Source organism: Enterobacter cloacae complex sp. ECL411 (genome assembly GCF_021869665.1).
GTDB classification, from domain to species: Bacteria; Pseudomonadota; Gammaproteobacteria; order Enterobacterales; family Enterobacteriaceae; genus Enterobacter; species Enterobacter intestinihominis.
Genome location: NZ_CP091486.1, coordinates 3557659 through 3786345, shown reverse-complemented (window position 1 = coordinate 3786345; position 228687 = coordinate 3557659). Strand labels below are relative to the sequence as shown.

Here is a 228687-nt window from a genome sequence, read left to right as displayed (position 1 = left end):
AGCGAGAGCAGCTCCGTGCGTTCCGTTCCCGCTGGCGTGACGAGGGTTTCGGTCAGACCCAGATCGTGGCGCTGGGCCGAAAGCCACTCCTCCAGCAGCGGCGACTCCTGCGGCACGATGGTCAGGCTGACCTCCGGATAGCGGGCCAGAAACGGCTGTAGCAGTACCGGCAGGAACGACTGAGAAAAGACCGGCAGGCAGACGATGGACAGCTCGCCCTGGCGAAACTCCCTCAGGCTCTCCGCCGCGCTCACGATCCTGTCCAGCCCGTACCAGGAGCGCTGAACCTCCTCAAAAAGACGTAAACCCTGCACCGTTGGATGCAGCCTGCCGCGGGTGCGTTCAAACAGCTTCAGCCCCAGCACTTTCTCAAAACGCGCCAGCTCGCGGCTGACCGTCGGCTGCGAGGTGTGCAGCATCTGCGCGGCTTCAGTGAGATTGCCGGTGGTCATCACCGCATGAAAAATCTCGATATGGCGTAGGTTAACGGCGGGCATAGGGCACCTGATGGCTGAGCGTGGTCCATATCATTTTTGCATAGACTCACGATAAAACGATATTTTTTATTCTCTTCAGGCTGTGGCGTAATGATAAAAAACAGAATACCGGAGACGACCATGCCACGCCCGCTCAACCAGACCGAAACCGATTTAAACGCCGATAACCTGCTGCGCCTGCCTGCCGAATTCGGCTGTCCGGTGTGGGTCTACGATGCGCAGATTGTTCGCGAGAAAATCGCCGCGCTGCATCAGTTTGACGTGGTGCGTTTTGCGCAGAAGGCCTGCTCCAATATTCATATTCTGCGCCTGATGCGCGAGCAGGGCGTGAAGGTTGACTCCGTATCGCTGGGTGAAATCGAACGTGCGCTGGCGGCCGGGTTTGATCCAAAGGCCGATAGCGACGCGATCGTCTTCACCGCTGACCTGATAGACGACGCCACGCTGGCGCGCGTGCACGAGCTGCAAATCCCGGTGAATGCCGGTTCGGTGGATATGCTGGAACAGCTTGGGCAGGTTTCCCCGGGCCATCGCGTCTGGCTGCGCATCAACCCGGGCTTTGGTCACGGTCACAGTCAGAAAACCAACACCGGGGGCGAAAACAGCAAGCACGGGATTTGGTATGCCGATATGCCTGCGGCGCTGGAGGTTTTACAACGTTACAACCTTAAGCTGGTGGGTATTCACATGCATATCGGATCCGGCGTGGATTATGGCCATCTTGAGCAGGTCTGTGGCGCGATGGTGCGTCAGGTTATCGATTTTGGTCAGGATCTGGAGGCGATCTCCGCCGGGGGAGGGCTTTCGATCCCTTACCGCGAAGGGGAGGAGGCGATCGACACGGATCACTATTACGGCCTGTGGAGCGCCGCGCGTGACAGCATCGCCGCTCATCTGGGCCATGCGGTGAAGCTGGAGATTGAGCCGGGTCGTTTCCTGGTCGCCGAAGCTGGCGTGCTGGTGGCGCAGGTGCGGAGCGTGAAGGAGATGGGAAGCCGTCACTTTGTGCTGATTGATGCTGGCTTCAACGACCTGATGCGCCCGTCCATGTACGGCAGCTATCATCACATCACCGCGCTTGCCGCCGATGGCCGCGATCTGGTCAACGCCCCGCGCATCGAGACCGTTGTTGCCGGCCCGCTGTGTGAATCCGGTGACGTCTTTACTCAGCAGGAAGGCGGGAAAGTCGAAACCCGTTCGCTGCCAGAGGTAAAACCGGGAGATTATCTGGTGCTGCATGATACCGGTGCGTACGGGGCGTCTATGTCTTCGAACTACAATAGCCGTCCGCTGCTGCCGGAAGTGCTGTTTGATAATGGCGTGGCGCGGCTGATTCGCCGTCGCCAGACCATTCAGGAATTGCTGGCGTTAGAGCTGGTCTGATTAAACCAGGGCCCTGTTGTCACCGAATCGCGTAACACCAGCGTGCCGGTGAACGGTGGGATCGCTTCAACCGGCTGGTTTTTTGCCAGCCGGATCGCCTGGTCGATCGCCGTCACGATCATGTTGTCGATCGGCAAATACACCGACGACAGGGCAGGCTCCAGCCACTTTGCGCTGGGGGCATCGTCAAAACCAAACAGCGAAATATCCTGCGGGATCTTCAGCCCGGCCTGGTGTAATGCTTTGGAGGCGCCCAGGGCCATGTCATCGTTACAGGCAAACAGGGCGCTGAACGATGTCTTTTCCGCAATCAGCTCTTTGCACAGCTCGTAACCCCGCGTCATGCCTGCATCGCCGTATTTAATCCGCCGCTCATCGAGACGAATACCGTGCTTCTCCAGCGCCTTACGGTAGCCCATCAGCCGCGCTTTACCCGTTGGGGTGTGGATCGGGACGGTGATACAGGCGATCTCCCGATGGCCCTGGCTTATCAGGTAATCCACCGCTTTGAAGGCTGCGTCCTGCTGTTCAAAGAAGACGCAGCGATCCGCCGCCTGGCTCACTTCGCGGTTAATGATTACCAGCGGCGTCTGCACGCTGTTGATCAGCTTCAGGATCGTCTTTTCGCTCATGTAACGCGTGTACAGCACGATGGCGTCGCACTTGCGGTCGGCGAGCATCTGCACCGCCAGTTCTTCCTGTTCAGGGGCATCGTGACCGTCGGTAACAATCAGCTGTTTACCGTGCGTTTCGGTCTGCCGTGACGCCTGCTGTAGCAAACGACCAAAGTAAAAACCGTCGAACGTCGAGACGACCAGACCGATGCTGTTGCTGGTCTGGTTAGCCAGCGAGCGCGCGAGAAAGTTCGGACGATAGCCCAGCTCCTCCATCGCGCGAAATACCTGCTGGCGCGTGCTCTCTTTAACCTGACCTGTGCCGTTCAGCACGCGCGAAACGGTGGCCTTCGACACGCCCGCACGCAGTGAGACATCCAGCATTGTTGCCATTCGAAATTCCTGTTTCCACGTAATGGTTTGCAGTTTAACACAGACCATCCGGCGCATAAGCGACGTGGGAAGGACAAAACCCCATAACGATCACGCTTTTCAGTAACGATCCTCGCCCGCGGAATAAATGCCTGTCATTGGTATACCAAAATGGTGATAAATCATAATCTGGAATACCTCTAACGGCGTTGGGAGCTTAATCACAGAACAAATCGCCTGTGGACGCTATTTTTGGCATACCAATAGTATCCGGCTGTACACCTTATTCAATAAAAGCCCTTTTACTGAGGTATTACCCTATGGCATTTCAGGAAAAACTGATCGACGCTCTGGGCAGTTTTGCCACTACCTTCAACAGCTATCGCTATATCCAGGCGATCAAGTCTGCGTTTATTACCTTAATGCCAGTCATCATAGTGGGGGCGTTCTCGGTATTGATCTCCAATATGGTGCTGGATCCGAAAAACGGTCTGGCGAGCTTTCAGTCGCTGTCGTTTCTCGCGGCCTTAAAGCCGATCACCAGCGCGCTCAACTACGCCACGCTGAACTTTCTCAACATCGGCGCGGTGTTTTTAATCGGCATTGAGCTGGGGCGTATTAACGGCATTAAGTCCCTGTTCCCCGGCCTGCTGGCGGTGATCTGCTTTATCTGCGTGACGCCGACCACGGTGGAAATGCTGGTGGACGGTGAGATGCACGTGGTGAAAGATGTGCTGCTGCGCCAGTTCTCAGATACCCGCAGCCTGTTCCTCGGTATGTTTATCGCCATCCTGTCGGTGGAGATCTACTGCTGGCTGGAAAACCGCAAGGGGCTGAAAATCAGGATGCCGGACACGGTGCCGCCGAACGTTGCCGCGTCGTTCTCTGCGCTGATCCCGGCCATTATCACCACCACCGCCATCGCCACCTTTGGCTTCGTGTTTCATCAGATTACCGGCATGTATCTCTACGACGCGGTATACCAGGTGGTGCAACAGCCGCTGGAGCGCGTGGTGCAAAGCCTGCCGGGGATCCTTCTGCTGATGTTTGTCGCCCAGCTGTTCTGGGTGATTGGTATTCACGGCAACCAGATGATCAAGCCGATCCGCGAGCCGCTGCTGCTGGGGGCAATCACCGTTAACATGAGCGCGTTCGAGCAGGGCAAAGAGGTGCCAAACATCATCACCATGCCGTTCTGGGACGTCTATATGAGCATCGGCGGCTCCGGCCTGACCATCGGCCTGCTGATAGCCGTCATGATTGCCACCAAACGTAAAGAGATGAAGGAGATAGCCAAGCTCTCCATCGGGCCGGGTATTTTTAATATCAATGAGCCGGTGATCTTCGGTATGCCAATCATGCTCAACCCGATCCTGGCTATCCCCTTCATCATCACGCCGCTGGTGACGGGCTCGATTGGCTACTTTGCCACCGTGACCGGATTTGCCGGGAAAGCCGTGGTAATGGTGCCCTGGACCACGCCGCCGCTGATCAACGCCTGGCTGTCAACGGCGGGCTCCATGGGGGCGGTCATCACCCAGTTTATCTGCATCGTGACCGCGGTGATTATCTATCTGCCGTTTGTGAAAATTGCTTCACGCCGCGCAGAGCAGGCCGCACTGCAACAAGCCACCGATAACGCATGAGGATACGATGAGCACAAAACAGATAGCCATACCGCAAGATTTTATTCTGGGCGCGGCGGCATCGGCCTGGCAGACCGAGGGCTGGAGCGGCAAAAAGCCGGGGCAGGATTCGTGGATCGATCTCTGGTACATGAACGATCGTCACGTCTGGCACAACGGCTATGGTCCGGCGGTGGCAACCGACTTTATCAATCGCTTCCGCGAAGATGTAGCGCTGATGAAGCAGGCGGGACTGACGCACTATCGCACCTCGATCAACTGGTCGCGCTTTTTAACCGACTATGAAAATGCGACGGTAGATGAAGAGTACGCCGCGTATTACGACGCGCTGTTCGATGAAATGCACCGTCAGGGCATTGAGCCGATGATCTGCCTGGAACACTACGAATTGCCGGGCGTGCTGCTGGAGACCTACGGCGGCTGGGCGTCAAAGCACGTCGTCGAGCTGTTCGTTCGCTATGCGGAAAAGGTATTTGAGCGCTTTCACGGCAAAGTCACCCGCTGGTTTACCTTCAACGAACCGATTGTGGTCCAGACGCGCGTCTACCTTGACGCGCTGCGCTGGCCCTATGAGCAGAGCACCAGCACCTGGATGCAGTGGAACCACCATAAGGTGCTGGCGACGGCGAAAGTGGTGAAGCTGTTTCGCGAGAAAGGGTATGACGGCACGGTGGGCTGTATTCTTAACCCGGAAGTGACCTATCCGCGCTCCCGCGCGCCGCATGACGTGCGAGCGGCAGAGATGTACGATCTGTTCTACAACCGCGTCTTTCTCGACCCGCTGGTGCACGGGCGCTATCCGCAGGCGCTCTTTACCCTGCTGGCGCAGCATCAGGTGCAGTGGGACTACACGGCTGACGAGCTGGCGCTGATTGCCGACAACACCGTCGATGAGCTGGGCATTAACCTCTATTACCCGCATCGCGTCAAAGCCCCGTCCCGCGCCTGGCACCCGGAGACGCCGTTCCATCCGGCGTACTACTACGAGCCGTTTGAGCTGCCCGGACGGCGTATGAACACCTCCCGCGGCTGGGAGATCTTTCCGCGCATTATTTACGACATGGCGATGCGGATTAAAAACGACTATCGCAACATTGACTGGTTTGTGGCGGAAAGCGGGATGGGCGTGGAGAACGAAGCGCAGTATCGCAATCGTGACGGCGTCATTGACGACACGTACCGCATCGAGTTTATCAGCGAACATCTCTACTACACGCTGCTGGCGCGGGAGGCGGGGGCGAACTGTCACGGTTATATGCTGTGGGCCTTCACCGACAATGTCTCCCCGATGAACGCGTTTAAAAACCGCTACGGGCTGATTGAGATCGACCTTGAAAATCAACGCGCACGGCGGGCAAAGAAATCAGCGTCCTGGTTCCGCCAGCTGCGCGATGAGCGTGTGCTGACGCTCAGGGTAGACGATGAATGGAAGTAAGCCTTCTGGTAAAATAGCGCACAAACTGGCCGGGAGGACGTCCGGCCCGCGCATTAACTGAAAAACACAGGTGAAAACGTGGATAAGGCTGTCATCCTGCCGGAAAAAAAACAGTACCAGGAGATTGGCGAGGATTTACGGGCGCAGATTATCCAGGGGCATTATCCCGTGGGATCGCGTCTGCCGCCGGAGCGCAACATCGCCGATACGTATGGCGTCAGCCGCACTATCGTGCGCGAGGCGCTGCTGATGCTTGAGCTTCAGGGAACGGTGGATATTCGCCAGGGGTCAGGCGTGTACGTGATGCGCATTCCGGAAGAGCATGAAAACGAGGAAGAGCGTTTTCTGAACAGTGACGTTGGGCCGTTTGAAATTCTCCAGGCGCGTCAACTGCTTGAAAGCAACATCGCTGCCTTTGCCGCAAAAATGGCGACACGGGCGGACATCGACAACCTGCGCCGCATTATCGAGCAAGAGCAACGGGCGATTGCCGTCGACGATCGCAGCCAGGACAACAACAAAATGTTCCACCTGGTGCTGGCTGGGGCCACACAAAACCAGATGCTGCTGGCGACGGTTGAGAGCGTCTGGCATCACATGGACAGCAGTCCGCTGTGGCAGCAGTTCAATGGCCATATCGCCAGCCGCGCCTGGCGCCTGAAGTGGCTCGGAGACAGGCAAACCATTCTCGCTGCGCTCCGCCGCCGCGACGTGATGGGGGCGTGGCAGGCGATGTTCCAGCATCTTGAAAACGTCAAAAAGAGCCTGCTCGAGCTGTCAGACGAAGACGCGCCCGATTTTGACGGCTATCTCTTCGAATCGGTCCCTCTTTTCCAGGGGAAGCTGGTGTGAATATACTGCCGCTTCACGCTGCGCCGCAGTTTACACAGCAGGTGATCGACTGGATCTGGAACGCGTTTGGTGAAGGTATGCCGCGTGCCTTTTTCCAGAGCATTGTCGAGCACAGCCTGACGCCAGGCGAGTTACCGCTCACCTTTATTGCCGTTGAGGATGACCAGCTGCTGGGCACCATTGGGTTGTGGCGTTGCGATTTAATTTCCCGGCAGGATCTTCATCCCTGGCTGGCTGCGCTGTATGTCGATGAAGCCGCGCGGGGAAACGGGCTGGCGGGAAAACTTCAGCAGCATGTTATCGGCTACGCGCGACGCGCCGGGTATCACGAGCTTCATCTCTGGTCTGCCTGCCGCGACTTCTACGAACGTTACGGCTGGCACTACATCGGTGATGCCCTGGAATACCCGGATAAAACCGTCCATCTCTATCGCTGTTCGCTCACGGCTTCCGCGGGCGATACCACCGAGTGACGGCGCACTAAGGTTGGGCTGAACAGGTGGGTAATTTCCGGTGGCGGGCGATGCTCGGCCAGCGCTAACGCCAGTTCTGCCGCCTGCGTTGCCATGGTCACAATCGGGTAGCGCACGGTGGTCAGGCGAGGGCGCACGTAGCGCGACACCAGCACATCATCAAAGCCAATCAGCGAAATTTCTGCCGGGACGTCGATTCCGTTATCATTCAGCACGCCCATTGCGCCGGCGGCCATGGAGTCGTTATAGCTGGCCACGGCGGTGAAATTCCGCCCGCGGCCCAGCAGCTCGGTCATCGCCTGCTCGCCGCCACTCTCATCCGGTTCTCCGTACGCCACAAGACGATCGTTGCACGGCAGACCGGCTTCGCGCAGCGCGTCGTAATAGCCCTGAAGGCGATCTTCCGCATCGGAAATTGGGTGGTTGGAGCACAGATAACCAATTCGGGTATGGCCCTGCTGGATCAGGTGACGGGTTGCGAGCCATGCGCCGTAACGGTCGTCGAGCGCCACGCAGCGGGTTTCAAATCCGGGAATAATACGGTTGATAATCACCATCCCCGGCATCTGTTTCATCAGATGGATCAGCTCGGCGTCGGGGATCATTTTGGCATGGACCACCAGCGCCGCACAGCGATGACGGATCAACTGCTCAATGGCCTGGCGTTCTTTCTGTTCATTGTGGTAGCCATTACCAATCAGCAGGAAATTACCGGTGTGATAAGAAACTTGTTCTACGGCTTTGACCATCGCACCGAAAAACGGATCGGATACATCCCCGACCACCAGCCCGATGGTTTCTGTCGACTGTTGGGCAAGGGCGCGTGCGTTGGCGTTAGGGTGATAATTCAGGTTTTCCATGGCGTCCTGCACGGCCTGGCGTGATGCATCACTCGCTTTAGGGGAGTTGTTGATCACGCGGGAGACGGTCGCGACGGAAACACCGGCCAGACGAGCCACATCCTTAATTGTCGCCATTCAATACCTTCTTATAGGGGTAAGCGTTTACACACTAACTAGTGTTGCGGAAAAGCGGCGTGCATTCAAGGGGAGCGGGTGAGCGTCCTCTGCAAACGTGAAGCAGAACATCCCTCGCGGTGTAATCGTTACACGGCCAGTCATGTCTGAATAATGTCAATCTGAACCTTTAGTTACACTTTGCCTCAGGCTGTTGCGATTGTCCGTTGGCAACGATGCGTTGTGAATTGCTAGAGTCGAGATCCCAGAGGTATTGATAGGTGGAATCAACTTCGGTTGATTAACACGATTTACACCAACCTGCGTTTTACGCAGGTTTTTTTTTGCCTGTAAGTTCAACCTGTAACAGCAAAAGAGATTATTCACACCTGGTTGCACTTCGGCTCATTCCCTTGCGTTTTCCTGCTGGCGAAGCCTGTCGCCGGAGGCCACAATCAAGATCCCAGAGGTATTGATTGGTGAGAATTCCTGGTACGTTTTCGTACTCTTCACTTGCACCAACCTGCGCGGATGCGCAGGTTTTTTTTCGCCTCTGTTTTTGCTATCGCTCCCTCACTACTTCTCGTGTAATCTGCCACCATTTATACCTTTCACACTGGCTGGCAAAGGGAGTTGAAATGCTTTTTGGGTTCTTCCGCACACTGTTTCGTGTCCTGTTTCGCATCCGCGTGACTGGCGATACGCAGGCACTCTATGGCGAGCGTGTGCTTATCACACCGAATCACGTCTCTTTTCTTGATGGCGTATTGCTGGCGCTGTTTTTGCCCGTGCGCCCCGTCTTCGCGGTTTACAGCTCCATCAGTGAAAAATGGTACATGCGCTGGCTCAAACCGCTGATTGATTTTGTCCCGCTCGACCCAACCAAACCGATGATGATTAAACATCTGGTGCGTCTGATTGGGCAGGGGCGTCCTGTGGTTATCTTCCCGGAAGGGCGGATTTCAGTGACGGGCTCCCTGATGAAAATTTACGACGGCGCCGGTTTTGTCGCGGCGAAGTCTCAGGCCACCGTCGTGCCGCTACGCATCGACGGGGCTGAGCTGACCTTTTTCAGCCGTCTGAAAGGGCTGGTGAAGCAGCGTCTGTTCCCGAAAATTACGCTGCATATATTACCGCCGACGTCACTGCCGATGCCCGAGGCGCCGCGCGCGCGCGACCGCCGTAAAATCGCCGGGGAAATGCTGCACCAGATTATGATGGAAGCGCGCATGGCCGTTCGCCCGCGCGAAACGCTGTATGAATCGTTGCTGTCGGCGCAGTATCGCTACGGTGCGAAAAAAAACTGCATCGAAGACATCAACTTTACGCCGGATACCTACCGTAAGCTGTTGACCAAAACGCTGTTTGTCGGGCGTATCCTGGAAAAGTACAGCAAACAGGGCGAAAAGATCGGCCTGATGCTGCCAAACGCGGGTATCAGCGCGGCGGTGATCTTTGGTGCCGTCTCCCGGGGCCGCATTCCGGCGATGATGAACTACACGGCGGGCGTGAAAGGGCTCTCCAGCGCGATTACCGCAGCACAAATCAACACCATCTTTACCTCCCGCCAGTTCCTGGATAAAGGCAAGCTGTGGCACCTGCCGGAACAGCTGACGCAGGTGCGCTGGGTGTTCCTGGAAGATCTGAAAGCAGACGTCACGACCGCCGACAAGCTGTGGATTTTCGCGCACCTGCTGATGCCGCGTCTGGCGCAGGTTAAGCAGCAGCCGGAGGATGATGCCATTATCCTCTTTACCTCCGGCTCTGAAGGCAACCCGAAAGGTGTGGTTCATAGCCACAAAAGCATTCTGGCAAACGTCGAACAGATTAAAACCATCGCTGACTTTACCGCCAACGATCGCTTTATGTCGGCGCTGCCGCTGTTCCACTCATTTGGTTTGACCGTGGGTCTCTTTACGCCGCTGCTGACCGGTGCCGAGGTGTTCCTCTACCCAAGCCCGCTGCACTACCGCATTGTGCCGGAGCTGGTTTATGATCGTAACTGCACGGTGCTGTTCGGGACGTCCACCTTCCTCGGAAACTACGCGCGCTTCGCCAACCCGTATGATTTCTTCCGCGTGCGCTACGTGGTGGCGGGGGCGGAAAAACTCCAGGACAGTACGCGCCAGATCTGGCAGGACAAGTTTGGCCTGCGGATTCTGGAAGGCTATGGCGTGACGGAGTGCGCGCCGGTGGTCTCCATCAACGTTCCGATGGCGGCAAAACCGGGAACGGTTGGCCGCATTCTGCCGGGGCTGGACGCGCGTCTGCTGGCGGTACCGGGTATTGAAGACGGCGGACGTCTTCAGCTGAAAGGGCCGAACGTCATGAACGGCTATCTGCGTGTGGAAAACCCGGGCGTGCTTGAGGCGCCGACGGCCGAGAACGTCAATGGCGAGGTTGAAACGGGCTGGTACGACACGGGCGATATCGTGCGCTTCGACAATCAGGGCTTCGTGCAGATCCAGGGACGTGCAAAACGCTTCGCCAAGATCGCCGGGGAAATGGTCTCTCTTGAAATGGTCGAGACGCTGGCGACCGCAGTCTCGGCGGAGAAAATGCATGCGACCGTGGTGAAAAGTGATGCCAGTAAAGGTGAGGCGCTGGTGCTCTTTACTACTGACGGTGAACTGAAGCGTGATGCGCTTCTCAGGTATGCGCGCGAACATGGTATCCCCGAGCTGGCGGTCCCCCGCGATATTCGTTACCTCAAACAGTTACCGGTGCTGGGCAGCGGTAAACCCGATTTTGTGACCCTGAAGGGCATGGTTGAAGAGGCGGAACAGCATAATGCGTGAGTCAGTACACACTAACACTTCAATCTGGTCGAAAGGCATGATGGCGGTTATCGCCGCCCAGTTTCTTTCCGCGTTCGGCGATAACGCGTTACTGTTTGCTACGCTGGCGTTGCTGAAAGCTGAGTTTTATCCCGACTGGAGCCAGCCGATCCTACAGATGGTGTTTGTGGGTGCTTACATTGTATTTGCGCCGTTTGTTGGCCAGGTGGCAGACAGCTTCCCGAAAGGTCGGGTCATGATGTTTGCAAACAGTCTTAAGCTTCTGGGCGCGGCAAGCATCTGCTTTGGTATCAACCCGTTTGTTGGCTACACGCTGGTAGGCATTGGCGCGGCAGCTTACTCCCCGGCGAAGTACGGCATTCTGGGTGAGCTCACCACCGGCGATAAGCTGGTGAAGGCCAACGGCCTGATGGAGTCCTCCACCATTGCGGCTATTCTCCTGGGGTCGGTGGCGGGCGGCGTGCTGGCAGACTGGCACGTGCTCGCCGCGCTTGGCATCTGTGCCCTGATGTACGGTGGCGCGGTGATCGCCAACCTGTTTATCCCCAAACTGGCCGTGGCGCGTCCGGGACAATCCTGGCGCTTCGGGCCAATGACCGGCAGCTTCTTCAACGCCTGCCGCGTACTGTGGCGTAACGGTGAAACACGCTTCTCGCTGATGGGCACCAGCATGTTCTGGGGGGCTGGCGTTACGCTGCGTTTCCTGCTGGTGCTGTGGGTGCCGGTGGCGCTGGGTATAACAGACAACGCCACGCCGACCTACCTGAATGCCATGGTTGCCGTCGGGATTGTGGTCGGGGCCGGAGCTGCGGCAAAACTGGTGACGCTCGAAACCGTTGCGCGCTGCATGCCTGCAGGGATCCTGATCGGCGTCGGCGTTCTGTTCTTCTCCCTGCAACATGCCATATTGCCAGCCTATGCCCTGTTGTTACTGATCGGCGTATTAGGCGGTTTCTTTGTGGTGCCGCTCAACGCGCTTTTGCAGGAGCGCGGCAAGCAGACCGTCGGGGCTGGCAACGCCATTGCGGTGCAAAACCTTGGCGAAAACATGGCGATGCTGCTGATGCTGGGGATTTACTCGCTGGCGGTAAAAGCAGGTGCGCCGGTTGTGGCAATCGGGGTGGGGTTTGGCGCACTGTTTGCGCTGGCGATTACCGGGCTGTGGGTCTGGCAGCGTCGGCGGTGATATCTTTGCCGGGTGGCGGCTCCGCCTGACCCGGCCTACGTTTCGTGATGTTGGCGGATTTTGTAGGCCCGGTAAGGCAACGCCGCCACCGGGCAAATCGTCAACTTAAGGTGCCGGGTAAGTATAAACCTGATGCACCGCTTCAATCTCCGCTAAGACCTCTTCACTCAGGTTCAGGTGGAAACTCTCAATATTGGTTTTTAACTGATCCATTGTCGTTGCGCCGAGCAGGGTACTTGCCACAAACGGCTGACGACGCACGAAGGCCAGCGCCATCTGCGCCGGATCGAGTCCGTGACGCTTCGCGATATCCACATAGGCCGCCACGGCTTTTTGCGTCTGCTCGCCGCTATAGCGGGTGAAGCGGCTGAAAAGCGTGTTACGCGCGCCAGCCGGTTTCGCGCCGTTCAGGTATTTGCCCGTCAGGGTTCCGAAGCCCAGGCAAGAGTAGGCGAGCAGCTCCACCTCTTCGTACTGCGTCACTTCCGCGAGACCCACTTCATAACTGCGGTTCAGCAGGCTGTACGGGTTCTGGATGGTCACGATCCGCGGCAGGTCGTGTTTATCGGCCAGATGCAGATAGCGCATTACGCCAAACGCCGTCTCGTTGGAAACGCCGATGTAGCGGATCTTACCCGCGCGCTGGCATTCCGTAAGCGCCTCCAGTGTTTCCAGCAGGGTGACGGCCGGAGCACTCTCGTTCCAGGTGTAGCCAAGCTTACCGAAGCAGTTCGTCGGACGCTGCGGCCAGTGCACCTGATAAAGATCGAGATAGTCGGTTTGCAGGCGCTTGAGGCTGGCATCCAGCGCAGCACGGATATTCTTGCGATCGAGGATCTGGTTAGGGCGGATCCCGGCATCGTTATTACGGGAAGGGCCGCTAACCTTAGAAGCGATGACCAGCTTTTCGCGATTGCCGCGTTTCGCCAGCCAGTTGCCGACATACGTTTCGGTAAGACCTTGAGTTTCCGGGCGGGGAGGAACTGGGTACATCTCCGCCACGTCAATCAGGTTAATGCCCTGGCTGACGGCGTAATCGAGTTGTGCATGGGCATCGGCTTCGCTGTTTTGTTCACCAAATGTCATGGTGCCTAACCCCAGCTGGCTGATCTCCAGAGCGCTATGGGGGATACGGTGATAATGCATAGCCGGTTTCCTTTTTTAGACATACAGACCGCGTCAGGAACCTCCCGACAAAGGAATATAAACATGGCAGAGGGAAGGCAAAAGGGGAAGGAAAAAATCAAAAAGGCCAGCAAGCTACTGACCTTTATCTGTTTAACGCTCGATGATCTGGGAGACTTCGTCGCGATTAATTTGCATTTGATTGCCTTCGCGATCGCGGTAACTCACCAGACCGGTATCGTCGTCGACTTCGGGTTTGCCATCGGTCAGGATCATACGACCATCTTTCGTTGACATGACATAGTCGCTGCTACAACCCGATACCGCAAACGCTAAACCGACTGCTGAGATAATTACTGCCCATTTTTTCATCGTTCTCATCCTCACCTGGCTCGTATCAAATCATAGTGTAGTAATAACCTGATATTACGACAGGTGAAAGGGGGGAAATCTTAAAAAGGAGGAGATTATGTTAGCCGGAGCGCAAAATTGGTAAAAAACTATGTTTTCAACAGGAAGTGTCGTGCCAGCAGTGCACCGGTGAAATTCTTTTTAAGATAGAAGCCGCGCGGCAGCGTCAGGATCGGTTCGCCCTGTGCACCTACCGCTTCAGTGAGCGCTTTGCTGTTGGCGGCTTTGGGACGGAGTTGCAGCACTTCGCCATGCCGGGCGGTGATCTGCTCAACCTGTCCCAGCACAATCATGTCCATCAGCTCTTCCCAGTCCTGGGAAAGCTGTCTCTCTTCTTCTTCATCCGGGCTCCAGAGCAGCGGGGCGCCAACGCGACGCTCTGCCAGCGGGATCTGCCTGTCACCCTCAACGGGTACCCACAACACCCGCTTCAGCTTATGCCTGACGTGGCTGGTTTCCCATGTCACTCCGCTATTACCCGTTAGCGGCGCAACGCAGACAAAGGTAGTTTCCAGTGGCCGCCCCAGGCTATCAATGGGGATCGTCTTCAGTTCCACCCCCAGCGCCGCAAAATCTTGCTCGGGTTTACTGCCCGCGCTTGCGCCCAGCCAACGTTCAAGCAACACGCCGATCCAGCCTTTATCGCGCTTCAGATCGTTGGGTATCGTCAACCCCGCCATCACGGCCAGCTCGCCCAGTGCATAGCCTGCCAGACGTTGTGCCTGCTGGAGCAACTGGGCTTCACTGACGGGAGGAGAGAGCAGTGGGGCGAGAGAATGCATGCTGACAACCTTTTGGTTAAAAAATGAACTGATATTTTATCCCTTGTGGATAGAGTTTACTTTTTTCTGAGTATATATTCCATGTGGATGATTTATATTATGTTTTTTAGGAATGCATCCCGTCGCGCCATGGCTAAAAAACAGGTTGTGCAATTCTGGTCACTGACAATAAACAGGATCTTACACCATGTTATCCACAGAAAAATGGGATAACTGCGAATAACCGCCACTACTGTTTCAATTTACAGCCTTGACGTGCGATGAAAATCGAATTTTCACACAAATTGTGCCTAACTTATTGGCACAATCTGTGGATAAAACCGACGCTGTTCGATCTTTCATCACCAGGAAGGTCTTTGATGTGACGATCGTCACGTTAATCGCCTTTGATACCCTAAATTTACATTTAACTGTATGAATTTAAATGATTTATTTTAAGTGATGAAAATTGCCTATTCGCCGGGCCACAAGGTTTTTCATCGGTAATTCCATACTTCTTCACAACTATATCCACAGAAAAGGTGAATAAAAATGGTCTCAGTCGCCCTCATCTGTTTATAACTCCTCACAAAATTGTGAGTTATTCAAATGTTATTAGGTTGCAGGCCTGTAAGAGAGTGGTTTACCGCCTCCCTGTAGTGTGAAACAATCATTCATATATCAGATTTAGTTTGGGGTAGTCCGGTGATTGATGACGATGGCTACCGCCCAAACGTAGGAATAGTAATTTGTAATCGTCAGGGCCAGGTGATGTGGGCCCGGCGATATGGTCAGCACTCCTGGCAGTTCCCGCAAGGCGGGATCAATCCTGGAGAGTCCCCAGAACAAGCGATGTACCGGGAGCTGTTTGAAGAGGTTGGTTTAAGCCGAAAAGATGTTCGCATCCTGGCTTCGACCCGCAACTGGTTGCGTTACAAGTTACCGAAACGTTTGGTGCGTTGGGACACAAAGCCGGTTTGTATCGGCCAGAAACAGAAGTGGTTTCTTTTGCAGTTGGTGGGCAACGATTCAGATATCAATATGCAAACCAGCAGCACGCCAGAGTTTGATGGCTGGCGCTGGGTAAGCTACTGGTATCCGGTTCGTCAGGTCGTGTCATTCAAGCGCGATGTATACCGTAGGGTGATGAAAGAGTTCGCAAGTGTCGTGATGCAGCTTCAGGAGACGACTCCGAAGCCACAGAGCGCACCTGCCTGGCGACGTAAAAGAGGTTAAGCTACGCAAATCATGCTCACCCGCTTGCGAGAAATAGTTGAAAAGGTCGCCAGTGCGCCTCGCCTCAACGAGGCGCTGAATATTCTGGTGACGGACATCTGTCTTGCGATGGAAACCGAGGTCTGTTCGGTCTACCTGGCCGACCATGACCGACGTTGCTACTACCTTATGGCAACCCGCGGATTAAAAAAACCACGGGGACGTACCGTCACGCTCGCGTTTGATGAAGGTATTGTTGGCCTGGTCGGGCGACTGGCGGAGCCAATCAACCTTGCCGATGCGCAAAAACACCCCAGCTTCAAATATATCCCTTCCGTCAAAGAAGAGCGTTTCCGCGCGTTTCTTGGCGTACCGATTATTCAGCGCCGCCAGCTGCTTGGCGTGCTTGTTGTTCAGCAGCGCGAGCTGCGCCAGTACGATGAAAGCGAGGAGTCCTTCCTCGTCACGCTGGCAACGCAGATGGCGGCGATCCTCTCTCAGTCCCAACTGACAGCTCTTTTTGGTCAGTATCGTCATACGCGTATTCGCGCGCTTCCGGCCTCGCCGGGGGTCGCTATAGCCGAAGGCTGGATGGATGCCACGCTCCCGCTGATGGAGCAGGTCTACGAAGCCTCTACGCTGGATGAGGCGCTTGAGCGCGAACGGCTCACCGCTGCGCTGGAAGAGGCGGCGAATGAGTTTCGTCGCTACAGCAAACGCTTTGCCGCTGGCGCGCAAAAAGAGACGGCGGCCATTTTCGATCTCTACTCACACCTGCTTTCCGATGCGCGTTTGCGTCGTGAGTTATTTGCCGAGGTCGATAAGGGGTCGGTGGCAGAGTGGGCGGTTAAAAAGGTCATTGAAAAATTTGCCGAGCAGTTTGCGGTACTGACTGACGGCTATCTGAAAGAGCGCGCCGGCGATTTACGCGCGCTTGGGCAACGTCTGCTGTTCCACCTCGATGATACTATTCAGGGGGCGAATGCCTGGCCGAACCGGTTTGTGCTGGTGGCCGATGAACTCTCGGCGACGACGCTGGCGGAATTACCGCAGGACAGGCTGGCGGGCGTGGTGGTGCGCGATGGCGCAGCTAACTCTCATGCCGCCATTATGGTGCGTGCGCTCGGTATTCCGACCGTGATGGGGGCGGATATTCAGCCCTCCGTACTGCATCGCCGCACGCTGGTGGTGGACGGATATCGCGGTGAGTTGCTGGTGGATCCTGAGCCGGTTCTTCTTCAGGAGTACCAGCGTCTTATCAGCGAAGAGAATGAATTAAGCAAGCTGGCGGAAGATGACGTCAACCTGCCCGCACAGCTCAAGAGCGGTGAGCGGGTAAAGGTGATGCTCAACGCGGGATTAAGCCCCGAGCATGAAGAGAAGCTCGGCAGCCGCATCGATGGCATTGGTCTCTACCGCACCGAAATACCGTTCATGCTGCAAAGCGGCTTCCCGTCAGAAGAGGAGCAGGTTGCGCAGTATCAGGGCATGTTGCAGATGTTTAACGACAAACCCGTCACGTTGCGCACCCTCGACGTCGGCGCGGATAAGCAACTGCCCTATATGCCCATCAGTGAAGAGAATCCCTGCCTCGGCTGGCGTGGGATCCGCATTACCCTCGATCAGCCGGAAATTTTCCTTATCCAGGTTCGTGCGATGCTGCGTGCCAACGCGGCCACGGGGAATCTCAGCATTTTGCTGCCGATGGTCACCAGTATTGACGAGATCGACGAAGCGCGGCGGTTGATTGAACGTGCAGGGCGCGAAGTGGAAGAGATGATCGGCTACGCGATCCCTAAACCCCGTATTGGCGTGATGCTGGAAGTGCCTTCGATGGTCTTTATGTTACCGCAGCTGGCAACCCGCGTTGATTTTATCTCCGTTGGCACCAACGACTTAACGCAATACATTCTGGCGGTCGATCGCAACAATACCCGCGTGGCCAGTATCTACGACAGCCTGCATCCGGCGATGCTTCGTGCCCTGGCGATGATCGCCCGCGAAGCCGAGCAGCATAATATCGACCTGCGCCTGTGCGGTGAAATGGCCGGCGATCCGATGTGCGTGGCGATCCTGATTGGCCTCGGTTTCCGTCACCTGTCAATGAACGGACGTTCCGTTGCGCGCGTGAAATACCTGTTACGTCACATCGAACAAGATGAGGCGCATGAGCTGGCCGCGCGTAGCCTGGAAGCACAGCTGGCAGCCGAAGTGCGCCATCAGGTGGCGGCGTTTATGGAGCGACGCGGCATGGGCGGTTTGATCCGCGGCGGCCGCTGATCCCCACAAAATAATGACTGCTCGGACGACCCCCTCTCCCTTGAGGAAGAGGAATGGGGTGAGGGGGAACAGCGCGCATAAAACCCTATACACATCTTTTACATCTCAGGCGCATCCTCCGCGCCTGCCTTATGCTATGATTCGCAACTTTGGAGCACCTGCCAACGGCGGGAATGCAATTCAGCCGCTGTCCACTTTCAGCGGAATAACAACATCTTGTGGTGACAGATGAACAGTGGTTATCTGCATTTTCCGGAATTCGATCCGGTTATTTTCTCAATAGGACCTGTAGCGCTTCACTGGTACGGACTGATGTACCTGGTGGGCTTCGTCTTTGCCATGTGGCTTGCTGGTCGTCGCGCCAGTCGTCCGGGCAGCGGCTGGACGAAGAACGAAGTGGAAAACCTGCTTTATGCTGGCTTTCTTGGCGTATTCCTGGGCGGGCGCATCGGCTATGTCCTGTTCTACAACTTCCCGGTATTCCTGAACGACCCGCTCTATCTGTTGCGCGTCTGGGACGGCGGCATGTCCTTCCACGGCGGACTGATTGGTGTGATCCTCGTGATGGTGATCTTCGCCAAACGCACCAAACGTAACTTCTTCCAGGTGGCTGATTTTATTGCGCCATTAATCCCGTTTGGGCTGGGTGCAGGGCGTCTGGGCAACTTCATCAACGGTGAACTCTGGGGGCGTGTCGATCCGAGCGTGCCGTTTACCATGCTGTTCCCGGGCTCCCGCGCAGAGGATATCGCGCTGCTGCCTTCGCATCCTGAGTGGCAGTCCATTTTCGATACCTACGGCGTTCTGCCGCGTCATATGTCTCAGCTTTATGAGCTGGCGCTGGAAGGTGTGGTGCTGTTTATCATCCTGAATCTGTATATCCGCAAACCGCGCCCAATGGGGGCAGTATCTGGTCTGTTCCTGATTGGCTACGGCGCGTTTCGTATCATCGTCGAGTTCTTCCGCCAGCCGGATGCACAGTTTACCGGCGAGTGGGTACAGTACATCAGCATGGGGCAGATCCTCTCCATTCCGATGATTGTCGCGGGTGCCATTATGATGATTTGGGCGTATCGTCGTCGTCCACAGCAACAACTTTCCTGAGGAATCATGAAACAGTATCTTGAATTGATGAAAAAAGTGCTCGACGAGGGCACGCCGAAAAACGACCGCACCGGCACCGGTACGCTCTCCATTTTTGGCCACCAGATGCGCTTCAATCTGCAAGAAGGCTTCCCTCTGGTGACGACGAAGCGCTGCCATCTGCGCTCGATCATTCATGAACTGCTCTGGTTCCTGCAAGGCGATACCAACGTTGCTTATCTGCATGAAAACAATGTCTCCATCTGGGACGAGTGGGCAGATGAGAACGGCGACCTGGGGCCGGTTTACGGCAAGCAATGGCGCGCGTGGCCTACCCCGGACGGCCGCCATATCGACCAGATCACGACCGTCATGAACCAGCTGAAAAATGACCCGGACTCGCGCCGTATCATTGTTTCTGCCTGGAACGTGGGTGAACTGGATAAAATGGCGCTGGCGCCTTGCCACGCGTTTTTCCAGTTCTACGTGGCGGACGGCAAACTCTCCTGCCAGCTGTATCAACGCTCCTGCGACGTGTTCCTCGGCCTGCCGTTTAACATCGCCAGCTACGCGCTGTTAGTGCACATGATGGCGCAGCAGTGCGATCTTGAAGTGGGCGATTTTGTCTGGACGGGCGGTGATACCCACCTCTACAGCAATCATATGGAACAGACGCATCTCCAGCTGACGCGCGAACCGCGTGCATTGCCGAAGCTTGTGATCAAACGCAAACCGGACTCGATCTTCGATTACCGTTTTGATGACTTCGAGATTGAAGGCTACGACCCGCATCCTGGCATCAAAGCCCCTGTCGCCATCTGATACGGCGAATCCTGACACAACCGGTGCTCTTTAGCGCCGGTTTTTTTTCGCGCTCGTTTTGTTCTTCGAGCCTGTTTCCAGAGACGATGTAACGCGTTGCAACGGGTGAAAATCTCCGGAAAGCGGCTCGTAATGTTCTGGTTTAACGCTCGCGCCTTTTCTGCCATTCCGCCACACTTCCGCCATGAAAAACGAACATGGCTTTACGCTTATCGAAACCCTTTTCGCCATCTCGCTGGTTGTGATCCTCAGCGCGACGGGTCTTTATGGCTGGGACAGCTGGCAACAGCGGCAGCGGCTCTGGCAGACAGCCTGTCAGGTGCGGGATTACCTGGCGTTCTTACGAAACGACGCAAATCGTCACAACAGCGAGCACAGGATCGCGCTTCACGCTGACGGGAATCAGGCCTGCCTTGTCAGCGCTGTGGTCCCGGGCTGCGACAGCGGCGACCCGTTCGTGATGAAACCGTTATGGCCGGAGGTCACGCTGAGCGACGTAACGCCTGCGCTGGGATTTTACGGCTTAAGGGATACCGCATGGGCCGGACATATTCGCGTGCAGAGCCGCGCCGGTGCGTGGTGGGTTATTGTCTCAAATGGCGGACGTATCAGGCTGTGTAATGCCGCAGGAGAAAGTCTATGCCAGTAAAACAAAAAGGGTTTTCCCTGCTGGAGGTCCTGATTGCGATGACGATAAGCAGTATTCTGTTACTCAGCACGTCACGTTTTTTACCGGCGCTACAGCGGGGTGTTTTACTGCAATCCGGGCAACGGGAGCTGGAAGATGAGGTGTGGCAACGCCTGCTTGCGATGGGTAAACAGCTCCAGCGAGCAGGATACTGTGCAGGGCATTGTCAGGGGCAAGGGTTAATTATCGGCAGGCAAGGGCGATGTGCAATTGTGCAATGGGATGCAAACAGCAACGGCCAGTGGGATAGCACCGCGTCAGAAAATGACAGCACGGGATTCCGGCTTGAGTCCGGAACGCTCGAAACGCTGCGGGGCGCGACATCCTGTGAAGGTAAGGGATGGGATAAGCTCACTGACCCGGATCGGGTCCTGATAGAGCAGTTTATGGTCACTAAAACCGATCGTGCTGGCTTTGCGCCGGTCATCAGTATCGAGCTGCGTGCCCGCCGCAAAGGTGAACTGACCGCACCCTTTTCGGCTCGCCACACCGTAACGGGGTTTAATCTGTGAATCGTCAGCGGGGCATGTCATCGCTGGCGCTGGTCCTGCTATTGCTGGTGCTCGGCACGCTGATCCTCACCGGATTAAACCAGCAGTTGCAAACCTTTAGTACGTTGGTGAATGGCGAGAGTTTGTCTGTTCGCCAGCAGGCTGCCTTGCAATCTGCACTGGAGTGGGGACGCGTTCAGGACTGGGCTTTACGGCCAGAGGTTCAGTGCAAGCAGACACAAGGTCTGCGGGTCTGTGTAAGGCTGTTTGAGGAGCGTGTTTTGCTTATTGCCGGAAATGACGATCTGTTGCTATGGCGAGGCGGGGATATCGCGGAAGGACAAATACGCTTTTCTGCCCACGGCTGGAGCGACTTCTGCCCCCTTAAGGAAAGTGCGCTATGTCAGTTACCCTGAGCAGACAAAAAGGATTTAGCATGGTTGAGGTTTTGCTGGCAATGATGTTGCTGGTTGTGGTTGTGACGGCGTTATCCGGATATCATCGCGCGCTGGCTGCCCGGTATGCGGCGCTTAGCCAGTATCGCCAGCTATGGCATCATGCGTGGAATCAGTCGCAGATCTCAACATTAACGCTCCCGCCGGGCTGGCAGGTCAGTCGGGGGCAGACAACACAGTCCGGATGTGTCAGCATCACGGTCACACTTATTTCTCCTCTGGGGCGGCAGGGCGCGTTGACGCGTCTGCATTGCCCGGTTAGCCGCTAGTCGGGAGCGTTTATGCTAAGGGTTTACCACTCAAATCGTCTGGATGTGCTGGAAGCACTGATGGAGTATATCGTTGAGCAAGAGCGTCTTGACGATCCATTTGAGCCAGAAATGGTGCTGGTGCAGAGCACCGGTATGGCGCAGTGGCTACAAATGTCCCTTTCGCAGAAGTTTGGCATTGCGGCGAATATCGATTTTCCGCTGCCCGCGAGCTTTATCTGGGAGGTGTTTGTACGCGTCCTGCCGGATATTCCTGAGCAGAGTGCCTTCAACAAACAAAGCATGGCCTGGAAACTGATGACGCTGCTGCCGGACATGCTGGCGCATGATGAGTTCGCCATGCTGCGCCACTATCTGAATGACGACACCGACAAGCGCAAACTTTTTCAGCTGGCCTCACGCACTGCTGACCTCTATGACCAGTATCTGGTTTACCGCGCAGAATGGCTGATTCGCTGGGAAGCGGGAGAATTAGTCGATGGGTTACCGGAAGCGCAAATCTGGCAGGCACCGCTCTGGAAAGCGCTGGTCGAGCATACCGGGCAGCTCGGTCAGCCTAAATGGCACCGTGCTAACTTGTACGATCGCTTTATCTCAACACTTGAGAACACCGCAGAACGGCCAGCCCGTTTGCCGTCACGCGTGTTCATTTGCGGTATCTCCGCGCTGCCGCCTGTCTACCTGAACGCGCTAAAAGCGCTCGGTAAGCACATTGATATCCATATCCTCTTTACCAACCCATGTCGGCACTATTGGGGAGATATTCAGGATCCGCGCTGGCTTTCACGGCTGGTCACCCGCCAGCGTAAACGCCTCTTTGAGGAACGCGCCGTGCCGCTGTTTAAAGACAGTGAAAACGCGGCGCAGCTTTTCGATGAAGAGGGGATTCAGAACCTGCCGAACCCGCTACTTGCCTCGTGGGGCAAGCTGGGGCGCGACTATATTTATCTGCTTTCAGATATCACCTCCTCGGGAGAGGGGGACGTGGACGCGTTTGCGGATATTACGCCGGACAGCCTGCTGCACAATATTCAGCTTGATATTCTGGATTTAGAAAACCGTGCCGTGGCCGGGATCACTGCCGAGGAGTTTGCGCGAAGCGATAAGAAGCGAAAACTGGATCCTGACGATCGCAGTATCGCGATCCACGTTTGCCACAGCCCACAGCGTGAAGTTGAAATTCTTCATGACCGCCTGTTGGCCATGTTGCAGGACGACCCAACCCTGACACCCCGCGATATCGTGGTGATGGTGGCGGATATCGACAGCTACAGCCCTTTTATTCAGGCTGTATTTGGCAGCGCAACGGGCGACCGCTATCTTCCCTACGCGATCTCTGACCGCCGTGCTCGTCAGTCACACCCGGCGCTACAGGCCTTTATCAGCCTGCTTTCGCTGCCTGATAGCCGGTTTATCTCTGAGGATGTGCTGGCATTACTGGATGTGCCTGTTCTGGCCGCACGCTTCAGCATTAACGAAGAGGGCTTGCGCTACCTGCGCCAGTGGGTCAACGAATCCGGCGTCCGCTGGGGAATCGACGATGATAACGTCCAGGAGTTTGAGCTGCCCGCGACTGGCCAGCATACCTGGCAGTTTGGCCTGACGCGTATGCTGCTGGGGTATGCGATGGAGAGCATCCACGGCGAATGGAATGACGTGCTGCCGTACGATGAGTCCAGTGGGTTAATTGCGGAACTGGTTGGTCACTTAGCCTCGCTGCTGATGCAGCTCAACCGCTGGCGCCGTGCATTGATGCAGCCCCGTCCACTCGAAGAGTGGCTGCCGATTTGCCGCGAAATGCTAAATGACTTCTTCCTGCCGGACAGCGAAACGGAAGCCGCCATGGCGCTTATCGAGAAGCAGTGGCAGGCCATCGTTGATGAGGGGGTTAATTCGCACTATCACGAGGCGGTTCCCCTTTCGCTTCTGCGTGATGAGCTGACGCAACGTCTCGATCAGGAGCGCATCAGCCAGCGCTTCCTTGCTGGGCCGGTGAATATCTGCACCCTGATGCCGATGCGTTCAATCCCGTTCAAAGTAGTCTGTCTGCTTGGCATGAACGACGGTATTTATCCACGTGCGCTGCCACCCCTGGGCTTTGATCTCATGAGCGCACAGCCGAAGCGGGGCGACCGCAGCCGCCGCGATGATGACCGTTATCTCTTCCTTGAGGCGCTGATGTCTGCGCAAAGCAGGCTTTATATCAGCTATATCGGCCGTTCAATTCAGGACAACAGCGAGCGTTTCCCGTCCGTGCTGGTGCAGGAGCTGGTGGACTACATCGGGCAGAGTCACTATCTGCCGGGCGATGAGGCCTGTAACTGCGACGAAAGCGAACGTCGGGTGAAAGCGCATATTACCTGTCACCATAGCCGTATGCCGTTTGATCCTGTCAATTACGTTCCTGATGAACTGCAAAGCTACGCCCGCGAGTGGCTTCCCGCTGCGAAGAACGCGGGCACACCGCAAACCGATTTCATTCAGGCGCTCGAACCGCGCGCCATAGACACCCTTACGTTTGAGCAGCTGCAGCGCTTTTGGGCCCATCCGGTTCGGGCTTTTTTCCAGCAACGCTTGCAGGTGAACTTCCGCTCGGAAGAGAGCGAAATCCCTGATGCGGAACCGTTTATTCTTGATGGACTGGAGCGTTTTAAGCTTAATTCCCAGCTTTTGAATGCGCTGGTTGACGAAGAAGACGCCAGTAAACTGTTCCGACGTTACAGGGCGTCGGGATTACTGCCGTATGGTGCGTTCGGCGAAATCGTCTGGGATGCCCAGTGTGAGGAGATGCAAGCGCTTGCTGACCGGGTTATCGCGTGTCGGCAACCGGCGAGCAGCATTGAAATTGATCTCGATTGCAACGGTATGCACCTCAGCGGCTGGCTCACGCACGTGCAGTCTGACGGGCTGCTACGCTGGCGCCCATCTATGCTCAGCGTTTCACATGGCCTGCAACTCTGGCTCGAACATCTTGTCTACAGTGCGAGTGGTCACGAAGGCGAAAGCCGGTTGTTTGTACGTAAGGACGGCGAGTGGCGCTTCCCGCCGATGGAGCCTGAGCAGGCGTTGACGTATCTGTCGCTTTATATTGAAGGTTATCGTCAGGGCATGAACAAGCCTCTGCTTTTGCTGCCTGAAAGTGGGGGGGCATGGATAAAAGCCTGTTACGACGCGCAGAATGATGCCATGTTAACGGATGAGGCTTCGCTCCAGAAAGCGCGCAGCAAGTTTTTGCAGGCCTACGAAGGGAACATGATGGTACGTGGCGAGGGCGACGATGTCTGGTATCAACGTTTATGGCGAACGCTGGACCCAGAATATTTCGACATTATCACGGAAGAGGCGCAACGCTACCTGTTACCGTTGTTCAAATTTAAGCAGTCCTGAGTGCTGTATAAAAATTGCACAGCACGGGGTGTTCATTTATGATGCACCTCTTATCACGGACTGATGTACCCAAAGAAAGAGATGCTGGCGTGTCCAGCACGCACGTTGTTAATGATGTAGCCGTGATAAAGAGGTCGTAATGCCAGGCAGCACCTTGTTCAAAGCATTTGTTTTGTTTATCGCCCTTTGGGCTCCCGTCACTCAGGCCGATTCCGGTTGGCAACCTGTCCAGGAAACAATCCGTAAGAGCGATAAGGACACCCGTCAGTATCAGGCGATTCGTCTTGATAACGGGATGACCGTGCTGCTGGTTTCCGATCCTCAGGCGGTTAAATCGCTCTCCGCACTGGTTGTGCCGGTCGGATCGCTGGAAGATCCTGATGACCATCCGGGACTGGCGCACTACCTTGAGCACATGACGCTGATGGGGTCTAAAAAATACCCACAGCCTGACAGCCTGTCCGAATTTCTGAAAATGCATGGTGGCAGCCACAACGCCAGCACTGCGCCGTATCGTACCGCGTTTTACCTGGAAGTGGAAAATGATGCGCTTGACGGGGCGGTGGACCGTCTGGCGGATGCCATCGCCGCACCGCTGCTGGATAAAAAATATGCTGACCGGGAACGCAACGCCGTAAACGCCGAACTGACGATGGCGCGCACGCGAGACGGTATGCGCATGGCGCAGGTTAGCGCTGAAACCATCAATCCGGCGCATCCGGGTTCGCGCTTCTCAGGCGGCAACCTTGAAACGCTGAGGGACAAGCCGGGTAGCCCGGTGCTCGATGCGCTGCATGCGTTTCGTGAAAAATACTATTCCGCCAATCTGATGAAAGCGGTTATTTACAGCAATAAACCGTTGCCGACGCTGGCAAACATGGCTGCGCAGACCTATGGCAGGGTGCCAAATAAAAATATCGATCTGCCGCAGATTAACGTGCCGGTTGTCACGGACGCGCAAAAAGGCATTGTTATTCACTATGTGCCGGCCTTGCCGCGCAAGGTGTTACGCGTTGAATTCCGTATTGATAACAACACGGCGCAGTTCCGCAGCAAAACCGACGAGCTGGTGACTTATCTTATCGGTAACCGCAGCCCGGGTACGCTCTCCGACTGGCTGCAAAAGCAGGGGCTGGTGGAAGGTATTCGCGCTGACTCCGATCCCGTCGTAAACGGGAATAGCGGCGTGCTGGCCATCTCCGCGACGCTGACCGATAAAGGGCTGGCTCACCGTGACGACGTCGTTGCGGCCATTTTCAGTTATCTCTCTCTGCTGCGCGACAAAGGCGTCGATAAACGCTACTTCGACGAGCTGGCGCACGTGCTGGATCTCGATTTCCGCTATCCCTCTATTACGCGTGATATGGACTACGTCGAGTGGCTGGCAGATACCATGATCCGCGTGCCGGTGGAACATACGCTGGATGCGGTAAATATTGCCGATCAGTATGACGCCGGGGCGCTCAAAGCGCGTCTGGCGATGATGACTCCGCAGAATGCCCGCGTCTGGTATATCAGCCCGAACGAACCGCATAACAAAATGGCCTACTTCGTTGATGCCCCGTATCAGGTTGAAAAAATCAGCGAACAGACCTTCGCGGGCTGGCAGAAAAAGGCGGGGGAAATTGCGCTGAAGTTACCGGAGCTTAACCCCTACATCCCGGACGATTTCTCGCTGATCAAACCCGCAAAGGCCTATCCGCATCCGGAGCTGATTGTTGATGAGCCGACGCTGCGCGTGGTCTACACCCCAAGCCGCTATTTCGGCGACGAGCCAAAAGCGGATGTCAGCGTAGTGCTGCGTAATCCTAAAGCAATGGACAGCGCCAGAAACCAGGTGCTGTTTGCGCTTAACGATTATCTGGCCGGTATTGCCCTCGATCAGCTCAGCAACCAGGCTGCCGTTGGCGGTATCAGTTTCTCCACCAATGCCAATAACGGTCTGATGGTGAATGCCAACGGCTATACCCAGCGTTTGCCGCAGCTGTTCCAGGCGCTGCTGGACGGTTATTTCAGCTATACGCCTACGGAAGAACAGCTCGAGCAGGCTAAGTCCTGGTATGCCCAGATGATGGAGTCTGCCGAGAAGGGTAAAGCCTACGATCAGGCGATTATGCCAGCACAGATGTTGTCCCAAATTCCTTATTTCCAGCGCGAAGATCGCCGCGCGTTATTGCCCTCAGTCACCTTAAAAGAGGTGCTGGCTTACCGTGATTCGCTGAAAACCAATACCCGTCCGGAGTTCCTGGTTGTAGGGAACATGAGCGAAGATCAGGCTAAAACGCTGGCACAAAACGTGCGTGCGCAACTGGGTTCAAAAGGCGATGAGTGGTGCCGTAACCAGGATGTGCTGGTAGAGAAAAAGCAGAATGCGATCTTCGAAAAAGCGGGAAGCAGCACGGATTCCGCGCTGGCCGCGGTGTTTGTCCCTGTCGGATATGACGAATTTACCAGCTCTGCCCAGAGTGCGGTGCTCGGTCAAATTATTCAGCCGTGGTTTTACAACCAGCTGCGCACCGAAGAGCAGCTGGGTTATGCGGTATTCGCTTTCTCGATGAATGTGGGCCGTCAGTGGGGGTTGGGCTTCCTTCTGCAAAGCAGCGACAAACAACCTGCTTACCTGTGGCAACGTTATCAGGCATTCTTCCCGCAGGCGGAAGCAAAACTGCGCGCCATGAAGCCGGAAGAGTTTGCCCAGATCCAGCAGGCGGTTATCGCCCAGGTGATGCAACCGCCGCAGACGCTGGGTGAAGAGGCCTCGCAGCTGAGCAAAGATTTTGATCGCGGTAATATGAAATTTGATTCGCGTGATAAAATAGTGGCCGAAATAAAACAGCTGACGCCACAAAAAGTTGCCGATTTCTTCCATCAGGCGGTAGTTAAACCGCAGGGTATGGCCATCCTGTCTCAGGTTTCTGGCAGCCAGAACGGGAAAACGGACTACGTAAAATCAAAAGAGTGGACCGTCTGGAAGAGCGTCAGCGCGCTGCAACAAACTATGCCCTGGAGTAAGAAAGAATGACCCATACCGCTGAGCCGCTTGATCCCCTAAGTTTACCTCTACAGGGTGAGCGACTGATTGAAGCCTCAGCGGGAACGGGAAAAACCTATACCATCGCCGCGCTCTATCTGCGTCTGCTGTTGGGGCTCGGCGGCAACGCCGCTTTTTCGCGCCCGTTAAGCGTGGAAGAGCTGCTGGTGGTAACCTTCACCGAAGCGGCCACTGCCGAGCTGCGTGGCCGTATTCGCAGCAACATTCATGAGCTGCGCATCGCCTGTCTGCGTCAGACGACGGATAACCCCCTCTATGCGAGCCTGCTGGACGAGATTGCGGATAAGCAACAGGCTGCGCAATGGCTGCTGCTGGCCGAACGGCAAATGGATGAAGCGTCCGTCTTCACCATTCACGGTTTTTGTCAGCGCATGCTGAGCCTGAATGCGTTTGAATCCGGCATGCTCTTTGAGCAGCAGCTTATTGAAGATGAATCCGAGCTTCGCTATCAGGCCTGTGCGGATTTCTGGCGTCGTCACTGTTATCCGTTGCAGCGCGACATTGCTGAAGCGGTTCACGCCCTGTGGAAAGGTCCGGAAGAGCTTCTTCGCGCCATCGACCGTTACCTGCAAGGCGAAGCGCCGGTCATTAAATCTCCTCCGCCTGCCGATGAAACGCTGGCCTCGCGCCATGAAAAGATCGTCGCCAAAATTACCGCGCTTAAGCAGAAGTGGAATGAGTCGGTTGGTGAAATTGATGCAATCATCGAAAACTCAGGCATCGACAGACGCAAGTTCAACCGTGGGAACCAGGGGAAGTGGATCGAAAAGATCAGCGCCTGGGCCCAGGAGGAGACGCGGGGTTACCAGCTTCCGGACGCACTGGAAAAATTTTCGCAGCGCTTTTTGACCGAGCGAACCAAAGCCGACGGTATTGTGCCTGAGCATCCCCTGTTTGTGGCGATTGAAGCGCTGCTTGCGGAGCCATTAACGCTCAATGACCTGATGATCACCCGCGCCATGACGGAGATCCGCCAGGCCGTCGCGCGCGAAAAACGTCGCCGGGGCGAGCTGGGGTTTGATGACATGCTGAGCCGCCTGGACGAAGCCCTGTCCAGCGAGAATGGTGAAGCGCTCGCCAGCGCGATCCGTACCCGTTTTCCGGTGGCGATGATTGACGAATTTCAGGACACCGACCCCCAGCAGTACCGCATTTTTCGTCGCATCTGGCGACAGCAGCCCGACACTGCCCTGCTGCTGATAGGCGACCCTAAACAGGCCATTTACGCCTTCCGTGGGGCAGATATCTTCACCTATATGAAAGCCCGTAGTGAGGTGGTCGCGCATTACACGTTAGATACCAACTGGCGCTCCGCTCCGGGGATGGTTGAGAGCGTCAATGCGCTGTTCAGCCGTATGGAGACGGCGTTTATGTTCAATGAAATCCCTTTCCTGCCGGTGAAATCCGCCCCAAAAAACGCATCCCTGCGCTTCGAAGTCAGCGGGGCGGTGCAACCCGCCATGACCTTCTGGCTGCTTGAGGGGGAAGGCTATGGCGTTGCCGATTATCAGGCGGCGATGGCCCAGCACTGCGCCGCGCAAATCCGTGACTGGCTAAGCGCAGGCGCGCGCGGCGAGGCACTACTGTGGAAGGGGGAACAGGCATATCCTGTAAAGGCCTCTGATATTACCGTGCTGGTGCGCAGTCGTCAGGAAGCGGCGTTAATCCGCGATGCGCTAACGTTGCTGGATATTCCGTCAGTGTATCTCTCTAACCGCGACAGCGTGTTCGACACGCTGGAAGCCCAGGAAATGCTCTGGTTGCTTCAGGCGGTGCTGGCGCCGGAGCGCGAAAATACGCTTCGAAGCGCGCTGGCCAGTTCTATGCTGGGGTTGAACGCACGGGATATTGATGAACTCAACCATGACGAAAACGCATGGGATGCGGTGGTAGAAGAGTTTGTCCATTACCGTGAACGCTGGCAAAAGCGCGGCGTTATGGCGATGCTGCGCGAGCTGATGACACGGCGTCAGATTGCCGAAAATATGCTGGCGACATCCGGCGGTGAAAGGCGTCTGACCGATATTTTACACATCAGCGAACTGTTACAGGAAGCGGGTACCCAGCTTGAAAGTGAACATGCCCTTGTGCGTTGGCTGGCGCAGCAAATCGCGGATCCAAACAGTAACTCTTCAAGCCAGCAGATGCGTCTTGAGAGCGATAAGCATCTGGTGCAAATCGTCACCATTCACAAATCCAAAGGTCTCGAATATCCGCTGGTCTGGCTGCCTTTCATCGCGAACTACCGGGTTCAGGATCAGGCCTTTTACCATGACCGCGAGACTTTCGATGCGGTGCTCGATCTCAGCAAGGCGGAGACCAGCGTTGAACTGGCAGAAGCGGAGCGTCTGGCGGAGGATTTGCGCCTGCTTTACGTAGCGCTGACCCGTTCTGTCTGGCATTGCAGCCTGGGCGTCGCCCCGGTTTTCCGCCGTCGCGGGGAGAAAACAGGGGAAAGCGATTTCCATTTAAGCGCGTTAGGGCGGCTTATTCAGCGTGGCGAGCCGAAAGATGCGGCGGGGTTGCGCCTCTGCATTGAGTCGCTCTGCGGTGACGATATCGCGCTGCATATCCCGTCTCTGCCAGACAATAGCCGCTGGCAAATGGCGCAAGAGCCCGCGACCGACCTTAATGCGCGCCAGATCACGCGGGTGCTTGCCGACGACTGGCGCGTCACCAGCTATTCTGGCCTGCAACAGCACGGGCAAAGTATTGCGCTGGATCTCATGCCGAAGCTGGACGTGGATGCCGCAGGGGTGGGTGATATTCCGGTTGAACCGACGTTAACTCCGCATCAGTTCCCACGCGGCGCGTCGCCGGGCACCTTTTTGCACAGCCTCTTTGAAGAGCTTGATTTTACTCAGCCTGTCAGTGAGGAGTGGGTGCTGAAGATGTTACAGAGCGGGGGCTATGACGCGCACTGGCAGCCCGTTCTCACTGACTGGATCAACGCCATTTTGCAGGCGCCGCTGACTGAGCAGGGCTTCGCTCTTCGTCAGCTAACGGCCAGAAATAAACAGGTTGAGATGGAGTTTTATCTGCCTGTCGCAGGCCCGCTTAAGGCCGACGCGCTCGATGCGCTTATCCGTCAGTACGATCCGCTCTCAGCCGGTTGCCCGCCGCTGAACTTCCGTCAGGTGCAGGGCATGCTGAAAGGTTTTATCGACCTGGTCTTCCGTCACGAAGGACGGTACTACCTGCTGGATTACAAATCGAACTGGCTGGGCGAGAACAGCGAAGCCTATACCCAGCAGGCGATGGCGGCAGCCATGCAAATGCATCGCTACGATCTGCAATATCAGCTCTACACGCTAGCGCTGCACCGCTATTTGCGCCACCGTATTGCGGATTACCGCTACGACGATCATTTTGGTGGCGTCATCTACCTCTTCTTGCGCGGGGTCGACGCTGCCGATCCGCGCTCCGGGATCTTCAGCACCCGTCCGGATGCGGAATTGATTAATAAAATGGATAACCTGTTTGCAGCAAACACGGAGGAGATGGCATGACGATGCAGGACTTATTGCTGGAAGCGGTAGAGCAACGCGTGCTGCGTCAGCTGGACGTGCAGTTTGCCATGATGATTGCCGCTGACCAGCCCGCCGTGATGCTTGCCGCTGCCCTTTTGAGTAAAGACGCCGGAGAGGGGCATGTGTGTCTGCCGCTCTCGCGTCTGGTAGTTGACGAGAAAATGGCGCCTGTCCTCCAGTCCTGCTTTGCGCTGCTGGGGGAGAGGGTGGACTGGCAGAAAATTTTGCGCGAATCGTCGGCCGTCGGGCCGGGAGAAAACCAGGCGCCGCTGATCCTGACGGGGGAGCGCTTATATCTGAACCGTCTGTGGCGAAACGAACTGACGGTAGCGCGTTTCTTTAGTGAGACCAACGCGCCGCTTCCCTGCGACGAAGCGCAGCTTCGCCAGACACTGGACAGGCTGTTTGACTCCGGTGAGCCTACAGACTGGCAGAAAGTGGCGGCGGCCGTCGCCCTGACGCGGCGGATTTCGGTGATTTCAGGTGGCCCGGGGACCGGGAAAACCACGACCGTCGCAAAGCTGCTGGCAGCCCTGATCCAGCTATCAGGCGAGCAGCGATGTCGTATTCGTCTGGCGGCGCCCACCGGGAAAGCAGCGGCGCGACTGACCGAATCACTGGGCGGTGCGATGCAACAGCTGCCGCTCACTCAGGAGCAGCTTGCGCTTTTCCCGGGTGAAGCGAGTACCCTGCACCGTCTGCTCGGCGCGCAGCCGGGTAGCCAGCGGCTGCGCTACCATGCGGGTAATCCGCTGCATCTGGACGTGCTGGTGGTGGATGAAGCCTCCATGATTGACCTGACCATGATGTCGCGCCTGATCGATGCTCTGCCGCCGCATGCGCGCGTGGTTTTCCTGGGCGATCGCGACCAGCTCGCCTCCGTGGAAGCCGGGGCGGTACTGGGGGATATCTGTACCTACGCCAGCTACGGTTATACCGCCGCGCGGGCGCAGGAGCTTGCCCGCCTGACCGGCTGCTCGCTTGAACCCGATCACTCGCCGGTCGCAGGCGCACTGCGTGACAGCCTGTGCCTGCTGCAAAAAAGCTACCGTTTCGGTAGCAACTCCGGCATCGGCCAGCTGGCTGCGGCGGTCAACCGTGGCGATCGGCATGCCACGCGCACGGTGTTTGACGGCTCTTTCACTGACATTGAAAAGAAATCGCTGCAAAGCGGGGAAGAGTATCAGGCTATGCTTGAGGAGGCTCTCCAGGGATACCAGCGTTTTCTGAGCTGCGTGCAGCAGCGCAGTCAGCCCGGGCAGGTCATTGCCGCATTTGGCGAATACCAGCTTCTGTGCGCATTGCGGGAAGGGCCGTTCGGCGTTGCGGGCCTGAACGACAGGCTGGAGCAGCTGCTCGTGCAGAAACGCAAAATTAACCGTCAGCAGCATTCGCGATGGTATGAAGGCCGGCCAGTGATGATCTCCCGCAACGACAGTACGCTGGGGCTGTTCAACGGGGATATCGGTATTGCGCTCGATCGCGGTAACGGTTTGCGCGTCTGGTTCCAGCTACCGGACGGCAGCGTGAAGTCCGTCCAGCCCAGCCGTCTGCCAGAGCATGAAACGGCATGGGCGATGACGGTACACAAGTCTCAGGGCTCAGAGTTCAACCATGCGGCGCTGATCCTGCCGACACAGCTTTCGCCGGTCGTAACCCGTGAGTTGGTCTACACCGCCGTTACCCGTGCGCGCCAGCGTCTGTCGCTGTATGCGGATGAACGCGTGCTGGGACAGGCGATTGCCACTCGCACCGAGCGCAGAAGCGGATTAAGCGCGATTTTTGAATCTGTCTGAGTAATCACCCTCTCCGACAGGAGAGGGTGATTGTTATCCCAGGTCCGCCATTAACACCTTCGAGCGGCGCTGGTAGTTGTACATCTCTTTCTTACTTTCCGGCAGAGAATCAATATCCACCGGCGTGAAGCCGCGCTCCTGGAACCAGTGAATGCTGCGCGTGGTGAGCACGAACAGCTTGCTCAGACCCATCTGGCGCGCCTGTGCCGCCACGCGTTCAAGCAGCAGTTCCCCCCGCGAGGAGCTACGGTAATCCGGGTGCACGGCAACGCACGCCATTTCGCCAATCTGCTCTTCCGGGAACGGATAAAGCGCCGCACAGGCAATGGTCAGGTTATCTCGCTGGATGATGGTGAACTTGTCGATCTCCATCTCCAGCTGCTCGCGGGAGCGGCGAACCAGAATGCCCTGTTGTTCCAGCGGACGGATCAGCTCCAGAATGCCGCCGATGTCATTGATGGTGGCACGGCGGATCTGCTCGGCGCTCTCCATTACGATCTGCGTACCGATCCCGTCCCGGGAGAACAGTTCCTGCAACAGCGCGCCGTCTTCCTGATAGCTGATCAGGTGGCTGCGGCGTACCCCGCTGCGGCACGCTTTGACGGCGCCGCGCAGAAAACGCACGGTACCGGAATAGTAATCGCCTTGTGCTTCCAGCGCTTCGACGCGCGCCTGGGCTTCATTCGGAAAAAGTTCTGGCACAATCACGCCCTCATCGTTCACGACACCCTGTGAGGAGCAAAAGCCGATCATTTTTTCCGCTTTCAGCTTGATGGCCAGCTGGGTGGCAATCTCTTCTGAGGTCAGATTAAAACTTTCACCCGTTACGGAAACGGCAACGGGTCCCATCAGGACGATCGCGCCATTGTCTAACTGGCGGTGAATGGCTTCTTCATCAATGCGCCGGATGCGGCCGCTGTGGCAGTAATCCACGCCATCGTCCACGCCGAGCGGCTGAGCGATGATAAAGTTGCCGCTCACCACGTTGATGTGCGCGCCCTGCAGCGGCGTATTACTCAGGCTCATCGACAGGCGGGCGGTGATATCGAGCTGCAACAGACCCGCCGCCTGTTTGACCAGTTCGAGGGTTTTCGCATCCGTCACGCGGGTATGTTTGTGGTAGATCGGCTCATGGTGATGGGCGGCCAGGTTGGCTTCGATTTGCGGACGTGCGCCATACACCACCACCAGACGGATGCCGAGGCTGTGCAGCAGGCCGATATCATTGACGATACTGGAAAAGTTCTCATGCTCAATGGCTTCACCGCCAAGCATGATGACAAAGGTTTTCCCCCGATGGGTGTTGATATAGGGAACAGAATGGCGGAATCCCTGGACCAGTTCGGTTCTGCGTTCCTTAACCATGACACAACCCTTAATGAATGTTTATTCGTTATTTATGTATTTTTATTCGATTGTGGCCGCGTGTGCAAGCCAAAATTTTCTGCGACCCACAGAAAATAATAAGTAATCCGTGCGTTAACGTATGATTGTTTACCCTTTTATAGATGACAGTTTATGCGTCATTCGTTAAAGTTTTCGGTCAATTTGGGCGTTTTGTTCATCAATCAGATTTCTTGCTCGGGAGAAGCATGTCGGGATCCAATTCAGCAATAAGCCGCCGCCGCCTGTTAAAAGGGGCCGGGGCGATGTGGTTGCTTAGCGTCAGCCAGGTGGGTCTTGCCGCCACAAGCCAGGTAGTCGCGGTGCGCGTCTGGCCGTCGTCGACCTATACGCGCGTGACGGTCGAGTCCAACCGCGTGCTGAAATACAAACAATTTGCCCTCAGCAATCCTGAACGTGTGGTGGTTGATCTCGAAGGTGTGAATCTCAACTCCGTGCTTAAAGGCATGGCGGCGCAGATCCGTGGCGACGATCCTTTTATCAAATCGGCGCGTGTCGGGCAGTTCGATCCGCAAACCGTGCGCATGGTGTTTGAGCTGAAGCAGAACGTGAAACCGCAGCTCTTTGCCCTTGCGCCTGTTGCCGCCTTTAAGGAGCGCCTGGTAATGGATCTCTATCCGGCGAATGCAACGGATATTCAGGATCCGCTCCTGGCGTTACTTGAAGATTACAACAAAGGCGATCTCCAGCGGCAGGTCCCACCTGCGCAAAGTGGTCCTAAGCCGGGCAGGGCGGGGCGCGATCGTCCGATTGTGATCATGCTCGATCCTGGCCACGGCGGAGAAGATTCCGGCGCCGTTGGGAAATATCACACCCGCGAAAAAGATGTGGTGCTGCAAATTGCCCGTCGTCTGAAGGCGTTAATCGACAAAGAGGGCAATATGCGCGCCTACATGACGCGCAACGAAGATGTCTTTATCCCGCTGAAGGTCCGCGTGGCGAAAGCGCAGAAGCAGCGCGCGGATCTGTTTGTCTCTATTCATGCGGACGCCTTCACCAGCCGCCAGCCGAGCGGATCGTCGGTGTTTGCCCTGTCAACGAAAGGGGCGACCAGTACCGCCGCGAGATACCTGGCGGACACGCAGAACGCCTCGGATTTAATCGGTGGCGTGAGTAAAAGCGGGGATCGTTACGTCGACCATACGCTGTTTGATATGGTGCAGTCGCTGACCATTACCGACAGTCTGAAGTTTGGTAAAGCGGTGCTGGGCAAACTGGGCCGGGTCAACAAGCTGCACAAAAACAGCGTCGAGCAGGCCGGATTTGCGGTACTGAAAGCGCCAGATATTCCGTCCATTCTGGTCGAAACCGCGTTTATCAGTAACGTGCAAGAGGAACGCAAGCTCAAGACGGCTAAATTCCAGCAGGAAGTGGCGGAGTCGATTCTGGCGGGTATTCGGGCCTATTTCTCAGACGGGGAAACGCTGGCGCGGCGGGGATAGGGTATTACGCCGGGTATCTCGCCCGGCACTTTCACAAACGGCAGATACAAAAAAAACACCCTTAAGGGTGTTTATTGTTTTAAGAAGTGTTGGTTGCGGGGGCCGGATTTGAACCGACGACCTTCGGGTTATGAGCCCGACGAGCTACCAGGCTGCTCCACCCCGCGTCCGTCTTTCTACACTTGTAGAAACTTACTTCTTCAAATTTGATTGGTTGCGGGGGCCGGATTTGAACCGACGACCTTCGGGTTATGAGCCCGACGAGCTACCAGGCTGCTCCACCCCGCGTCCGTCTTTCTACAGTCGTAGAAGATACTTCATCAAATTTTAATTGGTTGCGGGGGCCGGATTTGAACCGACGACCTTCGGGTTATGAGCCCGACGAGCTACCAGGCTGCTCCACCCCGCGTCCGTGGAAGCGCACTATACTCGGATAGGTTTGTGATGCAACCCCTTTTTCGCATAATTCATTATTTTGTATGCAAAATGAACGGGAATAGCCACTTTGGACTATTTTTTGTCCAGAATTTGCCAAAGGGAAGGCGATCGCATTTCATTACCACGGTGGGTTTGTTATCTTCATCACGCGGAATTGGGCAACTAAAAGACGAGATATAATGAAAGGACGTTGGGTGAAGTATCTGATGACAGGCGCAATGGTAGCGATTCTTGCGGCCTGCTCTTCCAAACCGACCGATCGCGGTCAACAGTATAAAGACGGGAAGTTATCCCAGCCTTTCTCTTTAGTTAACCAGCCAGATGCCGTGGGTGCTCCAATCAATGCCGGGGATTTCTCCGAGCAGGTGTACCAGATCCGCAAAGCGTCGCCGCGCCTGTATGGCTCACAGAACAACGTTTATAGTGCAGTGCAGGACTGGCTGCGCGCTGGCGGTGATACGCGCAATATGCGCCAGTTTGGTATTGACGCGTGGCAGATGGAAGGGGCGGATAACTACGGTAACGTTCAGTTTACCGGCTACTACACCCCGGTTGTCCAGGCACGACACACGCGTCAGGGCGAATTCCAGTATCCGATTTACCGCATGCCGCCAAAACGCGGTCGTCTCCCGTCCCGCGCTGAAATCTATGCCGGTGCGCTTAGCGAAAATTACGTGCTGGCCTACAGCAACTCGCTGATGGATAACTTCATCATGGACGTGCAGGGCAGCGGCTATATTGATTTTGGCGACGGCTCGCCGCTGAACTTCTTTAGCTATGCCGGGAAAAACGGCCATGCCTATCGCAGCATCGGTAAGGTGCTCATCGACCGTGGTGAAGTGAAACGAGAAGATATGTCGATGCAGGCGATCCGCGAGTGGGGCGAAAAACACAGCGAAGCGGAAGTGCGTGAGCTGCTTGAGCAGAATCCATCGTTTGTCTTCTTCAAACCGCAGAACTTTGCGCCGGTGAAAGGGGCGAGCGCCGTCCCGCTGATTGGCCGCGCTTCTGTGGCATCGGATCGTTCGATTATCCCGGCGGGTACTACGCTGCTGGCGGAAGTCCCTCTCCTCGACAACAACGGCAAATTCAACGGCAAGTATGAATTACGCCTGATGGTGGCGCTGGACGTGGGCGGGGCGATTAAAGGTCAGCACTTCGATATTTACCAGGGCATCGGCCCGGATGCCGGCCACCGTGCAGGCTGGTATAACCACTACGGGCGCGTGTGGGTGCTGAAGACAGCGCCGGGTACCGGGAACGTATTTAGCGGCTGAGTGTGGTATTCTGAGCGCAAGACGGATTACGGTTCAGGGTGAGGAATACCTCACCCTTTTTATATCTGAGGTTTTATGTCTGTGGTAATCAGCGATGCCTGGCGCCAGCGTTTCGGCGGCACGGCACGGTTATACGGTGAAAAAGCCCTGCAACTGTTCGCGGATGCGCATGTCTGCGTGGTGGGCATTGGTGGCGTGGGTTCGTGGGCGGCAGAAGCGCTGGCGAGAACCGGCATTGGCGCAATTACGTTGATTGATATGGATGACGTCTGCGTCACTAACACTAACCGTCAGATCCACGCCCTGCGTGATAACGTCGGTCTGGCGAAGTCCGAGGTGATGGCGGAGCGTATTCGTCTCATCAACCCGGAGTGCCGCGTAACGGTGATTGACGACTTTGTGACGGCAGATAACGTCGCGGAGTACATGAGCAAAGGCTACAGCTATGTGATTGACGCCATCGACAGCGTGCGGCCAAAAGCGGCGCTGATCGCTTACTGTCGTCGTTACAAGGTGCCGCTGGTGACAACGGGCGGCGCGGGTGGACAAATTGATCCGACGCAGATCCAGGTGGCAGATCTGGCGAAAACCATTCAGGATCCACTGGCCGCTAAGCTGCGCGAGCGCTTAAAAAGCGACTTCAACGTGGTGAAGAACAGTAAAGGCAAGCTGGGCGTGGACTGTGTGTTCTCGACAGAAGCGCTGGTTTATCCGCAGGCGGATGGTTCGGTCTGTGCAATGAAAAGCACGGCGGAAGGGCCAAAGCGGATGGATTGTGCCTCAGGGTTTGGAGCGGCCACCATGGTGACCGCCTCCTTCGGCTTTGTGGCGGTCTCTCACGCCCTGAAGAAGATGATGGCGAAGGCGGAACGTCAGGCCTGAGCCTGACGGGCGGCATCCAGCACCGCGTCGTTTAGCGCAATCAGTCCCTGACCGCGCGAGGCGCTAAGCTGCGTGCGAAGTCCCAGCTCATCAAACAGCGCCAGCGGAGAATGCACCAGCAGCTCTGCGGCGCTTTTCCCTTCGATTGCGGTCAACAGCACCGCCAGCAGACCGCGAACAATGCGTCCCTCGCTGTCGCCGAAGAAATGCAGTTTCTCACCGGATATGCTAAACCCAAGCCAGACGCGGTTCTCGCAGCCAGCTATCTCCTTCGCCTGCGATTTCAGTTCGTCTGACAGCGTGGGCAACTGTTTGCCCAGCAGGATCAACTGACGATATTTATCTTCCCACTGCGTGAGCGGGACGAAGGTCTGTTTTAACGTCTCTTCAGTGATAACGGTGCCGAACGGATGCCCGGCTAAGGCTGAACTTGTCATTAATCCACCAGTAATTCCAGGGCGCGGTCGACGGCGGAAACCAGCGCGTCGACGTCACTTTTTGTGTTGTACGGTGCAAACGAGGCGCGCAGGGTACCGCTCACCCCCATGGCCGCCAGCAGCGGCTGGGCGCAGTGCTGTCCTGCGCGCAGGGCAATGCCGTATCCGGCAAGCAGCGTCACCATGTCGCTATGGTGTACGCCCGCAAAATCAAAGGCGAGTAGGCTGGAGTCCTGGACGCGGAACGAGCGAAACCCGGGGCGTTTCTTAAGCTCTTCTTCTGCCAGCGTCGCCAGGCCCCGGCTCCAGCTTTCAGCCTGAGCCACGTCCGTATCTGCGAGAAATTCGAGCGCTGCGCTCAGACCGATAACCCCTGCCACGTTCGGCGTACCGGCTTCCAGGCGGTAAGGCACATCCTGCGTTTTGAAACCGTCGAAGGTGACTTCGGTAATCATCTTGCCGCCGCCGAGCCACGGCGTCATCCGGGCCAGCAGTTCAGGTTTGCCGTACAGCGCGCCGATACCGGTTGGCCCGTACAATTTATGCCCTGAGAAGGCATAGAAGTCGATATCCAGCGCCTGAACGTTAGCCGGAAAATGCACCACACCCTGCGCACCGTCGACCATTACTACCACGCCGCTGGCATGGGCAATCTCAATGGCGCGCGCCAGATCCGGACAGCCGCCGGTGACGTTGGACATCTGCCCCAGCGCCAGAATACGGCTGCGCGGCGTAATCAGCTCAGGCAGACGCGCCACGTCAGGCAGGAAGTCTGTACCCAACGGGAGTTTTACAACCCGTGCCCCGGTTTGTTCGGCCACCATCAGCCAGGGCACCAGGTTGGCGTGGTGTTCCGCCTCGCTGACGATGATCTCATCCCCGGGCTGCAACAGCGGACGCGCGTAACATTGCGCCACCATGTTAATGGCCTCGGTAGTGCCCCGCGTCCAGACGATGTTCTTACCGCTGTCAGCATTGATCAGGCGCGCGACCTGATCCCGTGCGGCTTCGTATTGCGCCGTTAAGCGCTGCGCGTCGGCATACTGGCTGCGGTGCACGTTCCCGGCGCTCAGGCTGTAAAACTGGCGGGTTGCCTCAATCACCGCTTGCGGCTTAAGGGCCGTGGCGGCGCTATCAAGATAAATGCCGGCATCGGCCAGCGCAGGAAACTGTGCGCGAAACTGCGCAGGACTGAAAGCGTTCATGGAATTCCTCATATCGATTCTACGATCGTCGCGCAAATTCATCGGCAGGGCAAGGAAGTTGATATCTATCAGATTTGTCTGCTTATCCTGGCGAGTCTGAAAAAGCAGGTTATGCTAAATAGTGTTAGGCGGATGTTTTAGCCTGTTATAAATCGAGGTTTGAATAGCATTAATTGCTAAAGGAGAATAATCATGAAAAAGACAGCTGCAATCATTTCTGCCTGTGCGTTGACCTTTGCCCTGAGCGCATGTTCTGGTAATAACTACGTAATGCATACCAACGATGGTCGATCTATCGTCTCTGAAGGGAAACCGACAACCGATAATGATACCGGGATGATTTCATACAAAGATGCTAACGGGAACAAACAGCAGATCAATCGCAGTGACGTGAAAGAGATGAAGGAAATCGAGCATTAACAGTTAGATAAGCGAAAAAAAAGCACCGCAAGTTGGCGGTGCTACATTAATCACTATGGACAGACAGGGTAAATGTACAGGAAGTGAAAAATTGGTAGCGTTGCTACCGTGGTCTGAATCGCAGACCAATTGCAAACACAACAACACAACATCACAACCGTAAGCCAAAAGCCCTTCAGAACACGCATTCCAAAAAAAGCTTTTCGTTCCGGCTCAGGAAGTGCCGCCACTATAGGTATTTGCTGGTAGTTCCTCAACGGACAAATTATAATGGCTCAGATAAAAAAAACTAATAGGTTAAACGTTGTTTCCTATATGTTAAATCTCGTTAACATCTAAGCCAGATAACCATGTCCAAGCGATTGCCACCCCTAAATGCATTACGTGTTTTTGATGCAGCAGCACGCCACCTCAGCTTCACCCGCGCAGCCGATGAGCTTTTTGTGACACAGGCCGCAGTAAGTCATCAAATCAAGTCTCTGGAGGATTTTCTGGGGCTTAAGCTGTTCCGTCGCCGCAACCGTTCGTTGCTGTTGACCGAAGAAGGGCAGAGCTATTTTCAGGATATTAAAGAGATTTTCTCCCAGCTGACGGAAGCCACCCGTAAGCTTCAGGCACGGAGCGCAAAAGGCGCCCTGACTGTGAGTTTATTGCCCAGTTTTGCCATTCAGTGGCTGGTGCCGCGACTCTCAAGCTTTAACTCAACTTATCCGGGAATCGATGTCCGAATCCAGGCGGTGGACCGTCAGGAAGACAAGCTTGCAGACGATGTGGATGTGGCGATTTTTTACGGTCGCGGTAACTGGCCGGGCTTGCGTGTTGAAAAATTATACGCAGAATATCTGCTGCCGGTCTGTTCACCGCTGCTGCTGACGGGGGAGAAAGCGCTCAAAACGCCCGCCGATCTGGCGCAACACACGCTTTTGCACGATGCGTCGCGTCGCGACTGGCAAACTTATACCCGCCAGTTAGGTCTTAATCATATAAACGTGCAGCAGGGGCCCATTTTTAGCCACAGCGCGATGGTGTTACAGGCTGCCATTCACGGGCAGGGCGTGGCATTAGCGAATAACGTCATGGCGCAGTCCGAAATTGAGGCAGGCCGTCTGGTTTGCCCATTTAACGATGTACTGGTCAGCAAGAATGCATTTTATCTGGTTTGTCATGACAGTCAGGCAGAACTGGGTAAAATAGCCGCTTTCCGGCAGTGGATACTGGCGAAAGCGGCAAGCGAGCAAGAAAAATTCCGCTTCAGGTATGAACAATAACGTTTGTGTGCCGGGCACGCATTAATTCAGGACTTAAACATGACCAGCCGATTCATGCTGATTTTCGCCGCGGTGAGTGGCTTTATTTTTGTAGCTCTGGGCGCGTTTGGCGCGCATGTCTTAAGCAAGTCTTTGGGCGTTGTGGAGATGGGCTGGATCCAGACCGGCCTTGAATATCAGGCGTTCCACACGCTGGCAATTTTTGGGCTGGCGGTGGCGATGCAGCGCCGTATCAGCATCTGGTTTTACTGGAGCAGCGTCTTTCTGGCGCTGGGTACCGTACTGTTCAGCGGCAGTCTCTACTGTCTGGCGCTGTCGCATTTACGCCTGTGGGCGTTTGTTACACCTGTCGGCGGCGTCAGCTTCCTGGCGGGTTGGGTTTTAATGTTTATCGGAGCTATCCGTCTGAAACGCAAGGGCGTTGTTCATGAATAAGGTTGTTTTATATTGTCGCCCGGGGTTTGAGAAAGAGTGCGCCGCGGAAATCACCGATAAAGCGGCGAAGCGTGAAGTCTTCGGATTCGCTCGCGTCAAAGAGAACGCGGGCTATGTGGTATTTGAATGCTATCAGCCTGATGATGCCGACAAGCTGGCGCGCGAACTGCCGTTCAGCTCGCTGATTTTCGCCCGTCAGATGTTTGTCGCGGGCGAATTACTGAAAGATCTTCCGCCGGAAGATCGCATCACGCCGATTGTTGGCCTGTTGCAGGGCGTGGTGGAGAAGGGCGGCGATTTGCGCGTGGAAGTGGCTGACACCAATGAAAGCAAAGAGCTGATGAAGTTCTGCCGTAAGTTTACCGTGCCGCTCCGCGCGGCACTGCGTGATGCGGGAGTGCTGACAAACTACGAAACGCCAAAGCGTCCAGTCGTGCATATCTTCTTTATTGCGCCAGGATGTTGCTACACCGGCTACTCGTATACCACCAATAACTCGCCGTTCTTTATGGGGATCCCGCGTCTGCGCTTCCCGTCAGACGCGCCGAGCCGTTCAACCCTGAAGCTGGAAGAGGCGTTCCACGTCTTTATCCCGGCGGACGAGTGGGACGAACGTCTGGCAAACGGCATGTATGCCGTCGATCTTGGCGCGTGCCCGGGCGGCTGGACCTATCAGCTGGTGAAACGCAACATGTGGGTTTCGTCTGTGGATAACGGCCCGATGGCGCAAAGCCTGATGGACACCGGGCAGGTCACCTGGCTGCGTGAAGATGGTTTCCGCTACCGTCCTACCCGTAACAACATCTCCTGGATGGTGTGCGACATGGTAGAAAAACCGGCGAAAGTCGCAGCGCTGATGGCCTCCTGGCTGGTGAACGGCTGGTGTCGTGAGACGATTTTCAACCTCAAGCTGCCGATGAAAAAGCGTTACGAAGAGGTGTCGCAGAACCTGGCTTATATTCAGCAGCAACTGGACGAACACGGGATTAACGCGGAAATCCAGGCGCGTCAGCTGTATCACGACCGTGAAGAAGTGACGGTGCATATCCGTCGCTGGTGGGCGGCCGTGGGTGGGCGTCGCGACGAGCGATAACGTTTGTAACGCCCGGTGGCGCTGCGCTTACCGGGCCTACAAAATCGTGTAGTTGTTTTAACGTTCTAACCTTAACTGCTGTAAATTCCCGTCCAGCTGTAAATCCGTCTGTAGCGTTGCGATTTCCCGGCAGATAAACGCCATCTCTTTATTCGCCTCCAGCTTCTTGCGCCATTTTTCCGGCACTTCCTCAAGCCTTGCGTAAATCCCTTCCAGATTCTGAAACTCCGTCAGCAGCTGTGCGGCACTTTTGGGTCCAATACCGGCGACACCCGGCACTCTGGAGCTGCTGATCCCCGCCAGCCCCCAGTAATCCGGCAATTGCTCAGGCGATACGCCAAACTCGCTGGCAATAAATGGTGCGTCCAGCCAGCGTTTTTGAAAGTAGTCGCGGATGCGGACCGTTGGAGAGAGCAGCTGGCAGTAGCCTTTGTCGGTTGAAACGATAGTCGCCTGATGCCCGGCGCTTGCCACTTTAACCGCCAGCGTTGCGGCTAAATCGTCAGCCTCATTACCGTGTGCGCCCCAGCACGGAACGCCGCGCTGTTCAAAGGCCGCGCGTATAACGGGCATTTCGGCGTGCAGATCGTCCGGCATCGGCGCACGCCCGGCTTTGTAGTCCGGCAGGCGCTGGTGCCGCCAGCCGGTATTGCGTGCTTCATCGTCGAATACGGCAACAGCGTGGGTGGGTTCGCTATGGCGAATGAGCTGCTCCAGCGCGTGTAAACAGGTGTCCTTGCAGGGGGTGCCCTGTACCGCGTGAATACGGCGAATCAGGTTAAGCGCATCGACGATAAGCAAATGAATGGCCACAGATAATCTCCCTTCTGTCTAATGGGGGAAGGGTAACACTGAGCGCAGCATGAAACTATGAATGGTGGGGAAAACAGGAAGAAGCCTCGCAAAACGAGGCTTCCTGAGAGGCTTAATCGCAGGTAACGATCTTCATCGCCAGGCCACCGCGGGAGGTTTCGCGGTATTTGGCGTTCATATCTTTACCGGTTTCGTACATGGTTTCGATAACCTTGTCGAGACACACGCGCGGTTCGCTGGTGCGGCGCAGCGCCATACGGGCCGCGTTCACCGCTTTCACAGAGGCGATGGCGTTACGCTCGATGCATGGCACCTGGACCTGTCCGCCGACCGGATCGCAGGTCAGCCCCAGGTTATGTTCCATGCCGATTTCCGCCGCAATACAAACCTGCGCAGGACTTGCGCCCAGCAATTCGGCCAGACCCGCCGCCGCCATAGAGCAGGCTACGCCCACTTCACCCTGACAGCCCACTTCCGCGCCGGAAATCGAGGCGTTCATCTTGTACAGTGAGCCAATCGCACTGGCGACCAGCATATACCGCGCGAGTGAGTTTGCATTCACTTCACGGATAAACTTGTCGTAATACGCCAGGACCGCCGGAACAATGCCGCACGCCCCGTTGGTTGGCGCGGTGACGACGCGGCCACCCGCGGCGTTCTCTTCGTTCACCGCCAGCGCGAACATGTTGATCCAGTCGACAACGGCCATCGGGTCGGTGGTGGTTTTGTCGGTGCTGACCAGCATGCGACGCAGCGCAGCCGCACGACGTGGAACACGCAGTTTCCCCGGCAGCACGCCTTCGGTGGTGATCCCGCGCTCAATGCCGCTGCGCATCACTTCCCAGACGTTTGCGAAGTGCTGTTCCAGCTCCTCTTTGCTGTGCAGGGCCAGCTCGTTTTTCATCATCAGGCCGGAGAGAGAAAGGCCTGTCTCCTGGCAGTGACGCTGTAAATCGGCCGCGTTTTTGTACGGGTACGGCACCTCAACGGCGGAGCCGTTGGTTTGACCAAAATGGTCTTCGTCGACGATAAACCCGCCGCCGATGGAGTAATACGTCTGGCTGTAAACCGCTTTATCGCCGACCAGCGCGGTAATGCGCATGCCGTTTTCGTGCAGCGACAGGTTATCCGCATGGAAATTCATGCAGTGGTCAACCGGAAATTCAACTTCGTGCTCGCCGTTGGCCAGCAGCAAACGACCATGGGTGTTCACGTCCTGGATAAAGCCAGGAATGGAGTCAATATCAACGGTATCCGGCAGGTTACCCGCCAGCCCCATGATAATGGCAATATCGGTATGGTGGCCTTTACCGGTCAGGGAAAGGGAACCGTATACATCGACAACCACGCGGGTGATGTCGTGCAAAATGCCGCGTGCAATCAAGTCATCCGTGAATTGTTTACCGGCTTTCATTGGTCCGACGGTGTGAGAGCTGGAAGGACCAATACCGATTTTGAAGATATCGAATACGCTAATCATGATGCGTCCATTGCTTCAGTCAGAGGGGAGGAGTGCGCCATCCGCAGACGGCGCAGGAGGTATTAGCTGAACAGCGAGTAGAAAATAGCGGAGATGGCAATCAGACCCATCACAACAACGAACACGTTGCTGATATGGCCGCTGTATTTACGCATCGCTGGCACTTTCTGAATCGCGTACATCGGCATCAGGAACAGAATCATCGCGATAATCGGGCCGCCCAGGGTTTCAATCATGCCCAGAATGCTTGGGTTCAGGGTGGCTACCGCCCAGGTGGTCACCAGCATGAACAGCGCGGTGATTTTGTTCAGACGGTTGATTTCAATGCTCTTGCCTTTACCGCGCAGAGATTTAATCACCATACCGTTGAAGCCTTCACGTGCACCCAGGTAGTGGCCCAGGAAGGATTTGGTGATGGCGATAATCGCGATGATCGGTGCCATCCACGCAATCAGCGGTGCGTTAAAGTGGTTTGCCAGGTAGGACAGAATAGAGATGTTCTGCTCTTTCGCCGCCGCCAGATCCGCCGGGGAAAGGCTCAGCACGCAGCTGAACACGAAGAACATAACTGTCAGTACCATCATGATGTGTGCGCGAGCCAGGATGCTGGAGCACTTCTTCTCTGCACCATTGCCGTACTCTTCACGCTTCGCCACCGCGAAGGAGGAGATGATTGGCGAGTGGTTGAAGGAGAACACCATTACCGGGATCGCCAGCCACAGGGTCAGTAGCAGGCCGTTACCGGTTGCGGATGCGCTGCTCAGAGACAGAGTTTCCAGCGCAGCGCCGTTCCACTGTGGGATCAGGTACAGCGCCAGCACCATCAGGGCTGCAACAAACGGGAATACCAGCACGCTCATCGCTTTGACAATCATCTGCTCGCCAAAGCGCACGATGGTCATCATACCGACGATCAGGATCAGGGACAGGATCGCACGCGGCGGCGGGGTCATCTGCAGCTGGTGCATCATGAAGCTTTCAACGGTGTTGGTGATAGCAACGCTATACACCAGCAGAATCGGGTAAATCGCGAAGAAGTAGAGCAGGGTAATCAGCTTACCTGCGCCGACGCCGAAGTGTTCTTCAACGACTTCAGTAATGTCTTCGCCCGGGTTTTTACCGGACAGCACGAAGCGGGTCAGGCCGCGGTGTGCAAAGAAGGTCATCGGAAAGGCGATGATGGCCATGATGATCAGCGGGATCAGACCGCCGACACCTGCGTTGATAGGAAGGAACAGTACACCAGCGCCGATTGCCGTGCCGTACAGGCCAAGCATCCACATGGTATCCGTTTTGCGCCAACCGCTTCGGGATTCAATCGAAGCAACGATGCTGGTTTGAGTGGTTTCCATCTGTATCTCCTGGAGGAAGCAAATTGTCAGGTTTTTAGTCAAATCCGATGAAAAAGTGCCTGACGGTAATATGAAATTCGTTCAGTGACGGTTTTTTAATAATTTTTGCCCGTAACTATTGGCGGGCGGAAAGATACATTCTCGTTATGAATCTATCAGTGATCGCGATCCCAAATGCAATAATCCACTTATGATGTGGGCATATTTAGACCATTTATCTGTTAAAAAAACATCAAAGAGGATTTACGGGCGCGAAGGCTACCATTAACGACATGTTTTCGAAAAGGCTGACCCGCGAGATAGGTGTCTTTCGCTGTAAAGAAATAGGATTTTAGGATTTTCTGGCAGGTAATTTCGATTAAGGCTGATTATTTACGGTTTCAAAAACGAGGTAATCGTTTGCGCGGGCGCCAGATTTGTTAATAACATTGAAGATCGCTATGAATTACATCACTAATAAAAAAGCCGGATGACAATCCGGCTTGAGAGGAGGGAAAGGACGCTTTATTTGATGATTTCGTAACAGGGAATATAGGCAGAACCCGGAAGTTTCATGCGATGCTGAGCCACAAAGCCCTGCAGCATGTCATCCATGCGGCGCATCATCTCCGGGTCACCGTGGATTTTATACGGCCCGAACTCCTCAATCGCGCGGATCCCCACCTCCTTCACGTTCCCCGCCACGATGCCAGAGAAGGCGCGACGCAGGTCAGCTGCCAGTACTTCCACCGGCTGATCCGGATAGAGTTTGAGGTTCGCCATGTTCTCATGCGACGGCTCGAAGGGGATCTGGAGATCCGGTGCGATACGGATGGACCAGTTAAAGCTGTAGGCATCCCCGGTATCACGACGGTTCTCTTTCACCAGCGGCATCGCTTTTTTCATCTGACGGGCCACTTCTGCGGCATCGTCAATAATAATGCGGTAGTGACGGCGCGCGTCTTCCCCCAGCGTATGCACGATAAACTCGTCCAGCACGCGGAAGTAGTCGGCGCTCTCTTTCGGGCCGGTCAGAATCAGCGGCAGAACCTGATTTTTGTTGGCCGGGTTCATCAGGATCCCGAGCAGATAAAGCAGTTCTTCCGCCGTACCTACGCCGCCCGGGAAGATGATAATGCCGTGCGCGATACGGACAAACGCCTCAAGACGTTTTTCGATATCCGGCATAATAATCAGTTCGTTAACCAGCGGGTTAGGCGGCTCAGCGGCGATGATCGACGGCTCGGTCATGCCGATAAAACGGCCTTCTTTATAGCGTTGCTGCGCGTGTCCTACTGCCGCGCCTTTCATCGGCGCTTCCATCGCGCCAGGACCGCAGCCGGTACAGATGTTCAGCTCGCGCAGGCCGAGCTGATTACCCACGCGGCGGGCGTACAGGTATTCGGTTTCGTTAATGGAGTGACCACCCCAGCAGACGACCATGTTCGGCGCTTCGCCAACGTGCAGGGCGCGGGCGTTACGCAGAATGGAGAAAACCAGGTTGGTGATATGAACGGAGCTTTCCAGATCGAGATGCTGGAAACGACCGGCGTTGCTGATCTGTCCGTTAACAAACAGGATGTCGCGCAGCACGGCAAAAAGGTTGGCCTGAAGTGAGCGAATAATACGCCCATCGACAAACGCCTCTTCCGGCGGGTTGATCACTTCCAGCTTCACCCCGCGCTCGCGGCGCAGCACATTGATATCAAAACTTTCGAAGCGGGACAGCAGCTCTTTACTGTTGTCGGTCAGGCTTCCGGAGTTCAGTACAGCAAGTGAACAGTTACGAAACAGTTGATACAGGTCGCTACTGGCGGTGCGTTTAAGCATGTCCACTTCCAGTTGCGACAACATATCCATAGAGCCAAGCGGGCTAATATGTGTAATCAAGTGAGCTCCTTATGGGACGATTATCGTCTTTCCCTGTTGATTACAATAGCCCTGGCTTATGACGTTTCACAACACTTCGGGCGGAATACCGCCCGCATATTGTGAAAATATTTATCTTACTGGCGCACCAGCCGTCCGGTGGCAGGCACAAAATCGGTATTGGTGCGCCATGGGTTAATGTCCAGGCCGCCGCGACGGGTATAGCGGGCATAAACGCTCAGCTTTTCGGGCTGGCAGAAACGCTGTATGTCATTGAAGATGCGTTCCACGCACTGCTCGTGGAATTCGTTGTGATGACGGAATGACACCAGGTAACGAAGCAACTTTTCCCGGTCAATCTGCGGGCCGCGATACTGGATCTGTACCGAGCCCCAGTCCGGCTGATGGGTGATAAGGCAGTTGGATTTCAGCAGATGGCTGACCAGCGTTTCGTCGACCACTTTTCCGCCCGCCGCGTTTTCCAGATAGTCGGTGCTAAATTCGTAGCTCTCCACATCAATGTCCTGATCGTCGATGCAGGTGCCGTGGAAATGGGCGATGGGCTGACCTTCAAGCTCATGCAGACGGTATAACGAGACGGTTACGTTCCCCTGCGCGCACGCGCTTAAATCACGTTCAAGCGTCTGTTGTACCTCGTCCCAGCTGTTAAATTTGGTCTGGTTAAAGCTGTTGAGATAGAGCTTAAAGCTCTTGGATTCGACCAGGTTTACGCTGGCGTAATCCAGCTCGACATGGCCCACGGCCACCTGCGGCAGACCGCGCGCATTCAGCCAGGAGAGTTCGTACAGCGTCCAGATGTCGCCGCCGACGAACGGCAGCGCGTCGGCATGAAGGCCAAGCGGATCGCGGTTCAGACTGCGCGGCACACCCTGAAGCAGGCTTGCGTCGTAGGTGTCGCGGTAATCGGTCGATTTACCCAGCGTTAAGCCCGTTAACGCCTGATGATTTTCGTAAGACATGTTTCATAGCCACTTTACAGGTACACTTAGGGGCTGAGTTTATCCTGTCTTACAAGAAGAGAGAAATCGGTGGATATCGAAACTGCAAATGCCCTGACGTCCTTCACGACCCGCTATTGCGATGCCTGGCATGAAAAGCGGGGGACGTGGCCGCAAAGTACTGACTTATATGGCGTGCCGTCACCGTGCATTATCGCTTCGCAGGATGATTACGTTATCTGGCAACCGAAACCGTTCACGGGCGAGCAGAATGTAAATGCGGTTGAACGCGCAATGGACATTGTGATACAACCTGCGCTTCATGCAATTTATACCACGCAGTTTGCCGGGGATATGACTGCATGTTTTGCAGGACAGCCGCTGACGCTGCTGCAAACCTGGAGCGAAGACGATCTTCAACGCGTTCAGGAAAACCTCATTGGTCACCTGGTCACGCAAAAACGCCTTAAGCTCTCCCCGACTCTCTTTATTGCGACGCTCGACAGTGAACTGGACGTCATTTCAGTCTGCAACCTGTCTGGCGAGGTCATTAAAGAGACGCTCGGCACCCGCAATCGCGACGTTCTCGCGCCTTCTCTTGCGGATTTTCTTACCCGACTTGAGCCGCTTCTGTAATCCATGATGCTACTGGACGTGTGAGAGATCTCTTACACGCACTGTGAGACATCGCCGAAACAATTAGCATTGTCTTAGAGATTTCAGATTAATATTAGTTTCCCTTTCAACAGGTTAGCGATTTCCTGAAACGATTATCCCCGTTTCGCCAGGCTTACCTTGCTCACAGGGTGGGTTGTAAGACGAGGCAGAATAGCGGATTCTATCTGTGTCGACAGGATGCCGACGCGAGAAACGAACATCAGGATGATGGCGTTTCTCACCAGGAACACGTCAGGACGACGCCGCAGGAAGGCTTCAGGATGAAGCAAAGTGGATCACGCAGGATGCGTAAGGGACACCTCCAGGAAGGAGAACGTGAGCCGGTCAGGATGGTCGGTGGGTCAGGATGGCCAGGACGTTTCAGGACGAAACCTACACGTCAGGATGATGTGAGCAGGAAGCAAAAGGTAAAGGGATGACCAGGCCTTCGGGCATCAGGAAAAGTTGTCACGGATGAGCAGGGAGCACGTATTGTAGCTGGAATGCTGCGAAACGAACCGGGAGCACTGTTTTTACAGTGCTCCCTTTTTTTATTTCTGTCTTCCGCAATGCTATGCTTCGCGCCATTCCGTTTTTCAGTTGAGGTTACTATGACGCATCACGATAGCGTTCGTGCGCAGTTGCACGCCATCGAAGCCCTTATGCGCCAGCATCAGCTGTGGCAGGAAAGTGCGCCGCAGCCAGACGCGTTCGCCAGCACCCAGCCGTTTTGTCTGGATACGCTGTCTCCATTCGAATGGCTCCAGTGGGTATTAATTCCGCGCATGCACGCGCTGCTGGAAGGGGGACACGCGTTGCCCCAGGCGTTTGCCGTCTCTCCCTATTACGAAATGGCGCTGGAGGCGACCCACCCGGCGCGCGACGTTATGTTGGTTGAGCTGGAAAAGCTGGATACGCTTTTCGCCGGTGACGATGCATGACGCTTGAGATCCTGTATCAGGATGAGTGGCTGGTGGCGGTGAATAAACCGTCCGGCTGGCTGGTACACCGAAGCTGGCTCGATCGCGATGAGAAAGTGGTTGTTATGCAAACCGTGCGCGACCAAATCGGTCAGCACGTCTTTACTGCCCACCGTCTGGATCGGCCAACCTCTGGCGTTCTGCTGATGGGGCTTTCCAGTGAGGCCGGGCGCCTGCTGTCGCAGCAGTTTGAACAGCACCAGATCCAGAAGCGCTACCACGCCATTGTGCGCGGCTGGCTGACGGATTCCGCCACGCTGGATTATCCGCTGGTGGAGGAACTGGATAAAATCGCCGATAAATTTGCCCGCGAAGATAAAGGTCCGCAGCCTGCGGTGACCGACTATCGCGGTATGGCGACCACAGAACTGCCGGTGGCGACCAGCAAATTTCCCACTACGCGATACAGTCTGGTTGAGCTTTTGCCCAAAACCGGGCGCAAGCACCAGCTTCGCCGCCACCTTGCACATCTGCGCCACCCAATTATCGGCGACAGCAAGCACGGCGATCTGCGGCAGAACCGCAGCGCGGCAGAGCACTTTGGCTGTAACCGACTGATGCTGCACGCCAGCGAGCTAAGCCTGACGCACCCGTTTACCGGCGAACCGCTGACTATTCGCGCGGGGCTGGACGAGGTCTGGATGCAGGCGCTGTCACAGTTTGGCTGGCTGGGACAACTCCCCGAAAATGAAAGGGTTGAGTTTGCCGCAGGCAACGTTCAGGATGAACAGCAAGCGCAATAATGACGGGAGCAAAGCATGGCTGAAGTAGGTATTTTTGTCGGCACGATGTACGGCAACTCGCTGCTGGTTGCGGAGGAAGCAGAAGCAATCCTCGTCAATCAGGGCCATAAAGCAACGGTCTATGAAGACCCGGAGCTGGCGGACTGGGAAAAGTATAAAGATAAATACATTCTGGTGGTGACCTCCACCACCGGGCAGGGCGATCTCCCGGACAGCATCGTCCCGCTTTTCCAGGGCATTAAAGACCAGCTTGGCTATCAGCCAGATGTTCACTATGGCATCATCGCCCTCGGCGATAGCTCTTACGCCAATTTCTGCGGCGGCGGTAAGCAGTTCGACGCGCTGTTGCAGGAACAGCACGCTCAGCGGGTCGGCGAGATGTTACTGATTGATGCTGGCGAGCACCCCGAACCGGAAAGCGAGTCAAATCCCTGGGTTGAACATTGGGCCACGCTCCTGAACTAACCCTGTACTATACGAGCTGTAGGCCGGGTAGGGCGTAGCCGCCACCCGGCAACGAAGCTGCACCATATCCTCAATTCCGTGAAGTATCTTCCACCACTTTGGGCTTATGCCCCAAACCACGTTCCCCACGCCCGTCAATGTTGTGTTCCTGCACGGTGAGAGAACCGGTCACTCCTTCATATACTTTTCCCGTCACTATAAAACGGCTTCGGGCCGTACCAAAACCAAACACAAATCTCTCATTCTGATTACCCTACAGGTGCTGTACAGAATGAACCAGGCGAAAGCTATGTTTCAGGAGTGCAATAATGAGTACATTAAGCCACGCGGCGAGCAGCGCTGAGAAGCGCACCAACGCCCGATACTGGATAGTGGTGATGCTGTTTATCGTCACCTCTTTCAACTACGGCGACCGTGCCACGTTATCCATTGCCGGCTCTGAGATGGCAAAGGACATCGGACTTGATCCGGTGGGTATGGGTTATGTTTTCTCCGCATTTTCATGGGCCTACGTAATCGGCCAAATCCCTGGCGGCTGGCTGCTGGACCGCTTTGGCTCAAAACGGGTCTATTTCTGGTCCATTTTCATCTGGTCGATGTTTACCCTGTTACAGGGCTTCGTGGATATCTTCAGCGGCTTCGGCATTATCATTGCGCTCTTTACCCTCCGCTTCCTGGTGGGTTTAGCGGAAGCGCCATCTTTCCCGGGCAACAGCCGCATTGTGGCCGCCTGGTTCCCGGCGCAGGAGAGGGGAACGGCGGTAGCAATCTTTAACTCGGCGCAATACTTTGCGACGGTTATTTTCGCGCCAATTATGGGCTGGCTGACGCACGAAGTGGGCTGGTCGCACGTCTTCTTCTTCATGGGCGGGCTGGGGATCGTCATCAGCTTTATCTGGCTGAAAGTGATCCACGAACCAAACCAGCACCCGGGCGTGAACAAGAAAGAGCTGGACTACATTGCTGAAGGCGGGGCGCTGATCAACATGGATCAGAAAACCCAGAAAGCAAAAGTCCCGTTCAGCCAGAAATGGGGGCAGATCAAACAGCTCGTCGGCTCACGGATGATGATCGGTATCTATCTCGGCCAGTACTGCATTAACGCCTTAACCTACTTCTTCATCACCTGGTTCCCGGTTTACCTGGTGCAGGCGCGCGGGATGTCGATTCTGAAGGCGGGTTTTGTCGCCTCTGTGCCAGCCATCTGCGGCTTCGTGGGCGGGGTGCTCGGCGGGGTCATCTCCGACTGGCTGATGCGTCGCACCGGTTCGCTGAATATTGCGCGTAAAACGCCAATCGTGCTCGGCATGCTGCTCTCCATGACCATGGTGTTCTGTAACTACGTCAGCGCGGAGTGGATGATTATCGGCTTTATGGCGATGGCCTTCTTCGGTAAAGGCATCGGCGCGCTGGGCTGGGCGGTGATGGCAGATACCGCGCCGAAAGAGATCAGCGGCCTGAGCGGCGGTCTGTTCAACATGTTTGGCAACATTTCCGGCATTGTCACCCCAATCGCTATCGGTTACATCGTCGGCACCACCGGCTCCTTCAATGGTGCGCTGATTTATGTAGGCGTCCATGCGCTGGTGGCGGTACTCAGTTACCTGGTGCTGGTGGGGGACATCAAACGAATCGAACTGAAACCTGTTGGGGAGCGCGGATGATGACAACGCAATCAAGCCCGATCGTGACGGAGATGAAAGTCATCCCGGTGGCGGGTCAGGACAGCATGCTGCTCAACATTGGCGGCGCGCATAACGCCTGGTTCACCCGCAACATCGTGGTGCTGACCGACAGCGCAGGGAATACCGGCGTCGGGGAAGCGCCTGGCGGAGAGGTGATTTACCAGACGCTGGTCGACGCCATCCCGCAGGTGGTTGGGCAGGAGGTCGCCCGCCTGAACAAGGTGGTTCAGCAGGTGCATAAGGGCAACCAGTCGGCTGATTTTGATACCTTCGGCAAAGGCGCCTGGACGTTTGAACTGCGCGTTAACGCGGTGGCGGCGCTGGAGGCGGCTCTCCTTGATTTACTGGGCAAGGCGCTGAACGTGCCGGTCTGCGAACTGCTGGGGCCAGGCAAACAGCGTGATGCAGTAACGGTGCTGGGCTATCTGTTCTACGTTGGCGACCGGACGAAAACCGATCTGCCGTATCTGGAGCGCTCGCCGGGCAGCCACGCGTGGTATCACCTGCGTCATCAGGAAGCGCTCTCTGGCGAGGCGGTGGTACGCCTGGCAGAGGCGGCGCAGGATCGCTACGGCTTTAAAGACTTCAAGCTGAAAGGCGGCGTTCTGCCGGGCGAACAGGAGATTGACAGCGTGCGCGCGTTGAAAAAACGCTTCCCGGAGGCACGCATCACCGTCGATCCGAACGGCGCCTGGCGGCTGGATGAAGCTATCGCGCTGTGCAAAGGACTGGGCGACGTGCTGACCTACGCGGAAGATCCGTGCGGCGCCGAGCAGGGCTTTTCTGGCCGCGAGGTGATGGCCGAATTCCGCCGCGCTACCGGGCTGCCGGTTGCGACCAACATGATCGCCACTAACTGGCGCGAAATGGGCCACGCGGTGATGCTGAATGCGGTGGACATACCGCTGGCTGATCCGCACTTCTGGACCCTTTCCGGCGCGGTGCGCGTGGCGCAGCTGTGCGATGACTGGGGGCTCACCTGGGGCTGCCACTCCAATAACCATTTCGACATTTCGCTGGCGATGTTTACCCACGTTGGCGCGGCGGCGCCGGGTAACCCGACCGCCATCGATACGCACTGGATCTGGCAGGAAGGCGAAGCGCGCCTGACCAAAAATCCACTTGAAATCAAAAACGGCACCATTGCCGTACCGGATACGCCGGGGCTGGGCGTGGAGCTTGACTGGGATCAGATCCACAAGGCGCATGAAGCGTATAAAAAACTGCCGGGCGGCGCGCGCAACGACGCAGGCCCGATGCAGTACCTTATCCCCGGCTGGACATTTGACCGTAAGCGCCCTGTATTTGGACGTCACTGATAAAAGGATCGAACGATGAGCACATTTTCTACCCCTGTAGTCACCTCCATGCAGATCATTCCTGTCGCGGGACATGACAGCATGCTGATGAACCTGAGCGGCGCCCATGCGCCGTTCTTCACCCGTAATATTGTGGTGATCAAGGACAACTCAGGGCATACCGGTGTCGGTGAAATCCCGGGCGGGGAGAAGATCCGTAAAACGCTGGAGGACGCCATTCCGCTGGTGGTAGGTAAAACGCTGGGCGAGTACAAAAATGTGCTGACCAGCGTGCGTACGACCTTTGCCGATCGTGATGCGGGTGGCCGTGGTCTGCAAACGTTTGATCTGCGTACCACTATCCACGTGGTCACGGGCATTGAAGCCGCGATGCTGGATCTGTTAGGCCAGCATCTGGGCGTCAATGTCGCCTCCCTGCTGGGGGACGGCCAACAGCGCAGCGAAGTGGAAATGCTCGGCTACCTGTTCTTTATCGGCAACCGCAAACTCACCCCGCTGCCGTACCAGAGCCAGCCGGACGAAAAATGCGACTGGTATCGTGTGCGTCACGATGAAGCGATGACCCCGGATGCGGTGGTGCGCCTGGCTGAAGCCGCGTATGAAAAATATGGCTTTAATGACTTCAAGCTGAAAGGCGGCGTACTGGCGGGTGAAGAAGAAGCTGAGGCGATTGCCGCGCTGGCGAAGCGCTTCCCGCAGGCGCGCGTCACGCTGGATCCGAACGGTGCCTGGTCCCTTGATGAGGCGATCAAAATTGGTAAGCAGCTCAAAGGCGTGCTGGCCTACGCGGAAGATCCGTGCGGCGCAGAGCAGGGGTTCTCTGGACGTGAAGTGATGGCGGAGTTCCGTCGCGCCACCGGGCTGCCAACCGCCACCAACATGATCGCGACCGACTGGCGCCAGATGGGGCACACGCTCTCGCTGCAATCGGTGGATATTCCGCTGGCAGACCCGCACTTCTGGACGATGCAGGGCTCGGTTCGCGTGGCGCAGATGTGCCATGAGTTCGGCCTGACCTGGGGCTCGCACTCCAACAACCACTTCGACATCTCGCTGGCGATGTTCACCCACGTAGCGGCTGCTGCGCCGGGCAACATTACCGCTATCGACACCCACTGGATCTGGCAGGAGGGCAATCAGCGCCTGACCAAACAGCCGTTTGAGATCAAGGGGGGGATGGTGCAGGTTCCAGCTACGCCGGGGCTGGGCGTTGAACTGGATATGGATCAGGTCATGAAAGCGCACGAGCTTTACCAGAAACACGGGCTGGGCGCACGTGATGATGCGCTGGCGATGCAGTACCTGATCCCAGAGTGGTCATTCGACAATAAACGTCCGTGCATGGTACGATAAGCCAACTGGGACCGCTCCCATGGGCGGTCCCTTACGTGGTGTATGCTTAACGTAACTAACATGCGTAAGGATGGCTTATGAAAATTGTTATCGCTCCGGACTCGTATAAGGAAAGCTTGAGCGCGCTGGAGGTGGCGACAGCGATAGAGATCGGTTTTCGCGAAATTTTCCCCTCAGCGGAGTACGTCAAATTACCGGTTGCCGATGGTGGCGAAGGGACGGTGGAAGCGATGGTGGCAGCCACCCATGGGCGTCTTGTCCATGTTCCCGTTACCGGGCCTTTGGGAGAACACGTGGAAGGGTTTTTCGGGTTATCCGGAGACGGGAAAAGCGCGTTTATCGAGATGGCGGCCGCGAGCGGTCTGGAGCTTGTTGCTCCTGCAAAGCGTAACCCGTTAATCACCACCTCGTGGGGGACCGGGGAACTGATCCGTCATGCGCTGGATGCGGGCGTTAAGCATATCATTATTGGCATTGGAGGCAGCGCGACCAATGACGGTGGCGCAGGCATGGTGCAGGCGCTGGGCGTAAAACTGCTGGATGCGAAAGCACAGCCCGTTGGGCCGGGCGGCGGCGAACTGGCAAGCCTTGCGCATATCGATCTTAGTGGGCTGGATGAGCGGCTGGCAGACTGTCGAATTGAAGTGGCCTGCGATGTGACCAACCCCCTGATTGGCGAGACTGGCGCTTCTGCGGTATTCGGTCCGCAGAAAGGGGCGACGCCGGAGATGGTCAGGACGCTGGACAACGCGCTTGCGCATTACGCAAACATTATCGCCAGGGATCTGGACATTGACGTCTTAAACCTGGCGGGGGGCGGAGCAGCTGGCGGAATGGGGGCGGCGCTGTATGCATTTTGCGGGGCACAGCTTCGTCGGGGGATTGAGATTGTCACCGATGCCCTGCATCTCGATGAACAGGTCGCGGACGCCGATCTGGTGATCACGGGCGAAGGGCGTATCGACAGCCAGACGATCCACGGCAAAGTGCCCGTTGGCGTGGCGAGAGTCGCGAAACGCTATAACAAACCGGTTATCGGCATTGCCGGCAGCCTGACGGCGGATGTTGGCGTGGTGCACGAGCACGGACTGGATGCGGTATTCAGCGTGATTTACACCATCTGCTCGCTGGAGGATGCGCTGGAAAATGCGCAACAGAATGTACAGATGGCCGCAAGGAATATTGCGGCGGCCATAAAGGTGGGGCAGGGGATGTCGCGTTAACGTTCGTGCTCCTGTAGGCCCGGTAAGCGAAGCGCCACCGGGCTTTTTCTTAGCTTCCCAACACCTTCATCGCTTCCCGCGTCACGTTGTCCATCTCGTCCAGCAGCTCCAGAAACTCCGGCTCAAGATCGGATTCTGGCGTACCCGCGCGGAGCTGCTGTTCAAGCAACTGGCAGAGATTTTTCAACCGCGGCACGCCGCTGTAGCCGCAGCTACCGTGCAGTTTATGGATGGCCTCCAGCAGCCCTTCAGGGTTTTCGCCCACCAGCTGTTCTTCAACCTTGTTACGGATCTCAGGCAGGAAGTCCACCAGCATTTGCAGCATATCGCGGGCCAGATCGGCTTTGCCTGCTGCCTGGCGCAGCGCCAGTTGCCAGTCAAACGTGGCATTCTGGTTAACGCTGATTTCCGGCGATTCAGCTGAAATGGTGTACGTCCCGCCAATGTGCCCCGGTTTGTAGCGCAGCAGCAGGCTGTGCAGCTTCTCTTCATCAATCGGTTTCGCCAGATAATCGTTCATGCCCGCACCCAGCAGTTTCTCTTTTTGTCCCGCCATCGCGTGCGCCGTCACGGCAATCACCGGCGTCTGCTGCTGGTGCGGAAGCTGACGAATTAATTCGCAGGCGCGGATGCCATCCATGCCCGGCATCTGAATATCCATTAGGATCAGGTCAAACTGCATCTGTTTGGCTTGTTCTACGGCTTCGGCGCCGCTGGTACACAGTTCAACGTGCTGAACCTGATCCTCAAGCAGCACGCCAATCAGCTTAAGGTTTGCCGGGTTATCATCCACGGCCATCACTGTCATCGGCAGCTTATGTTCGTCGTTTTCCAGCGGCAGGGACTGATGCGTCAGACGGCAATATTCAGTCAACGCAGGTAACAGCCGTGTGGCGGTGAGGGGTTTCAGCAGACATGCCGCCGCCCCGTCGTTTTTAAGCTCTTCGGCGTTGATTTGGGCGTGGCACGGCAGAGCCAGCAGCAGGTAGTCCGTCATTGAGGCAGCCTTTGCCAGCCGTTCCTGCTGCATGGTCAGTTCTCCGGTAAATGTCACCGGAATCCCCAGCAAAAGAATATCGTAATGATCGTTCGCCAGCGCGGAGAAGGTCGGGCTGTAGACCACCTCCAGCGGCGTGCTGCTTAATACATCCAGCGTACACTGCGCCGCGGCGGCGTTCGGTTCCACATAGGCCAGACGCATCCCTTTCAGGCAGTCGGTGACCGGACCGTCGGTTTGCACGTTCGGATTAAGATCAAGATTGATATGGAACCAGAAGGTCGAGCCCCGGTTAGGCTGGCTGTGGAAGGAGATATCGCCTCCCATCTCTTTCACCAGCTTTTGGGTGATCACCAGACCCAGGCCCGTTCCGCCGTGCCGACGGGAAATGCTCGCATCGGCCTGGCGGAACGCCTGGAACAGACGCGACTGATCGCGCTCCGGAATGCCGATGCCGGTATCCCGGATCTGAACTTCAATCTGGACCTTATTATTACTGAGCGCCCTTTTTTCGACCAGAATGTCGATGTTGCCGCTCTCGGTGAACTTAATCGCGTTGCCCACCAGATTGGTGATGACCTGTTGCAGGCGCAGCGGGTCGCCAATGACGTTATCCGGTACGTCATTTTTGATATTGAGCGTCAGTTCCAGCCCCTTATCATGCGAGGAGTGGGCGAGAAGCGTGACCACGTCATCCAGTGTGCTGCGCAGCGGGAAGGGGATACTCTCCAGAATCAGCTTGCCCGCTTCCAGCTTCGAGAAGTCCAGTACGTCGTTAATAATGGTCAGCAGGTTGTTGGCTGAGCGTTCAATGGTATGCAGGTGGTCACGCTGGGTCGGGTTGAGCTCGCTTTTGAGCGTCAGACGGGTGAAGCCAATCACCCCGTTCAGCGGCGTGCGCAGCTCATGTGACATGTTTGCCAGGAACTCAGACTTAATACGGGCCGCCTCCTGAGCGCGTTTTTTCGCCAGATCCAGCTCCACGTTCTGGATCTCCATCTGCTCCAGCGTTTCGCGCAGGTCAGAGGTGGCCTGGTCAACGTTGTGCTGCATCTCTTCGTGATAAGCCGCCAGCGACATCGCCATTGAGTTGATGCCGTTTTTCAGCATATCCAGCTCGCCGAGCATGAAGCCTTCCACGCGGCTGTCCAACTGACCCCGGCGGATCCGGTCAACGGTATTCACCATGTTACGGATAGGCCCCGTGACGTCGCGCATCAGCCGCCAGCCGAAGATCAACGCGATGCCGATACAGAACAGCATCATCACGCCGGAGATGAATATTTCTTTGTACTGCTGGAGCCGCACCGACTTGAGATCCAGCTCCAGCGCCGCATATCCCAGCATATTATTGCTGGACTTCGCATCGGACTGGGCGGATTCGTCGGGTGAATAGCTTTCTGAGATAATCGGCGTGCGCAGGATCATGATATCGCCGCGCCGCAGGACCGTGAGATGACGCGGGAAAGGGGTACCTTCCGGGATTTTCAGCGACGTGGGATCCAGATGGAAATTCGAGGTGACGAAAAGACGGTTATGCTCATCGTAAACGGAAATGGCGCGCACAATCTCTGAATGACGGCGGTGCAGCACGCTGATTAACTGACCAATGGATTCACGGTTTTGCAGGTTCATTCCGTACTCGCTGGAAACGGCCAGCGGTTCGATAATGCTGGCCCCGGCATCTTCAAGCTGTCTCTGCAAATCGTTATAGCGATGCACCACAAAGAAAATGCTCAGCAGCAAACCGATGAGAACGGTAGGAGCGAGGATCAAAATCATCATGCGCGCGCGCAGGCTGTAGTTGGTCATGGAGTTCCGTTATGGGACAATCAGGCTAATTATGTTTATTTGAGAACAATCTCGGCGATGGCGCAATTCTACTCTGCAAAACGACGCGTGACGACGCGTCAGATCATAACTGTTGAAGCCTCTGACCTCGATCCTTTTGGACAGGGGGTAGCGCGTCACAAGGGTAAGACACTGTTTATCACAGGTTTGCTGCCAGGAGAACGCGCAGATATTACGCTGACGGAAGACAAACGCCAGTATGCGCGCGGCCATGTCAAGCGCCGTCTTAATGATAGCCCGGAGCGCGTGACGCCTCGCTGCCCCCATTTTGGCGTTTGCGGAGGCTGTCAGCAACAGCATGCCAGCACAGAATTACAGCAAAAAAGTAAAAGCAACGCGCTGGCCCGCCTGCTAAAACATGACGTCAGTGACATTGTCGCTGACCAGCCGTGGGGCTACCGTCGCCGCGCTCGCCTGAGTCTAAGCTACCAGCCAAAAACTGAAAGGCTGGAGATGGGTTTTCGCAAAGCCAGCTCCAGCGATATCGTCTCCATCATGCAATGCCCTGTTTTGGTGCCCCAACTTGAGGCACTGCTCCCGGCCGTGCACCACTGTCTTGCATCGCTGGATGGTGTGCGTTCGCTGGGCCATGTCGAACTGGTGCTGGCCAACGGCGGCCCGCTGATGGTGCTGCGCCACACCGCACCGCTGTCCAGGGCAGATCGCGAAAAACTGGAACGCTTTTCGCATTCTCATGAGCTTGCGCTTTTCCTCGCGCCGCAAAGCGAGATACTTGAGCAGGTTAGCGGAGACGCGCCCTGGTATGCGTCAGACGGGCTACGCTTAACGTTCAGCCCGCGGGATTTTATCCAGGTCAATGACGGCGTGAACCAGCAGATGGTGGCGAACGCGCTGGCGTGGCTTGACGTCCAGCCCACCGATCGGGTGCTCGATCTGTTCTGCGGTATGGGTAACTTTACCCTGCCGCTGGCCCGCAAAGCAGCAAGCGTGGTCGGGGTGGAAGGCGTTGAGGCGCTGGTGGCGAAAGGCCTGGAGAACGCCCAACAGAACGGCTTGCAAAATGTGACATTCTTTCATCAAAATCTTGAGGATGATGTTACTCAGCAACCGTGGGCTAAGCAGGGCTTTGATAAGATCCTGCTCGATCCGGCGCGCGCAGGTGCGCCGGGCGTGATGCAGCATATAATTAAACTCGCGCCTGAACGCGTGGTCTATGTTTCCTGTAACCCGGCGACGCTGGCCCGTGACAGCGAAGCATTATTGAGCGGGGGTTACCAGATTCGGCGTCTGGCAATGCTGGACATGTTCCCGCACACTGGACATCTGGAATCAATGGTGTTGTTCGAGCACATCTAATGAGTTTGGCTTGTCGACTTCGACAGGCCCTTGTCCCTAAAGGAGAGGACGATGGTTGCGGTAAGAAGTGCACATTTAAATAAAGCTGGTGAGTTTGACCCTCAAAAATGGATCGCAAGTCTGGGGATTTCCAGCCAGCAGTCGTGTGAACGCTTAACCGAAACCTGGGCCTATTGTTTACGCACAACGCAGGGGCATCCGGACGCTGAACTGCTGTTGTGGCGCGGCGTGGAGATGGTTGAAATTCTCTCCATGCTTAACATGGATATCGAAACGCTACAGGCCGCACTGCTGTTCCCACTGGCAGATGCTAACGTGGTGACGGAAGACGTGCTGCGTGAAAGCGTCGGCCAGTCCGTCGTGGCGCTCATCCACGGCGTGCGTGATATGGCCGCCATCCGTCAACTGAAAGCCGCACAAACGGATTCTGTCTCTTCCGAGCAGGTGGATAACGTCCGCCGCATGCTGCTGGCGATGGTGGATGATTTTCGCTGCGTGGTGATCAAGCTGGCCGAACGGGTTGCCCATCTGCGCGAAGTGAAGGATGCGCCGGAAGACGAGCGCGTCCTGGCCGCCAAAGAGTGTACGAATATCTATGCGCCGCTGGCGAACCGTCTGGGTATCGGGCAACTGAAGTGGGAGCTGGAAGATTACTGCTTCCGCTATCTGCATCCGGCGGAATACAAACGCATTGCAAAATTGCTGCACGAACGCCGCATCGACCGCGAGCACTATATCGAGGAATTTGTCAGCGGGCTGCGCCAGTCGATGAAAGAGGAGAATGTGCGCGCCGAGGTCTACGGGCGTCCGAAGCACATCTACAGCATCTGGCGCAAAATGCAGAAGAAACATCTCGCTTTTGACGAGCTGTTTGACGTGCGCGCCGTGCGTATCGTGGCGGAGCGTCTCCAGGACTGCTACGCCGCGCTGGGGATAGTACATACTCACTTCCGCCATCTGCCGGATGAGTTCGATGACTACGTCGCGAACCCCAAACCGAATGGCTATCAGTCCATCCACACTGTGGTGCTCGGCCCCGGCGGCAAAACTGTGGAAATTCAGATCCGTACTAAACAGATGCACGAAGACGCCGAACTGGGCGTCGCCGCGCACTGGAAGTACAAAGAAGGCACTTCCGGCGGCGCGCGCTCCGGACACGAGGACCGTATCGCCTGGCTGCGTAAGCTGATTGCGTGGCAGGAAGAGATGGCCGACTCCGGCGAAATGCTCGACGAAGTGCGCAGTCAGGTCTTCGACGATCGCGTCTACGTCTTTACCCCGAAAGGGGATGTGGTTGATCTGCCGGCAGGCTCTACGCCGCTCGATTTCGCCTACCACATTCACAGCGACGTGGGGCACCGTTGCATCGGGGCGAAGATCGGCGGACGTATCGTACCGTTTACCTACCAGCTACAGATGGGCGACCAGATTGAAATCATCACCCAGAAGCAGCCAAACCCAAGCCGCGACTGGCTGAATCCAAACCTCGGTTACGTGACCACCAGCCGCGGGCGCTCTAAAATTCACGCCTGGTTCCGCAAGCAGGATCGTGACAAGAATATCCTTGCCGGTCGTCAGATCCTTGACGACGAGCTGGAGCATATCGGGATAAACCTGAAAGAGGCGGAGAAGTTCCTGCTGCCGCGCTACAACTTCAACGAGCTCGACGAACTGTTAGCGGCGATTGGCGGCGGCGATATCCGCCTGAACCAGATGGTGAACTTCCTGCAAGCGCAGTTCAACAAGCCAAGCGCGGCAGAGCAGGATGCGGCAGCGCTGAAACAGCTCCAGCAGAAAACCTACGCTCCGCAGCAGCGCAGCAAGGACAATGGCCGCGTGGTGGTTGAAGGGGTGGGTAACCTCATGCACCATATTGCCCGCTGCTGCCAGCCGATACCGGGTGACGATATTGTCGGCTTTATCACCCAGGGGCGCGGGATCTCAATTCACCGCTCCGACTGTGATCAGCTTGCTGAGCTGCAATCGCATGCGCCGGAACGTATCGTGGAAGCCGTCTGGGGTGAAAGCTACTCCGCTGGCTACTCGCTGGTGGTGCGCGTCACTGCCAACGACCGCAGTGGCCTGCTGCGCGACATCACCACCATTCTCGCCAACGAGAAGGTCAACGTGCTGGGCGTTGCCAGCCGCAGCGATACCCGCGAGCAGCTTGCCACCATCGATATGACCATCGAAATCTATAACCTGCAGGTGCTGGGCCGGGTGCTCGGTAAACTGAACCAGGTGCCGGATGTGATTGACGCGCGTCGTCTGCACGGCGGCTGAACATCCTCTTCTGTAGGCCGGGTAAGGCAACGCTGCCACCCGGCATTTTGACATCAGGACAGAACTATGACTCAAATCGACCGCCTGCTTGGCATCATGAAACGCCTGCGCGACCCGGAAAACGGCTGCCCGTGGGATAAAGAGCAGACTTTCGCCACCATTGCGCCTTACACGCTGGAAGAGACCTACGAAGTGCTGGACGCGATTTCGCGCGAAGATTTCGACGACCTGCGCGGTGAGCTGGGCGACCTGCTGTTCCAGGTGGTGTTCTACGCACAGATGGCGCAGGAAGAGGGGCGCTTTAACTTTGACGACATCTGCGCCGCTATCAGCGACAAGCTGGAGCGCCGTCATCCGCATATCTTTGGCGATGCCTCCGCAGGCAACAGTGCGGAAGTGCTGGCGCGCTGGGAGCAGATCAAAAGCGCCGAACGCGCTGAAAAATCCCAGCACTCGGCGCTGGACGACATTCCCCTGAACCTTCCTGCGCTGATGCGCGCGCACAAAATTCAAAAGCGCTGCTCGGCGGTAGGGTTTGACTGGACCTCTCTCGGCCCGGTGCTGGAAAAAGTGCACGAAGAGATCGACGAAGTGATGCATGAAGCGCAGCAGGCCGTTGTGGATGAAGCAAAGCTGGAAGAGGAGATGGGCGATCTGCTGTTCGCGACCGTCAACCTTTCTCGCCACCTCGGTGTAAAAGCGGAAACCGCCCTGCAAAAAGCGAACATTAAATTCGAACGTCGCTTCCGCGAAGTTGAGCGCATTGTGGCCTCGCGCGGCCTGGAAATGAGCGGCATTGACCTCGAGGCGATGGAAGAAGTCTGGCAGGAAGTAAAACGCCAGGAACATGATCTCTAACGAAATTTTGCGATCAAGCGCAATTTGTGTGATTTTTTAAATGACAAGCGCTTGATTTGTGTCAAAAACATTTACCCAAAAGGGGCTATTTTCTCACTCCTTATGTTTGTCATGGCCTGGGAAGGAGACGGAGAATGAAAGTTTGTGGCGCTCGTCGTGTTCGGGTATACTACTTTCCCGTCCTGGTTATTCCATCGTTTCACCCTAACTTCTCAGGTTCAGCATGACAACGAACTATATTTTTGTGACCGGCGGGGTCGTATCCTCTCTGGGTAAAGGCATTGCCGCAGCCTCCCTCGCAGCCATTCTTGAAGCCCGTGGCCTCAATGTGACCATGATGAAACTGGATCCGTACATCAACGTCGATCCAGGCACCATGAGCCCAACCCAACACGGGGAAGTGTTCGTTACTGAAGACGGCGCTGAAACCGATCTGGATCTTGGCCACTACGAGCGTTTCATCCGTACCAAAATGACCCGTCGTAACAACTTTACGACTGGCCGTATCTACTCTGACGTTCTGCGTAAAGAGCGCCGTGGTGACTACCTGGGCGCGACCGTGCAGGTCATCCCACACATCACTAACGCCATTAAAGAGCGTGTCCTTGCCGGTGGCGAAGGGCATGACGTTGTGCTGGTTGAAATCGGCGGTACCGTAGGGGATATCGAATCCCTGCCGTTCCTCGAAGCGATTCGTCAGCTGGCGGTAGATATTGGTCGTGAGAACGCGCTGTTCATGCACCTGACGCTGGTGCCTTACATGGCGGCAGCAGGTGAAGTGAAAACCAAACCGACTCAGCACTCCGTTAAAGAGTTGCTCTCCATCGGTATTCAGCCTGATATCCTGGTTTGCCGTTCCGATCGTGCGATTCCGGCGAACGAACGCGCGAAAATTGCATTGTTCTGTAACGTGCCTGAAAAAGCCGTTATTTCAATGAAAGACGTCGATTCCATTTATAAAATCCCGGGCCTGTTGAAATCACAGGGTCTGGACGATTATATTTGTAAACGATTCAGCTTGAACTGTCCGGAAGCTAACCTGTCTGAATGGGAGCAGGTGATTTACGAAGAAGCCAATCCGGGCGGCGAAGTGACTATCGGTATGGTCGGCAAGTATATTGAACTGCCGGATGCCTATAAGTCAGTTATCGAGGCGCTGAAGCACGGTGGTCTGAAGAATCGCGTCTCCGTCAACATCAAGCTGATTGATTCGCAGGATGTTGAAACGCGCGGCGTTGAAATTCTCAAAGATCTGGATGCGATTCTCATCCCTGGCGGCTTCGGCTACCGTGGTGTTGAAGGCAAGATCGCCACTGCACGCTATGCGCGTGAAAACAATATTCCATACCTCGGCATCTGCCTGGGTATGCAGGTTGCGCTGATTGAATTTGCGCGCAACGTAGCGGGAATGGAAAACGCGAACTCTACGGAATTTGTGCCAGACTGTAAGTACCCTGTCGTGGCGCTGATTACGGAATGGCGCGACGAAGACGGTAACGTCGAAGTCCGTACCGAGAAAAGCGATCTGGGTGGCACCATGCGTCTTGGCGCACAGGCCTGCCAGCTGTCAGACGATAGCGTGGTTCGCAAGCTGTACGGCGAGCCGGTGATTACCGAGCGCCATCGTCACCGCTATGAAGTCAACAACATGTTGTTGAAACAAATTGAAGCTGCAGGTCTGCGTGTTGCAGGCCGTTCCGGGGATGATCAGTTAGTCGAGATCATCGAAGTGCCAAACCATCCGTGGTTCGTGGCCTGCCAATTCCACCCGGAATTTACTTCAACGCCGCGTGACGGGCATCCGCTGTTTGCAGGCTTCGTGAAAGCCGCCAGCGAGTACCAGAAGCGTCAGGCGAAGTAAAAAAAGTTAGAACGGCAACGCGTACCCCTGGTACGCGTTGTTTGTCTGGAGTTTTAGTTTAACTTGTACTGAGGAAAATCTAATGTCCAAAATCGTTAAAGTCATCGGTCGTGAAATCATCGACTCCCGTGGTAACCCGACCGTTGAAGCCGAAGTTCATCTGGAAGGTGGTTTCGTCGGTATGGCTGCTGCTCCATCAGGCGCATCTACAGGTTCCCGCGAAGCGCTGGAACTGCGTGATGGCGACAAATCCCGTTTCATGGGCAAAGGCGTACTGAAAGCGGTTGGCGCTGTTAACGGTCCTATTGCTCAGGCTATCGTTGGCAAAGATGCCAAAGATCAGGCTGGCATCGACAAGATCATGATCGATCTGGACGGTACTGAAAACAAATCTAACTTCGGTGCGAACGCAATCCTGGCAGTTTCCCTGGCGAACGCCAAAGCAGCAGCTGCTGCTAAAGGTATGCCACTGTTCGAGCACATCGCTGAACTGAACGGCACCCCAGGCAAATACTCCATGCCTGTACCAATGATGAACATCATCAACGGTGGTGAGCACGCAGACAACAACGTTGATATTCAGGAATTCATGATTCAGCCTGTTGGCGCGAAATCCCTGAAAGAAGCGGTGCGTATGGGTTCTGAAGTGTTCCACAACCTGGCTAAAGTTCTGAAAGCTAAAGGTATGAACACTGCTGTTGGTGACGAAGGTGGCTACGCGCCAAACCTGGGTTCTAACGCAGAAGCGCTGGCTGTTATCGCTGAAGCGGTTAAAGCAGCAGGCTACGAGCTGGGCAAAGACATCACTCTGGCGATGGACTGTGCAGCATCTGAATTCTACAAAGACGGTAAATACGTTCTGGCTGGCGAAGGCAACAAAGCGTTCACCTCCGAAGAGTTCACCCACTTCCTGGAAGACCTGACCAAACAGTACCCAATCGTTTCTATCGAAGACGGTCTGGACGAGTCTGACTGGGATGGTTTCGCATACCAGACCAAAGTACTGGGCGACAAAATCCAGCTGGTTGGTGACGATCTGTTCGTAACCAACACCAAGATCCTGAAAGAAGGCATCGAGAAAGGCATCGTTAACTCCATCCTGATCAAATTCAACCAGATCGGTTCTCTGACCGAAACGCTGGCTGCGATCAAAATGGCGAAAGACGCTGGCTACACCGCTGTTATCTCTCACCGTTCTGGCGAAACTGAAGACGCTACCATCGCTGACCTGGCTGTGGGTACCGCTGCTGGCCAGATCAAAACCGGTTCTATGAGCCGTTCTGACCGTGTTGCTAAATACAACCAGCTGATTCGTATCGAAGAAGCGCTGGGCGAAAAAGCACCTTACAACGGTCGTAAAGAGATCAAAGGCCAGGCATAAGCCTGAACTTTCGTTCTTATGAAAAAACCCGCTTCGGCGGGTTTTTTGTTTTCTATAGCAGAAGCGGCAGCGTGGCGCTGGCCGTTTGCTGGCTTACGTCACCGTAATGGCTGTCTACTGCGATAAGGGAAGTGGTAAGCAGTTCAACCAGCAGCATCACGCCAACCTTGGCATTGAGCGCACCTGCGCTCAGCGGTCCCTCGGGCTTGGCTGCAACCAGCTGTAAATCGCTCAGGGAGGCCAGCGGGCTGCGGGGCGTATTGCTGAGCGCCAGTACCTTAACGCCACGCTTGCGGGCGAGTTTCACCACGTGAAGCAGATCCCGTGTAGAGCCAGAACTTGAGATGGCCACCACCAGCGTCTCTTTCGAGAGCGTCGTCGCATTCATGGCGGCGCGATGCATATCGCTAAACAGCTGTGCAGGTTTGCCGAGTCGCAGCAGCTTGTAATGCAAATACTCCCCCAGAATCGCGCTGGCTGCCACCCCGTAAATTTGCACTGATTGCGCCTGATGCAGGGCCAGTGTCGCCTGTTCAAGCTGGGCCCGGTCGAGGAGTTTTGCGGTATCTTGCAGCGCCTGGACAGACTCATCCACCACGTTATCTATCGCATCTCCTGCCTGACGCTCTGGCAAACCCTGCTGAATATCCAGCGCAAGCGCCATTTTAAATTCGTTATATCCCTTACAGCCCAGCGTGCGGCAAAGGCGTGTGACGCTGGCCTCGCTGGTGCCGCTTTCACGCGCCAGCTCGGTGATCGTCAGGTAGAGCACCCTGGCAGGATCGTTGAGAACAAACTCCCCCAGTTTTTGTTGCGTTGGGCTGTACCCGGAAGCCTCCTGGCGTAGCTTCAGCAGCAGGTTTTCATGGTCCGACATGCTAGATCCTTAATGCGTTTCTCTGCCAACTAGTGTGGCGGAAAGCGGGGGAGAGATGCCAGTCATTTCGAAAAAGTATGATCGGCGTCCTGGTTTTTGGTGGTAATTTTCACAATTAAAATTATATATGGTAAAAATTTTCATCAACAACCAGGGGGATAATAAAATGATGCAAATGTTCAGCGGAGCGTCTTCCGGCGGATGGTTTGAAAAAGCGCAGCGCTTTGGCAAATCCTTTATGTTACCTATCGCCATACTGCCCGCAGCAGGTCTGTTGTTGGGGATCGGCGGGGCGCTATCGAATCCGAATACGCTTACCGCGTATCCATTTTTAGACGTTGGCTGGCTACAGGCCATATTTACCATCATGAGCAGTGCAGGCTCGATTGTGTTCGCAAACCTGTCGGTACTGTTTGCTGTTGGGGTCGCCGTTGGGCTGGCAAAAAATGATAAAGGTACGGCAGGGCTGGCGGCATTACTCGCTTATCTGGTGATGAATGCCACTATCAATGCGCTGCTGATCCTGACCGGAAAACTGGCGCATGTGAACCCGGGCGCCGTAGGGCAGGGCATGACGCTGGGTATTCAGACGCTTGAAACGGGCGTGTTTGGTGGGGTCGTTATTGGGCTTGTGACCTGCGCACTGCATCATCGGTTTAATAAAATCGCGCTTCCGCAATTTCTGGGCTTTTTTGGCGGCTCACGCTTCGTACCCATTATCAGCTCACTGGTGGCGATACTCGTCGGCGCGCTGATGACCGTGGTCTGGCCGCATTTTCAGAAGCTGATCTTTGGCCTTGGCGGTCTGGTGGATGCCACCGGCTATCTGGGGACATTGCTGTACGGCTTCATCCTGCGCATGCTTGGCCCGTTTGGCCTGCACCACATCTTTTATCTGCCGTTCTGGACCACCGCGCTTGGCGGCAGTGAAATTGTTAACGGTCACCTGGTTGAGGGCACGCAGCGGATCTTCTTCGCTCAGCTCGCGGACCCGAACACCCAGCACTTCTATGAGGGCACGTCGCGCTTCATGTCCGGGCGCTTTATCACGATGATGTTTGGCCTGCTCGGCGCCTGCCTGGCGATGTACCACACGGCTAAACCCGAGAACAAGAAGCGCGTAGCCGGGCTGCTGCTGTCAGCGGCGTTAACCTCTTTCCTGACGGGCATTACCGAGCCCATCGAGTTCTCATTCCTGTTTATTGCGCCGGTGCTGTACGCCATTCATGCGCTGTTTGACGGGCTGGCGTTTATGCTCGCGCACATGCTGCATATCACCATCGGGCAAACTTTCTCCGGCGGGTTTATTGATTTCGTGCTGTTCGGCATTTTGCAGGGTGAAGCGAAAACTAACTGGATGTTCGTCCCGCTGGTAGGCGTACCGTGGTTCTTCCTTTACTACTGTACTTTCCGCTATCTGATTAAACGTTTTGATTTTGCCACGCCGGGCCGTGAAAAGGAGGCGTTGGCTGACGAGGCTACCCTGCCGCAAAGCGAGCGTGCCGCGGCGGTGATCGCCGGATTGGGTGGAAGAGACAATCTGGATGACGTTGACTGCTGCGCCACGCGTCTTCGCGTCACGGTGAAAGACGGTAGCAAAGTCAATGAAGCAGCACTGAAAGCGACCGGCGCGCGCGGCGTTATCGTCCGCGGCAACGGTGTCCAGGTCATCTATGGCCCGCACGTCACCATTATCAAAAACGAAGTGGAAGAGATCTTATCGTAATGAAAACTGTACTGGATAACCTGAAAGGAAAACTGGTCGTCTCCTGCCAGGCGCTGGAAAATGAACCGCTGCACAGCCCGTTTATTATGTCGCGAATGGCGCTGGCGGCAGCCCAGGGCGGTGCCGCTGCGATCCGCGCCAATAGCGTGGTGGATATCAAGGCTATCAAAGGGCTGGTCTCACTGCCGGTCATCGGCATCATCAAACGGGACTATCCGGATAGCGAGGTGTTTATCACCGCGACGCTCAAAGAAGTGGATGAGCTGATGGCGGTCGCCCCGGACATCGTTGCGCTGGATGCGACCGCCCGGAAACGGCCCGGTGGCGTATCGCTGGACATGCTGATCGCGCAGATCCGCACCCGTTACCCTTCGCTGCTGCTGATGGCGGATATTGCCACCGTGCAGGAGGCCGTGACCGCGCAGGCGCTGGGGTTTGATTGTGTCGGAACCACCCTTTACGGTTATACGGCAGAGACCGCGGGCCATTCGCTACCGGAAAATGACTGCGCGTTTTTGAAAGAGGTGCTGTCTGCCGTCACGATCCCCGTGATTGCCGAAGGTAACGTGGATACCCCCGATCGCGCGGCCAGGTGTCTGGAGTTGGGGGCGCATACGGTTGTCGTCGGCGGGGTGATCACCCGACCGCAGCAAATTACGGAACGGTTTATGGCGGCAATTGGCGCGCAAAGCACCGATGGAGCATGATCATCTGACGGGGATCTGCGATACTTATCGTTTATTCCCTTAACAGAGTTGACTATGCAGTACCCGATTAACGAGATGTTCCAGACCCTGCAAGGCGAGGGTTACTTTACCGGCGTTCCCGCTATCTTTATTCGTTTACAGGGATGCCCGGTTGGCTGCGCCTGGTGTGATACCAAACATACGTGGGATAAGCTCGCAGATCGGGAAGTGTCGCTGTTCAGCATTCTGGCGAAAACCAAAGAGAGCGATAAATGGGGCGCGGGCAGCGCGGAAGATCTGCTTGCCATTATTGGTCGTCAGGGCTGGACGGCGCGGCATGTGGTGATCACCGGCGGGGAACCCTGCATTCACGATTTGATGCCCCTCACCGAACTGCTCGAGAAGAACGGCTATAGCTGTCAGATCGAAACCAGCGGTACCCATGAAGTGCGCTGCTCCCATTCAACGTGGGTAACGGTTTCACCGAAAGTGAATATGCGCGGCGGTTATGACGTACTGTCGCAGGCGCTTGAGCGTGCGGATGAGATCAAACATCCGGTGGGGCGCGTGCGTGACATCGAAGCGCTGGACGAACTGCTGGCGACGTTGACGGATGAGAAGCAGCGCGTGATCGCGCTACAGCCTATCAGCCAGAAAGACGATGCAACCCGTCTGTGCATTGAAACCTGTATCGCCCGCAACTGGCGCCTGTCGATGCAGACGCACAAATATCTGAACATTGCCTGATACTTGTGTGGCCCCGCTTAACGCGGGGCTTTTGTTGTTGGCAGTAAAGCCCAGGTCACTACGGCTGACCCAAGACAAATCGCACTGTTGAAAAGCAAGGCATACTGCGCGGCACTGGCCGTTCCCATCGGCAGCCATAGGGCGTACAGCGATGCGGTGACCGCGATCCCCATTGCGCCGCCCAGGGAACTGCCCATCTTATAGATCCCTGAAGCCACCCCCACTTTGTTTTCAGGGGCATTCATTACCGCCGTGTCCGTTGAGGGCGTGGCGTAACATCCGAGCCCCAGCCCGAATAAAATATTGCTCAGAAAGACGGTGACAATGTAGACCTCTTTGCTTAAGAAGGTGCATGAAATCAGCGTAATACCTGTTGCAGTCAGCAGCGGGCCGGTCATCATCGGCAGCCTGGCGCCATAGCGCTGAAGCAGTTTTTCACCCACCCGGATCATCGCCAGTACGGTAACCAGATACCCCAGCGTCATCATGCCGGTCTGTAGCGGTGACAGATGATGGCCTTGCTGCAACCAGATGCTGGCGATCATCATGGTGCCAATGCAGCCGTTGAGCAGGAAATTTGAGAATACCGAGGCGCTATAGGCACGGTTTTTAAACAGGGCGAAATCGATCAACGCCGCATCGCCCTTCCGCCGCCCGGTAACGACAAAGCACATCAGTGCAATCACGGCTCCACACAGTACAAGAAGCGATAAACTGCTACTCCAGCCCCAGCTGTGTCCTTTGCTGATAAACAGATTGAACAGCACCAGCATAAGGACAAAACTCACCAGGCCGCTGATATCCAGCTTGTGTCGACACGCATCAGGGCTGCGGCTTTCCGGCGTGGCGCGGATAAGCAATAGCGCGACCAGAGCCACCACTATCGACAAAATAAAAATCCAGCGCCAGCCCAGCGTGGTGGCGATGGCACCTCCCACAAACGAGCTCAGGCCACTCCCGCCCCATGAACCAATAACCCAGAAGCTGATTGCGCGCTGGCGTGCTTTACCTTCATACCAGGTCTTAATCAGCGCCAGCGTGGCGGGCATGATGCAGGCCGCGGATAGCCCCTGTATCGCTCTTCCCAACAGAAACAGGACGGGCTCCCATGAAATGAACAGCAGACCGCTTCCGATCATGCTCAAAATCAGGCCTGTCATGGTCAGGCGCATGCGCCCAAACTTATCGGCAAACCCACCGCAGGCTACGACAAAACAGCCGCTAAACAACGCGCTCAGGCTGACGGCCAGCGTAAGGGTTTCGAGGGCAATGTCGAGGCTATTCTGCATGGCCGGAACCACGTTGATAACCGACTGGGCAAACAGCCAGAAGGTCAGAACGCTCATGACGATACCCGCCAGCAGCCGATCGTTACCGGCGTAGGCGGATGCGTCTGTCAGGGAAACGGTACTCATAATGCAGCCCTCCCGGGAAGGTGCGAATCAGCGCAGATAGTGTTCGGTCAGTGCGGCCCACAGCGCCGCGCCGGTGAGGAGAATAGTGTCGTTAAAGTCGTAGCCCGGGTTATGCACCATGCAGCGGTCAGGCTCATCGCCAGCGCCAAGGGTGAAATAACAGCCATTGGGATTTTTCTCGAGCATGAACGCAAAGTCCTCGCTGCCCATAAACGCATTCACCTCCGCGACGGAATCCTGACCGAACAGATCGGTGGCGACGCTGCGCACCATCTCATTGGCTTGCGGATTGTTTTTCAGTACCGGGCTGCCATTAATGTGTCGAATGGTAGCCGTGGCATTGAAACTTTCCGCCTGCGCAACGGCGATATCATGGATGCGCTGTAGCACGGTTTGCCGCACGCTTTCATCCAGCGTGCGCACGGTAAGTTTCATCAATACTTTGTCGTTGATGATGTTGGGGGCATGTCCGGCCTGAATACTGCCTACGGTAACGACGGCAGGCTGAAAAGGGGTGATATTGCGCGAAACAATGGACTGCAAAGCGATAGTGATATGACAGGCAACGAGGGTGGCATCTACGGTATGTTCTGGCACCGCACCGTGACCCCCCACGCCGTTAACCTCAATATGAAGGGTGTCCGAAGAGGCCATCATGGCGCCATCGCGCAGACCAATTTTTCCGACGGGCTGTGACGGCATATTGTGCAGACCAAAAATGTGGTCGCAGGGGAACAGGTCAAACAAACCGTCCTCTACCATAACGCGTCCGCCATACAGAAGTTCTTCCGCAGGCTGAAAAATAAGGTGCAGCGTGCCGTTAAAATTGCGGGTGCGTGCCAGGTACTCCGCTGCATACAGGAGCGTTGTGGTGTGGCCGTCATGACCGCAGCCGTGGAATTTACCCTCAACGGTACTGCTCCAGGCCTTGCCGCTGTTTTCCTGCGTAGGCAGCGCATCCATGTCGGCGCGCAGACCCAGGCGTTTAGGCCCGTTACCCACCTTCAGCGTGCCGACCACACCGGTTTTCGCCAGGCCGCGATGAACCTCATATCCCCATTCCTCAAGCAACGCCGCAACGCGATCGCTCGTATTGTGCTCCTCAAAACCAATTTCAGGATGCTGATGAAAATAGCGACGTAATTCAGTGAACTGGGCTTCTTTGCCGCGCAGAGCTTCGATAATTGGATGTGTCATTTTTGTTATCCTTTTTATGCCAAACGGTGATAATTTCGAGTCTATGACGATCGCACTGCCAGAAAATGCATTTTTTTGTTGTAAAGCGACGGTTTTGTTTTGATTGTTTTTCATACAATTCCGTTATGACAAAAAAGAGCCGGTCATTATTTGTCTTTGATGAGGGGAAAGATGAATCAGCGGGGAGATGAATTTTGGGTGGAGATCCAGGACATTCGCCACTGCGTGGAGGATGAAGGCGATACGCTAACGTTGCTCTGGGTGCTGGAAGGGCGGGCTGAGCTGAATACCGATGTGGGACGTGACATCCTGGAGGCCAATACCCTTGCCATCATCAACCGTCATCGACGCTGGCAGTTCACGAGCGAAACGGCAAATATCACCCTGCGCGTGTCCCTTTCCGGGCGCTGGGTGGTCCAGCTCTGCAATGATTTTTTTGTCCATGATTACGCTATACCGGCAGAAGCCGGAGGCGTCTGGCCCCAATGCGATGCGCTTCGCGATCTACTGCGCCAGCTTCTTGTGGTCACCCTCATCAACGATCCACACCGCTACCGGCTGGAGGCGTACCGCTGGCTGAGCGAGATATTGCTGTTGCTGACCAGCCGCTTTCAGCAGCCCGCCCGGTTTTTGTCCCGTGAACTTTCCCCAGCGCACAGCAAACGCATTGCCCGGGTGATAGAGCGGATCAATGCCAGTTATTCTCGCCGTATTACGCTTGCGGAAATCGCCGCGAGTGAATATGTCTCTGAAGCCTGGCTCTCTCGTCTCTTTAGAAAGGAGGTGGGGATCAGTTTCATGCAGTACATCACCACCCTACGGCTGGAAAAGGCGGCTGACGCGCTCCGTCTGACGAACCGACCGCTGCATCAGATTGCGCTTGAGCAGGGTTTCGCCAGCACGCGTATGATGACCGATCGGTTTCGGCGTGTTCACAATATGTCCCCGGGTGAGTTTCGTAAGTCCCGACGCCAGCACCCGGAGGCCACACGTGTTCGTACGGACAGGTGTGAGCAGCGCTATCCGGTGGCCATGGATAAACTGTTTAGCCTGCTCAATGAACCGGTGGCGCGCGGCTGGGGAGCCTCCCCGCTTATCGATCGCCCGCAGCAGGAGCAGACACTGGATCTTGAGCAGCTTAATCCTCTCTCCACCTCGCTGCGCCGTATGCGGGTAGTCATTACCCTGCGTGAGCTCGACGATTTACTGCGTGAGGACGTTCGTCAGAATCTTGAAGCGATAAATGAGGCCATTCCCATAGAGGGAATTGATATCGCCGAACCTTTTCTCAGCAGCCGTCTGTTTGCCACCGGGTGGGATGACCCCCAGATGGCGGGCTACGCCTGCTGGTACAATCTGCATCAGCTCTTCACCTGGCTGGCAAAAAAGCAATGGACGGTGCTGCTGCACACCGGCGTAACGACCCGTCGCGATCTACTTGCCCGTTTTTTACAACGGTCGGTCAATCATTTTTCGCCCGAGATCACCGCGGGCTGGCACTTTGTCATGCACTGGTCAACACAGGCGAGTGAGGAGACCCGGGAGCAGGTCTGGCTGGCGCAGCAAAACGTCATACGCAACTATCTGCCACAGGCAAAGTTTGGTTTATGGCATCGATTTTCACCCGACAGCGCGGGCGTGAGCGACAATACCCTGTTCAGCTCAGCCATCCTGATGCAGGCCGATTTTCTTGCCTGTTCAGCCGATGCCAATGAACTTCTCGATCCTGCGCAGCGGGAGCCAGCCCAACTCTCTTCTACAGAAAATTATCCGGTACAGAAGATCCGCCAGATTATCGCCGCCCTTCGTCTGCGCAAATGTTCGCTTCCCGTCTGGCTTCTCTCCTGGAATACCCTCACCGGGAACACGCGGGCGACAAACGGCTGGTTTTTTCGTGGGGCGCTGCTGATGCAGAGCCTGCTCGGGCTATCGGAGCAGGTCTGGCTAGGGGGATTCTGGCTCAATTCGGGCCTTCAGGGTGAAGCTCGTGCGAACAATACCATCGATACGTCAAGCCTTGCGCTACAGTACAACCATGGTCTCCCACGGCCGGTTTATTGGGTACTCTGGCTCTGGCAACGCCTGCGGGGCGAGGTGCTGGTAAACGACGGGCGTGTTCTGCTCACGCGCCATCACAATGGTTACCAGTTGCTGCTGCGTAATGTGGTGGTTTTTAATCCGCTCCTTTCCAGTGAAGAAGCATTCATCCAGCGTTTTCGCCAGCAGTATCATTTACATCTGAAGGGCATGCGCGGTATTTGGCGAATTAAACGCCATCTTTTCGATCAGCATAACGGCGCGCTCTATCCGTTGCTTGAAGGGGTAGGCAGCGAAAGCGGCCCTGACGAAGAGATGTGGCGCTGGATAGCGCACAAAGCGCGTCCAACGCTTTCCCTGTACGATGAACGCATTGATGACGGCTGGCAACTGACAGAATCACTTGAGAGTAATGCGCTGGTGCTCTACGAGTTTACACCGCTCGTGCCTCTTGAGGCCGAAACGGAGGAGATTCACTCCCCGCGGTAGACGCAGCCTGCCGTGCAGGTCTCTTTGATCATCACCGCGCTTAGCAGCGGCACAAGCGGTTTCATCTGATCCCAAATCCATTTCGCCAGCACTTCGCTGGTCGGGTTTTCAAGGCCCGGAATATCATTCAGATAGTAGTGATCGAGACGATCGTAGGTCGGCTTAAACGCGGCCTTCAGTTCGGCAAAGTCCATGATCCAGCCCGTATGGGGATCGACTTCACCGGTGATTTCAAGACGCACCATAAACGAGTGTCCATGCAGGCGGCCACATTTGTGCCCGGCAGGAACGTGTGGAAGGTGGTGTGCGGCTTCGAAGGTGAAATCTTTAAACAGTGTGGTGGACATCATAGCTCTCAGGAATGCGGAAAAAACCGCCGCATAGTACCGGAAAGCACAATTTTTATCATTAACTAAAACGGCTCTGAACGGTCACCGCCTCGTATTCATAGTGTTTATCGATTTTTGTTGTTTTATTTCATATGGTTATTTAATCGCTTTTATCGTTAAGAACGATAACTAAAACAGGTTAGTCCATTTGGTTATTAATTATTTCCATCCCTTCTTTAATTGTTATTATCCCCGCCGTTAACCTTAGCTTCAGTTTGGATTTATTCGCTTAAAGTCCGCTTTGCTACTGGAACATAACGACGCATGACAACACAGGCCCCACCTTCAAATTTGCTTCCCCTTAACCCGGAGCAACTGGCGCGCCTCCAGGCCGCGACTTCCGATTTTTCACCCACCCAGCTTGCCTGGGTCTCCGGCTATTTCTGGGGAATGCTGAACCAGCAGCCGGGTGCTGTGGCAGGCGTACCGCCAACGGCCGTTGAAATTCCTGCCATCACGCTTATCTCCGCTTCGCAAACGGGTAATGCCCGTCGTGTGGCCGAAGCGCTGCGTGATGACCTGCTCGCCGCGAAGCTGAACGTTAACCTGGTCAACGCCGGGGATTATAAATTCAAACAGATCGCGTCAGAAAAACTGCTGGTGGTGGTGGCGTCAACGCAGGGGGAAGGTGAGCCTGCTGAAGAAGCCGTCGCGCTGCATAAGTTCCTGTTCTCGAAAAAAGCGCCAAAGCTCGAGGGCACCGCCTTTGCCGTCTTCGGCCTCGGTGATACGTCCTATGAATTTTTCTGCCAGTCCGGTAAAGATTTCGACAGCAAGCTGGCGGAGCTGGGCGCAGAGCGCCTGCTGGATCGCGTAGACGCTGACGTGGAATACCAGGCTGCCGCCGCCGAATGGCGGGCGCGCATCGTTGAGGTGCTGAAGGCCCGCGTCCCGAAAGAGACGCCAGCGCAGGCCGCCGTTACCGCAGCCGGCACCGTTAACGAAATCCACACCAGCCCTTACACGAAAGAGGCGCCACTGACGGCGAGCCTGTCGGTAAACCAGAAAATCACGGGCCGTGATTCAGAAAAAGACGTGCGCCATATCGAAATCGATCTCGGTGACTCTGGCCTGCGTTACCAGCCTGGCGATGCGCTGGGCGTCTGGTATCAGAACGATCCGGCGCTGGTGAAAGAGCTGGTCGAGCTGCTGTGGCTGAAAGGCGATGAACCGGTTACCGTGGACGGCAAAACGCTCTCGATCTCCGAGGTGCTCCAGTGGCATTTCGAACTGACGGTGAACACCGCCAACATCGTTGAAAACTACGCCACCTTAACCCGCAGCGAATCGCTCCTTCCGCTGGTCGGGGATAAGGCGAAGTTACAGCAATACGCGGCGACAACGCCGATTGTCGATATGGTGCGTTTCTCTCCGGCACAGCTGGATGCTGACGCGCTGGTCGGCCTGCTGCGTCCGCTGACCCCGCGCCTGTACTCCATCGCCTCCTCGCAGGCGGAAGTGGAAAACGAAGTCCACATCACCGTTGGCGTGGTGCGTTACGACATCGAAGGCCGCGCGCGCGCGGGTGGGGCGTCAGGCTTCCTGGCAGACCGCGTGGAAGAAGAGGGTGAAGTTCGCGTCTTTATCGAGCACAACGACAACTTCCGCCTGCCGGCGAACCCCGAAACGCCGGTGATTATGATTGGCCCAGGCACCGGTATTGCGCCATTCCGCGCCTTTATGCAGCAGCGTGCGGCAGACGACGCGCCGGGTAAAAACTGGCTGTTCTTCGGCAACCCGCACTTTACTGAAGATTTCCTCTACCAGGTTGAGTGGCAGCGCTACGTCAAAGAGGGCGTGCTGACCCGCATCGATCTGGCCTGGTCCCGCGATCAGAAAGAAAAAGTATACGTACAAGACAAACTGCGCGAACAGGGCGCAGAGCTGTGGCGCTGGATCAATGACGGCGCCCACATTTATGTCTGCGGCGACGCCAATCGCATGGCGAAAGACGTTGAGCAGGCACTGCTGGAAGTGATTGCCGAATTCGGCGGTATGGATGCCGAAACGGCGGATGAATTTTTAAGTGAGCTGCGCGTAGAGCGCCGTTATCAGCGAGATGTCTACTAATGAGCGAAAAACATCCTGGCCCACTGGTGGTCGAAGGCAAACTGACTGATGCCGAGCGCATGAAGGTAGAGAGCAACTACCTGCGCGGTACCATTGCCGAAGATTTAAATGACGGCCTGACCGGCGGTTTCAAAGGCGACAACTTCCTGCTGATCCGTTTCCACGGTATGTACCAACAGGACGACCGCGATATCCGCGCCGAGCGTGCCGAACAGAAGCTGGAGCCGCGTCACGCGATGCTGCTGCGCTGTCGTCTGCCGGGCGGGGTAATCACTACGAAACAGTGGCAGGCGATCGACAAGTTTGCCGGTGAAAACACAATCTACGGCAGCATTCGTCTGACCAACCGTCAGACCTTCCAGTTCCACGGCATTCTGAAGAAGAACGTCAAGCCGGTGCACCAGATGCTGCACTCCGTGGGTCTGGACGCGCTGGCGACTGCCAACGACATGAACCGTAACGTGCTCTGCACCTCGAACCCGTACGAATCTGAGCTGCACGCCGAAGCGTACGAGTGGGCGAAAAAAATCTCCGAACATCTGCTGCCACGTACCCGCGCCTATGCGGAGATCTGGCTCGATCAGGAGAAAGTCGCCACCACCGATGAAGAACCGATCCTTGGCCAGACCTATCTGCCGCGTAAGTTTAAAACCACGGTGGTGATCCCGCCGCAGAACGATATCGACCTGCACGCCAACGACATGAACTTCGTGGCGATTGCCGAAAACGGCAAGCTGGTCGGCTTTAACCTGCTGGTGGGCGGCGGTTTGTCCATTGAGCACGGTAACAAGAAAACTTACGCCCGCACCGCGAGCGAGTTCGGCTTCCTGCCGCTGGAGCACACGCTGGCCGTGGCAGAGGCGGTGGTTACGACCCAGCGCGACTGGGGTAACCGTACCGATCGTAAAAACGCGAAAACCAAATATACCCTTGAGCGCGTAGGCGTCGAGACGTTCAAAGAAGAAGTGGAGCGTCGCGCGGGCATCAAGTTTGAGCCGATCCGCCCTTACGAATTCACCGGTCGCGGCGATCGCATCGGCTGGGTGAAAGGCATCGACAATAACTGGCACCTGACGCTGTTTATCGAAAACGGCCGTATTCTTGATTATCCGGGCCGTCCGCTGAAAACCGGCCTGCTGGAAATCGCAAAGATCCACAAAGGCGAGTTCCGTATTACCGCCAACCAGAACCTGATCGTCGCCAGCGTGCCGGAAAGCGATAAGGCGAGAATTGAAGAGCTGGCCCGCGAGCACGGGTTGATGAATGCGGTGAGCGCGCAGCGTGAAAACTCCATGGCCTGCGTATCGTTCCCGACCTGTCCGCTGGCGATGGCCGAAGCCGAGCGATTCCTGCCGTCCTTCACTGATAAAGTGGAGGCGATTCTGGAAAAACACGGTATTCCGAACGAGCATATTGTTATGCGCGTGACGGGCTGTCCGAACGGCTGCGGCCGCGCGATGCTGGCCGAAATCGGTCTGGTAGGGAAAGCGCCGGGTCGCTATAACCTGCACCTGGGCGGTAACCGTATCGGGACACGTATTCCGCGTATGTTCCGCGAGAACATCACCGAGCCGGAAATTCTCGATTCCCTCGACGTGCTTATCGGACGCTGGGCGAAAGAGCGCGAAGCGGGTGAAGGCTTCGGCGACTTTACGGTACGTGCGGGCATCATTCGCCCGGTGCTCGATCCCGCAAGGGATTTCTGGGAGTAATCCATCCTTTGCCCGGTGGCGCTTCGCTTACCGGGCCTACGGGTTTTGTAGGCCGGGCAAACGCAGTGCCGCCCGGCGAAACAGGCAAACGAGGTTCTTATGTCCGTACTCGATCTAAACGCCCTTAATGACCTGCCAAAAGTTGAACGCATTCTGGCTCTGGCAGAAACTAACGCCCAACTGGAAAAGCTCGACGCCGAAGGGCGCGTGGCGTGGGCGCTGGAAAACCTGCCGGGAGACTATGTGCTTTCGTCGAGCTTTGGCATTCAGGCGGCGGTCAGTCTGCATCTGGTGAATCAGATCCGTCCGGACATTCCGGTGATCCTCACCGATACCGGCTATCTGTTCCCGGAGACCTATCAGTTTATCGACGAGCTGACGGACAAGCTCAAGCTGAACCTGAAGGTTTATCGCGCAACCGAAAGCGCGGCCTGGCAGGAGGCGCGTTACGGCAAGCTGTGGGAGCAGGGCGTTGAGGGCATCGAGAAATACAATGAGATCAACAAGGTCGAGCCGATGAACCGCGCGCTGAAAGATCTTCATGCGCAGACGTGGTTTGCTGGGCTCCGCCGCGAGCAGTCCGGGAGCCGGGCAACGCTGCCGGTGTTGGCGGTGCAGCGTGGCGTGTTCAAAGTGCTGCCGATCATCGACTGGGATAACCGCACGGTGTACCAGTATCTGCAAAAGCACGGGCTGAAGTACCATCCGCTGTGGGATCAGGGCTACCTGTCGGTAGGCGACACCCATACCACGCGTAAATGGGAACCGGGAATGGCGGAAGAAGAGACGCGATTCTTTGGGCTGAAGCGCGAGTGCGGGCTGCACGAAGGGTAATGTTTTTTCGCCCGGTGGCGGCTACGCCTTACCGGGCATACGTTTCGTGCCGTTGTAGGCCCGGTAAGCGCAGCGCCACCGGGCTTAATTGCATCAGGCTTTCCCCGCTTTCGCCAGCTCCTTCACCAGCGGCAGCATCACTTTCACGACATCCCGGCTGCGGTGCTCAATCCGCTGCGGCAGCGTTTTATCAATGTGCTGCTGATTATCCAGCCGCACGTCATGCCAGCTGGTCCCGTTTGGGAACGCCTTCGATTTAGCGCGCTGCTGATAGCCATCTTTTTTGCCCAGCGCCCAGTTAGTTGCCTCGACGTACAGCACCGGAATGCCCGCCTTATCAAACACTTCACCGTCATTACAGCAGCCCGTGCCTTTGGGATAATCGGGGTTACCGCCCGGATTTGTCGCGGCATAGACGCCATGCGTGCGGGCAAGCGCCAGCGCGCGGTCGCGGGTGAGTTTACGTACGCTGCTCGGCGTGCTCTGTCCGCTATTAAAATAGAGCTTATCTCCCACGATCAGATTATCGAGGTTAATCACCAGCAACGTATTTTTCTTCTCCTCAGCGGTCATGCGCTTAAGGAGATTCTCAGCGCCGAGTTTTCCTTCTTCTTCACCGCTGGTCGCAACAAAGCGAATGCTGTATTTCGTCGGAATATTCTTCAGGCGTTCGGCCAGCTCAAGCATGACGCCCAGCCCCGCCGCATTGTCATCCAGTCCCTGAAGCGTCAGGCCGCCGAGGTTATTATCGACATCGGCGTCGCTCATCGGCGTGTAGGTATCAAGGTGCGCCATAATAATAATCTGCTCAGCCGCCTTTCCTTCGTGCGCCGCAATGACCGTGCTGCCGGTTACGTTATGCCAGTTCTGCGTTTTATTGCGTGAGGTATAGATGTAGCGGCTGTGGAAAGCGCGAATGTCACTCTCATAGCCCATATCCGCAAACTGCTGACGAATATAGTCTGCCGAGAGCATTTCGGCTGGGGTTCCGGTCATGCGGCCCGGAAAGACCGTCGCAATATGCCGCGCCTGCATACTGGCTATTTCACCGTAAGATTGATTTTTTGCCTGAGCCGGAAGGATAAAGCAAACGCCGAGCGCCAGGGCAACGAATCGGTGGCGCATTGCGGAAAACATAGTGAGTCCTTAAAAACAGAGCAAAATTTTAACCCGCATAGTATGAAACTGTGATCGGGTAGACACAATTTGAATTGCGCTTAAATGCCCGAAATTTCGCGTGTTAAGCACTTTTTGATATTTGCTTTTTCACGGCGTTATTCCATTGAGTAACTACTCATTCCAATTCGTAATTTCATTCGATCTAAGCCGCCCCCTATAGTCCCTTTATTCCTGGTTGTTAGTGAGTTGTTGCCTGTGGACTATCTCCCCCTTTTTGCCGCCTTGAAAGACCGACCGGTACTGGTTGTCGGGACGGGTGAAATTGCCGATCGCAAAATCGCGTTCCTGCAACGCGCCGGGGCGCAGGTGCGGGTTGTTGCAGAGGCGGATTTTGAAGAGTCTCAGATCGACAGCGTGGTGCTGGTGATTGCGGCAACCGAAGATCGGGCGCTCAACCGCCGAATCTCCGACGCAGCTCAGGACCGTCACCGTCTGGTGAACGTGGTAGACGACCAGCCGCTGTGCTCGTTTATCTTCCCGTCGATTGTTGACCGCTCGCCGCTGCTGGTGGCGATCTCCTCCGGCGGCACCGCGCCGGTGCTGGCGCGCGTGCTGCGGGAAAAAATCGAAGCGCTGCTGCCGACTAGCCTCGGGCGCATGGCGGAGAAGGCCAGCTACTGGCGCAACCACCTTAAAACGCGTCTGACCAGCGTGACGGAACGCCGTCGCTTCTGGGAGCGTGTGTTTCGCGGCCGCTTTGCCAGCCTGATGCATGCCGGTAACGAGACGGCGGCGCAACAAATACTCGAAGACGAACTGGATAACCCCGGCAGTACGGGCGGGGAGATCATTCTGGTGGGCGCCGGGCCGGGCGATGCCGGGCTGCTCACGCTGCGTGGCCTCCAGGTTCTTCAGGATGCGGATGTCGTGTTCTACGACCATCTGGTCACCGACGGTATTCGCGAACTGATCCGCCGTGACGCGGAGCAAATCTGCGTTGGTAAACGTGCCGGCGAGCACTCCGTGCCGCAGCACGACACCAATCAAATGCTGATTGCCGCCGCGAAAGCGGGCAAGACCGTGGTGCGCCTGAAAGGGGGCGACCCGTTTATCTTCGGCCGTGGTGGCGAGGAGTTGCAGGCGGCAGCCGAAGCGGGCGTCCCGTTCCAGGTGGTCCCCGGCATTACGGCGGCGTCTGCCGTCACGGCCTACGCCGGTATTCCGCTGACCCATCGCGATTACGCCCAGAGCGTGACCTTTGTGACCGGGCATTATAAAGCCGACAGCACGCCGTTTGACTGGTCGCATCTCGCCCAGAGCCGACAAACGCTGGCGATTTATATGGGCACGATGAAAGCGGCAGACATCAGCGAACAGCTTATTCAGCACGGTCGCGATGCGGCGACGTCGGTAGCAGTGATCTCCCGCGGGACACGCGTCGATCAGCATGTCGCCATCGGCACTTTACAAGACCTTGCAACCCTGGCGAAAGACGCCCCGATGCCCGCCCTGATCGTGGTGGGAGAAGTGGTGCAGTTGCACAGCTCGCTCGCCTGGTTCCAACACACAACCGACACAGAAGGCTTCGGCGCTTCTGTTGTAAATTTGGCTTAAGGAACGGTTATGGACCAAAAACGACTTACTCACCTGCGGCAGCTCGAAGCGGAAAGTATCCACATTATCCGCGAAGTGGCCGCCGAGTTCTCTAACCCGGTGATGATGTACTCCATCGGTAAAGATTCCAGCGTCATGCTGCACCTGGCGCGTAAAGCCTTTTATCCGGGGACGCTGCCGTTCCCGCTGCTGCATGTGGATACCGGCTGGAAATTCCGCGAGATGTACGAGTTTCGTGACCGTACCGCCAAAGCCTACGGCTGCGAGCTGCTGGTGCACAAAAACCCGGAAGGGGTGGCGATGGGCATCAACCCGTTCGTGCACGGCAGCGCCAAGCATACCGATATCATGAAAACCGAAGGGCTGAAGCAGGCGCTGAATAAATACGGTTTTGATGCGGCCTTCGGCGGCGCGCGGCGTGACGAAGAGAAATCCCGCGCCAAAGAGCGTATCTACTCTTTCCGCGACCGCTTCCACCGCTGGGACCCGAAAAACCAGCGTCCGGAGCTGTGGCACAACTACAACGGCCAGATAAACAAGGGCGAAAGCATTCGCGTCTTCCCGCTCTCCAACTGGACCGAGCTGGATATCTGGCAGTACATCTATCTGGAAAATATTGAGATCGTTCCGCTGTATCTGGCAGCAGAGCGCCCGGTCCTGGAGCGCGACGGCATGCTGATGATGATCGACGACGATCGCATTGATTTACAGCCGGGTGAAGTGATCAAAAAACAGATGGTCCGTTTCCGTACTCTCGGCTGCTGGCCGTTGACCGGCGCGGTGGAATCCAGTGCGCAGACGCTGCCGGAGATCATCGAGGAGATGCTGGTGTCGACCACCAGTGAGCGACAGGGCCGCGTGATTGACCGCGACCAGGCAGGCTCCATGGAGCTGAAGAAACGTCAGGGTTATTTCTAAGGAGCCGCCATGAATACGACTATTGCCCAACAAATTGCCGATGAAGGCGGCGTAGAAGCTTATCTGCACGCCCAACAGTACAAAAGTCTGTTGCGTTTCCTGACCTGCGGCAGCGTTGATGACGGGAAAAGTACCCTGATTGGTCGTCTGCTGCACGACACGCGACAAATTTACGAAGATCAGCTCTCTTCCCTGCACAATGACAGTAAACGCCACGGCACCCAGGGCGAAAAACTCGACCTGGCGCTGCTGGTGGACGGCTTGCAGGCGGAGCGCGAGCAGGGCATTACCATTGATGTCGCCTATCGCTACTTCTCTACCGAAAAGCGCAAATTTATTATCGCCGACACCCCGGGGCATGAGCAGTACACCCGTAACATGGCGACCGGCGCCTCCACCTGTGACCTGGCGATCCTGCTGATGGACGCCCGTAAAGGCGTGCTGGATCAGACGCGTCGTCACAGCTTTATCTCTACGCTGCTGGGGATCAAACACCTGGTGGTGGCGGTGAACAAAATGGATCTGGTGGACTACAGCGAAGCGCGATTCGACGAGATCCGCCAGAGCTACCTGACCTTTGCTGAACAGCTGCCGGGCAACCTCGATATTCGCTTTGTGCCGCTGTCGGCGCTGGAAGGGGATAACGTCGCCTCTCAGAGCGCGAACATGCCGTGGTACAGCGGCCCGACGCTGCTGGAGGTGCTGGAAACCGTTGAAATTCAGCGCGTGGTTGAGACCCAGCCGATGCGCTTCCCGGTGCAGTACGTAAACCGTCCGAACCTCGATTTCCGCGGCTTCTCCGGCACCCTTGCGTCCGGCTCGGTCAACGTGGGCCAGCGTGTGAAGGTGCTGCCGTCCGGCGTGGAATCGACCATTGCCCGTATCGTCACCTTTGATGGCGATCTGGACGAAGCAGGGGCAGGTGAAGCGGTAACCCTGGTGCTAAAAGACGAGATTGACATCAGCCGCGGCGATCTGCTGGTCGACGCGCAGGAAACGCTGGCGGCGGTGCAGGGCGCATCCGTGGACGTGGTGTGGATGGCGGAACAGCCCCTGACCGCAGGCCAGAGCTATGACATTAAAATTGCCGGCAAGAAAACCCGCGCTCGCGTGGACGGCATTCAGTTCCAGGTGGACATCAACAACCTGACCCACCGTGACGTGAGCGAGCTGCCGCTGAATGGCATCGGTCTGGTGGATCTGACCTTCGACGAGCCGCTGGTGCTGGATCCGTATCAGCAGAATCCGGTGACGGGCGGGCTGATCTTTATCGACCGCCTGACCAACGTCACCGTCGGCGCCGGGATGGTCCGTGAACCAAACACGCAGGCTACCGTGGCCTCTGAGTTCAGCGCGTTTGAACTTGAGCTGAATGCGCTGGTGCGTAAACACTTCCCGCACTGGGGCGCACGCGATTTGCTGGGAGGCAAGTAATGGCTGCCCATGATGAGAACGTCGTCTGGCATCCTCATCCGGTCACCGTCGCCCAGCGCGAACAGCTCCACGGTCACCGTGGGGTTGTGCTGTGGTTTACCGGGCTGTCTGGCTCCGGTAAATCCACGGTGGCAGGCGCGCTGGAAGAGGCGCTGCATCAGCAGGGAGTGAGCACCTACCTGCTGGACGGCGACAACGTGCGTCACGGCCTGTGCAGCGATTTAGGGTTCAGCGATGAAGACCGTAAAGAGAACATTCGCCGGGTGGGAGAAGTCGCCAGCCTGATGGCGGATGCCGGGCTGGTGGTGCTGACGGCGTTTATCTCACCGCACCGCGCCGAACGTCAGATGGTGCGTGAGCGCGTGGGCCGGAATCGCTTCATTGAAGTGTTTGTGGATACGCCGCTAGCAATCTGCGAAGCGCGCGATCCGAAAGGGCTGTATAAAAAAGCCCGCGCGGGAGAGCTGCGAAACTTCACCGGTATTGACTCGGTTTACGAAGCGCCTGAATCCCCTGAGATTCATCTGGAAGGTCAACAATTGGTAACAAATTTAGTAAGCCAATTATTAGACCTGCTCAGACGGGACGATATTATCAGATCCTGAGACGGTATCGTTCGGGAGCTGTCTTCCCGAGCGATGAGTCACGGTCACAGGATTAGCTATGCGCAACAGTGAAAACTACATGATTACCACCGGGTCGGAACCGTTAACGACCGACGACGAGACGACCTGGTCCTTCCCTGGGGCGATTGTCGGCTTTGTGTCGTGGCTACTGGCGCTGGGTATCCCGTTCTTGATCTACGGTGGAAACACCCTCTTTTTCTTCCTCTATACCTGGCCTTTCTTCCTCGCGCTGATGCCCGTTGCGGTTGTGGTGGGCGTGGCGCTGCACTCCCTTTTCAACGGCAAGCTCCTGTATAGTACGCTCATCACTATCGCCACCGTTGTGGTCATCTTTGGCCTGCTGTTTTTATGGCTGATGGGCTAACTTACGGCATAATTAAAACCCCGCAGTAGAGTCCAGCGGAAAGTTATGGGATGATGATGCCGTTTTTTCAGGGGGCAGGATGGGTAAACTAACGCTGCTGTTGCTGGCTTTGCTGGTCTGGCTGCAATATTCGCTGTGGTTCGGCAAAAACGGACTGCACGACTACAGCCGGGTGAGCGATGACGTCGCGGCACAGCAGGCGACAAACGCCAAACTTAAAGCGCGTAACGATCAACTTTTTGCTGAAATTGATGACCTCAATGGCGGCCAGGAGGCGATTGAGGAGCGCGCACGCAATGAACTTAGTATGACTAAGCCGGGCGAAACGTTTTATCGCCTGGTTCCGGATGCGTCTAAACGCAATCAGGGCTCCGCACAAAACAATCGATAATCAGGCCCAGGATTACGACATGGCAGCAACTTTTTCGGACGTCTGTGCCGTGGTGCCGGCCGCAGGTTTTGGCCGGCGTATGCAGACAGAATGTCCTAAGCAGTATCTCTCAATTGGCGATAAAACGATCCTCGAGCACGCCGTGGCGGCGCTGCTGGCGCATGCCCGGGTGAAACGCGTTGTTATTGCCATCAGCCCCGGCGATGCACGTTTTGCGCAGCTCCCGCTGGCGAATCATCCTCAGATTACCGTCGTTGACGGCGGCGCAGAGCGGGCTGACTCCGTTCTGGCGGGCATTCAGGCTGCCGGGAACGCGCAGTGGGTGCTGGTGCACGATGCCGCGCGTCCCTGTCTGCATCACGACGATCTGTCGCGTCTGCTGGCCCTGAGTGAAACCAGTAAAGTGGGCGGCATTCTGGCCGCCCCGGTGCGTGACACCATGAAGCGTGCCGAACCGGGTAAACCGGCGATTGCCCACACCGTCGAGCGCGTCGATCTATGGCACGCGCTGACGCCACAATTTTTTCCCCGCGAATTACTCCACGACTGCTTAACGCGAGCGCTTAAAGAAGGTGCGACCATTACGGACGAAGCCTCGGCGCTGGAGTATTGCGGTTTCCACCCCACGCTTGTTGAAGGACGCGCTGATAATATAAAAGTGACGCGCCCGGAAGACTTACAGCTCGCGGAATTTTATCTTACCCGTACGACCCCTCAGGAGAAGGCATAATGCGTATTGGACACGGTTTTGATGTACACGCCTTTGGTGGCGTTGGCCCAATTATCATTGGCGGCGTGCGCATTCCTTACGAAAAAGGTCTGCTGGCGCATTCTGATGGCGACGTGGCGCTGCATGCGCTGACCGACGCGCTGCTGGGTGCCGCTGCGCTGGGCGACATTGGCAAACTGTTCCCGGACACCGATCCTGCTTTTAAAGGCGCAGACAGCCGCGAACTGCTGCGCGAAGCCTGGCGTCGTATTCAGGCCAAAGGCTACACCCTCGGCAACGTTGATGTGACGATCATTGCTCAGGCACCAAAGATGCTGCCGCACATCCCTCAGATGCGCGTGTTTATCGCTGAAGATCTGGGCTGCCATATGGACGACGTCAACGTCAAAGCGACCACCACGGAGAAGCTGGGCTTTACCGGTCGTGGCGAAGGCATTGCCTGTGAAGCCGTGGCGCTGCTGGTGAAGGCGGCCAAATGACGGATTTCGACAATCTGACGTATCTGCACGGTAAACCGCAGGGCAAGGGTCTGCTGAAAGCCAACCCTGAAGATTTCGTGGTAGTGGAAGATCTGGGTTTTGAGCCGGACGGCGAAGGCGAGCACATCCTGGTGCGCATTCTGAAAAACGGCTGCAACACCCGCTTCGTGGCGGACGCGCTGGCAAAATTCCTCAATATTCACGCCCGCGAAGTGAGCTTTGCCGGTCAAAAAGATAAACATGCCGTGACCGAACAGTGGCTTTGCGCCCGCGTGCCCGGCAATGCCATGCCCGATTTAAGCAAATTTGAGCTTGAGGGCTGTAAGGTACTGGAGTATGTCCGCCATAAACGCAAATTGCGTCTGGGCGCACTGAAAGGCAATGCCTTTACCCTGGTGTTGCGCGAAGTGACCGAACGCGAGGACGTTGAAAAACGCCTGAAGGCCATTAACGAACGCGGCGTACCAAACTATTTCGGCGCTCAGCGCTTTGGTATCGGTGGTAGCAACCTGCTGGGCGCGCTGCGCTGGGCGCAAAGCGGTGCACCGGTGCGCGATCGTAATAAACGCAGTTTTTGGTTGTCGGCGGCCCGCAGTGCGTTGTTTAATCAGATTGTGAGCGAACGGCTGAAAAAACCGGACGCGAATCAAGTTGTTGTCGGCGATGCGCTACAATTAGCGGGACGCGGAAGCTGGTTTGTGGCAACGGCCGAAGAGATGGCCGATGTCCAGTCGCGCGTGGACGCTAAAACGCTGATGATTACCGCCGCCTTGCCGGGTTCAGGCGACTGGGGAACCCAGGGCGAGGCGCTGGCCGCTGAGCAGTCAGCGGTGGCGGATGCGCCAGAATTACAATCGTTGCTGGTGCGGGAAAAGGTCGAGGCGGCACGTCGTGCGATGCTCCTCTACCCGCAACAGCTGAGCTGGAACTGGTGGGATGACGTAACCGTCGAGTTACGCTTCTGGCTGCCGGCAGGTAGCTTTGCCACCAGTGTTGTCAGGGAACTTATCAACACGTCGGGTGATTATGCGAATATTGCTGAGTAACGATGACGGGATCCATGCGCCAGGTATTCAGACGCTGGCGAAACACCTCCGCGAATTTGCGGATGTGCAGGTCGTGGCTCCCGATCGTAACCGCAGTGGCGCGTCTAACTCATTGACGCTGGAGTCTTCACTTCGCACCTTTACCTTTGAGAATGGCGATATTGCCGTCCAGATGGGGACGCCGACCGACTGCGTGTTTCTGGGCGTGAACGCGCTGATGCGCCCGCGGCCGGATGTTGTGGTCTCCGGCATCAATGCCGGGCCAAATCTTGGCGATGATGTGATTTACTCCGGCACCGTGGCTGCGGCGATGGAAGGGCGTCACCTGGGGTTTCCGGCGCTGGCGGTCTCGTTAAACGGTCACACCCACTATGACACAGCCGCTGCGGTGACCTGCTCCATTCTCCGTGCGCTTGGCCGCGAGCCGCTGCGTACCGGACGTATCCTCAATATTAACGTGCCGGACCTCCCGCTGGACGAGATCAAAGGGATCCGCGTGACGCGCTGTGGCAGTCGCCATCCTGCCGATCAGGTTATTCCCCAGCAGGATCCGCGCGGCAATACCCTGTACTGGATCGGCCCGCCGGGAGATAAATGCGATGCCGGGCCAGACACCGACTTCGCTGCGGTGGATGAAGGGTACGTTTCCGTTACGCCGTTGCACGTAGATTTAACCGCTTATAGCGCGCATGATGTGGTGTCGGACTGGTTAGATCGGGTCGGAGTGAACGCGCAATGGTAAGTAAACGTGTACAAACTCTTCTGGAACAATTACGCGCACAGGGGATCGCCAACGAGCAGGTGCTGAACGCGCTTGCCCAGGTTCCCCGTGAGAAGTTTGTAGATGAGGCGTTTGAACACAAAGCGTGGGAAAACGTGGCGTTGCCCATTGGGCAAGGCCAGACGATTTCGCAGCCCTACATGGTGGCGCGTATGACGGAGCTTCTGGAGTTAACGCCAGAGTCCCGGGTGCTGGAAATTGGTACCGGTTCAGGGTATCAAACCGCGATCCTGGCTCACCTTGTGCACCATGTCTGTTCGGTGGAACGGATTAAAGGGTTGCAGTGGCAGGCGCGCCGTCGCCTGAAACAGCTTGATTTACATAATGTATCGACACGCCACGGCGATGGATGGCAGGGTTGGCAGGCTCGCGCCCCGTTTGACGCCATCATTGTCACGGCAGCGCCACCTGAAATCCCCACTGCGCTTCTTTCGCAGCTGGACGAGGGTGGCATTCTTGTATTGCCCGTCGGCGATGAGCAGCAGCTTTTGAAGCGCGTTCGTCGACGCGGCGGCGAGTTTATTATCGATACCGTGGAAGCCGTGCGCTTTGTGCCCCTGGTTAAGGGCGAACTGGCCTGAGACTCGGATTTTTCCAGGGTTATTAAGGCAAATTCAGCGTATGGTGTGGCGCGATAGATTCGTGCCATCACGGTTATTTTTAAGTCACTGGTAGTTAACACATTCCTGGGGGATAAATGAGCGCGGGAAGCCCAAAATTCACCATCAGCCGTGTTGCGGCATTATCACTGGTTTCGCTCTGGCTGGCAGGCTGTACAAGTTCAAATAACGCGCCTGCGCCCGTCAGTTCCGTTAATGGAACCAGCGGCTCGGGTAACACGTCCAGCGGAATGTTGATCACCCCTCCGCCTAAAATGGGCACCTCAACGGCGCAGCAAACTCCGCAGATCCAGCCGGTTCAGCGTCCAGTTACGCAGCCTACGCAGATTCAGGCAGTGGAACAGCCTGTTCAGACTGAAAATGGCCGCATAGTGTATAACCGTAAGTATGGGAACATTCCGAAAGGTAGCTATACCGGCGGCAGCACCTATACCGTGAAGCGCGGCGATACGCTGTTCTATATTGCCTGGATCACCGGGAACGATTTCCGCGATCTGGCACAGCGAAACAACGTCCAGGCCCCGTATGCTCTGGAAGTCGGGCAAACGCTTCAGGTTGGCAACGCGACGGGGACACCGCTTACGCCAGGCAACACCGTTTCAGCGGCCGACGTAACTGCGCAAAATAACAGCGTTACTCCTGCACAAAAAACCACCACGGTGGTTGCTTCACAACCTGTAATTACGTATTCTGAGGATTCAGGTGATCAGAGTGCTAACAAAATGTTGCCGAATAATAAAGGTACTGCGACTTTTGTCACAGCACCGACTACGGCACCTGTGGTTAGCTCTACTGTACCGACTGCAAGCAGTCAGAATGCCAGCTCGTCAATCACCACCTGGCGCTGGCCAACTGACGGCAAGATTATCGAGAACTTCGCTACCTCTGAGGGGGGCAACAAAGGGATCGATATCGCAGGCAGTAAAGGACAGGCAATCATCGCGACCGCAGACGGACGCGTTGTCTATGCCGGTAACGCACTGCGCGGTTACGGTAATCTTATTATCATCAAACATAACGATGATTACCTGAGTGCCTACGCCCATAACGACACTATGCTGGTCCGGGAACAACAAGAAGTTAAGGCGGGGCAAAAAATCGCTACCATGGGTAGCACCGGAACCAGTTCTACACGCTTGCATTTTGAAATTCGTTACAAGGGGAAATCCGTAAACCCGCTGCAATATTTACCGCAGCGATAAATTGACGGGGCATGCCAGCCAGGGTGTCTCGTCCAGGGATCACGGGTAGGAGCCACCTTTATGAGTCAGAATACGCTGAAAGTTCATGATTTAAATGAAGACGCGGAATTTGATGAGAACGGATCAGAGGCTTTTGACGAAAAAGCCTTAGTAGAAGAGGAACCCAGTGATAACGATTTGGCTGAAGAAGAGCTGTTATCGCAGGGTGCCACACAGCGTGTGCTGGACGCGACTCAGCTTTACCTTGGGGAGATTGGTTACTCCCCACTGCTAACGGCCGAAGAAGAAGTCTATTTCGCACGTCGTGCTTTGCGTGGTGATGTTGCCTCGCGTCGTCGCATGATCGAAAGTAACCTGCGACTGGTCGTGAAAATTGCCCGCCGTTACGGCAATCGTGGTCTGGCTCTGCTGGATCTGATTGAAGAGGGCAACTTAGGTCTCATCCGCGCAGTTGAGAAGTTTGACCCGGAACGCGGGTTCCGTTTCTCAACCTACGCGACCTGGTGGATTCGTCAGACCATCGAACGGGCTATTATGAACCAGACCCGTACGATTCGACTGCCGATCCACATCGTCAAAGAGTTGAATGTTTATCTGCGTACCGCGCGCGAGTTGTCCCATAAACTGGACCACGAGCCAAGTGCGGAAGAGATTGCAGAGCAACTCGACAAACCGGTTGATGACGTAAGCCGTATGCTGCGTCTCAACGAGCGCATTACCTCGGTTGACACCCCGCTGGGTGGTGACTCCGAAAAAGCGCTGCTGGACATCCTGGCCGATGAAAAAGACAACGGCCCGGAAGACACCACGCAGGACGATGACATGAAACAGAGCATCGTCAAATGGCTGTTCGAACTGAACGCCAAACAGCGTGAAGTGCTGGCACGTCGTTTCGGTTTACTGGGGTATGAAGCTGCGACACTGGAAGATGTCGGCCGTGAGATTGGCCTGACCCGTGAACGTGTTCGTCAGATTCAGGTTGAAGGGCTACGCCGCCTGCGTGAAATCCTGCAAGGGCAAGGTCTGAATATCGAAGCGCTGTTCCGCGAGTAAGCAACCATTCGTCAGAAAAGGCCCGTCGTGAGACGGGCCTTTTTTATGCCTTACGATTGCGCCGTTTCGTGCAGCAAACGCCAGGTGATGTTATCCCCTTCCTGATTAAGCACCGCGGTTGACCTGCGCACGTTGACGGGCTGGCCTGGCCGGGTTTGCGTCTCCCGGTAATGGAGCACCGCGCCGTTGTCCCATGTCTGAAGCGTTGTTAACGCATCAATACCGATCCTGAGCCCGGGTCGGGTTCCCCGCTGCGCATATAAAAATTGGGCCAGAGCGTGATGATCTAAATGGGTGCCACTCGGTGGAACCATCAGAAAATCCGGACGGAAACGGGCGAGCAGGGCGTCCCGATCGCCTTCGCCTGCACCTAACCAGTTTTCAAGGGCGACGTGGATGTCGAGGATCTCTTGTTCGAAATGGGTCATGGTTGCTCCTGTTGCAGTTGCGCAAGTAACTGCGTGTTATTAAGACGGTAGACGTACAGTACGGGCAGCAGAGTGATAACTGCGGCAAAAATAAACATCCCGTGCCAGGCGGCCAGCGGCGTAAAATAAGCTTGCATGAAGCTCAGCGCCTGCGCCAGCAGCAGGGTACCCGCAAAAAAGCTCAACTGACGATTCAGATTCCATAGCGCACTGGCATCAGGCATATCTTCCCGCCGCGTTGTCAAAAACGCGCTGCTCTGAGCCGTACTGCTGCAAAGGCTTCCCCCCGCACCCATTAACGCAAACGCAACGGCAGGTAACAGCATAGCCGGGCCGACGTTGATTAAAAGCAGAATGCCCGTTGCCTGCAAAAGGCAACCGATGACCACCAGCGGCCGCGGGCCGATACGGTTGAAATAGCGTCCTGTCGCGGTGATAGCCAAAAACGATGCCACAGACCACGGCAGCATAAGCATGCCCGTTGCGGTGGGCGTCATATTGGCCTCGCTCTGAAGGTAATACATGCCCGTTACGTTCACGCCAATAAAGATGCCGGGTACGCATACATAGATAAGCATGGATAAGCGCAACAGCGGATCCGTCAGCAAAGACAGGTTTACTATTCTGGTGGTGTTTATCGGTGACGGTTCTGTTTTAAGCCACGCGCAGGCCAAAACAAAGGTGACAATGGCGACGGGCAGGGTGGCAAAAAATATCCAGCGCCAGGTGAATGTCTGAACCAGCATGCCGCCCACAGCCGGTGAGCAGGCGGGGGCAAGCAGCGCGACCAGCATCACCGCCGAGGTGAGTCTGGCCCGCTCATGAGGCTTAAACTGTTGCCAGGTCAGCGCCTGACCAACCGGGATCAGTAAACCCCCTCCGGCGCCCTGCACGACGCGCCAGGCAATCAAACTTTCCAGCGAAGATGAGAGACCCGCCGCAACGGAGGCCGCGCTAAAGAGAAGCAGTGAGAGCAGAATAACGCGCTTCGGCCCGACGCGGCGCGTCAGAATACTGCTGAATGGGATGACTAACGTCAGCCCGGCAATGTATCCGTTACTTACCCAGGCAAGCGCGGAAGGTGTGGTATTGAATGCGTGAGCCATCGCCGGAAAGGCGACGCTGGCAATAAACATGTTTATCAAATCAAGGAAAAAGCCGAGCAGAAAGACGACGGCGATTTTGCTGCGATACGTCATGGAAGTTCCTCCGGTGAGGTGGCGTATCGTATCGGCCCGCGCGTTACGGATAAACGCGACAAAGGACGATATACTGTCAACATTATTTTGACAGTTAACCAGGCAAGCGATGCTTAATTTACAGCGTACGGCGATGTTTATCGCCGTAGCGGACACCGGCAGTTTCACCGCCGCGGCGGAGGCGATGGGGCTGACAAAAGCGGTGGTCAGCTTTCATATTCGTCAGCTTGAAGAGGAGCTGGGCGTTACCCTGTTGCTGCGAACCACCCGACGCCTGACGCTGACCGAAGCGGGGAAGCTCTTTCATCAACGAAGCGTGATGCTGTTACGGGATGCAGAGCGATTGCAGGATGATGTTCGCGCCAACCACGCCGGGCTGACGGGAGAACTGCGGATCACCACCACGCCCGAGTATGGCTCGCAGGTAGTAGTGCCTTTGCTGGCTGAGTTTAGCCAGCTGCACCCTGATCTCCGCGTGCGGCATGTCTCGTCCTCTTTGCATGCCGATCTTATCGCCGAGCGCTTCGATGTCGCTATCCGGCTCGGCACGCTTGCAGATTCGCGCTACCACGCCGCGTTGATGACCTCCTTCACCATCCTGCCCGTGGCGACGCCATGCTGGCTGGCAAACCATCCGGTTGACTCGCTGGAGCAGCTGGCGGAAGCGGACTGGATCATTCACGAGCGTTTAACGTCGCCGCTGCGCTGGCAGGTGAGAGGCGTTGATCGGCATCCGGTTTCCTTTGAGATCAGAAAAGCGCCGCGCCTGTATGCAGACAGTGCCCAGGCGTTGATGGCTTTTGCCCTCGCGGGATGTGGCGTGGCGCTGCTGCCGGAGTGGCTGGTGCGTAACGCACTGGATGCAGGGAAGCTGGTCTCGCTGTTACCGGAGTACACGTTTGCTCAGCAGGGCATCTATGCTGTTTATCCCGATGCCCGGCATGTGCCCGCGAAAGTGCGAACATTTATTGATTTTATGCGCGTCAGGGTTACTTAACCCTGCATCATCTTTTTAATGAGCGCTGAAAATTGCTCTCGTTCCGCGCCGTTAAGGCGCCCTAAAAACGCCTCATCCACCTCATTTCCAATCGGTTTACTGCTCTCAAGCAGGGCCTCACCTTCGGCCGTCAGAAAGACAAACCGACGGCGCTTGTCTGCCGGATCGTGCTCGCGCCTGACCAGGCCGCGTGCTTCCATGCGGCTCAGCATTTCTGCCAGCGTCGCTTTGGTGCTCACCGCGACTTCAGTCAGGGCAACCTGCTCAATGCCAGGATTTTCAGCAATTGACCGCATCACCGCATATTGTGGTTTGGTCAGTTCGGGCAATGCGTGTTGCCACTGGGCGGTATGCTGTTGAAAAAGCTGACGTAGCAGGTGAAAAGCTTCTTGTCTTAACTCCATGGACACTCCGACGGAAAAATACTCCCTCTATGATAGCCGCTCTCGGGCTGAATTTTAACGCGAGAGTTTTTAGCGAATAGTGTGATCGTATGCGAACGATCTTGTAAGCAGCAGGATCCAGGCGTAGTTTAGTTGATATGTTCGTATACGAACAAACTAATTGAGGTGCTGAATGAGATTGATTGTGGGAATGACGGGCGCGACGGGTGCGCCATTAGGCGTGGCGTTGTTGCAGGCGCTGCGGGAAATGCCGGAGGTGGAAACGCATCTGGTGATGTCGAAGTGGGCAAAAACCACGATTGAGCTGGAAACGCCCTTCACTGCGCATGACGTTGCTGCACTGGCGGATGTCGTCCATAGCCCGGCCGATCAGGCTGCCACCATCTCCTCCGGCTCGTTTCGCACCGACGGCATGATCGTCATTCCGTGCAGCATGAAAACGCTGGCGGGTATCCGCGTGGGCTACGCCGAAGGGCTGGTAGGGCGTGCGGCAGACGTGGTGCTGAAAGAGGGACGCAAGCTGGTGCTGGTTCCGCGTGAGACGCCGCTCAGCACCATCCATCTTGAGAACATGCTTGCCCTTTCCCGCATGGGCGTGGCGATGGTGCCGCCTATGCCTGCGTACTACAACCACCCACAAACCGCCGATGACATAACCCAGCATATCGTGACCCGCGTTCTCGACCAGTTTGGTCTGGAGCATAAAAAAGCCCGACGCTGGGAAGGTTTGCAGGCAGCGAAACATTTTTCACAGGAGAATAAAGATGGCATTTGATGATTTGAGAAGCTTCTTGCAGGCGCTCGATGAGCAAGGGCAGCTGCTGAAAATTGAGGAAGAGGTAAACGCTGAGCCGGATTTAGCGGCCGCCGCCAACGCTACCGGACGCATTGGCGATGGTGCGCCTGCGCTGTGGTTCGATAATATTCGCGGCTTCACCGATGCCCGTGTGGTGATGAACACTATCGGCTCGTGGCAAAACCACGCTATTTCGATGGGGCTGCCAGCAAATACCCCGGTGAAAAAACAGATCGACGAGTTTATTCGTCGCTGGGACAAATTCCCCGTCTCGCCAGAGCGTCGTGCAAATCCGGCCTGGGCGCAGAACACGGTGGACGGGGAAGACATCAACCTGTTCGACATTCTGCCGCTGTTCCGCCTGAACGACGGTGACGGGGGCTTTTATCTCGATAAAGCGTGCGTTGTCTCCCGCGATCCGCTCGACCCCGATCACTTCGGCAAGCAGAACGTCGGGATTTACCGTATGGAAGTGAAGGGCAAGCGTAAGCTCGGCCTGCAACCGGTGCCGATGCATGATATCGCGCTGCATCTGCATAAGGCCGAAGAGCGCGGCGAAGACCTGCCTGTTGCCATTACGCTGGGTAACGATCCGATCATCACCCTGATGGGCGCCACGCCGCTGAAATACGATCAATCCGAGTATGAGATGGCCGGTGCGCTACGCGAAAGCCCGTATCCGATTGCGACGGCTCCGCTGACCGGTTTCGATGTGCCGTGGGGGTCGGAAGTGATCCTGGAAGGGGTGATTGAAGGCCGAAAACGTGAGATTGAAGGGCCATTCGGTGAGTTTACCGGACACTACTCCGGCGGGCGCAACATGACGATCGTGCGCATTGATAAAGTCTCTTACCGCACAAAACCCATTTTCGAATCTCTCTACCTGGGGATGCCGTGGACCGAGATTGATTATCTGATGGGGCCCGCTACCTGCGTGCCGCTCTATCAGCAGCTGAAGGCGGAATTCCCGGAAGTGCAGGCGGTAAACGCCATGTACACCCACGGCCTGCTGGCGATTATCTCCACCAAAAAACGATACGGCGGTTTTGCCCGTGCGGTCGGGCTCCGCGCCATGACCACGCCACACGGTCTGGGTTACGTGAAAATGGTGATTATGGTGGATGAGGACGTCGATCCGTTTAACCTGCCGCAGGTGATGTGGGCGCTGTCATCGAAGGTCAATCCGGCTGGCGATCTGGTGCAGCTACCGAATATGTCTGTGCTGGAGCTTGACCTCGGCTCCAGCCCGGCGGGGATCACTGACAAGCTGATCATTGATGCCACCACCCCAGTCGCTCCGGACAACCGTGGTCACTACAGCCAGCCGGTACAGGATCTCCCTGAAACCAAAGCCTGGGCCGAAAAACTGACCGCGATGCTGGCGGCACGTCAATAAGGAGGAAAAGATGATTTGTCCACGTTGTGCCGATGAACAAATTGAAGTGATGGCAACATCACCGGTGAAAGGTGTCTGGACGGTATACCAGTGTCAGCACTGTCTGTATACCTGGCGCGATACCGAACCGCTGCGCCGTACCAGCCGTGAGCATTACCCGGAAGCGTTCCGCATGACGCAGAAGGATATTGATGAGGCACCGCAGGTGCCGACGATCCCGCCGCTGCTGTAATAAAAAGCCCGGAGGCGGCTGTGCTTACCGGGCGTTAATATTGTGCGGTCTTTTGCCCGGTGGCGCTACGCTTACCGGGCCTACGGGTTTTGTAGGCCGGGTAAGGCGAAGCCGCCACCCGGCAAAAAAGACCGCAGAAAACTAAACCAGACTCTTCAACCGATAAATCCACTCCAGCGCCTGACGCGGCGTCAGCGAATCCGGATCGAGATTTTCCAGTGCTTCTACAGCCGGAGATGTCTCTTCCGGCACCGCCAGCAGTGACATCTGCGTACCATCTATCTGCGTAGCTGCCGCATTCGGTGACAAACTTTCCAGCTCACGCAATTTCTGACGCGCGCGCTTAATCACCTCTTTCGGCACACCCGCCAGCGCGGCGACGGCCAGGCCATAGCTCTTGCTTGCCGCGCCGTCCTGCACCGTGTGCATAAAGGCGATGGTGTCGCCGTGCTCAAGCGCATCAAGGTGGACGTTAGCCACGCCTTCCATTTTCTCTGGCAGCTGTGTCAGTTCGAAATAGTGCGTCGCGAACAGCGTCAGCGCCTTGATTTTATTCGCCAGACTTTCCGCGCACGCCCAGGCCAGGGACAGGCCGTCATAGGTGGAGGTACCGCGTCCTACTTCGTCCATCAACACCAGACTGTTCTCTGTCGCGTTATGCAGAATGTTGGCGGTTTCGGTCATCTCGACCATAAAGGTAGAGCGACCGCTCGCCAGATCGTCCGCCGCACCCACACGGGTGAAGATACGGTCGACAGGGCCAATCTCAACCTTCTGCGCCGGAACGTAGCTGCCGATGTAGGCGAGCAGCGCGATAAGGGCTGTCTGGCGCATATAGGTACTTTTACCGCCCATATTGGGGCCGGTAATGATCAGCATCCTTCGCTGCGGTGACAGGTTCAACGGGTTGGCAATAAACGGCTCGTTCAGCACCTGCTCAACCACCGGATGGCGACCTTCGGTAATGCGAATACCGGGTTTGTCAGTAAAGGTAGGACAGGTGTAGTTCAGCGTTTCGGCGCGCTCGGCCAGGTTTACCAGCACATCCAGCTCGGCCAGCGCAGCGGCGCTCATTTGAAGGTCAGCCAGATGCGGCATCAGGATGTCGAACAGCTCGTCATACAGCTGTTTCTCCAGCGCCAGCGCTTTACCTTTCGACGTGAGCACTTTGTCTTCGTACTCTTTCAGCTCGGGAATAATGTAGCGCTCGGCATTTTTCAGCGTCTGGCGGCGAACGTAGTGAATCGGTGCCAGGTGGCTCTGCCCACGACTGATCTGGATATAGTAACCGTGTACGGCGTTGTAGCCGACTTTCAGGGTGTCGAGCCCCAGACGTTCACGCTCGCGGATTTCCAGCTTATCCAGATAATCCGTCGCGCCATCGGCCAGCGCACGCCATTCGTCCAGCTCTTCGTTATAACCCGGAGCAATAACCCCGCCATCCCGCACCAGAACAGGCGGCGCATCAATGATGGCGCGTTCCAGCAGTTCGCGAAGCTCGGTAAATTCGCCCATGGTTTCGCGCAGCTTTTGCACTGGCGCGCTGTCAATCTCTCCCAGCTGAGCGCGCAGTTCCGGCAACTGCTGGAAAGCGTGACGCATACGGGCGAGATCGCGTGGACGCGCGGTACGCAATGCCAGGCGCGCCAGGATACGCTCAAGATCACCCACCTGACGCAGCACCGGCTGCAATTCGGTGTAACGATCCTGCAATGCGGCAATGGTTTGCTGACGGCCAATCAGCGTTTCGGTGTTGCGGATCGGCATATGCAGCCAGCGTTTGAGCATACGGCTGCCCATGGGGGTAACCGTGCTGTCAAGAACCGACGCCAGCGTATTTTCCATGCCGCCAGCGAGGTTCTGCGTGATCTCCAGGTTGCGGCGCGTGGCGGCATCCATGATGATGCTGTCCTGCTGACGCTCCATGGTAATTGAACGGATATGGGGCAGGGCGGTACGCTGCGTATCCTTCACGTACTGCAACAGGCAGCCTGCGGCACATAGCCCGCGCGGTGCATTTTCCACACCAAAGCCAATCAAATCGCGCGTGCCAAATTGCAGGTTCAGCTGCTGGCGCGCGGTATCAATTTCGAACTCCCACAGTGGACGACGACGCAGGCCGCGGCGACCTTCAATCAGCGCCATCTCGGCGAAATCCTCTGCATAAAGCAGTTCTGCCGGATTGGTGCGCTGTAGTTCAGCCGCCATGGTTTCACGGTCAGCCGGTTCACTCAGGCGAAAACGACCGGAGCTGATATCCAGCGTGGCGTAGCCAAACCCTTTACCGTCCTGCCAGATCGCCGCCAGCAGGTTATCCTGGCGCTCCTGAAGCAGGGCTTCATCGCTGATGGTTCCCGGCGTCACGATGCGTACGACCTTGCGCTCAACGGGGCCTTTCGACGTGGCCGGGTCGCCAATTTGTTCGCAGATAGCGACAGACTCGCCCTGGTTCACCAGCTTCGCCAGATAGTTTTCAACCGCGTGATGCGGGATACCCGCCATCGGGATGGGCTCGCCTGCCGACGCGCCACGTTTCGTCAGAGAAATGTCGAGCAGCTGAGACGCACGTTTCGCATCGTCATAAAAAAGCTCGTAAAAATCGCCCATACGGTAAAACAGCAGAATTTCCGGATGCTGTGCCTTCAGCTTCAGGTACTGCTGCATCATTGGCGTATGCGCGTCGAAATTGTCGATTGTGCTCATGGAGTTATGATATCCATTTCTTTGAAAATATTACGCTTTGAGCGGCTCAATGGCCGATTGTTCCTTCTATTGTCGCATGAAAAAAAGGTGCGGCGCAGAAAAAAGTCACGACTTTACGAGGCATCTTCCGCTATTAATTCAATGATGATTTTTCCGTGCTCGACGCCCACCCGAACTTGCGAGTTGGTGGTAAATCCCGCTTGTTCAAGCCAGTCGCCTTTCAGGCTCAGCGCTGCGTGTACGCTGTAGCGTTTTGGAATTTTCGTTTTACGGTCTTCATGACGTTTTCTGAAGTAACCCACTTTTAAGTGCCGATAGGGTTTGGCGATCGCGATCTGTTGCATAAGCTCTCCGGTGAATGCGGTTATTTACACCTGTATAAAATACCAGTAAAACGCAGCGAGGGGAGGGGTAATTCTGGAAGGACGCTTCAGAAAACGGAATGCAATAACTGAAAATGTGCGGATAAAAAGGTATTATAAATACACTTTATTGTTGAGGACGACGTTATGTCCGGTAAACGTATTTCACGAGAAAAAAAGACGATCGCCAGAATGATCGCCCTGTACGAAAACAGGTGTCCACACGCCATAAAGGAAGAGGGGCGCTATTCGGCGCTTAAGGCTTATGCCGATAAGCGGCTGGATAAATGCGTATTTGGTGAGGAAAAACCTGCCTGCAAACAGTGCCCGGTGCACTGTTATCAGCCCGCCCGACGGGAAGAGATGAAGCAGGTGATGCGCTGGGCAGGGCCACGTATGTTATGGCGTCATCCGATTCTGACCATCCGACATCTGATCGACGATCGTCGTCCGGTTCCTGAATTACCGGAAAAGTATCGGCCCAAAAAATAACCGGCTCAGCGCCGCAGTGGACGACAAATCACGCTCAGGGCGACGGTGCGGCGCAGGCAGGCAGACAGAAAAAGAGCACCAAATATCCCTGCGCCAGCGCGGGAGCGATATGTACCCGCTGACGGAATGACGGGTTATTTCAGGCTCTCTTTATCGATTCCCAGACGCTTCATACGCGAGAGCAGGGTGGTACGCTTCAGCCCCAGCCGTTGCGCCGCACCTTTCGGTCCGGCTACCACGCCGTTGGTCTCCTTCAGCACTCGCATAATGAGCTGATATTCATCTTCTCCCTCTTTCGCAAGCTCGCTTGCGGCCACGGTCGTTTCAGAGAGAGTAACCTCTGGCAGGGAGAGCTGGAGCACGTTCCCGCGCGTCAGCAGGACCGCGCGCTCAATGACGTTTTCCAGCTCGCGCACGTTCCCCGGCCACTCCATCGCCGAAAGGGTGCGTAGCGTTTCGGCAGGAATACTGTCGATATTTCGCCCCATCCGGCGGGCAATCTTCGCGGTAAAGGCTTTCACCAGCAGCGGAATATCTTCCGGGCGTTCGCGCAGCGGCGGCAGGCAGATCGGGAAGACGTTCAGACGATAGTAAAGATCGCTGCGAAACTCGCGGTCGGCGACCATTTTTTTCAGATCGCGGTTGGTGGCGGCAATCAGACGCACGTCGGTCTGGATCAGCTTGTTGCTACCGAGGCGCTCGAACTCCTGCTCCTGCAAAACGCGCAGCAGCTTAGGCTGAAGCTCCAGCGGCATATCGCCCACTTCGTCGAGGAACAATGAGCTTTTATCCGCCAGTTCAAAACGGCCCAGCCGCTGGCTGCTGGCGCCGGTAAACGCGCCGCGCTCGTGGCCGAACAGGTCGCTTTCCAGTAAGCCCGCAGGCATCGCCGCGCAGTTCATCTTCACCATCCGGCGGCTGTTGCGGTTGCTCAGGTTGTGGATCGCCCGGGCAATCAGCTCTTTCCCTGTGCCGGTTTCACCGAGGATCAGCACCGTGCTGTCGCTCTGCGCCACCATCTCCACCTGCTTGAGGATGTTGTACATGGCATCGCTGCGTCCGATGATTTCGCCAAACTCGCTGTCCACATTGTTGAGCTGCTCGGTCAGCGCCAGGTTTTCGTCCACCAGCCGTTCTTTCAGACGGTGGATCTCCTGATAGGCGAGGGCGTTATCCAGCGCAATGGAGATACGTTCGGCGATCTGGCGCAGCAGCTTCAGGTTGGCGGTGGTAAATACGGCTTCATCGCACTGCGCCAGTTTAAGCACGCCGAGCATGGTGTTGCCGGACATCAGCGGCAGCAGGCACAGGGTCTGGATCTTGTTGCCCCAGGTGTTAAACAGCATCCGCTCGTAGGGCGCTACCGGATCCTGCTCGCTGAGGTTTAACAGCAGGATCTCTTTGCTTTTAAATACCCGTTCAGACAGGGTTCCCGCTTCGTCCACTTCGCTTTGCTCGTGCGCCGGGTTAGCTTCGTCGAGGTAGTGGGTGGAGTAGATGTTCAGCTTGCCCTTACGGTTGCCGCGCAGCGCAATGCTGATAGCATCGATCCTGAAATAGTGATGGATCTCTTTGGCGACTTCGCTCACCAGTTCGTCCATATCGAGACGCGACAGCACGGCATTGGTGATGGCGACCAGAATGCGGAAATTATCGCGCTCGCGGCTCAACAGGTCGTAATCCACGTTATTGGTGACGCGGCTTTGGATCTGCTCTGCCACGACGGCCACAATTTGCGTGAAGGTATGCAACCGCTCGTACTCCGCCTCGGTCCAGGGCTGGTCGTTATTACGGATAAACTCGCAGCCGCCAAAAATTTGCCCTTCCACCGCCAGCGGCAGCATGCTGTAGTGGCCGAACGGGTGGTAAAGGTTGCACTCTGCCAGCTTCGGCCAGGCCTGGCGAAACTGGTCAAAATTGCAGTGCAGCGCTTCCGGGCGGGAGAGAATACGTCGCACCGGACCGTGGGCCAGAAACGTTTCATCTTCATATTCGAAGATTTTGCCGTTATCACGCGTTGAGAAATAGCTCGCGCGGTGGGTTGCGCTATGCCAGAGCACAATGGCGGCGCTGTCCGCCAGCGCTGATTGCCTGACCAGCCGCGTCAGGGCATCGCTCAGCGCGCCGAGGTCGGGCTGTTGTAAAAGTGTGCGCGTGATGTCAAACAGGCCCTGCTGTCCAAGATCGCTCATCGGTGTATACGGCATTATTGCTTTCCAATAGAAACTGGCAAAAAAGAGACATTCAGCGCTGACCGCTTTTGGCGCGGTCTAGCAAATTCGGGGTAACGGTTCAGCGTGCGGCAGATCCAGCGTGCGCTTCACGCCGTAAAGCCCGGTCAGGCGCACCCCTTTGCGCTCAACCACGTCGCCGATGATGGCCGCGTCTTTCCCTAAGGGATGTGCGCGCAGTTGTTCAAGTACGGCTTCCGCCGCCGTGCGTTCCACGCCGATCACCAGCTTACCTTCGTTGGCAAAGTTAAGCGGGTCTAGCCCTAATAGCTCGCACAGCCCGCGTACAGCAGGCTTAACGGGCAGGCCGCGCTCGGTCAGTTCAATTCCACAGCCGCTGCTTGCGGCAAATTCGTGTACGACGGCATTCACGCCGCCTCGCGTGGCGTCGCGCAGGGCTTTTACACCCGGCATGTCGCGCAGCGTCTGGATCAGCGGCGTGAGTACCGCGCAGTCACTGTGCAGCTCGCCATCCAGCCCTAAGCCTTCGCGCAGGTTCAGGATGGTTGCCCCGTGGCAGCCCAGCGTGCCGCTGACAATCAGCACGTCGCCTGCACAAAGCTGCTGCGCGCCCCAGTGAATGTCGGCGGGGATCGCCCCCATTCCGGCGGTGTTAATGAAGAGCTTATCCGCCGCGCCGCGCTGCACCACCTTGGTATCCCCGGTCACGATGGCGATCCCCGCCTCGCGGGCGGTGTGCGCCATGCTGTTGACCACCGCCGTGAGCGTTTCCATCGGTAACCCTTCTTCGAGGATAAACCCGCAGGAGAGGTAGCGGGGGATCGCGCCGCTGACGGCCACGTCGTTTGCCGTGCCGCAGACGGCGAGCTTGCCGATATCGCCGCCCGGGAAGAACAGCGGGTCAATCACGTAGCTGTCGGTAGAGAACGCCAGCCTGTCGCCGTGGGCGGTCAGGGCCGCGAGGTCAATACGCGCCTGATCTTCCTGCTCGGCGAGCCAGGGGTTGTTAAAGGCTTCCATGAACAGCCTGTTAATCAACTGCTGCATCGCCTGTCCACCGCTTCCGTGCGCCATTTCCACCGTGTTCATGCTTCACACTCCTGGTTGCGATAGTGATACCACGCGGCGCATGCCCCTTCGGAAGAGACCATCAGCGCGCCAAACGCGGTTTGCGGGTTACAGGCGTTGCCAAATAACGGGCAGTGATGAGGTTTGCATTTGCCGGTGAGTACGTCGCCACAGCGGGCGCGGGGATCGTCGCACACCTTCTGCGGCTGCGGGCGGAAATGCGCTTCGGCGTCGAAGGCGCGATACGCGGGCGTCAGGTGTACGCCGGATTCGGCAATCAGCCCCAGTCCGCGCCACTCGCTGTCGCCTTCGACGCTAAACACGTCGGCTATCGCCTGCTGTGCCCGTCTGTTACCTGCATCGGGCACCACGCGGCGATACTGATTTTCCACCACACTCAGGGCCGCTATTTTCTGCTCAACCAGCATGGTCACGCCTTGCAGTAGATCAAGTGGCTCGAAACCAGCCACCACTAACGGACGATTGTACTGTTCAGCGATAAAACTGTAGGCTTCTGTGCCGATCACCATGCTGACGTGTCCTGGTGCCAGGAAGGCGTCGATGCCGTTGTCCGGCGCTTCAAGCAGGCTACGCAGCGTGGGAATAAGCGTGATGTGCTGGCAGAAAAAGTAAAAGTTAGTGACGTTGCGGGCTTTCGCCTGCTGGAGAGTGATAGCGGTGGCGGGCATGGTGGTTTCAAAACCCAGCCCGAAAAAGACCACCTTACGCTCAGGATTAGCCATCGCCAGCGTCAGGGCATCCATCGGTGAGTAGACGATCCGCACGTCCGCGCCGCGCGCCTTCGCCTGGAGCAGCGAGCCATTTTTTCCCGGTACGCGCATGGCGTCGCCAAAGGTGCAAAAAATCACACCGGGGCGGCTGGCGATGTCGAGACAGCTGTCGATGCGCCCCATCGGCAGCACGCACACCGGGCAGCCGGGGCCGTGGATAAATTCGATGTTCTCCGGCAGCAGCTGGTCGAGGCCAAATTTGAAGATGGCGTGGGTGTGTCCGCCGCACACCTCCATGATCCGCAGCGGTTTTTCTTTCGTGTAGTCCAGCAGGGACGCGCGGGTTTTCAGGCGATCGATAAGCTGCAACACCTGCTCAGGCGCGCGATATTCATCAACGTAACGCATGTGTTATCGTTCCTCACCATACAGCAGGGCACCCACGTCCGGCTCAACGTCGAACATATTCTGTAGCGCGTCCAGCGTGTCGCGGGCTTCTTCCTCATTAATCACGCTCATGGCAAACCCCACGTGGACCAGCACCCACTGGCCGAGACGCGATGCGCCGGTCTCATCGTGGCTGCCCACCAGCGTCAGATCGACATCGCGCAGGATGCCGCAGACCTCCACTTTGGCCTGATTGCCGACGATAGAATGAATTTGTCCGGGGACGCCTATGCACATCGTTCGCTCTCCAGCCAGTTCAGCCAGGCGTCCATCCCGTCGCCGCGCGTGGCGGAAACCAGCAGGATCTCAATGTCCGGGTTCACTTCCCGGGCGTAAGCCAGGCACTTATCCACGTCGAAATTCAGGTACGGCAGCAGGTCGACTTTGTTCAGCAGCATGAGGGAGGCGGCGGCAAACATATGTGGATACTTCAGCGGCTTGTCTTCCCCTTCGGTCACGGAGAGCACCGCCACTTTATGCCGCTCGCCGAGGTCGAAGCTTGCCGGGCAGACTAGGTTGCCGACGTTTTCAATGAACAGGATGCCGTTGTTCGCCAGCGGCAGGCGCGGGGCGGCGTCGGCAATCATCTGCGCATCCAGGTGGCAGCCCTTGCCGGTGTTGACCTGAATCGCGGGCGTACCGGTTTCGCGGATGCGCGCCGCGTCGTTTACCGTTTGCTGATCGCCTTCGATAACGGCGCAGGAGACTCGTTTATTCAGTCGTTTGAGGGTTTCGGTCAGCAGGGTGGTTTTACCGGAGCCGGGGCTGGAGACCAGGTTCAGTACCAGCTGTTGACGGGCGGCAAAGCGGGCGCGATTGCGAGCGGCGAGCTGGTTATTTTTGTCCAGCACATTGATCTCCACCTCCAGCATCTCGCGCTGGCTGATGCCCGGCGCGTGGGTGCCTGCTTCGCCGTGGCCGTAATGCAGGTCGCCCGCGTCTGAACGCTGCGGCGCAAAGGTGATGCCGGTCAGTGCCGCCGCGGGACGCGGGGCAGGAGAAAAGGGTGCGGAGCGAAACGCGGAGTGGGGACGGTGTTCATCCCCTTCTATATACAGGTTGCCTTCAGCGCAACCGCAGGTACTACACATACATTACTCCTTCTCGATTTCGAGGCGTTGGATCTGCATACCGTCATCCGCCACGATGCGCAGCCCGCTGCTCTGGCACTGCGGACAGCGCTGTACCTTCGATGACAGCAGCGTGACGTACTGCTGACACTGCTCGCACCAGCACTCCGCCTGCTGCTCCTCGATATGCAGTGCGCAACCCTCCGCCAGCGTGCCGCGGCACACCAGCTCAAAACAGAAGGTGAGGGCGCTGGTCTCGACGCAGGAAAACGCCCCGACCTTCAGCCAGACGCCAGTCACGCGCTTCGCATGGTTCTGCACAGCCTGCTGTTCGATAAGTTCCAGTGCCCGCTGGCAGAGGGTGATTTCGTGCATGACGCCTCCTTAATGAATTGCCCCTTTAATGCAATAACAGTGCCAGCTTGATTTGCGTTACGGCGTGACGATGTCAACGCTGTCGAAATGACACGTCGACACCGCAGCGGTGACAGTGCGCATCTCTTTAAAATCCATTTAAATCAATAAATTAAAAACTGGCACGAAATCTGCTTAACAGCCGCTAACTCCATTAACCGGATACCTTTTATGACTATTTGGGAAATTAGCGAAAAAGCGGATTACATCGCGCAACGTCATCAGCAGCTTCAGGATCAGTGGCACCTCTACTGCAACTCTCTGATTCAGGGGATCACCCTGTCAAAAGCCCGTCTGCACCATGCCATGAGCTGCGCGGCGCAGGGGGATATGCGCTTTGTGTTGTTTGGTCACTTCACGATTTTTGTCACCCTGGCGGAGAGCTTCAACAGCCACACCATTGAGTATTACGTTGAGACAAAAGAGGGTGAAAAACAGTGTATTGCGAAAGCCCAACTGATGGCCGACGGCATGGTGGACGGTCACGTCAGCACCCGCGATCGCCAGCAGGTGCTGGAGCACTATCTGGAGAAAATCGCGCCGGTTTATAACGGCCTCTACGCTGCCGTTGAGCACGATCAGCCGATCAACCTGAAACAGCTGATCGACGGAAAATCCTCCGCGAACGTGGCCTGAAGAGCGAGTGTCGAGAAGTGTCGATAAGACAGTTTTTTTTCGTCAAAAATGACCATCACCAGAGGATGACCCGGTGAACCGTTTTGTAATTGCTGACTCGACGGTCTGTATTGGCTGTCGAACCTGTGAGGCGGCGTGCTCGGAAACGCACCGCCTGCACGGGCTACAGTCCATGCCGCGCCTGCGCGTCATGCGTAATGAGAAAGAGTCTGCCCCGCAGCTCTGTCACCACTGTGAAGACGCGCCATGCGCAGGCGTCTGTCCCGTCAATGCCATCACCCGCGTTGACGGCGCGGTACAGCTGAACGAAAGCCTGTGCGTGAGCTGCAAGCTGTGCGGCATCGCCTGTCCGTTCGGTGCCATTGAGTTTTCCGGCAGCCGTCCGCTGCATATTCCGGCGAATGCCAACACCCCGAAAGCGCCGCCTGCGCCACCGGCACCGGCACGCGTGAGCACGCTGCTGGACTGGGTGCCGGGCATTCGCGCCGTCGCGGTGAAGTGCGACCTGTGCAGCTTCGATGAACAAGGTCCGGCCTGCGTGCGCACCTGTCCGACCAAAGCGTTAATTCTGGTTAATATTCGCGACATCGCCCGCACCAGCAAACGCAAGCGCGAGCTGACCATCAATACTGACGTCGGCGATCTTTCGCTGCTGCGGGCGCTTAACGAGGGGGCGAAATGAACGCGATAGTTATGATGACCAGCGGCGTGGCCTGGTTTGCCGCCGCCGCTGTCCTGGCGCTGCTCCTCTCCTTCCATAAAACGCTGAGCGGCTGGATCGCCGGTATCGGCGGGGCGGTCGGCAGCCTGATGACGCTGGCGGCGGGCGGCGTTGTCCTGATCGACGGCCAATCCGTCGACACCCTCATCCCGCTGATTCACCACGCCGTTGAGCTTACGCCGCTAAATGCCATCTGGCTGGTCACCTTTGGTCTGTGTGGGCTGTTTATCAGCCTGTTTAATATCGACTGGCACCGCCATCAGCATACCAACGCCAACGGCCTGCTGGTCAACCTGTTGATGGCCGCCGCGGTCTGCACTGTTGTCGCCAGCAACCTCGGCGCGCTGGTGGTGATGGCTGAAATCATGGCCCTGTGCGGCGTGTTCCTGACCGGATGCAGCGCCTCCGGCAAGCTGTGGTTTGCGCTCGGACGACTCGGCACGCTGCTGCTGGCGCTGGCCTGCTGGCTGGTGTGGCAGCGTTTCGGCACGCTGGACTTTGCCGTGCTTAACGGCCAGCCGCTGGGGAATGACGTCTGGCTGTTGGGCGTAGTCGGTTTTGGCCTGCTGGCCGGGATTATCCCGCTGCACGGCTGGGTGCCGCAGGCGCATGCCAATGCCTCGGCCCCGGCTGCCGCGCTGTTCTCCACCGTGGTGATGAAGGTCGGTCTGTTCGGCATCCTGACGATAACCCTGACGGGCGGCCAGCCGCCGCTGTGGTGGGGCGTGGCGCTGCTGATTGCCGGGATGATCACCGCATTTGTCGGCGGGCTGTACGCCCTGATGGAGCATAACATCCAGCGCCTGCTGGCGTACCACACCCTGGAGAATATCGGCATCATCCTGCTCGGCATGGGCGCGGGTGTCAGCGGGCTGGCGCTCAACCAGCCGGCGCTGATTGCCGCCGGGTTTATTGGCGGTCTGTATCACCTTATCAACCACAGCCTGTTTAAAAGCACCCTGTTCCTCGGCGCGGGCAGCGTCTGGTTTCGCACCGGGCACCGCGATATTGAAAAGCTCGGCGGGATTGGCAAAAAAATGCCCGTCATTTCGCTGGCGATGCTGGTCGGGCTGATGGCGATGGCCGCGCTTCCACCGCTGAACGGCTTTGCCGGGGAGTGGGTGATCTATCAATCCTTCTTCGCGCTCGGCCAGAGCGACGCGTTTATCGCGCGGCTGCTCGGCCCGCTGCTGGCGGTTGGGCTGGCGATTACCGGGGCGCTGGCGGTGATGTGTATGGCGAAGGTTTACGGCGTCACCTTCCTGGGCGCGCCGCGCACCCGCGAAGCGGAAAACGCCTGTTGCGCCCCGGTGCTGATGGCCACCAGCGTGGTCGCGCTGGCGCTGTGCTGTATCGCAGGTGGGGTTGCCGCGCCGTGGCTGCTGCCGCTTCTGGGCCACGCCATTCCGCTGCCGCTGGCTACGGCGCATACCGTCGTGTCCCAGCCGATGATGGCGCTGCTGCTGATTGCCGCGCCGCTCCTGCCGTTCGTGCTGATGCTGTTCTTCAGACGCGACCGTCTCGCCTCCCGCTCGCGCGGCGCGGCGTGGGCCTGCGGCTACGAACACGAGCAGTCGATGGTCATCACCGCCCACGGTTTCGCCATGCCGGTGAAGGAGAACTTCGCCGCCGTGCTGAAGCTGCGCCACTGGCTGAACCCGGTGGGCTGGGTGCCGGGCTGGCAGAGTGCCGCCGTGCCCGTGCTGTTCCGCCGCCTGGCGCTGATCGAGCTGGCGGTGCTGGTGGTGATTGTCATTTCACGAGGAGCCTGACATGAGTTTGTTACTGGCAATTCTTCAGGCGCTGGTGCTGTTTGCCGCCGCGCCGCTGCTGTCGGGCATCACGCGCGTGGCGCGCGCCCGGCTACACAACCGTCGCGGGCCTGGCGTGCTCCAGGAGTACCGCGATCTCTTCAAGCTGCTCTCCCGTCAGAGCGTCGCGCCGGATGCCGCAGGTTGGGTGTTCCGCCTGACGCCGTTCGTGATGGTCGGCGTGATGCTGACCATCGCCACCGCGCTGCCGGTAGTGACGGTGGGCTCGCCGCTGCCCGTGCTTGGCGATCTGATTACGCTGATCTACCTCTTCGCCATCGCGCGTTTCTTCTTTGCGATTGCGGGCCTGGACACCGGCAGCCCGTTTACGGGTATCGGCGCCAGTCGCGAGGCGATGCTCGGCGTGCTGGTTGAGCCAATTCTGCTGCTGGGGCTGTGGGTCGCCGCGCAGGTTGCTGGCTCGACCCACATCAGTTTCATCACCGACACCGTTTACCACTGGCCGGTTTCACGTTCGCTCCCGCTGGTGCTGGCGCTCTGCGCCTGCGCGTTCGCCACCTTTATCGAGATGGGCAAGCTGCCGTTCGATCTCGCGGAAGCGGAGCAGGAATTGCAGGAGGGGCCACTCACCGAGTACAGCGGCTACGGCTTTGCGGTGCTGAAGTGGGGCATCAGCCTCAAGCAGCTGGTGGTGTTGCAGATGTTCGTCGGCGTTTTCTTCCCGTGGGGGCAGATGACGCACTTCTCTGCGGGCGGCCTGCTGCTGGCCGTTGTGGTGGCTGCGCTCAAGCTGCTTATCGGCGTGCTGGTGATTGCCCTGTTTGAAAACAGCATGGCGCGCCTGCGTTTTGTCGAAACGTCACGCATTACCTGGGCTGGTTTTGGTTTTGCATTTTTAGCGTTCGTCTCCTTGCTGGTGGCGTGATTAAAGAGAGTGTTTATGTCTGAAGAAAAGAAAGGTCAGCAGTATCTCGCCGCGTTGCATCAGGCTTTCCCGGGCGTGGTGCTGGAGGAGTCATGGCAAACCAAAGACCAGGTAACCGTCACCATTAAGGTGAACTACCTGCCGGAAGTGGTGGAGTTTCTTTACTACCAGCAGGGCGGCTGGCTGTCGGTGCTGTTCGGCAACGACGAGCGTCAGCTGTGCGGCAACTATGCGGTGTACTACGTGATGTCGATGGAGCAGGGCGAGAAGTGCTGGCTCACCGTGCGCGTCGAAGTTGACCCGAACAAGCCGGAGTACCCGTCCGTCACGCCGCGCGTACCCGCCGCCGTCTGGGGCGAGCGCGAAGTGCGCGACATGTACGGCCTGGTGCCGGTTGGTCTGCCTGACGAGCGTCGTCTGGTGCTGCCGGACGACTGGCCGGATGAACTCTATCCGCTGCGCAAGGACAGCATGGACTACCGCCAGCGTCCGGCCCCGACAACCGACAGCGAAACCTACGAGTTCATCAACGAGCTGGGCAGCAAGAAGAATAATGTGGTGCCGATCGGCCCGCTGCACGTCACCTCTGACGAACCGGGCCACTTCCGCCTGTTCGTCGACGGCGAAAACATTATCGACGCCGACTACCGCCTGTTCTACGTCCACCGCGGCATGGAGAAGCTGGCGGAGACCCGCATGGGCTACAACGAAGTCACGTTTCTTTCTGACCGCGTGTGCGGCATCTGCGGCTTTGCCCACAGCACCGCCTACACCACCTCGGTGGAGAACGGCATGGGGATCGTGGTGCCGGAACGCGCGCAGATGATCCGCGCCATTCTGCTGGAGGTGGAACGCCTGCACTCACACCTGCTGAACCTCGGCCTGGCCTGCCACTTCGTCGGCTTTGACTCCGGGTTTATGCAGTTCTTCCGCGTGCGTGAGGCATCAATGAAGATGGCGGAGATCCTCACCGGGGCGCGTAAAACCTACGGCCTGAACCTGATCGGCGGGATCCGCCGCGACCTGCTGAAAGATGACATGATCCAGACCCGCCAGCTGGCGCAGCAGATGCGCCGCGACGTGCAGGAGCTGGTGGACATGCTGCTCAGCACGCCAAACATTGAGCAGCGCACCGTCGGGATTGGTCGTCTTGACCCGGAAATCGCCCGCGACTTCAGCAACGTCGGTCCAATGGTGCGCGCCAGCGGCCACGCCCGCGACACCCGCGCCGATCACCCGTTCGTCGGCTACGGCCTGCTGCCGATGACCGTGCACAGCGAGCAGGGCTGCGACGTCATCTCCCGCCTGAAGGTGCGCATCAACGAGGTGTTTACTGCGCTGAACATGATCGACTACGGCCTCGATAACCTGCCGGGCGGCCCGCTGATGGTGGAAGGCTTCACCTACATTCCAAACCGCTTTGCCCTCGGATTCGCCGAAGCGCCGCGCGGGGATGACATTCACTGGAGCATGACCGGCGACAACCAGAAGCTCTACCGCTGGCGCTGCCGTGCGGCGACCTACGCCAACTGGCCAACCCTGCGCTACATGCTGCGCGGTAACACCGTCTCTGACGCGCCGCTGATCATCGGCAGCCTCGACCCGTGCTACTCCTGCACCGACCGCATGACCGTCGTGGACGTGCGCAAGAAGAAAAGCCAGGTGGTGCCGTACAAAGAGCTTGAGCGCTACAGCATCGAGCGTAAGAACTCGCCGCTGAAATAAGGACTCGTCATGTTTACCTTTATCAAAAAAGTGATCAAAACCGGCGCGCAGACCAGCAGTTATCCGCTGGAGCCGATGCCGGTGGATAAAAACTTTCGCGGCAAGCCGGAGCACAACCCGCAGCAGTGCATCGGTTGCGCGGCCTGCGTCAACGCCTGCCCGTCGAATGCCTTAACGGTGGAAACGGACCTGAAAACCGGCGAGCTGGCCTGGCAGTTTAACCTCGGGCGCTGCATCTTCTGCGGCCGCTGCGAGGAGGTCTGCCCGACGGTAGCCATTCGCCTGTCTCAGAAGTACGAGCTGGCGGTGTGGAAAAAAGAGGATTTCCTCCAGCAGTCGCGCTTTGCGCTGTGCAACTGCCGCGTCTGCAAGCGTCCGTTCGCCGTGCAAAAAGAGATCGACTACGCCATCGCGCTGCTGAAGCACAACGGCGACGTGCGTGCGGAGCATCACCGTGAAAGCTTCGAAACCTGCCCGGAGTGCAAACGTCAGAAATGCCTGCTGCCGTCTGACCGCATCGATTTAACCCGTCATATGAGAGAGGCCAGCTGATGGAAAACTTACTCGGCCCGCGCGACGCTAACGGCATTCCGGTACCGCTGACGGTGGAGGAGTCCATCGCCAGCATGAAGGCGTCGCTGCTGAAAAAAATCAAACGCTCGGCCTACGTCTATCGCGTGGACTGCGGCGGCTGCAACGGCTGTGAGATCGAAATCTTCGCCACCCTGTCGCCGCTGTTTGACGCCGAACGCTTCGGCATCAAAGTGGTGCCGTCCCCGCGCCACGCGGATATCCTGCTGTTCACCGGCGCGGTCACCCGCGCGATGCGCTCGCCTGCGCTGCGCGCCTGGCAGTCTGCGCCGGATCCGAAAATCTGCATCTCCTACGGCGCCTGCGGCAACAGCGGCGGCATCTTCCACGATCTTTACTGCGTCTGGGGCGGCACCGACAAAATCGTGCCGGTGGACGTTTACATTCCGGGCTGCCCGCCGACGCCCGCCGCCACGCTGTACGGTTTTGCCATGGCGCTCGGCCTGCTGGAGCAGAAGATCCACGCCCGCGAGCCGGGCGAGCTGGACAACCAGCCAGCCACTCTCCTGCACCCGGATATGGTGCAGCCGCTGCGGGTGAAGATCGATCGCACGGCGCGCAGGCTGGCGGGTTACCGCTATGGCCGTCAGATTGCCGACGATTATCTGCGCCTGCTGAGCCAGGGCGACCATCAGGTGGCGCGCTGGCTGGAGGCCGAGAACGATCCGCGTCTCAATGAGATCGTGGCAAACCTGAACAGTATTGTGGATGAGGCGCGTATCCGATGAGTGAAACGGTGGTGTTCAGCCAGCTGAGCCGTAAGTTTATTGATGAGAACGATGCCACGCCGGATGCGGCGCAGCAGGTGGTCTATTACAGCCTGGCGATTGGGCACCACCTCGGGGTGATCGACTGCCTGGAGGCGGCGCTAAGCTGCCCGTGGCCCGAGTACCTGGCGTGGATCGCCACGCTGGAGGAGGGCAGCACGGCGCGGCGCAAAATGGAGGGCGTGCCGAAGTACGGTGAGATCGTTATCGACGCCAACCACATTGCGATGCTCGCCAACGCCTTTGACGCGGCGCTGAGCGTACAAAACCCGGCGCAGAAGGCGTGGAGCAAAACGCTGCTCGGCATGCTGCACGATATTCATCAGGAGAGCGCCATCTACCTGATGGTGAGGAGATTACGTGACTGACGTTTTACTGTGTGTCGGCAACAGCATGATGGGCGACGACGGCGCGGGCCCGCTGCTGGCGGAGATGTGTGCCGCGAACCCGCCGGGCAACTGGGTGGTGATTGACGGCGGCAGCGCGCCGGAAAACGACGTGGTGGCCATTCGCGAGCTGCGCCCGGACAGGTTGTTAATCGTCGATGCCACCGATATGGGGCTCAACCCCGGCGAGATCCGCCTGATTGACCCGGACGACATCGCCGAGATGTTTATGATGACCACCCACAACATGCCGCTGAACTACCTGGTGGATCAGATTAAAGACGACGTGGGTGAGGTGCTGTTTCTGGGCATTCAGCCGGACATCGTCGGGTTTTATTATCCGATGACGCCGCCGGTGAAAGAGGCGGTGGACGTGGTGTATTCACGGCTTGCCGGGTGGGTTGGGGACGGGGGTTTTCAGCCCCTCACCCCGGCCCTCTCCCCAGAGGGGAGAGGGTGAAAACCGCATCGAGCAGTTTGTAGGCCGGGTAAGGCAACGCCGCCACCCGGCAAAACAGGCTACGCCAGATCCGCCCCGTTACTCGCAATCACCTTCTTATACCACCAGAACGATTTCTTGCGTTTTCGATCCAGCGTGCCGTTCCCGGCGTCGTCGCGGTCGACGTAGACAAATCCATAGCGCTTGCTCATCTCCCCGGTTGAGGCCGAGACCAGGTCAATGCAGCCCCAGGTGGTGTAGCCCATCAGCGGGACGCCGTCCTCAATCGCGTCACCCATCGCACGGATATGCTCGCGCAGGTAGCTGATGCGGTAGTCGTCGTTGATCTCGCCGTTTTCATCAATGACGTCCTTCGCCCCGAGGCCGTTTTCCACCAGGAACAGCGGCTTCTGGTAGCGGTCATACATCATGTTCATGGTGATGCGCAGCCCGAGCGGGTCGATGCCCCAGCCCCACTCGCTCACCTGAATATGCGGGTTGCGCAGGGACTTCACGATGTTCGCCGCGCTGGTGTTGCCCGCGTTCATATCCGCCGACGCGCAGCGCGAGGCGTAATAACTGAACGAGACAAAGTCGACGGTGTTTTTCAGCAGGTCGTCGTCGCCGGGGTCTTTCACAATCACCACCCCTTTCTCGCGGAACACGCGGGCGGAGTAGGCTGGATAGCTGCCGCGCGCCTGCACGTCGATAAAGAACAGGTTCTCGCGGTCTTTCTCCAGTGCCATCCACACGTCTTCCGGCTTGCAGGAGTAGGGGTAGAAGTTACCGCCCGCCAGCATGCAGCCGACCTGGTTTTCCGGGTTCACCTCGTGGGCGATTTTGGTCGCCAGCGCGCTCGCCACCAGCTCGTGGTGCGCGGCCTGGTATTTCACCTGGTCTTCGTTTTCCCCTTCCTCAAACACCAGCCCCGCGCCGGAGAACGGGCTGTGCAGCATGATGTTGATTTCGTTGAAGGTCAGCCAGTATTTCACCAGCCCGTTAAACGCCTCGAAGCAGGTGCGGGCGTAGCGGGCGAAGAAATCCACCATCTTACGGTTGCGCCAGGAGCCGTACTCCGTCACCAGGTGCATCGGCACGTCGAAATGGCAGAGCGTCACCAGCGGCTCGATGTTGTACTTTTTGCACTCCTCGAACACCGCGCGGTAGAAGGCAATGCCCTCCTGATTTGGCAACGGTTCGTCGCCGTTCGGGTAGAGGCGGCTCCAGGCAATCGAGGTGCGGAACACCGTAAAGCCCATCTCCGCCATCAGGGCAATGTCTTCTTTGTAACGATGGTAAAAATCAATCGCCTCGTGGCTCGGGTAAAATTCGTCGTCACGCAACGAAAACCGTTTTTCCTTGCCGACTTTTACCGCCAGACGGTTTGCGCCGTGGGGGATCATATCGACCGTTGTCAGTCCTTTGCCGCCTTCACGGTAAGCCCCTTCACTCTGGTTGGCGGCAAGCGCGCCGCCCCATAAAAATCCTTGTGGAAAAACAGACATTCTTACCTCGCTTTCAGTTTATGCTTCTGCTGCTTTGTTCTGTACCGGTGCGGTTTGCAGGGCGCGTGCTTTTTCGGCTTCGTCTTCTACCGGGATATCTTCAAACCCTAACAGCAGGGTCAGCACGAACGACAGCACCACCGCCAGACCCATCACACCAAACACCCAGACGATGGTCATCGGGTTGGCCGGGTCGAAGAACTGCACGCTGGTGAACAGCCCCGGCGCCGCCATGGAGTGGCTGGCAAGACCGGCCATGCCGGCCACCGCGCCGCAGATAAAGCCGCTGATCAGGCTCGCAATCAGCGGACGTTTCAGACGTACCGCCACGCCGTACAGGGCCGGTTCAGAGATCCCCGCCATGATGGCGGAGGCCGCAGCCGCCAGCGCCGTCTGGCGCAGCTCCGGGTTTTTGGTTTTCCACGCCACCGCCAGCGACGAACCGCCGAGCGACAGGTTGGCGCCGATTTCCGACGGCATCACCATCCCTTCTTTGCCCGTTTCGGCAATGGTCTGGATGATGGTCGGCGTAAACACGCGGTGCATCCCGGTCATCACCAGCAGCGGCCACAGCGCGCCCATAATGGCAACGGAGAGCCAGCCCAGATAGCCGTGAATGGTGTAGACCAGCGCGGAGATGGCGCTACCGATCCAGATCCCGAGCGGGCCAATCAGTACGATGGCGAGCGGGGCGGCAATCAGCACGATCAGCATCGGCTTCAGGAAGTTTTTGGTCACCGCCGGGGTGATGCGATCCACCCAGCGTTCGATATACGACAGGCACCAGGTCATCACCAGGGCCGGGATAACGGTATAGGTGTATTTCACCGCCGTAACCGGAATTAAGGCAAATTCTACATGCTCGCCCTGCGCCGCTTTCGCCATCAGCTCGATAAAGCTCGGATGAACCAGTACGCCCGCAATGGCTATCGCCAGGGACATGTTGGTTTTGAACTTCACCGCTGCGGAAGCCGCCACCATCAGCGGCAGGAAGAAGAACGCGCCGTCGCCGATAACGGTCAGGATCGTCAGCGTCGGGTCACCTTTGCCCAGCACGCCGGTCATCTCAAGGATCATCGCCAGCAGCTTGACCATCGACCCGCCGATGATCGCTGGGATCAGCGGAGACATGGTGCCGATCAGTGCGTCGAGGATCCCGGCGCCAATCCGGCGCAGCGTAAGCTTCTGTGGACCTTCCGCTACGGCAGGTTGCAGGTTGGCGGGCAGCAGGCTCACCACTTCACGGTATGCCTGGGATACGGTGTTGCCGATGATCACCTGGCACTGGTTGTCGTTGCGCACCACGCCGAGCACGCCGCTGATGCTTTTCAGACGCGCGGCGTCGGTAAGGCTTTCGTCTTTCAGAACGAAGCGCAGGCGCGTCATGCAGTGGGTGACGGCGACGATGTTCTCTTTACCGCCCAGCGCGCTAACCACGTCATTTGCCAGCGCAGCGTAATTTTTTGCCATCGGATGTGATCCTGTTATCGTTGTGAGAAGTGTAGGAAACCGGTTTCACATAATCATCATGAGTTTCTTTTAATGAAACAAGACCACTTTTTATGCATTTTTTCGTTTCGTGATGACGATCACTCGTGGCCGTATAAAGCGTGATAACGCCGCTGCGACAATTTTTCTGCGGTGAAGTACACTGCGGCTCATCAGATTTGAATGGAATAACACTATGACCACGATGCTGGAAGTGGCGAAGCGGGCAGGCGTGTCGAAAGCGACGGTCTCCCGGGTGCTGTCGGGGAACGGTTACGTCAGCCAGGAGACGAAAGACCGCGTGTTTCAGGCCATCGAAGAGAGCGGGTATCGCCCCAATCTGCTGGCGCGAAACCTGGCGACCAAACGCACCCAGACCCTGGGGCTGGTGGTGACAAACACCCTGTACCATGGGGTCTACTTTAGCGAGCTGCTGTTTAACGCCGCGCGGATGACGGAAGAGAAGGGGCGTCAGCTGATCCTGGCGGACGGCAAGCACAGCGCCGAAGAGGAGCGCGAGGCGATCCAGTACCTGCTCGACATGCGCTGCGACGCGGTGATCATCTACCCGCGTTTTCTGAGCGTGGAAGCGCTGGACGAAATTATTGAGAAATGCGAGCAGCCGATTATGGTGCTCAACCGCCGTTTGCGGAAAAACAGCAGCCACAGCGTCTGGTCCGATCATAAAGCGTCGTGTCAGGACGCAGTATCGCAGTTGATCGCGAAAGGCCACCGGGAGATTGCGTTTATCACCGGTTCGCTGGATTCCCCCACCGGCGTGGAGCGTCTTTCCGGCTACAAGGACGCGCTGGCGCAGCACGGCATTGCCCTGCGTGACGCGCTGATCGCCGAAGGGAAGTGGAGCCCGGCCAGCGGCGCGGCGGCGGTCTCTCAGCTGCTCACCCGCGGCGAAACGTTTACCGCGCTGGTGGCGAGTAACGACGATATGGCGATTGGCGCCATCAGGCAGTTGCACGAGAGCGGCGTCGCCACGCCGGGCGCGGTGTCCGTCATCGGCTTTGACGACGTGGCAATCGCGCCCTATATCGTGCCGTCCCTCTCCAGCGTGCGTATTCCGGTAACGGAGATGATCCAGGAGACCATCAGCCGCCTGATCTTCATGCTCGACGGCGGTGAGTTTAAGCCTCAGCAAACTTTTTCCGGCGAGCTTATCCTGCGCGGCTCCGTCATTGACGGCCCGCATCGCTGACGTCGACATCTGTCATCGTCACAAATGACGATGACAGATCCTCTTCTTTTTTATTTCGCTTTAAAATCAATGTATTAAATATTGGCACGGTTTATGAATAGCTTCGCGCATAACAGTTATGCCGGAGAAGCAGATGAACCGTTTTATTATGGCCGATGCCAGCAAATGCATTGGTTGCCGTACCTGTGAAGTGGCGTGCGTGGTGTCCCATCAGGCGGAGCAGGATTGCGCCTCCCTGACCCCCGACACCTTCCTGCCGCGCATCCACGTCATTAAAGGCGTGAATATTTCCACCGCCGCTATCTGTCGCCAGTGCGAAGACGCGCCGTGCGCCAACGTCTGTCCGAACGGGGCGATTAAGCGCGAGAAAGGCTTCGTGCATGTGATGCAGGAGCGCTGCATCGGGTGCAAAACCTGTGTGGTGGCGTGTCCGTATGGCGCGATGGAGGTGGTCGTTCGCCCGGTGGTGCGCAACAGCGGTATCGGGCTCAGTGTGCGCGCGGAGAAAGCCGAAGCCAATAAATGTGACCTCTGCTACCACCGCGACGCCGGTCCGGCGTGTATGGAAGCCTGTCCGACGCATGCGCTGGTCTGCGTCGATCGCGATAAGCTCGAACAGATGAGTGCCGAAAAACGCCGCCGTGCGGCGTTCGACACCTCGTCATCGCTGCTGTTTTAAGCTGCAATGCGCGTTAACGGCGTACAGCTTCGGGTGCGCGGCAAGGTGCAGGGGGTAGGATTTCGTCCCTTCGTCTGGCAGCTTGCACACCAGCTGGGGCTGGCGGGCGACGTGTGCAACGACGGAGAGGGTGTCCTGGTGCGTCTCGCGGGTAGTGGGGGTGACTTTACCGCGAGACTGCGCCAGGACTGCCCACCGCTGGCGCGCATCGATCGCGTTGAAACGCAGCCGTACAGCTGGAATACGCTGCCGGACGAGTTTGTCATCCGCCACAGCGAGAGCGGGGCGATGGATACGCAAATCGTCCCGGATGCCGCCACCTGTCCCGCATGCCTGGCGGAGATGCGCGATCCGCGCGAGCGCCGTTATCGCTACCCGTTTATCAACTGCACCCACTGCGGGCCGCGGTTTACCATTATCCGCGCCATGCCCTATGACCGCCCGGCCACGTCAATGGCGCCATTCCCGCTCTGTGTGCCCTGTGAAACGGAGTACCGCAACCCGGCTGACCGGCGTTTTCACGCCCAGCCGGTGGCCTGCCCGGACTGCGGGCCGCAGCTGGAGTGGCAAGCCGGGGATGCTGCCACCACCCGCGAATCGGCGTTAAGCGCGGCGGTGGAGAGATTGAAAAACGGCGGGATTGTGGCGGTCAAAGGGCTGGGCGGATTTCACCTGGTCTGCGACGCGCTTAACCCACAGGCGATTCGGAAATTGCGGGCACGCAAGCAGCGCCCGACCAAGCCGCTGGCGGTAATGATCCCGCATGCGAACGATCTGCCGGAGGCCATCCAGACGCTGTTAGGTTCACCCGCTGCGCCGATTGTGCTGACGCCAAAAGCCTGCCTTCCTGCGTTTCCTGAGGAGATTGCGCCGGGGCTGAATACAATTGGCGTGATGCTACCTGCGAACCCGCTCCAGCATTTGCTGATGTTGGACTGCCAGCGCCCGCTGGTGATGACCTCCGGCAACCTCAGCGGCCATCCACCCGCCATAAGCAACCAGCAGGCGCTGGAAGAACTCAGTGACATCGCTGACGGCTTCCTGCTGCACAACCGCGACATCCTGCAACGGATGGATGATTCAGTAATGGATCGGGACGGTGCGATGCTGCGTCGCGCACGCGGTTTTGTGCCGGATGCCATCACATTGCCCGCCGGATTCCGCGACATCTCGCCCATGTTATGCACCGGCGCGGAGATGAAAAATACCTTCTGCCTGGTACGTGGCAACCAGGCGGTGCCGAGCCAGCATTTTGGCGATCTGAGCGACGAGGGCGTAGAGGCGCAGTGGCGCAGTGCGCTCTCGACGATGCAGGACATCTACGCCTTCCAGCCAGAGCGTGTGGTGTGCGATGCCCATCCGGGATATCACGCCCGACAGTGGGCCCGGACGCAGGCGCTGCCCGTTGAGACCGTGCTGCATCATCATGCGCATGCGGCAGCGTGTCTGGCGGAGAACGGCTGGCCGCTCGACGGCGGGGATGTTATTGCCCTGACGCTGGACGGGATCGGCATGGGCGAGAACGGCGCGCTGTGGGGCGGCGAGTGCCTGCGGGTGAACTATCGCGACTGCGAACGGCTGGGCGGTCTGCCAGCCGTTGCGCTGCCGGGGGGCGATCTGGCGGCAAAACAGCCGTGGCGCAATTTGCTCGCCCACTGTCTGGCGTTCGTACCTGACTGGCAGCAGTACCCGGAAACGGAGGCGGTACAGCGTCAAAACTGGCCGCTGCTGGCAACGGCGGTGTCGCGCGGTATCAATGCGCCGCGGGCCTCCTCCTGTGGTCGTATGTTCGACGCCGTGGCCTGTGCGCTGGGCATTGAAACGCAACGCTATGAGGGCGAAGCCGCGTGCCGGCTGGAGGCGCTGGCCGAACACTGTGCAGGGGTTGATCATCCGGTGACGCTCAAGACGGATAACCTTGCGCTGTTCTGGCAGCAGTGGCTGGCCTGGCGGGCGGAGCCCGGCGAGCGCGCCTGGGCCTTTCACGATGCGCTGGCAAAAGGGCTGAGCGAACTGGCGGCAACGCATGCCCGCCGACGGTCGCTCTCTACGGTGTGCTTCAGCGGAGGTGTCCTTCACAACCGCCTGCTACGCGCGCGCTTTCGTCATTACCTTTCTGATTTCACGCTTCTTTTTCCTTCGTGCCTGCCCGCAGGCGACGGAGCGATCTCCTTCGGGCAGGCGGTGGTTGCTGCCGCCCGATCATGTTCACAAAGGATTTAAAATGTTACGACTTTTACGCAATGAACCTCGTGCAGCGTGCCTGCTGCTGGCTCTGGTGATGGCTAACCTGCTGGCCTGGGGGCTGGCGTGGCACACCTTTAGCGGCAGTACGGCGCTGATGGCGGCCAGCCTGCTGGCCTGGTGTTACGGACTGCGTCATGCGGTGGATGCCGACCATATCGCCGCGATTGATACCGTGACGCGTAAGATGATGCAGCAGGGCAAGCGCCCGTCCGGCGTGGGCGCATGGTTTTCCCTCGGACACTCCACCATCGTGGTGCTGGCCTCCATTGCCATCGCCGCCACCGCCACGGCGTTTCAGAAAAATATGGAATGGTTCCACGAAACCGGCAGCCTGATTGGCACCGCCGTCTCCGCCACCTTCCTGCTGGCGATGGCGCTGGTGAATATGGTGATCCTGCACGGCGTCTGGCGCAGTTTTCAGGCACTGAAACACGGCAGGCCCGTGCAGGGCGACATCACGCTGCCTGCCCAGGGTGGCGTCATGAACTGGCTGTTCGGCAAAACCTTCCGCCTCGTCAACAGGAGCTGGCAGATGTATCTGGTGGGCTTCCTGTTTGGCCTCGGCTTTGACACTGCCACCGAAATCGGCGTGCTGGGGATCTCCGCCGCCAGCGCCTCCAGCGGGATGTCGGTGTGGTCGATCATGATCTTCCCGGCGCTCTTCGCCAGCGGCATGGCGCTGGTGGATACGCTCGATAACCTGCTGATGGTGGGTGCCTATGGCTGGGCGTTTAACAAGCCACAGCGCAAGCTGTACTACAACATGACCATCACCGGCACTTCGGTGGTGGTGGCGCTGTTTATCGGCGGGCTGGAAGCGCTGGGTCTTCTGATGGACAAGTTCGCCCTCAGCGGCGGCGTGTGGGATCTGATTGGCGCGGTGAACGATAACCTGGGCGACGCCGGGTTTGTGGTGGTCGGGCTGTTTGTCGCCTGCTGGCTGATCTCGATGGCGAATTACCGCTGGCGCGGTTATGACGCGCTGGTGGTGCGGTCCTGAACCACGCAGCCCTGTTTTTGCCCGGCGGCGCTACGCTTGCGCGGGCCTACAAGGTTTACCGTTATGGTGTTAAGTAGGCCGGGTAAGCGGAGCGCCACCCGGCATGACGAGGGTTAAGCAGGTAACGATTTCAGCAGTGCAAAGGCCTCCTTCATTTTGTCTTCGCTGACCACAAAGGCGCGCATCTGACCGACAGTATCGGTGCCGCGCGCCACCATGCCCTGAGGCGAAAGGACAATCTCCCAGTTCAGATCCTGACGCTGCGTTTCACCTGCGAGATGCAGCGGTAGTTCCGGCGTTTTTACCTTCACCAGCATGGCGGGTAATTTCACCGGGGCGTTGCCGCCGAGCAGGTTTTTCGCCAGGAACATGGCGCTCAACTGAATCGGTTGCAGGAACGGCAGCACCTGCCCGTTAATTTCCGCGCAGTCGCCCAGGGCATAAATGTCCGGCTGGGTGGTTTGCAGGTAGCTGTCTACCTTCACGCCGCGATTGATCTCTGCGCCTGCGCGGTGCGCCAGCGCGGTTTCCGGGCGCAGCCCCGTCGCCGCAATAACCACATCCACTTCCACCCTGCGGGTGCGGTCGAGCGTCGCACAAATGCCGGTTTCGGTTTTGCTCAGGCTCTGCAACTGCGATTTCAGCAGCAGATGCACGCCCATGTCGGTCAGACGATGCTGTAAGCGACTGCTTACTTCTGCCGGCATCAGCGCTGACAGAATGCTGGCCGCGTGGTCAACCAGGGTGACGGATTTTCCCGCCCGGCAGAAGTCCATCGCCAGCTCGGTGCCAATCAGCCCGCCGCCGACAATCATCACCCGCATGGCGTCGCGTAACAGGGTCTCGCTGGCCTGATACTCCTGCTGACTGTTGAGCGTGACTATCAACTCGCGGCCCTCAACCGGCGGCACAAACGCAGATGCCCCCGTCGCCAGCACCAGCTTATCGTACTGCCAGGTTTTATCTTTCGCGTTCACCACGTGGGCGTCGGCGTCGATATCGGTGACCCAGGTGTACGGAAACAGACGCAGATTAAATTGTTCTGCAAACTCCCCCGCCGTCTGGCGGGTGAGATCGTCGGCGCGCTGATTTTGGCTAATGACGTGGCTTAAATCAGGCTTGTTGTACTCATCCATGCTGTCGGCGGCGATCACCGTCAACGGCACGTTAGCATCCTGTTTGCGGATATTTTTCACCAGCTGGCGGGCGGCAAAGCCCGAGCCGATAATGACGATGCCGTGGCTCATTTTGCCTCCGTTGCCAGTTCATCAAAGACGTCTTTTCCGAGGGAACATTCCGGGCAGAGGAAGTTGTCCGGCACCTCGCTCCACGGTGTACCCGGCGCGACATCCTGCAACGGCTCGCCCAGCTCGGGATCGTAAATCCACTGGCAGACGCTGCACTGCATGCAGGGGCCGAGGTCGGCAGCGGCAGGAGTGGCTTCTGCTACGGCTTCCGGCGCAGCAGCCGCGGCGGGTGCGGTTTCCGGCAGCGGCGCAAGCGCCCACTGGCGGGCAATGTCGCGACCGTGCTGGCGACAGATTTCCAGCGCGTCGAGATCCGGACGCCATTTCGCCTTCAGGCTCAGGGACATCTCAAAACCGGCATCCTGTAAACGGGTGGAGAGACGGTCTACCGCGCCGCCGCTCCAGCCGTGTGAACCAAAGGCGCTGGCGCGTTTGTTACGGAAGCGCAGGCCGGTCATCTCTTCCACCAGTCCGGCAATTTTCGGCATCATCACGTTATTCATGGTGGAGGTACCCACCAGCACGCCTTTGGAGCGGAAGACGTTGGTCAATACCTCATTCTTATCGCTGCGCGCCACGTTGAAGATTTTCACTGCCACGTTCGGGTCCACTTCGTTGATGCCCTGGGCAATGGCGTCCGCCATCATGCGGGTGTTGTTGGACATGGTGTCGTAGAAGATGGTGATGCGGTCTTCCTGATAGTCCGCCGCCCACTTCAGGTACAGTTCGACGATCTGGGTTGGATTTTCACGCCATACCACGCCGTGGGAGGTGGCAATCATATCCACCGGCAGGTTGAAGCCGAGGATCTCGGTGATTTTTGGCGTGACCAGACGGCTGAACGGCGTCAGGATGTTGGCGTAGTAGCGCTGGCACTGTTCGAACAGCTCGGTCTGATCCACTTCGTCGTTGAACAGACGTTCGTCGCAGTAGTGCTGGCCGAAGGCGTCGTTGCTGAACAGCACCGCGTCACCGGTCATGTAGGTCATCATGCTGTCCGGCCAGTGCAGCATTGGGGTTTCCACGAAGATCAGCTGTTTGCCGTTGCCGATATCCAGCGTGTCGCCGGTTTTTACAGTGTGGAAGTTCCACTCTGGATGGTGGTGGTGGCCGTTGATGGAGTCAATGGCATTGGTGGTGCAGTAGATCGGGGTATCCGGAATGTGGGACATCAGCTCGGTCAGCGCCCCGGCGTGATCCTCTTCCGCGTGGTTGATGATGATGTAGTCGATGTCATTCAAATCGATTTCGCTGCGCAGGTTCTGCACGAACTCGCGGCTGAATTTGTGATCGACGGTATCGATCAGGACGTTTTTACCTTCGCGAATGAGGTAGCTGTTGTAGCTGCTGCCGCGCAGCGTTTTGTATTCCGTCCCGTGAAAATCACGTACTTCCCAGTCACGTTGACCCACCCAATGAATGTTATTTTTAACCAGAATAGACATAGCAACCTCAACTTAATACGGCGTTTTCAAATAAGATGACTGTCATATATCAAGTTGCGTGCCAGTTTTTTAACTTATTGAAAATAATGTATTTGTGTTTTGATTCTCCCTAATGGGTAGTCATTTTGACTATCTTAAAAATTGTCAATATGACACTATGTGTTGTCAAAATGACAGTGAGGCAGAGATGAGCTTTTCCGTAGATGTGCTGGCGAAGATCGCCATAGAACTGCAAACCGGTATTGGTCATCAGGACCGCTTTCAGCGGCTGATCTCCACGTTGCGCCACGTGCTGGATTGCGATGCCTCGGCGCTGCTGCGTTACGAAGGGCGGCAGTTTATTCCGCTGGCTATCGACGGTCTGGCGAAGGACGTACTCGGGCGGCGCTTTACCCTGGAGGGCCACCCGCGTCTGGAAACCATCGCCCGTGCGGGTGACGTGGTGCGTTTCCCGGCAGACAGCGATCTGCCCGATCCGTACGACGGCCTGATCCCCGGCCAGGAGAGCCTGAAGGTGCACGCCTGTATCGGCCTGCCGCTGTTTGCCGGGCAGAACCTGATTGGCGCGTTAACCCTCGACGGCATGTCGCCGGATCAGTTCGATACCTTCAGCGACGAAGAGCTACGGCTGATTGCCGCGCTGGCGGCCGGGGCGCTGAACAACGCCCTGCTGATAGAACAGCTGGAGAGCCAGAATATTCTTCCGGGTAGCCCGACGGCGTTTGAGCAGGTGGCGCACACCGAAATGATTGGCCTTTCGCCGGGCATGGCGCAGCTTAAAAAAGAGATTGAGATTGTCGCCGCGTCTGATTTGAACGTGCTGATCTTCGGGGAGACCGGCACCGGTAAAGAGCTGGTGGCGAAAGCGATCCACGAAGCCTCGCCCCGTGCGGTGAACCCGCTGGTCTATCTCAACTGCGCGGCGCTGCCGGAAAGCGTGGCGGAAAGCGAGCTGTTCGGACACGTCAAAGGGGCCTTTACCGGGGCGATCAGCAACCGCAGCGGCAAGTTCGAAATGGCTGATAACGGCACGCTGTTCCTCGATGAAATTGGCGAACTCTCCCTTTCGCTCCAGGCCAAACTGCTGCGGGTGTTGCAGTATGGCGATATTCAACGCGTGGGTGACGATCGCAGCTTACGCGTGGATGTTCGCGTGCTGGCGGCGACGAACCGCGATCTGCGCGAAGAGGTGCTGGCGGGCAATTTCCGCGCCGATCTGTTCCACCGTCTGAGCGTGTTCCCGCTCACGGTGCCGCCGCTGTGCGAGCGGGGCGATGATGTGGTGCTGCTGGCGGGCTTTTTCTGCGAACAGTGTCGGCAAAAAATGGGGCTTTCCCGCGTGGTGCTAAGCCCCGGCGCGAGGACGCACCTGCTGAGCTACGGCTGGCCGGGTAACGTGCGTGAACTGGAACATGCGATTCACCGCGCGGTGGTGCTGGCGCGGGCTACGCGTTCGGGGGATGAAGTGGTTATTCATGCGCGCCATTTCGCGCTGCGTGAGGAAACGACGCCGTCCGTGAAGCCAGTGATACCTGAGAGCGTGAACGAAAACCTGCGCGAGGCGACGGATGCGTTCCAGCGTCAGATGATCACCCGCGCCCTGGAGCAGAATAACCGCAGCTGGGCGGCATGCGCGCGGGCGCTGGAGATGGACGTCGCCAACCTTCACAGGCTGGCGAAACGTCTGGGGCTTAAGGGTTAAATAATCCCCGCCTGGTAGAAGTCTTGCAGGTTGATCGCGCCGCACAGCCTGCCGTGCTCGTCCACCACCGGCGCAGCGGTGATTTTGCGCTTCATCAGCACCTCTTTGGCTTCAATGGCGCGGCTGTCGGCATTCAGCGTCAGCCCGCCCCGGGTCATTGCTTCGGATACCCGCGCCTCCAGCTTGCCGCCGCCCACCAGCCAGCGGCGCAGGTCGCCGTCGGTGAAGACGCCCTTCACCTGACGGTCGTTGTCGCATACCGCAACCAGCCCCAGCCCGGTGCGGCTCAGCTCCAGCATGGCGTCCATCACGCTGGTGTCGAGTTTGACCTGAGGAATGGCATCGTCCGTGCGCATCAGGTGGTGAACCTTGTTGAGCAGACGTGCCCCAAGCGCGCCAGCAGGATGGGAACGGGCGAAATCTTCCTCATTAAAACCGCGCGCCTGCATCACCGCCATCGCCAGCGCGTCGCCCATCATCAGCGTGTTGACGGTGCTGGAGGTCGGTGCCAGGTGCATCGGGCAGGCTTCGCGCTCAACGGAAATATCCAGCGTTGCTTTCGCGGCCAGCGCCAGCGGCGAACGGGATTTGCCGGTCATCGCTAACAGGGCTACCGATTTTTCTTGCAGGCGAGGGATGATGAGATCCAGCTCTTTGGCTGAACCGGAGTAGGAGATAAACAGCATCACGTCGCGGCTTTCGATCATCCCCAGATCGCCGTGCAGCGCTTCGGCAGGATGCACGAAGAACGCCGGAGTGCCGGTGCTGGCAAGCGTCGCGGCAATCTTCTTGCCGATATGACCGGATTTACCGATACCCGCCACGATCACTTTGCCCTCGCAGTGGATAATGGTGTTGGCTGCACGAACAAAATCCTCACCCAGACGCTCCGGCAGGCGGCTGGCTTCCTGTAGCTCCAGCAGCAGAGTCTGGCGGCCTGCGTTTAACAGAAAATCACTCATTTTTCTCTCCGGTTACGATCACGTCGATGCCCTTCGCTTCCAGCGCTTTTTTAAATGCCGGATCGATACCTGCGTCGGTAATCAGCTTATCGACGCTTTCAAGGCTACAGACAATGTTGGGGCTTTTACGGCCAAACTTCGACGAGTCCGCCATCAAAATCACTTCCCGCGCGGCGTTGCACATCGCTTTGCTGACGCTGAACACCTCGTTGAAGGTGGTCACGCCCGCGTTGAGGTCGATGCCGTCCGTGCCCATAAACAGCTTATCGAAGCTGAAGTGGTCGAAGGCATTCTCCGCCAGCTGCCCGTGAAACGACGCGGATTTTTTACGGAAGGTGCCACCGGGCATCAGGATGGTCTGCTCGCTGTCGAACTCTGACAGGGCATTGACGATGTGCAGGCTGTTGGTCATCACGGTGATGTTATTAAAGCGGCTGAGCAGCGGGATCATCTGCAGGACGGTACTGCCAGCGTCGAGGATGATGGAATCGCCGTCCTGGATAAATTTGACCGCAGCTTCGGCAATCAGCGCTTTCTGGTGCGTATTAATCAGCGTCTTGTGATCGATAGGCGGGTCGGCTTCGTCTTTATTGAGCACCACGCCGCCGTAGGTACGAATGACGGCGCCGGAGTTTTCGAGCAACACCAGGTCCTTGCGTATTGTCGTGCCGGTGGTGTCAAAGTAGTGGGCCAGATCCTCTACCGAGCACTTTCCCTGCTTTTGCAGATGCTCAAGTATGGCCGCCTGCCGCTGACGTGGTTTCATAGGCGCTTCGTTCCTTACGTTGCGAAATGATAATTCCGCAAGTTTATAATTTTCACAACGAAATTATCCATGTTTCAGATTAAGCGCTAATGATAGTGCATTCTGACAGAGTGAATCATGGGGGAAGATCACATCAGGTTGTAATTCATGCAGCAAAATGCCGTTGATCGCCTGGATTTTCACCGGGCGGGCAAAGACGGTCATGCCGCGCATGATGAGGGAATCGCAGACCTTATTGTTTTCATCCAGCGCAACAGCGACGACAACCCGCGGTTTAAAGCGTCCACCGGAACGCCCGACGCCCACACGGCCTTTCTGGCACAGGGCGTCAAAGGCGCGGTTAAACTGATGGATTTGCCAGCCGCCAAACGCCATCTGGCAGATCCAGGCGAGGGCGGCGAAGGTGATTAATGCGGTTACCATATCGGCTCCTTAATTGCCGGGTGGCGGCTGCGCCTTACCCGGCCTACGGGGGTTGTAGCCCCGGTAAGCGCAGTGCCACCGGGGATTAAACTCAGAACATCACCTGCCCACCGGTGACGTTAATCGACTGCCCGGTGCAGTACGAGGCTTTCGGGCTGGCGTAAAACAGCAGCATGTTCAGCACGTCCTGATAATCACACCCGCGCTTGAGCGGCACTTTGTCGATGTAGTACTGCTCCACTTCTTCAGCTTTGATGCCGAGCTTGGAGGCGTACTGCGGCAGCAGGGACTGGAACATCGGCGATTTCAACAGGTTACCCAGCATCAGCGAGTGAACGGTGATGCCGTATTCGGCCAGATCCAGCGCCAGAGACTGCGTCAGCCCCACGCCGCCAAACTTCGCCGCGCTGTAGCCGGAGTTGTGCTTGCTGCCCACTTTCCCTGATTTCGAGTTGATCTGAATGATGCGCCCCTGAATACCATCGCGGATCATCAGCCGGGAAAACTCACGGGCGCAGAGGAAATAGCCCACCAGATTCACTTGCAACGAGCGGTCAAAATCCCCCAGTTCGAAATCGCTGATAAAGGCCGCTTTCGCGATCCCCGCGCTGTAGACCAGCAGGTCGATACGCCCAAATATCTCGTCCACGCCGCGGGCCAGCGCCATCACGCTCTGCTCGCTGGTGGCGTCGGCACCAAATCCGTACGCCATCCCTTCGCCAAACTCGGTGTTGATGGCGTCCGCCACACGGGCGGCTTTTTCACTCTGAATGTCCACTACCGCTACGTGGTAACCCTCTGCGGCAAGCCCACGGCAGAGGAACTCGCCTAAGGTTTGTCCCCCACCAATGACAACGGCAACCTGACTCATGTGTTTCTCCTTAATTACGCAACAAATTTTAACGTACAGCCTGGTGTGACAGCCTGCGGAACCGGCCCCTCAACGTGAACCGTGCCGGGATACTCCGCCTGCGGCTGCCCGTCAAAACGCAGGGTGATGTGCCCCAGCTCGCGCAGGTTTTGTTCAGCGACGTCGCCGACGGCGGTCACGGCATAGCGCGCCTCGCCCAGCTCAAGCTGGCTCCCGGCCTTCAGCTCGCCGTTTAGCTCGCCGTGGCAGTGGATAAAGCAAAACTCTTCGATATCCGCAGGCGCCCCTTCGCGGAAGGTGATCAGCATCTGGTCGCTCAGCGCATCGGCCGCGCTCTGGCCGATGCGGGTAATGGTGGTCTGGTAAATCACGGTCATGGCAGGAACCTCTTATTGATAAATAAAGCCGGAGACAAACCAGGCAATCAGCACCGTGGGCGCGCCCGTCAGGAAGCGGCTCACCAGCACGGAGGGGACGCCCACGCGCACGGTGTCCTGACGTGCTTCCGCCAGCGACAGCCCGACGGGGATGAAGTCGCACGCCGCCTGAGCGTTAATGGCGAAAAGGGCTGGCAGAGCGAGGTGCGGGGGAATGTTGCCCAGACCAATCTGTACGCCAATCAGCACGCCGATGACCTGGGCAATCACCGCGCCCGGGCCGAGAAACGGCGACAGCAGCGGGAAGGAGCAGATCAGCGCCAGCGTCACCAGGCCGAGCGGGTGGCTGGCGAGCGGGGCGAGGCCGTGGGCAATCCAGTCGCCGAGGCCGGAGGCCATGATGATACCGATCAGCGCCGAGACGAACGCCATAAACGGCAGAATGGTTTTCAGCACCGTGTCGATGGTGTCGCGCCCGGACTGGAACAGCACCGCCACGGCGGACCCCATCCCCATCCCGACCTTCGCCAGCAGGCCATCGCTCTGCTCGGTGATTTTTTTGCTGGTGTCGTACTCGCGCGGGGCCGCTTTTTGCGGCGCGGATGTGCCATTCACCAGCGTGATGTTGTCCTCCTTCACCCCAGAGACATAAATATCCTCAAGGATGTACTGCGCCAGCGGGCCGGATTTCCCGGTGGAGTGAATATTTACCGTCGGAATGCGGCGCTTCGGATAGATGCCGCAGCGCAGCGTGCCGCCGCAGTCGATCACCGCCACGCCGATTTCCGCTTCCGGCGGTTCGCCTTCCTTGAAGCCGTCGACCGCTTCCCAGCCCGTCAGCTCGTGCAGCCTGTCGACGATCGCCGGGCGCGTGCCCGCGGTGATGTACACAATCTTTTTGCCTTCGGTGGCGTCGAACTCCAGCGGGCCGCCCCAGCCGCCCGTGCCTTTCTCAATGCGGATCCGGTTCATGCTGTAGCTCCTGAAAGATGGACTTTCTGTTCAAGCTGGATGCCCATTTTTTTCTCAAAAATGGCGGTGGTGAGATCCGTCACCCAGCCGCGGAAGAAGTTGGTGACCAGACCGACCAGCAGGTAGCTCACCGCCAGCGGGCCGAGCGGCAGGCCAAGCGTGGTAAGGCCGCTGGCGATCCCGAGATAAACGAACAGCTCGCCGGGGTTGATGTGCGGGAACAGGCCGTTCATGGAATGGCAGCTGTAGGAGGCGGCGGCGTAATAGCTCGGCTTGTACTTCTCTGGCATAAAGCGGCCGAGGCTTAAGGTCATCGGGTTGCAGAACACAAAGGTGCCGATGAAGGGCAGGATCAGGTAGCGGGACAGCGGGTTTCCGGCGCAGCGCTGGGCGAAGCGTTCAATACGCTGCTGGCCGATAAAGTTAATCAGCGCGTTCATGATCACCAGCAGGCTGATCAGCAGGGGCAGGATCCCGGTCACCATGCCGGTGAATACCTCGCCGCCTTTCTGAAAAAGCCCGATGAACCACTCGGCGCCGTGGGTGATGGTTTCTATCATTCTTCTCTCCTGTAGGGCGTTTGTTTTTGTCTGTTCGGGGCTAATAATAATCAAATTGAAAGCTTTTAAAGTGTTAATTAGATCTCACAATGAAAGAAAAATGGATTAATTTGAAAGATAATTGGTGGGGCGAATGATTTTCGATGGAAAAAAGCGCGGATTTGCGTTGGGGAGGTGTGTACCGCTTCCTTGAGGTGTTGCGGATGCTTTACCATACTGGGTTCTTACCGAACTCGTTAAATGGATGCCACATGTTCAAGCGTCGTTATGCAGCGCTGTTACCTGCGCTTATTCTCCTGTCCGCCTGTAGTAGCAAACCCAGGACTGAAGCTGTTCAACAAACGGCGGGCGCGCCTTCCGGCGGGTTTCTGCTTGAGCCGCAGCACAATATGATGCAGATGGGCGGCGACTTCGCGAATAACCCTGCGGCCGAACAGTTCATCGATAAAATGGTGAGCAAGCACGGTTTTGATCGCCAGCAGCTGCATGCCATTTTGTCTCAGGCGAAGCGTCTGGACTACGTGCTGCGCCTGATGGACAGGCAGGCGCCGACGGCCCAGGTGCCGACCGGGCCAAACGGGGCGTGGCTGCGCTATCGCAAACAGTTTATTACCCCGGACAACGTGCAAAATGGCGTGGTGTTCTGGAATCAGTATGAAGACGCCCTGAATCGTGCGTGGCAGGTCTATGGCGTGCCGCCGGAGATCATCGTCGGTATTATTGGGGTCGAGACTCGCTGGGGACGCATTATGGGTAAAACCCGCATCCTCGATGCGCTGGCGACGCTCTCCTTCAACTACCCGCGCCGCGCCGAGTATTTCTCCTCTGAACTGGAAACCTTCCTGCTGATGGCGCGAGACGAACAGGACGATCCGTTAGATCTGAAAGGGTCGTTCGCCGGTGCGATGGGCTACGGCCAGTTTATGCCGTCCTCCTATAAGCAGTACGCGGTAGATTTTAACGGGGATGGTCACATCAACCTGTGGGATCCCGAAGACGCCATTGGCAGCGTGGCCAACTACTTCAAAGCGCACGGCTGGACGCCGGGCGGCCAGGTGGCGGTACAGGCGAACGGCGAGGCGTTTGGTCTGGAAAACGGATTTAAAACCAAATACAGCGTGGCGCAGCTTGCAGCGGCAGGCTTAACGCCGTCGCAGCCGCTGGGCAATGTTGACCAGGTGAGCCTGCTGCGCCTGGATGTCGGAACCGGTTATCAGTACTGGTTCGGACTGCCGAACTTCTACACCATTACCCGCTACAACCACAGCACGCACTATGCGATGGCGGTGTGGCAGCTGGGGCTGGCGGTGTCTCAGGCGCGTGTGCCGGCAGCGTCACCGTTTAGCCAGTAAGTCCCCTTATGCCTCCCTCTCCCTGTGGGAGAGGGCTGGGGTGAGGGCACCCGCCCGCACCTGTTTCCCGCAGAAACATTTCGCCACATTCCCATTTCACTCCCGCCGTTTACATCTTAATCGTCTTTCATTATTGTTATGTTATAACATAATTTTTAATTGAGATGTCCATGTCCCTGTTTTCTCTCTCATCCCCGGTTCGTCTGCTGCTGGCGCTGGTGCTCATTCTGTTTCTCGGCCTGGCCGTGCGCTGGGCGGTGGCGTTGCCATGATCGTGATGAACGACCTGGTGGCGGGTTACGATCGCCAGCCCGTTACGCGCGCACTGTCCGGCGTGATTGAACGCGGGAGCATGACCGCCATCGTCGGGGCCAACGGCTGCGGCAAATCCACGCTGCTGAAAACGCTCGCTGGCTTTCTTCCGCCCGTCAGCGGTACGTTTCGCTGGCAGGGGAGACGTCCGGTGGTGGGCTGGCTGGCGCAGCGTCACGCGCTGGAGGCGCAATTTCCTCTGACCGTGCAGGACGTGGTGAGCATGGGCTGCTGGCCAGAAATCTCGCTATTTGCCGGTTTTCGTCGGGATACCCGCATGCGCATTGCCGGCGCGCTTGAGCGCGTGGGGCTGGCGTCCATGGCGTTATCCACCATCGATGAACTCTCCGGCGGGCAATTCCAGCGCATGCTGTTTGCCCGCGTTTTAGTGCAGCAGGCACCGCTGGTGATGCTGGACGAACCCTTCACCGGCGTCGATGAAGCGACCTGCAACGTGCTGATGGATCTGATGCTGGAGATGTATATGCAGGGGCAGACCCTGCTGGCGGTTCTGCATGACAGCGAGCGCGTAGCACGTCACTTCCCGCAGACGTTACGTCTGGACGCTGATAGTCCCCAATGGAAAACCGAGCGGGTGAGGGTGGCATGATCTGGCATACATTCTTCCTGCCGTTTATTGAGTACGGCTTTATGCGCCGTGCGCTGGTGGTTTGCCTGGCGCTCTCCGTCAGCACCACGGCGCTGGGGGTATTCCTTCAGCTGCGTCGGATGAGCCTGATGGGGGACGCCCTTTCTCATGCCATTTTGCCGGGTGTCGCGGTGGGCTATCTGCTCAGCGGTATGTCGCTGCTGGCAATGACTGTCGGCGGGTTTATTGCCGGGATCGCCGTTGCGCTGGTGGCCGGGCTGGTCAGCCGCCGCACGCCCCTTAAAGAGGATGCCAGCTTCGCGGGGTTTTACCTGGGTTCCCTGGCGCTGGGCGTCACGCTGGTGTCGCTGCGCGGTTCAAATGTCGATCTGCTTCATCTTCTGTTTGGCTCCATTCTCGCCGTGGATAGCGCGTCAGCCCTGTTCGTGACGGGCGTTTGCATGTTCACGCTCCTCACGCTGGCGATGTTTTATCGTGGGCTGGTCAGCGAAGCGTTCGATACCGCGTGGTTGCAGGTGAACGCGCGCTGGCTGCCCGGGATGTTACACGGTCTGTTTCTGGCGCTGCTGGTGCTCAACCTGGTGGCCGGTTTTCAGGTGCTCGGCACGCTGATGGCCGTCGGGCTGATGATGTTACCCGCCGTGGCGGCACGCTGCTGGGTGCGCACCCTGCCAGGGTTACTTCTGATGGCGGGTATCAGCGGTATTTTTTGCGCCTGGCTGGGCTTAAGCCTTTCCTGGGCAGTGAGTCTGCCCGCCGGGCCCTCCATTGTGCTGACCGCCAGCGCATTGTTCTTTATTTCCGTTTTATTTGGCACGCGCAGCAGGCTGGCGGATAGCCTGCGGGCGCTTTTTTAACGCAAGGGGAAACGATGAAACGTACAGGGTTAGCCGTGGCGCTCGCGCTCGGCATGATGACGCACGGCGTAATGGCGAAAACGCTTAATGTGGTGACCAGCTTTTCCATCCTGGGAGACATCACGCAGCAGGTTGGCGGCGATCGTGTGAAGGTGACGACGCTGGTGGGGCCGGACGGTGATCCCCATACTTTCGAACCCTCGCCCAAAGACAGCGCGGCGCTGAGTAAAGCCGACGTGGTGGTAGTCAATGGGCTGGGGCTGGAAGGCTGGCTCGATCGTCTGGTGAAAGCCTCCGGATTCAAAGGCCAGCTGGTGGTTGCTTCGGACGGCGTGAAAACGCACACGCTGGAAGAGGACGGTAAAACCGTGACCGATCCGCACGCGTGGAACAGCGCGGCGAACGGCGCGCTGTATGCGCAAAATATTCTCTCAGGGCTGGTGAAGGCCGATCCTGAAGATACGGCGGCGCTTGAAGCTACTGGTAAACCCTATATTGCGCAGCTCTCTCAGCTGGACGGTTGGGCTAAAAAGCGTTTCAGCGACATCCCACAGGCGAAGCGCAAAGTGCTGACCAGCCACGACGCCTTCGGCTATTTCAGCCGCGCCTACGGCGTGACGTTTATGGCGCCGCAGGGGCTGTCGTCTGAGAGTGAAGCCAGCGCGGCGCAGGTAGCGGAGATTATCAATCAGATTAAAGCTGACGGCGTGAAAACCTGGTTTATGGAAAACCAGCTTGATCCGCGCCTGGTGAAGCAGATTGCGACCGCCACGGGCGCCCAGCCGGGCGGTGAACTTTACCCGGAAGCGCTGTCCGCGAAGGGCGGCGTGGCGGACACCTACGTCAAGGCGTTTCGCCACAATGTGGATACCCTCGCTAACAGCATGAAATAAGCGTCTCTCTGGCCGATGCGCCCGCATCGGCTTTTTTCTGAAGCCCCCTCGTAAAACCCGACGCGCATCCCCATATTTGATGAGAAAGTGCTATCTTGTGCTGCATGTTTTTCTAAGGCCTGGAGCGAGAATGACTGACCATGATTTGATGCAGCTAAGCGAAGTGGTGGGGCTGGCGCTGAAACAGCGCGGCGCGACTCTTACGACCGCAGAATCCTGCACCGGCGGCTGGGTGGCGAAAGCAATTACCGATATTGCTGGCAGTTCCGCCTGGTTTGAACGCGGCTTTGTGACCTACAGTAACGAGGCTAAAGCGCAGATGATTGGCGTGCGTGAAGCCACGCTTGAGCAGCATGGCGCGGTCAGCGAGCCGGTGGTGATCGAAATGGCGATTGGCGCGCTGAAAGAGGCGCGCGCAGATTACGCTATCTCCATCAGCGGTATCGCGGGGCCGGACGGCGGCAGCGACGTGAAGCCTGTCGGCACCGTCTGGTTTGGCTTTGCCACCTCAAAAGGTGAAGGGATCACCCGCCGGGAATGCTTCAGCGGCGATCGCGAAAGCGTGCGTCGTCAGGCAACGGAATACGCGTTAAAAACGCTCTGGCAACAATTTCTACAAAATACTTGATACTGTATGACTATACAGTATAATTGCCTCAACAGAACAGAAGTCCATGGTGAAGCGCAGTTGCTTCTCCCGGCATGACAGGAGTAATAATGGCTATCGACGAAAACAAACAGAAAGCGTTGGCGGCAGCACTGGGCCAGATCGAAAAGCAATTCGGTAAAGGCTCCATCATGCGCCTGGGTGAAGACCGTTCCATGGATGTGGAAACTATCTCCACTGGTTCGCTTTCTCTTGATATCGCACTGGGCGCTGGCGGTTTGCCGATGGGCCGTATCGTAGAAATCTACGGTCCGGAATCCTCGGGTAAAACCACCCTGACGTTGCAGGTTGTTGCGGCGGCACAGCGCGAAGGTAAAACCTGTGCGTTTATCGATGCCGAGCACGCGCTGGACCCGGTCTATGCCCGTAAACTGGGCGTTGATATCGACAACCTGCTGTGCTCCCAGCCGGACACCGGCGAGCAGGCCCTGGAAATTTGTGACGCGCTGGCGCGCTCAGGTGCGGTTGACGTGATCATCGTCGACTCCGTTGCGGCGCTGACGCCAAAAGCGGAAATTGAAGGTGAAATCGGTGACTCTCACATGGGCCTCGCGGCACGTATGATGAGCCAGGCGATGCGTAAGCTGGCGGGTAACCTGAAGCAGTCCAATACGCTGCTGATCTTTATCAACCAGATCCGTATGAAAATTGGTGTAATGTTCGGTAACCCGGAAACCACCACCGGCGGTAACGCTCTGAAATTCTACGCTTCTGTCCGTCTGGATATCCGCCGTATCGGCGCGGTGAAAGAGGGGGATAACGTCGTCGGTAGCGAAACCCGCGTGAAGGTTGTGAAGAACAAAATCGCAGCACCGTTCAAACAGGCTGAATTCCAGATCCTCTACGGCGAAGGTATCAACTTCCTCGGCGAGCTGGTTGACCTGGGCGTGAAAGAGAAGCTGATTGAAAAAGCGGGCGCATGGTACAGCTACAACGGTGACAAGATTGGTCAGGGTAAAGCGAATGCTATCTCCTGGCTGAAAGAGAACCCGGCGGCGGCGAAAGAGATTGAGAAAAAGGTGCGTGAACTCCTGCTGAGCAACCAGGACTCTAAACCTGATTTCGTGGTCGACGGCGCGGATGCTGAAGAAACCAACGAAGATTTTTAATCCTCTCGGATAAAAATGAAGGGCTGCTGATGCGGCCCTTTTTGCATTTCTGAATCGACAGGTTTTTTATGAGTGAACCGACATCACGCCGACCAGCCTACTCACGCTTGCTGGATCGGGCCGTGCGTATTCTTGCCGTGCGTGACCATAGCGAACAGGAGCTGCGGCGGAAACTGTCAGCGCCCGTCATGAGCAAAAACGGTCCGGAAGACATTGATGCCACCGCGGAAGATTATGACCGCGTGGTTGCCTGGTGCTACGAGCATCACTATCTGGATGACGGCCGTTTTGCCGCTCGCTTTCTTGCCAGCCGTGGTCGTAAAGGCTATGGGCCAGCGCGTATCCGCCAGGAGCTGAACCAGAAAGGTGTAGCCCGTGAATCGATTGAAAAAGCCATGCGCGAAAGTGAAATCGACTGGTGCGAACTGGCGCGTGAGCAGGCGGTACGAAAGTACGGTGAGCCGCTGTCGCGTGAATTTTCAGAAAAAGTTAAAATCCAGCGCTTTTTGCTCTACCGCGGCTTCCTGATGGAAGATATTCAGGATATCTGGCGTAATTTTACCGATTGAACGCATGCGGGATTTTACTTCCCACTAAAGAAAACTTATCTTATTCCCACTTTTTCCAGTAGCTGGTCCGTCCAACTGTTTACAGATACAGATCTGCTGCGACATTTCGTTAGCTTGATTTCAGGATAATTATGAGCAAGAGCACCGCTGAGATCCGTCAGGCGTTTCTCGATTTTTTCCATAGTAAGGGACACCAGGTTGTTGCCAGCAGCTCCCTGGTACCGAACAATGACCCGACTCTGCTGTTTACCAACGCCGGGATGAACCAGTTCAAGGATGTGTTCCTTGGTCTCGACAAGCGTAATTATTCCCGCGCCACAACCTCACAGCGTTGCGTGCGTGCGGGCGGTAAACACAACGATCTGGAAAACGTCGGTTACACCGCGCGCCACCACACTTTCTTCGAAATGCTGGGTAACTTCAGCTTCGGCGACTACTTCAAACACGACGCCATTCAATATGCGTGGGAACTGCTGACCGGTGAAAACTGGTTTAATCTGCCGAAAGAGCGTCTGTGGGTGACCGTGTATGAGACCGATGACGAAGCGTTCGACATCTGGGAAAAAGAAGTGGGTATCCCTCGCGAACGTATCATCCGTATCGGTGACAACAAAGGCGCGCCTTACGCGTCTGATAACTTCTGGCAGATGGGTGACACCGGCCCTTGCGGTCCGTGCACCGAGATCTTCTACGATCATGGTGACCACATCTGGGGCGGCCCTCCGGGAAGCGCGGAAGAAGATGGCGATCGCTACATTGAGATCTGGAACATCGTCTTCATGCAGTTCAACCGTCAGGCCGACGGCACCATGGAGCCGCTGCCAAAACCGTCCGTAGATACCGGTATGGGTCTTGAGCGTATCGCGGCCGTTCTGCAACACGTTAACTCCAACTATGAGATTGACCTGTTCAGCACCCTGATCAAAGCCGTTGCCGAAGTGACGGGCGCAACCGATCTGAACAACAAATCACTGCGCGTTATCGCAGACCATATTCGTTCCTGTGCGTTCCTGATTGCTGACGGCGTTATCCCGTCGAATGAAAACCGTGGCTATGTGCTGCGTCGTATCATTCGTCGTGCGATCCGTCATGGCAACATGCTGGGCGCGAAGGACACCTTCTTCTATAAACTCGTTGGGCCACTGATTGGCGTGATGGGCTCTGCCGGTGACGAGCTGAAACGCCAGCAGGCGCAGGTTGAACAGGTTCTGAAAACCGAAGAAGAGCAGTTTGCCCGTACGCTGGAGCGCGGACTGGCGCTGCTGGACGACGAGCTGGCGAAACTCAAGGGCGACACGCTGGATGGCGAAACCGCTTTCCGCCTGTACGACACCTACGGCTTCCCGGTTGACCTGACGGCGGACGTTTGCCGCGAGCGCAACATCAAAGTTGACGAAGCAGGCTTTGAAGCCGCAATGGAAGAGCAGCGTCGTCGTGCGCGTGAATCCAGCGGTTTTGGCGCGGACTACAACGCGATGATCCGCGTTGATAGCGCGTCTGAATTTAAAGGCTACGAAGAGCTGGCTCTGACCAGCAACGTGACCGCGCTGTTTGTTGACGGTAAAGCCGTAGACAGCATTAGCGCAGGTCAGGACGCGGTTGTTATCCTGGATAAAACACCGTTCTATGCGGAATCCGGCGGCCAGGTTGGCGATAAAGGCGAACTGAAAGGCAATGGCTTCAGCTTCAGCGTAAGCGATACCCAGAAATACGGTCAGGCAATTGGTCACCAGGGCAAACTGGTTTCCGGTTCTCTGAAAGTGGGCGAGGGCGTTCAGGCCAACGTTGACGAAGCTCGCCGCGCGCGCATTCGTCTGAACCACTCGGCAACCCACCTGATGCACGCAGCCCTGCGCGAAGTGCTGGGTACGCACGTTGCACAGAAAGGTTCTCTGGTTAACGACAAAGTGCTGCGTTTCGACTTCTCGCATTTTGAAGCGATGAAGCCGTCTGAAATTCGTGCGGTGGAAGACCTGGTGAATGCCCAGATCCGCCGCAACCTGCCAATCGAAACCCACATCATGGATCTTGAGGCAGCGAAGAAGAAAGGTGCGATGGCGCTGTTTGGCGAGAAATATGACGACCGCGTTCGCGTGCTGAGCATGGGCGACTTCTCTACCGAACTGTGTGGCGGTACTCACGCATCCCGCACCGGTGACATCGGCTTGTTCCGCATCGTTTCCGAGTCGGGTACGGCGGCAGGCGTGCGTCGTATTGAGGCGGTGACCGGGGAAGGTGCAATTGCCAGCCTGCATGCGCAGAGCGACCAGCTGCACGAGATCGCGCAGCTGCTGAAAGGCGATAGCCAGAACCTGGGCGAGAAAGTGCGTGTCGCGCTGGATCGTACCCGTCAGCTGGAAAAAGAACTCCAGCAGCTGAAAGAACAGGCTGCGGCGCAGGAGAGCGCAAACCTCTCCAGCAAAGCGGTAGACATTAAGGGCGTCAAACTGCTGGTCAGCGACCTGGCGGGCGTTGAGCCTAAGATGCTGCGTACCATGGTCGACGATCTGAAGAACCAGCTTGGTTCGACGGTTATCGTGCTGGCAACGGTCGCAGAGGGTAAGGTTTCTCTGATTGCGGGCGTCTCTAAGGATGTGACGGATCGTGTCAAAGCAGGGGAACTGATTGGCATGGTCGCCCAGCAGGTGGGTGGCAAAGGTGGCGGTCGTCCGGACATGGCGCAAGCCGGTGGTACGGATGCGGCGGCACTTCCCGCGGCATTAGCCAGCGTTGAAAGCTGGGTAAGCGCGAAACTGTAATAACTACAAAGCACAAGCAGACGCCATAGCGGTAACGTTATGGCGTCTTGCTCACTGCGCTATCGATAACGATAAAGTCAGGTTGAGTTTGTGTATATCGGCTAAACTTACGTTTAACAGAATGTGATGCCGTGACTGCTTACACTTTACGTGTTTGTCATCGCTTACTTTTTGGCGTTATATGATGGATAATGCCGGGATACAAGAGACCCGACTCTTTTAATCTTTCAAGGAGCAAAGAATGCTGATTCTGACTCGTCGAGTTGGTGAGACCCTCATGATTGGGGATGAGGTCACCGTGACAGTTTTAGGGGTAAAGGGTAACCAGGTACGTATTGGTGTTAACGCTCCTAAAGAAGTATCTGTCCACCGTGAAGAGATCTACCAGCGTATCCAGGCTGAAAAATCCCAGCAGTCCAGTTACTGATATTGTCGCGTCTCGCTGTCGGGCGAGACGCAACTCTCCCGCTATTTTTCCTGCATAAAGTTACCGTTCTATTTCAAACGCTTCGTTTTTGACCACTCTCATAATCTTATCTCATCCAAATGACGCGCTTCTCTCAACACAATTCTGTGAAGATGCCTGCAAAATCCGCTTATAAAACACTCTCTTTGCGGCTTTTACATGCGAATTGCGTGCGAATTGTGCAAACGAAAAAAGCATGTGGAAAATTGTTTGACTTATAAGTCCCAGAAAGTAATATATGCGCCACGCAGCGACGAGAAGCTCTTAACGAGTTGCTCGAAGCACTCGAAAGAGGCGTTGTGTGGTGAGGTGGCCGAGAGGCTGAAGGCGCTCCCCTGCTAAGGGAGTATGCGGTCAAAAGCTGCATCCGGGGTTCGAATCCCCGCCTCACCGCCATTTTGCATCCGTAGCTCAGCTGGATAGAGTACTCGGCTACGAACCGAGCGGTCGGAGGTTCGAATCCTCCCGGATGCACCATCTATTACTTCATATTGCTTTCGAAGTGATATGAATATCGAGCAGTACAGTAGTAAATCCCGATGCATCCGTAGCTCAGCTGGATAGAGTACTCGGCTACGAACCGAGCGGTCGGAGGTTCGAATCCTCCCGGATGCACCATTTTTTACTTCATATTGCTTTTGAAGTGATATGAGTATCGAGAAGTACAGCAGTAAATCCCGATGCATCCGTAGCTCAGCTGGATAGAGTACTCGGCTACGAACCGAGCGGTCGGAGGTTCGAATCCTCCCGGATGCACCATTTTTTAATTCATATTGCTTTTGAAGTGATATGAGTATCGAGAAGTACAGCAGCAAATCCCGATGCATCCGTAGCTCAGCTGGATAGAGTACTCGGCTACGAACCGAGCGGTCGGAGGTTCGAATCCTCCCGGATGCACCATCTCTTCTTGTGATCCCCTTCGATGTTTAGTTCTTAATCACTCTCATTGTTATCACTTCGCAATCAGCGACAAAAATCCCCTTTTACGATAAAGTAATGCTTTGTTAATCGTTTAGCGAGAGCACGATGTACGCACAGTATGACGGTTTGATCTTCGACATGGACGGCACCCTCCTGGATACCGAACCCACGCATCGTCAGGCCTGGACCGAAGTCCTGGGCCGTTACGGTATGCGCTTCGATTTACAGGCGATGATTGCCCTCAACGGATCGCCCACCTGGCGTATCGCACAGGCCGTGATTGAGCTGAATCAGGCCGATCTCGACCCGCACCAGCTCGCGCGTGAAAAAACCGACGCGGTAAAAGCCATACTGTTAGACACCGTGCAGCCTTTACCACTCATTGACGTCGTCAAGGAGTGGCACGGCCGTCGTCCTATGTCTGTCGGTACGGGCAGCGAGAGCGCGATTGCTGAAGCGCTACTCAAACACCTTGGCCTGCGCCACTATTTTTCTGCCGTCGTTGCCGCCGATCATGTTAAACATCACAAACCCGCACCGGATACCTTCCTGCGCTGTGCAGAATTAATGGGTGTACCACCTGCAAAATGCGTGGTGTTTGAAGATGCTGATTTTGGCATTCAGGCCGCACGTGATGCCGGAATGGCGGCGGTGGATGTTCGCTTACTGTGAGTGACGCGCTGTCACTCGCTTCATTATTCGCCAGCAGTTTTTTAAGCTCCACCCTCTTACCGGGGAATTCGGAAGTGGTGCTGGTGGCGATGCTGTTGTCCGGCGTGAGTCAGCCCTGGTTGCTGGTCTTAATAGCAACAATGGGTAATAGCCTTGGAGGGCTGACTAACGTTATTCTTGGACGTTTCTTTCCGCTACGCGAAAAATCTCGCTGGCAGGAAAAGGCAGTGGGCTGGCTAAAACGCTATGGCGCTGCCACGCTGTTATTAAGCTGGATGCCTGTAATAGGCGATTTACTGTGTCTGCTGGCGGGATGGATGCGCATCTCCTGGGGACCGGTGCTCTTTTTTTTGTGCCTTGGCAAGGCGTTACGCTATGTTTTACTGGCATGGGTAACACTACAGGGTATGACGTGGTGGCACTAATTGGTGGAATGAATTCGCGACCTTCAATCGTCAACCATTACAATTATGCTGAGTGACAATTTTTTGACAGGCGGGAGGTCAAATTGATCCCGGACGTATCACAGGCGCTGGCCTGGCTGGAAAATCACCCTCAGGCACTGAAGGGGATTCAGCGTGGGCTTGAGCGCGAAACGCTGCGCGTAAATGCGGATGGTAGCTTAGCGACTACGGGACACCCGAAGGCGTTAGGCTCGGCGCTGACACATAAATGGATCACAACCGATTTCGCCGAAGCGCTGCTGGAGTTCATTACGCCAGTAGACGGTGATATTGATCATATGCTGACGATCATGCGCGACGTGCATCGCTTCACCGCCCGCAACCTCGGCGACGAGCGTATGTGGCCGCTCAGCATGCCGTGCTATATCGAGCAGGGGCAGGATATCGAGCTGGCTCAGTACGGCACCTCGAATATTGGACGGCTGAAAACGCTGTATCGCGAAGGACTGAAAAATCGCTACGGCGCACTGATGCAGACGATCTCTGGCGTGCACTACAATTTCTCTCTGCCGATGGCGTTCTGGCAGGCGAAGTGCGGTGAAACGGATAAAGAAGCGATCTCCGCGGGCTACTTCCGCCTGATCCGCAACTACTACCGTTTTGGCTGGGTTATTCCGTATCTGTTCGGCGCGTCCCCGGCTATCTGTTCATCGTTCCTGCAAGGGAAACCGACCACGCTGCCGTTCGAGAAGACTGAGTGTGGCATGTACTATCTGCCGTACGCGACCTCGCTGCGCCTGAGCGACCTTGGCTATACCAATAAGTCGCAAAGCAATCTCGGAATTACGTTTAACGATCTGCACGAATATGTGGCAGGCCTGAAGCGGGCGATAAAAACCCCGTCGGAAGAGTACGAAAAAATCGGCCTCGAAAAAGACGGCAAGCGCCTGCAAATTAACACCAACGTATTGCAGATTGAAAATGAACTGTATGCGCCGATTCGTCCGAAGCGCGTGACGCGCAGCGGTGAAACGCCGTCGGATGCGCTACAGCGCGGCGGTATCGAATACATTGAAGTGCGCTCGCTGGATATCAACCCGTTCTCACCGATTGGCGTTGACGAGCAGCAGGTTCGCTTCCTTGACCTGTTTATGGTCTGGTGCGTACTGGCGGATGCGCCGGAAATGAGTTCCGACGAACTGCTGTGTACTCGTGCCAACTGGAATCGCGTGATTCTGGAAGGGCGCAAGCCGGGTCTGACGTTAGGTATTGGCTGTGAAACGGCCCAGTTCCCACTGTCTAAGGTAGGGAAGGATCTGTTCCATGACCTGAAGCGCGTAGCCCAGACGCTGGATAGCGTGTACGGCGGCGAAGCTTACCAGAAGGTCTGCGACGAACTGATTGAAAGCTTTGATAACCCGGAACTGACATTCTCAGCACGTATTCTGCGTTCTATGATTGAACAGGGAATTGGTGGCACAGGGCGTTCACTCTCAGCGGAGTACCGTGAGATGCTGATGCAGGAGCCGTTAGAGATCCTGAGCGAAGCGGATTTTGTGGCAGAGCGCGATGCGTCCGTTGTGCGTCAGAAAGAGGTCGAAGCGGCGGATACGGAGTCGTTTGAGGCGTTTCTGGCGAAGCAGGCCTGAACCAAAAGAAAAAGGCCACATCGCTGTGGCCAAAATATACATCTCTGAATTCAGGGATGATGATAACAAATGCGCGTCTTTCATATACTCAGACGCGCATTCTGTAGAAGAGTTCAGTTTATTTTAAAAAAAATCACTATCGGAGGTGACGTATGCCGTTATTAGATAGCTTTACTGTCGACCATACCCGTATGGAAGCACCAGCAGTCCGCGTGGCGAAGACCATGAACACGCCGCACGGCGACACGATCACCGTTTTCGACCTGCGCTTCTGCGTGCCGAATAAAGAAGTGATGCCAGAGAAAGGCATTCACACGCTGGAACACCTTTTCGCCGGATTCATGCGCGACCACCTGAACGGCAACGGCGTGGAGATCATCGATATCTCTCCGATGGGCTGCCGCACCGGTTTCTACATGAGCCTGATTGGTCAGCCTGAAGAGAAACGCGTCGCGGATGCGTGGAAAGCGGCCATGGAAGACGTGCTGAAGGTGAAAGAGCAGAACCAGATCCCAGAGCTGAACGTTTACCAGTGTGGCACTTACCAAATGCACTCTCTGGAAGAAGCTCAGGAGATTGCCCGCCATATCATCGAACGTGATGTTCGTGTAAACAGCAACGACGAGCTGGCCCTGCCAAAAGAAAAACTTCAGGAACTGCACATTTAGTATTGTGCCTGTGGATGCCCGGTGGCGCTTCGCTGACCGGGCCTACAATACTGATGACGACAACCACGGCCAGCTCCGCGCTGGCGACGCCGGTATCGCGATCGTTTTGCGGATGCACGCTGATACAGACGTCGCTGCGGCGGCTGAAGTAGTGGCAGAAATACTCGATCTGGTCGAAATAGACGTTCGGCGTGCTCACTTCGACGTAAGTCTGTCGAGAGCCAGCGCGTGGCGCGGGTGTGTTCAGCATGGTACGCTCCTGTTGTCTTTTCACTCTCGTGAATCAATTTCAGGCGCGCTGCTTTATCGGAACTGACAATCGCTGTCGCGTTTTGGACACGGTGCGGTGTTTTGCCGGATGGCGGCTACGCCTTATCCGGCCTACGTTCGTAGGCCCGGTAAGCGTAGCGCCACCGGGCAAACCGTGCACAGGGCTAGTGCGCTCCACCACCCCCGCTACCGGCACCAAACGGTGGTTTGGCAAACCACACCAGCCCCAGCAGGACGATGAAGATCCCCGCCGATATCCAGAAAATCTCGTTTGCCGAGATAATCAGCCCCTGGTTGGTGATCTGCTGGGCAAGCCAGCCGGACGCCTGCTGCTCCGTCATCCCCATCCCCTCAAGCTGGCTATACATCTGCTGAGCGTTAGGGTTGAACGGGTTCACCGCTTCGGTCAGCTGGGCATGGTGCATCGCTTCCCGGTTGGTCCACAGCGTGGTGGTGATCGATGTCCCGATGGAGCCCGCCAGCGTACGAGTGAAGTTCGACAGGCTCGATGCCGCCGCCATCCGCTCAGGCGGCAAGCCGGAAAGCGTAATGGTGGTCAGTGGCATAAAGAAGCACGCCACAGCAAAGCCCTGAATAAACTGCGGCCACGCGGAGGCGCCAAAGTCCATTCCCGGTTCAAACGTATACGCGCGCCAGTAGAAGCAAACGGCGTACATGATGAAGCTGAACGTCACCAGCCTGCGCATGTCGAGCTTATGGGCGAAACGGCCAATAATTGGCGACAGCAGAACCGGAATTAACCCCACCGGCGCGGAGGCCAGCCCCGCCCAGGTTGCGGTATAGCCGTACACCTCCTGCAACAGCTGCGGCAGCAGAACAATCGCGCCGAAGTAGAGCATATAGGCGAGGCTGATACAGAGGCAGCCGATGGTGAAGTTTCGCGATTTAAACAGCGAGAGGTCGACTATCGGATTTTCGTCCGTCAGCTCCCAGACAATCAGGAAGCTAATGGCAACCACGGCGACCACCGTCAGCACGATGATTTCCGTAGAGGCGAACCAGTCCAGCTCTTTGCCGCGGTCGAGCATGATTTGCAGGCTACCGATGCCGACAACCAGCAGTGCCAGCCCGATGCCGTCGATCCGCCGCTGTTCGGTCCGCGTTTCGCGACCACGCAGAGACTGTAGCGTCATCAGCACCACCAGCGCACCGATGGGTACGTTGATGAAGAAGATCCAGCCCCAGTGATAGTTATCGCTGATATAGCCGCCGAGGATTGGCCCGCAAATTGGGGCGACAATCACCGTCATCGACCACAGCGCGAGCGCGATGGAGCGCTTGGCGGGCGGATAGTTGTTCAGCAGTAAACTCTGCGACAGCGGAATCAACGGCCCGGCGACAATCCCCTGGATGACGCGGAAGAAAATCAGCATCGTCAGGCTGCTGGACATGCCGCAGGCCCAGGAGGCCAGCACGAACAGGATCGTCGACCAGAGGAACAGCTTCACTTCACCGACGCGCTTCGCCAGCCAGCCGGTGATGGGAATAGAGATGGCGTTCGCCACCCCGAATGAGGTAATGACCCAGGTCCCCTGGCTCAGCGATGAGCCAAGGTTCCCGGCGATCGTAGGGATCGCCACGTTTGCGATGGTGGAGTCCAGCACCTGCATGAATGTCGCCAGCGACAGCGCAATGGTCATAATGACCAGCTGCGCCCCCTCAAGCGGTTTTTGCGGCTTTTGCTGTTGCATAACGCTCACCTTCGGCTTAACCGGCGTTTGCCTTCACGATGTCATCGATCAGCTTATTGACCGGATCGAGGCTAATTTCACGGGCGTTACTTTCATAAGCTGGCGTGCTGCGCACCTGGCTTGCGAGGATCTGACCGTCGCGGTTGGCGGTATCGACCGTCACCAGCGTGGAAAGGCCAATTCGCAGCGGATGGTCTGCCAGCTGCTTAGGATCCAGCTCGATACGTACAGGCAAGCGCTGTACCACTTTGATCCAGTTGCCGGTGGCGTTCTGTGCAGGCAGCAGGCTGAACGCGCTGCCGGTCCCCATGTCCAGACCGACCACTTTACCGGTGTACTTCACGTCATCACCGTAGATATCGCTGACCACGGTTGCGGTCTGGCCGATACGCATATGCGCCAGCTGGGTCTCTTTGAAGTTCGCGTCCACCCATAGGTTGTTCGCCGGAACGACCGCCATCAGCGGCGTGGTGGTGCTAATTTGCGCACCCGGCTGCACGGAACGACGGGAAACGTAACCGGTCATCGGGCTGACGATTTTGGTACGTTGCAGGGCAAGCCATGCGTTACGCACTTCGGTCGCCGCCTGTTTCACCGCTGGCTGGTTTTCCAGAGAGGTGCCCAGCACCATCGCCTGGTTGGCGTTGTACTGTTGGATCGCCACGTCCAGCTGCGCCTGTGCGCTTGCCACCGCATCGCGTGCGTGCTGCAACTCTTCACGGCCAATCAGGTTGGCGGTGCCGAGAGGAACACGACGCTTGAGGTCGCTCTGCGCCTGGGCCAGGGCCGTTTTCTGCACGTCGATATTGGCCTGAAGCTGTTTGCTGTTGATCATCAGCTGGCGGGTCTGGCGAACGCTGGAGGCCAGCGCCGTCTGTGCTTTTTCAAACGCCTGTTGGGCGTCGGTCGGGTCAAGCGTGACCAGCACATCCCCTTTTTTCACAAAGTCGGTGTTGTCAGCCCAGACTTTCGTCACGCTGCCTGACACCTGCGCCATGATTTGAACCTGATTCCCTGCCACGTATGCATCGTCTGTCTCTTCAACATGACGCAAGACTAAAAACCAATAGATCCCATATGCCACGGCAATAATAATAAAGAGCAAGGTCAGCAGAATAAGGGCGCTCTTACGTTTGCCCTTCTTGTTGACCGGTTGCTGCGGGGGGGTGTTCTCCGCATTTGCGCTCATTGTTGTTCTCCACGATCTTTTTATTTTCACATCGGCTGAGCCGACCTGTTGTCAGAAAGGCCAGCAGTTTCACGTGCTGGCCTGTCAGTTTTTCTTTTGCAATCTGGAATGTTGAGCGGATCGTCGCGTTAGCGCAGCGCCTCAAGAATGACGCCATCTTCATCCATCTGGTCCAGACGGGTGAGCAGCTTGCGAGTAATATGCTCAAGCTGGTCGCGCTCGGCGGTGCTGAGGGCAGACCAAAGCTGGTGCAGACAGTTATGCTGCGGTGGCAGCACTTCGCGCAGGAATTCGTGACCTTTCTCGGTCAGTTGCAGATGCAGGCAGCGGCGATCGTTATCGCTCTCACGGCGCTCGATCCAGCCGCGCTTCTCCAGCTCATCAGCAATACGGGTTGCATTGGTACGGGATGAACCCAGCGCGCAGCTCAGTTCAGACGGCTGAATGCTGTGGTTTTCCTGAGACTCAAGCGTAATCAACGCCATAAACAACGTCTCGTTAATCCCTTGCGCTTTCAGCATCTTGTTACGATTTTCCAGCAGCTTACCCTGCATGTGCATGCACAGGCGGGTCAGCAGGATCTCCTGATACGGGAAGTCCTCATGACGACTGGCGCGGAACTTAAGCATTTGTTCAATGGGCGTAAACGAACTATCCATTTTGGGCATAACCTCATTAATTACAGCCGATATAGTAACGATAGTGACAAATAATGTAAATGAATTATTTGTGCGGTTATATCCGCCAAACGTATGTCACCATCAGAAAGCGCCGGGTAAATCCGTGACCCAGTGAGCACAGAAAGTGTGGGGTTTGTACCCGCGAAAGAGGGGATGTGAGGACTGGGGTCTGAACTATTCATGCCGGTAGTAAATATGTCACCCACAGTAAAATTTCTGGGATAAATGATTACCGTTACCTTAACAGATGCAGGCCCCCTTTACACCCCAGGGGGCCCAAAGCAATGTAAAACTTAGTGAATTGCTTCCTGGCGGTGATAGCCGCGCCACCATACCAGCAGATTTATCGCCGCCACGACGGCGCCGATTGCGCACACGCCCGTCCAGCCCGCATGCTGCCAGGCGGAGGCTGAGATTAGCGAGCCCGCCGCGCCGCCGATAAAGTAGCTGGTCATGTACCCGGCCGTCAGACGGTTACGGGCGTCTGGTTTCACGCGGTAAATCACGGTCTGGTTGGTGATATGTACGCCCTGCACGGTGAGGTCGAGTACCAGAATACCGACAATTAGCGCCAGCACTGAGACGTGTCCGTACCAGATAGCCGCCCATGAGAGCAGGAGTAAAACCAGCCCTGCGGAGGTGGTCATATGAGATTTACCTTTGTCGGCCAGGCCACCCGCCGGGCGCGCGCCCAGTGCGCCAGCCGCGCCTGCCAGCCCGAACAGGCCAATCACGCCTTCTGAGTAGTTAAACGGCGGCGCGGCGAGCAGAAACGCCATCGACGTCCATAAGATGCTGAAGTTGGCGAAGGTGAGACACCCCAGAACGGCGCGTGTGCGCAGGAGTTTATCCCGGGTGAAGAGGCTGAAAACGGAGGCGAGGAGCTGCGGATAGTTCAGGTGATTCTCCTGCTTCACCTTTGGCAGGCCGCGCCACAGGGCCAGCGCCATGATAACCATCAGCACGCTTGCCACCCAGTAAACGGTGCGCCAGCCGCCGAGGCTCGCCAGCAGCCCGGCAACGGTTCGCGCCAGCAGGATGCCCAGCAGCAGGCCGCTCATAATAGTGCCAACCACTTTGCCGCGTTTTTCCGGGGAAGCCAGCGTCGCCGCGAGGGGAACCAGAATTTGTGCCACCACCGAGAACAGCCCCGTCAGCGCGGTACCGATAATCATCATCGTTAACGACTGGCTGCTGGCGGTGATCAACATCCCGCCTGCGGCCAGCAGCGTCATGGAGACGATAAGCATCCGGCGCTCAAACATATCGCCTAATGGCACCAGGAACAGCAGCCCGGCCGCATAGCCGAGCTGCGCAGCGGTGACGATAAAGCCGGCGGAGCTGGCTGAAAGATCGAAAGCACGCGCGATAGTATCAAGCAGAGGTTGCGCGTAATAGTTGCTGGCGACGGCCAGTCCCGTTGCCACGGACATTAAAAGGATGAGTGCGGAGCTAAGCCCTTGAGTTGTTTTTGTCATTTGTTTCAGGAATCGTAAGTTAAGTGATTATTTTTCCGGAAACATAATAACCAATGATTGTGAATGTTGGGGGATTGTTACGTGGTGGATTGTGCGGTTTAGGTTGGGTGCGGTTTGATCCCCTCACCCTACCCCTCTCCCCAAAGGGGAGAGGGCAGGGTGAGGGGTAGTATTTTTACTTCTGCGCCTCAAGCGCCTCTTTCACCCAGCCATCGAACTGCTGCTGGTGGGCTTTGATCCAGCCATCCACGTGGCCTTTGATATCTGCTTCGGATGATTTACCCGCGTGCATCATCGCGTTCTGGGCGTTAATGTCTGCCAGCGGCAGTTTCATCACCGAGAATAGCTTCGCCGCCGCCGGGTTTTTCTCGGCCCAGGCTTTGTTCGCCACGATATGCATGGTATTCACCGGGAAGCCATAGTTCATGCCGTTTGGCAGTTTGGTGTCGATATCTTTCTGCTCGCCCGGCAGGGAGGAGAAGGGCACCTGCAACCACACCACGTCTTTGCCCGGCTTCAGCACGTCGCTCACCCAGTACGGCGTCCAGGTGTAGTAGATCACCGGCTTGCCTTCTTTAAAGCGGGCGATGGTATCGGCCATCATCGCAGAGTAATTGCCGTGGCTCACGTCGACGGTCTTCGCCAGATCGAAGGCTTTGTTCTGGTGGTTAATCACCGCTTCACAGCCCCAGCCCGGCGAGCAGCCCATCATGTCGGCTTTGCCGTCACCGTTGGTATCAAAGAGTTTGGCGATCTTCGGATCTTTCAGCTGTTCAATATTGGTGATGTGATACTTATCGGCGGTTTTCTTGTCGATCAAATATCCCTGCGCAGCGCCGGTCACAAAGGTGCCTTCGCGGTAGAATTTCTTGTCACCGCCTGCGGCGGCATACATATCGTCGTGCAGCGGCTGCCAGTTCACGGCGGTAAAGGTGGCATCGCCGGAGGCAATAGAGGTATAGCCCACGTTGTAATCCACTTCACTGGCGGTATTCACCGTATAGCCCAGTTTCTCCAGCGCACGGCTGACAATCTGGGTCTGGAAGGACTCTTCCGAAATGGTGCTCTGCACCGGCTGCACGGTAATGCCTTTGCCCGGCAGGTCAGCGGCAACTGCGCTGGTGGAGACAAGGGTCGCAAACGCTGTGGCAAAAAGTACGTTATGTCGCATCGTTGTTCCTTATTTTGTGAATGGGCGGGTGAGTAACCCGACAGGGCCGGTGGTATACCAGCGACGGTTGCCGCGACTGCGTGAATCACGACCGACAGCCTGGGTCAGGCGGTCAAGAATGATGGCGAGGATCACAATCCCGACGCCGCCGACGGTCGCCAGCCCCATATCGAGACGGCCAATGCCGCGCAGTACCATCTGACCTAACCCGCCAACGGCAATCATTGAGGCGATCACCACCATCGACAGCGCCAGCATCAGCGTCTGGTTAACACCTGCCATAATGGTCGGCATCGCCAGCGGAAGCTGAACCTTAAACAGCATCTGACGCGGGCTGGCGCCAAACGAGCGTGATGCCTCTATCAGATCCGCAGGCACCTGGTTAATGCCCAGAATGGTCAGGCGAATAATCGGCGGCAGGGCAAAGATAATGGTCACGACCACCCCCGGTACGTTACCGATGCCGAACAGCATCACGATAGGCACCAGGTAAACGAACGCTGGCGTGGTCTGCATCGCATCCAGCAGCGGGCGGATAATTTTTGCGGCCCGTGGGCTGCGCGCCAGCCAGATCCCCATCGGCAGGCCGATCGCCACGCAGAACAGCAGGGCGGTCAGCACCAGCGCCAGGGTGATCATCGCCTGAGACCACGCGCCAATCGCGCCGATGGCAATCAGGGAGATCAGCGTGGCGATCCCCATACCCGCGCTGCCGAACTGCCATGCGATCAGCGAGAACAGGATAATCGCCACCGGCGCGGGCATGCCCAGCATTAGCTGCTGGAAGCCGTTCAGGATGTAATCCACCGGGATACGGATCCCCTGGAACACCGGACGGAAGTGGGTAACGACCCAGTCGATCCCCTCCGTTACCCAGCTATCCAGCGGGATCAGCGTCTTGTGGAACGGATCCATAATATTGAAATGCTCTGGGGCAGGCGCCGGTGCGCTGTTGAGCCAGTCTGCCGCGCCGCCGCCATCGGCAGGCGCAGGCGTCGACCCCCACGCATCGGCAGATTGCGCCGCGCTGTCCGCTGCTTCAGTGGTGCCCCATGGGTTTGATTGATCAGCCATTGTTTGTCCCCTCGCGATCTAAAGCCTGTAGCAGCATCCGTTTTGAGATGATGCCAACGTACTGTTGTTCTTCACCGACAACCGGCACGGCGCACGGCGCCTGACCCACGTGAGAGAGCAACTCGCTGAGCGGCGTTTCGGCGTCCACGGCAAGCGGAGCGTCAATCAACGCCGCATCGATTCCCTGGTTTTCGCTCAGGGCGGTTTTCAGGGAGTCGATGGAGACAACGCCGACAAATTTATTGCCGCGTTCAACCAGATAACCGTATTCACGGTCTTCGTCCTGCAACAGCTTCAGCGCGGAGCGCGGACCAAAACCTGGCGTTTTTCGAATAATGCCGTTTGGTGTTCGACGGGCAATATCTTTCGCACTGAATACGTGGCTAATATCCACGCCGCGGAAGAAGGTGCGCACATAATCATTCGCCGGATTATTGAGAATTTCATCCGGTGTGCCGACCTGCACCACTTCACCATTTTGCATAATGGCGATACGGTCGCCAATACGCATGGCTTCATCCAGATCGTGAGAAATAAAAACAATGGTGCGCTGATGTTTGGCCTGTAATTTTACCAACTCATCCTGCATCTCGGTGCGAATTAAGGGATCGAGCGCCGAGAAGGCTTCGTCCATTAATAAAATATCCGGATTAATCGCTAATGCGCGCGCTAATCCTACGCGCTGACGCATACCGCCGGAGAGCTCATCCGGATACGCATGAGCATAATTTTCCAGCCCGACCTGACGCAGTGCATCAAGGGCTTTTTCCTGACGTTCCTGAGCGGGCGTGCCGGCTAACTCCATGCCAAAGGCGGTATTATCGAGTACCGTCATGTGCGGCATCAGTGCAAATGACTGAAACACCATCGCAATTTTCTTTCTGCGCACCTCGCGGAGTTCCGCGTCTGATATTCTGGCGATATCAACGCCGTCAATCAGCACCTGTCCGCGGGTGGGTTCAATCAGGCGATTGAGAAGGCGAACCATAGTGGATTTACCCGAACCGGATAATCCCATGATGACAAAAATCTCGCCTTCTTCAATGGCCAGACTGGCGTCTTTAACGCCAAGCGATAGCCCGGTTTTTTCCAGAATTTGCTCTTTCGAAAGGCCTTTCTCAATATATTTGAAAGCACGCTGTGGGTGCTCGCCAAATACTTTATAAAGATTTTTCACTTCTAATTTAATTGCCATGCAATAGAGAGTGTCCTGTTATTTGTTTATGTCGATATGATTACCATGGTAAATAGTTAACTGGCATTACCCTAACATACTCAGAATCTGAGACAACCCTGGACCTGCCTGAGGTCGGAATTTTACCGCAAGCGAAACGGCTGAATTTCCCATGAATAAAGGGCTGAGGGCGCTTTGAATTTTTCTCAATTTTTTGCTACTGCATGGGAGAATTTCGCCTGAATCGGTGTGATTCAGGCGAATATGAAGGAGAAATTACAGTGTAGTACGTAGTGGAATATTCGGCTGAAAATAATGAAATGTAGAGTTAATTAATGAACGTTAATTCATTCATTAAAAATCCCAGTCCTCGTCTTGCGTCTCCACCGCTTTACCCATCACGTACGACGAGCCGGACCCGGAAAAGAAGTCGTGGTTTTCATCGGCGTTGGGCGACAGCGCCGCGAGGATCGCCGGGTTCACTTCCGCCATTTCCGGTGGGAATAACGCTTCGTAGCCCAGGTTCATCAGCGCCTTGTTGGCGTTGTAGCAGAGGAAGGCTTTTACGTCCTCTTCCCAGCCCGTTCCGGCGTACAGCTCCTCGGTATAGCTCAGCTCGTTGTCATACAGATCCATCAGTAAATCGAGGGCAAAACCTTTGAGTTCCTCGCGTTTTTCCGGGGTGACTTTCTCCAGTCCTTTCTGGTACTTATAGCCGATGTAATACCCGTGTACCGCTTCATCGCGGATGATGAGGCGAATCAAATCGGCGGTATTAGTGAGCTTGCCCCGGCTCGACCAGTACATGGGCAGCCAGAAGCCGGAATAGAAGAGAAAAGATTCCAGGAACACGCTGGCGATCTTCTTCTTCAGCGGCTCGTCGGCCCGGTAATATTCCAGCACCAGATCTGCCTTGCGCTGCAATGACGCGCTCTCTTCGCTCCAGGCGTAGGCCGCGTCCACGTCTCTGGTCTGGCACAGGGTGGAGAAAATCGAGCTGTAAGAGCGGGCATGGACCGCCTCCATAAAGCTGATATTCGACATTACCGCCTCTTCGTGCGGGGTCAGCGCATCACTCATCAGCGCAGGCGCACCCACGGTATTCTGAATGGTGTCCAGCAGCGTCAGGCCGGTAAAGACGCGGATTGTCAGCTGCTGCTCGGCATGGCTCAGGGTTTGCCAGGCCGGAATATCGTTGGAGAGCGGCACCTTTTCCGGCAGCCAGAAGTTGCTGGTCAGGCGGTTCCAGACCTCCAGGTCTTTATCATCCTGAATTTTGTTCCAGTTAACGGCACTTACGCGTGACAGTTTCATCCTTTCTCCTTACAGCGCGCAGGACACGCAGCCTTCAATTTCGGTACCTTCCAGCGCGAGCTGGCGCAGGCGAATGTAGTACAGCGTTTTGATGCCTCTCTTCCAGGCGTAGATCTGCGCTTTATTGATATCCCGCGTGGTGGCGGTGTCCGGGAAGAAGAGCGTCAGCGACAGCCCCTGGTCCACATGTCTGGTCGCCTCGGCGTAGGTATCAATGATCTTTTCCGGGCCGATCTCATAGGCGTCCTGGTACAGAGCCAGATTCTCGTTAGTCATAAACGGGGCAGGGTAGTAGACGCGTCCGGTTTTGCCTTCCTTGCGGATTTCAATCTTCGACACGATCGGATGGATGCTCGACGTGGCATGATTTATATAGGAAATGGAGCCGGTTGGCGGAACCGCCTGAAGGTTCTGGTTATAGATGCCGTAGTGCATCACATCCTCACGCAGCTGTTGCCACATCTCACGCGTCGGCAGGGTAATGCCGGCGCGGTCGAAAAGCGCGCGTACTTTTTCGGTTTTCGGCTGCCAGTCGCCTTCCAGATACTGGCTGAAATACTCTCCGCTGGCGTAGCGGGACTGCTCAAAGCCTGCGAACCGCTGGTTGCGTTCGCGCGCCAGCAGCATCGAGGTATGCAGCGCATGCCAGGTGATGGTATAGAAATAAAGGTTGGTGAAATCCAGCCCTTCCGGGCTGCCGTAGGCGATACCCTCCCGCGCCAGATAGCCGTGCAGGTTCATCTGCCCAAGGCCGATGGCATGCGACGCGGCGTTGCCCGCCTCAATGGACGGTACGCTGCGGATGTGGCTCATGTCCGATACCGCCGTCAGCCCGCGAATGGCGGTCTCTACCGTGCGGCCAAAATCGGGGGAATCCATGGTGTGGGCAATATTCAGCGAACCGAGATTGCAGGAGATATCTTTGCCGATATCCGCGTAGTCGAGGTTCTCGTCGTAACTGGACGCGCTGTTGACCTGCAAAATCTCCGAGCACAGATTGCTCATGTTGATGCGCCCGGCAATCGGGTTGGCGCGGTTCACCGTATCCTCGTACATGATGTACGGGTACCCGGACTCAAACTGAATTTCGGCAAGCGTCTGGAAAAAGTCGCGGGCGTTAATGTATTTCTTACGAATGCGCTCGTCCGCCACCAGTTCGTCATACAGTTCGCTGATGGCCACATCGCCAAAGGCTTTGTCGTAGATACGCTCGACGTCATACGGCGAGAAAAGCGCCATGTCGGCATTTTCTTTGGCCAGCTTAAACGTGATATCCGGGATCACCACGCCGAGCGACAGGGTTTTAATGCGGATCTTTTCGTCGGCGTTTTCACGTTTGGTATCCAGAAAACGCAGAATGTCCGGATGATGCGCGTGCAGATAAACCGCGCCCGCGCCTTGACGTGCGCCAAGCTGGTTAGCGTATGAGAAAGCATCTTCCAGCATCTTCATCACCGGGATGACGCCGGAGGACTGGTTTTCGATGCGCTTGATCGGCGCGCCCGCTTCCCGCAGGTTCGAAAGCAGAAATGCCACGCCGCCGCCGCGTTTCGAAAGCTGTAGCGCCGAATTTACCGCACGGCCAATCGACTCCATATTGTCTTCAATACGCAGCAGGAAGCAGGAGACCAGCTCGCCGCGCTGGGCTTTGCCGCAGTTAAGGAACGTTGGCGTGGCGGGCTGGAAGCGGCCAGAGAGGATCTCCTCCGTCAGTCTTTCGGCCAGGGCTTCATCGCCCTGCGCCAGCGTCAGGGCTACCATCACCACCCGATCTTCAAAGCTTTCTAAATAGCGTTTGCCGTCGAAGGTTTTCAGGGTGTAGCTGGTGTAATACTTCCACGCGCCGAGAAACGTCTGGAAGCGAAAACCGCTGGCGTGCGCCCGTTCAAACAATGCCACCGCGAAGGCGCGGTCGTAGCGGGTCAGGACGCGCTCTTCGTAATAACCCTCTTTTACCAGCCAGTCGAGACGTTCCTGCTGGCTGCCAAAGACGACGCTGTTCGGGCGTACATGAGCGGCAAAAAAGGCGTCCACCGCCTCACGATCTTTGCCAAACTGAATGCGCCCCTCCCGGTCATAGAGGTTTAGCATGGCGTTTAATGCATGGTAATCCGGCGTCGCCTGAATCACGCGCTCTGCGGTTGTCGTTGCCAAAATTCGTTCACTCCTTTACGCACGTTCTCTACGTCCTGCTGTGTCCCCATCAGTTCAAAACGATAGAGATACGGCACGCCGCATTTTTGAGAGATGACATCCCCGGCGCGGGCAAAGGCCTCGCCGAAGTTGCGATTGCCTGCCGCGATCACGCCGCGAATCAGCTGCCGGTTATGGGGATCGTTCAGAAAGCGGATCACCTGACGAGGCACAGCCCCCGCGGTGCCGCCACCGCCATAGCTGGGCACTACCAGAATGTAGGGTTCGTCTACCTGAATACGCTCCCGCTCGTTCAGCGGAATGCGAATCGCGGGCAGCCCGAGACGCTCCATAAACCGAAGCGTGTTTTCCGAGCTGCTGGAAAAGTAGACCAGCCTGCTCATGCACTGACGCCCTGAACGGCAAGGCGGTTGATCATGTCCGGACGAAAGCCAGACCAGCTGGTGTCGCCGGCAACCACGACCGGAAGCTGACGGAAACCCTGCGCCCGCAGGGTGTCTGCCGCGTCAGGCACCTGATCTATATTGACCATCTCAAATGCCACGCCGCGACTCTCCATCGCCCGTTTCGTGGCGTGGCACTGAACACAATCGTTACGAGTGTAAATAATAATGCTCATGATTCGTATTTCCATTTAGAATGAGAGAACGGCGCGAGTAAACGCGTCATGTTGTGTCTGTCTTGCTAAAGGGAATACTAGATGTAGTTGAGATAACTTTCAACCACACAAGATATGGGAAATTCAGATTGATAAGGCCCCAATGATGAGCCTGGCGGGGCAGGGCGAACTGCGCGGGTTTTTCAGGCTTTCAGGCAAAGAAAAGCCCCGGCGCCTGAGGCTACCGGGGCTGAAAACGCGTGCTTACTTACGCAGGCTAAGCAGGGCGCCGACAAAAATCCCGACTGCCGCGACCGTTCCCAGCGTACACAGCGGTTTTTCACGTACGAAGGTGGTGGCGCAGCTGGCCATATCGCAGGCCGCCTGAGTGGTACGTGAGCGGCCATTCATCCTTGCTCGCGTTTCACGCAGCAGAGACTGAGCCTTACGTTTCGCGGCATCTGCTTCGTCCTTCGCGTCAGAGCCCCAGGATTTCAATACGGCTTCCAGCGTGTCCGCTAATTGGCTGACATCGTTACGAATATCCTGGGTGTCGTCGTTAATATCGTTTCGGTTCGGTCTGTTAAACATACGATCCTCCATAATTTGTGTTCCTGTTTAGTTTAGTCCAGAAATGTAATATCTGAAGCGAGTCACGGCTTATCGGGCAGTTTATGGAATATTCTGAAAGCCCTGCTAATGCTGAATACTGTAAGGTTGCCCGGCAGGTATGATAATGAGGAAAAGATATGTATTTACGACCCGATGAGGTGGCGCGCGTTCTTGAAAAAGAAGGGTTCACCATGGATGAGGTAACATCAAAAGCGTACGGATATCGCCGTGGTGAGAATTATGTTTACGTCAACCGTGAAGCAAGAATGGGGCGTACTGCTCTCATTATTCACCCGACACTCAAAGACAGAAGCCTGTCATTTGCTGAGCCCGCCTCGGATATTAAAACCTGCGATCATTATCAGCAATTTCCGCTCTATTTAGGCGGCGAGACGCATGAACATTATGGTATTCCGCACGGTTTCAGCTCGCGTATGGCGCTGGAGCGTTTCCTGAAAGGGCTGTTTGGCGACGTACAATAAATCAGCGACTGGCATGAGCCAGTCGCCTTATCTTACGCTTTTGCCTGGCTATAAGGGCTGACTTTAAACAGGCGGCGGCAGTAGTCAAGGAAGTAACCGTACACCGCACCCATCAGCATAGATACCACGATATTTGAACTTACCGCGGCGGCGATTTGATGCCAGTTTGCGCCCACCGTCAGCAAAATAACCACATACACCGGGGACTGGAACGTCACGTAAGCCAGCACGTCCGCCAGGTTTTTTACCCAACCTGCCGGGCTAATACGCCGGGCGAAACGCATCACCGCATCGCGATACATTCCGTACGGCCAGGCAATCATGATATTCACCGGAATGGCCACCAGGCGCGATGAGAGGGACTGCTCAAAGGTCATTCCGGACAGGAAAATTTCAATCAGCATGTTTACGACGGAACAGTAAACGACCATCGCGAACGTATCCGCTACCGCATGGCGCAGGCGAGACTGCGGTGAGAACATGTCTGAACTCCTCGAACAGGACAAAAAAGTGGCGTTTTTACCTGCGGCGTTTAGTGCTTTAGGTTGGTTTGTTTTGAGTGTATAGCGTATCCCTCTGGCTTTTAACTAACAAGTAGTGATTAATTTTTATTTATGGGCGCTTTGTCCATAAAATTCTCTAAAGTTGGCTGTTTTTTGTGCGAGTCGTTATTTTCTTTCCCATTCACCGTTTTATTAAACGAAATCAAACTATTAGCTTATCTGAGCAAGCGTGTAACGTTTGTTATTCGGAGGATGCCGGGCGGTTTTTTGAACGGTATTAAACAGGGGTTTTTGACCAGGTGCAGGACGGAATATTACGCATTAAAACTGACAGGTAATTCGGGGTTATATTAACGGGATATTCTAAAACATTTACAATAATGTCAAAACGACAGAGTGGGTAGATATCAGAACAAAAATCAATTATTCTGTTGCCTGATTTATGTTATACACACGAAGAAAGGTTTCTCATTATTATGGCTTTAACGTTACAGAATCTTAATAATATCCGTACCCTCCGGGCGCTGGCGCGTGAATTATCCATGGATGTTCTGGAAGAAGTGCTGGAAAAAGTTCGGATTGTCACAGAAGAAAAACGCAGCGAGCAGGCTGAATTAGAGCGCCAGCGCGCTGAACAGCAGGATAAAATTAATGCTCTGCTGGAACTGATGAAGGCAGACGGTATTTCCCCGAGCGATCTGTTAGGCGGAGAACTGGCTCATGCGGGCCAGCCGGCTAAAAAACGTAAAGCGCGTGCGGCGAAATATCGTTTCATCGACGCGAACGGTGAAGAGAAAACGTGGACCGGTCAGGGACGTACGCCAAAGCCAATTGCGAACGCACTGGCAAACGGTAAATCGCTGGATGATTTCCTGATCTGATGATTATTCGGGCGGTGTATTCCGCCCGATTATTGACTTAGCAGACGCCAAAGTCACCTTCTTCGGAGTACAGAACTACGTCCGCCGCTTTCAGGTGATATTTCTCGCCCTGCTCATTGCTGGCCTGTACGGCCACAATGTTTTCACCATTTACTTCGAGCACTTTCAGTTTCGGACCGCCCTGACGCGGTTGGACATAATCACCGACAGAAAACATAGCACCTCCTCATCATTGTCACGATCTTCACCATAGCCCACGTCCGGGGCGGGGTACAGCCTAATCTTTCAGATACCCCTTATCAGGTACGTCGGTTCCACGGCATCACTTTCAGCAGTCGCGCCATACCGCAAAAACCTGTCACTCCGGCGAACAGCAGCCCGGCGCCCACAAAACCGCTTAGCAGGAAAAAGCCGCTGGTGACGCTGTAACCCAGCACCACGCCGCAGAGAATCAGCAGCCCGGCGGCGATCTGCACCTGACGCATCAGCGGAAGCGGCTGCGATTTATCTTCAACGGTCAGCAGCCCGGCCTGCTTCCAGCCCTGAATGCCTCCCTCAACCACAAAGGCGTTCGCAGGGGACGCTGCCCGGGCAAGACGAGCATCATTGTTTGCGGTTCTTGCGCCAGACTGACAGTGGAAAATCACCGTTTCTCCCGGCGCTGCGTTAAGCCCGCCGGGTAACGAATCCAGCGGAATGGAGTGTGCCGCTGGAATATGCTCGCGGGCATACTCGTCGGGGTCGCGAATATCGATAAGTTTGGCGCCTTCAGCAATAAGCGCGTTTGCCTGCTGCGGCGAAATAAGAGGAAGAGACATTGTGTTTCCTTACGGTCAATTTCAGAACAGTAGAGCATTTAAGGCAGGGTTTCAGCCAGTGTAAAGAGGGTAAAGGCAGGTAAAAGCGCGAGAGACGAATGGCAGTTACCCGTAAACTGGCTACGCTTAGAGAAGTGTCTTTTATAATTTTCAATTGGTTAGCTTGCACGGAGTTATTTATGGGTTTTTGGCGCGTTGTTTTAACGATTATTCTCCCGCCGCTGGGCGTGCTGCTTGGCAAGGGACTGGGCTGGGCGTTTATCCTGAACATCCTTCTGACCATCCTGGGTTACTTCCCGGGTCTTATCCACGCGTTTTGGGTTCAGACGAAAAGCTAGGTACGCCACAATAGATCACTGTAGATCCGGGTCAGCGCGCCCTCGGGGCCAAACTGCTGTTTGATCCAGCGCGTGACCTGACCGGTCGCCGCATGCTGCGTGGCGAGCAGCATGCGCGAGTCCTGGCGCGGATTATTGATTCGCCGCTTTACCAGCAGCCCGTCCTCCACCGCCTCACGCGTCATATACTCCGGTAAAAATCCAATACCTTCCCCCAGGATCTGACACTGACATTTGGTGTTAAAGTCCGGTACCAGAATCGCCTCCTGACCGTGAAGCAGCCAGCCGACCTTCTTGTTGATGGTATGCGCGGTGTCCTCGACCATGATATTGGGATACAGACGCAGCTGACTTTCGGAAATGGGCTCCGGGGCGAACGCCAGCGGATGCGTGGGCGCGATGGCAAATACCCAGCGGATCGCGCCTATCTCGGTGTAATCGATGCCTCCGCCATCCAGCAGCGTATCCGGCGCGCCAATGGCGATGTTGGCCTGATTATTAATGATGGAATCCCAGACGCCGTTATACACCTCGGTCGTCACCGTGATTTGGCAGGTAGGAAACTGTTTTTTCAGCACCTGGAGCAAACGCGCGGTATGGCGTGGCGTATACAAAAGCTGATTAATGCAGATGCGCACCCGCGTCTCAATGCCCTGCGAAATGGTATCAATCCCGCGCTTGATGGCATGAAAGTCATTCAGCAGGTCGGTCGCTTTACGATAAAAATAAAAACCGGATTCGGTCAGCTCAATGCTGCGCGTGTTGCGTACAAACAGCACCACGTCCAGCCCGGTCTCCATACGTTTGATGGTGTAACTGATGGCGGAAGTGGTCACGCCCAGCTCGGCAGCCGCTTTGCTAAAACTGCCAAAGCGTGCCGCGGTGGTGAAGGCCAGCAAATTCTCTTCGGTAAAGATGGAATTCATATTATGGCTCCTGGTTACCATCAGTTTTGAACATATTTTAACACCGGCGTTACATCATAGTTGATGTCGGTCACAGTTCTGGATTTTTACGTAGGGCCGCGCTGTGTAAGGCTTTTTCATTCATAAGGATAATGCAGCCCGAGGCGCGTAAAAGCGGTAAACCATAAGAAAAAGGTTGCACAGACGCACGTTTTTGCCGGACTGTTGAATTTAACTCAACAATGAATTGCGTGTCGATGAATCATTTTTAAGCGGATTCTTTTATGACCAGGCTGTTGCTATTCTCAGGTCATCAGAAGTGAAACATAGGGAGTCTGAATATGTCTGCAACTGCACTGGTTACAGAATTTTTGCTGGCGGCAGAAGAGGGTAATATCGACGCGCTAAAAGCCTGCCTGGAAAAAGGCGTGGATATTGACGCGACCAACCGCCAGAAAAGAACCGCCATTATTATTGCCAGCCTGAAAAAGCATTACGCCTGTGTGGAATTTTTAATTTCCGCCGGGGCGGATATTGATAAACAGGACCAGACCTGTTTTAACCCCTTCCTGATCGGCTGCCTGACCAATGATTTAACCCTGCTGCGCATTGTCCTTCCGGCGGATCCGGATCTCGACCGTCTGACGCGCTTTGGCGGCGTGGGCATTACCCCTGCCAGTGAAAAAGGGCACGTTGAAATCGTGCGCGAGCTGCTGGAAAAAACCGACATTAACGTCAACCACACCAATTTTGTCGGCTGGACGCCGCTGCTGGAGGCCATCGTGTTAAACGACGGCGGCGCAAAGCAGCAGGAAATTGTGAAGCTGCTGCTGGATCACGGCGCGAATCCGCACATGACTGATAAATACGGCAAAACCCCGCTCGAACTGGCGCGGGAAAAAGGCTTCAACGCGATCGCAGACCTGCTGCTGGCGGCAGGCGCATAGCGCATTCGGTCAGCCTTCCCCTGGCTGGCCGTGAATCAAAAAACGCATTGTTACCGACGTGCATTTAGCACGACGGCGGCCCCCTTTTATCTTAAACAGGTGAAAATAATGCCAACCAAAATCGTCATAAAAAAGAATACGTATTTCGATTCGGTTTCCTTAATGTCGGTTTCCACCAAAGCCAATAAATTGCCGGGCATCGAGCAGGCGTTTGTGGCGATGGCGACGGAAATGAACAAAGGGGTATTAAAAAACCTCGGGCTATTAACGCCGGAATTAGCGGACGCGAAAAACGGCGACCTGATGATCGTTATTAAAGGCGACGCGGCGAATGAGGAAACCCTTGCTGCCATTGAAGCGTTATTCACGCGTAAAGAGAGCGCTGGCTCCCATGAAGCACGCTACGCGACGATTGCCAGCGCCAAAACCCATCGTCCGGACAGCAACCTTGCGGTGATATCCGTCAACGGCACCTTCGCCGCCCGCGAAGCGCGCCAGGCGCTGGAAAACGATCTCAACGTGATGCTGTTTTCCGATAATGTGTCGCTCGACGACGAGCTGGCGCTGAAGCAGCTGGCGCATGACAAAGGATTGCTAATGATGGGGCCGGACTGCGGCACCGCCATTATCAACGGCGCGGGGCTGTGCTTTGCCAACGCGGTACGTCGCGGGCCGATTGGCATCGTTGGCGCCTCCGGCACCGGTAGCCAGGAGCTGAGCGTGCGCATTCACGAGTTCGGCGGCGGCGTGTCGCAGCTGATCGGCACCGGCGGGCGCGATCTCAGCGAGAAGATTGGCGGCCTGATGATGCTCGACGCCATCGACATGCTGGAGGCGGACGACGCGACCCGGGTGATAGTGCTCATCTCCAAACCGCCTGCACCCGCGGTGGCAGAGAAGGTGCTGGCCCGGGCACGCGCCTGCCGCAAACCTGTGGTTGTGTGCTTCCTGGGCCGCAACGAACCGCCAGACGATGAAGACGGCTTGCAGTTTGCTCGTGGCACCAAAGAGGCGGCCCTGAAAGCGGTGCTGCTTACCGGCATTAAAAAAGACTCCCTGGATTTACATCCGCTCAACTGGCCGCTGATCGAAGAGGTGCGCGCCCGCCTGACGCCGCGGCAGAAGTACATTCGTGGCCTGTTCTGCGGCGGCACCCTGTGCGACGAAGCGATGTTTGCCGCGCTGGAGAAGTTTGACGATGTTTACAGCAACATCCAGCCGGATCCGGCCAGGCGTCTGAAGGACATCAGCGTCAGCCAGGCCCACACCTTCCTTGATTTCGGTGACGACGATTTCACCAACGGCAAACCACACCCGATGATCGACCCGACCAACCGCATCAGCCGCCTGCTACAGGAGGCGCGCGATCCGCAGGTGGGCGTCATCGTGATGGACTTCGTGCTGGGCTTTGGCGCACACGAGGATCCGGTGGGGGTGATGATCGAGGCGATCAAAGAGGCACAGGCAATCGCGAAAGCCGACAACCGTCCGCTGGAAATTCTCGGCTACGTGCTCGGCACCGATCAGGATCCGCAGTCGCTGGCCCAGCAGTGCCAGCTGCTGACCGACGCAGGCGTCATCTGGGCCAGCAGCAGCACCAATACCGGATTACTGGCACGCGAATTTGTCTGCAAAGGGGAGAGAGCATAATGACGACCTTATTCAACCAACCGCTGAACGTGATTAACGTCGGGATTGCGATGTTCAGCGACGACCTCAAAAAACAGCACGTTCCCGTGACCCAGCTCGACTGGACGCCGCCGGGGCAGGGCAATATGCAGGTGGTGGACGCGCTGGATCGGCTGGCGGAAAAACCGCTGGCCGAGAAAATTGCCGCCGCGAACAACATTGCCCTTGAGCGCATTATTCAGTCCCATCCGGTGCTGGTGGGCTATGACCAGGCCATCAACGTGGTGCCGGGCATGACCCGCACCACCATTCTGCATGCCGGTCCGCCTGTTACCTGGGAAAACATGTGTGGGGCGATGAAGGGCGCGGTCACCGGCGCGCTGGTGTTTGAAGGGCTGGCGACGGATCTGGAGGACGCCGCAAGGCTGGCGGCTTCAGGGAAGATCACCTTCTCGCCGTGCCACGAGCACGACTGTGTGGGCTCTATGGCGGGCGTCACCTCCGCGTCGATGTTTATGCACATCGTTGAGAACAAAACCTACGGCAACCGCGCCTTCACCAACCTCAGCGAGCAGATGGCGAAGATACTGCGCATGGGGGCCAACGATCAGAGCGTGATCGACCGCCTGAACTGGATGCGCGACGTGCTCGGCCCAATGCTGCGCGACGCGATGAAGATTATCGGCGAAATCGACCTGCGCCTGATGCTGGCCCAGGCGCTGCACATGGGCGACGAGTGCCACAACCGCAACAACGCGGGCACCACGCTGCTTATCCAGGCGCTGACGCCGGGGCTGATCCAGGCGGGCTATCCGGTGGCGCAGCAGCGTGAAGTGTTCGAGTTTGTCGCCAGCAGCGACTACTTCTCCGGTCCGACGTGGATGGCAATGTGTAAGGCCGCGCTGGATGCCGCCCACGGCATTGAGTACAGCACCGTCGTCACCACCATGGCGCGCAACGGCTACGAGTTCGGCCTGCGCGTCTCCGGCCTGCCGGGGCAGTGGTTCACCGGCCCGGCGCAGCAGGTGATCGGCCCGATGTTCGCGGGCTATAAGCCGGAAGACTCCGGGCTGGATATCGGCGACAGCGCGATTACCGAAACCTACGGCATCGGCGGCTTTGCGATGGCGACAGCCCCGGCAATCGTGGCGCTGGTGGGCGGCACGGTGGAGGAAGCCATCGATTTCTCCCGCCAGATGCGCGAAATCACTCTCGGCGAAAACCCGAACGTCACCATTCCGCTGCTGTCGTTTATGGGCATCCCGTCCGCCATCGACATCACGAAGGTCGCGGGCAGCGGCATTCTGCCGGTCATTAATACCGCCATTGCCCATAAGGACGCCGGTATCGGCATGATTGGGGCGGGCATCGTTCACCCGCCGTTTAGCTGTTTTGAAAAGGCGCTGTTAACCTTCCGCGATCGCTACGTTCTATAAGGTATGCATCCATGAAAAACATGAAACTGGAGTGGAAAAGAGGTGACTGGGCAGCTTATTTCGGGTTGATGACCAACAACCTGACCAATTTGCTGACCATGATGGGGTTGCTCATTTTTGTCGTCGGCATCCCGAAGGAGATTGTTTATGGACGCATCGCGCCAGCCTTCGGTCTGGCGGTGCTGGTGGCGAGTCTTTGCTATACGTGGTTTGGCCTGCAAATGGCGCGCGCCACCGGACGAACGGACGTCACCGCGCTGCCGTCCGGCCCGAGCGCGCCGTCGATTTTTACCGTGACCTTCCTGGTCTTAATGCCGGTTTACCAGCAAACCGGCGATGCGGATTTCGCGATTCAGATTGGCCTGGTGTGGTGCTTTGTGGAAGCGATGATCCTCGCGGGCGGTTCCTTCCTGGGGGAAACCATCCGCAAGATGATCCCGCGTACCGTGCTGCTGTCGTGCCTGTCCGGTCTTGGCCTGCTCCTGCTGGCGATGAACCCGATGTTGCAGGCGTTCGAAGCGCCGACCGTGTCGTTTATCGTCCTGCTGCTGATCTTCATTAACTGGTTCGGTAAAAAGCCGATTTTCGCCCGCATCCCGACCGGCCTGCTGCTGTTGATTGCCGGTACTCTGCTTGCGTGGATCTCCGGACTGCAAAGCCCGGATGCCATTAAAGCGTCCATGTCATCCTTCGGCTTTAACCCGCCGGAAGTGCATGTGGACAGCTTTATGCAGGGGTTGCCGCATGCGCTGCCGTATCTGGCGTCCGCCGTACCGCTGGGGCTGGCGAGCTACATCTTTGACCTGGAGAACATCGAAAGCGCCCATGCGGCGGGGGATGAATACCCGACCCGCAAGGTAATGCTGGCGAACGGTCTGGCCTCCATGCTCGGCTGCCTGATGGGCAATCCGTTCCCGGTCACGGTCTACGTCGGCCATCCAGGCTGGAAAGCGATGGGCGCCAGCATCGGCTACACCCTGGCGTCCGGCGTGACCATGTTCATCGTGCCGCTGTTCGGGCTGGGGGCCTTTATGCTCGCCATCATCCCGATGACCGCCATCGTGCCGATTCTGGTGTTTATCGGCGTCGTCACCGCCAACCAGGTGGTGAGGGAAACCCCGAAAGTGGAGGTGCCCGTCATCTTCATCTGCCTGTTCCCATGGATTGCCAACTGGGCGCTGACCATGATGAACAGCGTGATGAGCGCGGCGGGGACCAGCGCGGCGAAAATTGGCACCGACGTGCTGCACAGCAAGGGGATCTACTACGAAGGCCTGATGCATCTCGGCAACGGCGCGCCGCTCGCCAGCATGCTCTGGGGCTGTATCGCCATCTTCGCCATCATCAACAAACCGCTGCGCGGGGCCGTCGCGGCGACCGGTGGCGCGCTGCTGGCGCTGTTTGGCGTGATCCACGCGCCGGTGGTGGGCTTTGCCGAGGGCAGTTCCCTGATGTTCGTCACGGCCTACCTGATGATGGGCGGGATGTTTGTGGTGAAGCATGTTCTCGATATCTCTGTTAATTCCCCTCTCCCAGTGGGAGAGGGCCAGGGTGAGGGCGCCAGAACGCACCTTCTAAAGGAAACAAAATGAAAGAGCTTATGGTCGTTGCCATCGGCGGCAACAGCATTATCAAAGACAACGCCAGCCAGTCGATTGTGAAGTGGTTTACTGAATTTGGCCACCTGAACAGAGGTGATATGCTCACCTCAGAACAACACAGGTGTCATAATGAAAAAAAGAAATTTCAGCGCAGAGTTTAAACGCGAATCCGCTCAACTGGTCGTTGACCAGAACTACACCGTGGCAGATGCAGCCAGCGCTATGGATGTCGGCCTTTCCACAATGACGCGATGGGTGAAACAATTACGTGATGAACGGCAGGGCAAAACACCAAAAGCCTCCCCCATTACCCCGGAACAAATTGAAATCCGTGAGCTCAGGAAAAAGCTACAACGTATTGAAATGGAAAATGAAATATTAAAAAAGGCTACCGCGCTCTTGATGTCAGACTCCCTGAACAGTTCTCGATAATCGGGAAACTCAGGGCGCGTTATCCTGTGGCCACTCTCTGCCATGTGTTCGGGGTTCATCGCAGCAGCTACAAATACTGGAAAAACCGTCCTGAAAAGCCAGACGGCAGACGGGCTGTATTACGCAGTCAGGTACTTGAACTGCATGGCATCAGCCACGGCTCTGCCGGAGCAAGAAGCATCGCCACAATGGCAACCCAGAGAGGCTACCAGATGGGGCGCTGGCTTGCTGGCAGACTCATGAAAGAGCTGGGGCTGGTCAGTTGCCAGCAGCCGACTCACCGGTATAAGCGTGGCGGTCATGAGCACGTTGCTATCCCGAATCATCTTGAGCGACAGTTCGCCGTAACGGAACCAAATCAGGTGTGGTGCGGTGATGTGACCTATATCTGGACGGGTAAGCGCTGGGCGTACCTCGCCGTTGTTCTCGACCTGTTCGCAAGAAAACCAGTGGGCTGGGCCATGTCGTTCTCGCCGGACAGCAGGCTCACCATGAAAGCACTGGAAATGGCATGGGAAACCCGTGGTAAGCCCGTCGGGGTGATGTTCCACAGCGATCAAGGCAGCCATTATACGAGCAGGCAGTTCCGGCAGTTACTGTGGCGATACCGGATCAGGCAGAGTATGAGTCGGCGTGGAAACTGCTGGGATAACAGCCCAATGGAGCGCTTCTTCAGGAGTCTGAAGAACGAATGGGTGCCGGCGACGGGCTATGTAAGCTTCAGCGATGCAGCTCACGCAATAACGGACTATATCGTTGGATATTACAGCGCACTAAGACCGCACGAATATAATGGTGGGTTACCGCCAAACGAATCAGAAAACCGATACTGGAAAAACTCTAACGCGGTGGCCAGTTTTTGTTGACCACTTCACATACGGATTATCGCAGCATTCGCAGTTTGTTCGTTCATATGGTTGAGAGGTGCTTTAATGCTTGGAAAAATCCACTCTCTATGACCACTGATTGGCTTCATGGATTCAAGTATTGCTAAGGCTTGTTTACTGAGTGGAACCTTATGAGGAAGCTTCATCTTCATAAACTGACCGGGTATGTTCCATAAACAGGCCTCTTCATCGATATCTTTCCACCGAGCACGAACTGCTTCACCTGGTCGAACCCATGTAAGAAGCTGCCACTCTATTAGGAGACGTGTTTCAAGCCTTATGGAAGCATTTGATAGAGCAACCATAAAACGAGGAAGTTCAGCAGGAGGTAAAGCTGGCATATTTTGTTTTTTGGGCTTTGTAAACCGTTGTCCAAGATTATCGGCAGGATTGAATTCAATAAGCTCTTCGGTAGCTGCCCACCGGAAAATCTCATTCAAGCGGGAAATTATGCGCCGCAGTGTTTCAAAGACGCGACGATGCTCCAAAGGCTCAAGTTGTTGTTTTAACAACTTTGGTCGAATCTCTTTGATAGGAACGTGGCCAAGACTAGGGAAAATGTTTCGCTCTAGACTACGCCAGATGTCTTCAGCATGGTCTTTTGTTATACCTGTAGTCCTTGCTTTCTCATCTAACCATTTCCTTGCTACAGCCTGCAGCGTATGTTCAGTAGCATCCTTGAGAGCATTTGCTTTATCAGTGTTATGAGTTTGAGGATCAATGCCGTTAGCGAGTAGTGAAAGATATTGATCTCGTAAAGCTCTTGCATTCGCTAAGGTGAGATGAGGATACGTGCCGAGACTAATTTTTGTGCGTTTTTTTGTTAAGGGCACTGCGTATCTGAAATACCATCTTTTCGCTCCACCTTTAGTGAGGGGAGCAATCCGCAGCATCAGTCCATCGCCATCGAAAAGGTTAATCTCTTTCTCTGATGCCTTAGTGCTTTTGATTTCAGTGTCAGTAAGTTTCTTTGCGATTTTTGCCATTTTAGGACCCTCTGCTTTAGGACCCAAAATGATGGGTCCTAAAAAGGGTGCCATAGCAAGTAGCTTCTAGCAAATTTCAGTAGACTTCATTAGACGTAAAAAAGCCCGCGAGGCTGGTTCCAAGCGGGCTTAGTAGACTTCACTTTACTTCATACTACTTAAAAATGGTGGGCTGGCGGAGTCTGAATAAATTTCTCAATATATTAAATATAAAGGATTTTTCCGTATTCAACTTTCAGTTGTGTACCTAAACGTGTACCAATTATGAATTTTCATAGTAATACGATCCCTCTTTAGAAATGTGTCACCTTTTTCATGTGGTCTTTTTTTTAAACAATAAGCACAGAAAAAAAAGTTTTTTTGCATTTAACTGTTCACACTGTTCACCTCGGTTGTTTCTCATTTTATATCATGTGGTTAGGTGGTGATGAGTTGGTGAAGAGTGAACAGTCGACTCTTCACCTTTGTGATTTTTGTTCGTTCTGGATACGCCCGGCCAGGCGATACGCGGGGGGATAAAAAGTTTTTTTGGGTTTTACTGTTCACTCTGTTCACCTCTTGTTTTTTATCAATAATTTCATAGTGATACAGGGTGAATATACGGTGAAGGGTGAACAGTGGAGTGTTCACCTTATGATAATGGCCGGAAAGAAAAAGACCGGCTGTTGCCGGTCTGGAGTTGGTTATGTCGCTGCGGGTTCGTCGCATTTCGGCAGCCAGTCGCCGTAGCTTTCTTCTTTCAGCGACAGGTTGGTCTGTATCCCCTGCTTTGTGTGCCGCTTTACATAATTCAGGCCGTACTCTTTCAGCATCATGGGCAGCCCCAGCCCGAACATTTTCAGGCTGAGCACGTTCCTGTATCCGTTAGCCTCCATATAGGCCAGATACGCGTGATAGAGATACTTACGGTAATTACGCGGGACAATGCTGGCATTACCCATAAACATTCCGTTGGTCTGCGGCAGCATTTCCAGATAGCCGCAAAAATCAAACGTCGGGTCAGCATCACGCTTGATGCTGAGCGCCTCGTCGGAATTCTGCTGCGACTGGAGCAGTGCTCGCGCCGTCATCGGATCGCTGAACCGCTGCATAAGCTGGCGCACAATAACGGCCAGCTCGCGCGCAATTTTATCCCTGAGCTGCGGGTCGCGTTCTTCCGGTGCAATCTGCTCGGGAAAGTGAATAATCACCCGGCGGCGTGACACACCGCCGCTGCGGTCGGTGAAGCGCATCGGGTTATTGTTCACGGCCAGAATCACCGCAGGAATATGTGTTGAGTACGGATTCTGGTATTTCGGGTCAACCGAGACCGCATCGCCGCCGGTGATGGCCTTTAGTCCTGCGCCGTCACCGCTCCATTTTTCCTGGTCAGGCAGACGTATCAGCGAGAAGCCAATCAGGGAGGCACGCTTGCGCGGGTCTTCCAGCGTGTCGATGTCGGCCGACGTGGCGTTATCCTCTCCGGCGAGCAGGGTCGCGATTTCGGCGAGAATGCTTTTGCCACTCCCGCCGGGACCGGTGACCTCGAGAAAGAGCTGCCAGTCGTAGCGGTTCGCCAGTACCATAAACAGCGCAGCGAGTATCACGTCGCGTTTTTGTGGATTTTTACCGGCCGCCCGGTCGAGCCAGCGCCAGAAGTTCGGCGCGTGAGTCTCCAGCATTTCGCCTTTCACCGGCGGGGTAAAATCCACGTCGCACAGTGTGCGCAGCCAGTGCGATTTATGATGTGGACTGAATATGCCGCTTTGGGTATCGAGTACCCCGTTGCGAAAACCAATCAGACGACGCGCCGGTGTATCCTGCTGCGGAATAATTAGTTTCAGGGTCTCCACCACCGAGGCAATTTTCCCGGATGAGAACGGGGCGCGCAGGCGCTGGAATAAGTCAGCCACATTCCGTGAAAAAGTGGCGGCCGGGATATTTTTCCAGATGCCGTTTTCATAGCGGGACAGGAGCTGGCCGTTCGCATCCACCGCCAGCGCTTCGCCGTAATGTTCATGCACCCGCAGAGCCTTGTCGCTGGCGCTCATGGCGGTAAATTCCGCCTCGCTGATGGTGTCGAACGGACTTTGCGCCGGTGGCCGGATGGCGTCATAAATGGCTTTCCGCGTGGCCTCCTCGCCTTTCTGCACAAACGCATCATTCCAGTCACCAAACACCGGCGGCAGGGCAACAACCCCCTCACAGGCTCCTGCGGCCGCTGCGGCTTTGTTCTGACCGTCGCCGTTAAGGTCGCGGTCGGCGGCGAGGACAATCTGACAGGCCGGGTGTTTCTGACGGGCAAGGCTCGCCAGAGAAAGGAGGTTCACGGACGACAGCGCCACCATGACGGTTTCGCCGGTCAGGTGATGCACGGTGAGCGCGGTCGCATAGCCCTCCGTTATCCACAGGCGTTTTCCGGCCTGTCTTTTCCCTTCGATGGTATGGCACGCTCCTTTTACCGCCCCGCCTTTCAGGGTGCGTTTGAGACCGTCAGAATTGATAAGCTGAAGGTTAACCAGTGCGCCGGTATCGTCATGCAGCGGGACAACCATATCACCGGCGCGGAACGTCACGCCGCCGGTTTTGTGTGTGGCCGACAGTACCGGACATTCCCGGTCGGGGAAGCCCTTGCGGGTGAGGTAGGCGTTGCCGCTGGCCGGTCGGGTTTTCTCCATGAGCCTGACGGCCAGCGCGGCCGCAGCCTGGCGGTCAGCCTCCGTTTCGGCCTCTGCGGCCGCAATCACTTCCGTGGCAACCGGCGGCAGGTTGCCGGTCACGGCGTTCACCTTTTGGGCTGCCTCTGATGGTTTTACACCGAACACCTTTTCGACCAGTTTCAGGCCATCCCCCGCGCCGCACTGATTACAGAGCCACGTCCCTCGCCCCTCTTTATCGTCAAAACGGAAACGGTCAGAGCCGCCGCACACCGGACAGGCCTGATGCCGGTTTTTAATCACCTTCACACCCAGCGCCGGGAGAATTCGCGGCCAGTGGCCGCACGCCTGTTGTATCGTCTGTGTTACGTTCATTTTCATCGTTATTTTCTCCCTCAGTGCACAACAGGCGATTGCATGTAACGGGCGCAGAGTTCATCCATCACGGCCAGCCCGAGAAAAGACAGCGACGGCGCGGCTTTGAGTGGTCCGGCTTCCATTAAATCTTCCAGCAGTGCACAGGCAATCTGGCGGCCTTTTTCCTCGCCGTGCTGGCGCAGGTAGAAGCCCTCCAGCTCGGCGGCAATGGCGTTTTCCAGCGCGTCGAGGGTGAGGTGCGGGTAGCGGCGCTGGCGTTCGCATACCGTCAGCCATGCACAGGCCACGGCGCGGCGATACAGCGCGGCGCGTAATACGGGGGGTAATGGCTTTTTCATACGTTGCCCTCCCCGGTCAGCCAGCGCTGATTGCAGCGCTCTACCACGCCGTCGAGCTGGGCGGTCATAAGGTAAATCACGGAGGTGAGCTGTGACTGCTGCGCAGGGTCACGACGAACGGTGGCGCAGTCCTGTACCTGCATCAGCTCGTTGACGAGCTGGCCGACGTTGCGCATGTGCTCAAGGCATTCGAGGTCACGGGCGGTAATGGTGGTGTGTCTCATGCACGCACCTCCGCAACCGGCAGACGGCCGGCAAACGAGAGGACGTAATCGCGAACAAGGGAACGACGTGCAGCGTGTTCATCACCGGCAACGGTGCGGAGCATACAGATACGGGGTTTACGGTCTGCACGACGAACGGCGGCAAACACAAAAACAAACTGCGGGTGTGACGGGGTGAGGATAGTAGCCATGATGGCAGCCTCCATTGAGTAGCGGTTACTGCTACCACCGGAAACGCCAATTTCACTGGTGGCAGCCCGAACGGGGTTGGCGTAACCGGCCTCAATGGATACCGGCCAGCCCGAAGGCTGCCCCGCCCGGACTACCATTATCTTGCTGGAACCATGGTGTATAAAAAGACACCACAGCCCGGAAAATGGGTGTGCCTGAGCTACGACGAAAAAAAAGACGCACGGCGCGTCTGGTGTCGCCATTGAGTTTCGCGGAACGCCAATTCCGGCTGTCGATTTTGCGACAGCGGGAAAACTATACCTGGAAACGGCGACAGGAAGCAAGCCAGAAAAAGGGTCTGTTTGCTGAACGGTCATCATCATGCGTCATAGCCCCGGTTGCGTTCGGCAATACGATCCGCCATCCATGCCGTGATTTCAGACTGCGCCCACGCCACGTTTTTGCCGCCCAGGCTGATTTGTTTCGGGAAAGCCTCGCGGCTAATGAGGTCGTAAATGGTTGACCGGGACAGGCCGCACAGATGCATCACTTCGGGCAGGCGGAGAAAGCGCTCCTGAACGGCATCAGAAACCGGCATCAGTGGGGTGGCAGGGGCAGAAGACGGGGAAGAAAAAGCGGTGTGCATCGGGCTACCTCATAAAGTCCATACAGTGCCGGTCATGTCCGTCCGGCCTCGGGTAGCTCTCTATTTTGTGAATATTTTCCCTCAGGGCAACAAGTCATTTTGCAGTACTTCACCACACAACAGACTGTTTTTTATACAGCGACAATCTCTGACAATGTTCTGGTATATCGTGGGTATCTTTTGGCACATTCTGGCACATCCATACATAACCAAAAGTGGTTAATAGCTTATTTTTTATTAATAAAAAATATATACACCTCCAGGAAAGTTCAGAAGATGGGTGAATAGTGGTGAACAGACGGTGAACAGTCAGACCCTCAACTGTTCACCCTTTATCTTACTGTATTACTTATATTTTTATTTAAGGTGAACAGTAGTGAACAGTTATATGTAAAAAAACAAACGATGAGTAAGGTTTTGCTGAGACCTTTATCTGGCAAGCCGGGTTTAAAGTGCTGTTTGTGCCAGAACTGCCACAACTGCAATGAATCGAGATGTTGTGTCATGAAGGGCAGAATCATTTCAGGTTGAATAAACGGAGAGCCTGAACATGAAACCCGAAACACTCATTACCGCCCTGCAAGACGTTGCCGCTCAGCGGTACGCAGAGAACAGCCAGCGCATCACCGACAAGCTGAGCGCATTCACTGCGGCAAGAGACACCCACGCGGCCAGCATGCAGGTTCTGAAAGAGATTGATACGTCCATTGAACGCTGTAAGCAGGAGCGGCAGACCGCCCTCGATGAGAGCACTGAGGCGGAGCAGGACTGGCGCAGCCGCTTTCGCACCCTGCGCGGCAGTCTCCCCCCTGAAATGAAGGCTGAGCACAGCAGGCGTATCGCCAGCCGCGAGCTGGCCGACGAGTTCACCGGTCTGATTGCGGAGCTGGAGACCGACCGGACACGCGCCATGCTGAATGCCTGCTCCACCGGCAATAAATACCTTTCAGCGCATGAAGATGCCTTTACCGCTTACGCCGGTGCGGAATGGGCTCAGGCTGTCAATGCGGTTCCTGTCGCCCTCATCCGCGCTTTCCTGCTGCGCATTCGTGCCCTCGAAATGAAGGGTGAAAGTGCCCCGCAGTCCGTGGCCACCGGCGAGCTGCGCGACGCGCTGAGCCGTCAGGGCAGCATGTATCACTTCGACATGACGCAGGAGCCTGTATTGTCCGTGACGGGCATGCACCGGCCGCAGATTACCGGCGTGGATACGGAGCTGTTACGCAGCCCTGCGAAGAGAATGATGCTTGCCAGAAAGCTGGCTGAAAATGGCGAGACAGAAGCGGAGGGGTAAGCATGTTTCACTGCCCGTTCTGCAAAACCAGCGCGCATTCCCGCACCAGTCGCTATCTGTCCGATAACGTCAAACAGCGCTATCACCAGTGCATGAACATCGAGTGCTCGGCCACGTTCCGTACGCTTGAATCCGTTGACGGTATTATCCGTTCACCGGTTACTGAGCCGCTTATCCCTGTACCCGCACCGGCGGCCACCGTTAACCGTGCCGGTGCGTGAGCACGGCCAGACATCAGGAGAGATATACGTGACCACACTGACGCTACAGAAAGCCTTTGAGGCCTGTCAGGCAAATAAATCCGCCTGGCTGCAACGCCGGGATGAACTGAAGCAGGCCGAACAGGCATACCGCGAACAACTTGCCGGTAACGGCCGCAGCGGCCGGAGCCTGCAAACCCTGCGCGAAATTATCGACGTGAAAAAGTGGGAAATAAATCAGGCTGCCGGGCGTTATATCCGCTCGCATGAGGAGGTGCAGCGAATCAGCATCCGTAACCGTCTGAATGATTTTATGCAGGCACATGGCGCGGAGCTGGCCGCCGCCCTTGCCCCGGAGCTGATGAATTATTCCAGGCAACATTCCGCCGTTCAGCGCTGCGCCATGCAGCACTCAGTTGACTATATGCGTGAGGCGCTACAGGTCTGGCTGACCGCCGGAGAAAAAATTAATTATTCGGCGCAGGATAATGACATTTTGACGGCCATCGGATTCAGACCTGACGCGGCCTCGCGCGATGATAATCGTGAAAAATTCACACCCGCACAGAACCTGAATTACACCCGCCGACGCGCAGAGCTGGCCGCGCAGTAGTCCTTTCAAAAATTCCCGAAAATCCCGCCTTTTTCCCCTAAAAAAGCCATGCATGCATAAGGTGCATGGTTTTGCATGCGTTTTACCGATACTGGAACCCCCGCCAGCGCCAGCACTGGCGCGCCCTGAGGCCGGTCATGCACCTGCATTAAATGCGCCCCCTTAAGCGGGCAGGCGGGGCGGGGAGAGCATTGCGCGCTGGCTGTAATTAGCGTATTTATTTTCTGCACCCTGAGCATGTTGCAGTTAGCTACTTGCTTCGGGCTGGCTATGGGGTTTAGGTTGACTAGTTCCCTCTGCTAATATGCCCTGTATAGCTTGAATCTGTACACATTTGCGAGAAAAGCGTCGCATGAATTGATCTGATGCGGTTACTGTAGAATACGCGTTTATCGTGAGGCTTGTTTTTAAAGTGTTTACAAACATAAGCGCTATTCTGGTTAAGTGTGAGGGAAAATTCTATTGACTTACTAATTGGACCTAAAAACTATAACCTTAGAATCTAAGATCATATAACTATTTGATATTTAAATTGTTTTTTTTTGAAGGTTTGGGTGGGTGCTTATAGCTAAATAAAGTTAGTTCCAAAACTTTTCATCATTTAATGATAAGAACTTGATAATTAGTGTCGAAAACGTCACAAAAATCTCTTAATTTCTATGCGAAACAATGTTAAAAATGTAAATTGATTCTATCAATGACTTAGGATAGCGATTGCTATGGATATCGAAAAAAATAAAGAAAAAATCAAGTTGCAATTTGATATTATAAAGAGGACTGATGGCTATATTGCCACCACCAATAATAAAGCAGCTTTACTCCTTGCTGTGAACGGAGCAACTGCAACAATAATATCTAACAAAGTGGGTGCATTTGCTGGATTGTTTCAGAAAAATGGATTATATACGATTGTTTTTTTTCTATTGTTGTTCATGACCGCTGTTTTTATTTTTATGTCAGTCTTACGTTCTCTCGGAAGCATTATGCCAAATATGAACGGCAGAAAAGGAAAAGGTGATTCTACTGAATCTAATGTTTCGTTTGTTTATATCTCCAGTAATAATAACGGCAAAGAATATTACAAAAAATATTTAGGCGAATCTGAAGATGGATTGCTACTGGATATGTGCGAGCAAAGTTTTATTTTAGCATATATTGCTAAACAAAAATTCTTATGTTTTAGTTCAGCTGTGAGTTGGATTAAACGAGCATATATATGCATCATACTTCTTGTTATATTTAAATTTATTGACTACGTAAACGGAGTTTTATTATGAGCTTTAAAGAGGTTACTGCTAAGAACTTCAAGGGATTGAGGAGTGTAACTTTAAAGAAGAAAATGGCAATGGATGGATATCTTCGCGTAGGTACGGAGGCCCGTTTAGGTGATGAGTTATCAGAGTCTTTTTCAACAAGTCCTAGTAACTTCATAGAGTATGACTATCAGAAAGAAGTAAGGCCTTTCTTTCAAAAGCCAGGTCTTAATGAACATAGTATTGGTACCCACCCCGAATTGACTGGTTTAAATGGTGTAGGGGCAATCCATAGCCAATATATAGTGACTATGTTTATTGACATACGTAAAAGTTCAAGGTTGTCTCTGCTACTTCCGTTAGAACAGGCATATGTAGTTAAAAATAGGATATTACAAGCATGCATAGATATTGTTAGAGCGCTCGATGGTTATCCTCATCGCCTTATGGGGGATGCATTGATGGCCTTCTTTGGACGTTCTGATATAAGCAAAGAAGATGCAATTGCAGATGCAATAAATGCAGCTTCAACCTTGAGACTTATATTGATGGACTACATATTCCCTTCGCTAAATGAAGACATTGGAGAGAAGATTGATTTGGGAGTAAGAATTGGATTGGATTATGGGTCTGAAGAAGAGGTTATTTGGGGGAATTTTGGCTTAGGTGAGTCTTGCGAAGTGACTGCTTTGGGACTACCTGTTGATATGACAGCAAAACTACAGCAATTGGCTGATAAAAATACAGCAATGCTAGGGCAAGGGATATTAGATTATATTGACTTCCCCGAGGAATATACAAAGCCCAAAATAAAAGCCGGAGAAGAGTTAAAGTATATTATCCCAAATATAACAAATAAAGAAGGAAAACCAATAAATCGACGTATTAGATTGTTGAATATGGCTAATTATCAAGACCTATTACCATTTAAACTGAATGATAAAAAAATGGCTTCTGCAGTATTACATCCAAATCATTTTACATTTGAATGTTTTGTTGTTGAAGATGATAGGGAGGTTCTCTATAGCTCTGTTTCACGCTTTTTACCAAAGGAACGTAGCTTAAAATTTAAATTAAAAATATATCCCGGGCTTGGTAAGCTAAATATCATTTTCTGTAAAAGAAATCATGGGCAAGAAGCTAAAGACGATCTTTCTGAAGATTATTCTATTCGTATAGTTGATGATGAATTGGTTAAAGTAAAAAATGCTTCGCATTTATCTCTATTAAAAGAAAATGAATGTCTTGAAGTATCTTTGCCTGAAGGGACTTCATTTAGAGGGCTTCATACCATGGAAGTGATTGTAAAGGGCGAAAATGACACGCTGTATTATCGTAATATAATTGGTGTTTATATAAAATGATTCCAAAGGCAGCCATTTATGGCTGCCTTTTCCATTGTAGGTATTACATTTTTACTTTGACGACCTTTCCCCACCAAATCATCAAGTCTATTCGCTGTTCAATATAAGTTGAACGATTGTATGCTCTACGAACTTCATTTTTATCACTGTGAGCAAGTGCTGCTTCGATAACGTCAGGATTAAAACCTGCTTCATTTAGCGCGGTGCTTGCTATAGAACGTAATCCATGAGCGACAAGTTTTCCCCCGTAACCGATGCGTTTGAGTGCGGCATTAGCTGTTTGGCTGTTCATCGGTTGTTTCGGATCGTTCCTACTTGGGAAAACATGTTCTCGATTTGCGCTAATAGGCTCCATCACTTCCAAAATCTCTAAAGCCTGAGGTGAAAGGGGAACAATGTGCTCGCGCTTAGCTTTCATCCGCTCTGCTGGAATTGTCCATAACTTTGCATCGACATCTATCTCCGCCCATCGAGCGCCAGAAGCTTCTGAAGGGCGAACAAGGGTCAGGAGTTGCCACTCAATAAGGCAGCGAGTCGGAACAGACAGATTCGACATGACCAGAGAACGCATCAGCTTAGGTAATTCTTCTGGTCGTAGTGTGGGCATGTTCTGCTTTTTGGGTTTCTCAAATGCCATTCCAACCCCTGATGCCGGGTTAGCATCAATCAGGCCGGTGTTAACTGCGTAAATCATTATTTCGTTAATGCGCTGGACCAAGCGACGAACAGTCTCTAATGCGCCGCGTGCTTTGATTGGTTCCAATGCTTCAACTATCGTTCTGGCCTTAATCTCCTGAACAGGTATCGCGCCTATTACTGGGAATACGTCTTTATCTAGAGAACGCCAAATATCTTTCGCGTAGTCCTCTGTGACGCTTTTGCTCTTCATTTTGAACCAGTTGGCGGCCACAGTTGAGAAAATGCTATCCAGCTCAATCTGACGTTGCTCTGATGCTTGCTCTTGCTGCTGTTGTGGATCCATCCCCTGCGCGAGTGTAGCCAAATGTTGGTCACGTATCTGGCGAGCTGCTGCGAGTGTAAGGGCAGGATATGAGCCGAGGCTCAAATTGGTTCGACTGCCACTGGCTGGGCGTTGATAGCGGAAGCGCCAGAGTTTTTTACCGGTTGTTTTGACGAGCAAGAACAGGCCATCACCATCATGAAGGGTGAAGTCTTTTTCACGGGGTTTAGCTTTGAGGATTTCGTTGTTAGTGAGAGGGCGTGTGATGCGCGCCATGCCTGGCTCCCTTCCATAATTGGTACACGTTTAATGGATAACAGTATAGCGTGTACCTAAACGTGTACCAATTTTCTCTGGATTTAGCCGGATGTATTCGGACAACGACAGACACAAAAAAGCCCGCAGGGCTTGTGCCGTGCGGGCTTTCTGTACTTCACCGGACGTATCCGGATCATTATTTGGTGGAGCTGGCGGGAGTTGAACCCGCGTCCGAAATTTCTACATCCTCGGTACTACATGCTTAGTTTGTCTTTACATTCGCACGCCAGCTGCGGACAAACACGCCACTAACGAACTAGCCTGATTAGTTTTAACGCTTCAACCCCAGGCAGGGTTTCCACGCGATCTCTTTTGGGTTTGACCTCTCTTTGATCCCCGTCTTAAGAGCGGAAGCTAGGGAGAGAGGGCTCTTAGCAGGTTATTAAGCTGCTAAAGCGTAGTTTTCGTCGTTTGCGACTATTTTTTTGCGGCTTTTAACGAGGCAAACCGCCCCTCGGCATGCACCTTGGGTTTCGCAAATCCCGTCGAATCCAGAATCAGCCCCAATAGTGTTGAACTCAGTATACCAGATTTCACTTCCTCGATACCAGCCCGAAACGCTAACTTATTGAATAGTACAATAAGCGCGCAGAATCAACGTCCTGCGTTTTTCATGATACGTGCTTTGTCGAGCTGCCACTCGCGTGCTTTCAGGTCAGTACGCTTGTCGTGCTGTTTCTTACCTTTCGCCACTCCGATTTTCACTTTGCACCAGGCGTTTTTCCAGTACAAAGAGAGCGCAACTACGGTGAAGCCTTCGCGGTTGATGCGTCCGTAGAGGGATTCCAGCTCGCGCTTGTTCAGCAGCAGCTTACGGGTGCGGGTAGGATCGCAAACGTAATGTGAAGAGGCGACGGTCAGCGGCGTAAAGTTCGCGCCGAACAGGAAGGCCTCACCGTCTTTCAGGATCACGTAGCTGTCGCCGATATTGGCTTTCCCGGCACGCAGCGATTTTACTTCCCAGCCCTGCAACGCAAGGCCGGCCTCGAATTCTTCTTCGATGAAATACTCGTGGCGAGCACGCTTGTTGAGCGCAATGGTCGCCGAACCAGGTTTATGTGCTTTTTTCTTCGTCATAAGTGTCGTAAAGCCGTCGGTAATCTGATTTTAAAAAGTCACCTCATTGCGTCCTGTGAGGTCTAACGCGCTATCTTAGCACGAGATAAGGCTTAGCGTTTTTTTAACAGGTGATAAATGTTATTATTTGTCTGTTGTGTGACCATGGAAAATGCTATGCCTCAGATTAGCCGTACTGCGCTTGTTCCCTACAGCGCGGAACAAATGTATCAGTTAGTGAACGACGTTCAGTCCTATCCGGAATTTATTCCAGGATGCACCGGTAGCCGGGTGCTGGAATCCGGCCCGACTCAGATGACTGCGGCCGTGGATGTCTCCAAAGCGGGGATCAGCAAAACGTTCACCACGCGCAATACCCTGACGAGCAATCAGAGTATTTTGATGCATCTGGTGGATGGTCCGTTTAAAAAACTGATGGGAGGGTGGAAGTTTACGCCACTGAGCGCTGACGCCTGCCGCATTGAGTTTCATCTGGATTTTGAATTTACCAATAAGCTGATCGAACTGGCGTTTGGCCGAATCTTTAAAGAGCTGGCCTCGAATATGGTTCAGGCGTTCACCACGCGCGCCAAAGAGGTTTACAGTGTCGCATAAGATTGCTGTTGAGGTGGTGTATGCGCTGCCGGAGAAGCAGTATTTGCAGCGCGTGACGCTTGAAGAGGGCGCCACCGTTGAGGCGGCTATCCGGGCCTCCGGCATCCTTGAACTTCGCCGTGATATTGACCTGGCGAAGAATAAAGTCGGCATTTATAGCCGTCCGGTTAAGCTCGGTGATGTGCTGAAAGAGGGCGACAGGGTTGAAATCTATCGTCCGCTGATTGCCGACCCGAAAGAGTTGCGCCGTCAGCGAGCAGAGAAATCCGGTAAGTAGCCAAATAAACATACACAAAAAAGGTGCTCATTGAGCACCTTTTTGCGTTGCTGGCGCCTGATTATTTGGTCAGGGCAGGCTTGTTGTCGATGTTGGTCAGCACGCCGGCACTGCTGAAGGTCAGCGTCAGGGTTTGCTGGGTCACATCTTCATGACCAGGCTGCTGGCGGAATACATAGAACCACGTATTTGTGCCGAACGGATCAGACATCATCGGGGTTCCCAGGGCATAAGCGACCTGCTGTTGTGTCATACCTACGCGGATTTTGGACACATCGTTAGGAGTAAGGTAGTTCCCCTGGTTGATGTCAGGACGGTAAACCACTTTCTCCAGAGTGGAACAGCCTGCGGTCAACATCAGAAGAACCGCTGCGGCAGCGGTCAGCGTTTTACAGCGCATAGTGATTTGATTCCTTTTCGGGCCCGAGCAGTACGCGGCTCATATGTAATATGCCGATGATAATAGACCTTGCCCCACTTTGAAACTGGTCTGGCGGCGTTTTTGTTGTTCTGTATGACCCTAAGATCCCGAAAAAGTTTATGCCGCCAGCAGTTCTTTCGCATTCGCGAGCGTATTACGGGTGACTTCACTGCCCCCCAGCAGGCGTGCCAGCTCCTGCAAGCGTGAGCGTTTATCCAGCGGCTTCATGTGCGTTTCCGTCATTTCGCCATCGGTTTCCTTGCTAACAATAAAGTGGTGATGACCACAGCCGGCGACCTGCGGCAGGTGAGTCACACACATAACCTGCGTCGATTCACCCAACTGACGCAGCAGTTTGCCGACAACGGCCGCGGTCGGGCCGCTGATACCCACATCCACTTCATCGAAAATCAACGCCGGGGTTTCCATTTTACGGGCGGTAATCACCTGAATGGCCAGGGCGATACGCGACAGTTCACCGCCAGAAGCCACTTTCGAAATCGCCTGTAAAGGCTGGCCCGGGTTGGTGGTGACGCGGAATTCTACGCGGTCTGCGCCTTCCGCCGTCAGGTGATGCTCTTCAAAGCGAACATCAATAGTGAACACCCCATGCGGCATCGCCAGCGTATGCATGCTGTCGGTAATATGCTGGCTAAGCTCCAGAGCATAGTGCTGTCGCACGTCGTGCAGCCGTTTCGCCGTTTCCAGCGCCTGCTGATGATGCAGATTAACCGCCAGAGACAAGGTTTCGAGGGAATCGGCCTGATCGTCCAGCTGCTGCTGTTCCTCCAGCAGAGACTGATAGTAATTCGGCAGCTCTTCCGGGGTAACGTGATGCTTACGCGCCAGTGAAATCTGACGGGAGATGCGTTGCTCAAGCTCGAACAGACGGTTCGGGTCGAGATCCAGACGTTCACAGTAGTGGCGCAGCTCATCCCCGGCTTCTGAAATCTGAATCGCGGCTTCTTCCAGCATTTCCAATACGCCAGAAAGCTTATTGTCCATGCCGGTCAGTTCGGTAACAAGCTGACGCACGGTATACAGCTGGCTCTGCAAATTCACGTCTTCGCCATCCGCCAGCATGTTCAGGGCATTCTGGCTGATGGAAAGCAGCTGACCACTGTTGGCCAGACGCTTGTACTCCTCGTCGATTTGCTCAAATTCACCCGCCTGAGGGTTAAATTCGTTCAGCTCTTTCAACTGATATTCCAGCAGCTCGGCGCGCGCGGTACGCTCCTGGCTTTGCTGTTGATGCTGCGCAAGTTCGCGGCAGCTTTGATGCCACTGACGATAGTGCTCCGCCATGAGTTGAGTAAGCGCGTACTCACCCGCGTAGCCATCGAGCAGGGCTTTCTGCTGTTCGGGTTTGATTAGCTGCTGGTGCGCGTGCTGACCATGGATCTGGATGAGCAGCTGGCCCAGCTCGCGAAGCTGGGAAAGAGGAACCGCTGTACCATTGATAAAACCGCGGGAGCGGCCGTCACTGCTGATAACGCGACGAAGTAAACACTCACGTCCATCTTCCAGCTGGTTCGCTTCCAGCCAGCGCAGGGCGGCAGGCGTGTCTTTTAACGAGAAGCGGGCGCAGAGATCGGCACGGGCCGCACCTGTGCGCACCATATCACCCTCTGCACGACCGCCGAGGCACAAGCCGAGGGCATCAATGGCAATGGATTTACCTGCACCGGTTTCACCGGTAATCGCCGTCATTCCACTATGGAAGTCGATCTCAAGCTCACGAACAATGGCAAAGTTGCTGATGGTCAGTTGTGCCAGCATAATTGTTTTCCTGTATGAAAAACCATAACTGTGTTTGTATACAGTATAAACTGGTTTTATATACAGTAAAGCGCTGGATGTAAAATCAGAACAATTTTTTTGACCAGCCGAGTTTTGAGCTTAATGTATTGAAATAACTGTAATCTTTTGGATGGATAAGGTTCAGGTGATAATCGCAGCGGCGAATGAGGACATCTTCTCCTTCCTGAATGGGAAGCGCAATCTGGCTGTCGCAGCTGATCTCCAGGTCGCTGCGGCGATGGGAAAAACGCAGGCGGATGGTGCTGTCGCCGTTGATCACCAGCGGACGCGCCGAGAGCGTATGCGGGAACATCGGCACCAGGGTGATCGCATCCAGCGAGGGCGTCAGGATTGGGCCTCCGGCTGAAAGCGAGTAGGCAGTTGACCCCGTCGGGGTTGAAATAATCAGCCCGTCAGAGCGCTGCGAGAAAGCGAAGATTTCGTCGATATAGACTTCGAACTCGATCATGTGCGCCACTTTACCAGGGTGGAGAACCACCTCGTTAATAGCGGTGCTGATGCGCTTCTGGCAATCCTGCTGGCAGACCTGGGCTTCAAGTAAAAACCGTTTTTCACTGATATAGTGACCTTCCAGCACGTCCGCCAGCTGCTGTTGCGCATTGTCCGGGTCGAGGTCGGTCAGGAAACCAAGATTGCCACGGTTAATACCAATAACCTTAATATCATAGCGAGCCAGCGTTCGCGCCGCGCCCAGCATATTGCCGTCGCCGCCGACCACCACGGCGAGATCCGCCTGCTGGCCAATTTCCGCCAGCGTGCCGGTTCTGACGCTTTTAAGCTGCAACTCCTGGGCGATCTGCTGCTCGACCATCACTTCATAGCCTTTACCACACAGCCAGCGATACAACATTTCATGTGTCGTCAATGCGGTAGGGTGACGCGGATGGCCGACGATCCCAATACACCTGAAATGATTATTCATTTTCTGGAGGTCCTTGTGCCTGATGAATGATGACAATCTGCCTTGTTCCCTTGAATCCAGGAAACTGATCCCCATAATAAGCGAAGTTAGCGAGATGAATGCAGAAAAACGCGGAGAAATTCATGAGTAGTAAAGAACAGAAAACGCCTGAGGGGCAAGCCCCTGAAGAAATTATCACGGAACAGCACGATGAAGTTGAGGCAGTAGAGCCAGACACGTCTGCTGAGCAGGTGGACCCGCGCGATGAAAAAATTGCCAATCTGGAAGCTCAGTTGGTAGAAGCGCAGAATCGCGAACGCGATGGCGTACTGCGTATCAAAGCGGAAATGGAAAACCTGCGCCGTCGTACCGAGCTGGACGTTGAAAAGGCGCACAAATTTGCGCTGGAGAAATTCGTCAACGAACTGCTTCCGGTGATCGACAGCCTGGATCGCGCGCTGGAAGTGGCGGATAAAGCTAATCCGGATAATGCGGCGATGATTGAAGGCATCGAGCTGACGCTGAAATCCATGCTGGATGTGGTGCGTAAGTTCGGTGTTGAAGTGATTGCCGATACGGATGTACCACTGGATCCAAACGTTCACCAGGCCATTGCGATGGTGGAATCCGAAGACGTTGCCGCGGGTAACGTGCTGGGCGTGATGCAGAAAGGGTATACCCTGAACGGTCGTACTATTCGCGCTGCGATGGTGACCGTGGCGAAAGCGAAAGCGTAATTTGCCGACCCGTAGTGCCGGGTGGCGGCTTCGCCTTACCCGGCCTACAACATTACTCGGCGATACTTTCGCGTAAAGGTTTAACGGGCAGGACCTTCACCTGCTTAATCATATTGTCCTGAACGTCCAGAATATCAATATCATACTGCTCAATGCGCACGCGCGTGCCTGCCGCCGGGATCTCTTCCAGCGCTTCCAGGATCATTCCGTTCATCGTCCGCGCTTCGTCTTCCGGCAAATGCCAGTTAAACGCTTTATTGATTTCACGAATGTTGGCGCTGCCGTCGATAAGCACTGACCCGTCGTTTTGCGGGGTGACTTCTTCTGCAAGGGAAGGCGACATTGACGTGGTAAAGTCCCCGACAATCTCTTCCAGAATATCTTCGACCGTCACCAGTCCCTGTATGTCGCCGTATTCATCCACCACCAGACCGACTTTCTTCTTGTTTCGCTGGAACTTCACCAGCTGCGTGCTGAGTGGGGTGCCTTCCGGCACGTAGTAAATTTCGTCGGCGGCGCGCAGCATCACCTCTTTGGTGAACTCGTTTTTCTCAGTCATCAGACGATAGGCCTCGCGCACACGCAGCATGCTGATGGCATCGTCGAGAGAATCGCGATAGAGGACGATACGCCCGTGCGGGGAGTGCGTCAGCTGGCGGACAATGGCCTTCCAGTCGTCGTTAATATCAATCCCGACGATTTCATTGCGCGGCACCATGATGTCGTCAACGCTGACCTTTTCCAGATCCAGCACCGACAGGAGCATGTCCTGATTGCGACGGGAGATCTGCGAGCGGGATTCGTTCACGATGGTACGCAGTTCGTCTTTGCTGAGCGCGCTACTGATGGTGACGTCTGCCTTTATACCAACCATGCGCATCAGCACCCGTGTCACCATATTCAGCAGCCAGACCAGCGGCATCATCAGAATAAGCAGCGGTGCTAACAGGAAACTGCTCGGGTAGGCGACTTTTTCCGGGTAAAGCGCCGCGATGGTTTTGGGCAGCACTTCCGCAAACACCAGTACCACAAACGTGAGCACACCTGTGGCAATCGCCACGCCTGCGTTGCCGTACAGACGCATCCCGACGATGGTGCCCAGTGCAGAGGCGAGAATATTGACCAGGTTGTTACCGATAAGCACCAGGCTAATCAGACGGTCCGGCTTACGCAGAAGCTTTTCGACACGACGCGCGGCACGGTTACCCTGCTTGGCGCGATGACGTAACCGGTAGCGGTTCAGCGTCATCATGCCGGTTTCAGAGCCAGAGAAATAAGCGGAGATGACCACCATGATGACCAGAATGACGATCAGCGTGGTGGTAGAGATGTGTTCCAGGGGGAACTCCTTTTGTTACTTAGCCAGCAAATTGCTGTATGAAGCGGCTACCAAAATAGGCAAGCGTGAGAATGCCCGCACCCGCAACGTTAAACCAGACCACGCGACGACCGCGCCAGCCTTCATGATAATGGCCCCATAACAGGACAATATAGACAAACCACGCGATGATGGAGAGGACCGCTTTATCGATATTCTCCACGCTGAACAGGTTCTTCATATAAAACAAGCCCGTGCACAGCGTCAGCGTCAGCAAAACCACGCCGACCTGGGTGATGTGGAACATCTTACGCTCAATCACCATCAGCGGCGGCATTTCATGGTTAAACGCCAGCTTTTTATTTTTCAGCTGGTAGTCGATCCAGGCGAGCTGCATGGCGTAAAGGGCGGCGATGATCAGCGTCGCGTAGGAGAACAGCGACAGGCCAATATGCACCAGCATCCCCGGCGTGGCTTCCAAGTGAGTAATAAACTCATTGGGCATGAACGTGGCTAACGCCAGGTTGATCAGCGCAAAGGCGTAGACTATCGGCAGCAGCAGCCAGCCACGATTTTTAGACGCGACAATGGTCATGACCGTACAGATCATCAGGCTGACCAGCGAGCCGACGTTCAGCACGCTCAGATTTTGCACGCTGCCGTCGCCGGGAATGATGCGTGATTCCAGCGCAAACGCATGGCTAATCAGTGCGATCACTGCCGAAAGAATAGCCATGCGCCGCCAGCCGCTGTTTTTTTGCAGCAGGCCAGGAATGATCAGCGCGAGGCTGACAGAGTAGGCAACAAGGGCGATCAGTGCGAAAACAGGCATATAGGCGTCGACAGTTGTCTTAATAAGAAAGAGAAGCAGTATAACGTTACGTGACGCCTGCTCCAACCGTTGCATAACAACAAAGGCGCCTTCATGTTATACTCCGGCAAAATTCTGTGTATGTGTCGCCCAGGCGACCTAACGTTTCTACCCCAGGCGAGAGACAATGTTTGATAATTTAACCGATCGTTTGTCGCGCACGCTGCGCAACATCAGCGGCCGTGGACGCCTCACCGAAGAGAACATCAAGGAAACGCTGCGCGAAGTGCGCATGGCGCTGCTGGAAGCAGACGTTGCGTTGCCGGTCGTGCGTGATTTTATCAACCGCGTGAAAGAGAAAGCGGTTGGTCATGAAGTTAACAAGAGCCTGACTCCGGGTCAGGAGTTCGTCAAAATCGTCCGTAACGAGCTGGTTTCGGCGATGGGCGAAGAGAATCAGGTGCTTAACCTGGCGGCTCAGCCACCGGCCGTCGTGCTGATGGCGGGTCTGCAAGGTGCGGGTAAAACCACCAGCGTCGGTAAGCTGGGGAAATTCCTGCGCGAAAAGCACAAGAAAAAAGTGCTGGTGGTTTCGGCGGACGTGTATCGCCCGGCGGCGATCAAACAGCTGGAAACGCTGGCCGAGCAGGTTGGCGTAGACTTCTTCCCGTCCGACGTGGCGCAGAAGCCTGTTGACATCGTTAACGCGGCGCTGAAAGAGGCGAAGCTGAAATTCTACGACGTGCTGCTGGTGGATACCGCCGGTCGACTGCACGTTGACGAAGCGATGATGGACGAAATCAAGCAGGTTCATGCTTCTATCAATCCGGTAGAGACCCTGTTTGTTGTCGACGCCATGACCGGTCAGGATGCGGCGAACACCGCGAAAGCGTTTAACGAAGCCCTGCCGTTAACCGGCGTGGTGCTGACCAAAGTCGACGGCGACGCTCGCGGCGGTGCGGCGCTGTCTATTCGTCATATCACCGGTAAGCCAATTAAGTTCCTCGGCGTGGGCGAGAAAACCGAAGCGCTGGAGCCGTTCCACCCGGATCGTATTGCCTCCCGTATCCTCGGCATGGGCGACGTGCTGTCGCTGATCGAAGATATCGAAAGCAAGGTTGACCGCGCGCAGGCTGAAAAACTCGCCAGCAAGCTGAAAAAAGGTGACGGTTTCGATCTGACCGACTTCCTTGAGCAACTGCGTCAGATGAAAAACATGGGCGGTATGGCAAGCCTGATGGGTAAACTGCCGGGTATGGGGCAGATCCCGGACAACGTCAAATCCCAGATGGATGACAAAGTGCTGGTGCGTATGGAGGCAATCATCAACTCGATGACGCTGAAAGAGCGCGCGAAGCCAGAAATCATCAAAGGTTCCCGCAAGCGCCGTATCGCAGCCGGTTGCGGCATGCAGGTCCAGGACGTTAACCGCCTTCTGAAACAGTTCGACGACATGCAGCGCATGATGAAGAAAATGAAGAAAGGCGGCATGGCGAAGATGATGCGCGGCATGAAAGGCATGATGCCGCCCGGTTTTCCTGGGCGATAATCGCTTTTGAGATTGCTTTTTGCCCGAAAATGAGTAAAATTTTCGGGCTTTTAATATGACACCCGGGCTCCGTTCCTCGATGGGGCCCGGTTGTTTTATTCACACAAGAGGATGTTATGGTAACTATTCGTTTAGCACGTCACGGCGCTAAAAAGCGTCCGTTCTACCAGGTTGTTGTGACTGACAGCCGTAATGCACGCAACGGTCGCTTCATTGAGCGCGTTGGTTTCTTCAACCCACTGGCCTCTGGCGCAGAAGAAGAAACTCGTCTGGATCTGGATCGTATCGCTCACTGGGTTGGCCAGGGCGCTACTGTTTCCGATCGCGTTGCTACGCTGATCAAAGCAGCAAACAAAGCAGCTTAATCTGTCACGGTGGTCATGATGAGCAATAAAGCACCTGTTGAACCGATCGTATTGGGAAAAATGGGTTCTTGCTACGGTATCCGTGGTTGGCTCAGAGTGTTTTCCTCCACTGAAGACGCTGATAGCATTTTTGATTACCAGCCCTGGTTTATCCAGAAAGCCGGTAAGTGGGAAGAGGTCGAGCTGGAAAGCTGGCGTCACCACAATCAGGACATCATCATCAAGCTGAAAGGCATTGACGATCGAGATGCCGCGAATGCGCTGACTAATTGTGAAATTGTCGTGGATTCGTCGCAGTTGCCGCAACTGGAAGAGGGTGACTACTACTGGAAAGACCTTATGGGTTGCCAGGTAGTGACCACTGAAGGCTACAGCCTGGGGAAAGTCATCGACATGATGGAAACCGGGTCAAATGACGTTCTCGTCATTAAGGCAAACCTGAAAGATGCATTTGGCATCAAGGAGCGGTTGGTCCCGTTCCTCGATGGACAGGTTATCAAGAAAGTCGATCTCACTACTCAAACCATTGAAGTAGATTGGGATCCTGGTTTTTAAATTCTCCGGATAAACGGTAAAAGACGGCGCTATGTGGATTGGCATAATTAGCCTGTTTCCTGAAATGTTCCGCGCGATTACCGATTACGGGGTAACTGGCCGGGCAGTTAAGAATGGCCTGCTGAGCATCCAGAGCTGGAGTCCTCGTGACTTCACGCATGACCGGCACCGTACCGTGGACGATCGTCCTTACGGCGGCGGACCGGGGATGTTGATGATGGTGCAACCCTTACGGGACGCCATTCACACAGCAAAAGCCGCGGCAGGTGAAGGCGCGAAGGTGATTTATCTGTCACCTCAGGGACGCAAGCTTGATCAAGCGGGCGTGAGCGAACTGGCGACGAATCAAAAGCTGATTCTGGTCTGTGGTCGCTACGAAGGGATAGATGAGCGCGTAATTCAAACCGAGATTGACGAAGAATGGTCTATCGGCGATTACGTTCTCAGCGGTGGTGAGCTACCAGCAATGACGCTGATTGACTCCGTCGCCCGGTTTATTCCGGGGGTTCTGGGCCATGAAGCTTCGGCAACGGAAGATTCCTTTGCCGATGGATTGCTGGACTGTCCACACTATACTCGTCCTGAAGTGTTAGAAGGGATGGAAGTCCCGGCAGTGTTACTGTCTGGAAACCATGCCGAGATACGTCGCTGGCGTTTGAAGCAGTCGCTGGGCCGAACCTGGCTTAGAAGACCTGAACTTCTGGAAAACCTGGCTCTGACTGAAGAGCAAGCAAAGTTGCTGGCCGAGTTCAAAACTGAACACGCGCACCAGCAGCATGAACATGATGGGAAAGCGTAATACGCTCCCGAATATCAGTTTACCCAGGATAAGAGATTAAATTATGAGCAACATTATTAAGCAACTTGAACAAGAGCAGATGAAGCAGGACGTACCTTCCTTCCGTCCAGGTGACACCGTGGAAGTGAAAGTATGGGTTGTTGAAGGTTCCAAAAAACGTCTGCAGGCATTCGAGGGCGTGGTTATCGCTATTCGTAACCGCGGTCTGCACTCTGCATTCACTGTTCGTAAAATTTCCAACGGCGAAGGCGTTGAGCGTGTCTTCCAGACTCACTCTCCGGTAGTTGACAGCATTGCTGTTAAACGTCGTGGTGCTGTACGTAAAGCTAAACTGTACTACCTGCGTGAGCGTACTGGTAAGTCTGCTCGTATTAAAGAGCGTCTGAACTAAGATTCGCTTAAGCGACATCCTGTCAGAAAGGGCTGGCCGAAAGGCTGGCCCTTTTTTTATCCCATCGCACCTCTCGCGTTAACCCTTCCGTCATAAATCATTTACAATGTTCGCCTCTTGGGTGGAGGGTAAGTGGATAACGTACTGCATCAGCATAGCTGGAAACGCGCAGCGGCATTGACCGCGCTGTTTGCGATCCTGCTGATCGTCGTGGCGCCGCTGATCTCCGTCTCGCTGCAAAAAGATCCCATGAGCGCCATGCCGGGTATGCACCATGACATGAGCATGATGTCGATGGACGAGCATCATGGGGATATGCCGCATTCCATGCCAGTTGACCATGCGGAAGCCTGCGGCTACTGCGTGCTGTTAGCGCATGTGCCGGGCGTGATGCTGGCGCTTATCGTTCTGCTCAGCGTGGTGTTGCAGCGGCTGCGCATGAAGCCGCCTCGTCAGGCGGTCAGCCACTGGCACTTTTTCCCCTGGCTTTACCCCGATACCCGCGCGCCGCCGCGTCGGTCTGCTTTCTCCCTTTAAAACAAAATCACTCACTTTTTGCCTTAAAAAGGAAAAGTATGACTACCTGCACTCCGCGCGCGGCATGGGGAAACCTGCTGCGTCGCCTCCATTTCTATATCGGGCTGTTTGTTGGTCCGTTTATTTTCTTCGCAGCGCTGACCGGTACGCTGTATGTCGCCACGCCGCAGCTTGAAAATGCGCTGTACCATCATGCACTCCACACGGATGCCGTGGGTGAGGCGCAGCCTCTTGCTGCACAGATTGCCGCGGCCGAAAAGGCCGTAGAATCAGATCTGCGTCTGCATGCCGTTCGTCCGGGGCTGGAAGAGGGCGAAACGACCCGCGTGATGTTTGCCGACCCGGCGCTGGGTCCCTCCGAGCATCGGGCTATTTTTATTGATCCCGCCAGCCTTGAGGTTCGAGGGGATATGACTGTGTACGGCACCAGCGGGATTTTACCGCTGCGTCAGACTATCGATTATCTGCATACCTCGCTGATGCTGGGCAACCTCGGGCGCCTCTATAGCGAGTTAGCCGCCTCGTGGATGTGGGTTGCTGCCCTGGGCGGGATCGCGCTGTGGTTCTGTACCCGACCGAAGCGCCGTATTAACAATCGTTTCCAGAATCGTCGTCGCCTGCATGTGATCTTAGGCTGGACGTTACTGGCGGGAATGCTGCTGTTCTCAGTCACCGGGTTAACCTGGTCACAATGGGCCGGTGGCAACGTCGATAAGCTGCGTGCAGAGATGAACTGGCTGACGCCGCAGGTAAACACCACCCTTTCCGGTGCGCCGGAAATGATGGATGAACACGCCGAACATCGTGGTCATCACGGCGGAATGTCGATGCCTGAAATGCCTGTTGAACTGTCGCTTTTTGACAGCGTATTGCAGGCCGCCCGCCAGTCAGGAATTGATGCTAACAACGTTGAGATCCGTCCGGCAAGCAGGGTCGACCAGGCCTGGACGGTGACGGAAATCGATCGCCGCTGGCCGACGCAGGTTGATGCCGTTGCCGTGGACCCCCACTCTCTGAAGGTGCTGGACAGGACTCGCTTTGGGGATTTCCCGCTGATGGCTAAACTCACCCGCTGGGGCGTGGATTTCCATATGGGGATCCTGTTTGGTCTGGCAAATCAGCTGCTGCTCATCGCGTTTGGCGTTGCGCTGTGCGTGCTGATTATCTGGGGATACCGGATGTGGTGGATGCGTCGTCCTGCGACGTCAGCCGCGAACCCGGTACAGACGCTCTGTCAAAGCTGGCTGGCATTGCCGCTGTGGGGAAGGGGAGTGACGTTCATGATAAGCCTCCTGCTGGGGCTGGCGTTGCCGGTAATGGGCGTCAGTCTGGCTGTATTTATCGTGATTGACTGGCTGCGCTGGCGAGCGGCTTCAGGCGTGTCGCTCGCCGGCACATCCGCTAAATAGCCTTAAGGCGTGCTGATAACTACCGCAACACGGCGGTTTTCAGCGCGCCCTTGCGCAGTACGGTTGCTGCTGAGAGGGTATTTTTTGCCTAAACCCCGCGTAGTGAGGTTGCTGCGCGGGATGTTCGCGCCCTTCGCCCAGGCATCCGCTACAACATTGGCACGTTTTAACGAAAGCGCTTCGTTGTAGCTCTCTTCGCCATAGTTATCCGTATGGCCGTCCATCCGGGCGTGATTCAGACCGGTTGCCGCCAGACGTGAGGCCATAGTCTGGATCTGCGTTTCACTTTCCGGACGCAGTCTGGCGTCATTTTTATCAAACAGGATCTTATCCGACAGGCCCAGGGACCAGTCGCCATTCAGTTCGTTAAAGCCGTAGGACTTCATGGCCGCGATTTGCTCTGGTGTGAATTTACCCTCCGGCGTCTGGCACCCGGACATAACCAGAGATGCCAGTAACAACGGCGCGAAGTATCGCTTCAACATATCGTCTTCCTTTCAGGGTATTGGTTTCGAACGCTGGTTTTTGACCAGGTACATATTGCGATCGGCTTGCTCAAGCAATGCCTCGACGGAGGCATTTTCCCACGCCAGAGCAAAGCCAATGCTGAGTGACATTGATGCTGTGTGTCCGTTATGCAGATCAAACGGACGGATAAATTGCTGCGACAGCGCAGCGCAAATATATTCGACCTCACGCGCTGTGTGGACGCCATAAAGGATCATGGCAAACTCGTCGCCGCCAAGACGGTAAGACTGATGACGTTTTTCGCCAAATTCGACCATCCTTTTTGCGGCTTCGACCAGTACGCAGTCGCCCGCGGCATGGCCCCAGGTGTCGTTAATAAACTTGAAGTTATCACCGTCTAGGAAGAGCAGGGCAGAATTGGTCTTTGCCGAAGCGTCATTCATTAAGGCCGCAATGTTGTTGCGAAACGCGGCGCGGTTTGCAAGCCCCGTGAGCGGATCGTGCATGGCGGTACGCAACAGTTGAGCGTTTTTCGCCTGTAGCTTGAGCTGCCACTCTTCCATTTCATCCAGCAGGCTGTTGAAGTCTTCACCAAACTGGTGGAACTCTTCAATGCGGCCTTCCGTTACCCGGCGAGAGAAGTTGCGGTTGGTACGGACGTCATGCACAACGTCAGTGATGTTTTGCATTTCAACAACCATGCCATGATGTAGCGAGCGGGTGATGGTCAATGCGACGGCAGAGGCAAAAAGAATGCAGCCGGTGAGGACCGCAAATGAGAGCCAGATAAAGTGGCTAATCAGGCTATCTCGTGCGGTCAGACGAATTTCGCCAATCACATTACCGTTATGTATGATGGGCTGTGCGACAGGAACAGGGAACAACCACCGGTTGACCAGCGCGCCCAGCGTGTCGGTATTATCCGCCGGGTTCCACGACCACCAGGCAAACCGTTTATGATGTGCATTAAGCACTTCCGCCACGGCAAATTGCCCCTGCTTGCCGAGGGTCGCCAGCGTTTCATTTGCCGCCACGGCATCGTTGAATACCAGAGAGGCCTCAAGGCTGTGGCTCATGGTGGCGCCGGTGAGTTCGAGGTTTTTTTGCGCGTATTGCTTTAATGTCACCACGGAAGCGAAACACAGCAGCAACCATATAAACGTCATCGTTATAATGACGCTTATCATGCTGATTCGCCGCAACGTTCTTTTAAACGTCGGACGCGGTGTTGGTGTGACTTCCTTATTCATGCTTCTTATTCCGTGCGAGCATTAATACATCCGGATTGACTCTTACGCCACTGCGCGTCAGCGCATCCAGATTTACGGAAAACCTGACCTTGTTGTGCTCTATTATCAGACAAAATGCGCTGCCAATAACGCATTCAGGATTTTGCTCTGACATTAATAGCAACGCCTGGCCCTGATATTGATTTATTATTTCCTGTTGTTTTGCCGGTGATTCGCTCCCGAAATAGAGGGCATCGCACCTTGCTGTGAGTGCTTCCCGATCGCTATGCACAATGACAGGACTATAGGGCAACGGGTTATTTACATCTTCACTGCTGAGCGCCTGTCTGTAACGGGAAGAGGCATAAATACAGAGCTTAGGCTGGCCGGAAAGTGCTGGCCATCGGGTGTAGCTTACAATACCAGAAACAATCGAACGTACCGATTTATCTGTTTCCGTGAGCGAGCCTGCCCTTGCAGGGTTCACCAAAATGAACAGCATTAGCGCCAGGGGGAGGTGAAGCAAAGCGATCAAGAATGTATTTCTCATCAGAATCCGCCAAACCGCCCCGGAAATAGATGCCCTTATGAATTTCCGGCAGAATACCATTCTTTCTCAAAGCCGTCATTATGTCAGAAATATCCCTGTCTTGACCTAAGCTAAATCTTACAGAGCACGATATTCAAAGTAATTTAGGCAGGCTCAATTAAGTCTGCTGGAATTCATACTTTTATTCATTTTTTGTTGCCAGGATTTATGTAGCCACGCAACTTTCCCTCAATTCACCCGAGGATAATTAAGCTAACGGCCAGCGCCGGGATAGCGTGCCTGGTGTGAGCGTAGACTGGCGTTAAAAGCGTATGTGTAATTTTATGTTTACGATTTTAACCTGTAATTTGGCATTTAAATGGCTGCTGTAAAATAATCTGTACGTATTTTGGATTGAAATCTTTACTTGATGTGTTATCGTTGTGTCACCTCTTCGAGGAAAACCACTATCGCAAACGAGTTTTACAGGATCGCAATCATGCAAAAAGACGCGCTGAACAACGTACATATCACTGACGAACAGGTGTTAATCACCCCGGATCAACTGAAGGCGGAATTCCCGCTGAGCGTCGCGCAGGAAGCTCAGATTGAGCACTCTCGCCAGACCATTTCTGACATTATCGCAGGCCGCGATCCGCGCCTGCTGGTGGTATGTGGTCCTTGCTCCATTCACGATCCTGAAACCGCCATTGAGTACGCTCGTCGATTTAAAGCATTAGCGGAGGAGGTCAGCGATAGCCTCTATCTGGTGATGCGCGTCTATTTTGAAAAGCCACGTACTACGGTTGGCTGGAAAGGATTGATCAACGATCCGCACATGGATGGCTCGTTTGATGTGGAAGCGGGCCTGAAGATTGCGCGTCGCCTGCTGGTGGAGCTGGTCAGCATGGGGCTGCCGCTGGCAACCGAAGCGCTGGATCCGAACAGCCCGCAGTACCTCGGCGATCTGTTTAGCTGGTCTGCGATTGGGGCGCGCACCACCGAGTCACAAACCCACCGCGAGATGGCGTCTGGCCTGTCTATGCCGGTTGGTTTTAAAAACGGTACCGACGGCAGCCTGGCCACGGCGATTAACGCCATGCGCGCCGCCGCTATGCCCCATCGTTTTGTCGGGATCAACCAGGCGGGCCAGGTATGCCTGCTGCAAACGCAGGGCAATCCGGACGGGCATGTGATCCTGCGCGGTGGTAAAGCGCCAAACTACAGCCCGGCGGATGTCGCGCAGTGTGAAAAAGAGATGGAACAGGCGGGACTGCGTCCGGCGCTGATGGTAGATTGCAGTCATGGTAATTCGAATAAAGATTACCGTCGCCAGCCTGCGGTTGCAGAATCTGTGATTGCACAGATTAAAGATGGTAACCGTTCAATTATCGGCCTGATGATTGAAAGTAATATTCATGAAGGCAATCAGTCATCGGAACAGCCGCGTAGCGCGATGAAGCCCGGCGTCTCCGTCACGGATGCTTGCATCAGCTGGGAAACCACTGATGCGCTACTGCGTGAGATCCACAAAGATTTGAACGGCCAGCTGGCGACGCGTCTGGCATAAGAGGATAGTTATGGTTGCTGAATTGACCGCATTACGCGATCAAATTGATGAAGTGGATAAGGCGTTGCTGGACCTGCTGGCGCGCCGCATGGCACTGGTTGCTGAGGTCGGCGAAGTTAAAAGCAAATACGGCCTGCCAATTTACGTTCCGGAGCGTGAGGCCTCTATGCTCGCCTCCCGCCGTAAAGAGGCACAGGCGCTGGGCGTTTCACCGGACTTAATTGAAGATGTCCTGCGTCGTGTGATGCGGGAATCCTATTCAAGCGAAAACGACAAGGGCTTCAAAACTCTCTGTCCGTCGCTGCGTCCGGTGGTGATTGTCGGTGGCGGCGGCCAGATGGGGCGTCTGTTTGAAAAAATGCTGACGCTTTCTGGCTATCAGGTGCGCATCCTGGAAAAAGAGGACTGGCCGCATGCGCCGGAACTCATGAAGGATGCCGGAATGGTTATCGTCAGCGTACCGATTCATGTGACGGAGCAGATTATCGCGAAACTTCCTCCGCTGCCGGAAGATTGCATTCTGGTGGATCTGGCGTCCGTTAAAAATGGCCCTCTACAGGCAATGCTGGCGGCGCACACCGGGCCCGTGCTTGGGTTACACCCGATGTTTGGCCCGGACAGCGGCAGCCTGGCGAAGCAGGTAGTGGTTTACTGCGACGGTCGTCAGCCGGAAGCGTATCAGTGGTTCCTGGAACAGATTCAGGTCTGGGGGGCACGTTTGCACCGTATCAGTGCGGTTGAGCACGATCAGAACATGGCGTTTATTCAGGCGCTGCGCCACTTTGCAACCTTCGCCTATGGTCTGCACCTGGCGGAAGAGAACGTTCAGCTTGAACAATTGCTGGCGCTTTCCTCGCCAATTTATCGTCTGGAGCTGGCGATGGTCGGGCGACTGTTTGCCCAGGATCCACAGCTTTACGCCGACATCATCATGTCGTCTGAAAATAACCTGGCGCTGATCAAGCGCTACTATCAGCGTTTTGGCGAAGCGATCACCTTGCTGGAACACGGCGATAAACAAGCGTTTATCGACAGTTTCCGTAAAGTGGAGCACTGGTTCGGTGATTACGCCACGCGATTCCAGAGTGAAAGCCGCACGCTGTTGCGCCAGGCAAATGACAGTCGCCAGTAATCTGATGATGTATATACTGAAAGCCAGCAATGCTGGCTTTTTTCATATAATGGGTGGATGTGGTTTATCAACCATTTAAATTATCACTAATAAAAACAGTAATTTAAAAAAGCTGTAACCATCTGGAACCGTTTCTAATACCCCGAAGTGTGGACGCAATGTGGACACTCCGGGGGGAGCAGAACCTACAGCGATATCCCTCCTGAAAGCGGATTCAATGCCACGGCATTTTGCAGGTACTCCGGTGACAAATGCGCATAAGTCATCGTCTGCTGGATGTTTGCATTACCCAGTATTTGCTGTAATGAAATGATGTTACCCCCGTTCACCATGAAATGACTTGCGAAGGTATGACGCAAAATATGCGTTGCCTGATTTGCAGGAATATCAGGTTTAACCATCTTCAGCACTTTGCAAAAACTCACGTAATCGATGTTGAACAGATTCCCGCTGGTATTCTTCTTTATCAGCGATTCAAGCTCAGAAGAAATCGGTACAGTGCGCTTTTTTGCGTTTTTGATTTTCAGGAATGTCACGCGCCCGTTTACTATTTGTGCCGGTTTGAGTGTTGCCAGCTCTGACCACCGCCCGCCGGTACTAATCCCCAGCAGGGCAACCAGCAGATCCTCACCTGTAAATGACTTAAGCAGCAGCGCACTTTCTGCTTTGTTAAGGAAAGCCATTTCAGGGTTAGCCTCTGCCAATGGTGGCAAACCATGAACGGGGTGCACCCCAGCAAACTCTTAAAGTTGAATCAGCTTCGTGAACATGCCTGATACAAGAAAGAGGGTATACCGAAAACGCGTGTCAGTGAGGGTAACGAATGTTATCGATTTAACTGAGTGGGTAGCAAATTATGTAATGTTGAGTTTCCAGTTGATGCTGGATGACGCCGACTGCGGTATGACAATCATGAACTGGAAAGAACTAAGCGAGAAGGGGCTGGTTTTCAGAATTAATCACGAAATTTTATACCCGCCAGGGCTGGCTGTTGGATATGAAATGACTAACGGTGTTTCGGCTGGGGCTTCGTGGCTGATAACGGAGCCTGGCAATATTCAGACGAGCTTGTTGATGATGCTAAAAAAATGGGTGGTTAAAATGAGCCATACGCGAATAATGCCAGCACCGCCGGTGCTGAAATTTGCTTTCAGCGCCGGTGGTGTTGAACAACGAGCGCGGCGAGGCGTTAGCCTCTAAGTCGATAAAATCAGAGTCAGGAAAGTAGATTGAAGTAAAAACGTCCATTATGATGACCCCAAAGGTTAGCCCAAAAGGAAATTAGGACAATGAGCGTTGGATTAATTACGGACGAGCCAGGACGTTTCTACACCTTCCAGTCAACATTACCAGCCGGTGAATACTTCGAATTTCGCCCCCGCAATCCTCCACTGAATTCAAAACCCATTGTTGATGACGAAACCGGGATGTGTATTGGCTATTCAGTCTCTCAGGCTCCCGGTTTATGGCAGATTTATGATACCGACGGCATGTTTGTCAGGCTGGAAGAAGCGCCACTAGAAGCCCCCCTGACTGACCCAACAGACATCGTATTAATTGCCTTGGGTGCATTTCGTCTTTTTCGGGCTGGTAAAGCGTTACTGGAGAGTGGAGTTAAAACCGCTGTAACTGTGAGGCTCAGTGAGGCTACTATCAGTCTCTTACGTGGTCAGCTGAAAATGGGGTTATCTGCACGAACCCTTAAAATGACCGCAACTCCTGCTAAACATATGCTTAATCCCGCGCGATATGTGCCCTTGCAACTTCAGGAAAAAGTTATTCGCTACGGCAAAAGAACGCCAGATCCTCAAAAGGCTCAAGGTCTTTTTCGTTACGAATCTGAGATATATAAACTTGTTGAGAATCGGGCGAAAAAAGGAACCTATTATTATAAAAAATATATGATAGAAGTATTGGTGCGTGAGAAAGACTGGACAATAACTCATTTTTTATACAAGTGATGGGGGGAATATGATTGAGATAATTAGCGACAGGAAAATTTTACGGATTTCCCCCTTTGGGCGTGATAATACCCCTGACATACCAGAGTATGACTGGATACATACCTATGTGGAGTACGAACTACCCGAGCTTAAAACACAATATCAGGCATCCTTTAATGTCGGAGAGCTTAATGCTCTTAAAGCTAAACTCAGGGAGTTACATAGAAGTTTAGTTGATGGCACGAAGGCTCGTGAGGTGATTTTTGATAGCACAGAAAATCAGTTAAATCTTGTGTTTTCACCATCATCAACAGGGCGTGGGGTGCTTTTAACATTAACGCTAAGGCCGGAAAATCCTGCTGAAAGCGTCGTAGTCAGTGATAGTCTTGGAATGGATGAAAGTTATTTTCCTGCAATACTTTCCGGGCTGGACGAAATCATTAATTGGACGAGTTGATTCGCAATTTTAGATGTGCATGCATCAGTGGATGAGTTTGCATTCATTTTTTATTCCAGTTTTTGCCAGCCAGTGACAGCGCTGGTGCGGCTCAAAGGCGCAGGCCATGCGCGCCGCACAGGCAAGGAGCTGTATCATCAGTGCTCAAACATCATTTGCAGTTGCACGTTCATCACCACTGAGACGGTCGAGAGCTTTATCGTTTCGCCGGGTGAAGTAGTACCAGCGCCGCCGCACCCGACGCAATCAGGCCAGCAACAAATCCACTGGATGTGACCAAAAGAAAGCCCTGCACATGGCAGGGCTTTTTCGATGCGTGGACGACGTGTGGACATCGTCAGAAACAAATCCTTTTGTTTCAGCCTTTTGCGTCTAAAATTAAAACAGCAATGCTGGCTTTTTTCATTTTGGGGAACAGTCATGGCTGAACCGCAACTGCTGTTGAACTATACCGGGCATCTGCCCGAATGCCCGACGTGGAGTGCTGAAGAAAAGGCGCTCTACTGGGCGGATATTCTGGAAGGGGAGATTCATCGGTACCATCTGCCCACCGCGGAACACTCGGTGCTCTCATTCCATGAAGAAGTTGGGTGTTTTGCCCTGCGTGAACGCGGCGGATTTATCGTCGCGATGCGAAACGCCATCTGGCTGACCGATAAACACGGCCTGCTCCAGCGTAAGGTTTGCGATAACCCGTCCAACCCGCAGCTTGCACGCTTTAACGATGGAGGCACCGACCATCAGGGACGGTTTTATGCGGGCACGTTCTGGGGGCCGGGAGATTATAACGGCGCCATGTTGATGCGTATCGACAACGACCTGACACCGAAAGTGATCCAGTGCGATATTCAGGGGCATAACGGTTTAGCGTTTAGCCCTGACAAACGGTGGATGTTTACTTCTGATACGCCGAACGGTGTGATCTACCGTACGCCGCTTGATAAGCAGGGGGAACCCGGTAAGCGCGAAGAGTTTCGCCGTTTTAGCGAGGGAGAGGGTATACCCGACGGAGCGGCAATGGATGAGGAAGGCTGCTACTGGAGCGCACTGTTTGACGGCTGGCGTATCGCACGGTTTTCACCGCAAGGCGAACAGCTGGAAGAATACCGGCTGCCGGTACGCTGCCCGACAATGGTCTGCTTTGGCGGCGACGATATGAAAACGCTGTTTATCACCACCACGCGGGAAAATATGGAGGCGGAGGAGCTGGCGAAATACCCGCTTTCCGGTGCCATCTTCACCCTGCCTGTAAATGTGGCAGGGATGAAGAAAAGCCGCTTTATCGAACATTAAGCCGGATCGACCGGGACCACGTTTTCGCTCGGATAGCAGCCCAGTACTTTCATGGAGCGTGTGATCTCGCCCAGTTCGCGCAGGGCTTTCTGCATGGATGCAGACTCCAGGTTGGCCTGAACGTCGAGATAGAACATCTCTTCCCACGGGTTGCCATGTATTGGGCGGGATTCCAGCTTCGTCATGATCAGGTTGTGATTACGCAGCACCAGCAGCGCTTCAACCAGCGCACCCGCCTGCTGGCCGGTCGCCATCAGCAGGGTGGTTTTCGCCGGGACCTGGTCCGACACGTTGATGGCCTTGCGGGCAAGAACCACGAAACGGGTGATATTTTGCGTCTGGTTGGCCAGATTGCGTTCCAGCACCTGTAAGCCATACAGCGCGCCGCCCGCTTCGCTACCGAGTGCCGCGACGGCAGGAGAGTTTGCCTGCGCCACTTTTTCCATCGCCGCCGAGGTGCTTTCGGTGTACTCAATTTTCCAGTGCGGATAACGGTTCAGGAACTGGCTGCACTGCTGGAACGGCTGCGGGTGGCTGTACACCGTTTCAATCTGACTCAGATCGGTTGAGCCAGAGACCAGCACGCAGTGATCGATAGGAATAGTCAGCTCACCGACCAGCGACAGGCTGGTGTGCTGGAGCAGATCGTAAACATCGTTGATGGCGCCGGAACTGGTGTTCTCAATAGGCACCACGGCGTAATCTGCCTGGCCGGTTTCGACCTGGTTGAAGATGTCTGCAAATTTTGCACAACCGCTCTCAATGAACTCTTCGAAATGACGGGCTGCGTACTGGCGAGCCGCCAGGTGAGAATAAGAACCTTTCGGGCCGAGGAAAGCGATCCGAGCAGAGTGCGGGTTGGTTTTGTTCAGATGCTGCTGGAGCAGGGCCTGTTGCGTCAGAACGGAATCTTCAATGATGAGCTGGAACAGGCGGGTGATGTAGTGGGCATCAAGATGATGCGCTTTGCCGAGCTGTATCAACCGTTCCAGTAAATCACGCTCGCGATCGATATCGCGCACCGGCCGATGAGAATCCAGCTTGGCTTTGCCAACTTCAATGGCGAGCGCGCGGCGTTCTGCCAGCAGGGCCAGTAACTTTTCGTCGAGTGCACTGATTTTTACGCGTAAATCCAGGAGCGGGTTTTCCGGTGTCATAGTGTTGTCTGTCTCATTTTATCGTTATCAATAAAAAAGGCCTCCCGGTGTGGGAGGCCTTGTTGTTCGTCTTCGCATTCTTTATCACACGACGAAACGCCTCCCGGTCAGGGGAAGGTAAAAAAGAATGCGAAGAAAAACGGCGTCTGTTTCATTAGGTCATCCTGAAATTGATAGGGTTAAAGTACCTGTACTGTTTTGATCCTGTCAATAAAAAACGCGCCCGAAGGCGCGTTGTCGGTACACTCAATTTAAAGGATTACTCTTCTTCAACTTCTTCCGCGAAGCTGGCGTCTTTCACCGATGTTGTGGCGCGACGGGCTTCACCTTTGTGTTGCACTTTATTGAGCTGCCGTTCCAGCTTGTTGATCAAATCGTTAATTGCGGTGTACATATCCTCGTGTTTAGCGCTGGCGACCAGATGGCCGTTTGGAGTATTGATAGTTGCATCAGCGACGAAACCCTGCGGCTCCTTGGACAGGATGATATGTGGATTAATCAAATGTGTTTGCCATTTATCCAGTTTGGCGAGACGGTCTGCGACGTGCTGGCGGATTGCCGGAGTAATTTCCATTTGTTTACTGGTAATGTTCATTGTCATAAATTTTACCTCTTGTCTTTCCGTCTTGGTGATTCCAGCATACCCGACCTAATGTCAAAATGTGTGATTTAGATCACGTTATTTTGTCGGTTTTTGTCAGGGAATCTTTTTTGTGAGGCAGGGCAGGAAGAGGTGAGATTTACCTTGTCGAAGCCAGCAATTGCGGTCATAGTTGACTGGATGTGTTGAAGCTAAACCGCTTCAGCGTAAGTCTGAAAGAATAAAAAAACGGCAGCCTGCGGGCTGCCGTTATGCGTTGTAGCGGTATCAGGTGTTGCTGCTGTTCGCGGCGATGATTTTCGCCACTTTGTCAGCCTGAGCCGTCATCTGCATCTGGCGATACGCATTCTCCATCAGCTTCAGGCCATCACGCGTGGCCTGGGTATCCGGATAATCACGCAGCATGCCTTCTACACGGTTAACCACGGCAACCCATGCGCCACGGCGGGTGTAGTATTCCGCAACGGAGTACTCGTATTTCGCCAGACGATCTTTCAGGAACACCAGACGCTTAGTGGCATCGGTAATGTACTGGCTGTTCGGGTAGCTACGCACCAGTTTTGAGAAGTCATTGAAAGCATCACGCGCATGTTGCGGGTCACGGTCAGAACGATCCACCCCGAAGAAGCCCTGCAATGCACTGTCATCCAGCGCCATGTTAGTCAGGCCGCGCATGTACATCACGTAATCGATGTTAGGATGGGTAGGGTTCAGACGCATGAAACGATCGATCGTTGCCTGAGCCAGCGGCAGATCGGCATTTTTATAGTAGGCGTAGATCAGATCTAACTGTACCTGCTGTGAATACGGACCAAACGGATAGCGATTATCCAACGCTTCCAGTTGCGTTATCGCCTGTTTCCAGTTACCGTCCTGCAACTTTTGTTGTGCAGTCGCATAGATTTCATTCGGCGGATTGTCAGGGACCTGTTCATTCGAACCGGAGCAGCCCACCAAAGCCAGGCTCAACGTGGCCGCTGCCACCAGATATTTCATGCGCGTCATGACGTTTTGACTTTCCTCAAATGTTTGTCCGGGAGAAACTCAGTTCCTGCTCCCGATTAAGACCAGCTACAATAGCACACTATATTAAACGGCAAAGCCGTAAAACCCAACGTTAAACGAAGAAGCAGTTTATGGCACAACGAGTAGAACTCACCGCAACAGTCTCCGAAAATCAGCTCGGTCAACGCTTAGATCAGGCTTTGGCCGAATTGTTCCCTGATTATTCGCGTTCACGTATAAAAGAATGGATCCTTGACCAGCGCGTGCTGGTAAACGGCAAGATCTGGGACAAACCAAAAGAGAAAGTGTTTGGTGGGGAAGCTGTCGCCATCAATGCTGAAATCGAAGAGGAAGTCCGCTTCGAGCCGCAGGATATCCCGCTGGATATCGTCTACGAAGATGACGATATTCTGGTCATCAACAAACCGCGTGACTTTGTCGTCCATCCGGGCGCGGGTAATCCTGACGGTACGGTACTTAACGCACTCCTTCATTATTACCCGCCGATAGCTGACGTACCGCGTGCCGGTATCGTTCACCGTCTGGATAAAGACACCACGGGTCTGATGGTGGTGGCGAAGACGATCCCCGCCCAGACTCGACTGGTGGAATCTTTGCAGCTGCGCGAAATCACCCGTGAGTATGAAGCGGTGGCGATTGGTCATATGACCTCTGGCGGCACGGTGGAAGAGCCGATTAGTCGTCATCCAACCAAGCGTACGCATATGTCCGTACACCCGATGGGTAAACCGGCGGTAACCCATTACCGCATCATGGAACATTTCCGTATTCATACGCGCCTGCGTCTGCGTCTGGAAACCGGGCGTACTCACCAGATCCGCGTGCACATGGCGCATATTACCCATCCGCTGGTGGGTGACCCTGTTTACGGTGGTCGTCCGCGTCCACCAAAGGGCGCATCGGATGAATTCATCTCCGTGCTGCGTAAATTCGATCGCCAGGCGCTGCATGCGACGATGCTACGTCTTTACCACCCAATCACCGGAATTCAGATGGAATGGCATGCGCCTATCCCACAGGATATGGTGGAACTTATCGACGCGATGCGCGCAGATTTCGAAGAACATAAGGATCACGTGGACTGGTTATGACCAAACTGATTGTCCCGGAGTGGCCGCTGCCTGAAGGCGTGGCCGCCTGTAGCTCGACCCGTATCGGTGGCGTGAGCCAGGGTGCGTGGGCGTCTTTGAACCTCGGTGCGCACTGTGGCGATAACCTGGAGCACGTCGAAGAGAACCGTAAACGCCTCTTTGCTGCGGGAAACCTTCCTTCAAAACCGGTCTGGCTTGAGCAGGTGCACGGTAAAGCGGTGCTGAAGCTTACGGGTGAGCCCTATGCGTCTAAACGCGCCGATGCTTCGTACAGCAATACGCCGGGAACGGTTTGCGCGGTGATGACCGCTGATTGCCTGCCGGTGTTGTTTTGTAACCGTGCCGGTACGGAGATTGCAGCAGCGCATGCGGGCTGGCGTGGCCTGTGTGAAGGCGTACTTGAAGAGACCGTTGCCTGCTTCCAGGACGATTCTGCAAATCTCATCGCCTGGCTTGGCCCGGCGATTGGCCCGCAGGCATTTGAAGTGGGGCCTGAGGTTCGGCAAGCTTTTATGGAAAAAGATCCTCAGGCGGTTAATGCGTTTGTGGCATCCGGCGATAAATATCTGGCCGATATTTATCAGCTTGCCCGCCAGCGCCTTATTAATGTCGGCGTGACCCAGATCTTCGGCGGCGATCGCTGTACATTCACCGAAAAGGGTGATTTTTTCTCCTATCGCCGTGACAAGACGACAGGCCGTATGGCAAGTTTCATTTGGCTGATATAACCTAAAGAATCAAGACGATCCGGTACGCGCCGTTTTCTTTTCACATAATTCAGGTTATTAACCTTGAATAATTGAGGGATGACCTCATTTAATCTCCAGTAGCAAATTTGACCTGTTATGGGAGGAGTTATGCGTCTGGATCGTCTTACTAATAAATTCCAGCTTGCTCTCGCCGATGCCCAGTCCCTCGCACTGGGGCACGACAACCAATTTATCGAACCTCTTCATTTAATGAGCGCCTTGCTGACTCAGGAAGGGGGATCGGTACGTCCTTTGTTAACGTCCGCTGGCATTAATGCTGGCCAGTTACGCACCGCCATCGATCAGGCGCTGAGTCGTTTACCGCAGGTAGAAGGTACTGGTGGCGACGTACAGCCGTCACAGGATCTGGTGCGTGTACTGAACCTTTGCGACAAGCTGGCGCAAAAACGTGGGGACAACTTTATTTCGTCAGAGCTGTTTGTTCTGGCGGCGCTTGAATCACGCGGTACCTTAACCGACCTGCTGAAATCCGCCGGTGCAACCACCGCTAATGTGACCCAGGCGATTGAGAAAATGCGCGGAGGTGAAAGCGTGAACGACCAGGGAGCCGAAGACCAACGTCAGGCTTTGAAAAAATTTACGGTCGATCTGACCGAACGTGCCGAGCAGGGCAAACTTGACCCGGTAATCGGTCGCGACGAAGAAATTCGCCGGACTATTCAGGTACTGCAACGCCGTACCAAAAACAACCCGGTGCTGATTGGTGAGCCTGGCGTCGGTAAAACCGCCATCGTTGAAGGGCTGGCGCAGCGTATCGTTAATGGCGAAGTGCCCGAAGGGCTGAAAGGCCGTCGCGTACTGGCGCTGGATATGGGCGCGCTGGTGGCCGGGGCGAAATACCGCGGTGAATTTGAAGAGCGTCTGAAAGGCGTGCTGAATGATCTGGCGAAACAGGAAGGCAACGTCATCCTGTTTATTGACGAACTGCACACTATGGTGGGGGCAGGTAAAGCTGACGGCGCAATGGATGCAGGGAACATGCTGAAACCTGCGCTGGCACGTGGTGAACTTCACTGCGTCGGTGCCACTACGCTGGACGAGTATCGTCAGTACATTGAAAAAGATGCCGCGCTGGAGCGACGCTTCCAGAAGGTGTTTGTCGCAGAACCAAGCGTTGAAGATACCATCGCGATTTTGCGTGGTCTGAAAGAGCGTTATGAGCTGCACCATCATGTGCAGATCACTGACCCGGCCATCGTTGCGGCGGCGACGCTTTCGCATCGTTACATTGCCGACCGTCAGTTGCCGGATAAAGCCATCGACCTTATCGATGAAGCGGCGTCCAGCATCCGTATGCAGATTGACTCGAAACCGGAAGAGCTGGACCGACTCGATCGCCGCATTATTCAGCTCAAGCTGGAACAGCAGGCATTGAACAAAGAGTCTGATGAAGCGAGTAAGAAACGCCTCGATATGCTCAACGAAGAGCTGGATGAGAAAGAGCGTCAGTATTCTGAGCTGGAAGAAGAGTGGAAAGCTGAGAAAGCCTCCCTCTCTGGCACCCAGACAATCAAGGCGGAGCTGGAGCAGGCGAAAATTGCCATTGAGCAGGCGCGTCGCGTAGGGGACCTGGCGCGGATGTCCGAGCTACAGTACGGCAAGATCCCTGAGCTGGAAAAACAGCTTGAGATCGCCACGCAGTCGGAAGGCAAAACCATGCGTCTGTTGCGTAATAAAGTGACGGACGCCGAGATTGCCGAAGTGCTGGCGCGCTGGACGGGGATTCCTGTAGCTCGCATGATGGAAAGTGAACGCGAAAAACTGCTGCGTATGGAGCAGGATCTGCATCAGCGCGTCATTGGCCAGAACGAAGCGGTCGAAGCGGTATCTAACGCCATTCGTCGTAGCCGTGCGGGGCTGTCCGATCCGAATCGTCCCATCGGCTCGTTCCTGTTCCTGGGGCCAACCGGTGTCGGTAAAACCGAGCTGTGTAAAGCGCTGGCTAACTTTATGTTCGACAGCGATGACGCGATGGTGCGTATCGATATGTCCGAGTTTATGGAGAAACACTCTGTCTCGCGTCTGGTCGGTGCGCCTCCGGGATATGTCGGTTATGAAGAGGGCGGTTACCTGACGGAAGCGGTTCGTCGTCGTCCTTATTCCGTCATCCTGCTGGATGAAGTGGAAAAGGCACACCCTGATGTGTTTAACATCCTGTTGCAGGTGCTGGATGATGGACGCCTGACGGACGGGCAGGGGAGAACGGTCGACTTCCGTAACACGGTGGTGATCATGACCTCGAACCTGGGTTCCGATTTGATTCAGGAACGCTTCGGTGAGCTGGATTACAGCCATATGAAAGATCTGGTGCTGGGTGTGGTCAGCCAAAACTTCCGTCCGGAGTTCATCAACCGTATTGATGAAGTAGTCGTGTTCCATCCGCTGGGTGAGAAACACATTGCGTCGATTGCGCAGATCCAGTTGCAGCGTCTGTACAAGCGTCTGGAAGAGCGTGGGTATGAAATCCACATCTCGGATGATGCGCTGAAACTGCTGAGCGAGAATGGTTACGATCCTGTTTATGGCGCGCGTCCGTTAAAACGTGCAATCCAGCAGCAGATCGAAAACCCGCTGGCGCAGCAAATCCTTTCCGGGGAGCTGGTTCCGGGCAAAGTTATCCGTCTGGAAGCCAACGAAGACCGAATTGTGGCAGTGCAGTAAGTCACAAAACGCAAAAACGGGCCGCTTGCGGCTCGTTTTTGTTTAAAAACCAGGCAAGAATTAAGGTCTGAGATGTGTTTTGCCTGGAAAGTGAGCAGTCAGTAAATAATTTTCACTTTGCACTTGCAGCCTCAGAAGAACTCCCTATAATGCGCCTCCACTGACACGGAACAACGGCACGCAAGCCGCCGGGTCAGCAGAGAAAAGCAAAATAAACGCTTGACTCTGAAGCGGGAAAGCGTAATATGCACACCCCGCGCCGCAGCGAAAACGTAGCGGCACTGCTCTTTAACAATTTATCAGACAATCTGTGTGGGCACTCAAAGTGACATGGATTCTTAATGTCCTCGGACACTAAATGAATACCAAGTCTCAACGAGTGAACACGTAATTCATTACGAAGTTTAATTCATTGAGCATCAAACTTAAATTGAAGAGTTTGATCATGGCTCAGATTGAACGCTGGCGGCAGGCCTAACACATGCAAGTCGAACGGTAACAGGAAGCAGCTTGCTGCTTCGCTGACGAGTGGCGGACGGGTGAGTAATGTCTGGGAAACTGCCTGATGGAGGGGGATAACTACTGGAAACGGTAGCTAATACCGCATAACGTCGCAAGACCAAAGAGGGGGACCTTCGGGCCTCTTGCCATCGGATGTGCCCAGATGGGATTAGCTAGTAGGTGGGGTAACGGCTCACCTAGGCGACGATCCCTAGCTGGTCTGAGAGGATGACCAGCCACACTGGAACTGAGACACGGTCCAGACTCCTACGGGAGGCAGCAGTGGGGAATATTGCACAATGGGCGCAAGCCTGATGCAGCCATGCCGCGTGTATGAAGAAGGCCTTCGGGTTGTAAAGTACTTTCAGCGGGGAGGAAGGCGACAGGGTTAATAACCCTGTCGATTGACGTTACCCGCAGAAGAAGCACCGGCTAACTCCGTGCCAGCAGCCGCGGTAATACGGAGGGTGCAAGCGTTAATCGGAATTACTGGGCGTAAAGCGCACGCAGGCGGTCTGTCAAGTCGGATGTGAAATCCCCGGGCTCAACCTGGGAACTGCATTCGAAACTGGCAGGCTAGAGTCTTGTAGAGGGGGGTAGAATTCCAGGTGTAGCGGTGAAATGCGTAGAGATCTGGAGGAATACCGGTGGCGAAGGCGGCCCCCTGGACAAAGACTGACGCTCAGGTGCGAAAGCGTGGGGAGCAAACAGGATTAGATACCCTGGTAGTCCACGCCGTAAACGATGTCGACTTGGAGGTTGTGCCCTTGAGGCGTGGCTTCCGGAGCTAACGCGTTAAGTCGACCGCCTGGGGAGTACGGCCGCAAGGTTAAAACTCAAATGAATTGACGGGGGCCCGCACAAGCGGTGGAGCATGTGGTTTAATTCGATGCAACGCGAAGAACCTTACCTACTCTTGACATCCAGAGAACTTAGCAGAGATGCTTTGGTGCCTTCGGGAACTCTGAGACAGGTGCTGCATGGCTGTCGTCAGCTCGTGTTGTGAAATGTTGGGTTAAGTCCCGCAACGAGCGCAACCCTTATCCTTTGTTGCCAGCGGTCCGGCCGGGAACTCAAAGGAGACTGCCAGTGATAAACTGGAGGAAGGTGGGGATGACGTCAAGTCATCATGGCCCTTACGAGTAGGGCTACACACGTGCTACAATGGCGCATACAAAGAGAAGCGACCTCGCGAGAGCAAGCGGACCTCATAAAGTGCGTCGTAGTCCGGATTGGAGTCTGCAACTCGACTCCATGAAGTCGGAATCGCTAGTAATCGTGGATCAGAATGCCACGGTGAATACGTTCCCGGGCCTTGTACACACCGCCCGTCACACCATGGGAGTGGGTTGCAAAAGAAGTAGGTAGCTTAACCTTCGGGAGGGCGCTTACCACTTTGTGATTCATGACTGGGGTGAAGTCGTAACAAGGTAACCGTAGGGGAACCTGCGGTTGGATCACCTCCTTACCTTAAAGAACCTGCCTTTGTAGTGCTCACACAGATTGTCTGATGAAAAGTAAATAGCAAGGCGTCTTGCGATTGAGACTGTACGTCCCCTTCGTCTAGAGGCCCAGGACACCGCCCTTTCACGGCGGTAACAGGGGTTCGAATCCCCTAGGGGACGCCACTTGCTGGTTCGTGAGTGAAAGTCACCTGCCGTCATATCTCAAAACTGACTTGCGAGTCATGTTTGAGATATTTGCTCTTTAAAAATCTGGATCAAGCTGAAAATTGAAACGACACATCTTTAATGGTGTGTTCAAGTCTCTCAAATTTTCGCAATCGGAAGTGAAACATCTTCGGGTTGTGAGGTTAAGCGACTAAGCGTACACGGTGGATGCCCTGGCAGTCAGAGGCGATGAAGGACGTGCTAATCTGCGAAAAGCGCCGGCGAGGTGATATGAACCTTTGACCCGGCGATGTCCGAATGGGGAAACCCAGTGCAATTCGTTGCACTATCGTTAACTGAATACATAGGTTAACGAGGCGAACCGGGGGAACTGAAACATCTAAGTACCCCGAGGAAAAGAAATCAACCGAGATTCCCCCAGTAGCGGCGAGCGAACGGGGAGCAGCCCGGAGTCTGAATCAGCTTGTGTGTTAGTGGAACGGTCTGGAAAGTCCGACGGTACAGGGTGATAGTCCCGTACACGAAAGCACACTTGCTGTGAACTCGAAGAGTAGGGCGGGACACGTGGTATCCTGTCTGAATATGGGGGGACCATCCTCCAAGGCTAAATACTCCTGACTGACCGATAGTGAACCAGTACCGTGAGGGAAAGGCGAAAAGAACCCCGGCGAGGGGAGTGAAAAAGAACCTGAAACCGTGTACGTACAAGCAGTGGGAGCCTCTTTATGGGGTGACTGCGTACCTTTTGTATAATGGGTCAGCGACTTATATTCTGTAGCAAGGTTAACCGTATAGGGGAGCCGAAGGGAAACCGAGTCTTAACTGGGCGTTAAGTTGCAGGGTATAGACCCGAAACCCGGTGATCTAGCCATGGGCAGGTTGAAGGTTGGGTAACACTAACTGGAGGACCGAACCGACTAATGTTGAAAAATTAGCGGATGACCTGTGGCTGGGGGTGAAAGGCCAATCAAACCGGGAGATAGCTGGTTCTCCCCGAAAGCTATTTAGGTAGCGCCTCGTGAACTCATCTTCGGGGGTAGAGCACTGTTTCGGCTAGGGGGCCATCCCGGCTTACCAACCCGATGCAAACTACGAATACCGAAGAATGTTATCACGGGAGACACACGGCGGGTGCTAACGTCCGTCGTGAAGAGGGAAACAACCCAGACCGCCAGCTAAGGTCCCAAAGTCATGGTTAAGTGGGAAACGATGTGGGAAGGCACAGACAGCCAGGATGTTGGCTTAGAAGCAGCCATCATTTAAAGAAAGCGTAATAGCTCACTGGTCGAGTCGGCCTGCGCGGAAGATGTAACGGGGCTAAACCATGCACCGAAGCTGCGGCAGCGACGCTTAGGCGTTGTTGGGTAGGGGAGCGTTCTGTAAGCCGTTGAAGGTGTCCTGTGAGGGGTGCTGGAGGTATCAGAAGTGCGAATGCTGACATAAGTAACGATAAAGCGGGTGAAAAGCCCGCTCGCCGGAAGACCAAGGGTTCCTGTCCAACGTTAATCGGGGCAGGGTGAGTCGACCCCTAAGGCGAGGCCGAAAGGCGTAGTCGATGGGAAACAGGTTAATATTCCTGTACTTGGTGTTACTGCGAAGGGGGGACGGAGAAGGCTATGTCAGCCGGGCGACGGTTGTCCCGGTTTAAGCATGTAGGCGGAGGTTCCAGGTAAATCCGGTACCTTATTAACGCTGAGGTGTGATGACGAGGCACTACGGTGCTGAAGTGATAAATGCCCTGCTTCCAGGAAAAGCCTCTAAGCATCAGGTAACACGAAATCGTACCCCAAACCGACACAGGTGGTCAGGTAGAGAATACCAAGGCGCTTGAGAGAACTCGGGTGAAGGAACTAGGCAAAATGGTGCCGTAACTTCGGGAGAAGGCACGCTGATATGTAGGTGAAGCCCCTGCGGGCGGAGCTGAAATCAGTCGAAGATACCAGCTGGCTGCAACTGTTTATTAAAAACACAGCACTGTGCAAACACGAAAGTGGACGTATACGGTGTGACGCCTGCCCGGTGCCGGAAGGTTAATTGATGGGGTTAGCGGCAACGCGAAGCTCTTGATCGAAGCCCCGGTAAACGGCGGCCGTAACTATAACGGTCCTAAGGTAGCGAAATTCCTTGTCGGGTAAGTTCCGACCTGCACGAATGGCGTAATGATGGCCAGGCTGTCTCCACCCGAGACTCAGTGAAATTGAACTCGCTGTGAAGATGCAGTGTACCCGCGGCAAGACGGAAAGACCCCGTGAACCTTTACTATAGCTTGACACTGAACACTGGTCCTTGATGTGTAGGATAGGTGGGAGGCTTTGAAGCGTGGACGCCAGTCTGCGTGGAGCCAACCTTGAAATACCACCCTTTAATGGCTGGTGTTCTAACGTAGACCCGTAATCCGGGTTGCGGACAGTGTCTGGTGGGTAGTTTGACTGGGGCGGTCTCCTCCCAAAGAGTAACGGAGGAGCACGAAGGTTGGCTAATCCTGGTCGGACATCAGGAGGTTAGTGCAATGGCATAAGCCAGCTTGACTGCGAGCGTGACGGCGCGAGCAGGTGCGAAAGCAGGTCATAGTGATCCGGTGGTTCTGAATGGAAGGGCCATCGCTCAACGGATAAAAGGTACTCCGGGGATAACAGGCTGATACCGCCCAAGAGTTCATATCGACGGCGGTGTTTGGCACCTCGATGTCGGCTCATCACATCCTGGGGCTGAAGTAGGTCCCAAGGGTATGGCTGTTCGCCATTTAAAGTGGTACGCGAGCTGGGTTTAGAACGTCGTGAGACAGTTCGGTCCCTATCTGCCGTGGGCGCTGGAGAATTGAGGGGGGCTGCTCCTAGTACGAGAGGACCGGAGTGGACGCATCACTGGTGTTCGGGTTGTCATGCCAATGGCACTGCCCGGTAGCTAAATGCGGAAGAGATAAGTGCTGAAAGCATCTAAGCACGAAACTTGCCCCGAGATGAGTTCTCCCTGAGACTTTAAGTCTCCTGAAGGAACGTTGAAGACGACGACGTTGATAGGTCGGGTGTGTAAGCGCAGCGATGCGTTGAGCTAACCGATACTAATGAACCGTGAGGCTTAACCTTACAACGCCGAAGCTGTTTTGGCGAAGAGACAGACACGATTTTCAGCCTGATACAGATTAACAGAATTTGCCTGGCGGCTTTAGCGCGGTGGTCCCACCTGACCCCATGCCGAACTCAGAAGTGAAACGCCGTAGCGCCGATGGTAGTGTGGGGTCTCCCCATGTGAGAGTAGGGAACTGCCAGGCATCAATCAGAAAGAACCCCGTACCGGAAGGTGCGGGGTTTTTTGCTTTGTGCACGGAAAAACATGCCGGATGGCGGCTTCCCCTTATCCGGCCTACAATTGTTAAAACGATTTTAACAATGGTGCCGCTTTGACTCGTCCTTTTGATTACCAACAAGATTTTGAAAATATAAATTTTCGCGAACATCCCGAACGGTATCAGGTTGGCCGGGGTGAGCAGGGCGTATTGATGGTCGAGCCTTATAAAAGCGAAATCCTTCCACACTGGCGTTTTAAAAATTCTGAAGTCGCAGCGCGTTCGGCACAAGAGATATACGCTCTCTTTGAAGAGTACCGCAGTAAAAACGATTTTGTAGGCATGGATATGGCGCGTAAATTCATACAAATGGGCTATACCCGCGCCCGGCGATACGCGAATCATAAGGGCGGTAAAAAGTATGATGCGGAACGACAAGTCAAACCCCTCGATCACGATCCAGTGAAAGCAGAAGCAGCCGCAGTCTTCAAAAAGTGGTGGGATAAAATTCGTGCAGACGAAGATTACTTGCAGCGAAAAAAGGCCCACCAGCAGTCCTGGGGATAATTACTGCGTCCGCTAATAATTAGATAGCTGATCGAGTTCACAAAACGCAATGAAACATATTGGAAACATTTTATTTACCTAACGATTCGTTTTAAATCCGGTTTTACTGTTTGTGGGCAAAGGCCCGCAATGTGAGACAGGGGATATTAAAATGACAGAAACCGTAGCCAGTGCAGATACGGATAACACCAATTTGGCAGGTAAGGATACTCGCCGTCGGGTTTGGGCAATCGTTGGGGCCTCATCAGGAAACCTTGTAGAGTGGTTTGACTTTTACGTCTATTCATTTTGTTCACTCTACTTTGCGCATATCTTTTTCCCGTCAGGGAACACCACAACTCAGCTTTTGCAAACCGCAGGCGTTTTTGCCGCCGGGTTCCTGATGCGCCCTATCGGTGGATGGCTATTCGGCAGGATCGCGGACAGGAAAGGGCGCAAGACCTCCATGCTCATCTCCGTATGCATGATGTGCGTCGGCTCGCTGGTGATTGCCTGCCTGCCCGGTTATGAGACTATCGGAACATGGGCACCGGCGTTGTTGTTGCTGGCACGTCTGTTCCAGGGGCTATCCGTCGGTGGCGAATATGGCACCAGTGCGACATACATGAGCGAAGTGGCGGTTGAAGGGCGCAAAGGTTTCTATGCATCATTCCAGTATGTAACCCTCATTGGCGGACAGCTACTGGCGTTACTGGTTGTGGTGATCCTGCAACAAATCCTTAGCGATGAAGATTTGCGCGCCTGGGGCTGGCGCATCCCGTTTGCTATGGGCGCTGCCCTGGCGGTTGTCGCCCTGTGGCTACGCCGTCAGCTTGATGAAACCTCTCAACAGGAGGTCAGGGCGCTGAAAGAGGCGGGCTCGATGAAGGGGCTCTGGCGAAACCGCAAAGCATTTTTGATGGTATTAGGTTTTACCGCCGCGGGCTCGCTAAGTTTCTATACCTTCACCACCTACATGCAAAAATATCTGGTTAACACCACGGGCATGCATGCAAACGTTGCGAGTGTCGTCATGACGGTGGCGTTACTCGTCTTTATGCTCATCCAGCCGATTGTCGGCGCGCTGTCGGACAAAATTGGTCGCCGTACCTCCATGCTGATCTTTGGCGGCATGCTCACCCTGGGTACCGTTCCGCTTTTGACGGCGCTACAGCATACAACCTCTCCGTATGCCGCTTTCGCTTTAATCATGGTGGCGCTCATTATTATCAGTTTTTACACGGCAATCAGTGGCATTTTGAAAGCGGAAATGTTTCCCGCACAGGTGAGGGCGCTGGGCGTAGGCCTCTCTTATGCGGTTGCAAACGCCCTGTTCGGCGGTTCGGCAGAGTATGTCGCGTTATCCCTTAAGTCATGGGGCAGTGAAACGACCTTTTTCTGGTATGTCACCGTTATGGGGGCGCTGGCGTTTATTGTCTCGCTGATGCTGCATCGCAAAGGAAAAGGTATCCGCCTTTAATAATGCGCCATCTGCCAGACGGCGTAGCCGGTTGTTGCCCCGGCTACGTCCCAGGCAAAATCTTTCCAGCTCCAGCCACTTCCCGAGGGGCGGCTATCCCAAAGTTCTTTTGATGCCCCCAGGCTGATGGAGAACATCAGGCCTATTGTGGCACTTCGATCCCTGCTATAACCCTGGTGCAGCGCATACTCATTACCCGCAGCGGACATCATTGCAGACGCCAGAAAGTGCTGAGCTTTATCCTGACCCGACCAGTTATCATTAGCCATATGGCTGCAACCTGTCAGCAAAAGAGGGATTATCAGGCAAGGCGTACGCATTAACAGGCTCCATAAAAAAGCCCCGTCGATGACAGGGCTCGTGTATTACAGAATGCGGCTGATGAGGCGATCGATACGGATCCGACGTAGACGGCGAATCAGCTTGCGAACTTTCACCGGGTAATCAGCGATGCTTTGCAGATCGCGATAATGACGAACCACTGTGGTATGCGTGCGTATAAGCTCCAGCTCACGATCGCGTTTCGCGGCTAACGCATGCTGAGGATCGTGAATAAGAATGGCGTTTTCCAAATCCAGACGCCAGGCGCGTGGGTTCAGGTTATTACCGGTCAGCAGCATCCACTCGTCATCAACCCACATTCCTTTGAGATGATAACTGTTATCTTCATCTTTCCAGAGGCGCACGACGAGCTGGTCCGTGTTCACATAGTACTGTAAACGGCTCAGAAAGCGGCGCAGGTTAATCTCATAGAGATAAGGCAGTGCGCCGATGATCTTGAAAGGCTGATCTTCCGGAATGAAAAAGTCGTTTGCCGTTTTATCCCCGACAATGATTTCCACCTTTTTACCATCACGCAGCAGCTGAATGATATTACGCACCAGAACGGCGGGAAGGTTGAAGTAAGGGGTGCAGATGGTGAGCTTATGCTCCGCGCACGGCATCAAATGGAAGATAGTCTTGTTCAGGAGGCTGGATTTACCCAGGCCTACCAGAGGCGTAACGGACAGTTCTTCATTATTGGCATCACCCTGGAAACGATAAATCGCATCGCGCAGCTCCTGGCGGAAGGAGCGAACGTCGTTTTTGATTTCCGGACTTTTCGGGCGATGAGGATCGTCAAGACGGTGCACACCCCGGCCATGAACCAGGTTTTTATCAACCCAGTTGAACATGATGTCGGTCATCTGCGGATTACGGATAAGATGGTAGCGATCGTAACGGTATTTATCGAGCTGATGGAGATACACATCATTCAGGCTGGCGCCGCTGTAAAGGACGCTGTCATCGATGATAAATCCTTTGAAATGAAGAACGCCAAGCGCTTCACGGGTATTCACGGGCACACCATACACCGGAATATCGATCCCCGGGTTCTCCTGGGCCGTGCGGCAATACCAGTCAGCGTTAGTGTTCGAGGCAGCCGCACCAATACGGCCACGCTGAGCACGGTGCCAGTCAACCAGCACGCGAACATCCAGTTCCGGACGCTGACGTTTCGCTTCATAGAGCGCGTTCAGGATCGCACGCCCACCTTCATCTTGTTCAAGATAGAGCGCCACAATGCAAATACGTCGCGTAGCGCTGGCAATCTTTTCAAGAAGCGTCTCCCGGAAATGAGCGGGAGCATAAAAGAACTCTACATCATCAACTGACTGAGAAATCTTCGGTAGTTGAGCAAGGTGTTGTTGATGTTTATTACGCTTAAATTTTGACAACATCACAGTGCGTTTCTTCTCTGTTCATTGAAGGGTTGTCTGTACCAGGCAAACAACATAAGCGGACAATGATACCCCAGTGCCGGGAAAAGTGGGTAACATTTCCAGCAGCTTACTCTTGTTTATCCGTCGAAGTCAGGCTGAGGGACAAAGAGACAATGCCTTCATCCAGCTGGATATCAACGTCAAAACCGAGCTTCCGCGCCAGGGTCACCATACCCCGATTATTTGGCATAGTAATGCCATTGAGCCGTGACAATCCGTGATCGCGCGTATAACCAATGAGTTTTTCGAGCAGCCGTCTGCCCAAACCCAAACCTTTAAGATCGGAACGCACCAGTACGGCAAACTCCGCATCCACGTTATCCGGGTCGGAAATGGCACGCGTCACGCCGAGGATCTCTTCTCCCTCTGCGGAACGGCGGACCGCCACAATCGCCATTTCTCGATCGTAGTCGATCTGGGTCATATTGGCTAAATCGTCGTGGGTAAATTCATTAATTTCGCTGAAATAGCGATAGTACAAATCTTCTTTCGTCACCTGCGAGATGAACGCTCGCAGCAGCGGCTCGTCTTCCGGCAGGATAGGGCGAAACAGTGCCCGCTCTCCATTTTTCATCTCCACCCACTCTTCCAGATGGAGAGGATAAGGACGAATGGCGAGACGGCTTTCCCGGTCACCGACAAATGGCGCAATTTCCAGCGTCACGTCGAGGGCAGTGAATTCATTTCCGGAAGCGAGGAGCGGGTGGATGTCCAGGCGCTGGATCTCCGCACAGTCAACAATGAGGTTGGAGACCTTCACCAGAAACTGGCTTAACCCGGCGATATCAAGCGGCCTCAGAGCGCTTCTGCCGCGGATTTTTTTACTTTTGATGGCCTGAATAACCAAATAACGCGCCAGGTTCATGTTTAGAGGTGGAAGCGCGACAGCCGCTTGTTCTTCTGGCCGCCATTCAACGCCGCCTTCACCCAGCATAATGAGTGGACCAAAAACCGGATCGTGTTCGACGACCACGCGCAGCTCCTGCGCACCTGCTCGGTTAGCCATGCTCTGCACCAGCAGGCCGTGGATCCGGGCCTGTGGCCACGTCATTTTAACGCGATCGATAATGGCATCCGCGGCCTGTTGTACTTCTGTCGCGGTGCGCAGATACAGCATGACGCCCTGAACATCCGATTTGTGCGGAATATCGGGGGAGCGCAGCTTCAGCGCGACCGGATAGCCAATCTGCTCAGCGATATGTACCGCCTCAGCGCTGTCACCGGCAATCCAGGTCGGCAGTGTTTGCATCCCATAGCTGCCAAGAATGGGTTGCACTTCATGCGTATCAAGCGAAGTGGCGCCCTCTTCGATGGCCTGTTGCAATAAACTGTGTACGTCCACCGAATTTGCTGTGAGGTTGCCCGGTAGGGCAGGCGTTTCACGCAGCTGCTTCTGGTTGCGGCGGTACTCAACCATATGCATAAACGCGGTTATGGTGCCCTCTGGCGTACGGTAGGTTGGCAACCCGGCTTCACTAAACAGACGTCGCGCTTCCTGCGAGGAGAACTCGCCGCACCAGTTGGTCAGCAGGGGGACGTATTTGCCGCGCGGATGGTTTCGGACAGCCTCAATCAGCGTTCGTGCACTTTCGCTGCCTGGCGCAACCGCGCTGGGCGAATGGATAATCATCAGCGCATCAAAGTCCTGGCTATCCAGCAAAATCGTGATCGCCTTAATGTAACGATCGCTGCTGGCATCATCGCGCAAATCGAGGGGATTATCGGGAACAACGCTTCCCGGTAACGCGTCCCGCAGGCGCTGGAGCGTCTCTTCACCCAGCGTGGCCAGCTTGCCGTTGCGTAGCCAGAGCTCGTCCAGCGCCAGGGCGGCGGGAGCGGCTCCGTTGCTGACAATCATCAGCTTTTCACCGCGCAGGGGACGCATGTGGCTCAACGTTTCGACGGCGGAAAAAAGCTCGTGCGTATCCTGTACCCGCAGTAAACCGGCGCGCTGGATCGCTGCATCCCATGCGGGATCCATCCCGGAATGGGATTGCAGCAGGCGCTGAGCCGCGGGGCTGCGCCCGCTTTTGATGACCAGAATCGGTTTATTACGCGATGCGCTACGCGATGCCGACACAAAACGACGGGCGTCACTCAGGTGTTCAAGGTAGAGCAGGATAGCGCTGGTTTTGCTGTCACGCGCCAGGAAATCCAGCAGCTCATCGACGTCAATGTCCAGGCTGTCGCCGAGGGCGATGAAATAGGAAAAGCCCATCTCACGCTGCTGCGCCCAGTCGAGGATGGTATTGGATACCGCTGCCGACTGTGAAATAAAGGCCAGTTTGCCTTTACGGATCGGAACCGGGGAAAAACTGGCATTCAGCCCTTGCCAGGGCGCAAGCAGACCGAGGCTATTTGGACCAAGAATGCGCATCTGGTAGCGGCTGGCGCAGGCCAGCAGTTCGGGCTGCTGTTCAGGAGGCGAGGAAAGAATAATGCAGGTTTTACAGCCTTTCTGACCGAGCGACTCAAGCAATTCGAGGTTTCGTTTCGCATGCGTACAGAGCACGGCGAGGTCGGGAACAAACGGTAAACTTTGCACGTCCGGCCACGCCAGCACCCCCTGTACCGCTTTATAAGCGGGCGTAACGGGCATGACCGGGCCGTTAAACCCGCCAGCCAGCAGGTTACGCATCATCAGATACCCTGCGCGGTCCGGTTTCATCGAGGCGCCAATAACGGCAATGGATTTCGGACGGAGTAGCGCTTCTAACCCTCTCTGGCTCATGCAGGCCTCCTGTGAATGCAAGCGACCTGATGATTTTAAACGCTTTCTGTCTCTGTTGCTGTGACGCTACCCTTATGAACGGTTTTTCCTGCCAGATAACGTTCGCGGAAGCAGGAGAAGTGGGCGCTTAATGCGCTGGCCGCCTGGGTATCGCCCGCCAGATCCAGTAGCGCAATGGCGACTTCAGCGGTGCAATATTGACCCTCGGCATGCGCTTCTCGTAAGCGATAGGCCGAAACCCGCGACAGATCGACGGAAATCACCGGCAGCGCATCAAGATAAGGGCTTTTGCGAAACATCTTTCTTGCTTCGGTCCAGGTGCCGTCGAGCATAATAAACAGCGGCGGCTTACCGGATGGTGGCGCCGTAAGCACCTGGCGTTGTTCGCCTGCATATGATGCCGGGAAAACGACCATGGGCTGATAGTCCGGGTTTGCCACCAGGTCAAGCAGAGCCTGAGGTGGCTCAGTGCGCGACCACTGAAACGCTGCGGTATTGGGCAGAATATCGGCGATCAAACGCCCCGTGTTGCTGGGCTTCATCGGTTCGGTATCGAACATGACCAGACAAAAGCGGCTTTTCGCCTCGCTCGGTGCAAGCGTTTCGCACAGACACACTTTCAGCGGTAAAAGGCAGCGCTGGCAGCGGCGAATACGATTGCCTCGGGCCAGAAAAGGGCGGGTTGCGCGCGCAAGGCGCTCGGCGCGTAATTGAAGTACAGCGTTATCAGTCATGGGCGAAAAGGCAGGAAAAAACCCATTTTCGCAGAGGAGAGAACGGGGCACAAGATGTGCCCCGTGAATGTTACAGGGATTCGTTTAACCAGCTGTCGAAAGGCGCCTTCGGTACTGCACCATTGAGCATGTCGATCACTTCCCCATTTTTGAAAATCATAATGGTTGGAATGCTGCGAATGCGAAAACGGGCGCTGAGTTCACGTTCCGCTTCGGTATTCACTTTAACAAAACGCATTTTCCCGCTGCGCTCTTCAGCCACGTCTTCGAAGATGGGCGCAAAGTTACGGCAGGGGCCGCACCACGGTGCCCAGAAATCGACCACAACCGGCAGATCGTCCTTGAGGAGTTTGTCCAGCGTAGCACCCGTCGCGTTAATGACATCGCCATCAAATAATTCGTGGCCACAACGCCCGCATTTCGCACCGTCATCCATCCGATCGTCCGGAATGCGGTTTAAAGCCTGACAGTTGGCACATACGGTATTCATAACTAACCTCTGATAGAGCCGTGGAACAACGGCAGAACGCCGATAATGTTTCTGATATGTTACATATTATCAGTGAGCCTGTATAAATCGACAACGCGTTTTATTCAATGGGAACAATAGTCACAGGCTTTTGTACGAAATTATGGCTATGAGCTTGCACATCGGGTAATCTGCGCGCTTCGCGCAGCGCTGGTGGAGAAAAGCATGAACGACGAAATGAAAAACAAAAGCGGCAAGGTCAAAGTGATGTATGTC

At 55.6% G+C, this 228687-nt stretch carries 210 protein-coding genes, 9 tRNA genes, 3 rRNA genes, 1 other RNA gene, 4 pseudogenes and 1 other annotated feature (2 of these 228 cut by a window edge); of the genes and pseudogenes, 137 read left to right on the top strand and 90 right to left on the bottom strand.

All coding sequences use genetic code 11. From position 1 onward, the window contains the following. Positions 1-497 carry the 5' portion of a LysR family transcriptional regulator gene (locus tag L3069_RS18095; RefSeq protein ID WP_022649247.1) on the bottom strand. The gene continues 430 nt to the left of window position 1, outside the view, so only the first 497 of its 927 coding nucleotides appear in the window; its start codon is at positions 495-497; the stop codon falls past the left edge of the window. A 120-nt stretch (positions 498-617) separates the two neighbouring features. On the opposite strand from L3069_RS18095, the gene lysA reads away from it, so the two are divergent. Then, a complete protein-coding gene (lysA, locus tag L3069_RS18090; protein ID WP_017692727.1) occupies positions 618-1880 on the top strand; it encodes a diaminopimelate decarboxylase in 1263 nt (420 codons plus the stop codon). Here the strand turns inward: lysA and L3069_RS18085 are convergent. Then, entirely contained in the window at positions 1850-2887 is a 1038-nt protein-coding gene (locus L3069_RS18085) for a LacI family DNA-binding transcriptional regulator (protein ID WP_022649245.1), read from the bottom strand. The genes lysA and L3069_RS18085 overlap by 31 nt on opposite strands. A gap of 299 nt (positions 2888-3186) precedes the next feature. Here L3069_RS18085 and L3069_RS18080 point away from each other — a divergent pair, with 299 nt between their 5' ends. The 4 genes from L3069_RS18080 to L3069_RS18065 all read left to right on the top strand — a co-directional run bounded on the left by L3069_RS18080 (position 3187) and on the right by L3069_RS18065 (position 7272). Further along, a complete protein-coding gene (locus L3069_RS18080) occupies positions 3187-4512 on the top strand; it encodes a PTS sugar transporter subunit IIC (protein ID WP_003862812.1) in 1326 nt (441 codons plus the stop codon). A 7-nt stretch (positions 4513-4519) separates the two neighbouring features. Then, positions 4520-5947 carry a glycoside hydrolase family 1 protein gene (locus tag L3069_RS18075; RefSeq protein WP_038416629.1) on the top strand — a complete coding sequence of 476 codons (1428 nt, stop codon included), beginning with the start codon at positions 4520-4522 and terminating at the stop codon, positions 5945-5947. 78 nt (positions 5948-6025) lie between these two features. Then, complete coding sequence (locus L3069_RS18070) at positions 6026-6799, top strand: GntR family transcriptional regulator (RefSeq protein ID WP_038416628.1); 774 nt, start codon at positions 6026-6028, stop codon at positions 6797-6799. Next, positions 6796-7272, top strand: a complete 477-nt coding sequence (locus L3069_RS18065) for a GNAT family N-acetyltransferase (protein ID WP_038416627.1) — start codon at positions 6796-6798, stop codon at positions 7270-7272. The genes L3069_RS18070 and L3069_RS18065 overlap by 4 nt, the downstream gene beginning before the upstream one ends. On the opposite strand, the gene galR is transcribed toward L3069_RS18065, so the two are convergent. Next, positions 7227-8249 carry an HTH-type transcriptional regulator GalR gene (galR, locus tag L3069_RS18060; RefSeq protein WP_003862806.1) on the bottom strand — a complete coding sequence of 341 codons (1023 nt, stop codon included), beginning with the start codon at positions 8247-8249 and terminating at the stop codon, positions 7227-7229. The two genes, L3069_RS18065 and galR, sit on opposite strands and share 46 nt — an antisense overlap. A gap of 617 nt (positions 8250-8866) precedes the next feature. Here galR and aas point away from each other — a divergent pair. Next, the gene (gene aas, locus L3069_RS18055; RefSeq protein ID WP_063135799.1) at positions 8867-11026 is read left to right on the top strand and encodes a bifunctional acyl-ACP--phospholipid O-acyltransferase/long-chain-fatty-acid--ACP ligase; all 2160 of its coding nucleotides are present in this window, start codon (positions 8867-8869) and stop codon (positions 11024-11026) included. After that, positions 11019-12212, top strand: a complete 1194-nt coding sequence (gene lplT, locus L3069_RS18050; RefSeq protein WP_022649240.1) for a lysophospholipid transporter LplT — start codon at positions 11019-11021, stop codon at positions 12210-12212. Before aas ends, lplT begins: the two co-directional genes overlap by 8 nt. A 105-nt stretch (positions 12213-12317) precedes the next feature. On the opposite strand, the gene L3069_RS18045 is transcribed toward lplT, so the two are convergent. The 3 genes from L3069_RS18045 to mutH form a co-directional block, all read right to left on the bottom strand. Next, entirely contained in the window at positions 12318-13358 is a 1041-nt protein-coding gene (locus tag L3069_RS18045) for an NADP(H)-dependent aldo-keto reductase (protein ID WP_015571754.1), read from the bottom strand. 132 nt (positions 13359-13490) lie between these two features. Beyond that, positions 13491-13709 (bottom strand): YgdI/YgdR family lipoprotein, encoded by a 219-nt coding sequence (locus tag L3069_RS18040; protein ID WP_003862794.1) that lies wholly within the window; start codon positions 13707-13709, stop codon positions 13491-13493. A 128-nt stretch (positions 13710-13837) separates the two neighbouring features. Further along, entirely contained in the window at positions 13838-14530 is a 693-nt protein-coding gene (mutH, locus tag L3069_RS18035; protein WP_022649239.1) for a DNA mismatch repair endonuclease MutH, read from the bottom strand. Positions 14531-15214: 684 nt separating this feature from the next. On the opposite strand from mutH, the gene rppH reads away from it, so the two are divergent. The 12 genes from rppH (at position 15215) to recD (ending at position 33577) form a co-directional block, all read left to right on the top strand. Next, entirely contained in the window at positions 15215-15745 is a 531-nt protein-coding gene (gene rppH, locus L3069_RS18030; RefSeq protein WP_032622373.1) for an RNA pyrophosphohydrolase, read from the top strand. 12 nt (positions 15746-15757) lie between these two features. Continuing rightward, positions 15758-18004, top strand: a complete 2247-nt coding sequence (gene ptsP / locus L3069_RS18025; RefSeq protein ID WP_023306854.1) for a phosphoenolpyruvate--protein phosphotransferase — start codon at positions 15758-15760, stop codon at positions 18002-18004. A gap of 228 nt (positions 18005-18232) precedes the next feature. Next, positions 18233-19108 (top strand): prolipoprotein diacylglyceryl transferase, encoded by an 876-nt coding sequence (gene lgt, locus L3069_RS18020; protein ID WP_032626044.1) that lies wholly within the window; start codon positions 18233-18235, stop codon positions 19106-19108. Between the two features lie 6 nt (positions 19109-19114). Further along, positions 19115-19909, top strand: coding sequence for a thymidylate synthase (gene thyA / locus L3069_RS18015; RefSeq protein ID WP_006811817.1), 795 nt, complete (start codon positions 19115-19117; stop codon positions 19907-19909). Positions 19910-20093: 184 nt separating this feature from the next. Continuing rightward, positions 20094-20558, top strand: a complete 465-nt coding sequence (locus tag L3069_RS18010; protein ID WP_032626041.1) for a prepilin peptidase-dependent protein — start codon at positions 20094-20096, stop codon at positions 20556-20558. Further along, positions 20549-21109, top strand: coding sequence for a prepilin peptidase-dependent protein (locus L3069_RS18005; RefSeq protein WP_038416624.1), 561 nt, complete (start codon positions 20549-20551; stop codon positions 21107-21109). Before L3069_RS18010 ends, L3069_RS18005 begins: the two co-directional genes overlap by 10 nt. Continuing rightward, positions 21106-21504 carry a DUF2509 family protein gene (locus L3069_RS18000; protein ID WP_038416622.1) on the top strand — a complete coding sequence of 133 codons (399 nt, stop codon included), beginning with the start codon at positions 21106-21108 and terminating at the stop codon, positions 21502-21504. Before L3069_RS18005 ends, L3069_RS18000 begins: the two co-directional genes overlap by 4 nt. Further along, complete coding sequence (locus L3069_RS17995; protein WP_023298509.1) at positions 21489-21812, top strand: prepilin-type N-terminal cleavage/methylation domain-containing protein; 324 nt, start codon at positions 21489-21491, stop codon at positions 21810-21812. The genes L3069_RS18000 and L3069_RS17995 overlap by 16 nt, the downstream gene beginning before the upstream one ends. Before the next feature lie 12 nt (positions 21813-21824). After that, positions 21825-25199 carry an exodeoxyribonuclease V subunit gamma gene (gene recC, locus L3069_RS17990; RefSeq protein ID WP_100167690.1) on the top strand — a complete coding sequence of 1125 codons (3375 nt, stop codon included), beginning with the start codon at positions 21825-21827 and terminating at the stop codon, positions 25197-25199. 139 nt (positions 25200-25338) lie between these two features. Beyond that, entirely contained in the window at positions 25339-28221 is a 2883-nt protein-coding gene (gene ptrA / locus L3069_RS17985; protein ID WP_038416618.1) for a pitrilysin, read from the top strand. Then, positions 28218-31760, top strand: a complete 3543-nt coding sequence (gene recB / locus L3069_RS17980) for an exodeoxyribonuclease V subunit beta (protein ID WP_022649229.1) — start codon at positions 28218-28220, stop codon at positions 31758-31760. The genes ptrA and recB overlap by 4 nt, the downstream gene beginning before the upstream one ends. Then, positions 31757-33577, top strand: coding sequence for an exodeoxyribonuclease V subunit alpha (recD, locus tag L3069_RS17975; RefSeq protein WP_038416617.1), 1821 nt, complete (start codon positions 31757-31759; stop codon positions 33575-33577). Before recB ends, recD begins: the two co-directional genes overlap by 4 nt. 33 nt (positions 33578-33610) lie before the next feature. On the opposite strand, the gene argA is transcribed toward recD, so the two are convergent. Beyond that, positions 33611-34942 (bottom strand): amino-acid N-acetyltransferase, encoded by a 1332-nt coding sequence (gene argA / locus L3069_RS17970; RefSeq protein ID WP_022649227.1) that lies wholly within the window; start codon positions 34940-34942, stop codon positions 33611-33613. A gap of 227 nt (positions 34943-35169) precedes the next feature. On the opposite strand from argA, the gene amiC reads away from it, so the two are divergent. Then, entirely contained in the window at positions 35170-36423 is a 1254-nt protein-coding gene (gene amiC / locus L3069_RS17965; RefSeq protein ID WP_022649226.1) for an N-acetylmuramoyl-L-alanine amidase AmiC, read from the top strand. 90 nt (positions 36424-36513) lie between these two features. On the opposite strand, the gene L3069_RS17960 is transcribed toward amiC, so the two are convergent. The 3 genes from L3069_RS17960 to L3069_RS17950 form a co-directional block, all read right to left on the bottom strand. Continuing rightward, positions 36514-36590: transfer RNA gene (locus L3069_RS17960), tRNA-Met, on the bottom strand. Between the two features lie 44 nt (positions 36591-36634). Beyond that, a tRNA-Met gene (locus L3069_RS17955) sits at positions 36635-36711 on the bottom strand. A gap of 44 nt (positions 36712-36755) precedes the next feature. Next, positions 36756-36832, bottom strand: a tRNA-Met gene (locus L3069_RS17950). Between the two features lie 208 nt (positions 36833-37040). Between L3069_RS17950 and mltA the strand changes: the two genes are divergently transcribed. Further along, complete coding sequence (gene mltA / locus L3069_RS17945; protein ID WP_022649225.1) at positions 37041-38138, top strand: murein transglycosylase A; 1098 nt, start codon at positions 37041-37043, stop codon at positions 38136-38138. 75 nt (positions 38139-38213) lie between these two features. Beyond that, positions 38214-39020, top strand: a complete 807-nt coding sequence (tcdA, locus tag L3069_RS17940; RefSeq protein ID WP_006811804.1) for a tRNA cyclic N6-threonylcarbamoyladenosine(37) synthase TcdA — start codon at positions 38214-38216, stop codon at positions 39018-39020. On the opposite strand, the gene csdE is transcribed toward tcdA, so the two are convergent. Both csdE and csdA read right to left on the bottom strand, forming a co-directional pair. After that, the gene (gene csdE / locus L3069_RS17935) at positions 39011-39457 is read right to left on the bottom strand and encodes a cysteine desulfurase sulfur acceptor subunit CsdE (RefSeq protein ID WP_023298505.1); all 447 of its coding nucleotides are present in this window, start codon (positions 39455-39457) and stop codon (positions 39011-39013) included. The two genes, tcdA and csdE, sit on opposite strands and share 10 nt — an antisense overlap. Then, positions 39457-40662 carry a cysteine desulfurase CsdA gene (gene csdA, locus L3069_RS17930; protein WP_038416615.1) on the bottom strand — a complete coding sequence of 402 codons (1206 nt, stop codon included), beginning with the start codon at positions 40660-40662 and terminating at the stop codon, positions 39457-39459. The genes csdE and csdA overlap by 1 nt, the downstream gene beginning before the upstream one ends. Before the next feature lie 192 nt (positions 40663-40854). On the opposite strand from csdA, the gene L3069_RS17925 reads away from it, so the two are divergent. The 4 genes from L3069_RS17925 (at position 40855) to rlmM (ending at position 43878) form a co-directional block, all read left to right on the top strand. Then, on the top strand, positions 40855-41082 hold the full coding sequence (locus tag L3069_RS17925) for a YgdI/YgdR family lipoprotein (protein WP_015571738.1): 228 nt from the start codon (positions 40855-40857) through the stop codon (positions 41080-41082). 350 nt (positions 41083-41432) lie between these two features. Then, positions 41433-42350 carry a glycine cleavage system transcriptional regulator GcvA gene (gene gcvA / locus L3069_RS17920; protein ID WP_022649222.1) on the top strand — a complete coding sequence of 306 codons (918 nt, stop codon included), beginning with the start codon at positions 41433-41435 and terminating at the stop codon, positions 42348-42350. Between the two features lie 39 nt (positions 42351-42389). Continuing rightward, positions 42390-42785: a DUF423 domain-containing protein gene (locus tag L3069_RS17915; RefSeq protein ID WP_003862756.1), complete on the top strand. Its 396-nt coding sequence runs from the start codon at positions 42390-42392 to the stop codon at positions 42783-42785. Then, the gene (gene rlmM, locus L3069_RS17910; protein ID WP_022649221.1) at positions 42778-43878 is read left to right on the top strand and encodes a 23S rRNA (cytidine(2498)-2'-O)-methyltransferase RlmM; all 1101 of its coding nucleotides are present in this window, start codon (positions 42778-42780) and stop codon (positions 43876-43878) included. The genes L3069_RS17915 and rlmM overlap by 8 nt, the downstream gene beginning before the upstream one ends. 57 nt (positions 43879-43935) lie before the next feature. Here the strand turns inward: rlmM and xni are convergent, their stop codons facing one another. The 5 genes from xni to queF all read right to left on the bottom strand — a co-directional run bounded on the left by xni (position 43936) and on the right by queF (position 50351). After that, positions 43936-44691, bottom strand: coding sequence for a flap endonuclease Xni (gene xni, locus L3069_RS17905; RefSeq protein ID WP_023298503.1), 756 nt, complete (start codon positions 44689-44691; stop codon positions 43936-43938). Between the two features lie 112 nt (positions 44692-44803). Beyond that, entirely contained in the window at positions 44804-46171 is a 1368-nt protein-coding gene (locus L3069_RS17900) for an L-serine ammonia-lyase (RefSeq protein WP_022649219.1), read from the bottom strand. A 62-nt stretch (positions 46172-46233) separates the two neighbouring features. Next, entirely contained in the window at positions 46234-47523 is a 1290-nt protein-coding gene (locus tag L3069_RS17895) for an HAAAP family serine/threonine permease (protein ID WP_038416614.1), read from the bottom strand. Positions 47524-48027: 504 nt separating this feature from the next. Further along, positions 48028-49392, bottom strand: a complete 1365-nt coding sequence (ppnN, locus tag L3069_RS17890; protein WP_023298502.1) for a nucleotide 5'-monophosphate nucleosidase PpnN — start codon at positions 49390-49392, stop codon at positions 48028-48030. A 116-nt stretch (positions 49393-49508) separates the two neighbouring features. Further along, the gene (queF, locus tag L3069_RS17885) at positions 49509-50351 is read right to left on the bottom strand and encodes an NADPH-dependent 7-cyano-7-deazaguanine reductase QueF (protein WP_023298501.1); all 843 of its coding nucleotides are present in this window, start codon (positions 50349-50351) and stop codon (positions 49509-49511) included. 69 nt (positions 50352-50420) lie between these two features. Between queF and syd the strand changes: the two genes are divergently transcribed. The 8 genes from syd to L3069_RS17845 all read left to right on the top strand — a co-directional run bounded on the left by syd (position 50421) and on the right by L3069_RS17845 (position 58755). Next, positions 50421-50966, top strand: a complete 546-nt coding sequence (syd, locus tag L3069_RS17880) for a SecY-interacting protein (protein WP_022649215.1) — start codon at positions 50421-50423, stop codon at positions 50964-50966. Between the two features lie 632 nt (positions 50967-51598). Beyond that, entirely contained in the window at positions 51599-51928 is a 330-nt protein-coding gene (locus L3069_RS17875; protein ID WP_022649214.1) for a YqcC family protein, read from the top strand. Then, positions 51925-52710 (top strand): tRNA pseudouridine(65) synthase TruC, encoded by a 786-nt coding sequence (gene truC, locus L3069_RS17870; protein ID WP_023298500.1) that lies wholly within the window; start codon positions 51925-51927, stop codon positions 52708-52710. The genes L3069_RS17875 and truC overlap by 4 nt, the downstream gene beginning before the upstream one ends. Positions 52711-52725: 15 nt before the next feature. Further along, complete coding sequence (locus L3069_RS17865; protein WP_022649212.1) at positions 52726-53175, top strand: flavodoxin; 450 nt, start codon at positions 52726-52728, stop codon at positions 53173-53175. Positions 53176-53483: 308 nt separating this feature from the next. Next, positions 53484-54839 (top strand): galactarate/glucarate/glycerate transporter GudP, encoded by a 1356-nt coding sequence (gene gudP, locus L3069_RS17860; RefSeq protein WP_003862734.1) that lies wholly within the window; start codon positions 53484-53486, stop codon positions 54837-54839. Further along, positions 54839-56179, top strand: coding sequence for an enolase C-terminal domain-like protein (locus L3069_RS17855; RefSeq protein WP_038417072.1), 1341 nt, complete (start codon positions 54839-54841; stop codon positions 56177-56179). Before gudP ends, L3069_RS17855 begins: the two co-directional genes overlap by 1 nt. Before the next feature lie 15 nt (positions 56180-56194). After that, on the top strand, positions 56195-57532 hold the full coding sequence (gene gudD, locus L3069_RS17850) for a glucarate dehydratase (protein WP_023298497.1): 1338 nt from the start codon (positions 56195-56197) through the stop codon (positions 57530-57532). A gap of 77 nt (positions 57533-57609) precedes the next feature. Continuing rightward, on the top strand, positions 57610-58755 hold the full coding sequence (locus L3069_RS17845; protein ID WP_038416613.1) for a glycerate kinase: 1146 nt from the start codon (positions 57610-57612) through the stop codon (positions 58753-58755). A 49-nt stretch (positions 58756-58804) separates the two neighbouring features. On the opposite strand, the gene barA is transcribed toward L3069_RS17845, so the two are convergent. Continuing rightward, on the bottom strand, positions 58805-61564 hold the full coding sequence (gene barA, locus L3069_RS17840) for a two-component sensor histidine kinase BarA (protein ID WP_038416612.1): 2760 nt from the start codon (positions 61562-61564) through the stop codon (positions 58805-58807). A 57-nt stretch (positions 61565-61621) separates the two neighbouring features. Here barA and rlmD point away from each other — a divergent pair, with 57 nt between their 5' ends. The 5 genes from rlmD to eno all read left to right on the top strand — a co-directional run bounded on the left by rlmD (position 61622) and on the right by eno (position 69303). Then, positions 61622-62920 (top strand): 23S rRNA (uracil(1939)-C(5))-methyltransferase RlmD, encoded by a 1299-nt coding sequence (rlmD, locus tag L3069_RS17835; RefSeq protein ID WP_038416611.1) that lies wholly within the window; start codon positions 61622-61624, stop codon positions 62918-62920. Between the two features lie 51 nt (positions 62921-62971). After that, positions 62972-65203, top strand: a complete 2232-nt coding sequence (gene relA, locus L3069_RS17830) for a GTP diphosphokinase (RefSeq protein WP_022649204.1) — start codon at positions 62972-62974, stop codon at positions 65201-65203. 66 nt (positions 65204-65269) lie between these two features. After that, positions 65270-66061 (top strand): nucleoside triphosphate pyrophosphohydrolase, encoded by a 792-nt coding sequence (gene mazG, locus L3069_RS17825; protein ID WP_022649203.1) that lies wholly within the window; start codon positions 65270-65272, stop codon positions 66059-66061. Between the two features lie 223 nt (positions 66062-66284). After that, positions 66285-67922, top strand: a complete 1638-nt coding sequence (gene pyrG, locus L3069_RS17820; RefSeq protein ID WP_022649202.1) for a glutamine hydrolyzing CTP synthase — start codon at positions 66285-66287, stop codon at positions 67920-67922. 82 nt (positions 67923-68004) lie between these two features. Then, on the top strand, positions 68005-69303 hold the full coding sequence (eno, locus tag L3069_RS17815) for a phosphopyruvate hydratase (protein ID WP_022649201.1): 1299 nt from the start codon (positions 68005-68007) through the stop codon (positions 69301-69303). Between the two features lie 52 nt (positions 69304-69355). On the opposite strand, the gene L3069_RS17810 is transcribed toward eno, so the two are convergent. After that, positions 69356-70180 (bottom strand): MurR/RpiR family transcriptional regulator, encoded by an 825-nt coding sequence (locus L3069_RS17810; RefSeq protein ID WP_015571725.1) that lies wholly within the window; start codon positions 70178-70180, stop codon positions 69356-69358. A 166-nt stretch (positions 70181-70346) separates the two neighbouring features. Between L3069_RS17810 and L3069_RS17805 the strand changes: the two genes are divergently transcribed. From L3069_RS17805 to queE, 3 genes are read left to right on the top strand one after another with little or no spacing between them, the layout of a single operon-like run. Next, complete coding sequence (locus L3069_RS17805; RefSeq protein WP_100167692.1) at positions 70347-71906, top strand: maltose/glucose-specific PTS transporter subunit IIC; 1560 nt, start codon at positions 70347-70349, stop codon at positions 71904-71906. Beyond that, entirely contained in the window at positions 71906-72613 is a 708-nt protein-coding gene (locus L3069_RS17800) for an N-acetylmannosamine-6-phosphate 2-epimerase (protein WP_038416609.1), read from the top strand. Before L3069_RS17805 ends, L3069_RS17800 begins: the two co-directional genes overlap by 1 nt. Positions 72614-72667: 54 nt before the next feature. Further along, positions 72668-73339 (top strand): 7-carboxy-7-deazaguanine synthase QueE, encoded by a 672-nt coding sequence (gene queE / locus L3069_RS17795; RefSeq protein WP_006811780.1) that lies wholly within the window; start codon positions 72668-72670, stop codon positions 73337-73339. Positions 73340-73356: 17 nt separating this feature from the next. On the opposite strand, the gene L3069_RS17790 is transcribed toward queE, so the two are convergent. Beyond that, positions 73357-74754 carry an MFS transporter gene (locus L3069_RS17790; protein WP_032626005.1) on the bottom strand — a complete coding sequence of 466 codons (1398 nt, stop codon included), beginning with the start codon at positions 74752-74754 and terminating at the stop codon, positions 73357-73359. 27 nt (positions 74755-74781) lie between these two features. After that, on the bottom strand, positions 74782-75951 hold the full coding sequence (locus L3069_RS17785; protein WP_038416608.1) for a M20 aminoacylase family protein: 1170 nt from the start codon (positions 75949-75951) through the stop codon (positions 74782-74784). A gap of 171 nt (positions 75952-76122) precedes the next feature. Between L3069_RS17785 and L3069_RS17780 the strand changes: the two genes are divergently transcribed. After that, entirely contained in the window at positions 76123-78477 is a 2355-nt protein-coding gene (locus tag L3069_RS17780) for a helix-turn-helix domain-containing protein (protein WP_038416606.1), read from the top strand. On the opposite strand, the gene queD is transcribed toward L3069_RS17780, so the two are convergent. Further along, positions 78462-78827 carry a 6-carboxytetrahydropterin synthase QueD gene (queD, locus tag L3069_RS17775; RefSeq protein WP_006811776.1) on the bottom strand — a complete coding sequence of 122 codons (366 nt, stop codon included), beginning with the start codon at positions 78825-78827 and terminating at the stop codon, positions 78462-78464. The two genes, L3069_RS17780 and queD, sit on opposite strands and share 16 nt — an antisense overlap. Before the next feature lie 303 nt (positions 78828-79130). On the opposite strand from queD, the gene cysJ reads away from it, so the two are divergent. From cysJ to cysH, 3 genes are all read left to right on the top strand, one after another. Then, a complete protein-coding gene (gene cysJ / locus L3069_RS17770; protein ID WP_023306834.1) occupies positions 79131-80936 on the top strand; it encodes an NADPH-dependent assimilatory sulfite reductase flavoprotein subunit in 1806 nt (601 codons plus the stop codon). Beyond that, positions 80936-82648: an assimilatory sulfite reductase (NADPH) hemoprotein subunit gene (gene cysI, locus L3069_RS17765; protein ID WP_038416604.1), complete on the top strand. Its 1713-nt coding sequence runs from the start codon at positions 80936-80938 to the stop codon at positions 82646-82648. Before cysJ ends, cysI begins: the two co-directional genes overlap by 1 nt. A 99-nt stretch (positions 82649-82747) precedes the next feature. Further along, positions 82748-83482, top strand: coding sequence for a phosphoadenosine phosphosulfate reductase (cysH, locus tag L3069_RS17760; protein WP_023298485.1), 735 nt, complete (start codon positions 82748-82750; stop codon positions 83480-83482). A 93-nt stretch (positions 83483-83575) separates the two neighbouring features. On the opposite strand, the gene L3069_RS17755 is transcribed toward cysH, so the two are convergent. Then, on the bottom strand, positions 83576-84619 hold the full coding sequence (locus tag L3069_RS17755; protein ID WP_023298484.1) for an aminopeptidase: 1044 nt from the start codon (positions 84617-84619) through the stop codon (positions 83576-83578). A gap of 237 nt (positions 84620-84856) precedes the next feature. On the opposite strand from L3069_RS17755, the gene cysG reads away from it, so the two are divergent. The 11 genes from cysG to L3069_RS17700 all read left to right on the top strand — a co-directional run bounded on the left by cysG (position 84857) and on the right by L3069_RS17700 (position 93565). Then, positions 84857-86215, top strand: coding sequence for a siroheme synthase CysG (cysG, locus tag L3069_RS17750; protein WP_063135803.1), 1359 nt, complete (start codon positions 84857-84859; stop codon positions 86213-86215). A 9-nt stretch (positions 86216-86224) separates the two neighbouring features. Continuing rightward, positions 86225-87133 (top strand): sulfate adenylyltransferase subunit CysD, encoded by a 909-nt coding sequence (gene cysD, locus L3069_RS17745; RefSeq protein WP_006811770.1) that lies wholly within the window; start codon positions 86225-86227, stop codon positions 87131-87133. 9 nt (positions 87134-87142) lie between these two features. Next, positions 87143-88567 carry a sulfate adenylyltransferase subunit CysN gene (gene cysN, locus L3069_RS17740; RefSeq protein ID WP_023306831.1) on the top strand — a complete coding sequence of 475 codons (1425 nt, stop codon included), beginning with the start codon at positions 87143-87145 and terminating at the stop codon, positions 88565-88567. Beyond that, positions 88567-89172 (top strand): adenylyl-sulfate kinase, encoded by a 606-nt coding sequence (gene cysC, locus L3069_RS17735; protein ID WP_022649188.1) that lies wholly within the window; start codon positions 88567-88569, stop codon positions 89170-89172. The genes cysN and cysC overlap by 1 nt, the downstream gene beginning before the upstream one ends. 58 nt (positions 89173-89230) lie before the next feature. Then, positions 89231-89557 carry a DUF3561 family protein gene (locus L3069_RS17730; RefSeq protein WP_006811767.1) on the top strand — a complete coding sequence of 109 codons (327 nt, stop codon included), beginning with the start codon at positions 89231-89233 and terminating at the stop codon, positions 89555-89557. 79 nt (positions 89558-89636) lie between these two features. Next, positions 89637-89948: a cell division protein FtsB gene (ftsB, locus tag L3069_RS17725; RefSeq protein ID WP_003862095.1), complete on the top strand. Its 312-nt coding sequence runs from the start codon at positions 89637-89639 to the stop codon at positions 89946-89948. A gap of 19 nt (positions 89949-89967) precedes the next feature. Continuing rightward, positions 89968-90678, top strand: a complete 711-nt coding sequence (ispD, locus tag L3069_RS17720) for a 2-C-methyl-D-erythritol 4-phosphate cytidylyltransferase (RefSeq protein ID WP_000741569.1) — start codon at positions 89968-89970, stop codon at positions 90676-90678. Next, complete coding sequence (gene ispF, locus L3069_RS17715) at positions 90678-91157, top strand: 2-C-methyl-D-erythritol 2,4-cyclodiphosphate synthase (RefSeq protein ID WP_003862097.1); 480 nt, start codon at positions 90678-90680, stop codon at positions 91155-91157. The genes ispD and ispF overlap by 1 nt, the downstream gene beginning before the upstream one ends. Then, positions 91154-92203, top strand: a complete 1050-nt coding sequence (gene truD, locus L3069_RS17710; protein WP_032625985.1) for a tRNA pseudouridine(13) synthase TruD — start codon at positions 91154-91156, stop codon at positions 92201-92203. The genes ispF and truD overlap by 4 nt, the downstream gene beginning before the upstream one ends. Next, complete coding sequence (gene surE, locus L3069_RS17705) at positions 92184-92945, top strand: 5'/3'-nucleotidase SurE (protein ID WP_017382816.1); 762 nt, start codon at positions 92184-92186, stop codon at positions 92943-92945. Before truD ends, surE begins: the two co-directional genes overlap by 20 nt. Continuing rightward, positions 92939-93565 carry a protein-L-isoaspartate(D-aspartate) O-methyltransferase gene (locus L3069_RS17700; RefSeq protein WP_022649184.1) on the top strand — a complete coding sequence of 209 codons (627 nt, stop codon included), beginning with the start codon at positions 92939-92941 and terminating at the stop codon, positions 93563-93565. Before surE ends, L3069_RS17700 begins: the two co-directional genes overlap by 7 nt. 94 nt (positions 93566-93659) lie before the next feature. Here L3069_RS17700 and L3069_RS27475 read toward each other — a convergent pair whose 3' ends face one another. Beyond that, on the bottom strand, positions 93660-93791 hold the full coding sequence (locus L3069_RS27475) for a peptidase (protein WP_306173474.1): 132 nt from the start codon (positions 93789-93791) through the stop codon (positions 93660-93662). Between L3069_RS27475 and nlpD the strand changes: the two genes are divergently transcribed. Then, a complete protein-coding gene (gene nlpD / locus L3069_RS17695; RefSeq protein ID WP_309148957.1) occupies positions 93733-94806 on the top strand; it encodes a murein hydrolase activator NlpD in 1074 nt (357 codons plus the stop codon). The two genes, L3069_RS27475 and nlpD, sit on opposite strands and share 59 nt — an antisense overlap. Before the next feature lie 60 nt (positions 94807-94866). After that, positions 94867-95859, top strand: coding sequence for an RNA polymerase sigma factor RpoS (rpoS, locus tag L3069_RS17690; protein ID WP_022649182.1), 993 nt, complete (start codon positions 94867-94869; stop codon positions 95857-95859). A 50-nt stretch (positions 95860-95909) separates the two neighbouring features. Here the strand turns inward: rpoS and L3069_RS17685 are convergent, their stop codons facing one another. Continuing rightward, positions 95910-96287: a DUF4440 domain-containing protein gene (locus L3069_RS17685; protein WP_038416601.1), complete on the bottom strand. Its 378-nt coding sequence runs from the start codon at positions 96285-96287 to the stop codon at positions 95910-95912. Next, a complete protein-coding gene (locus L3069_RS17680) occupies positions 96284-97486 on the bottom strand; it encodes an MFS transporter (protein WP_038416600.1) in 1203 nt (400 codons plus the stop codon). The genes L3069_RS17685 and L3069_RS17680 overlap by 4 nt, the downstream gene beginning before the upstream one ends. Positions 97487-97595: 109 nt before the next feature. On the opposite strand from L3069_RS17680, the gene L3069_RS17675 reads away from it, so the two are divergent. Then, the gene (locus L3069_RS17675) at positions 97596-98483 is read left to right on the top strand and encodes a LysR family transcriptional regulator (RefSeq protein ID WP_023298477.1); all 888 of its coding nucleotides are present in this window, start codon (positions 97596-97598) and stop codon (positions 98481-98483) included. Here the strand turns inward: L3069_RS17675 and L3069_RS17670 are convergent. Then, positions 98480-98887, bottom strand: coding sequence for a MarR family winged helix-turn-helix transcriptional regulator (locus tag L3069_RS17670; RefSeq protein WP_022651767.1), 408 nt, complete (start codon positions 98885-98887; stop codon positions 98480-98482). The two genes, L3069_RS17675 and L3069_RS17670, sit on opposite strands and share 4 nt — an antisense overlap. A 172-nt stretch (positions 98888-99059) precedes the next feature. Between L3069_RS17670 and L3069_RS17665 the strand changes: the two genes are divergently transcribed. The 3 genes from L3069_RS17665 to L3069_RS17655 are packed head-to-tail and all read left to right on the top strand — an operon-like array spanning position 99060 to position 101311. Then, positions 99060-99662 (top strand): non-oxidative hydroxyarylic acid decarboxylases subunit B, encoded by a 603-nt coding sequence (locus tag L3069_RS17665; RefSeq protein WP_038416599.1) that lies wholly within the window; start codon positions 99060-99062, stop codon positions 99660-99662. Next, positions 99652-101079, top strand: coding sequence for a non-oxidative hydroxyarylic acid decarboxylases subunit C (locus L3069_RS17660; protein ID WP_038416598.1), 1428 nt, complete (start codon positions 99652-99654; stop codon positions 101077-101079). The genes L3069_RS17665 and L3069_RS17660 overlap by 11 nt, the downstream gene beginning before the upstream one ends. A 10-nt stretch (positions 101080-101089) precedes the next feature. Beyond that, positions 101090-101311 (top strand): non-oxidative hydroxyarylic acid decarboxylases subunit D, encoded by a 222-nt coding sequence (locus L3069_RS17655; RefSeq protein WP_038416597.1) that lies wholly within the window; start codon positions 101090-101092, stop codon positions 101309-101311. Between the two features lie 141 nt (positions 101312-101452). Here L3069_RS17655 and mutS read toward each other — a convergent pair whose 3' ends face one another. Both mutS and L3069_RS17645 read right to left on the bottom strand, forming a co-directional pair. Beyond that, positions 101453-104014 carry a DNA mismatch repair protein MutS gene (gene mutS, locus L3069_RS17650; RefSeq protein WP_022649176.1) on the bottom strand — a complete coding sequence of 854 codons (2562 nt, stop codon included), beginning with the start codon at positions 104012-104014 and terminating at the stop codon, positions 101453-101455. A 113-nt stretch (positions 104015-104127) separates the two neighbouring features. Continuing rightward, positions 104128-104358: a SymE family type I addiction module toxin gene (locus L3069_RS17645; protein WP_022649175.1), complete on the bottom strand. Its 231-nt coding sequence runs from the start codon at positions 104356-104358 to the stop codon at positions 104128-104130. Positions 104359-104523: 165 nt separating this feature from the next. Here L3069_RS17645 and L3069_RS17640 point away from each other — a divergent pair, with 165 nt between their 5' ends. Next, on the top strand, positions 104524-104868 hold the full coding sequence (locus L3069_RS17640; protein WP_038416596.1) for a nitrous oxide-stimulated promoter family protein: 345 nt from the start codon (positions 104524-104526) through the stop codon (positions 104866-104868). Between the two features lie 134 nt (positions 104869-105002). Here L3069_RS17640 and flhA read toward each other — a convergent pair whose 3' ends face one another. From flhA to hypA, 6 genes are all read right to left on the bottom strand, one after another. After that, complete coding sequence (gene flhA / locus L3069_RS17635) at positions 105003-107075, bottom strand: formate hydrogenlyase transcriptional activator FlhA (RefSeq protein WP_038416595.1); 2073 nt, start codon at positions 107073-107075, stop codon at positions 105003-105005. A 63-nt stretch (positions 107076-107138) separates the two neighbouring features. After that, positions 107139-108149, bottom strand: a complete 1011-nt coding sequence (gene hypE, locus L3069_RS17630; protein ID WP_023298473.1) for a hydrogenase expression/formation protein HypE — start codon at positions 108147-108149, stop codon at positions 107139-107141. Continuing rightward, positions 108146-109267 carry a hydrogenase formation protein HypD gene (hypD, locus tag L3069_RS17625; RefSeq protein ID WP_038416594.1) on the bottom strand — a complete coding sequence of 374 codons (1122 nt, stop codon included), beginning with the start codon at positions 109265-109267 and terminating at the stop codon, positions 108146-108148. Before hypD ends, hypE begins: the two co-directional genes overlap by 4 nt. 3 nt (positions 109268-109270) lie before the next feature. Next, positions 109271-109543, bottom strand: a complete 273-nt coding sequence (locus tag L3069_RS17620) for a HypC/HybG/HupF family hydrogenase formation chaperone (protein ID WP_038416593.1) — start codon at positions 109541-109543, stop codon at positions 109271-109273. Next, a complete protein-coding gene (gene hypB, locus L3069_RS17615; protein ID WP_023298470.1) occupies positions 109534-110397 on the bottom strand; it encodes a hydrogenase nickel incorporation protein HypB in 864 nt (287 codons plus the stop codon). The genes L3069_RS17620 and hypB overlap by 10 nt, the downstream gene beginning before the upstream one ends. Before the next feature lie 3 nt (positions 110398-110400). Beyond that, positions 110401-110751 (bottom strand): hydrogenase maturation nickel metallochaperone HypA, encoded by a 351-nt coding sequence (hypA, locus tag L3069_RS17610; RefSeq protein ID WP_022649168.1) that lies wholly within the window; start codon positions 110749-110751, stop codon positions 110401-110403. Between the two features lie 210 nt (positions 110752-110961). Between hypA and hycA the strand changes: the two genes are divergently transcribed. From hycA to hycI, 9 genes are all read left to right on the top strand, one after another. Continuing rightward, positions 110962-111426 (top strand): formate hydrogenlyase regulator HycA, encoded by a 465-nt coding sequence (hycA, locus tag L3069_RS17605; RefSeq protein WP_022649167.1) that lies wholly within the window; start codon positions 110962-110964, stop codon positions 111424-111426. A gap of 73 nt (positions 111427-111499) precedes the next feature. Then, positions 111500-112108, top strand: a complete 609-nt coding sequence (locus L3069_RS17600) for a 4Fe-4S dicluster domain-containing protein (protein WP_022649166.1) — start codon at positions 111500-111502, stop codon at positions 112106-112108. Then, positions 112105-113919, top strand: coding sequence for a formate hydrogenlyase subunit 3 (gene hycC / locus L3069_RS17595; RefSeq protein ID WP_038416592.1), 1815 nt, complete (start codon positions 112105-112107; stop codon positions 113917-113919). Before L3069_RS17600 ends, hycC begins: the two co-directional genes overlap by 4 nt. Before the next feature lies 1 nt (position 113920). Then, positions 113921-114844, top strand: coding sequence for a respiratory chain complex I subunit 1 family protein (locus L3069_RS17590; protein ID WP_032625965.1), 924 nt, complete (start codon positions 113921-113923; stop codon positions 114842-114844). 15 nt (positions 114845-114859) lie between these two features. Next, positions 114860-116569 (top strand): formate hydrogenlyase subunit HycE, encoded by a 1710-nt coding sequence (hycE, locus tag L3069_RS17585; protein WP_022649163.1) that lies wholly within the window; start codon positions 114860-114862, stop codon positions 116567-116569. A 9-nt stretch (positions 116570-116578) separates the two neighbouring features. Then, on the top strand, positions 116579-117121 hold the full coding sequence (locus L3069_RS17580) for a formate hydrogenlyase complex iron-sulfur subunit (RefSeq protein ID WP_038416591.1): 543 nt from the start codon (positions 116579-116581) through the stop codon (positions 117119-117121). Further along, positions 117121-117888, top strand: a complete 768-nt coding sequence (locus tag L3069_RS17575) for an NADH-quinone oxidoreductase subunit B family protein (protein ID WP_022649161.1) — start codon at positions 117121-117123, stop codon at positions 117886-117888. The genes L3069_RS17580 and L3069_RS17575 overlap by 1 nt, the downstream gene beginning before the upstream one ends. Next, positions 117885-118295, top strand: a complete 411-nt coding sequence (locus L3069_RS17570; RefSeq protein ID WP_038416590.1) for a formate hydrogenlyase maturation HycH family protein — start codon at positions 117885-117887, stop codon at positions 118293-118295. The genes L3069_RS17575 and L3069_RS17570 overlap by 4 nt, the downstream gene beginning before the upstream one ends. Next, positions 118288-118773, top strand: coding sequence for a hydrogenase maturation peptidase HycI (hycI, locus tag L3069_RS17565; RefSeq protein ID WP_022649159.1), 486 nt, complete (start codon positions 118288-118290; stop codon positions 118771-118773). The genes L3069_RS17570 and hycI overlap by 8 nt, the downstream gene beginning before the upstream one ends. A 59-nt stretch (positions 118774-118832) precedes the next feature. Here hycI and L3069_RS17560 read toward each other — a convergent pair whose 3' ends face one another. Beyond that, positions 118833-120257 (bottom strand): 6-phospho-beta-glucosidase, encoded by a 1425-nt coding sequence (locus L3069_RS17560; RefSeq protein WP_023298466.1) that lies wholly within the window; start codon positions 120255-120257, stop codon positions 118833-118835. 18 nt (positions 120258-120275) lie between these two features. Further along, positions 120276-121727: a PTS cellobiose/arbutin/salicin transporter subunit IIBC gene (gene ascF / locus L3069_RS17555; RefSeq protein ID WP_022649157.1), complete on the bottom strand. Its 1452-nt coding sequence runs from the start codon at positions 121725-121727 to the stop codon at positions 120276-120278. Between the two features lie 214 nt (positions 121728-121941). Here ascF and L3069_RS17550 point away from each other — a divergent pair, with 214 nt between their 5' ends. The 4 genes from L3069_RS17550 (at position 121942) to L3069_RS17535 (ending at position 126881) form a co-directional block, all read left to right on the top strand. Continuing rightward, entirely contained in the window at positions 121942-122955 is a 1014-nt protein-coding gene (locus L3069_RS17550) for a LacI family DNA-binding transcriptional regulator (protein ID WP_038416589.1), read from the top strand. 133 nt (positions 122956-123088) lie between these two features. After that, complete coding sequence (gene hydN, locus L3069_RS17545) at positions 123089-123634, top strand: electron transport protein HydN (protein WP_017382793.1); 546 nt, start codon at positions 123089-123091, stop codon at positions 123632-123634. A gap of 6 nt (positions 123635-123640) precedes the next feature. After that, positions 123641-125857: a carbamoyltransferase HypF gene (gene hypF, locus L3069_RS17540; RefSeq protein WP_126509569.1), complete on the top strand. Its 2217-nt coding sequence runs from the start codon at positions 123641-123643 to the stop codon at positions 125855-125857. Position 125858: 1 nt separating this feature from the next. Further along, the gene (locus L3069_RS17535) at positions 125859-126881 is read left to right on the top strand and encodes a HoxN/HupN/NixA family nickel/cobalt transporter (protein ID WP_038416587.1); all 1023 of its coding nucleotides are present in this window, start codon (positions 125859-125861) and stop codon (positions 126879-126881) included. A 113-nt stretch (positions 126882-126994) separates the two neighbouring features. Here L3069_RS17535 and norW read toward each other — a convergent pair whose 3' ends face one another. Next, entirely contained in the window at positions 126995-128128 is a 1134-nt protein-coding gene (gene norW / locus L3069_RS17530) for an NADH:flavorubredoxin reductase NorW (RefSeq protein WP_038416586.1), read from the bottom strand. Then, positions 128125-129573 (bottom strand): anaerobic nitric oxide reductase flavorubredoxin, encoded by a 1449-nt coding sequence (gene norV / locus L3069_RS17525; RefSeq protein ID WP_038416585.1) that lies wholly within the window; start codon positions 129571-129573, stop codon positions 128125-128127. The genes norW and norV overlap by 4 nt, the downstream gene beginning before the upstream one ends. A gap of 187 nt (positions 129574-129760) precedes the next feature. Between norV and norR the strand changes: the two genes are divergently transcribed. Further along, complete coding sequence (gene norR / locus L3069_RS17520; protein ID WP_038416582.1) at positions 129761-131275, top strand: nitric oxide reductase transcriptional regulator NorR; 1515 nt, start codon at positions 129761-129763, stop codon at positions 131273-131275. Here the strand turns inward: norR and gutQ are convergent. The 7 genes from gutQ to srlA form a co-directional block, all read right to left on the bottom strand. Continuing rightward, positions 131272-132237, bottom strand: coding sequence for an arabinose-5-phosphate isomerase GutQ (gene gutQ / locus L3069_RS17515; protein WP_023298458.1), 966 nt, complete (start codon positions 132235-132237; stop codon positions 131272-131274). The genes norR and gutQ overlap by 4 nt on opposite strands. Continuing rightward, positions 132230-133003, bottom strand: a complete 774-nt coding sequence (locus L3069_RS17510) for a DNA-binding transcriptional repressor (protein ID WP_015571676.1) — start codon at positions 133001-133003, stop codon at positions 132230-132232. Before L3069_RS17510 ends, gutQ begins: the two co-directional genes overlap by 8 nt. Positions 133004-133066: 63 nt before the next feature. Then, on the bottom strand, positions 133067-133426 hold the full coding sequence (gene gutM / locus L3069_RS17505) for a transcriptional regulator GutM (RefSeq protein WP_023298457.1): 360 nt from the start codon (positions 133424-133426) through the stop codon (positions 133067-133069). 91 nt (positions 133427-133517) lie between these two features. Then, positions 133518-134297: a sorbitol-6-phosphate dehydrogenase gene (gene srlD, locus L3069_RS17500; RefSeq protein ID WP_032625941.1), complete on the bottom strand. Its 780-nt coding sequence runs from the start codon at positions 134295-134297 to the stop codon at positions 133518-133520. Between the two features lie 14 nt (positions 134298-134311). Continuing rightward, positions 134312-134674 (bottom strand): PTS glucitol/sorbitol transporter subunit IIA, encoded by a 363-nt coding sequence (gene srlB / locus L3069_RS17495; protein ID WP_022649147.1) that lies wholly within the window; start codon positions 134672-134674, stop codon positions 134312-134314. 12 nt (positions 134675-134686) lie between these two features. After that, a complete protein-coding gene (locus L3069_RS17490) occupies positions 134687-135646 on the bottom strand; it encodes a PTS glucitol/sorbitol transporter subunit IIB (protein WP_022649146.1) in 960 nt (319 codons plus the stop codon). Then, positions 135643-136206 (bottom strand): PTS glucitol/sorbitol transporter subunit IIC, encoded by a 564-nt coding sequence (srlA, locus tag L3069_RS17485; protein WP_003862164.1) that lies wholly within the window; start codon positions 136204-136206, stop codon positions 135643-135645. Before srlA ends, L3069_RS17490 begins: the two co-directional genes overlap by 4 nt. Positions 136207-136457: 251 nt before the next feature. Between srlA and mltB the strand changes: the two genes are divergently transcribed. From mltB to luxS, 18 genes are all read left to right on the top strand, one after another. Then, positions 136458-137558 carry a lytic murein transglycosylase B gene (gene mltB, locus L3069_RS17480; protein ID WP_022649145.1) on the top strand — a complete coding sequence of 367 codons (1101 nt, stop codon included), beginning with the start codon at positions 136458-136460 and terminating at the stop codon, positions 137556-137558. A gap of 268 nt (positions 137559-137826) precedes the next feature. Next, positions 137827-138480, top strand: coding sequence for a metal ABC transporter ATP-binding protein (locus L3069_RS17475; protein ID WP_022649143.1), 654 nt, complete (start codon positions 137827-137829; stop codon positions 138478-138480). After that, complete coding sequence (locus L3069_RS17470) at positions 138477-139337, top strand: metal ABC transporter permease (protein ID WP_038416580.1); 861 nt, start codon at positions 138477-138479, stop codon at positions 139335-139337. Before L3069_RS17475 ends, L3069_RS17470 begins: the two co-directional genes overlap by 4 nt. Before the next feature lie 14 nt (positions 139338-139351). Next, positions 139352-140230 (top strand): metal ABC transporter substrate-binding protein, encoded by an 879-nt coding sequence (locus L3069_RS17465; RefSeq protein WP_022649141.1) that lies wholly within the window; start codon positions 139352-139354, stop codon positions 140228-140230. A 130-nt stretch (positions 140231-140360) separates the two neighbouring features. Beyond that, positions 140361-140858, top strand: coding sequence for a nicotinamide-nucleotide amidase (gene pncC, locus L3069_RS17460; protein ID WP_038416579.1), 498 nt, complete (start codon positions 140361-140363; stop codon positions 140856-140858). Between the two features lie 89 nt (positions 140859-140947). Beyond that, the gene (gene recA, locus L3069_RS17455; RefSeq protein ID WP_022649140.1) at positions 140948-142006 is read left to right on the top strand and encodes a recombinase RecA; all 1059 of its coding nucleotides are present in this window, start codon (positions 140948-140950) and stop codon (positions 142004-142006) included. 68 nt (positions 142007-142074) lie between these two features. Continuing rightward, positions 142075-142575, top strand: a complete 501-nt coding sequence (recX, locus tag L3069_RS17450; RefSeq protein WP_038416578.1) for a recombination regulator RecX — start codon at positions 142075-142077, stop codon at positions 142573-142575. A 131-nt stretch (positions 142576-142706) separates the two neighbouring features. After that, positions 142707-145334, top strand: coding sequence for an alanine--tRNA ligase (alaS, locus tag L3069_RS17445; RefSeq protein ID WP_022649139.1), 2628 nt, complete (start codon positions 142707-142709; stop codon positions 145332-145334). A gap of 241 nt (positions 145335-145575) precedes the next feature. Continuing rightward, on the top strand, positions 145576-145761 hold the full coding sequence (csrA, locus tag L3069_RS17440) for a carbon storage regulator CsrA (RefSeq protein WP_000906486.1): 186 nt from the start codon (positions 145576-145578) through the stop codon (positions 145759-145761). 342 nt (positions 145762-146103) lie between these two features. Next, positions 146104-146196, top strand: a tRNA-Ser gene (locus tag L3069_RS17435). Between the two features lie 4 nt (positions 146197-146200). Then, positions 146201-146277 (top strand) — tRNA-Arg (locus L3069_RS17430). Between the two features lie 64 nt (positions 146278-146341). Continuing rightward, positions 146342-146418, top strand: a tRNA-Arg gene (locus L3069_RS17425). Between the two features lie 64 nt (positions 146419-146482). Further along, positions 146483-146559 (top strand) — tRNA-Arg (locus L3069_RS17420). A 64-nt stretch (positions 146560-146623) separates the two neighbouring features. Further along, a tRNA-Arg gene (locus L3069_RS17415) sits at positions 146624-146700 on the top strand. A 126-nt stretch (positions 146701-146826) separates the two neighbouring features. Then, positions 146827-147393: a fructose-1-phosphate/6-phosphogluconate phosphatase gene (yqaB, locus tag L3069_RS17410; RefSeq protein WP_022649138.1), complete on the top strand. Its 567-nt coding sequence runs from the start codon at positions 146827-146829 to the stop codon at positions 147391-147393. Then, positions 147390-147818, top strand: coding sequence for a YqaA family protein (locus tag L3069_RS17405; protein ID WP_017692791.1), 429 nt, complete (start codon positions 147390-147392; stop codon positions 147816-147818). Before yqaB ends, L3069_RS17405 begins: the two co-directional genes overlap by 4 nt. An 83-nt stretch (positions 147819-147901) precedes the next feature. After that, a complete protein-coding gene (gene gshA, locus L3069_RS17400; protein ID WP_038416576.1) occupies positions 147902-149446 on the top strand; it encodes a glutamate--cysteine ligase in 1545 nt (514 codons plus the stop codon). Between the two features lie 152 nt (positions 149447-149598). Continuing rightward, positions 149599-150114: an S-ribosylhomocysteine lyase gene (gene luxS, locus L3069_RS17395; protein ID WP_003862180.1), complete on the top strand. Its 516-nt coding sequence runs from the start codon at positions 149599-149601 to the stop codon at positions 150112-150114. Positions 150115-150175: 61 nt separating this feature from the next. Here the strand turns inward: luxS and L3069_RS17390 are convergent. The 13 genes and pseudogenes from L3069_RS17390 to L3069_RS17330 all read right to left on the bottom strand — a co-directional run. Further along, positions 150176-150319: pseudogene (locus tag L3069_RS17390) on the bottom strand (hypothetical protein); the annotation flags it as partial. A 229-nt stretch (positions 150320-150548) separates the two neighbouring features. Beyond that, positions 150549-152096 carry a multidrug efflux MFS transporter permease subunit EmrB gene (gene emrB, locus L3069_RS17385; protein WP_022649134.1) on the bottom strand — a complete coding sequence of 516 codons (1548 nt, stop codon included), beginning with the start codon at positions 152094-152096 and terminating at the stop codon, positions 150549-150551. Positions 152097-152112: 16 nt separating this feature from the next. Then, on the bottom strand, positions 152113-153285 hold the full coding sequence (gene emrA, locus L3069_RS17380; protein ID WP_022649133.1) for a multidrug efflux MFS transporter periplasmic adaptor subunit EmrA: 1173 nt from the start codon (positions 153283-153285) through the stop codon (positions 152113-152115). A gap of 128 nt (positions 153286-153413) precedes the next feature. Next, complete coding sequence (gene emrR, locus L3069_RS17375; RefSeq protein ID WP_017694792.1) at positions 153414-153944, bottom strand: multidrug efflux transporter EmrAB transcriptional repressor EmrR; 531 nt, start codon at positions 153942-153944, stop codon at positions 153414-153416. A 314-nt stretch (positions 153945-154258) separates the two neighbouring features. Beyond that, the gene (locus L3069_RS17370; protein ID WP_038416574.1) at positions 154259-155443 is read right to left on the bottom strand and encodes an MFS transporter; all 1185 of its coding nucleotides are present in this window, start codon (positions 155441-155443) and stop codon (positions 154259-154261) included. A gap of 175 nt (positions 155444-155618) precedes the next feature. After that, the gene (gene proX / locus L3069_RS17365; protein ID WP_017382774.1) at positions 155619-156614 is read right to left on the bottom strand and encodes a glycine betaine/L-proline ABC transporter substrate-binding protein ProX; all 996 of its coding nucleotides are present in this window, start codon (positions 156612-156614) and stop codon (positions 155619-155621) included. A gap of 9 nt (positions 156615-156623) precedes the next feature. Then, positions 156624-157688 carry a glycine betaine/L-proline ABC transporter permease ProW gene (gene proW, locus L3069_RS17360; RefSeq protein ID WP_022649132.1) on the bottom strand — a complete coding sequence of 355 codons (1065 nt, stop codon included), beginning with the start codon at positions 157686-157688 and terminating at the stop codon, positions 156624-156626. Continuing rightward, on the bottom strand, positions 157681-158883 hold the full coding sequence (gene proV / locus L3069_RS17355) for a glycine betaine/L-proline ABC transporter ATP-binding protein ProV (RefSeq protein WP_022649131.1): 1203 nt from the start codon (positions 158881-158883) through the stop codon (positions 157681-157683). Before proV ends, proW begins: the two co-directional genes overlap by 8 nt. 333 nt (positions 158884-159216) lie before the next feature. Then, positions 159217-160176, bottom strand: coding sequence for a class 1b ribonucleoside-diphosphate reductase subunit beta (gene nrdF / locus L3069_RS17350; protein ID WP_022649130.1), 960 nt, complete (start codon positions 160174-160176; stop codon positions 159217-159219). Positions 160177-160185: 9 nt separating this feature from the next. Continuing rightward, positions 160186-162330 carry a class 1b ribonucleoside-diphosphate reductase subunit alpha gene (nrdE, locus tag L3069_RS17345; protein WP_038416573.1) on the bottom strand — a complete coding sequence of 715 codons (2145 nt, stop codon included), beginning with the start codon at positions 162328-162330 and terminating at the stop codon, positions 160186-160188. Further along, positions 162303-162713: a class Ib ribonucleoside-diphosphate reductase assembly flavoprotein NrdI gene (gene nrdI, locus L3069_RS17340; protein WP_022649128.1), complete on the bottom strand. Its 411-nt coding sequence runs from the start codon at positions 162711-162713 to the stop codon at positions 162303-162305. Before nrdI ends, nrdE begins: the two co-directional genes overlap by 28 nt. Then, entirely contained in the window at positions 162710-162949 is a 240-nt protein-coding gene (nrdH, locus tag L3069_RS17335) for a glutaredoxin-like protein NrdH (RefSeq protein WP_038416572.1), read from the bottom strand. The genes nrdI and nrdH overlap by 4 nt, the downstream gene beginning before the upstream one ends. Positions 162950-163192: 243 nt before the next feature. Continuing rightward, on the bottom strand, positions 163193-163519 hold the full coding sequence (locus tag L3069_RS17330; protein WP_017382769.1) for a DUF883 domain-containing protein: 327 nt from the start codon (positions 163517-163519) through the stop codon (positions 163193-163195). A 158-nt stretch (positions 163520-163677) separates the two neighbouring features. Here L3069_RS17330 and L3069_RS17325 point away from each other — a divergent pair, with 158 nt between their 5' ends. Then, a complete protein-coding gene (locus L3069_RS17325) occupies positions 163678-164022 on the top strand; it encodes a DUF2002 family protein (protein ID WP_006811693.1) in 345 nt (114 codons plus the stop codon). A 32-nt stretch (positions 164023-164054) separates the two neighbouring features. On the opposite strand, the gene alaE is transcribed toward L3069_RS17325, so the two are convergent. Next, complete coding sequence (gene alaE / locus L3069_RS17320) at positions 164055-164504, bottom strand: L-alanine exporter AlaE (RefSeq protein ID WP_038416570.1); 450 nt, start codon at positions 164502-164504, stop codon at positions 164055-164057. Between the two features lie 497 nt (positions 164505-165001). Between alaE and stpA the strand changes: the two genes are divergently transcribed. Beyond that, positions 165002-165406, top strand: coding sequence for a DNA-binding protein StpA (gene stpA / locus L3069_RS17315; RefSeq protein ID WP_022649126.1), 405 nt, complete (start codon positions 165002-165004; stop codon positions 165404-165406). A gap of 37 nt (positions 165407-165443) precedes the next feature. Here stpA and L3069_RS17310 read toward each other — a convergent pair whose 3' ends face one another. Together L3069_RS17310 and L3069_RS17305 are read right to left on the bottom strand one after the other, a co-directional pair. Then, complete coding sequence (locus L3069_RS17310) at positions 165444-165623, bottom strand: hypothetical protein (protein ID WP_006811690.1); 180 nt, start codon at positions 165621-165623, stop codon at positions 165444-165446. A gap of 82 nt (positions 165624-165705) precedes the next feature. Beyond that, positions 165706-166224 carry a rhodanese family protein gene (locus L3069_RS17305; RefSeq protein WP_038416569.1) on the bottom strand — a complete coding sequence of 173 codons (519 nt, stop codon included), beginning with the start codon at positions 166222-166224 and terminating at the stop codon, positions 165706-165708. A gap of 179 nt (positions 166225-166403) precedes the next feature. Here L3069_RS17305 and L3069_RS17300 point away from each other — a divergent pair, with 179 nt between their 5' ends. Next, complete coding sequence (locus L3069_RS17300; RefSeq protein WP_038416567.1) at positions 166404-166562, top strand: YqaE/Pmp3 family membrane protein; 159 nt, start codon at positions 166404-166406, stop codon at positions 166560-166562. On the opposite strand, the gene L3069_RS17295 is transcribed toward L3069_RS17300, so the two are convergent. Further along, entirely contained in the window at positions 166559-167488 is a 930-nt protein-coding gene (locus tag L3069_RS17295) for a LysR substrate-binding domain-containing protein (RefSeq protein ID WP_032625925.1), read from the bottom strand. The genes L3069_RS17300 and L3069_RS17295 overlap by 4 nt on opposite strands. 320 nt (positions 167489-167808) lie before the next feature. On the opposite strand from L3069_RS17295, the gene L3069_RS17290 reads away from it, so the two are divergent. The 6 genes and pseudogenes from L3069_RS17290 to L3069_RS17265 all read left to right on the top strand — a co-directional run bounded on the left by L3069_RS17290 (position 167809) and on the right by L3069_RS17265 (position 174378). After that, on the top strand, positions 167809-168414 hold the full coding sequence (locus L3069_RS17290; RefSeq protein ID WP_038416565.1) for an ankyrin repeat domain-containing protein: 606 nt from the start codon (positions 167809-167811) through the stop codon (positions 168412-168414). Positions 168415-168522: 108 nt separating this feature from the next. Further along, positions 168523-170064: an acyl-CoA synthetase FdrA gene (gene fdrA, locus L3069_RS17285; RefSeq protein ID WP_038416564.1), complete on the top strand. Its 1542-nt coding sequence runs from the start codon at positions 168523-168525 to the stop codon at positions 170062-170064. Further along, positions 170064-171479, top strand: a complete 1416-nt coding sequence (locus tag L3069_RS17280) for a DUF1116 domain-containing protein (RefSeq protein WP_023298441.1) — start codon at positions 170064-170066, stop codon at positions 171477-171479. The genes fdrA and L3069_RS17280 overlap by 1 nt, the downstream gene beginning before the upstream one ends. An 11-nt stretch (positions 171480-171490) precedes the next feature. Then, on the top strand, positions 171491-173071 hold the full coding sequence (locus L3069_RS17275; RefSeq protein WP_038416563.1) for a hypothetical protein: 1581 nt from the start codon (positions 171491-171493) through the stop codon (positions 173069-173071). Continuing rightward, a pseudogene (locus L3069_RS17270) lies at positions 173068-173136 on the top strand (hypothetical protein); the annotation flags it as partial. The gene L3069_RS17275 and the pseudogene L3069_RS17270, both read left to right, overlap by 4 nt. A gap of 73 nt (positions 173137-173209) precedes the next feature. Continuing rightward, positions 173210-174378 (top strand): IS3-like element ISEc52 family transposase gene (locus L3069_RS17265; protein WP_085929673.1). Its coding sequence is split into 2 segments (ribosomal slippage): positions 173210-173459 and positions 173459-174378, totalling 1170 coding nucleotides; the frame shifts between segments, so codons are not numbered across the junction. Between the two features lie 8 nt (positions 174379-174386). Here L3069_RS17265 and L3069_RS17260 read toward each other — a convergent pair. The 6 genes and pseudogenes from L3069_RS17260 to L3069_RS17235 form a co-directional block, all read right to left on the bottom strand. Next, positions 174387-175385: pseudogene (locus tag L3069_RS17260) on the bottom strand (integrase arm-type DNA-binding domain-containing protein); the annotation flags it as partial. A 683-nt stretch (positions 175386-176068) separates the two neighbouring features. Beyond that, the gene (locus tag L3069_RS17255; protein ID WP_063857658.1) at positions 176069-178402 is read right to left on the bottom strand and encodes a primase-helicase zinc-binding domain-containing protein; all 2334 of its coding nucleotides are present in this window, start codon (positions 178400-178402) and stop codon (positions 176069-176071) included. 14 nt (positions 178403-178416) lie between these two features. Continuing rightward, positions 178417-178737, bottom strand: coding sequence for a DUF5375 domain-containing protein (locus L3069_RS17250; RefSeq protein WP_063857657.1), 321 nt, complete (start codon positions 178735-178737; stop codon positions 178417-178419). Beyond that, entirely contained in the window at positions 178734-178961 is a 228-nt protein-coding gene (locus L3069_RS17245) for a hypothetical protein (RefSeq protein ID WP_017692848.1), read from the bottom strand. Before L3069_RS17245 ends, L3069_RS17250 begins: the two co-directional genes overlap by 4 nt. Next, positions 178958-179515 (bottom strand): host cell division inhibitor Icd-like protein, encoded by a 558-nt coding sequence (locus L3069_RS17240; RefSeq protein WP_032712334.1) that lies wholly within the window; start codon positions 179513-179515, stop codon positions 178958-178960. Before L3069_RS17240 ends, L3069_RS17245 begins: the two co-directional genes overlap by 4 nt. Beyond that, the gene (locus L3069_RS17235; protein ID WP_023323954.1) at positions 179512-179778 is read right to left on the bottom strand and encodes an AlpA family transcriptional regulator; all 267 of its coding nucleotides are present in this window, start codon (positions 179776-179778) and stop codon (positions 179512-179514) included. Before L3069_RS17235 ends, L3069_RS17240 begins: the two co-directional genes overlap by 4 nt. Before the next feature lie 550 nt (positions 179779-180328). Between L3069_RS17235 and L3069_RS17230 the strand changes: the two genes are divergently transcribed. The 5 genes from L3069_RS17230 (at position 180329) to L3069_RS17210 (ending at position 184502) form a co-directional block, all read left to right on the top strand. Next, positions 180329-181072, top strand: a complete 744-nt coding sequence (locus L3069_RS17230) for a hypothetical protein (protein ID WP_063958656.1) — start codon at positions 180329-180331, stop codon at positions 181070-181072. Positions 181073-181074: 2 nt separating this feature from the next. Continuing rightward, positions 181075-181293: an ogr/Delta-like zinc finger family protein gene (locus tag L3069_RS17225; RefSeq protein ID WP_063841625.1), complete on the top strand. Its 219-nt coding sequence runs from the start codon at positions 181075-181077 to the stop codon at positions 181291-181293. A gap of 28 nt (positions 181294-181321) precedes the next feature. Further along, on the top strand, positions 181322-181885 hold the full coding sequence (locus L3069_RS17220; protein WP_063841624.1) for a phage polarity suppression protein: 564 nt from the start codon (positions 181322-181324) through the stop codon (positions 181883-181885). Between the two features lie 719 nt (positions 181886-182604). Further along, positions 182605-183162, top strand: coding sequence for a hypothetical protein (locus L3069_RS17215; RefSeq protein WP_100167795.1), 558 nt, complete (start codon positions 182605-182607; stop codon positions 183160-183162). Beyond that, entirely contained in the window at positions 183159-184502 is a 1344-nt protein-coding gene (locus tag L3069_RS17210; protein ID WP_058653196.1) for an adenylate/guanylate cyclase domain-containing protein, read from the top strand. The genes L3069_RS17215 and L3069_RS17210 overlap by 4 nt, the downstream gene beginning before the upstream one ends. A 43-nt stretch (positions 184503-184545) precedes the next feature. Here L3069_RS17210 and L3069_RS17205 read toward each other — a convergent pair whose 3' ends face one another. The 3 genes from L3069_RS17205 to smpB all read right to left on the bottom strand — a co-directional run bounded on the left by L3069_RS17205 (position 184546) and on the right by smpB (position 186858). Continuing rightward, positions 184546-185739, bottom strand: a complete 1194-nt coding sequence (locus tag L3069_RS17205; protein ID WP_063857655.1) for an integrase domain-containing protein — start codon at positions 185737-185739, stop codon at positions 184546-184548. A gap of 183 nt (positions 185740-185922) precedes the next feature. Further along, positions 185923-186286, bottom strand: a transfer-messenger RNA (tmRNA) gene (gene ssrA, locus L3069_RS17200). Between the two features lie 89 nt (positions 186287-186375). After that, entirely contained in the window at positions 186376-186858 is a 483-nt protein-coding gene (smpB, locus tag L3069_RS17195; protein ID WP_003863115.1) for an SsrA-binding protein SmpB, read from the bottom strand. A 156-nt stretch (positions 186859-187014) separates the two neighbouring features. Here smpB and L3069_RS17190 point away from each other — a divergent pair, with 156 nt between their 5' ends. Then, positions 187015-187452 (top strand): type II toxin-antitoxin system RatA family toxin, encoded by a 438-nt coding sequence (locus tag L3069_RS17190; protein WP_003863117.1) that lies wholly within the window; start codon positions 187015-187017, stop codon positions 187450-187452. Further along, positions 187442-187729 carry an RnfH family protein gene (locus tag L3069_RS17185; protein WP_003863119.1) on the top strand — a complete coding sequence of 96 codons (288 nt, stop codon included), beginning with the start codon at positions 187442-187444 and terminating at the stop codon, positions 187727-187729. The genes L3069_RS17190 and L3069_RS17185 overlap by 11 nt, the downstream gene beginning before the upstream one ends. A gap of 61 nt (positions 187730-187790) precedes the next feature. Here the strand turns inward: L3069_RS17185 and bamE are convergent, their stop codons facing one another. From bamE to nadK, 3 genes are all read right to left on the bottom strand, one after another. Further along, positions 187791-188129: an outer membrane protein assembly factor BamE gene (gene bamE, locus L3069_RS17180; protein WP_003863121.1), complete on the bottom strand. Its 339-nt coding sequence runs from the start codon at positions 188127-188129 to the stop codon at positions 187791-187793. Positions 188130-188267: 138 nt separating this feature from the next. Beyond that, complete coding sequence (gene recN / locus L3069_RS17175) at positions 188268-189929, bottom strand: DNA repair protein RecN (RefSeq protein WP_022649071.1); 1662 nt, start codon at positions 189927-189929, stop codon at positions 188268-188270. Positions 189930-190014: 85 nt separating this feature from the next. Continuing rightward, the gene (gene nadK, locus L3069_RS17170) at positions 190015-190893 is read right to left on the bottom strand and encodes an NAD(+) kinase (RefSeq protein WP_022649070.1); all 879 of its coding nucleotides are present in this window, start codon (positions 190891-190893) and stop codon (positions 190015-190017) included. Positions 190894-191015: 122 nt separating this feature from the next. On the opposite strand from nadK, the gene grpE reads away from it, so the two are divergent. Next, on the top strand, positions 191016-191609 hold the full coding sequence (gene grpE / locus L3069_RS17165) for a nucleotide exchange factor GrpE (RefSeq protein WP_003863126.1): 594 nt from the start codon (positions 191016-191018) through the stop codon (positions 191607-191609). Between the two features lie 52 nt (positions 191610-191661). On the opposite strand, the gene L3069_RS17160 is transcribed toward grpE, so the two are convergent. Both L3069_RS17160 and L3069_RS17155 read right to left on the bottom strand, forming a co-directional pair. Then, entirely contained in the window at positions 191662-192948 is a 1287-nt protein-coding gene (locus L3069_RS17160) for an HlyC/CorC family transporter (RefSeq protein WP_026094274.1), read from the bottom strand. Positions 192949-192967: 19 nt separating this feature from the next. Then, a complete protein-coding gene (locus tag L3069_RS17155; protein ID WP_014832951.1) occupies positions 192968-193759 on the bottom strand; it encodes an inner membrane protein YpjD in 792 nt (263 codons plus the stop codon). Between the two features lie 166 nt (positions 193760-193925). On the opposite strand from L3069_RS17155, the gene ffh reads away from it, so the two are divergent. The 7 genes from ffh to L3069_RS17120 all read left to right on the top strand — a co-directional run bounded on the left by ffh (position 193926) and on the right by L3069_RS17120 (position 199343). Next, positions 193926-195287, top strand: a complete 1362-nt coding sequence (ffh, locus tag L3069_RS17150) for a signal recognition particle protein (protein ID WP_003863132.1) — start codon at positions 193926-193928, stop codon at positions 195285-195287. A 116-nt stretch (positions 195288-195403) separates the two neighbouring features. Then, entirely contained in the window at positions 195404-195652 is a 249-nt protein-coding gene (rpsP, locus tag L3069_RS17145) for a 30S ribosomal protein S16 (protein ID WP_022649067.1), read from the top strand. Positions 195653-195667: 15 nt separating this feature from the next. After that, positions 195668-196207, top strand: a complete 540-nt coding sequence (gene rimM / locus L3069_RS17140; protein ID WP_003863136.1) for a ribosome maturation factor RimM — start codon at positions 195668-195670, stop codon at positions 196205-196207. Between the two features lie 31 nt (positions 196208-196238). After that, positions 196239-197006 (top strand): tRNA (guanosine(37)-N1)-methyltransferase TrmD, encoded by a 768-nt coding sequence (gene trmD, locus L3069_RS17135; RefSeq protein ID WP_003863138.1) that lies wholly within the window; start codon positions 196239-196241, stop codon positions 197004-197006. 43 nt (positions 197007-197049) lie between these two features. After that, positions 197050-197397, top strand: coding sequence for a 50S ribosomal protein L19 (gene rplS, locus L3069_RS17130; RefSeq protein WP_002914145.1), 348 nt, complete (start codon positions 197050-197052; stop codon positions 197395-197397). Between the two features lie 132 nt (positions 197398-197529). After that, positions 197530-197934 (top strand): DUF2946 domain-containing protein, encoded by a 405-nt coding sequence (locus L3069_RS17125; RefSeq protein WP_022649065.1) that lies wholly within the window; start codon positions 197530-197532, stop codon positions 197932-197934. A gap of 38 nt (positions 197935-197972) precedes the next feature. After that, positions 197973-199343 carry a PepSY domain-containing protein gene (locus L3069_RS17120; RefSeq protein WP_038416538.1) on the top strand — a complete coding sequence of 457 codons (1371 nt, stop codon included), beginning with the start codon at positions 197973-197975 and terminating at the stop codon, positions 199341-199343. A 2-nt stretch (positions 199344-199345) separates the two neighbouring features. Here the strand turns inward: L3069_RS17120 and L3069_RS17115 are convergent, their stop codons facing one another. From L3069_RS17115 to L3069_RS17105, 3 genes are read right to left on the bottom strand one after another with little or no spacing between them, the layout of a single operon-like run. Next, positions 199346-199828, bottom strand: coding sequence for an OmpA family protein (locus L3069_RS17115; protein ID WP_023298405.1), 483 nt, complete (start codon positions 199826-199828; stop codon positions 199346-199348). A 12-nt stretch (positions 199829-199840) separates the two neighbouring features. After that, a complete protein-coding gene (dgcN, locus tag L3069_RS17110) occupies positions 199841-201061 on the bottom strand; it encodes a diguanylate cyclase DgcN (RefSeq protein ID WP_038416537.1) in 1221 nt (406 codons plus the stop codon). Next, positions 201054-201590, bottom strand: a complete 537-nt coding sequence (locus L3069_RS17105) for a YfiR family protein (protein ID WP_032622391.1) — start codon at positions 201588-201590, stop codon at positions 201054-201056. The genes dgcN and L3069_RS17105 overlap by 8 nt, the downstream gene beginning before the upstream one ends. A 478-nt stretch (positions 201591-202068) precedes the next feature. Between L3069_RS17105 and aroF the strand changes: the two genes are divergently transcribed. Both aroF and tyrA read left to right on the top strand, forming a co-directional pair. Then, positions 202069-203139: a 3-deoxy-7-phosphoheptulonate synthase AroF gene (gene aroF / locus L3069_RS17100; protein WP_006811632.1), complete on the top strand. Its 1071-nt coding sequence runs from the start codon at positions 202069-202071 to the stop codon at positions 203137-203139. Between the two features lie 10 nt (positions 203140-203149). Next, on the top strand, positions 203150-204271 hold the full coding sequence (gene tyrA / locus L3069_RS17095) for a bifunctional chorismate mutase/prephenate dehydrogenase (RefSeq protein WP_022649060.1): 1122 nt from the start codon (positions 203150-203152) through the stop codon (positions 204269-204271). A gap of 185 nt (positions 204272-204456) precedes the next feature. Here the strand turns inward: tyrA and L3069_RS17090 are convergent. Beyond that, positions 204457-205059: pseudogene (locus L3069_RS17090) on the bottom strand (tyrosine-type recombinase/integrase); the annotation flags it as partial. A 124-nt stretch (positions 205060-205183) separates the two neighbouring features. Here L3069_RS17090 and L3069_RS17085 point away from each other — a divergent pair. The 5 genes from L3069_RS17085 (at position 205184) to L3069_RS17065 (ending at position 207964) form a co-directional block, all read left to right on the top strand. Then, complete coding sequence (locus L3069_RS17085; RefSeq protein WP_227022509.1) at positions 205184-205471, top strand: hypothetical protein; 288 nt, start codon at positions 205184-205186, stop codon at positions 205469-205471. An 89-nt stretch (positions 205472-205560) separates the two neighbouring features. Beyond that, positions 205561-206232: a hypothetical protein gene (locus L3069_RS17080; protein WP_038416536.1), complete on the top strand. Its 672-nt coding sequence runs from the start codon at positions 205561-205563 to the stop codon at positions 206230-206232. A 10-nt stretch (positions 206233-206242) separates the two neighbouring features. Next, entirely contained in the window at positions 206243-206671 is a 429-nt protein-coding gene (locus L3069_RS17075; protein ID WP_023298399.1) for a hypothetical protein, read from the top strand. Positions 206672-206743: 72 nt separating this feature from the next. Next, complete coding sequence (locus tag L3069_RS17070; RefSeq protein ID WP_071881511.1) at positions 206744-206947, top strand: ogr/Delta-like zinc finger family protein; 204 nt, start codon at positions 206744-206746, stop codon at positions 206945-206947. Between the two features lie 144 nt (positions 206948-207091). Beyond that, entirely contained in the window at positions 207092-207964 is an 873-nt protein-coding gene (locus L3069_RS17065; RefSeq protein WP_023306734.1) for an SMP-30/gluconolactonase/LRE family protein, read from the top strand. Here L3069_RS17065 and pheA read toward each other — a convergent pair. From pheA to bamD, 4 genes are all read right to left on the bottom strand, one after another. Beyond that, positions 207961-209121, bottom strand: coding sequence for a bifunctional chorismate mutase/prephenate dehydratase (pheA, locus tag L3069_RS17060; protein WP_023306733.1), 1161 nt, complete (start codon positions 209119-209121; stop codon positions 207961-207963). The genes L3069_RS17065 and pheA overlap by 4 nt on opposite strands. Before the next feature lie 30 nt (positions 209122-209151). Continuing rightward, positions 209152-209277: a sequence feature (Phe leader region), on the bottom strand. Then, positions 209229-209276 carry a pheA operon leader peptide PheL gene (gene pheL / locus L3069_RS17055; protein ID WP_100229775.1) on the bottom strand — a complete coding sequence of 16 codons (48 nt, stop codon included), beginning with the start codon at positions 209274-209276 and terminating at the stop codon, positions 209229-209231. Its footprint overlaps the feature before it by 48 nt. A 103-nt stretch (positions 209278-209380) precedes the next feature. Further along, complete coding sequence (gene raiA, locus L3069_RS17050; protein ID WP_006811628.1) at positions 209381-209722, bottom strand: ribosome-associated translation inhibitor RaiA; 342 nt, start codon at positions 209720-209722, stop codon at positions 209381-209383. 267 nt (positions 209723-209989) lie between these two features. After that, the gene (bamD, locus tag L3069_RS17045) at positions 209990-210727 is read right to left on the bottom strand and encodes an outer membrane protein assembly factor BamD (RefSeq protein WP_003863164.1); all 738 of its coding nucleotides are present in this window, start codon (positions 210725-210727) and stop codon (positions 209990-209992) included. Between the two features lie 131 nt (positions 210728-210858). Between bamD and rluD the strand changes: the two genes are divergently transcribed. From rluD to L3069_RS17000, 9 genes are all read left to right on the top strand, one after another. Beyond that, positions 210859-211839 (top strand): 23S rRNA pseudouridine(1911/1915/1917) synthase RluD, encoded by a 981-nt coding sequence (gene rluD, locus L3069_RS17040; RefSeq protein WP_022649057.1) that lies wholly within the window; start codon positions 210859-210861, stop codon positions 211837-211839. Next, positions 211836-212567 carry a purine nucleoside phosphorylase YfiH gene (gene yfiH, locus L3069_RS17035; protein WP_038416534.1) on the top strand — a complete coding sequence of 244 codons (732 nt, stop codon included), beginning with the start codon at positions 211836-211838 and terminating at the stop codon, positions 212565-212567. The genes rluD and yfiH overlap by 4 nt, the downstream gene beginning before the upstream one ends. A 129-nt stretch (positions 212568-212696) precedes the next feature. Continuing rightward, positions 212697-215270, top strand: a complete 2574-nt coding sequence (gene clpB / locus L3069_RS17030; RefSeq protein WP_038416533.1) for an ATP-dependent chaperone ClpB — start codon at positions 212697-212699, stop codon at positions 215268-215270. A gap of 427 nt (positions 215271-215697) precedes the next feature. Continuing rightward, positions 215698-217239, top strand: a 16S ribosomal RNA gene (locus L3069_RS17025). A gap of 84 nt (positions 217240-217323) precedes the next feature. Continuing rightward, positions 217324-217399 (top strand) — tRNA-Glu (locus L3069_RS17020). 183 nt (positions 217400-217582) lie between these two features. Then, positions 217583-220488, top strand: a 23S ribosomal RNA gene (locus L3069_RS17015). 69 nt (positions 220489-220557) lie between these two features. Further along, a 5S ribosomal RNA gene (gene rrf, locus L3069_RS17010) occupies positions 220558-220673 on the top strand. Together the 16S, 23S and 5S rRNA genes with 1 tRNA gene alongside form the textbook arrangement of a ribosomal RNA operon. A 129-nt stretch (positions 220674-220802) precedes the next feature. Continuing rightward, on the top strand, positions 220803-221255 hold the full coding sequence (locus L3069_RS17005; RefSeq protein ID WP_038416532.1) for a DUF4385 domain-containing protein: 453 nt from the start codon (positions 220803-220805) through the stop codon (positions 221253-221255). Between the two features lie 151 nt (positions 221256-221406). Beyond that, a complete protein-coding gene (locus L3069_RS17000; protein WP_038416531.1) occupies positions 221407-222714 on the top strand; it encodes an MFS transporter in 1308 nt (435 codons plus the stop codon). Here L3069_RS17000 and L3069_RS16995 read toward each other — a convergent pair. The 5 genes from L3069_RS16995 to trxC all read right to left on the bottom strand — a co-directional run bounded on the left by L3069_RS16995 (position 222711) and on the right by trxC (position 228432). After that, entirely contained in the window at positions 222711-223034 is a 324-nt protein-coding gene (locus L3069_RS16995; RefSeq protein WP_022649053.1) for a YfiM family lipoprotein, read from the bottom strand. The two genes, L3069_RS17000 and L3069_RS16995, sit on opposite strands and share 4 nt — an antisense overlap. Positions 223035-223079: 45 nt before the next feature. Beyond that, positions 223080-224435 (bottom strand): CDP-diacylglycerol--serine O-phosphatidyltransferase, encoded by a 1356-nt coding sequence (pssA, locus tag L3069_RS16990; protein WP_038416530.1) that lies wholly within the window; start codon positions 224433-224435, stop codon positions 223080-223082. A gap of 109 nt (positions 224436-224544) precedes the next feature. After that, positions 224545-227208, bottom strand: a complete 2664-nt coding sequence (gene pat / locus L3069_RS16980) for a protein lysine acetyltransferase (protein ID WP_038416529.1) — start codon at positions 227206-227208, stop codon at positions 224545-224547. Positions 227209-227243: 35 nt separating this feature from the next. Continuing rightward, positions 227244-227942 (bottom strand): tRNA-uridine aminocarboxypropyltransferase, encoded by a 699-nt coding sequence (tapT, locus tag L3069_RS16975; protein WP_038416528.1) that lies wholly within the window; start codon positions 227940-227942, stop codon positions 227244-227246. A 70-nt stretch (positions 227943-228012) separates the two neighbouring features. Beyond that, entirely contained in the window at positions 228013-228432 is a 420-nt protein-coding gene (gene trxC, locus L3069_RS16970) for a thioredoxin TrxC (RefSeq protein ID WP_003860733.1), read from the bottom strand. 204 nt (positions 228433-228636) lie between these two features. Between trxC and L3069_RS16965 the strand changes: the two genes are divergently transcribed. Beyond that, positions 228637-228687: the beginning of a tRNA/rRNA methyltransferase gene (locus L3069_RS16965; protein ID WP_023300740.1), read on the top strand. Its footprint extends 1035 nt past the window's final position; 51 of the gene's 1086 nt are visible here — the first part of the coding sequence; the start codon lies at positions 228637-228639; the stop codon falls past the right edge of the window.

What these genes read in the sequence shown, in the direction of transcription:
- lysA (WP_017692727.1), top strand. Translation starts at nt 618, where the DNA reads ATGCCACGCCCGCTCAACCAGACCGAAACCGATTTAAACGCCGATAAC.
- L3069_RS18085 (WP_022649245.1), bottom strand. Translation starts at nt 2,887, where the DNA reads ATGGCAACAATGCTGGATGTCTCACTGCGTGCGGGCGTGTCGAAGGCC.
- L3069_RS18080 (WP_003862812.1), top strand. Translation starts at nt 3,187, where the DNA reads ATGGCATTTCAGGAAAAACTGATCGACGCTCTGGGCAGTTTTGCCACT.
- L3069_RS18075 (WP_038416629.1), top strand. Translation starts at nt 4,520, where the DNA reads ATGAGCACAAAACAGATAGCCATACCGCAAGATTTTATTCTGGGCGCG.
- galR (WP_003862806.1), bottom strand. Translation starts at nt 8,249, where the DNA reads ATGGCGACAATTAAGGATGTGGCTCGTCTGGCCGGTGTTTCCGTCGCG.
- aas (WP_063135799.1), top strand. Translation starts at nt 8,867, where the DNA reads ATGCTTTTTGGGTTCTTCCGCACACTGTTTCGTGTCCTGTTTCGCATC.
- lplT (WP_022649240.1), top strand. Translation starts at nt 11,019, where the DNA reads ATGCGTGAGTCAGTACACACTAACACTTCAATCTGGTCGAAAGGCATG.
- L3069_RS18045 (WP_015571754.1), bottom strand. Translation starts at nt 13,358, where the DNA reads ATGCATTATCACCGTATCCCCCATAGCGCTCTGGAGATCAGCCAGCTG.
- L3069_RS18040 (WP_003862794.1), bottom strand. Translation starts at nt 13,709, where the DNA reads ATGAAAAAATGGGCAGTAATTATCTCAGCAGTCGGTTTAGCGTTTGCG.
- mutH (WP_022649239.1), bottom strand. Translation starts at nt 14,530, where the DNA reads ATGCATTCTCTCGCCCCACTGCTCTCTCCTCCCGTCAGTGAAGCCCAG.
- ptsP (WP_023306854.1), top strand. Translation starts at nt 15,758, where the DNA reads ATGCTCACCCGCTTGCGAGAAATAGTTGAAAAGGTCGCCAGTGCGCCT.
- lgt (WP_032626044.1), top strand. Translation starts at nt 18,233, where the DNA reads ATGAACAGTGGTTATCTGCATTTTCCGGAATTCGATCCGGTTATTTTC.
- thyA (WP_006811817.1), top strand. Translation starts at nt 19,115, where the DNA reads ATGAAACAGTATCTTGAATTGATGAAAAAAGTGCTCGACGAGGGCACG.
- L3069_RS18010 (WP_032626041.1), top strand. Translation starts at nt 20,094, where the DNA reads ATGAAAAACGAACATGGCTTTACGCTTATCGAAACCCTTTTCGCCATC.
- L3069_RS18005 (WP_038416624.1), top strand. Translation starts at nt 20,549, where the DNA reads ATGCCAGTAAAACAAAAAGGGTTTTCCCTGCTGGAGGTCCTGATTGCG.
- L3069_RS17995 (WP_023298509.1), top strand. Translation starts at nt 21,489, where the DNA reads ATGTCAGTTACCCTGAGCAGACAAAAAGGATTTAGCATGGTTGAGGTT.
- recC (WP_100167690.1), top strand. Translation starts at nt 21,825, where the DNA reads ATGCTAAGGGTTTACCACTCAAATCGTCTGGATGTGCTGGAAGCACTG.
- ptrA (WP_038416618.1), top strand. Translation starts at nt 25,339, where the DNA reads ATGCCAGGCAGCACCTTGTTCAAAGCATTTGTTTTGTTTATCGCCCTT.
- recB (WP_022649229.1), top strand. Translation starts at nt 28,218, where the DNA reads ATGACCCATACCGCTGAGCCGCTTGATCCCCTAAGTTTACCTCTACAG.
- recD (WP_038416617.1), top strand. Translation starts at nt 31,757, where the DNA reads ATGACGATGCAGGACTTATTGCTGGAAGCGGTAGAGCAACGCGTGCTG.
- argA (WP_022649227.1), bottom strand. Translation starts at nt 34,942, where the DNA reads ATGGTTAAGGAACGCAGAACCGAACTGGTCCAGGGATTCCGCCATTCT.
- amiC (WP_022649226.1), top strand. Translation starts at nt 35,170, where the DNA reads ATGTCGGGATCCAATTCAGCAATAAGCCGCCGCCGCCTGTTAAAAGGG.
- mltA (WP_022649225.1), top strand. Translation starts at nt 37,041, where the DNA reads ATGAAAGGACGTTGGGTGAAGTATCTGATGACAGGCGCAATGGTAGCG.
- tcdA (WP_006811804.1), top strand. Translation starts at nt 38,214, where the DNA reads ATGTCTGTGGTAATCAGCGATGCCTGGCGCCAGCGTTTCGGCGGCACG.
- csdE (WP_023298505.1), bottom strand. Translation starts at nt 39,457, where the DNA reads ATGACAAGTTCAGCCTTAGCCGGGCATCCGTTCGGCACCGTTATCACT.
- csdA (WP_038416615.1), bottom strand. Translation starts at nt 40,662, where the DNA reads ATGAACGCTTTCAGTCCTGCGCAGTTTCGCGCACAGTTTCCTGCGCTG.
- L3069_RS17925 (WP_015571738.1), top strand. Translation starts at nt 40,855, where the DNA reads ATGAAAAAGACAGCTGCAATCATTTCTGCCTGTGCGTTGACCTTTGCC.
- gcvA (WP_022649222.1), top strand. Translation starts at nt 41,433, where the DNA reads ATGTCCAAGCGATTGCCACCCCTAAATGCATTACGTGTTTTTGATGCA.
- L3069_RS17915 (WP_003862756.1), top strand. Translation starts at nt 42,390, where the DNA reads ATGACCAGCCGATTCATGCTGATTTTCGCCGCGGTGAGTGGCTTTATT.
- rlmM (WP_022649221.1), top strand. Translation starts at nt 42,778, where the DNA reads ATGAATAAGGTTGTTTTATATTGTCGCCCGGGGTTTGAGAAAGAGTGC.
- L3069_RS17900 (WP_022649219.1), bottom strand. Translation starts at nt 46,171, where the DNA reads ATGATTAGCGTATTCGATATCTTCAAAATCGGTATTGGTCCTTCCAGC.
- L3069_RS17895 (WP_038416614.1), bottom strand. Translation starts at nt 47,523, where the DNA reads ATGGAAACCACTCAAACCAGCATCGTTGCTTCGATTGAATCCCGAAGC.
- queF (WP_023298501.1), bottom strand. Translation starts at nt 50,351, where the DNA reads ATGTCTTACGAAAATCATCAGGCGTTAACGGGCTTAACGCTGGGTAAA.
- L3069_RS17875 (WP_022649214.1), top strand. Translation starts at nt 51,599, where the DNA reads ATGACGCATCACGATAGCGTTCGTGCGCAGTTGCACGCCATCGAAGCC.
- truC (WP_023298500.1), top strand. Translation starts at nt 51,925, where the DNA reads ATGACGCTTGAGATCCTGTATCAGGATGAGTGGCTGGTGGCGGTGAAT.
- L3069_RS17865 (WP_022649212.1), top strand. Translation starts at nt 52,726, where the DNA reads ATGGCTGAAGTAGGTATTTTTGTCGGCACGATGTACGGCAACTCGCTG.
- gudP (WP_003862734.1), top strand. Translation starts at nt 53,484, where the DNA reads ATGAGTACATTAAGCCACGCGGCGAGCAGCGCTGAGAAGCGCACCAAC.
- L3069_RS17855 (WP_038417072.1), top strand. Translation starts at nt 54,839, where the DNA reads ATGACAACGCAATCAAGCCCGATCGTGACGGAGATGAAAGTCATCCCG.
- gudD (WP_023298497.1), top strand. Translation starts at nt 56,195, where the DNA reads ATGAGCACATTTTCTACCCCTGTAGTCACCTCCATGCAGATCATTCCT.
- L3069_RS17845 (WP_038416613.1), top strand. Translation starts at nt 57,610, where the DNA reads ATGAAAATTGTTATCGCTCCGGACTCGTATAAGGAAAGCTTGAGCGCG.
- barA (WP_038416612.1), bottom strand. Translation starts at nt 61,564, where the DNA reads ATGACCAACTACAGCCTGCGCGCGCGCATGATGATTTTGATCCTCGCT.
- rlmD (WP_038416611.1), top strand. Translation starts at nt 61,622, where the DNA reads ATGGCGCAATTCTACTCTGCAAAACGACGCGTGACGACGCGTCAGATC.
- relA (WP_022649204.1), top strand. Translation starts at nt 62,972, where the DNA reads ATGGTTGCGGTAAGAAGTGCACATTTAAATAAAGCTGGTGAGTTTGAC.
- mazG (WP_022649203.1), top strand. Translation starts at nt 65,270, where the DNA reads ATGACTCAAATCGACCGCCTGCTTGGCATCATGAAACGCCTGCGCGAC.
- pyrG (WP_022649202.1), top strand. Translation starts at nt 66,285, where the DNA reads ATGACAACGAACTATATTTTTGTGACCGGCGGGGTCGTATCCTCTCTG.
- eno (WP_022649201.1), top strand. Translation starts at nt 68,005, where the DNA reads ATGTCCAAAATCGTTAAAGTCATCGGTCGTGAAATCATCGACTCCCGT.
- L3069_RS17810 (WP_015571725.1), bottom strand. Translation starts at nt 70,180, where the DNA reads ATGTCGGACCATGAAAACCTGCTGCTGAAGCTACGCCAGGAGGCTTCC.
- L3069_RS17805 (WP_100167692.1), top strand. Translation starts at nt 70,347, where the DNA reads ATGATGCAAATGTTCAGCGGAGCGTCTTCCGGCGGATGGTTTGAAAAA.
- L3069_RS17800 (WP_038416609.1), top strand. Translation starts at nt 71,906, where the DNA reads ATGAAAACTGTACTGGATAACCTGAAAGGAAAACTGGTCGTCTCCTGC.
- queE (WP_006811780.1), top strand. Translation starts at nt 72,668, where the DNA reads ATGCAGTACCCGATTAACGAGATGTTCCAGACCCTGCAAGGCGAGGGT.
- L3069_RS17790 (WP_032626005.1), bottom strand. Translation starts at nt 74,754, where the DNA reads ATGAGTACCGTTTCCCTGACAGACGCATCCGCCTACGCCGGTAACGAT.
- L3069_RS17785 (WP_038416608.1), bottom strand. Translation starts at nt 75,951, where the DNA reads ATGACACATCCAATTATCGAAGCTCTGCGCGGCAAAGAAGCCCAGTTC.
- L3069_RS17780 (WP_038416606.1), top strand. Translation starts at nt 76,123, where the DNA reads ATGAATCAGCGGGGAGATGAATTTTGGGTGGAGATCCAGGACATTCGC.
- queD (WP_006811776.1), bottom strand. Translation starts at nt 78,827, where the DNA reads ATGATGTCCACCACACTGTTTAAAGATTTCACCTTCGAAGCCGCACAC.
- cysJ (WP_023306834.1), top strand. Translation starts at nt 79,131, where the DNA reads ATGACAACACAGGCCCCACCTTCAAATTTGCTTCCCCTTAACCCGGAG.
- cysI (WP_038416604.1), top strand. Translation starts at nt 80,936, where the DNA reads ATGAGCGAAAAACATCCTGGCCCACTGGTGGTCGAAGGCAAACTGACT.
- cysH (WP_023298485.1), top strand. Translation starts at nt 82,748, where the DNA reads ATGTCCGTACTCGATCTAAACGCCCTTAATGACCTGCCAAAAGTTGAA.
- L3069_RS17755 (WP_023298484.1), bottom strand. Translation starts at nt 84,619, where the DNA reads ATGTTTTCCGCAATGCGCCACCGATTCGTTGCCCTGGCGCTCGGCGTT.
- cysD (WP_006811770.1), top strand. Translation starts at nt 86,225, where the DNA reads ATGGACCAAAAACGACTTACTCACCTGCGGCAGCTCGAAGCGGAAAGT.
- cysN (WP_023306831.1), top strand. Translation starts at nt 87,143, where the DNA reads ATGAATACGACTATTGCCCAACAAATTGCCGATGAAGGCGGCGTAGAA.
- cysC (WP_022649188.1), top strand. Translation starts at nt 88,567, where the DNA reads ATGGCTGCCCATGATGAGAACGTCGTCTGGCATCCTCATCCGGTCACC.
- L3069_RS17730 (WP_006811767.1), top strand. Translation starts at nt 89,231, where the DNA reads ATGCGCAACAGTGAAAACTACATGATTACCACCGGGTCGGAACCGTTA.
- ftsB (WP_003862095.1), top strand. Translation starts at nt 89,637, where the DNA reads ATGGGTAAACTAACGCTGCTGTTGCTGGCTTTGCTGGTCTGGCTGCAA.
- ispD (WP_000741569.1), top strand. Translation starts at nt 89,968, where the DNA reads ATGGCAGCAACTTTTTCGGACGTCTGTGCCGTGGTGCCGGCCGCAGGT.
- ispF (WP_003862097.1), top strand. Translation starts at nt 90,678, where the DNA reads ATGCGTATTGGACACGGTTTTGATGTACACGCCTTTGGTGGCGTTGGC.
- truD (WP_032625985.1), top strand. Translation starts at nt 91,154, where the DNA reads ATGACGGATTTCGACAATCTGACGTATCTGCACGGTAAACCGCAGGGC.
- surE (WP_017382816.1), top strand. Translation starts at nt 92,184, where the DNA reads ATGCGAATATTGCTGAGTAACGATGACGGGATCCATGCGCCAGGTATT.
- L3069_RS17700 (WP_022649184.1), top strand. Translation starts at nt 92,939, where the DNA reads ATGGTAAGTAAACGTGTACAAACTCTTCTGGAACAATTACGCGCACAG.
- rpoS (WP_022649182.1), top strand. Translation starts at nt 94,867, where the DNA reads ATGAGTCAGAATACGCTGAAAGTTCATGATTTAAATGAAGACGCGGAA.
- L3069_RS17685 (WP_038416601.1), bottom strand. Translation starts at nt 96,287, where the DNA reads ATGACCCATTTCGAACAAGAGATCCTCGACATCCACGTCGCCCTTGAA.
- L3069_RS17680 (WP_038416600.1), bottom strand. Translation starts at nt 97,486, where the DNA reads ATGACGTATCGCAGCAAAATCGCCGTCGTCTTTCTGCTCGGCTTTTTC.
- L3069_RS17675 (WP_023298477.1), top strand. Translation starts at nt 97,596, where the DNA reads ATGCTTAATTTACAGCGTACGGCGATGTTTATCGCCGTAGCGGACACC.
- L3069_RS17670 (WP_022651767.1), bottom strand. Translation starts at nt 98,887, where the DNA reads ATGGAGTTAAGACAAGAAGCTTTTCACCTGCTACGTCAGCTTTTTCAA.
- L3069_RS17665 (WP_038416599.1), top strand. Translation starts at nt 99,060, where the DNA reads ATGAGATTGATTGTGGGAATGACGGGCGCGACGGGTGCGCCATTAGGC.
- L3069_RS17660 (WP_038416598.1), top strand. Translation starts at nt 99,652, where the DNA reads ATGGCATTTGATGATTTGAGAAGCTTCTTGCAGGCGCTCGATGAGCAA.
- L3069_RS17655 (WP_038416597.1), top strand. Translation starts at nt 101,090, where the DNA reads ATGATTTGTCCACGTTGTGCCGATGAACAAATTGAAGTGATGGCAACA.
- mutS (WP_022649176.1), bottom strand. Translation starts at nt 104,014, where the DNA reads ATGAGCACAATCGACAATTTCGACGCGCATACGCCAATGATGCAGCAG.
- L3069_RS17645 (WP_022649175.1), bottom strand. Translation starts at nt 104,358, where the DNA reads ATGCAACAGATCGCGATCGCCAAACCCTATCGGCACTTAAAAGTGGGT.
- L3069_RS17640 (WP_038416596.1), top strand. Translation starts at nt 104,524, where the DNA reads ATGTCCGGTAAACGTATTTCACGAGAAAAAAAGACGATCGCCAGAATG.
- flhA (WP_038416595.1), bottom strand. Translation starts at nt 107,075, where the DNA reads ATGCCGTATACACCGATGAGCGATCTTGGACAGCAGGGCCTGTTTGAC.
- hypE (WP_023298473.1), bottom strand. Translation starts at nt 108,149, where the DNA reads ATGAACACGGTGGAAATGGCGCACGGAAGCGGTGGACAGGCGATGCAG.
- hypD (WP_038416594.1), bottom strand. Translation starts at nt 109,267, where the DNA reads ATGCGTTACGTTGATGAATATCGCGCGCCTGAGCAGGTGTTGCAGCTT.
- L3069_RS17620 (WP_038416593.1), bottom strand. Translation starts at nt 109,543, where the DNA reads ATGTGCATAGGCGTCCCCGGACAAATTCATTCTATCGTCGGCAATCAG.
- hypB (WP_023298470.1), bottom strand. Translation starts at nt 110,397, where the DNA reads ATGTGTAGTACCTGCGGTTGCGCTGAAGGCAACCTGTATATAGAAGGG.
- hypA (WP_022649168.1), bottom strand. Translation starts at nt 110,751, where the DNA reads ATGCACGAAATCACCCTCTGCCAGCGGGCACTGGAACTTATCGAACAG.
- hycA (WP_022649167.1), top strand. Translation starts at nt 110,962, where the DNA reads ATGACTATTTGGGAAATTAGCGAAAAAGCGGATTACATCGCGCAACGT.
- hycC (WP_038416592.1), top strand. Translation starts at nt 112,105, where the DNA reads ATGAACGCGATAGTTATGATGACCAGCGGCGTGGCCTGGTTTGCCGCC.
- L3069_RS17590 (WP_032625965.1), top strand. Translation starts at nt 113,921, where the DNA reads ATGAGTTTGTTACTGGCAATTCTTCAGGCGCTGGTGCTGTTTGCCGCC.
- hycE (WP_022649163.1), top strand. Translation starts at nt 114,860, where the DNA reads ATGTCTGAAGAAAAGAAAGGTCAGCAGTATCTCGCCGCGTTGCATCAG.
- L3069_RS17580 (WP_038416591.1), top strand. Translation starts at nt 116,579, where the DNA reads ATGTTTACCTTTATCAAAAAAGTGATCAAAACCGGCGCGCAGACCAGC.
- L3069_RS17575 (WP_022649161.1), top strand. Translation starts at nt 117,121, where the DNA reads ATGGAAAACTTACTCGGCCCGCGCGACGCTAACGGCATTCCGGTACCG.
- L3069_RS17570 (WP_038416590.1), top strand. Translation starts at nt 117,885, where the DNA reads ATGAGTGAAACGGTGGTGTTCAGCCAGCTGAGCCGTAAGTTTATTGAT.
- L3069_RS17560 (WP_023298466.1), bottom strand. Translation starts at nt 120,257, where the DNA reads ATGTCTGTTTTTCCACAAGGATTTTTATGGGGCGGCGCGCTTGCCGCC.
- ascF (WP_022649157.1), bottom strand. Translation starts at nt 121,727, where the DNA reads ATGGCAAAAAATTACGCTGCGCTGGCAAATGACGTGGTTAGCGCGCTG.
- L3069_RS17550 (WP_038416589.1), top strand. Translation starts at nt 121,942, where the DNA reads ATGACCACGATGCTGGAAGTGGCGAAGCGGGCAGGCGTGTCGAAAGCG.
- hydN (WP_017382793.1), top strand. Translation starts at nt 123,089, where the DNA reads ATGAACCGTTTTATTATGGCCGATGCCAGCAAATGCATTGGTTGCCGT.
- hypF (WP_126509569.1), top strand. Translation starts at nt 123,641, where the DNA reads ATGCGCGTTAACGGCGTACAGCTTCGGGTGCGCGGCAAGGTGCAGGGG.
- L3069_RS17535 (WP_038416587.1), top strand. Translation starts at nt 125,859, where the DNA reads ATGTTACGACTTTTACGCAATGAACCTCGTGCAGCGTGCCTGCTGCTG.
- norW (WP_038416586.1), bottom strand. Translation starts at nt 128,128, where the DNA reads ATGAGCCACGGCATCGTCATTATCGGCTCGGGCTTTGCCGCCCGCCAG.
- norV (WP_038416585.1), bottom strand. Translation starts at nt 129,573, where the DNA reads ATGTCTATTCTGGTTAAAAATAACATTCATTGGGTGGGTCAACGTGAC.
- norR (WP_038416582.1), top strand. Translation starts at nt 129,761, where the DNA reads ATGAGCTTTTCCGTAGATGTGCTGGCGAAGATCGCCATAGAACTGCAA.
- gutQ (WP_023298458.1), bottom strand. Translation starts at nt 132,237, where the DNA reads ATGAGTGATTTTCTGTTAAACGCAGGCCGCCAGACTCTGCTGCTGGAG.
- L3069_RS17510 (WP_015571676.1), bottom strand. Translation starts at nt 133,003, where the DNA reads ATGAAACCACGTCAGCGGCAGGCGGCCATACTTGAGCATCTGCAAAAG.
- gutM (WP_023298457.1), bottom strand. Translation starts at nt 133,426, where the DNA reads ATGGTAACCGCATTAATCACCTTCGCCGCCCTCGCCTGGATCTGCCAG.
- srlD (WP_032625941.1), bottom strand. Translation starts at nt 134,297, where the DNA reads ATGAGTCAGGTTGCCGTTGTCATTGGTGGGGGACAAACCTTAGGCGAG.
- srlB (WP_022649147.1), bottom strand. Translation starts at nt 134,674, where the DNA reads ATGACCGTGATTTACCAGACCACCATTACCCGCATCGGCCAGAGCGCG.
- L3069_RS17490 (WP_022649146.1), bottom strand. Translation starts at nt 135,646, where the DNA reads ATGAACCGGATCCGCATTGAGAAAGGCACGGGCGGCTGGGGCGGCCCG.
- srlA (WP_003862164.1), bottom strand. Translation starts at nt 136,206, where the DNA reads ATGATAGAAACCATCACCCACGGCGCCGAGTGGTTCATCGGGCTTTTT.
- mltB (WP_022649145.1), top strand. Translation starts at nt 136,458, where the DNA reads ATGTTCAAGCGTCGTTATGCAGCGCTGTTACCTGCGCTTATTCTCCTG.
- L3069_RS17475 (WP_022649143.1), top strand. Translation starts at nt 137,827, where the DNA reads ATGATCGTGATGAACGACCTGGTGGCGGGTTACGATCGCCAGCCCGTT.
- L3069_RS17470 (WP_038416580.1), top strand. Translation starts at nt 138,477, where the DNA reads ATGATCTGGCATACATTCTTCCTGCCGTTTATTGAGTACGGCTTTATG.
- L3069_RS17465 (WP_022649141.1), top strand. Translation starts at nt 139,352, where the DNA reads ATGAAACGTACAGGGTTAGCCGTGGCGCTCGCGCTCGGCATGATGACG.
- pncC (WP_038416579.1), top strand. Translation starts at nt 140,361, where the DNA reads ATGACTGACCATGATTTGATGCAGCTAAGCGAAGTGGTGGGGCTGGCG.
- recA (WP_022649140.1), top strand. Translation starts at nt 140,948, where the DNA reads ATGGCTATCGACGAAAACAAACAGAAAGCGTTGGCGGCAGCACTGGGC.
- recX (WP_038416578.1), top strand. Translation starts at nt 142,075, where the DNA reads ATGAGTGAACCGACATCACGCCGACCAGCCTACTCACGCTTGCTGGAT.
- alaS (WP_022649139.1), top strand. Translation starts at nt 142,707, where the DNA reads ATGAGCAAGAGCACCGCTGAGATCCGTCAGGCGTTTCTCGATTTTTTC.
- csrA (WP_000906486.1), top strand. Translation starts at nt 145,576, where the DNA reads ATGCTGATTCTGACTCGTCGAGTTGGTGAGACCCTCATGATTGGGGAT.
- yqaB (WP_022649138.1), top strand. Translation starts at nt 146,827, where the DNA reads ATGTACGCACAGTATGACGGTTTGATCTTCGACATGGACGGCACCCTC.
- luxS (WP_003862180.1), top strand. Translation starts at nt 149,599, where the DNA reads ATGCCGTTATTAGATAGCTTTACTGTCGACCATACCCGTATGGAAGCA.
- emrB (WP_022649134.1), bottom strand. Translation starts at nt 152,096, where the DNA reads ATGCAACAGCAAAAGCCGCAAAAACCGCTTGAGGGGGCGCAGCTGGTC.
- emrA (WP_022649133.1), bottom strand. Translation starts at nt 153,285, where the DNA reads ATGAGCGCAAATGCGGAGAACACCCCCCCGCAGCAACCGGTCAACAAG.
- emrR (WP_017694792.1), bottom strand. Translation starts at nt 153,944, where the DNA reads ATGGATAGTTCGTTTACGCCCATTGAACAAATGCTTAAGTTCCGCGCC.
- L3069_RS17370 (WP_038416574.1), bottom strand. Translation starts at nt 155,443, where the DNA reads ATGACAAAAACAACTCAAGGGCTTAGCTCCGCACTCATCCTTTTAATG.
- proX (WP_017382774.1), bottom strand. Translation starts at nt 156,614, where the DNA reads ATGCGACATAACGTACTTTTTGCCACAGCGTTTGCGACCCTTGTCTCC.
- proW (WP_022649132.1), bottom strand. Translation starts at nt 157,688, where the DNA reads ATGGCTGATCAATCAAACCCATGGGGCACCACTGAAGCAGCGGACAGC.
- proV (WP_022649131.1), bottom strand. Translation starts at nt 158,883, where the DNA reads ATGGCAATTAAATTAGAAGTGAAAAATCTTTATAAAGTATTTGGCGAG.
- nrdF (WP_022649130.1), bottom strand. Translation starts at nt 160,176, where the DNA reads ATGAAACTGTCACGCGTAAGTGCCGTTAACTGGAACAAAATTCAGGAT.
- nrdI (WP_022649128.1), bottom strand. Translation starts at nt 162,713, where the DNA reads ATGAGCAGGCTGGTCTACTTTTCCAGCAGCTCGGAAAACACGCTTCGG.
- nrdH (WP_038416572.1), bottom strand. Translation starts at nt 162,949, where the DNA reads ATGAGCATTATTATTTACACTCGTAACGATTGTGTTCAGTGCCACGCC.
- L3069_RS17330 (WP_017382769.1), bottom strand. Translation starts at nt 163,519, where the DNA reads ATGTTTAACAGACCGAACCGAAACGATATTAACGACGACACCCAGGAT.
- L3069_RS17325 (WP_006811693.1), top strand. Translation starts at nt 163,678, where the DNA reads ATGTATTTACGACCCGATGAGGTGGCGCGCGTTCTTGAAAAAGAAGGG.
- alaE (WP_038416570.1), bottom strand. Translation starts at nt 164,504, where the DNA reads ATGTTCTCACCGCAGTCTCGCCTGCGCCATGCGGTAGCGGATACGTTC.
- stpA (WP_022649126.1), top strand. Translation starts at nt 165,002, where the DNA reads ATGGCTTTAACGTTACAGAATCTTAATAATATCCGTACCCTCCGGGCG.
- L3069_RS17310 (WP_006811690.1), bottom strand. Translation starts at nt 165,623, where the DNA reads ATGTTTTCTGTCGGTGATTATGTCCAACCGCGTCAGGGCGGTCCGAAA.
- L3069_RS17305 (WP_038416569.1), bottom strand. Translation starts at nt 166,224, where the DNA reads ATGTCTCTTCCTCTTATTTCGCCGCAGCAGGCAAACGCGCTTATTGCT.
- L3069_RS17300 (WP_038416567.1), top strand. Translation starts at nt 166,404, where the DNA reads ATGGGTTTTTGGCGCGTTGTTTTAACGATTATTCTCCCGCCGCTGGGC.
- L3069_RS17295 (WP_032625925.1), bottom strand. Translation starts at nt 167,488, where the DNA reads ATGAATTCCATCTTTACCGAAGAGAATTTGCTGGCCTTCACCACCGCG.
- L3069_RS17290 (WP_038416565.1), top strand. Translation starts at nt 167,809, where the DNA reads ATGTCTGCAACTGCACTGGTTACAGAATTTTTGCTGGCGGCAGAAGAG.
- fdrA (WP_038416564.1), top strand. Translation starts at nt 168,523, where the DNA reads ATGCCAACCAAAATCGTCATAAAAAAGAATACGTATTTCGATTCGGTT.
- L3069_RS17280 (WP_023298441.1), top strand. Translation starts at nt 170,064, where the DNA reads ATGACGACCTTATTCAACCAACCGCTGAACGTGATTAACGTCGGGATT.
- L3069_RS17275 (WP_038416563.1), top strand. Translation starts at nt 171,491, where the DNA reads ATGAAAAACATGAAACTGGAGTGGAAAAGAGGTGACTGGGCAGCTTAT.
- L3069_RS17255 (WP_063857658.1), bottom strand. Translation starts at nt 178,402, where the DNA reads ATGAAAATGAACGTAACACAGACGATACAACAGGCGTGCGGCCACTGG.
- L3069_RS17250 (WP_063857657.1), bottom strand. Translation starts at nt 178,737, where the DNA reads ATGAAAAAGCCATTACCCCCCGTATTACGCGCCGCGCTGTATCGCCGC.
- L3069_RS17245 (WP_017692848.1), bottom strand. Translation starts at nt 178,961, where the DNA reads ATGAGACACACCACCATTACCGCCCGTGACCTCGAATGCCTTGAGCAC.
- L3069_RS17240 (WP_032712334.1), bottom strand. Translation starts at nt 179,515, where the DNA reads ATGATGATGACCGTTCAGCAAACAGACCCTTTTTCTGGCTTGCTTCCT.
- L3069_RS17235 (WP_023323954.1), bottom strand. Translation starts at nt 179,778, where the DNA reads ATGCACACCGCTTTTTCTTCCCCGTCTTCTGCCCCTGCCACCCCACTG.
- L3069_RS17230 (WP_063958656.1), top strand. Translation starts at nt 180,329, where the DNA reads ATGAAACCCGAAACACTCATTACCGCCCTGCAAGACGTTGCCGCTCAG.
- L3069_RS17225 (WP_063841625.1), top strand. Translation starts at nt 181,075, where the DNA reads ATGTTTCACTGCCCGTTCTGCAAAACCAGCGCGCATTCCCGCACCAGT.
- L3069_RS17215 (WP_100167795.1), top strand. Translation starts at nt 182,605, where the DNA reads ATGGATATCGAAAAAAATAAAGAAAAAATCAAGTTGCAATTTGATATT.
- L3069_RS17210 (WP_058653196.1), top strand. Translation starts at nt 183,159, where the DNA reads ATGAGCTTTAAAGAGGTTACTGCTAAGAACTTCAAGGGATTGAGGAGT.
- L3069_RS17205 (WP_063857655.1), bottom strand. Translation starts at nt 185,739, where the DNA reads ATGGCGCGCATCACACGCCCTCTCACTAACAACGAAATCCTCAAAGCT.
- smpB (WP_003863115.1), bottom strand. Translation starts at nt 186,858, where the DNA reads ATGACGAAGAAAAAAGCACATAAACCTGGTTCGGCGACCATTGCGCTC.
- L3069_RS17190 (WP_003863117.1), top strand. Translation starts at nt 187,015, where the DNA reads ATGCCTCAGATTAGCCGTACTGCGCTTGTTCCCTACAGCGCGGAACAA.
- bamE (WP_003863121.1), bottom strand. Translation starts at nt 188,129, where the DNA reads ATGCGCTGTAAAACGCTGACCGCTGCCGCAGCGGTTCTTCTGATGTTG.
- recN (WP_022649071.1), bottom strand. Translation starts at nt 189,929, where the DNA reads ATGCTGGCACAACTGACCATCAGCAACTTTGCCATTGTTCGTGAGCTT.
- nadK (WP_022649070.1), bottom strand. Translation starts at nt 190,893, where the DNA reads ATGAATAATCATTTCAGGTGTATTGGGATCGTCGGCCATCCGCGTCAC.
- grpE (WP_003863126.1), top strand. Translation starts at nt 191,016, where the DNA reads ATGAGTAGTAAAGAACAGAAAACGCCTGAGGGGCAAGCCCCTGAAGAA.
- L3069_RS17155 (WP_014832951.1), bottom strand. Translation starts at nt 193,759, where the DNA reads ATGCCTGTTTTCGCACTGATCGCCCTTGTTGCCTACTCTGTCAGCCTC.
- ffh (WP_003863132.1), top strand. Translation starts at nt 193,926, where the DNA reads ATGTTTGATAATTTAACCGATCGTTTGTCGCGCACGCTGCGCAACATC.
- rpsP (WP_022649067.1), top strand. Translation starts at nt 195,404, where the DNA reads ATGGTAACTATTCGTTTAGCACGTCACGGCGCTAAAAAGCGTCCGTTC.
- rimM (WP_003863136.1), top strand. Translation starts at nt 195,668, where the DNA reads ATGATGAGCAATAAAGCACCTGTTGAACCGATCGTATTGGGAAAAATG.
- trmD (WP_003863138.1), top strand. Translation starts at nt 196,239, where the DNA reads ATGTGGATTGGCATAATTAGCCTGTTTCCTGAAATGTTCCGCGCGATT.
- rplS (WP_002914145.1), top strand. Translation starts at nt 197,050, where the DNA reads ATGAGCAACATTATTAAGCAACTTGAACAAGAGCAGATGAAGCAGGAC.
- L3069_RS17120 (WP_038416538.1), top strand. Translation starts at nt 197,973, where the DNA reads ATGACTACCTGCACTCCGCGCGCGGCATGGGGAAACCTGCTGCGTCGC.
- L3069_RS17115 (WP_023298405.1), bottom strand. Translation starts at nt 199,828, where the DNA reads ATGTTGAAGCGATACTTCGCGCCGTTGTTACTGGCATCTCTGGTTATG.
- dgcN (WP_038416537.1), bottom strand. Translation starts at nt 201,061, where the DNA reads ATGAATAAGGAAGTCACACCAACACCGCGTCCGACGTTTAAAAGAACG.
- L3069_RS17105 (WP_032622391.1), bottom strand. Translation starts at nt 201,590, where the DNA reads ATGAGAAATACATTCTTGATCGCTTTGCTTCACCTCCCCCTGGCGCTA.
- aroF (WP_006811632.1), top strand. Translation starts at nt 202,069, where the DNA reads ATGCAAAAAGACGCGCTGAACAACGTACATATCACTGACGAACAGGTG.
- tyrA (WP_022649060.1), top strand. Translation starts at nt 203,150, where the DNA reads ATGGTTGCTGAATTGACCGCATTACGCGATCAAATTGATGAAGTGGAT.
- L3069_RS17085 (WP_227022509.1), top strand. Translation starts at nt 205,184, where the DNA reads ATGAACTGGAAAGAACTAAGCGAGAAGGGGCTGGTTTTCAGAATTAAT.
- L3069_RS17080 (WP_038416536.1), top strand. Translation starts at nt 205,561, where the DNA reads ATGAGCGTTGGATTAATTACGGACGAGCCAGGACGTTTCTACACCTTC.
- L3069_RS17075 (WP_023298399.1), top strand. Translation starts at nt 206,243, where the DNA reads ATGATTGAGATAATTAGCGACAGGAAAATTTTACGGATTTCCCCCTTT.
- L3069_RS17065 (WP_023306734.1), top strand. Translation starts at nt 207,092, where the DNA reads ATGGCTGAACCGCAACTGCTGTTGAACTATACCGGGCATCTGCCCGAA.
- pheA (WP_023306733.1), bottom strand. Translation starts at nt 209,121, where the DNA reads ATGACACCGGAAAACCCGCTCCTGGATTTACGCGTAAAAATCAGTGCA.
- raiA (WP_006811628.1), bottom strand. Translation starts at nt 209,722, where the DNA reads ATGACAATGAACATTACCAGTAAACAAATGGAAATTACTCCGGCAATC.
- bamD (WP_003863164.1), bottom strand. Translation starts at nt 210,727, where the DNA reads ATGACGCGCATGAAATATCTGGTGGCAGCGGCCACGTTGAGCCTGGCT.
- rluD (WP_022649057.1), top strand. Translation starts at nt 210,859, where the DNA reads ATGGCACAACGAGTAGAACTCACCGCAACAGTCTCCGAAAATCAGCTC.
- yfiH (WP_038416534.1), top strand. Translation starts at nt 211,836, where the DNA reads ATGACCAAACTGATTGTCCCGGAGTGGCCGCTGCCTGAAGGCGTGGCC.
- clpB (WP_038416533.1), top strand. Translation starts at nt 212,697, where the DNA reads ATGCGTCTGGATCGTCTTACTAATAAATTCCAGCTTGCTCTCGCCGAT.
- L3069_RS17000 (WP_038416531.1), top strand. Translation starts at nt 221,407, where the DNA reads ATGACAGAAACCGTAGCCAGTGCAGATACGGATAACACCAATTTGGCA.
- L3069_RS16995 (WP_022649053.1), bottom strand. Translation starts at nt 223,034, where the DNA reads ATGCGTACGCCTTGCCTGATAATCCCTCTTTTGCTGACAGGTTGCAGC.
- pssA (WP_038416530.1), bottom strand. Translation starts at nt 224,435, where the DNA reads ATGTTGTCAAAATTTAAGCGTAATAAACATCAACAACACCTTGCTCAA.
- pat (WP_038416529.1), bottom strand. Translation starts at nt 227,208, where the DNA reads ATGAGCCAGAGAGGGTTAGAAGCGCTACTCCGTCCGAAATCCATTGCC.
- tapT (WP_038416528.1), bottom strand. Translation starts at nt 227,942, where the DNA reads ATGACTGATAACGCTGTACTTCAATTACGCGCCGAGCGCCTTGCGCGC.
- trxC (WP_003860733.1), bottom strand. Translation starts at nt 228,432, where the DNA reads ATGAATACCGTATGTGCCAACTGTCAGGCTTTAAACCGCATTCCGGAC.